Annotated in this window: 203 protein-coding genes, 3 tRNA genes and 8 pseudogenes (1 of these 214 only partly in view); 118 read left to right on the forward strand and 96 right to left on the reverse strand. The window is 65.6% G+C overall.

Annotated elements, in window-relative coordinates; translation table 11 throughout:
- Nucleotides 1–27: 27 nt before the first annotated feature.
- Genes AC6BOR_RS11420 through AC6BOR_RS11430 form a run of 3 tightly spaced genes read right to left on the reverse strand, consistent with a single transcriptional unit; the run spans nt 28 to nt 3,935 of the window.
- Complete coding sequence (locus AC6BOR_RS11420) at nt 28–819, reverse strand: LytR/AlgR family response regulator transcription factor (protein ID WP_498058542.1); 792 nt, start codon at nt 817–819, stop codon at nt 28–30.
- A gap of 3 nt (nt 820–822) precedes the next feature.
- Nucleotides 823–1,983 carry a sensor histidine kinase gene (locus AC6BOR_RS11425; protein ID WP_498058543.1) on the reverse strand — a complete coding sequence of 387 codons (1,161 nt, stop codon included), beginning with the start codon at nt 1,981–1,983 and terminating at the stop codon, nt 823–825.
- Nucleotides 1,984–2,024: 41 nt separating this feature from the next.
- Complete coding sequence (locus AC6BOR_RS11430; protein ID WP_498058544.1) at nt 2,025–3,935, reverse strand: potassium transporter Kup; 1,911 nt, start codon at nt 3,933–3,935, stop codon at nt 2,025–2,027.
- A 126-nt stretch (nt 3,936–4,061) separates the two neighbouring features.
- Here AC6BOR_RS11430 and AC6BOR_RS11435 point away from each other — a divergent pair, with 126 nt between their 5' ends.
- Together AC6BOR_RS11435 and AC6BOR_RS11440 are read left to right on the forward strand one after the other, a co-directional pair.
- Complete coding sequence (locus AC6BOR_RS11435; RefSeq protein ID WP_498058545.1) at nt 4,062–4,745, forward strand: DJ-1/PfpI family protein; 684 nt, start codon at nt 4,062–4,064, stop codon at nt 4,743–4,745.
- Nucleotides 4,742–5,419: a hypothetical protein gene (locus tag AC6BOR_RS11440; protein ID WP_498058546.1), complete on the forward strand. Its 678-nt coding sequence runs from the start codon at nt 4,742–4,744 to the stop codon at nt 5,417–5,419. Before AC6BOR_RS11435 ends, AC6BOR_RS11440 begins: the two co-directional genes overlap by 4 nt.
- Here the strand turns inward: AC6BOR_RS11440 and AC6BOR_RS11445 are convergent.
- On the reverse strand, nt 5,409–5,909 hold the full coding sequence (locus tag AC6BOR_RS11445) for a hypothetical protein (RefSeq protein WP_498058547.1): 501 nt from the start codon (nt 5,907–5,909) through the stop codon (nt 5,409–5,411). The two genes, AC6BOR_RS11440 and AC6BOR_RS11445, sit on opposite strands and share 11 nt — an antisense overlap.
- Between AC6BOR_RS11445 and AC6BOR_RS11450 the strand changes: the two genes are divergently transcribed.
- Together AC6BOR_RS11450 and AC6BOR_RS11455 are read left to right on the forward strand one after the other, a co-directional pair.
- Nucleotides 5,908–6,216: a hypothetical protein gene (locus tag AC6BOR_RS11450; RefSeq protein WP_498058548.1), complete on the forward strand. Its 309-nt coding sequence runs from the start codon at nt 5,908–5,910 to the stop codon at nt 6,214–6,216. The genes AC6BOR_RS11445 and AC6BOR_RS11450 overlap by 2 nt on opposite strands.
- Before the next feature lie 54 nt (nt 6,217–6,270).
- Complete coding sequence (locus tag AC6BOR_RS11455) at nt 6,271–7,764, forward strand: S10 family peptidase (protein WP_498058549.1); 1,494 nt, start codon at nt 6,271–6,273, stop codon at nt 7,762–7,764.
- 152 nt (nt 7,765–7,916) lie between these two features.
- Here the strand turns inward: AC6BOR_RS11455 and AC6BOR_RS11460 are convergent, their stop codons facing one another.
- Entirely contained in the window at nt 7,917–8,252 is a 336-nt protein-coding gene (locus tag AC6BOR_RS11460) for an acyl-CoA thioesterase (RefSeq protein WP_086115929.1), read from the reverse strand.
- 158 nt (nt 8,253–8,410) lie between these two features.
- Entirely contained in the window at nt 8,411–8,818 is a 408-nt protein-coding gene (locus AC6BOR_RS11465) for a DUF1801 domain-containing protein (protein ID WP_498058550.1), read from the reverse strand.
- A gap of 136 nt (nt 8,819–8,954) precedes the next feature.
- On the opposite strand from AC6BOR_RS11465, the gene AC6BOR_RS11470 reads away from it, so the two are divergent.
- Together AC6BOR_RS11470 and AC6BOR_RS11475 are read left to right on the forward strand one after the other, a co-directional pair.
- Nucleotides 8,955–9,875, forward strand: coding sequence for a PEPxxWA-CTERM sorting domain-containing protein (locus AC6BOR_RS11470; RefSeq protein WP_498058551.1), 921 nt, complete (start codon nt 8,955–8,957; stop codon nt 9,873–9,875).
- 94 nt (nt 9,876–9,969) lie between these two features.
- Entirely contained in the window at nt 9,970–11,187 is a 1,218-nt protein-coding gene (locus AC6BOR_RS11475; RefSeq protein ID WP_498058552.1) for an argininosuccinate synthase, read from the forward strand.
- 318 nt (nt 11,188–11,505) lie between these two features.
- Here AC6BOR_RS11475 and AC6BOR_RS11480 read toward each other — a convergent pair whose 3' ends face one another.
- Nucleotides 11,506–11,742: a hypothetical protein gene (locus AC6BOR_RS11480; RefSeq protein ID WP_498058553.1), complete on the reverse strand. Its 237-nt coding sequence runs from the start codon at nt 11,740–11,742 to the stop codon at nt 11,506–11,508.
- 53 nt (nt 11,743–11,795) lie between these two features.
- Between AC6BOR_RS11480 and AC6BOR_RS11485 the strand changes: the two genes are divergently transcribed.
- The 11 genes and pseudogenes from AC6BOR_RS11485 (at nt 11,796) to AC6BOR_RS11535 (ending at nt 25,660) form a co-directional block, all read left to right on the forward strand.
- Complete coding sequence (locus AC6BOR_RS11485) at nt 11,796–13,172, forward strand: site-specific DNA-methyltransferase (RefSeq protein WP_498058554.1); 1,377 nt, start codon at nt 11,796–11,798, stop codon at nt 13,170–13,172.
- On the forward strand, nt 13,169–14,281 hold the full coding sequence (locus AC6BOR_RS11490; RefSeq protein ID WP_498058555.1) for a DUF5681 domain-containing protein: 1,113 nt from the start codon (nt 13,169–13,171) through the stop codon (nt 14,279–14,281). The genes AC6BOR_RS11485 and AC6BOR_RS11490 overlap by 4 nt, the downstream gene beginning before the upstream one ends.
- A 293-nt stretch (nt 14,282–14,574) precedes the next feature.
- Nucleotides 14,575–14,724 (forward strand): annotated as a pseudogene (locus tag AC6BOR_RS11495) (DUF5681 domain-containing protein); the annotation flags it as partial.
- 20 nt (nt 14,725–14,744) lie between these two features.
- Nucleotides 14,745–15,349, forward strand: a pseudogene (locus AC6BOR_RS11500) (IS5 family transposase); the annotation flags it as partial.
- Between the two features lie 657 nt (nt 15,350–16,006).
- Nucleotides 16,007–17,590, forward strand: a complete 1,584-nt coding sequence (locus AC6BOR_RS11505) for a hypothetical protein (protein ID WP_498058556.1) — start codon at nt 16,007–16,009, stop codon at nt 17,588–17,590.
- Nucleotides 17,587–19,257, forward strand: a complete 1,671-nt coding sequence (locus tag AC6BOR_RS11510; protein ID WP_498058557.1) for an RHS repeat-associated core domain-containing protein — start codon at nt 17,587–17,589, stop codon at nt 19,255–19,257. Before AC6BOR_RS11505 ends, AC6BOR_RS11510 begins: the two co-directional genes overlap by 4 nt.
- Before the next feature lie 326 nt (nt 19,258–19,583).
- Nucleotides 19,584–20,259 (forward strand): annotated as a pseudogene (locus AC6BOR_RS11515) (transposase); the annotation flags it as partial.
- The gene (locus tag AC6BOR_RS11520) at nt 20,248–22,521 is read left to right on the forward strand and encodes an RHS repeat domain-containing protein (protein WP_498060654.1); all 2,274 of its coding nucleotides are present in this window, start codon (nt 20,248–20,250) and stop codon (nt 22,519–22,521) included. The pseudogene AC6BOR_RS11515 and the gene AC6BOR_RS11520, both read left to right, overlap by 12 nt.
- 11 nt (nt 22,522–22,532) lie before the next feature.
- The gene (locus AC6BOR_RS11525) at nt 22,533–23,132 is read left to right on the forward strand and encodes a tetratricopeptide repeat protein (protein ID WP_498058558.1); all 600 of its coding nucleotides are present in this window, start codon (nt 22,533–22,535) and stop codon (nt 23,130–23,132) included.
- Between the two features lie 161 nt (nt 23,133–23,293).
- Nucleotides 23,294–24,478 (forward strand): RHS repeat domain-containing protein, encoded by a 1,185-nt coding sequence (locus AC6BOR_RS11530; RefSeq protein WP_498058559.1) that lies wholly within the window; start codon nt 23,294–23,296, stop codon nt 24,476–24,478.
- Nucleotides 24,479–24,964: 486 nt separating this feature from the next.
- Nucleotides 24,965–25,660, forward strand: a complete 696-nt coding sequence (locus AC6BOR_RS11535) for a hypothetical protein (protein ID WP_498058560.1) — start codon at nt 24,965–24,967, stop codon at nt 25,658–25,660.
- A 219-nt stretch (nt 25,661–25,879) separates the two neighbouring features.
- Here AC6BOR_RS11535 and AC6BOR_RS11540 read toward each other — a convergent pair.
- Nucleotides 25,880–27,058, reverse strand: a pseudogene (locus tag AC6BOR_RS11540) (IS3 family transposase).
- A 53-nt stretch (nt 27,059–27,111) separates the two neighbouring features.
- On the opposite strand from AC6BOR_RS11540, the gene AC6BOR_RS11545 reads away from it, so the two are divergent.
- The 10 genes from AC6BOR_RS11545 (at nt 27,112) to AC6BOR_RS11590 (ending at nt 36,197) form a co-directional block, all read left to right on the forward strand.
- On the forward strand, nt 27,112–27,345 hold the full coding sequence (locus AC6BOR_RS11545) for a TrbC/VirB2 family protein (RefSeq protein WP_498058561.1): 234 nt from the start codon (nt 27,112–27,114) through the stop codon (nt 27,343–27,345).
- A 4-nt stretch (nt 27,346–27,349) separates the two neighbouring features.
- Nucleotides 27,350–27,634, forward strand: a complete 285-nt coding sequence (locus AC6BOR_RS11550; RefSeq protein ID WP_498058562.1) for a VirB3 family type IV secretion system protein — start codon at nt 27,350–27,352, stop codon at nt 27,632–27,634.
- Nucleotides 27,631–30,003, forward strand: coding sequence for a VirB4 family type IV secretion/conjugal transfer ATPase (locus tag AC6BOR_RS11555; protein WP_498058563.1), 2,373 nt, complete (start codon nt 27,631–27,633; stop codon nt 30,001–30,003). The genes AC6BOR_RS11550 and AC6BOR_RS11555 overlap by 4 nt, the downstream gene beginning before the upstream one ends.
- A complete protein-coding gene (locus tag AC6BOR_RS11560; RefSeq protein WP_498058564.1) occupies nt 29,970–31,199 on the forward strand; it encodes a type IV secretion system protein in 1,230 nt (409 codons plus the stop codon). The genes AC6BOR_RS11555 and AC6BOR_RS11560 overlap by 34 nt, the downstream gene beginning before the upstream one ends.
- The gene (locus AC6BOR_RS11565) at nt 31,196–31,963 is read left to right on the forward strand and encodes a VirB8 family type IV secretion system protein (RefSeq protein WP_498058565.1); all 768 of its coding nucleotides are present in this window, start codon (nt 31,196–31,198) and stop codon (nt 31,961–31,963) included. The genes AC6BOR_RS11560 and AC6BOR_RS11565 overlap by 4 nt, the downstream gene beginning before the upstream one ends.
- On the forward strand, nt 31,950–32,654 hold the full coding sequence (locus tag AC6BOR_RS11570) for a TrbG/VirB9 family P-type conjugative transfer protein (protein ID WP_498058566.1): 705 nt from the start codon (nt 31,950–31,952) through the stop codon (nt 32,652–32,654). The genes AC6BOR_RS11565 and AC6BOR_RS11570 overlap by 14 nt, the downstream gene beginning before the upstream one ends.
- 92 nt (nt 32,655–32,746) lie before the next feature.
- Complete coding sequence (locus AC6BOR_RS11575) at nt 32,747–33,745, forward strand: TraB/TrbI/VirB10 family type IV secretion system protein (protein ID WP_498058567.1); 999 nt, start codon at nt 32,747–32,749, stop codon at nt 33,743–33,745.
- Nucleotides 33,742–34,761 (forward strand): P-type DNA transfer ATPase VirB11, encoded by a 1,020-nt coding sequence (virB11, locus tag AC6BOR_RS11580; RefSeq protein WP_498058568.1) that lies wholly within the window; start codon nt 33,742–33,744, stop codon nt 34,759–34,761. Before AC6BOR_RS11575 ends, virB11 begins: the two co-directional genes overlap by 4 nt.
- Nucleotides 34,758–35,117, forward strand: coding sequence for a TrbC/VirB2 family protein (locus tag AC6BOR_RS11585; RefSeq protein WP_498058569.1), 360 nt, complete (start codon nt 34,758–34,760; stop codon nt 35,115–35,117). Before virB11 ends, AC6BOR_RS11585 begins: the two co-directional genes overlap by 4 nt.
- Nucleotides 35,118–35,387: 270 nt before the next feature.
- A complete protein-coding gene (locus tag AC6BOR_RS11590) occupies nt 35,388–36,197 on the forward strand; it encodes an ATP-binding protein (protein WP_498058570.1) in 810 nt (269 codons plus the stop codon).
- On the opposite strand, the gene AC6BOR_RS11595 is transcribed toward AC6BOR_RS11590, so the two are convergent.
- The 3 genes from AC6BOR_RS11595 to AC6BOR_RS11605 are packed head-to-tail and all read right to left on the reverse strand — an operon-like array spanning nt 36,144 to nt 38,268.
- A complete protein-coding gene (locus tag AC6BOR_RS11595; protein WP_498058571.1) occupies nt 36,144–37,337 on the reverse strand; it encodes a hypothetical protein in 1,194 nt (397 codons plus the stop codon). The two genes, AC6BOR_RS11590 and AC6BOR_RS11595, sit on opposite strands and share 54 nt — an antisense overlap.
- A complete protein-coding gene (locus AC6BOR_RS11600) occupies nt 37,334–37,684 on the reverse strand; it encodes a hypothetical protein (protein WP_498058572.1) in 351 nt (116 codons plus the stop codon). Before AC6BOR_RS11600 ends, AC6BOR_RS11595 begins: the two co-directional genes overlap by 4 nt.
- Nucleotides 37,684–38,268 carry a hypothetical protein gene (locus AC6BOR_RS11605; protein WP_498058573.1) on the reverse strand — a complete coding sequence of 195 codons (585 nt, stop codon included), beginning with the start codon at nt 38,266–38,268 and terminating at the stop codon, nt 37,684–37,686. The genes AC6BOR_RS11600 and AC6BOR_RS11605 overlap by 1 nt, the downstream gene beginning before the upstream one ends.
- A 722-nt stretch (nt 38,269–38,990) precedes the next feature.
- Between AC6BOR_RS11605 and AC6BOR_RS11610 the strand changes: the two genes are divergently transcribed.
- From AC6BOR_RS11610 to AC6BOR_RS11635, 6 genes are all read left to right on the forward strand, one after another.
- Nucleotides 38,991–40,634 (forward strand): SIR2 family protein, encoded by a 1,644-nt coding sequence (locus AC6BOR_RS11610; RefSeq protein WP_498058574.1) that lies wholly within the window; start codon nt 38,991–38,993, stop codon nt 40,632–40,634.
- Complete coding sequence (locus AC6BOR_RS11615; RefSeq protein ID WP_498058575.1) at nt 40,631–41,218, forward strand: hypothetical protein; 588 nt, start codon at nt 40,631–40,633, stop codon at nt 41,216–41,218. The genes AC6BOR_RS11610 and AC6BOR_RS11615 overlap by 4 nt, the downstream gene beginning before the upstream one ends.
- Nucleotides 41,215–43,653: an AAA family ATPase gene (locus tag AC6BOR_RS11620; protein WP_498058576.1), complete on the forward strand. Its 2,439-nt coding sequence runs from the start codon at nt 41,215–41,217 to the stop codon at nt 43,651–43,653. Before AC6BOR_RS11615 ends, AC6BOR_RS11620 begins: the two co-directional genes overlap by 4 nt.
- A gap of 432 nt (nt 43,654–44,085) precedes the next feature.
- On the forward strand, nt 44,086–44,412 hold the full coding sequence (locus tag AC6BOR_RS11625; RefSeq protein ID WP_498058577.1) for a DUF3489 domain-containing protein: 327 nt from the start codon (nt 44,086–44,088) through the stop codon (nt 44,410–44,412).
- On the forward strand, nt 44,409–44,840 hold the full coding sequence (locus AC6BOR_RS11630; protein ID WP_498058578.1) for a DUF2924 domain-containing protein: 432 nt from the start codon (nt 44,409–44,411) through the stop codon (nt 44,838–44,840). Before AC6BOR_RS11625 ends, AC6BOR_RS11630 begins: the two co-directional genes overlap by 4 nt.
- The gene (locus AC6BOR_RS11635) at nt 44,840–46,477 is read left to right on the forward strand and encodes a recombinase family protein (RefSeq protein WP_498060655.1); all 1,638 of its coding nucleotides are present in this window, start codon (nt 44,840–44,842) and stop codon (nt 46,475–46,477) included. Before AC6BOR_RS11630 ends, AC6BOR_RS11635 begins: the two co-directional genes overlap by 1 nt.
- Nucleotides 46,478–46,679: 202 nt before the next feature.
- Here the strand turns inward: AC6BOR_RS11635 and AC6BOR_RS11640 are convergent.
- From AC6BOR_RS11640 to AC6BOR_RS11665, 6 genes are all read right to left on the reverse strand, one after another.
- Nucleotides 46,680–46,766, reverse strand: a tRNA-Leu gene (locus AC6BOR_RS11640).
- Between the two features lie 99 nt (nt 46,767–46,865).
- Nucleotides 46,866–48,086, reverse strand: a complete 1,221-nt coding sequence (locus AC6BOR_RS11645; protein ID WP_498058579.1) for an acyl-CoA dehydrogenase family protein — start codon at nt 48,084–48,086, stop codon at nt 46,866–46,868.
- 114 nt (nt 48,087–48,200) lie between these two features.
- Complete coding sequence (locus tag AC6BOR_RS11650; protein ID WP_498058580.1) at nt 48,201–49,481, reverse strand: phospholipase effector Tle1 domain-containing protein; 1,281 nt, start codon at nt 49,479–49,481, stop codon at nt 48,201–48,203.
- Nucleotides 49,482–49,554: 73 nt separating this feature from the next.
- Nucleotides 49,555–49,629: transfer RNA gene (locus AC6BOR_RS11655), tRNA-Thr, on the reverse strand.
- A gap of 34 nt (nt 49,630–49,663) precedes the next feature.
- Nucleotides 49,664–50,749, reverse strand: coding sequence for a succinylglutamate desuccinylase/aspartoacylase family protein (locus AC6BOR_RS11660; protein ID WP_498058581.1), 1,086 nt, complete (start codon nt 50,747–50,749; stop codon nt 49,664–49,666).
- Entirely contained in the window at nt 50,749–51,027 is a 279-nt protein-coding gene (locus AC6BOR_RS11665) for a BolA family protein (protein ID WP_498058582.1), read from the reverse strand. The genes AC6BOR_RS11660 and AC6BOR_RS11665 overlap by 1 nt, the downstream gene beginning before the upstream one ends.
- Nucleotides 51,028–51,217: 190 nt before the next feature.
- On the opposite strand from AC6BOR_RS11665, the gene AC6BOR_RS11670 reads away from it, so the two are divergent.
- The 6 genes from AC6BOR_RS11670 to AC6BOR_RS11695 all read left to right on the forward strand — a co-directional run bounded on the left by AC6BOR_RS11670 (nt 51,218) and on the right by AC6BOR_RS11695 (nt 57,715).
- Entirely contained in the window at nt 51,218–51,661 is a 444-nt protein-coding gene (locus AC6BOR_RS11670; RefSeq protein ID WP_243375694.1) for a J domain-containing protein, read from the forward strand.
- A 5-nt stretch (nt 51,662–51,666) separates the two neighbouring features.
- Entirely contained in the window at nt 51,667–52,653 is a 987-nt protein-coding gene (cobS, locus tag AC6BOR_RS11675) for a cobaltochelatase subunit CobS (RefSeq protein ID WP_086117816.1), read from the forward strand.
- Between the two features lie 3 nt (nt 52,654–52,656).
- A complete protein-coding gene (locus AC6BOR_RS11680; protein WP_498058583.1) occupies nt 52,657–53,121 on the forward strand; it encodes a DUF3291 domain-containing protein in 465 nt (154 codons plus the stop codon).
- Nucleotides 53,114–54,979 carry a cobaltochelatase subunit CobT gene (cobT, locus tag AC6BOR_RS11685; protein ID WP_498058584.1) on the forward strand — a complete coding sequence of 622 codons (1,866 nt, stop codon included), beginning with the start codon at nt 53,114–53,116 and terminating at the stop codon, nt 54,977–54,979. Before AC6BOR_RS11680 ends, cobT begins: the two co-directional genes overlap by 8 nt.
- A 74-nt stretch (nt 54,980–55,053) precedes the next feature.
- Entirely contained in the window at nt 55,054–57,030 is a 1,977-nt protein-coding gene (locus AC6BOR_RS11690) for a CHASE2 domain-containing protein (RefSeq protein WP_498058585.1), read from the forward strand.
- Nucleotides 57,017–57,715, forward strand: coding sequence for a hypothetical protein (locus tag AC6BOR_RS11695; protein WP_498058586.1), 699 nt, complete (start codon nt 57,017–57,019; stop codon nt 57,713–57,715). The genes AC6BOR_RS11690 and AC6BOR_RS11695 overlap by 14 nt, the downstream gene beginning before the upstream one ends.
- A gap of 6 nt (nt 57,716–57,721) precedes the next feature.
- Here AC6BOR_RS11695 and AC6BOR_RS11700 read toward each other — a convergent pair whose 3' ends face one another.
- The gene (locus tag AC6BOR_RS11700) at nt 57,722–58,699 is read right to left on the reverse strand and encodes an aspartyl protease family protein (protein ID WP_498058587.1); all 978 of its coding nucleotides are present in this window, start codon (nt 58,697–58,699) and stop codon (nt 57,722–57,724) included.
- Between the two features lie 210 nt (nt 58,700–58,909).
- On the opposite strand from AC6BOR_RS11700, the gene AC6BOR_RS11705 reads away from it, so the two are divergent.
- Nucleotides 58,910–59,485, forward strand: coding sequence for a TMEM165/GDT1 family protein (locus tag AC6BOR_RS11705; RefSeq protein WP_498058588.1), 576 nt, complete (start codon nt 58,910–58,912; stop codon nt 59,483–59,485).
- Nucleotides 59,486–59,733: 248 nt separating this feature from the next.
- Here the strand turns inward: AC6BOR_RS11705 and AC6BOR_RS11710 are convergent, their stop codons facing one another.
- The 5 genes from AC6BOR_RS11710 to AC6BOR_RS11730 form a co-directional block, all read right to left on the reverse strand.
- Nucleotides 59,734–60,930 carry a CaiB/BaiF CoA transferase family protein gene (locus AC6BOR_RS11710; RefSeq protein ID WP_498058589.1) on the reverse strand — a complete coding sequence of 399 codons (1,197 nt, stop codon included), beginning with the start codon at nt 60,928–60,930 and terminating at the stop codon, nt 59,734–59,736.
- Complete coding sequence (locus AC6BOR_RS11715; protein WP_498058590.1) at nt 60,927–62,816, reverse strand: hydantoinase B/oxoprolinase family protein; 1,890 nt, start codon at nt 62,814–62,816, stop codon at nt 60,927–60,929. The genes AC6BOR_RS11710 and AC6BOR_RS11715 overlap by 4 nt, the downstream gene beginning before the upstream one ends.
- Before the next feature lie 21 nt (nt 62,817–62,837).
- Nucleotides 62,838–63,365, reverse strand: a complete 528-nt coding sequence (locus AC6BOR_RS11720; RefSeq protein WP_498058591.1) for an SRPBCC family protein — start codon at nt 63,363–63,365, stop codon at nt 62,838–62,840.
- 159 nt (nt 63,366–63,524) lie between these two features.
- Complete coding sequence (locus AC6BOR_RS11725) at nt 63,525–65,561, reverse strand: hydantoinase/oxoprolinase family protein (protein WP_498058592.1); 2,037 nt, start codon at nt 65,559–65,561, stop codon at nt 63,525–63,527.
- Nucleotides 65,558–66,502 carry a hydroxymethylglutaryl-CoA lyase gene (locus AC6BOR_RS11730; protein WP_498058593.1) on the reverse strand — a complete coding sequence of 315 codons (945 nt, stop codon included), beginning with the start codon at nt 66,500–66,502 and terminating at the stop codon, nt 65,558–65,560. Before AC6BOR_RS11730 ends, AC6BOR_RS11725 begins: the two co-directional genes overlap by 4 nt.
- Before the next feature lie 62 nt (nt 66,503–66,564).
- Here AC6BOR_RS11730 and AC6BOR_RS11735 point away from each other — a divergent pair, with 62 nt between their 5' ends.
- The gene (locus AC6BOR_RS11735) at nt 66,565–67,203 is read left to right on the forward strand and encodes an isochorismatase family protein (RefSeq protein ID WP_498058594.1); all 639 of its coding nucleotides are present in this window, start codon (nt 66,565–66,567) and stop codon (nt 67,201–67,203) included.
- Here the strand turns inward: AC6BOR_RS11735 and AC6BOR_RS11740 are convergent.
- Nucleotides 67,170–67,826, reverse strand: coding sequence for a GntR family transcriptional regulator (locus AC6BOR_RS11740; protein ID WP_498058595.1), 657 nt, complete (start codon nt 67,824–67,826; stop codon nt 67,170–67,172). The genes AC6BOR_RS11735 and AC6BOR_RS11740 overlap by 34 nt on opposite strands.
- 164 nt (nt 67,827–67,990) lie before the next feature.
- Between AC6BOR_RS11740 and AC6BOR_RS11745 the strand changes: the two genes are divergently transcribed.
- Together AC6BOR_RS11745 and AC6BOR_RS11750 are read left to right on the forward strand one after the other, a co-directional pair.
- On the forward strand, nt 67,991–70,552 hold the full coding sequence (locus tag AC6BOR_RS11745; protein ID WP_498058596.1) for a TonB-dependent receptor: 2,562 nt from the start codon (nt 67,991–67,993) through the stop codon (nt 70,550–70,552).
- A gap of 610 nt (nt 70,553–71,162) precedes the next feature.
- A protein-coding gene (locus AC6BOR_RS11750; RefSeq protein ID WP_498058281.1) for an IS3 family transposase occupies nt 71,163–72,313 on the forward strand; the annotation gives its coding sequence in 2 pieces (ribosomal slippage) (nt 71,163–71,415 and nt 71,415–72,313; 1,152 coding nt in all).
- Nucleotides 72,314–72,336: 23 nt separating this feature from the next.
- On the opposite strand, the gene AC6BOR_RS11755 is transcribed toward AC6BOR_RS11750, so the two are convergent.
- Nucleotides 72,337–72,891, reverse strand: a complete 555-nt coding sequence (locus AC6BOR_RS11755; protein ID WP_498058597.1) for a hypothetical protein — start codon at nt 72,889–72,891, stop codon at nt 72,337–72,339.
- Between the two features lie 274 nt (nt 72,892–73,165).
- On the opposite strand from AC6BOR_RS11755, the gene AC6BOR_RS11760 reads away from it, so the two are divergent.
- Nucleotides 73,166–73,450, forward strand: a complete 285-nt coding sequence (locus AC6BOR_RS11760) for a type II toxin-antitoxin system ParD family antitoxin (protein WP_498060656.1) — start codon at nt 73,166–73,168, stop codon at nt 73,448–73,450.
- Nucleotides 73,443–73,733: a type II toxin-antitoxin system RelE/ParE family toxin gene (locus tag AC6BOR_RS11765; RefSeq protein WP_498058598.1), complete on the forward strand. Its 291-nt coding sequence runs from the start codon at nt 73,443–73,445 to the stop codon at nt 73,731–73,733. Before AC6BOR_RS11760 ends, AC6BOR_RS11765 begins: the two co-directional genes overlap by 8 nt.
- A 6-nt stretch (nt 73,734–73,739) precedes the next feature.
- Here AC6BOR_RS11765 and AC6BOR_RS11770 read toward each other — a convergent pair whose 3' ends face one another.
- Nucleotides 73,740–74,165: a VOC family protein gene (locus AC6BOR_RS11770; RefSeq protein WP_498058599.1), complete on the reverse strand. Its 426-nt coding sequence runs from the start codon at nt 74,163–74,165 to the stop codon at nt 73,740–73,742.
- 49 nt (nt 74,166–74,214) lie between these two features.
- Here AC6BOR_RS11770 and AC6BOR_RS11775 point away from each other — a divergent pair, with 49 nt between their 5' ends.
- From AC6BOR_RS11775 to erpA, 8 genes are all read left to right on the forward strand, one after another.
- Nucleotides 74,215–75,210 carry an NADP-dependent oxidoreductase gene (locus tag AC6BOR_RS11775; protein ID WP_498058600.1) on the forward strand — a complete coding sequence of 332 codons (996 nt, stop codon included), beginning with the start codon at nt 74,215–74,217 and terminating at the stop codon, nt 75,208–75,210.
- 86 nt (nt 75,211–75,296) lie between these two features.
- Nucleotides 75,297–75,518 (forward strand): twin-arginine translocase TatA/TatE family subunit, encoded by a 222-nt coding sequence (locus AC6BOR_RS11780; RefSeq protein WP_086115260.1) that lies wholly within the window; start codon nt 75,297–75,299, stop codon nt 75,516–75,518.
- Nucleotides 75,519–75,557: 39 nt separating this feature from the next.
- A complete protein-coding gene (gene tatB, locus AC6BOR_RS11785) occupies nt 75,558–75,983 on the forward strand; it encodes a Sec-independent protein translocase protein TatB (RefSeq protein ID WP_498058601.1) in 426 nt (141 codons plus the stop codon).
- Nucleotides 75,980–76,780, forward strand: a complete 801-nt coding sequence (tatC, locus tag AC6BOR_RS11790) for a twin-arginine translocase subunit TatC (RefSeq protein WP_498058602.1) — start codon at nt 75,980–75,982, stop codon at nt 76,778–76,780. The genes tatB and tatC overlap by 4 nt, the downstream gene beginning before the upstream one ends.
- Before the next feature lie 6 nt (nt 76,781–76,786).
- On the forward strand, nt 76,787–79,537 hold the full coding sequence (locus AC6BOR_RS11795; RefSeq protein ID WP_498058603.1) for a bifunctional [glutamine synthetase] adenylyltransferase/[glutamine synthetase]-adenylyl-L-tyrosine phosphorylase: 2,751 nt from the start codon (nt 76,787–76,789) through the stop codon (nt 79,535–79,537).
- Between the two features lie 2 nt (nt 79,538–79,539).
- A complete protein-coding gene (locus tag AC6BOR_RS11800) occupies nt 79,540–79,998 on the forward strand; it encodes a peroxiredoxin (protein ID WP_498060657.1) in 459 nt (152 codons plus the stop codon).
- A gap of 485 nt (nt 79,999–80,483) precedes the next feature.
- Nucleotides 80,484–81,482, forward strand: coding sequence for a M23 family metallopeptidase (locus AC6BOR_RS11805; protein WP_498058604.1), 999 nt, complete (start codon nt 80,484–80,486; stop codon nt 81,480–81,482).
- Nucleotides 81,483–81,528: 46 nt separating this feature from the next.
- A complete protein-coding gene (gene erpA / locus AC6BOR_RS11810; RefSeq protein ID WP_498058605.1) occupies nt 81,529–81,861 on the forward strand; it encodes an iron-sulfur cluster insertion protein ErpA in 333 nt (110 codons plus the stop codon).
- 2 nt (nt 81,862–81,863) lie between these two features.
- On the opposite strand, the gene AC6BOR_RS11815 is transcribed toward erpA, so the two are convergent.
- The 3 genes from AC6BOR_RS11815 to AC6BOR_RS11825 form a co-directional block, all read right to left on the reverse strand.
- Nucleotides 81,864–82,262 carry a c-type cytochrome gene (locus tag AC6BOR_RS11815; RefSeq protein ID WP_498058606.1) on the reverse strand — a complete coding sequence of 133 codons (399 nt, stop codon included), beginning with the start codon at nt 82,260–82,262 and terminating at the stop codon, nt 81,864–81,866.
- Between the two features lie 2 nt (nt 82,263–82,264).
- A complete protein-coding gene (locus AC6BOR_RS11820; RefSeq protein WP_498058607.1) occupies nt 82,265–83,857 on the reverse strand; it encodes a flavin monoamine oxidase family protein in 1,593 nt (530 codons plus the stop codon).
- 123 nt (nt 83,858–83,980) lie between these two features.
- Entirely contained in the window at nt 83,981–85,477 is a 1,497-nt protein-coding gene (locus AC6BOR_RS11825) for a replicative DNA helicase (RefSeq protein ID WP_498058608.1), read from the reverse strand.
- Nucleotides 85,478–85,621: 144 nt separating this feature from the next.
- On the opposite strand from AC6BOR_RS11825, the gene nusB reads away from it, so the two are divergent.
- Entirely contained in the window at nt 85,622–86,074 is a 453-nt protein-coding gene (gene nusB / locus AC6BOR_RS11830; RefSeq protein WP_243375303.1) for a transcription antitermination factor NusB, read from the forward strand.
- 4 nt (nt 86,075–86,078) lie between these two features.
- Complete coding sequence (gene thiL, locus AC6BOR_RS11835) at nt 86,079–86,999, forward strand: thiamine-phosphate kinase (protein ID WP_498058609.1); 921 nt, start codon at nt 86,079–86,081, stop codon at nt 86,997–86,999.
- A 3-nt stretch (nt 87,000–87,002) separates the two neighbouring features.
- On the opposite strand, the gene AC6BOR_RS11840 is transcribed toward thiL, so the two are convergent.
- From AC6BOR_RS11840 to AC6BOR_RS11850, 3 genes and pseudogenes are all read right to left on the reverse strand, one after another.
- Nucleotides 87,003–87,392 carry a DUF423 domain-containing protein gene (locus AC6BOR_RS11840; RefSeq protein ID WP_086115249.1) on the reverse strand — a complete coding sequence of 130 codons (390 nt, stop codon included), beginning with the start codon at nt 87,390–87,392 and terminating at the stop codon, nt 87,003–87,005.
- 49 nt (nt 87,393–87,441) lie between these two features.
- Nucleotides 87,442–87,540: pseudogene (locus AC6BOR_RS11845) on the reverse strand (PEPxxWA-CTERM sorting domain-containing protein); the annotation flags it as partial.
- Nucleotides 87,541–88,059: 519 nt separating this feature from the next.
- Nucleotides 88,060–89,208 carry an acyl-CoA dehydrogenase family protein gene (locus AC6BOR_RS11850; RefSeq protein ID WP_498058610.1) on the reverse strand — a complete coding sequence of 383 codons (1,149 nt, stop codon included), beginning with the start codon at nt 89,206–89,208 and terminating at the stop codon, nt 88,060–88,062.
- A gap of 54 nt (nt 89,209–89,262) precedes the next feature.
- On the opposite strand from AC6BOR_RS11850, the gene AC6BOR_RS11855 reads away from it, so the two are divergent.
- Complete coding sequence (locus AC6BOR_RS11855) at nt 89,263–90,702, forward strand: AMP nucleosidase (protein WP_094473186.1); 1,440 nt, start codon at nt 89,263–89,265, stop codon at nt 90,700–90,702.
- A 119-nt stretch (nt 90,703–90,821) separates the two neighbouring features.
- Here the strand turns inward: AC6BOR_RS11855 and AC6BOR_RS11860 are convergent, their stop codons facing one another.
- From AC6BOR_RS11860 to AC6BOR_RS11875, 4 genes are read right to left on the reverse strand one after another with little or no spacing between them, the layout of a single operon-like run.
- A complete protein-coding gene (locus AC6BOR_RS11860; protein WP_498058611.1) occupies nt 90,822–92,084 on the reverse strand; it encodes an N-succinylarginine dihydrolase in 1,263 nt (420 codons plus the stop codon).
- Entirely contained in the window at nt 92,081–93,493 is a 1,413-nt protein-coding gene (gene astD, locus AC6BOR_RS11865) for a succinylglutamate-semialdehyde dehydrogenase (protein WP_498058612.1), read from the reverse strand. Before astD ends, AC6BOR_RS11860 begins: the two co-directional genes overlap by 4 nt.
- The gene (locus tag AC6BOR_RS11870) at nt 93,480–94,511 is read right to left on the reverse strand and encodes an arginine N-succinyltransferase (protein WP_498058613.1); all 1,032 of its coding nucleotides are present in this window, start codon (nt 94,509–94,511) and stop codon (nt 93,480–93,482) included. Before AC6BOR_RS11870 ends, astD begins: the two co-directional genes overlap by 14 nt.
- Entirely contained in the window at nt 94,508–95,725 is a 1,218-nt protein-coding gene (locus AC6BOR_RS11875) for a hydrolase (protein ID WP_498060658.1), read from the reverse strand. Before AC6BOR_RS11875 ends, AC6BOR_RS11870 begins: the two co-directional genes overlap by 4 nt.
- Nucleotides 95,726–95,949: 224 nt before the next feature.
- Between AC6BOR_RS11875 and AC6BOR_RS11880 the strand changes: the two genes are divergently transcribed.
- On the forward strand, nt 95,950–97,509 hold the full coding sequence (locus AC6BOR_RS11880) for an amino acid permease (RefSeq protein WP_498058614.1): 1,560 nt from the start codon (nt 95,950–95,952) through the stop codon (nt 97,507–97,509).
- Nucleotides 97,510–97,679: 170 nt separating this feature from the next.
- Here AC6BOR_RS11880 and AC6BOR_RS11885 read toward each other — a convergent pair whose 3' ends face one another.
- A complete protein-coding gene (locus tag AC6BOR_RS11885) occupies nt 97,680–98,675 on the reverse strand; it encodes an adenosine kinase (protein WP_498058615.1) in 996 nt (331 codons plus the stop codon).
- A gap of 73 nt (nt 98,676–98,748) precedes the next feature.
- On the opposite strand from AC6BOR_RS11885, the gene AC6BOR_RS11890 reads away from it, so the two are divergent.
- The 3 genes from AC6BOR_RS11890 to AC6BOR_RS11900 all read left to right on the forward strand — a co-directional run bounded on the left by AC6BOR_RS11890 (nt 98,749) and on the right by AC6BOR_RS11900 (nt 101,890).
- Nucleotides 98,749–99,459, forward strand: a complete 711-nt coding sequence (locus AC6BOR_RS11890; protein WP_498058616.1) for an EI24 domain-containing protein — start codon at nt 98,749–98,751, stop codon at nt 99,457–99,459.
- 95 nt (nt 99,460–99,554) lie between these two features.
- Nucleotides 99,555–101,021, forward strand: coding sequence for a DUF8689 domain-containing protein (locus tag AC6BOR_RS11895; protein WP_498058617.1), 1,467 nt, complete (start codon nt 99,555–99,557; stop codon nt 101,019–101,021).
- A gap of 134 nt (nt 101,022–101,155) precedes the next feature.
- Nucleotides 101,156–101,890, forward strand: a complete 735-nt coding sequence (locus tag AC6BOR_RS11900; RefSeq protein WP_498058618.1) for a PEPxxWA-CTERM sorting domain-containing protein — start codon at nt 101,156–101,158, stop codon at nt 101,888–101,890.
- A 9-nt stretch (nt 101,891–101,899) separates the two neighbouring features.
- Here the strand turns inward: AC6BOR_RS11900 and AC6BOR_RS11905 are convergent, their stop codons facing one another.
- Nucleotides 101,900–102,502: a TIGR02466 family protein gene (locus tag AC6BOR_RS11905; protein WP_498058619.1), complete on the reverse strand. Its 603-nt coding sequence runs from the start codon at nt 102,500–102,502 to the stop codon at nt 101,900–101,902.
- Between the two features lie 157 nt (nt 102,503–102,659).
- Here AC6BOR_RS11905 and AC6BOR_RS11910 point away from each other — a divergent pair, with 157 nt between their 5' ends.
- Nucleotides 102,660–103,829, forward strand: coding sequence for a right-handed parallel beta-helix repeat-containing protein (locus tag AC6BOR_RS11910; RefSeq protein WP_498058620.1), 1,170 nt, complete (start codon nt 102,660–102,662; stop codon nt 103,827–103,829).
- Nucleotides 103,830–103,970: 141 nt separating this feature from the next.
- Here the strand turns inward: AC6BOR_RS11910 and AC6BOR_RS11915 are convergent, their stop codons facing one another.
- The 3 genes from AC6BOR_RS11915 to AC6BOR_RS11925 all read right to left on the reverse strand — a co-directional run bounded on the left by AC6BOR_RS11915 (nt 103,971) and on the right by AC6BOR_RS11925 (nt 105,099).
- A complete protein-coding gene (locus tag AC6BOR_RS11915) occupies nt 103,971–104,465 on the reverse strand; it encodes a GNAT family N-acetyltransferase (protein WP_498058621.1) in 495 nt (164 codons plus the stop codon).
- Nucleotides 104,462–104,803 (reverse strand): arsenate reductase family protein, encoded by a 342-nt coding sequence (locus tag AC6BOR_RS11920; RefSeq protein WP_498058622.1) that lies wholly within the window; start codon nt 104,801–104,803, stop codon nt 104,462–104,464. Before AC6BOR_RS11920 ends, AC6BOR_RS11915 begins: the two co-directional genes overlap by 4 nt.
- 86 nt (nt 104,804–104,889) lie before the next feature.
- On the reverse strand, nt 104,890–105,099 hold the full coding sequence (locus AC6BOR_RS11925; RefSeq protein ID WP_498058623.1) for a hypothetical protein: 210 nt from the start codon (nt 105,097–105,099) through the stop codon (nt 104,890–104,892).
- A 124-nt stretch (nt 105,100–105,223) separates the two neighbouring features.
- On the opposite strand from AC6BOR_RS11925, the gene AC6BOR_RS11930 reads away from it, so the two are divergent.
- On the forward strand, nt 105,224–105,844 hold the full coding sequence (locus tag AC6BOR_RS11930; protein WP_498058624.1) for a DNA-3-methyladenine glycosylase family protein: 621 nt from the start codon (nt 105,224–105,226) through the stop codon (nt 105,842–105,844).
- A 12-nt stretch (nt 105,845–105,856) separates the two neighbouring features.
- Nucleotides 105,857–106,696: a TrmH family RNA methyltransferase gene (locus AC6BOR_RS11935; RefSeq protein WP_498058625.1), complete on the forward strand. Its 840-nt coding sequence runs from the start codon at nt 105,857–105,859 to the stop codon at nt 106,694–106,696.
- Between the two features lie 43 nt (nt 106,697–106,739).
- On the opposite strand, the gene AC6BOR_RS11940 is transcribed toward AC6BOR_RS11935, so the two are convergent.
- Together AC6BOR_RS11940 and AC6BOR_RS11945 are read right to left on the reverse strand one after the other, a co-directional pair.
- Nucleotides 106,740–107,003 carry a protein usg gene (locus AC6BOR_RS11940; RefSeq protein ID WP_094472359.1) on the reverse strand — a complete coding sequence of 88 codons (264 nt, stop codon included), beginning with the start codon at nt 107,001–107,003 and terminating at the stop codon, nt 106,740–106,742.
- Nucleotides 107,004–107,114: 111 nt separating this feature from the next.
- Entirely contained in the window at nt 107,115–108,608 is a 1,494-nt protein-coding gene (locus AC6BOR_RS11945) for an acetyl-CoA acetyltransferase (protein ID WP_498058626.1), read from the reverse strand.
- Between the two features lie 79 nt (nt 108,609–108,687).
- On the opposite strand from AC6BOR_RS11945, the gene phhA reads away from it, so the two are divergent.
- From phhA to AC6BOR_RS11960, 3 genes are all read left to right on the forward strand, one after another.
- Nucleotides 108,688–109,542 (forward strand): phenylalanine 4-monooxygenase, encoded by an 855-nt coding sequence (phhA, locus tag AC6BOR_RS11950; protein WP_498060659.1) that lies wholly within the window; start codon nt 108,688–108,690, stop codon nt 109,540–109,542.
- A 35-nt stretch (nt 109,543–109,577) separates the two neighbouring features.
- Nucleotides 109,578–110,459 (forward strand): alpha/beta fold hydrolase, encoded by an 882-nt coding sequence (locus AC6BOR_RS11955; protein WP_498058627.1) that lies wholly within the window; start codon nt 109,578–109,580, stop codon nt 110,457–110,459.
- 447 nt (nt 110,460–110,906) lie between these two features.
- On the forward strand, nt 110,907–113,426 hold the full coding sequence (locus AC6BOR_RS11960; RefSeq protein WP_498058628.1) for a DEAD/DEAH box helicase: 2,520 nt from the start codon (nt 110,907–110,909) through the stop codon (nt 113,424–113,426).
- Between the two features lie 248 nt (nt 113,427–113,674).
- Here AC6BOR_RS11960 and AC6BOR_RS11965 read toward each other — a convergent pair whose 3' ends face one another.
- Entirely contained in the window at nt 113,675–114,316 is a 642-nt protein-coding gene (locus AC6BOR_RS11965; RefSeq protein ID WP_498058629.1) for a TetR/AcrR family transcriptional regulator, read from the reverse strand.
- 68 nt (nt 114,317–114,384) lie between these two features.
- Here AC6BOR_RS11965 and AC6BOR_RS11970 point away from each other — a divergent pair, with 68 nt between their 5' ends.
- The 4 genes from AC6BOR_RS11970 (at nt 114,385) to AC6BOR_RS11985 (ending at nt 119,794) form a co-directional block, all read left to right on the forward strand.
- Entirely contained in the window at nt 114,385–115,806 is a 1,422-nt protein-coding gene (locus AC6BOR_RS11970) for an efflux transporter outer membrane subunit (protein WP_498058630.1), read from the forward strand.
- Nucleotides 115,806–116,924: an HlyD family secretion protein gene (locus tag AC6BOR_RS11975; protein ID WP_498058631.1), complete on the forward strand. Its 1,119-nt coding sequence runs from the start codon at nt 115,806–115,808 to the stop codon at nt 116,922–116,924. The genes AC6BOR_RS11970 and AC6BOR_RS11975 overlap by 1 nt, the downstream gene beginning before the upstream one ends.
- The gene (locus AC6BOR_RS11980) at nt 116,921–118,441 is read left to right on the forward strand and encodes a DHA2 family efflux MFS transporter permease subunit (protein WP_498058632.1); all 1,521 of its coding nucleotides are present in this window, start codon (nt 116,921–116,923) and stop codon (nt 118,439–118,441) included. The genes AC6BOR_RS11975 and AC6BOR_RS11980 overlap by 4 nt, the downstream gene beginning before the upstream one ends.
- A 93-nt stretch (nt 118,442–118,534) precedes the next feature.
- Entirely contained in the window at nt 118,535–119,794 is a 1,260-nt protein-coding gene (locus AC6BOR_RS11985) for a glycosyltransferase (protein WP_498058633.1), read from the forward strand.
- A 7-nt stretch (nt 119,795–119,801) separates the two neighbouring features.
- Here the strand turns inward: AC6BOR_RS11985 and AC6BOR_RS11990 are convergent, their stop codons facing one another.
- Both AC6BOR_RS11990 and AC6BOR_RS11995 read right to left on the reverse strand, forming a co-directional pair.
- A complete protein-coding gene (locus AC6BOR_RS11990) occupies nt 119,802–121,205 on the reverse strand; it encodes a sensor histidine kinase (protein ID WP_498058634.1) in 1,404 nt (467 codons plus the stop codon).
- A 3-nt stretch (nt 121,206–121,208) separates the two neighbouring features.
- Complete coding sequence (locus tag AC6BOR_RS11995; RefSeq protein ID WP_498058635.1) at nt 121,209–121,892, reverse strand: winged helix-turn-helix domain-containing protein; 684 nt, start codon at nt 121,890–121,892, stop codon at nt 121,209–121,211.
- A 217-nt stretch (nt 121,893–122,109) separates the two neighbouring features.
- On the opposite strand from AC6BOR_RS11995, the gene AC6BOR_RS12000 reads away from it, so the two are divergent.
- Genes AC6BOR_RS12000 through AC6BOR_RS12015 form a run of 4 tightly spaced genes read left to right on the forward strand, consistent with a single transcriptional unit; the run spans nt 122,110 to nt 128,429 of the window.
- Nucleotides 122,110–123,441 carry a TolC family protein gene (locus tag AC6BOR_RS12000; protein WP_498058636.1) on the forward strand — a complete coding sequence of 444 codons (1,332 nt, stop codon included), beginning with the start codon at nt 122,110–122,112 and terminating at the stop codon, nt 123,439–123,441.
- Nucleotides 123,438–124,559 carry an efflux RND transporter periplasmic adaptor subunit gene (locus AC6BOR_RS12005; protein ID WP_498058637.1) on the forward strand — a complete coding sequence of 374 codons (1,122 nt, stop codon included), beginning with the start codon at nt 123,438–123,440 and terminating at the stop codon, nt 124,557–124,559. Before AC6BOR_RS12000 ends, AC6BOR_RS12005 begins: the two co-directional genes overlap by 4 nt.
- Nucleotides 124,560–124,568: 9 nt before the next feature.
- Nucleotides 124,569–127,676, forward strand: a complete 3,108-nt coding sequence (locus tag AC6BOR_RS12010; RefSeq protein ID WP_498058638.1) for an efflux RND transporter permease subunit — start codon at nt 124,569–124,571, stop codon at nt 127,674–127,676.
- 60 nt (nt 127,677–127,736) lie between these two features.
- Nucleotides 127,737–128,429: a VIT1/CCC1 transporter family protein gene (locus AC6BOR_RS12015; RefSeq protein WP_498058639.1), complete on the forward strand. Its 693-nt coding sequence runs from the start codon at nt 127,737–127,739 to the stop codon at nt 128,427–128,429.
- A gap of 16 nt (nt 128,430–128,445) precedes the next feature.
- Here the strand turns inward: AC6BOR_RS12015 and AC6BOR_RS12020 are convergent, their stop codons facing one another.
- Genes AC6BOR_RS12020 through AC6BOR_RS12030 form a run of 3 tightly spaced genes read right to left on the reverse strand, consistent with a single transcriptional unit; the run spans nt 128,446 to nt 130,101 of the window.
- Nucleotides 128,446–128,910, reverse strand: a complete 465-nt coding sequence (locus tag AC6BOR_RS12020) for a nuclear transport factor 2 family protein (protein WP_498058640.1) — start codon at nt 128,908–128,910, stop codon at nt 128,446–128,448.
- Nucleotides 128,907–129,512 (reverse strand): pyridoxamine 5'-phosphate oxidase family protein, encoded by a 606-nt coding sequence (locus AC6BOR_RS12025; RefSeq protein WP_498058641.1) that lies wholly within the window; start codon nt 129,510–129,512, stop codon nt 128,907–128,909. The genes AC6BOR_RS12020 and AC6BOR_RS12025 overlap by 4 nt, the downstream gene beginning before the upstream one ends.
- 25 nt (nt 129,513–129,537) lie before the next feature.
- Nucleotides 129,538–130,101, reverse strand: a complete 564-nt coding sequence (locus AC6BOR_RS12030) for a carboxymuconolactone decarboxylase family protein (protein ID WP_498058642.1) — start codon at nt 130,099–130,101, stop codon at nt 129,538–129,540.
- Nucleotides 130,102–130,225: 124 nt separating this feature from the next.
- Between AC6BOR_RS12030 and AC6BOR_RS12035 the strand changes: the two genes are divergently transcribed.
- Nucleotides 130,226–131,143: a LysR family transcriptional regulator gene (locus tag AC6BOR_RS12035; protein WP_498058643.1), complete on the forward strand. Its 918-nt coding sequence runs from the start codon at nt 130,226–130,228 to the stop codon at nt 131,141–131,143.
- 49 nt (nt 131,144–131,192) lie between these two features.
- On the opposite strand, the gene AC6BOR_RS12040 is transcribed toward AC6BOR_RS12035, so the two are convergent.
- Nucleotides 131,193–131,269 (reverse strand) — tRNA-Arg (locus AC6BOR_RS12040).
- Between the two features lie 77 nt (nt 131,270–131,346).
- Between AC6BOR_RS12040 and AC6BOR_RS12045 the strand changes: the two genes are divergently transcribed.
- Nucleotides 131,347–131,880, forward strand: coding sequence for a hypothetical protein (locus AC6BOR_RS12045; protein ID WP_498058644.1), 534 nt, complete (start codon nt 131,347–131,349; stop codon nt 131,878–131,880).
- Here the strand turns inward: AC6BOR_RS12045 and AC6BOR_RS12050 are convergent.
- Nucleotides 131,874–132,770 (reverse strand): P1 family peptidase, encoded by an 897-nt coding sequence (locus tag AC6BOR_RS12050; protein ID WP_498058645.1) that lies wholly within the window; start codon nt 132,768–132,770, stop codon nt 131,874–131,876. The two genes, AC6BOR_RS12045 and AC6BOR_RS12050, sit on opposite strands and share 7 nt — an antisense overlap.
- Before the next feature lie 90 nt (nt 132,771–132,860).
- Here AC6BOR_RS12050 and AC6BOR_RS12055 point away from each other — a divergent pair, with 90 nt between their 5' ends.
- The 5 genes from AC6BOR_RS12055 to AC6BOR_RS12075 all read left to right on the forward strand — a co-directional run bounded on the left by AC6BOR_RS12055 (nt 132,861) and on the right by AC6BOR_RS12075 (nt 140,361).
- Entirely contained in the window at nt 132,861–133,958 is a 1,098-nt protein-coding gene (locus tag AC6BOR_RS12055; RefSeq protein ID WP_498058646.1) for a type III polyketide synthase, read from the forward strand.
- Nucleotides 133,958–134,680: a methyltransferase domain-containing protein gene (locus tag AC6BOR_RS12060; protein ID WP_498058647.1), complete on the forward strand. Its 723-nt coding sequence runs from the start codon at nt 133,958–133,960 to the stop codon at nt 134,678–134,680. The genes AC6BOR_RS12055 and AC6BOR_RS12060 overlap by 1 nt, the downstream gene beginning before the upstream one ends.
- Nucleotides 134,668–135,750, forward strand: coding sequence for an NAD(P)/FAD-dependent oxidoreductase (locus AC6BOR_RS12065; RefSeq protein ID WP_498058648.1), 1,083 nt, complete (start codon nt 134,668–134,670; stop codon nt 135,748–135,750). The genes AC6BOR_RS12060 and AC6BOR_RS12065 overlap by 13 nt, the downstream gene beginning before the upstream one ends.
- An 18-nt stretch (nt 135,751–135,768) precedes the next feature.
- Nucleotides 135,769–136,557 (forward strand): precorrin-2 dehydrogenase/sirohydrochlorin ferrochelatase family protein, encoded by a 789-nt coding sequence (locus AC6BOR_RS12070; RefSeq protein ID WP_498058649.1) that lies wholly within the window; start codon nt 135,769–135,771, stop codon nt 136,555–136,557.
- Between the two features lie 219 nt (nt 136,558–136,776).
- Nucleotides 136,777–140,361 (forward strand): YobI family P-loop NTPase, encoded by a 3,585-nt coding sequence (locus tag AC6BOR_RS12075; protein ID WP_498058650.1) that lies wholly within the window; start codon nt 136,777–136,779, stop codon nt 140,359–140,361.
- 132 nt (nt 140,362–140,493) lie between these two features.
- Here the strand turns inward: AC6BOR_RS12075 and AC6BOR_RS12080 are convergent, their stop codons facing one another.
- The gene (locus AC6BOR_RS12080) at nt 140,494–142,707 is read right to left on the reverse strand and encodes a ribonuclease R family protein (RefSeq protein ID WP_498058651.1); all 2,214 of its coding nucleotides are present in this window, start codon (nt 142,705–142,707) and stop codon (nt 140,494–140,496) included.
- Nucleotides 142,708–142,798: 91 nt separating this feature from the next.
- Here AC6BOR_RS12080 and AC6BOR_RS12085 point away from each other — a divergent pair, with 91 nt between their 5' ends.
- From AC6BOR_RS12085 to AC6BOR_RS12095, 3 genes and pseudogenes are all read left to right on the forward strand, one after another.
- Nucleotides 142,799–144,607: an ABCB family ABC transporter ATP-binding protein/permease gene (locus tag AC6BOR_RS12085; protein ID WP_498058652.1), complete on the forward strand. Its 1,809-nt coding sequence runs from the start codon at nt 142,799–142,801 to the stop codon at nt 144,605–144,607.
- A gap of 161 nt (nt 144,608–144,768) precedes the next feature.
- Nucleotides 144,769–145,479 (forward strand): annotated as a pseudogene (locus AC6BOR_RS12090) (trypsin-like serine protease); the annotation flags it as partial.
- Nucleotides 145,480–145,908: 429 nt separating this feature from the next.
- Nucleotides 145,909–146,004: pseudogene (locus AC6BOR_RS12095) on the forward strand (PEPxxWA-CTERM sorting domain-containing protein); the annotation flags it as partial.
- Nucleotides 146,005–146,091: 87 nt separating this feature from the next.
- Here AC6BOR_RS12095 and AC6BOR_RS12100 read toward each other — a convergent pair.
- The 6 genes from AC6BOR_RS12100 to AC6BOR_RS12125 all read right to left on the reverse strand — a co-directional run bounded on the left by AC6BOR_RS12100 (nt 146,092) and on the right by AC6BOR_RS12125 (nt 150,682).
- Complete coding sequence (locus tag AC6BOR_RS12100) at nt 146,092–146,640, reverse strand: fasciclin domain-containing protein (protein ID WP_498058653.1); 549 nt, start codon at nt 146,638–146,640, stop codon at nt 146,092–146,094.
- Between the two features lie 128 nt (nt 146,641–146,768).
- Nucleotides 146,769–147,527 (reverse strand): anti-sigma factor, encoded by a 759-nt coding sequence (locus tag AC6BOR_RS12105; protein ID WP_498058654.1) that lies wholly within the window; start codon nt 147,525–147,527, stop codon nt 146,769–146,771.
- The gene (locus AC6BOR_RS12110) at nt 147,524–148,096 is read right to left on the reverse strand and encodes a sigma-70 family RNA polymerase sigma factor (RefSeq protein ID WP_498058655.1); all 573 of its coding nucleotides are present in this window, start codon (nt 148,094–148,096) and stop codon (nt 147,524–147,526) included. The genes AC6BOR_RS12105 and AC6BOR_RS12110 overlap by 4 nt, the downstream gene beginning before the upstream one ends.
- Nucleotides 148,093–148,851 (reverse strand): ABC transporter ATP-binding protein, encoded by a 759-nt coding sequence (locus tag AC6BOR_RS12115; RefSeq protein ID WP_498058656.1) that lies wholly within the window; start codon nt 148,849–148,851, stop codon nt 148,093–148,095. Before AC6BOR_RS12115 ends, AC6BOR_RS12110 begins: the two co-directional genes overlap by 4 nt.
- Nucleotides 148,848–149,621, reverse strand: a complete 774-nt coding sequence (locus AC6BOR_RS12120) for an MlaE family ABC transporter permease (RefSeq protein WP_086115439.1) — start codon at nt 149,619–149,621, stop codon at nt 148,848–148,850. The genes AC6BOR_RS12115 and AC6BOR_RS12120 overlap by 4 nt, the downstream gene beginning before the upstream one ends.
- The gene (locus AC6BOR_RS12125; RefSeq protein ID WP_498058657.1) at nt 149,618–150,682 is read right to left on the reverse strand and encodes an alanine racemase; all 1,065 of its coding nucleotides are present in this window, start codon (nt 150,680–150,682) and stop codon (nt 149,618–149,620) included. Before AC6BOR_RS12125 ends, AC6BOR_RS12120 begins: the two co-directional genes overlap by 4 nt.
- A gap of 34 nt (nt 150,683–150,716) precedes the next feature.
- Between AC6BOR_RS12125 and AC6BOR_RS12130 the strand changes: the two genes are divergently transcribed.
- Nucleotides 150,717–150,935 (forward strand): ricin-type beta-trefoil lectin domain protein, encoded by a 219-nt coding sequence (locus AC6BOR_RS12130; protein ID WP_086115437.1) that lies wholly within the window; start codon nt 150,717–150,719, stop codon nt 150,933–150,935.
- Here AC6BOR_RS12130 and AC6BOR_RS12135 read toward each other — a convergent pair.
- From AC6BOR_RS12135 to trmB, 5 genes are all read right to left on the reverse strand, one after another.
- Complete coding sequence (locus AC6BOR_RS12135; protein WP_086116135.1) at nt 150,932–151,867, reverse strand: ribose-phosphate pyrophosphokinase; 936 nt, start codon at nt 151,865–151,867, stop codon at nt 150,932–150,934. The two genes, AC6BOR_RS12130 and AC6BOR_RS12135, sit on opposite strands and share 4 nt — an antisense overlap.
- 69 nt (nt 151,868–151,936) lie before the next feature.
- Nucleotides 151,937–152,332, reverse strand: coding sequence for an 8-oxo-dGTP diphosphatase MutT (gene mutT / locus AC6BOR_RS12140; RefSeq protein WP_498058658.1), 396 nt, complete (start codon nt 152,330–152,332; stop codon nt 151,937–151,939).
- Complete coding sequence (locus AC6BOR_RS12145) at nt 152,332–153,753, reverse strand: M48 family metalloprotease (RefSeq protein ID WP_498058659.1); 1,422 nt, start codon at nt 153,751–153,753, stop codon at nt 152,332–152,334. The genes mutT and AC6BOR_RS12145 overlap by 1 nt, the downstream gene beginning before the upstream one ends.
- Before the next feature lie 58 nt (nt 153,754–153,811).
- Nucleotides 153,812–154,762, reverse strand: coding sequence for an acetyl-CoA carboxylase carboxyltransferase subunit alpha (locus AC6BOR_RS12150; protein WP_086115434.1), 951 nt, complete (start codon nt 154,760–154,762; stop codon nt 153,812–153,814).
- Between the two features lie 61 nt (nt 154,763–154,823).
- Nucleotides 154,824–155,543, reverse strand: a complete 720-nt coding sequence (gene trmB / locus AC6BOR_RS12155; protein ID WP_498058660.1) for a tRNA (guanosine(46)-N7)-methyltransferase TrmB — start codon at nt 155,541–155,543, stop codon at nt 154,824–154,826.
- Nucleotides 155,544–155,677: 134 nt separating this feature from the next.
- Here trmB and AC6BOR_RS12160 point away from each other — a divergent pair, with 134 nt between their 5' ends.
- A complete protein-coding gene (locus AC6BOR_RS12160) occupies nt 155,678–157,198 on the forward strand; it encodes a flavin-containing monooxygenase (protein ID WP_498058661.1) in 1,521 nt (506 codons plus the stop codon).
- 88 nt (nt 157,199–157,286) lie between these two features.
- Entirely contained in the window at nt 157,287–158,705 is a 1,419-nt protein-coding gene (locus tag AC6BOR_RS12165) for an NAD(P)H-dependent flavin oxidoreductase (RefSeq protein ID WP_498058662.1), read from the forward strand.
- 6 nt (nt 158,706–158,711) lie between these two features.
- On the opposite strand, the gene hslU is transcribed toward AC6BOR_RS12165, so the two are convergent.
- The 3 genes from hslU to AC6BOR_RS12180 are packed head-to-tail and all read right to left on the reverse strand — an operon-like array spanning nt 158,712 to nt 161,373.
- Nucleotides 158,712–160,010: an ATP-dependent protease ATPase subunit HslU gene (hslU, locus tag AC6BOR_RS12170; RefSeq protein WP_498058663.1), complete on the reverse strand. Its 1,299-nt coding sequence runs from the start codon at nt 160,008–160,010 to the stop codon at nt 158,712–158,714.
- Entirely contained in the window at nt 160,007–160,567 is a 561-nt protein-coding gene (hslV, locus tag AC6BOR_RS12175) for an ATP-dependent protease subunit HslV (protein WP_498058664.1), read from the reverse strand. Before hslV ends, hslU begins: the two co-directional genes overlap by 4 nt.
- A gap of 53 nt (nt 160,568–160,620) precedes the next feature.
- Nucleotides 160,621–161,373, reverse strand: coding sequence for an NYN domain-containing protein (locus AC6BOR_RS12180; RefSeq protein WP_498058665.1), 753 nt, complete (start codon nt 161,371–161,373; stop codon nt 160,621–160,623).
- A gap of 86 nt (nt 161,374–161,459) precedes the next feature.
- Here AC6BOR_RS12180 and hisB point away from each other — a divergent pair, with 86 nt between their 5' ends.
- From hisB to AC6BOR_RS12210, 6 genes are all read left to right on the forward strand, one after another.
- On the forward strand, nt 161,460–162,056 hold the full coding sequence (gene hisB, locus AC6BOR_RS12185) for an imidazoleglycerol-phosphate dehydratase HisB (RefSeq protein WP_086115212.1): 597 nt from the start codon (nt 161,460–161,462) through the stop codon (nt 162,054–162,056).
- Entirely contained in the window at nt 162,049–162,657 is a 609-nt protein-coding gene (gene hisH / locus AC6BOR_RS12190; RefSeq protein ID WP_498058666.1) for an imidazole glycerol phosphate synthase subunit HisH, read from the forward strand. The genes hisB and hisH overlap by 8 nt, the downstream gene beginning before the upstream one ends.
- The gene (gene hisA / locus AC6BOR_RS12195) at nt 162,654–163,376 is read left to right on the forward strand and encodes a 1-(5-phosphoribosyl)-5-[(5-phosphoribosylamino)methylideneamino]imidazole-4-carboxamide isomerase (protein ID WP_498058667.1); all 723 of its coding nucleotides are present in this window, start codon (nt 162,654–162,656) and stop codon (nt 163,374–163,376) included. Before hisH ends, hisA begins: the two co-directional genes overlap by 4 nt.
- Nucleotides 163,373–164,152 carry an imidazole glycerol phosphate synthase subunit HisF gene (gene hisF, locus AC6BOR_RS12200; protein WP_498058668.1) on the forward strand — a complete coding sequence of 260 codons (780 nt, stop codon included), beginning with the start codon at nt 163,373–163,375 and terminating at the stop codon, nt 164,150–164,152. The genes hisA and hisF overlap by 4 nt, the downstream gene beginning before the upstream one ends.
- A complete protein-coding gene (locus AC6BOR_RS12205; RefSeq protein ID WP_498058669.1) occupies nt 164,139–164,456 on the forward strand; it encodes a phosphoribosyl-ATP diphosphatase in 318 nt (105 codons plus the stop codon). The genes hisF and AC6BOR_RS12205 overlap by 14 nt, the downstream gene beginning before the upstream one ends.
- 91 nt (nt 164,457–164,547) lie before the next feature.
- Nucleotides 164,548–167,289 (forward strand): phosphoenolpyruvate carboxylase, encoded by a 2,742-nt coding sequence (locus AC6BOR_RS12210; protein WP_498058670.1) that lies wholly within the window; start codon nt 164,548–164,550, stop codon nt 167,287–167,289.
- On the opposite strand, the gene AC6BOR_RS12215 is transcribed toward AC6BOR_RS12210, so the two are convergent.
- From AC6BOR_RS12215 to AC6BOR_RS12230, 4 genes are read right to left on the reverse strand one after another with little or no spacing between them, the layout of a single operon-like run.
- Nucleotides 167,286–167,855: an RNA polymerase sigma factor gene (locus AC6BOR_RS12215; protein WP_498058671.1), complete on the reverse strand. Its 570-nt coding sequence runs from the start codon at nt 167,853–167,855 to the stop codon at nt 167,286–167,288. The genes AC6BOR_RS12210 and AC6BOR_RS12215 overlap by 4 nt on opposite strands.
- Nucleotides 167,852–168,283, reverse strand: a complete 432-nt coding sequence (locus AC6BOR_RS12220) for a periplasmic heavy metal sensor (protein WP_498058672.1) — start codon at nt 168,281–168,283, stop codon at nt 167,852–167,854. Before AC6BOR_RS12220 ends, AC6BOR_RS12215 begins: the two co-directional genes overlap by 4 nt.
- Nucleotides 168,283–168,558, reverse strand: a complete 276-nt coding sequence (locus tag AC6BOR_RS12225) for a hypothetical protein (protein ID WP_498058673.1) — start codon at nt 168,556–168,558, stop codon at nt 168,283–168,285. Before AC6BOR_RS12225 ends, AC6BOR_RS12220 begins: the two co-directional genes overlap by 1 nt.
- A 41-nt stretch (nt 168,559–168,599) precedes the next feature.
- Nucleotides 168,600–169,046, reverse strand: coding sequence for a MerR family transcriptional regulator (locus AC6BOR_RS12230; protein ID WP_498058674.1), 447 nt, complete (start codon nt 169,044–169,046; stop codon nt 168,600–168,602).
- Nucleotides 169,047–169,120: 74 nt separating this feature from the next.
- Between AC6BOR_RS12230 and AC6BOR_RS12235 the strand changes: the two genes are divergently transcribed.
- The 3 genes from AC6BOR_RS12235 to AC6BOR_RS12245 are packed head-to-tail and all read left to right on the forward strand — an operon-like array spanning nt 169,121 to nt 172,619.
- Entirely contained in the window at nt 169,121–169,864 is a 744-nt protein-coding gene (locus tag AC6BOR_RS12235; RefSeq protein ID WP_498058675.1) for a MauE/DoxX family redox-associated membrane protein, read from the forward strand.
- A 59-nt stretch (nt 169,865–169,923) separates the two neighbouring features.
- Complete coding sequence (locus AC6BOR_RS12240; protein ID WP_498058676.1) at nt 169,924–171,924, forward strand: multicopper oxidase domain-containing protein; 2,001 nt, start codon at nt 169,924–169,926, stop codon at nt 171,922–171,924.
- The gene (locus AC6BOR_RS12245; protein WP_498058677.1) at nt 171,924–172,619 is read left to right on the forward strand and encodes a copper resistance protein B; all 696 of its coding nucleotides are present in this window, start codon (nt 171,924–171,926) and stop codon (nt 172,617–172,619) included. The genes AC6BOR_RS12240 and AC6BOR_RS12245 overlap by 1 nt, the downstream gene beginning before the upstream one ends.
- On the opposite strand, the gene AC6BOR_RS12250 is transcribed toward AC6BOR_RS12245, so the two are convergent.
- On the reverse strand, nt 172,620–173,432 hold the full coding sequence (locus tag AC6BOR_RS12250; protein WP_498058678.1) for a hypothetical protein: 813 nt from the start codon (nt 173,430–173,432) through the stop codon (nt 172,620–172,622).
- Between the two features lie 72 nt (nt 173,433–173,504).
- A complete protein-coding gene (locus AC6BOR_RS12255; RefSeq protein WP_498058679.1) occupies nt 173,505–175,547 on the reverse strand; it encodes a transglycosylase domain-containing protein in 2,043 nt (680 codons plus the stop codon).
- A gap of 119 nt (nt 175,548–175,666) precedes the next feature.
- On the opposite strand from AC6BOR_RS12255, the gene AC6BOR_RS12260 reads away from it, so the two are divergent.
- Nucleotides 175,667–176,032, forward strand: coding sequence for a BlaI/MecI/CopY family transcriptional regulator (locus tag AC6BOR_RS12260; protein ID WP_086117036.1), 366 nt, complete (start codon nt 175,667–175,669; stop codon nt 176,030–176,032).
- On the forward strand, nt 176,029–177,669 hold the full coding sequence (locus AC6BOR_RS12265) for a M56 family metallopeptidase (RefSeq protein ID WP_498058680.1): 1,641 nt from the start codon (nt 176,029–176,031) through the stop codon (nt 177,667–177,669). The genes AC6BOR_RS12260 and AC6BOR_RS12265 overlap by 4 nt, the downstream gene beginning before the upstream one ends.
- Nucleotides 177,670–177,720: 51 nt before the next feature.
- On the opposite strand, the gene AC6BOR_RS12270 is transcribed toward AC6BOR_RS12265, so the two are convergent.
- The 4 genes from AC6BOR_RS12270 to AC6BOR_RS12285 all read right to left on the reverse strand — a co-directional run bounded on the left by AC6BOR_RS12270 (nt 177,721) and on the right by AC6BOR_RS12285 (nt 179,818).
- Nucleotides 177,721–178,212, reverse strand: a complete 492-nt coding sequence (locus AC6BOR_RS12270) for a GAF domain-containing protein (protein WP_498058681.1) — start codon at nt 178,210–178,212, stop codon at nt 177,721–177,723.
- Between the two features lie 92 nt (nt 178,213–178,304).
- The gene (gene infC / locus AC6BOR_RS12275) at nt 178,305–178,826 is read right to left on the reverse strand and encodes a translation initiation factor IF-3 (RefSeq protein WP_086117039.1); all 522 of its coding nucleotides are present in this window, start codon (nt 178,824–178,826) and stop codon (nt 178,305–178,307) included.
- Between the two features lie 123 nt (nt 178,827–178,949).
- Entirely contained in the window at nt 178,950–179,462 is a 513-nt protein-coding gene (locus tag AC6BOR_RS12280) for a GlcG/HbpS family heme-binding protein (RefSeq protein WP_498058682.1), read from the reverse strand.
- Complete coding sequence (locus AC6BOR_RS12285) at nt 179,435–179,818, reverse strand: VOC family protein (protein ID WP_498058683.1); 384 nt, start codon at nt 179,816–179,818, stop codon at nt 179,435–179,437. Before AC6BOR_RS12285 ends, AC6BOR_RS12280 begins: the two co-directional genes overlap by 28 nt.
- 177 nt (nt 179,819–179,995) lie before the next feature.
- Between AC6BOR_RS12285 and AC6BOR_RS12290 the strand changes: the two genes are divergently transcribed.
- The 6 genes from AC6BOR_RS12290 to trxA all read left to right on the forward strand — a co-directional run bounded on the left by AC6BOR_RS12290 (nt 179,996) and on the right by trxA (nt 188,300).
- The gene (locus tag AC6BOR_RS12290) at nt 179,996–180,325 is read left to right on the forward strand and encodes a hypothetical protein (protein WP_498058684.1); all 330 of its coding nucleotides are present in this window, start codon (nt 179,996–179,998) and stop codon (nt 180,323–180,325) included.
- A 160-nt stretch (nt 180,326–180,485) separates the two neighbouring features.
- A complete protein-coding gene (locus tag AC6BOR_RS12295; protein ID WP_165768687.1) occupies nt 180,486–180,839 on the forward strand; it encodes a hypothetical protein in 354 nt (117 codons plus the stop codon).
- Nucleotides 180,793–181,497 (forward strand): hypothetical protein, encoded by a 705-nt coding sequence (locus AC6BOR_RS12300; RefSeq protein ID WP_498058685.1) that lies wholly within the window; start codon nt 180,793–180,795, stop codon nt 181,495–181,497. Before AC6BOR_RS12295 ends, AC6BOR_RS12300 begins: the two co-directional genes overlap by 47 nt.
- A gap of 41 nt (nt 181,498–181,538) precedes the next feature.
- Entirely contained in the window at nt 181,539–184,529 is a 2,991-nt protein-coding gene (addB, locus tag AC6BOR_RS12305; protein WP_498058686.1) for a double-strand break repair protein AddB, read from the forward strand.
- On the forward strand, nt 184,526–187,960 hold the full coding sequence (addA, locus tag AC6BOR_RS12310) for a double-strand break repair helicase AddA (RefSeq protein WP_498058687.1): 3,435 nt from the start codon (nt 184,526–184,528) through the stop codon (nt 187,958–187,960). Before addB ends, addA begins: the two co-directional genes overlap by 4 nt.
- Nucleotides 187,961–187,982: 22 nt before the next feature.
- On the forward strand, nt 187,983–188,300 hold the full coding sequence (gene trxA, locus AC6BOR_RS12315; RefSeq protein WP_498058688.1) for a thioredoxin: 318 nt from the start codon (nt 187,983–187,985) through the stop codon (nt 188,298–188,300).
- On the opposite strand, the gene AC6BOR_RS12320 is transcribed toward trxA, so the two are convergent.
- Both AC6BOR_RS12320 and argJ read right to left on the reverse strand, forming a co-directional pair.
- Complete coding sequence (locus AC6BOR_RS12320; protein ID WP_498058689.1) at nt 188,297–189,226, reverse strand: glutathione S-transferase family protein; 930 nt, start codon at nt 189,224–189,226, stop codon at nt 188,297–188,299. The two genes, trxA and AC6BOR_RS12320, sit on opposite strands and share 4 nt — an antisense overlap.
- Nucleotides 189,227–189,339: 113 nt before the next feature.
- Nucleotides 189,340–190,563: a bifunctional glutamate N-acetyltransferase/amino-acid acetyltransferase ArgJ gene (argJ, locus tag AC6BOR_RS12325; RefSeq protein ID WP_498058690.1), complete on the reverse strand. Its 1,224-nt coding sequence runs from the start codon at nt 190,561–190,563 to the stop codon at nt 189,340–189,342.
- 173 nt (nt 190,564–190,736) lie between these two features.
- On the opposite strand from argJ, the gene rpmH reads away from it, so the two are divergent.
- Genes rpmH through thiS form a run of 6 tightly spaced genes read left to right on the forward strand, consistent with a single transcriptional unit; the run spans nt 190,737 to nt 194,914 of the window.
- Nucleotides 190,737–190,871: a 50S ribosomal protein L34 gene (rpmH, locus tag AC6BOR_RS12330; protein ID WP_094473956.1), complete on the forward strand. Its 135-nt coding sequence runs from the start codon at nt 190,737–190,739 to the stop codon at nt 190,869–190,871.
- A 5-nt stretch (nt 190,872–190,876) separates the two neighbouring features.
- Nucleotides 190,877–191,242, forward strand: coding sequence for a ribonuclease P protein component (rnpA, locus tag AC6BOR_RS12335; protein WP_086117051.1), 366 nt, complete (start codon nt 190,877–190,879; stop codon nt 191,240–191,242).
- Nucleotides 191,239–191,460 carry a membrane protein insertion efficiency factor YidD gene (gene yidD / locus AC6BOR_RS12340; protein ID WP_086117052.1) on the forward strand — a complete coding sequence of 74 codons (222 nt, stop codon included), beginning with the start codon at nt 191,239–191,241 and terminating at the stop codon, nt 191,458–191,460. Before rnpA ends, yidD begins: the two co-directional genes overlap by 4 nt.
- Before the next feature lie 51 nt (nt 191,461–191,511).
- Entirely contained in the window at nt 191,512–193,293 is a 1,782-nt protein-coding gene (yidC, locus tag AC6BOR_RS12345; RefSeq protein WP_498058691.1) for a membrane protein insertase YidC, read from the forward strand.
- A complete protein-coding gene (yihA, locus tag AC6BOR_RS12350; protein ID WP_498058692.1) occupies nt 193,290–193,940 on the forward strand; it encodes a ribosome biogenesis GTP-binding protein YihA/YsxC in 651 nt (216 codons plus the stop codon). Before yidC ends, yihA begins: the two co-directional genes overlap by 4 nt.
- Complete coding sequence (gene thiS, locus AC6BOR_RS12355) at nt 193,937–194,914, forward strand: sulfur carrier protein ThiS (protein WP_498058693.1); 978 nt, start codon at nt 193,937–193,939, stop codon at nt 194,912–194,914. The genes yihA and thiS overlap by 4 nt, the downstream gene beginning before the upstream one ends.
- 18 nt (nt 194,915–194,932) lie before the next feature.
- On the opposite strand, the gene AC6BOR_RS12360 is transcribed toward thiS, so the two are convergent.
- Nucleotides 194,933–195,766 carry a PhzF family phenazine biosynthesis protein gene (locus AC6BOR_RS12360; protein ID WP_498058694.1) on the reverse strand — a complete coding sequence of 278 codons (834 nt, stop codon included), beginning with the start codon at nt 195,764–195,766 and terminating at the stop codon, nt 194,933–194,935.
- A 110-nt stretch (nt 195,767–195,876) separates the two neighbouring features.
- Here AC6BOR_RS12360 and AC6BOR_RS12365 point away from each other — a divergent pair, with 110 nt between their 5' ends.
- Nucleotides 195,877–196,341: an Lrp/AsnC family transcriptional regulator gene (locus tag AC6BOR_RS12365; RefSeq protein WP_498058695.1), complete on the forward strand. Its 465-nt coding sequence runs from the start codon at nt 195,877–195,879 to the stop codon at nt 196,339–196,341.
- A 105-nt stretch (nt 196,342–196,446) separates the two neighbouring features.
- Complete coding sequence (locus AC6BOR_RS12370; protein ID WP_498058696.1) at nt 196,447–197,673, forward strand: MFS transporter; 1,227 nt, start codon at nt 196,447–196,449, stop codon at nt 197,671–197,673.
- On the opposite strand, the gene AC6BOR_RS12375 is transcribed toward AC6BOR_RS12370, so the two are convergent.
- The 6 genes from AC6BOR_RS12375 to AC6BOR_RS12400 form a co-directional block, all read right to left on the reverse strand.
- Entirely contained in the window at nt 197,664–198,161 is a 498-nt protein-coding gene (locus AC6BOR_RS12375) for an RNA pyrophosphohydrolase (protein ID WP_498058697.1), read from the reverse strand. The genes AC6BOR_RS12370 and AC6BOR_RS12375 overlap by 10 nt on opposite strands.
- Nucleotides 198,158–199,108 carry an alpha/beta hydrolase gene (locus AC6BOR_RS12380; protein ID WP_498058698.1) on the reverse strand — a complete coding sequence of 317 codons (951 nt, stop codon included), beginning with the start codon at nt 199,106–199,108 and terminating at the stop codon, nt 198,158–198,160. The genes AC6BOR_RS12375 and AC6BOR_RS12380 overlap by 4 nt, the downstream gene beginning before the upstream one ends.
- Before the next feature lie 203 nt (nt 199,109–199,311).
- On the reverse strand, nt 199,312–199,911 hold the full coding sequence (locus tag AC6BOR_RS12385; RefSeq protein ID WP_498058699.1) for an ABC-type transport auxiliary lipoprotein family protein: 600 nt from the start codon (nt 199,909–199,911) through the stop codon (nt 199,312–199,314).
- Entirely contained in the window at nt 199,908–200,867 is a 960-nt protein-coding gene (locus tag AC6BOR_RS12390; protein WP_498058700.1) for an MlaD family protein, read from the reverse strand. Before AC6BOR_RS12390 ends, AC6BOR_RS12385 begins: the two co-directional genes overlap by 4 nt.
- Nucleotides 200,867–201,658 (reverse strand): ABC transporter ATP-binding protein, encoded by a 792-nt coding sequence (locus AC6BOR_RS12395; RefSeq protein WP_498058701.1) that lies wholly within the window; start codon nt 201,656–201,658, stop codon nt 200,867–200,869. The genes AC6BOR_RS12390 and AC6BOR_RS12395 overlap by 1 nt, the downstream gene beginning before the upstream one ends.
- Nucleotides 201,658–202,773, reverse strand: coding sequence for an ABC transporter permease (locus tag AC6BOR_RS12400; RefSeq protein WP_498058702.1), 1,116 nt, complete (start codon nt 202,771–202,773; stop codon nt 201,658–201,660). Before AC6BOR_RS12400 ends, AC6BOR_RS12395 begins: the two co-directional genes overlap by 1 nt.
- 53 nt (nt 202,774–202,826) lie before the next feature.
- Here AC6BOR_RS12400 and AC6BOR_RS12405 point away from each other — a divergent pair, with 53 nt between their 5' ends.
- The gene (locus tag AC6BOR_RS12405; RefSeq protein ID WP_498058703.1) at nt 202,827–203,543 is read left to right on the forward strand and encodes an HAD family hydrolase; all 717 of its coding nucleotides are present in this window, start codon (nt 202,827–202,829) and stop codon (nt 203,541–203,543) included.
- Here AC6BOR_RS12405 and AC6BOR_RS12410 read toward each other — a convergent pair.
- Together AC6BOR_RS12410 and acnA are read right to left on the reverse strand one after the other, a co-directional pair.
- Nucleotides 203,540–203,785 carry a CBU_0592 family membrane protein gene (locus tag AC6BOR_RS12410; protein ID WP_498058704.1) on the reverse strand — a complete coding sequence of 82 codons (246 nt, stop codon included), beginning with the start codon at nt 203,783–203,785 and terminating at the stop codon, nt 203,540–203,542. The genes AC6BOR_RS12405 and AC6BOR_RS12410 overlap by 4 nt on opposite strands.
- The gene (gene acnA / locus AC6BOR_RS12415; RefSeq protein WP_498058705.1) at nt 203,785–206,466 is read right to left on the reverse strand and encodes an aconitate hydratase AcnA; all 2,682 of its coding nucleotides are present in this window, start codon (nt 206,464–206,466) and stop codon (nt 203,785–203,787) included. Before acnA ends, AC6BOR_RS12410 begins: the two co-directional genes overlap by 1 nt.
- A 145-nt stretch (nt 206,467–206,611) precedes the next feature.
- On the opposite strand from acnA, the gene recR reads away from it, so the two are divergent.
- Nucleotides 206,612–207,208 (forward strand): recombination mediator RecR, encoded by a 597-nt coding sequence (gene recR, locus AC6BOR_RS12420; RefSeq protein ID WP_498058706.1) that lies wholly within the window; start codon nt 206,612–206,614, stop codon nt 207,206–207,208.
- Between the two features lie 113 nt (nt 207,209–207,321).
- Here recR and AC6BOR_RS12425 read toward each other — a convergent pair whose 3' ends face one another.
- From AC6BOR_RS12425 to AC6BOR_RS12440, 4 genes are read right to left on the reverse strand one after another with little or no spacing between them, the layout of a single operon-like run.
- The gene (locus AC6BOR_RS12425; RefSeq protein ID WP_498058707.1) at nt 207,322–208,323 is read right to left on the reverse strand and encodes an NADP-dependent oxidoreductase; all 1,002 of its coding nucleotides are present in this window, start codon (nt 208,321–208,323) and stop codon (nt 207,322–207,324) included.
- Nucleotides 208,324–208,344: 21 nt separating this feature from the next.
- Nucleotides 208,345–209,319 carry a HupE/UreJ family protein gene (locus AC6BOR_RS12430; protein WP_498058708.1) on the reverse strand — a complete coding sequence of 325 codons (975 nt, stop codon included), beginning with the start codon at nt 209,317–209,319 and terminating at the stop codon, nt 208,345–208,347.
- Entirely contained in the window at nt 209,316–210,149 is an 834-nt protein-coding gene (locus AC6BOR_RS12435) for a peptidyl-prolyl cis-trans isomerase (RefSeq protein ID WP_498058709.1), read from the reverse strand. Before AC6BOR_RS12435 ends, AC6BOR_RS12430 begins: the two co-directional genes overlap by 4 nt.
- A gap of 27 nt (nt 210,150–210,176) precedes the next feature.
- Nucleotides 210,177–212,171 carry a DUF3604 domain-containing protein gene (locus AC6BOR_RS12440; RefSeq protein ID WP_498058710.1) on the reverse strand — a complete coding sequence of 665 codons (1,995 nt, stop codon included), beginning with the start codon at nt 212,169–212,171 and terminating at the stop codon, nt 210,177–210,179.
- 74 nt (nt 212,172–212,245) lie between these two features.
- Here AC6BOR_RS12440 and AC6BOR_RS12445 point away from each other — a divergent pair, with 74 nt between their 5' ends.
- Genes AC6BOR_RS12445 through AC6BOR_RS12455 form a run of 3 tightly spaced genes read left to right on the forward strand, consistent with a single transcriptional unit; the run spans nt 212,246 to nt 218,462 of the window.
- Nucleotides 212,246–215,398: a caspase family protein gene (locus AC6BOR_RS12445; protein ID WP_498058711.1), complete on the forward strand. Its 3,153-nt coding sequence runs from the start codon at nt 212,246–212,248 to the stop codon at nt 215,396–215,398.
- Nucleotides 215,395–217,311 (forward strand): caspase family protein, encoded by a 1,917-nt coding sequence (locus tag AC6BOR_RS12450; RefSeq protein ID WP_498058712.1) that lies wholly within the window; start codon nt 215,395–215,397, stop codon nt 217,309–217,311. The genes AC6BOR_RS12445 and AC6BOR_RS12450 overlap by 4 nt, the downstream gene beginning before the upstream one ends.
- A complete protein-coding gene (locus AC6BOR_RS12455; protein ID WP_498058713.1) occupies nt 217,308–218,462 on the forward strand; it encodes a serine protease in 1,155 nt (384 codons plus the stop codon). The genes AC6BOR_RS12450 and AC6BOR_RS12455 overlap by 4 nt, the downstream gene beginning before the upstream one ends.
- On the opposite strand, the gene AC6BOR_RS12460 is transcribed toward AC6BOR_RS12455, so the two are convergent.
- The 5 genes and pseudogenes from AC6BOR_RS12460 to AC6BOR_RS12480 form a co-directional block, all read right to left on the reverse strand.
- Nucleotides 218,463–220,238 (reverse strand): hypothetical protein, encoded by a 1,776-nt coding sequence (locus tag AC6BOR_RS12460; RefSeq protein WP_498058714.1) that lies wholly within the window; start codon nt 220,236–220,238, stop codon nt 218,463–218,465.
- A gap of 114 nt (nt 220,239–220,352) precedes the next feature.
- Nucleotides 220,353–221,426 carry a PEPxxWA-CTERM sorting domain-containing protein gene (locus tag AC6BOR_RS12465; RefSeq protein WP_498058715.1) on the reverse strand — a complete coding sequence of 358 codons (1,074 nt, stop codon included), beginning with the start codon at nt 221,424–221,426 and terminating at the stop codon, nt 220,353–220,355.
- Nucleotides 221,427–221,521: 95 nt separating this feature from the next.
- Nucleotides 221,522–221,635 (reverse strand): annotated as a pseudogene (locus AC6BOR_RS12470) (PEPxxWA-CTERM sorting domain-containing protein); the annotation flags it as partial.
- A 1,261-nt stretch (nt 221,636–222,896) separates the two neighbouring features.
- A complete protein-coding gene (locus AC6BOR_RS12475; RefSeq protein ID WP_498058716.1) occupies nt 222,897–224,747 on the reverse strand; it encodes a toll/interleukin-1 receptor domain-containing protein in 1,851 nt (616 codons plus the stop codon).
- Nucleotides 224,744–225,049, reverse strand: coding sequence for a hypothetical protein (locus AC6BOR_RS12480; RefSeq protein ID WP_144037555.1), 306 nt, complete (start codon nt 225,047–225,049; stop codon nt 224,744–224,746). The genes AC6BOR_RS12475 and AC6BOR_RS12480 overlap by 4 nt, the downstream gene beginning before the upstream one ends.
- Before the next feature lie 77 nt (nt 225,050–225,126).
- Between AC6BOR_RS12480 and dgcA the strand changes: the two genes are divergently transcribed.
- Nucleotides 225,127–225,422, forward strand: the 5' end (the start) of a protein-coding gene (gene dgcA / locus AC6BOR_RS12485; protein WP_498058717.1) for an N-acetyl-D-Glu racemase DgcA. Its footprint extends 697 nt past the window's final position; only the first 296 of its 993 coding nucleotides appear in the window; the start codon lies at nt 225,127–225,129; its stop codon lies beyond the right edge, outside the window.

Below are 225,422 nucleotides of genomic sequence, written 5' to 3' on the forward strand. Positions count from 1 at the left end.
AGGCTAACAATGTTGTGTTTCAATAGGTTACAAAAATCTTGCGACAACATCCCGGTAACTTCTGGAAACTTTTACTTGCGTGCCGCTACCAAGAATCAAGAAACATTCACCATTGGTGTGTGGCTTCACACTTTTGATGTTATCAAGGTTGACGATTGTTGAACGGTGGATGCGCTGGAACTTCTTCGGATCGAGCCGGCGTTCCAGATCCTTCATCGTTTCGCGCAACACCAGCGTCTGATCGGCGGTGTAGATGCACATATAATCGCCGGCGGCATCGATGCGTTCGATATCGGCGACATCGACGCGGAAAATCTGGCCGCGGTCCTTGATGTTGATGATCTTCTCATAGCGGCTGGCCTGAGCCGCTTCGCCCAGATCGTCGGGCAGCGCGTCTGGCGCCACTTCGGACAGGATTTCCTTCAGCCGTTCCGCCCCGGCCATGCCCTGTTTTTCGGCGAGGCGCTGGCGGACGCGTTCGATGGTGGCGGCCAGACGTTCTTCGTCGACAGGCTTCAGCAGATAATCCACCGCCTCGGCCTCGAAGGCTTTCAGCGCGTGCTGGGTGAAGGCGGTGACGAACACGAACAGCGGCGGTTCGATATCGGCGAGGCCGGCGACGACCTGAAAGCCGTCAAAGCCCGGCATCTGGATATCGAGGAAGACCAGATCCGGCTTGTGGGCGCGTACGGCCTTGATGGCCTCGCGGCCGTTGGCGCAACGCTCGATGATCTCGATATCCTCGAACGGTTGCAGGCGCAGTTCCAGGCCCTGGATGGCCAGCGGTTCGTCATCAACCAGGATGGTACGGATCGGCATGGCTTACACCTGTGGTGCTGCGGCCGGCACGGCAACCGGATTTGCGACGAGTGGAGGCTTTGCGGCGAGCGGCGGCGGGCTGCCCTGCGGCGATTGCGCGTCGGTCTGATAGGGCACGTCGATCAACACGATCAGGCCGTGCGGTTCATTGTCGGCCAGTTCGAAGCGATGATCCGGACCATAGCTTTGCGCCAGCCGCTCGCGGATGTTGGCGAGGCCCACGCCGGTGCCGCCGGATTCGGGCGCCACACCGCCCAGCCCCGGCCCGGTATCGGCGATGGTGATCACCAGCCGGTCGGCCATGCGCCGGGCGTCCACCAATATGTCGGCACCGTCTTCCGATGGGGTGACGGCATATTTGATGGCGTTTTCGATCAGCGGCTGCAGCAGCAGGCTGGGCAGCCGTGCTTCCATCACATCCGGCGCGATGTCGAAGCGGGTGCGCAGGCGGCTTTCAAAGCGGGTGCGTTCGATATCGAGGTAGAGTTTGAGCGCTTCGGCCTCTTGCGCCACGGTAGCCAGGCCCTCCCGCTCCCCCACCAGGCTGTAGCGCAGGAAGCTGGCGAGGCGGGACAGCATGGCGTTGGCGCGATCCGTCTGTTTCAGTAGCACCAGGGTGGAGATGCTGTTCAGCGTGTTGAACAGGAAATGGGGGTTGAGCTGATAGCGCAGCATGGCGAGCTGGGCGTTGTTGGCCTGGGCCGCCATGGTGAGCATGCGTTCGGATTGTTCGGCCAGCAGCAGATAATAGTTGATGCCATAATAAAGCCCGGTCCAGGCGCCCAGCACGGAGAAGTCCAGCAGGATGGCGCCGAGAAACTCCACGCCCTTGGGCTGCCAGCCCGGCTGGTAGAAGGTGGCATGGGCCCACACTTCGAGCACCGAAAACAGCGCCGACGCGGTGACCAGCAGCAGCGCGGTTGCCGTCCACGTGAACAGCGGCTTCATGGTGATCAGCCGGCGATAGGCGGCGGCGAGCAAAAGGGTGATGGACGCGCCGGTGGCGGTGACGATGATGGTTGGCAGCACAAAGCCCAGCCCCATCGAATTGGCGAGGCCGGACAGCGAACGCAGCAGGAAATAGGCCAGCCAGCCACCGCCCTGCAGCAGCCAGAAGGCGCGGTTCTTGTCGTGAAAAAAGCCTCGGGCCACGCGCTCAACCATGACGGCACCATAGCCTGACAGGCGTCAAAGGCCAAATATCGTCAGATCTCGACCTGGCTGCCGAGCTCGACAACGCGGTTGGTGGGCAGCTTGAAGAAGTCCATCGCGCTTTCGGCGTTGCGCATCATCCAGCTGAACAGATGCTCGCGCCAGATCGCCATGCCGGGCTTGTCGCTGGCCAGCAGCGTCTGGCGCGACAGGAAGAAGCTGGTTTCCATCATCTTCAGCCGTGGCCCGCAGTTTTCAACCTTCTTCAGCACCGCCGGAATGTCGATTTCCTGCATGAAGCCATAGCGGATGAGGATGCGATAGAAGCCGCCGCCCAGATCGCGCACGCCGATGCGATCCTCGTCGGAGACATAGGGCACTTCGTCGATCACCACCGTCAGGATCATGATGCGTTCGTGCAGGATCTTGTTGTGCTTCAGATTATGCAGCAGGGCCTGCGGCACACCCACCGGACTTGTCGTCATGAACACGGCGGTGCCGGGCACCCGGGTGGCGGCGGCGGCGGCGGACTTGATGAACACGTCCATCGGCATCGAACTGTCGCGCAGGCGATCCTGCATCAGGGCGCGGCCGCGCGACCAGGTGGTAAGGCCGGTGAAGCCGATCAGCCCGATGACCAGCGGGAACCAGCCGCCATCCGGCACCTTGGTGAGGTTGGAGGCGAAATAGGCGAAATCAACCAGCGCGAAGATCGCCAGCAGCGGTGCCGCCCACCAGGCCGGCCAGCGCCAGATGGTGAGCACCAGCACGCCGACCAGCAGCGTATCGATCAGCATGGTGCCGGTGACGGCGATGCCATAGGCGGCGGCGAGGTTGGACGAGGTCTGGAAGCCCAGCACCAGGAACATCACCAGCACGAGCAGCGCCCAGTTGACCGCCGGGATATAGATTTGCCCGAAGGCCGATGCCGAGGTGTGGACGATCTTCATGCGCGGCAGGAAGCCAAGCTGGATGGCCTGCATGGTGACGGAAAAGGCGCCCGAGATCACCGCCTGGCTGGCGATGATGGTGGCCAGCGTGGCCAGCACGACGAGCGGCAGCCGGGCCCATTCCGGCGCCATCAGGAAGAAGGGATTGGCCAGCGCCTCTGGGTGGGCGGTGAGCAGCGCGCCCTGGCCGAGATAGTTGATCATCAGCGCCGGCAGCACCAATGCATACCAGGCCAGCCGGATCGGCTTGGGGCCGAAATGCCCCATGTCGGCATAAAGCGCCTCGGCCCCGGTCACAGACAGCACGACGCTGCCCAGCGCCAGAAAGGCCGCCAGCGGTTTGGCGGCGACGAATGCGACGGCGTGGATGGGGTTCAGTGCAGCGATGATGCCGGGATTGGCGAGGATGTTGACAACGCCCAGCACGGCCAGCGTGGCGAAATAAACCAGCACGATCGGGCCAAAGATGGCGCCCACCTTGGCGGTGCCGCGGCTTTGCAGCAGGAACAGCGCGAGCAGGATGGCAATGGCGATGGGCAGCACCAGCGGCGCCATGCGCGCTTCCACGACCGTGATGCCCTCAACCGCCGACAGCACCGACATCGCCGGCGTGATGATGGCATCGCCAAAGAACAGGGCGGTGGCCATCACGCCCAGCAGCACCAGCTGGGCCGAGCGCGTGTCGCCGGGGGACAGCCGGGAGATCAGCGCGATAAGGGCCAGCGAACCGCCTTCGCCGCGATTGTCGGCCCGCATGATGACGGAGACATATTTCACCGTCACCACCAGCATCATCGTCCAGAAGATCAGCGAGATGACGCCATAGATGGAGGTGGGATCAAGGGCGAGCGGGTGGTGACCCGCAAAGGTTTCCTTGAACGCATAGAGCGGGCTGGTGCCGATATCACCGAACACGACCCCAACGGCGCCCAGCGCCAGCTTCAACAGCGATTGGTCGTGCCCGTGGTGATCAGCATGAGCGGACGCATCCGGCGACGCACCCTGGTTTGACATGCGAATATGCCCACCCGTTGAACAGGCGGCGGCGATTAGCATGGCTCTGGCGATGCTGCAATGCGGCAGCGCTGGCCCCAGCCCTGCCGGCGCGCTATGGCTGCGAGCTGAAAGGGAGTGACGCTGATGCGCATCGGTTTCCTGCTCTATGACCAGCTGACCCAGCTTGACATGACCGGCCCGGCCCAGGTGCTGAGCCGCATGCCCGGCGCCAGCGTGGACTATGTCGCCAAGACGATGGACCCGGTGATGAGCGATTGTCGCCTCGCCCTGATGCCCACCGCCACGCTGGCCGATGTGGGCCAGCTCGATCTGCTGTGCGTGCCTGGCGGCTTTGGCTGTTCGGCGGCGATGAATGATGCCGAAATTCTAGGTTGGCTGCGCACCCAGGCGCCGGGGCTGCAATGGATCACCAGCGTGTGCACCGGATCGCTGATCCTGGCCGCCGCCGGGTTGCTGAAGGGCCGCAAGGCCGGCTGCCACTGGGCCTGGGGCCATTATCTGCCGCTGTTCGGGGCCGAGTTCGTGGCCGAACGCACCGTGTTCGATGGCAACATCATTTCGGCCGGCGGGGTGACGAGCGGCATCGATTTCGCCTTCCGCGTGCTGGCGCATCTGCATGGGCCCGATGTGGCAGCGATGCTGCGGCTGGGGCTGGAATATGATCCGGAGCAGCATGATGGTGGTACGCCCGCCACCGCCCGACCCGAAATCATTGCACAAGTGCAGGCCGCCACGGCCCCGCGCCTGGGCCACCGCGACGCCGAAATGCGGGCCGCTGCTGCCCGCCTGATGGGAGAGACCGCATGATCCGCCTGTTGCCGCTGCTCGCTCTGATCGCTGCTGCCCCGGCATTGGCGGTGCCCACCCCGGTGACGGTGCGGGTGATCAGCCAGGGCGCCAAGTTCATCGGCACTGGCATGGGCGGGGTGGAAGTGACGTTGGCCGATGCCGCCACCGGCGCGCCGCTGGCCAGCGGCCGCATCGAGGGCGGCACCGGCGACACCGCGAAGATCATGCCCGGCGCTCCGCGCGGCATGCCCCAGGCCGATGACAAGACGGCGAAATTTGATGCCATGATCGATATCGATGCGCCGCGCGCCGTGCTGGTGACGGTGAAGGGCCCGCTGAAGCCGGCCGGGGTCGCGGTGACCGCAAGCGCCACCCATTGGCTGTTGCCCGGCCAGCCGGTGGTGGGCGATGGCTGGGTGCTGGAACTGCGCGGCCTCGCGCTCACCGCAAGGCGGGAGGGTGGGCAGGTGGTGGCCGATGTTTCGATGCTGTGCGGCTGCCCGATCGCACCGGGCACCTTGTGGGATGAAAGCCGGTTCCGCCTGAACGCCTGGGTGGGCGGGCAGGCGGTGCCGCTGAAATGGGCGGGGCAGACCGGGCGCTTTGCCGCCGAGGTGCCGGCCGGGGCCAGCTGGGTGACGGCGGTGGACACGCTGTCGGGCGCGACGAGCGCTGCGAAGATCAGCCCCTGAGCCGAAGCGCCCGCGCCGCCACCGGGACGCCAGCCAGCGAAATGGCGGCATCGGCCCAGAACAGCGCCCGCATCATGCCGGCGGTATCGGCCTGCGCCCAGGCCGCGAACGACGCGGCCGAAGCCAGGCCATAGAATAGTGCCAGCCCGGCCAGTGGCCGATCCCGCGTTGCCCGCCAGCGCATCGCCACAACAATCGCGGCCGGCACGAACAGAAACAGGTACATGAACTCGGTGATCGCCACCGATTGCAGCTTCTGCGGGCCTGGCAGATCGGCGGGCCAATCCCGCATGGCATGGGCCAGCCAGGCATACAGGCCGGCCATGGCGATTTCGGCGGCCATCCACAGGCGCAGCAGGGCATCGGGCACGGACGGGCGCGGGTGCGGCATGCCGATGGCATAGCGCGGCAGCCCGCCGAGCGCGAGGCTTGAAGGCCCGCGCGCCACGCCCATCTGTGCTATGATTGCCACCCAAAGGAGCCGACTCATGGCCAATCCGCTTGCCCGCCTTGCCGTTCGCGCTGCTGCCGCCGCGGCCACACGCCAGATTGCCGCCCGGGTGAAGGGCGCCGATCTGGGCCCCATCGGCAATGTTGCTGCCGTCGCCCTGCCGTTTGCGCTGCGCCGCGTCTCGCCGCTGGGCCTCGCCGCCATGGCGGTGGGGGCCTGGGGGCTGGGGCAACTGGCGAAAACGGCCCCGGCTGCCGCCGCGCCGGTGGAACAGCCAAAGCCGGCTCGCGCACCCATCGTCACCCCGCCGCCGATTGCCTGGGCGACGGCGCCTGACGTCTATTGATTGCGCGCCTCCCTCTGGCCGGCTAATCGGTCGGCAGATCTGGGGAGGATGACGATGCTGCGTTTCGTTTCGCTTTTGGCCCTTTCGGCTGCCCTGGCGCTGCCGGCCGTGGCCCAGACCGCTGACAAGCCCGCCGAGAAGATGGACAGCGCCATGCCCACGCCCAACCGCGTGGTGGCCAAGCGCAGCGGCACCTTCGGCGGCGTCAAGATGAACTACACGGCGATCGCCGGCGAAACCTTCCTGAAGGACAAGGACGGCAAGCCGACCGCGGCCATCTTCTCCACGACGTATCTCAAGGACAATCCGGAGCCCAACCGCCCGGTGTTCTTCCTGTTCAACGGCGGCCCCGGTTCGGGCTCGCTGTGGCTGCACATGGGCGCCTTTGGCCCGAAGCGTGTGAACATCCCCGATGCCAAGGATGATGGCGCCCCGCCCTATGACATCACGGACAACCCCGAATCGCTGCTCGACGTGGCCGATCTGGTGTTCATCGATCCCGTTGGCACCGGCTGGAGCCATGCCCTGGGCAAGACCGATCCCAAGGAGTTCTGGGGCGTCAACAGCGATGCCCGTTCGGTTGCCGAGTTCATCCGGCTGTGGCTGAACGAGAATAATCGCTGGAACGCGCCCAAGTTCCTGGGCGGCGAATCCTATGGCACCACCCGCTCCGCCGCCGTCGCTTATGAGCTCAACAAGGGCTATAACGATGTGGCGCTGAACGGCGTCATCCTGATTTCCACCATCCTCGATTTCGGGCTGGAGGCCGAGGATGAAGGCAACGAAATGCAATATATGGGCCTGGTGCCCAGCTATGCCACCGCCGCCTGGTATCACGACAAGGTGCCGAACAAGCCGGCGAGTGTGGAAGCCTGGGCCGCCGAAGCCCGCGCCTTTGCCAGCGGCCCCTACATCACCGCCCTGATCAAGGGGAACAGCCTGCCCGCCGATGAGCGCGCCGCGATCCGCAAGCAACTCGCCCGCCTCACCGGCCTGTCGGAAACCTATCTGGAACAGGCCAATCTGCGCGTCACGCCGGGCCGTTTCTACAAGGAATTGCTGCGCGACCGCGGCCTCACCATCGGCCGGCTTGATGCCCGCTACACCGGCAAGGATTATGACAATGCCGGCGAAGGACCCGACAACGACCCCAGCTTCTATGGCATCGATGCCTCCTACCCGGCGGCGGTGAACGCCTATCTGCGCGGTGATCTCGGCTACAAGACCGACCGCAGCTATGTCTCCATCGGCGGCGTTGGTGCCTGGGATTGGCGGCTGGGCAATGGCCGCGATGCCTATGTCAACGTTGCCCCCGGCCTTGCCCGCACGCTGCGGGAAAACAGCCGCACCAAGGTCTGGGTGGGCCAGGGCTGGTATGATTTCGCCACCCCGTTCGCCTTCGCCGAATATTCGATGAACCGCCCCGGCTGGCCCACCGACCGGGTGGAATATCATTATTACGACGCCGGCCACATGATGTATGTCCACGGCCCCAGCCGGGTGAAATTGTCAAACGATATCCGGGATTTCATCCGCCGGCAGAAGTGAACGGCGCCGCCGGCCACGGCGGGGCGCGTTGCTCGACACCTCTCCCGGCTGGGGAGGATCGATTGACGGCGTGGGCGCATGAAAACGAACGGGTCAAGGGTCTGCGACCCTTGCCGCCGGAGGCTTTTCCTTGTGGGTGATGCGCTTGCGTCTCAGGCCGGCGGGACCACGCGGGGTTTGCCGTCGGCGTCGATGGCGACGAAGATGAAGCGGGCGTGGGTGACCTGGGTGCGTTCCTCGGCGGAGCGGGGGCGGCGCCAGGCTTCGACTTCGATGGTGATGGAGGTGCGGCCGACCTTGACCAGATCGGCGTAGACGGTGACTTCATCGCCGATGCGCACCGGTTGCAGGAAGGTCATCGCCTCCACGGCGACGGTGGCGCAGCGGCCCTTGCTGCGGCGGGCGGCGGCGATGCCGGCGGCCATGTCCATCTGGGCCATCAGCCAGCCGCCGAAGATGTCGCCGGCCGGGTTGGCATCGGCCGGCATGGCGGTGATGCGGATGGCGGGTTCGCGAAAGCCGTCTGGTGTTGCCAAGTGATGCCCCCCGATGTGATGCGCTGTGATCCGTCCCCGGTCGCATCCTATCGTGAGGGCTGATGTGGAAACCAATGTGGCAAAATGTGTCTGGCGCCGGTGGTGGCCGATCACAGCGGGTGGCGCTCCGCCATCATCGCCCAGGAGCGGCGGGCCATTTCGGCGAGCACGTCCATGTCCACATCGGCGAGTTTCTTGACATAGAGGCATGAGACCCCGGTGGTGGCCTTGCCCAGGGCGGCGAGCAGGTCGGCCTGGCCAGTGAAACCGTCCATCAGATAGAGGACGTGCTGCGCCTTGCGGGGCGAGAAGCCGAGGCGGGGCCAGGGGCCGGTCTTGCTGGTGTAGGTGCCAAAGCCGATGATGCTGGTGCCCCAGAGGATGGGTGGGTGGCCGCTGATGGCTTCAAGCAGGGCGCCGATGGCCTGTGCTTCCTCGCGGCGGCGTGGGGGATCGAGGGCGGCCAGATAGTCCGGCACGCTGGCTGTGGTGGCGACGGTCTTGGGTGTGGCGGCCATGGCAGTTCCTTTCGCCTGATCGAGTATCACCCTTCCGGTGGGCAGGCGGCAAGTGCGACGGTTAACGAAATAATTTGTCAATATTTGCATTTGGTGGTTCCCTGCCATCCGGGGCGATCGCCCCCGGGGGCAGGGCATGATCACATTGCTGGTTCGGGTGGCTTTTGCCGCCGGCTTGATGGCGTTGGGTGGCCCGGTGGTGGCAACCGTAAGCTTTGGCAAGCAGCAGGCCACGGTTTCGGCCGTCAATGAAATCGGCGGCTTCACGGTGAATGACCCGGCGCTGACGCAGCAGGGTTACGACGCGGCGTTGGCCGGGTCCGGTTCGACCATGTCGGTTCTCGTCCAGTCCAACAGGATCATTGGCCGCAACTTGGCGAGTGTGATCAATCCCACGATTGCGCCTGATGCGATATCGGCCACGGCATCGATCACGTCATCCATTCAGCCGCCGCAATATGCGGGCTATCCCAATGTGGCGTCGGCTTCGGGTGTGGGCAGTGTCATCGCGCTCAGCAGCCTGACATCGGTGACGTCGATCTTCCAGGCGCGCGCCATTCAGCAGCTGCAGCCAGCCGACGCTTCAGTCTATGCGACATCAAACAACGGTGCCGTCTTGATCCAGCATTTCAGTCTGGCGGCTGCGATGGAGTTGCGATTTCAGCAGCCGACCCTGACGCTGACCGCCATCCAGACCAGCTTCAGCATATTCGAATACCGCCCGGTCGATCCTGGCACTGTGCCGCCTGGCTCTGGCCCGGTCACCCTGAACCCCTATGTGAACATCTTCCAGCGCGACAGCTTGTCGGGACCGATCGGCAGCTTTGCCATGCAGTTGGGCGTGGGAGACTATTATATGCAGATCGAGCAGAGGCTGGTCCAGATGATCAACGGGCCAGACGCGGCCGCAGCGGACAACACGGGTGAAAGCTGGGTTGATGTCGGCTTTGTGCCTGGTGGGACCATCGTTCCGGAGCCGGCGACCTGGCTGATGATGCTTTTGGGATTTGGCCTGGTCGGGGCCTGCGCCCGCCGACACGGCGTTGCCGCCGCCTGACCCTGGTCGACGCTGAATCGGTTGCAGCGCCGGGGCCACGCGTTATAGCGCCTTGGCAAACGGGCCGTGCGCCCTGGCAGCTGAAAGGTCATCCATGTCCAAGGTCAACAAGGTCGTCCTCGCCTATTCCGGCGGGCTGGACACATCGGTCATCCTGAAGTGGCTGCAGACCGAGTACAGCTGCGAGGTGGTGACCTTCACTGCCGATCTGGGCCAGGGCGAGGAGCTGGAGCCGGCGCGGGCCAAGGCGCTGATGCTGGGGATCAAGCCGGAGAATATCTTCATCGACGATCTGCGCGAAGAATTCGTGAAGGACTTCGTGTTCCCGATGATGCGGGCCAATGCGCTGTATGAAGGCCTGTATCTGCTCGGCACCTCGATCGCGCGGCCGTTGATTGCCAAGCGCCAGATCGAGATTGCCAAGGCCGTGGGCGCCGATGCCGTGAGCCATGGGGCGACCGGCAAGGGCAATGACCAGGTGCGCTTCGAGCTGGGTTATTATGCGCTGTCGCCCGATATCCGCATTATCGCGCCTTGGCGGGAATGGAATCTGACCAGCCGCGAGGCGTTGATCGCCTTTGCCGAACAGCACCAGATCCCGGTGGCGAAGGACAAGCGCGGCGAAAGCCCGTTTTCGACCGATGCCAACCTGCTGCACACCTCGTCGGAAGGCAAGGTGCTGGAGGATCCGTGGGAAGAGGTGCCGGATTATGTCTACAGCCGCACCAATCACCCGGAAGAGGCGCCGGATGCACCCGAATATATCACCGTGGATTTTGAACGCGGCGATGCGGTGGCGATCAATGGCGAAGGGCTGAGCCCGGCGGCGTTGCTGGCGAAGCTGAACGAGTTGGGCAAGCGGCATGGCATTGGCCGGCTGGACCTGTTGGAGAACCGCTTTGTCGGCATGAAGAGCCGCGGCATGTATGAAACGCCGGGCGGCACCATCCTGCACATCGCCCACCGCGGCATCGAGCAGATCACGCTGGATCGCGGCGCGGCGCATCTGAAGGATGAGCTGATGCCGAAATATGCTGAGCTGATTTACAACGGCTTCTGGTTCGCGCCGGAGCGGGAGATGCTGCAGGCCGCCATCGATCACAGCCAGGAGAAGGTGACCGGCACGGTGCGGCTGAAGCTGTACAAGGGCAATGTGGGCGTGGTCGGGCGCAAATCGCCCTACAGCCTCTATTCCGCCGGCATCGTGACGTTCGAGGATGACCGCGGCGCCTATGACCAGCGTGATGCGGCCGGCTTCATCCGGCTGAACGCGCTGCGGCTGCGGCTGCTGGGGCGGCGCGACGGGCGCTGAACGCGGGTCCAAAAAAACCGGGGGGTGATCCCCCCGGTTGTTGCTTCTGGGTGGTGCGCGACGCAGTCCGAAGGTGAGAGCTCTCACCCTGATATTCCCTGTTATTGAAGTTTTTGGAGGCGCTTGATCGCCCCTGGCTCGGCTGATCTGCGCCGAGAAACGCAATACTCTGCGTGGATTAGCACTACAGGGGATCGCCAGAGGGCGCCAATTCCCTGTTGCGAAAACAGGGAATTCCTCCGCCTCGAACAGGGAATTCCCCCCTCCCGAGCAGGCAATTTCGCCCCTTTTGGCCCGATTGTGTGGAGTGCAAGCCCCTTATCCCGCTTGGAATCCGGCCATTTCGAGACAGAAACCGCCAATAGCGGGATGCAAAACCGGAATATCGGGATGCAATCGCGGTGTTTCGAGACGGCAGGCGGTGATATCGAAGCTGCAAGCGCCGGTTGCGGGACGGTCCCTGGGAATTTCGGGACGGCAGGGTGCTTTAGGGAGATCCAAAATGCGCAAATGGGATGGAACATCGCGCGGGCTTTCGGCGTCAAGCTTGTTCATGATACGTACTGGTTTGGCCTTATGTGGCCAGCTGCACGCCAGGGAGGCTGCCAATGCCTGAGATCGTCAATCAACCCTTGAGTGCCCTACGCCCGTTCCCAAGGAACGCGCGCACGCATAGCAAGAAGCAGGTGCAGCAGATTGCGCGGAGCATCGAGCGGTTCGGGTTCACCAACCCGGTGCTGGTCTCGGACAATGGCGAGATCATCGCCGGCCACGGCCGCGTACGGGCCGCGGCTCTGCTGGGGATGCAGACAGTGCCGACGATCGCGCTGTCGCATCTGCCGGAGGCGGAGCGACGTGCCTATGTGCTCGCTGACAACAAGCTCGCGCTCAATGCCGGCTGGGACAGCGAGATCCTGGCCATCGAACTGCAGGGGCTGATCGATCTTGATTTCGATGTGACCCTGACCGGGTTCAGCCTGGCCGAGATCGATTTTGCCATCGATGCTGCCAATGACGCCAAGCCGGTAGGCCGTTCCAGCGCCGATGACCGCATCCCGCAACTGCCAGAGCACCCCGTCACGCGTCGCGGCGAGCTTTGGCAACTGGGCCGGCACCTGCTGCTCTGCGGCGATGCCCGTGATGCGGATGCCTATGTCCGGCTGCTGGGCAATGCCCGGGCCGACCTGGTGTTTACTGACCCACCCTATAATGTGGCCATCGACGGCCATGTCTCCGGCTTGGGCAAGGTCAAGCATGCCGAGTTTGCCATGGCCTCAGGCGAGATGAGCGGGAGCGAGTTCACGGCATTCCTGCAGCAAAGCCTGGGCGCAATGGCCAACGTGTGCCGGGACGGTGCCATCGCGTTCGTCTGCATGGACTGGCGCCACATGGGCGAACTCCTCAGCGCTGGGCACGTCGCGTTCAGCGAGCTCAAGAACCTCGTCGTCTGGAACAAGACCAATGGCGGCATGGGGGCGTTCTATCGCTCCAAGCACGAGCTGATCTTTGTCTGGAAGGTTGGGACTGCTCCCCATACCAACACGTTCGGCCTGGGCGAGACCGGGCGCTATCGCACCAATGTCTGGGACTATGCCGGCATCAGCTCGATCTCTGCGACCCGAGCGGAAGAGCTGGCCATGCACCCCACGGTCAAGCCGGTGGCGCTGGTGGCTGATGCCATCAGGGACTGTTCCAAGCGCGGCGAGATCGTGCTGGACGGCTTTGGCGGCTCTGGCTCGACCCTGATCGCCGCCGAGAAGACAGGCCGGCTGGCCCGGCTCATCGAATATGAACCCGGCTATTGCGACGTGATCATCCAGCGCTGGCAGCAGATGACCGGCAAACAGGCAACGCTCGCCGGCGACGGGGCGACATTTGAAGACGTCGCGGAAGTGCGGGCAGCCGAGGCAAAGGCTGCCAAGACCCAAGCTTCACAATCCGTCCAATCGGCAGATGCGTATTTGGCAGAAGGAGCTTTGGCATGAGCAAGCGCGGTCCCAACGGGTTGCGCCCGGAGCCTCCAGATTATCCGGTCGGCTACGCCCGACCGCCAGCCGAACACAAGTTCAAGCCTGGGCGTTCCGGCAATCCGAAGGGACGGCCGCGCAAGAACAAGGATCAGCATGAAAGTGCGGTTCAATGGGGCACGTCATCGCGCGCGTCTGGCCGGGTGCTCTATGAAGAGGTGACCGTCACCCAAGGCGGCAAGGCTAGGAAGATGCCGCTGATCGAAGCTGTGCACCGTCGTCGGGCCGCCGACGCGTTGAAAGGCGGCAACCGGCTTTTGCAACGAGAGGTGATCGCAGCAGCCGACGCGGAGGAGAAGAAGGCCCTGCAGGCTGAGTTTGCCCTGTATGAAGAATATAAGCGCAAGAAGAGCGAAGGCCAGAGAGCGATTGAGCAGGCGCGGCGGCAGGGGAAGCCCGAGCCGTTTCTGCTGCCTCACCCTGACGACATCATTCTCGACGATGATATGATGACGTTTCGGGTGGATGGTCCGGTGTGTCCGACCACCTTGGCGATTGAGAGGTGGCAGGCCCAACTCCGGGACCATCTGGCCCTGCGGTACGTTTACCAAATGCGGTTTCCGTCGCTGATCCTTCCCGTCAAACCCGGCGGGCACATGACTTATGGAGAGGGCGCCCAGGTCATGAACGAGGGCTTGTGCGCAAGGCTGCGTTGGGATGAGAATGGGTTCAGGAAGGTGACCGAGGCGCACAAGGTCAAAGGGTTCCGGCTCATGGAGCGCGACATGACCGAAAGCCAGGCAGCGCTGGCGAAGACCTGGCAGACCGAGCCCGCGTTGGAACCACTACGCAAGCAGAAATCCTATGCCGGCATGGTGGAGGGCCTGTTGAAGTTCAGAACGCGGGGCCAAGAGCGACGCCTTTGGCAAAGCTACCACGATCGCCTGCGGTGGGCGTTCGAGACCATCTATGGTCTCAAATATGTGGCTTCGATGCCCAAGCGTGCGAGCTTGAAGCCCTATGCGGTGCGGGAAGCCGAAGACCAGAAGCTCTATGCAACGGCTCCGCCCGATTTGCTGGAAAAATGGACTGGAGAAATGCGGAAGATCGTCGACGCGATCAAGTAAGGCGACGCCAAGCCGTTGGCTTCAAGTTCGGCATGAGACCGAAAGCCTTTGCGTCCCTGGCCTAAATGGGGTAGTGACACAGTGCTGCCTGTCCGGACCGGCGGGCCGCCGCATAGGCCGCAGCAGGCCTTCATCAGTGTCGGCAACGGTCCAAAGCCCGGCTTCTCCGCCGGGCTTCTTATTTGATGGGCTGAAATCTTGACCGAGTTCAGACAGCAAGCGGGGTCAGATCAGCCAAATATGACCTTGTCCAGCTTGTCCGCCTTGCCTGGCTTTACGCCCGTCCGCCAGCCGAACACAAGTTCAAGCCCGGGCGTTCCGGCAATCCCAAGGGACGGCCGCGCAAAGATCGCGCCCCGTCTGTTGAGGATCCTGCGTGGGGCGGGTCCACCGTATGTCCGAACAGTTGCTGCCGTTGCTTAAAGGCCCATCGACCTGATTAAGCGCAAATTTCACTTCCCTACCCGTGCGCTACGGCCAATCGACGACCTGTTACAGCCGGTTGGTCCGCTGGCACCACGCCGGGGTGCGGGACCGGCTTCTAGAGGCGATTTCAGCCGCTTTCGAACGCGAGATCGTGATGATCGGCTCCACCTGCGTCCGCGTCCACCAACACGGTGCGACGGGTAGAAAAGGGGGCCCGGCGATCGCGGTATGGGACGTTCCCGAGGCGGCCTCACGAGCAAGATCCATGCCCTCGTTGACGCTGACGGTCGTCCCGTCGCGTTCCGCCTGGCTGGCGGTCAGGTCCACGACAGCCAGGAAGCCGAATCCCTGCTCGACGCCATGCCTGAGGGTAGCACGCTGTTGGCCGACAAGGGCTAAGGCAGCAACGCCATCCGAAGAACTGCTGCCAGCAAGAATGCCTGGGCCAACATCCCGGCGTGCTCCAACCGCAAGCAGCGCCTTGCCTGCTCAGCCTGGCTCTACCGACAGCGCAACCTCTTCGAGCGTTTCTTCAATCGTATCAAGCATTTCCGAGGCATCGCAACACGCTATGACCAGCGCCCGGAAAACCACCTCGCCGCCGTCAAACTCATCTGCGCGCGCATCTGGCGCAACCCGTAGTGAGTCTACGCCCTAGGCGCTGTGCGGCCCATCGCAATCTTCCGGCATGCCTCTGCGATCGGCGCGCCCACATCCGTCTGGCAAAGAGCAAATGCGATCTGCTCGCCCCTGAACTTCGACGCCTTAATCAGCAAAATCATTTGATCAAAGCCGCTTCGATTTCGCCAGACTACTTCAATCCAAACCGGGTGTGCTTCGCTGAACAAGGTCATTGCGTGAATAATGCGTGAAAATATTGATCCCCTATGGTCCATATATTTTCCACATTGCCATGTATGAAAATATGGGATGACTTGAGTTGCTGAAATGCAGACATGGGTGCGAACAATGTCAGCCGTGGAGGATTCGATGCATAGACTTTGCTCTGCGTTGCTTATGTTGGTGATGGTGTCAGGACCGGCGTGCGCGCAAGAGGTGCAGACATATGTCTACGACGCCAAGGGTCGCGTTACCAAAGTGATTCGTACGGGCGGTGCCAATAATGGCGTAACGTCGACCTATACGCTGGACAAGGCGAACAACAGGCGGAGGATCGTTACCACTGGCTCACCGAACTAATCTAGAATAATTCGCGTCGGCTTGTATTCCCTAAACCTTAATCTCTGCGGTGGCAATGTTATGTATGCTCGCCTTCTGTGTCTTCCTGACCGTAATCGGTTGACCCGTGACCTTGGGAAGCTTGGCCCGCTCCTCGCAGGAGTTGCCTTTCCGGCGCTGCTTCTGGCCGGGGCCGCTGCCGCTCAGACAGCTCAGCCGACGTTTCGCAACCTCGACAGCAATGGCGTAGACCTCACCCACGGTGATTTCGTCTTGAACTTCCCAGAAGGTTCGGTTGGCTCGGGCATGGATCAGCTTGCGCTTGTCAGGACCAATACCAGCGGGAGTGCGAGCCAGTGGGACAATATCAAATTTCAAAAATGGCAGGACGGTTCCACTGAAATTGTCGACATCGTGCTCGGCCCTGTGTTTGAACGATGGACCAGGCCGGTTTGGGGAGGAACCTTCACATCCAATATGGCCGATGGCGTTACGCTTGAGGTTGCAGGGGGTAGCGTTATTCGCCGCGGCGCCGATGGTGGCACGATCTTATTTGCCAATCCCGGTGCAATGTTGGTCAATGGCCAAAGCAATATCTGCAAATTCCAGGCTGCCGAGGCCTATTGTGAACTTGCGCCGATGGAGATCTCCAGTCCCAACGGCCAAAAAGCCTATCTAAACTATCAACTTCATGAACAGACGGCGTCGGAATTTAACCCTGATGGAACGCTTGACGGGTATATCTGGTGGCGTTTGCAGGGCGTAGCAAATCGGACAGGCCGAGAAATAGCGTTCACCTATTCTACAGATGCGGCGCCGTATCAAGTTGGCGTTCCGCCCAGCAATGACTGGTTCAAGCGGACTTCGGCGATCTTTGGTGGCGGGCTCGCCACCGTGACATATAGCTATCCTTCACAAGGAGTTGTGCTTGTTACCGATGCCGCAGGGAGGACGTGGCGTCTGGCCGGAGCAGGCAACAACATTGCAATCCGCCGGCCTGGCGCGACAGCAGATACATTCGTGGTCACGGCCGGTGCCGCTGGTGTAACCAATGTCGTTAACGAGGGTGTAGCAACCACCTATAATCGCGTTGTCAGTGGCGTCACGGCTATCATGACGGTTACCGATGCTGCTGGTCAGCAGTCAGTGGTGCAGTCGAACCTCACCATCGGGCGGCCCACATCCGTCACGGATCCCTTGGGCCGGACAACCAGTTACACATATGACGCCAATCGGCGTCTGACGCGGGTGACCAATCCCGAAGGCGACTATGTGGAGTTTGCACTGGATGGTCGCGGCAATGCCCTGCAAACAACGCGTGTGGCCAAGCCGGGGTCTGGTCTCGGCAACATTGTAACAACGGCTAATTATAGTTTGTCATGCGCCACCAGCGTTGCCTGCAACAAGCCAGTTTGGACGCGAGATGCAAAGGGCAATCAAACGGATTATACTTATGACGCAGCCCATGGTGGCGTGCTGACCGTCACCAGTCCGGCGGCTCCCAACGGCATACGTCCACAAACGCGCTACACCTACGCGTCTGTAAACAATGTACAGCTTGTTTCAATGGTTTCAATGTGCCGGTCGCTTGCGAGCTGCTCCAATGGTGCAGACGAAAGCCGAACCACATACACATATAACAGCAACCTGCTGCCAGTGACTGTCACGGAAGGGGCCGGCGACCTCAGACGTTTGGCGGCATGACGTATCAATATGACCTTGCCGGACGACGCACTCGCGCCACCTGGAGCGATGGCTTCTTCGTGACCTATGAGCGCATGGTCACTGGAGAGGTCAGCGCGATCCGTGAATATGGCTCGGGCTTGCTGGCCAGTTATTCCTATAACGATCGAGGCCAGCGAACCAGCTTGCTCCGGGGCAATGGCGGCTCCACCAGCTACGGCTATGATGCAGTGGGACGCTTGGCCAGTCTGACGCATGATCTTGCTGGATCGGCCAATGACGTGACCACGAATTTCAGCTACACTCCGGCCTCGCAGATCGCCAGCTTGACCCGGAGCAACACTGGATATGCCTGGACCCAGCATTATACTGTGGATCGCAGCTATGCGGTCAACGTCCTCAACCAGGTGACAAGCGCGGGCGGCCTTGGCTTTGGCTATGACGGGCGCGGCAATCTCACGTCGTCTGGCAGCACAACATATAGCTATGACGCGTTCAATTTGCTGCGCTCATCAAACAACGGAATGTCGGCTCACTATGACAGCACGGGACGTCTGCTTGAACTGAACCAGGCCGTCTCGACACGCTTTTTCCATGACGGCTCTCAGATTGCGGCCGAAGTGGCAAATCCGACCGGCGCCATTCAGCGTCGCTATGTCTGGGGTGATGGCGCTGATGATTTGATCGTCTGGTATGAAGGTGGCGGCACATCAGACCGACGTTGGGCCGTGCGTGATGAGCGTGGGTCAGTGGTGGCCTATGCCGACAACGGCAACGCGGCCATCGCCATCAATCGCTATGATGAATACGGCATCCCGCAAAGCAGCAACATCGGCCGGTTCCAGTACACCGGCCAAGCCTGGCTCCCCGAGATCGGGCTGTATTATTATAAGGCGCGCATCTACTCGCCGACGATGGGGAGGTTCCTGCAGACCGATCCGATTGGCTATGGCGATGGGATGAACATTTATGCGTATGTGGGGAATGATCCGGTCAATAAGAGCGATCCCACTGGGTTGTGCGGAGACTATGACAATTGGGTTGCTACTGGCGAAATCATTTGTTCCGAGCGCGTTTGGCCAAATGGAAATGAAGGCGCTCTGGTCCGAAGCGGTGGCGGTGGCAGTGGCAGTGGCAGCAGCAACAGCAGCGGTGGCGGAGGATTATCTCCTCCCGCGGTTCCTGCAGCCCCCCAAAGCCAACCAGCAATTACACCCGCTACTCCAGATTGTAATTGGGCGATTGACGCTGGTAACTTTCTTGGGGACATTTCAAATCAAGTTACAAAGGCTGCGCTGCCCATCACTGCTGCGGGCGGTGTCATGATGATGGGGGGCATCATATTCGCGCAGCCAGTGATTTTGGGTAATGGAATTGTTTTGGCGAGTGCGGGCTCCGCGGCGAGTTTTGGTGCGGCAGCATTGCAAATCACAGGAGGTATTCTGCAGGCGTTCGGCGGCGGCCCTGCAGACAATATGTTAAACGGAATTATGGGTTTAGCAACTAGCGTTGCACTGGGACGAGCCGTTACCGGGCCGGCTCCGCGCGGCTACCGCACCGTGAGTCAAAGACAATCAGATTCTACCTCGAAGCTATGGGGCTTGGCCACAGGGGTGGGCTGGGACGTGGCGACATCTCCCTTTATTGACTTGGGCGCAAAGCCAGTGTCGTGCAAGCGAAAGGATTAAGGAATGTCGTTCAATCAGAAGCGGATTTTACATGCATTGGTTGCTGTTGCTTGGGTTCTCGCTGGAGTTAGCTCAATCTTCGGACTGAAAATTTTTGGTGGCCATGAGTCAAATTTGCTAGTTTATTTGCCTCTTATAAATATTGTGTTATTTGTAGCAATCGGTCCTCAAATTTCAGAGATTATTAATCACAACAAGAGGAATTAAATGAAGATCTAGATTATTGATTGACAACAGGGCGCAACAATAATGTGAAAGGATCATGACCTGACCCCCTGATTTTCTTCCACGATGGATTAGAGTCCGGCCCTTGAAGAGGACGGACGATGAAGCGGACGAGGTTCACGGAAGAGCAGATCATCGGGATTTTGAAGGAGGCCGAGGCGGGTGGGAAGACGGCCGAACTGGCTCGGCGGCACGGCGTTTCGGAAGCGACGATCTACAACTGGAAGGCCAAGTATGGCGGCCTTGAGGTGTCGGAGGCGAAGCGGCTTCGGACGCTGGAGGAGGAGAACGCCAAGCTCAAGCGGCTGCTGGCGGACACGATGCTCGACAACGCGGCGTTGACCCGAAGGGCGGCGAAGCCAACGATCTGCTGTCAAAAAAATGGTAGCGCCTGCCGCGATGCGGGAAGCGGTGGCGCATCTTCAGGCCAGCCTAGGGATGAGCGAGCGGCGGGCGTGCCGGGTTGTTGGGGCTGATCGCAAGAGCGTGCGTTATCGCTCGACGCTGCCCGATGATGCCGATCTGCGGGAACGGCTACGGGCGCTGGCGGCCGAGCGCCGCCGGTTCGGCTATCGCCGGCTGCATATCCTGCTGCGCCGCGATGGCGTGCTGGTAAACCGCAAGAAGACCCAGCGCCTTTACACCGAGGAAGGGCTTACGGTGCGCAAGCGCCGCTCTCGACGGCGCGCTGTCGGCGGCAGGGCAGCGCCACCGGTGCTGGCGCTGCCCAACCAGCGCTGGAGCCTGGACTTCGTGCACGACCAGATGGCATCTGGCGTTCTGTCTCCAGATCCGGGATCCGGCGTTCGCGCTGCCGTGCGTAACAGCTATGATGCGGCCGGGCGGCTGGTCCGGATCGAAACCGGCTCTCTGCCGGCAAGCACTCCGGCAAATTCCTGGAGCGGATTCGCCCTGATTGAAGATACGCAGATCGAGTATGATGCGTTCGACCGGAAAACCCGGGAGCGGCGACTCTCGGCCGGTGTAGTCCGGTCCGTCACGCAATATAGTTTTGACGGCCTGGGGCGGCCGCTTTGCACCGCGGTTCGCATGAACGACGCTGTCTGGTTGTCGCAATCCGATGCATGTGTTCCGCACAATGATCCATCGCGCGAACCCGATCGCATCACGCGCCACGAATATGATGCCGCTGGGCAACTGCTCAAGGTGCAGAAGGCCGTCGGGACGCTAGATGCGATCGATTATGCCACCTACACCTACACGCCCAATGGCAAGCAGGCGAGCATGACGGACGCCAAGGGCTTCCGGGCAGAGATGTGGTATGACGGGCTCGATCGCCAGTCGCACTGGTATTTCCCGTCTCCAGGGGCGACAGGCCAGATCAATCCGAACGATTACGAAGCTTATGGATATGACGCCAATGGCAATCGCACGTCGCTGCGCAAGCGGGATGGGCGTGTCATCGGATATACTTATGATGCCTTGAATCGAGTCGTCGCGAAGGACATCCCGAACAGCACATCGCTTGACGTGTTCTACGCTTATGACTTGCGTGGTCTGCAAACGGCGGCGCGCTTTGGATCGATCAACGGCCAAGGTCTTACCAACGCCTATGACGGGTTCGGTCGGGTGATCTCTGCCACCACCAATCAGGGCGGCCCAACCCGAACCATCACGTATCAGTATGATCAGAACGGCAATCGCACGCGGATTACCCATCCCGACGGGCGATATTTTGACACGGCTTATGACAGTGCCGACCGCATGGCCAGTGCCACCTGGACGTCGCCAGGGGCCACGAACATACCGTTCCTTGGCTTCAGCTATGATGCCATTGGCCGGCGCACTGGGGTTGGCCGCGCCTCTTCACAAACGCAATATCAATATGATGGCCTGTCCCGACTGACCAGCCAGTCTCAAGTGTTCACCAATACGGCAGCCAACACGACAACCACGTTCGAATATAATCCGGCCAGCCAAATCCGCACGCTGAACCAAAGCAATGATGGATATGCCTTCACAGGCCATTATAATGTCAACCGAAGCTATAGCGTGAACGGGCTCAACCAGTATCAAGCCGCCGGGCCGGCCAGCTTCAGCTATGATGCGAACGGTAATCTGACATCTGATGGTACCACAAGCTATGGCTATGATGTCGAAAATCGGTTGGTGACAACGTCCGCCGGCGCCAATCTTGTTTATGATCCGAACGGCCGGTTGTTTCAGATCAGCCGTGCCGGCCAAACGACGCAGTTTGTCTATGATGGCGACCAACTGGCCTTGGAGTATGACGGCGCCGGCAATGTGGAGCGGCGCTTCATGTTTGCCGGGATGGATGAACCGATCCTGGAAGATACGGGCAATGCTCTGAATTGCTCCGGAACGCGGGTGTTGCACACCAACCACCAAGGATCAATCATCGCGCAGGCCGATTGCTGGGGCAATCGCACCAATGTGAACGCATATGACGAATATGGCATTCCGCAGGCAGGCAATGTTGGCCGGTTCCAGTACACCGGCCAGGCTTGGCTGCCGGAGCTGGGCATGTATTATTACAAGGCCCGAATCTACTCCCCCACGCTGGGGCGGTTCTTGCAGACGGACCCGATCGGGTATGATGACCAGGTCAATCTTTATACATATGTGGGTAATGATCCCGTAAACTACATCGATCCATCGGGAGAAAGCAGATTTAAGAGACTTGTATTTGATGTCGTCTTCCCCATCGTTGTATACCTTACCACGGGAAAACCGAAAAAAGCGCCTCCTGCGGTACAGCCTAGGCCGCCCGTAGAACGACAGGTGCCTAGAGCTAAACCTGATAAGCAAGGGCCTGATCAATCCGGACCTCCGCCTAAGAAACGGGACAATGTAGATGGAAACGAACCTAGCCCTGGTCTCCCGAAAGAGGCGCGCGGATCAGTGCCAGGTGCCACGGCTCCCAGCGAAACGATGTCCCCTTCCGGTGGCTTGCCGCCTCCTGCGGTTTCACAGTCTCAAGATTCCTTAGTACGAGTCGAGCCTCCAGCAATACCTGAACCAGTGCCGCCGATCCCAGAACCTAAGCGGCCATTTTAGAAAGAAGGGATTTGGGTCTGATCCAGCCACCAGATCAGTTGAAATTAGGTCGCGCTGCTGACGAATGGTCAGCTGATGCGCTGTTGCGTGACAAGAAATACCAAGACGCATTTCTTATTCTTTCAAGATTAGAAGAGCATAACTCTCCTTACGCAATGGTGGCTTTGGGCTGGATCTATGAAAATGGTTATCTGGGGGAGGTTGATTTGATTTCTGCTGAATATTATTACTCACGCGCTGTGAGTTTGAATTATAGTGAGGGTTTTGTTGAGCTTGGCCGCTTGAAGCACAGAATCGGCCTTGACAAAGAGGCAAGAGAAATATTTTCTGCTGGCGCTAAGATTGGCAATATATCTTGCATGGCGCGGTTGGGCGCCATGATGGCTGCTGGAGAAGGAGGCCAAAAGAGTAACGATGAAGCAATAAAAATTTTAATGTTACCGGCAAAAATTGGCGATCCTATTGCGAAGAGAACTCTTTATCAAATTGAATTCGAAAATTCAAGTTCAATATTTAGGGTAATCATTTTTTATTATAAGGTATTGATATTAATAATCTCAACAATATATTTTACCCTGAAGGATCCCTATTCGGAGAGATCTATGAGATGATATAAATTTTTTGCTGAAAATATGTTTAAGTTGCCAGTGCGATAATTGTCGACTTGCGGTAATTGTGCACATTATTGGTCACCTCGCAGAGTGCCACCGAGACCCGCAACGATGGGATTTATGTTTGAACCGGAGGTGTCAACGTTGCGCGCATCTACAGCGTGAACGGGCTCAACCAGTATCAAGCCGCCGGGCCGGCCAGCTTCAGCTATGATGCGAACGGTAATCTGACATCTGATGGTACCACAAGCTATGGCTATGATGTCGAAAATCGGTTGGTGACAACGTCCGCCGGCGCCAATCTTGTGTACGATCCGTACGGCAGGTTGTTCCAGATCAGCCGTTCCGGCCAAACGACGCAGTTTGTCTATGATGGCGACCAGCTTGCGGTGGAGTATGATGGCGCTGGCAACATGCAGCGGCGCTTTATGTTTGCCGGGATGGATGAACCGATCCTGGAAGATACGGGCAGTGCCCTGAATTGCTCCGGCACGCGGGTCTTGCACACCAACCACCAAGGATCAATCATCGCGCAGGCCGATTGCTGGGGCAATCGCACCAATGTGAACGCATATGATGAATATGGCATTCCGCAGGCAGGCAATGTTGGCCGTTTCCAGTACACGGGTCAGGCCTGGCTGCCTGAGATCGGAATGTACTACTACAAGGCCCGAATCTATTCACCGACGCTGGGACGGTTCCTGCAGACGGACCCTCTTGGTTATGAGGATCAGATTAATCTGTATGCCTACGTTGCGAACGATCCGGTCAACGGGCGAGATCCGAGTGGGATGAAGAATTGCCCGATCAATGACCCAAACTGCATCGAGACTCCCGCATCTGCTGCGAACCCAAGTCAGCCAGATAAAAACCCTCCAGAAACAGACAAAAAGGATGAAATCGTTGTTACTGCGCAAAAGAAGAAGCGTAATAGTAGTGGAATTAAAGAGCAATTCTTTGTTGTGACAATCGCATCCTTTACGCGCCAAAGGCTTCGCCAGCGCGATATTCCCTGCCCAGGTGGGCTTCCGACTACTGTCGGCGTGGCTGATCCTATCCCCAGCGGGGCAAGTGCGGCCCATTCTCATCCATCGTCTCATTCTACTGTGCCTGGCAGAGGGGACAACAACTTCGGGAAAACAAGCAACACAGCGTATGTAATTACACCTAGCAGGGCCTATGCGATCGATCGTTCCAGTAATGGAACGTATCGCACCAGAGTTCTTTCCGGGGGGGCGCTATCAGCTTCGGAGCGGGCTGAACTGGTCGACAATATGCAGAATTGGGAATCTGGTAATTCGTCGGATAGGAGCAAAACTCTGCAGCAAAGGTTTTGTAAACCATGAGGAGGATGGTCTTTATCTTCGCCATTGCACCACTAATGGCGTGTACAACCACTACGTCGAGCTTCAACCTTGCAGCGCCTTCAACCCAGCCTGCCATGACCTATAGCGAATGTAAGGCTGCTGAAATCTGTACCGTGGCGGGTGAGGTTAAGGTCGTAGAGAGCGACGGTGTTGAGATGGGTGAACTTGCCTTAGGGGCGGGCAAGTGTGTTACCTTGTCACTCTCTAGGAACGATATACACTATTTGCGAAAGGTCGGCAGTGTCGAAACGACGATATCGGGTCAAGTCTATCTCGGCTATCACGACCCAACTTATATTGTTCTAAGAATCGCGGGCAGGAAAGTGGGATACCCACGGTGTGGTGATTTCTACGTATTCGTTAAATAACCCCCCCTTGTCTTACCAGCTGAAGAGATGTTCCCTAAATCGAGACTATGAATTGCTGGGCCTTGCTCGTGAATTCCTGCTTTCCGCGGAATTCCTGATGCGCAGGTTCACCTTGATCCAGAAAGACCTGCGGAAGGCGTTGTCGTTTTCAATTTCCGAAACTATTCTATATATCACGTCGTCAACGTCATCTGTAGATTCTGGGTTTCTCATTCGAAATTGTCATTACCTTGTCGTTGAAAGGGCCTTGAGAATGGCATTTCAAAAATTCCGACGGGTCGGTGCCAGCCTCGTTTGCACCGTCGCAGCCACCTTTTGCTTGCCGACCTGCGTGAGATCCCAAGAAAATCAGCATTTTGCCTATAACGCCCGCGGCGAATTGCGCTCGGTTGCCAGGAGTGGTGGACCCAATGACGGGTTCAAGACGTCCTACACGCTGGACCAAGCGGCCAACCGAGCGCGCGTGGTTGCCCGCGATGTGCGGGTTTGGCTTGGGGCCGGGATGTCCATCTGGTCACCGGACGGCCGGTTCCAGTTGACTATGCAGACCGATGGCAATCTTGTGCTATATGGCCCAAGTGGAGCGCTGTGGTGGACAGCCAGCAACGGCCCCGGTCGCTCTATGCTATTTCAGGCCGATGGCAATCTGGTTGTTTATGGACCATCCGGAGCCGTTTGGGCGATCAACATGCAGAATTGGGGCGCTGAAATGAGTTTGCAGAATGACGGCAATCTCGTGATTCGAGCTGAGGATGGCCGTGTTGTCTGGCAGACCAACACCGGTGGACATTGATCGACAGCGACGAAGTGCGAGTGCGATTTACCTCGCGTTAGCGATTTTGAGGACAGGCATCGTCGATCGACCATGTTGTGGACATCTTGTGGTCGCAAAGAATGGAATATTGCGACTCATGCAATGCCGTGTAGAAACTGGCAGAGCGATGTTTTGGATGGATTGATTTCATGGATCCTCAAGGTTCTGGCCCTGACGTGCACCCCTGATTGGTACCGATCAGAAGTAGAGTCCTGTGCTTTGATGGCTGATGGTTGATGTGATGGCAACGGGGTTGGGGGCATGCCCCCAACCCCGTTGGCCGGCGATCTCGGCAGGGGTGCATCCGCCCAGTTTCGAGTGCGGCCTGACGGTGTTGTAGTCGTGCTTCCAGGCCGCGAGGATCGATCTGGCGTGCGCCAGCGATGTGAACAGGGTCTCGTTCAGGCATTCGTCGCGCAGCCGGCCATTGAAGCTCTCCACGAAGGCGTTCTGCGTCGGCTTGCCCGGCATGATGTAGTGCCATTCCACCTGCCGCTCCTGTGCCCAGCGCAGGATGGAGGTCGAGGTCAGTTCGGTGCCATTGTCGCTGACCACCGTCAGCGGCTTGCCGCGGACGGCCGCCAAGCTGTCCAACTCCCGCGCCACCCTTGCACCGGACAGCGACGTGTCGGCCACCAGCGCCAGGCACTCACGCGTGAGCCGAAGGCCAGCGACCGCAGGGAGCTAACTCGTCGACCACGCACAGGATGCGGAAGCGCCGGCCGCAGGCGAACGCATCACTGACGAAGTCGAGTGACCAGCGCTGGTTCGGCCCCTGCGGCATCGTCATAGGTGCCCTGGTGCCCAACGCCCGCTTGCGGCCGCCACGGCGGCGCACCTTCAACCCTTCTTCCCGGTAGATCCGCAGGAGCTTCTTGTGGTTCGGCGCATGCCCTTCGCGCGCCAGCAGATACCCCAGGCGCCGATAGCCGAACCGCCGCCGTTCGCCAGCCAGCTCACGGAACCTGGTGCGCAAGCCAGCATCATCGGGACGGGTCGGTTCATATCGAACCACCCGCCTCGCGACACCGATCAGACGACACGCCCGCCGCTCGCTCAGCCCGAACGTCTCCCGGGCATGGGCGACCGCATTCCGCTTCGCGTCGGGCGTCACCATTTTTTTGAGCTGATGTCTTTCAACACGGCGATATCCAGCATCGCCTCCGCCAGCAGCTTCTTCAGCTTGGCGTTCTCATCCTCCAGCGACCGAAGCCGCTTGGCCTCGGACACCTCCAGGCCACCGTACTTGGCCTTCCATTTGTAGAACGTCGCCGAACTGATCCCGTGCCGCCGGCAGACCTCGGCAGTCGCCATGCCCGCCTCCTGCTCCTTCACGATCGCGATGATCTGCTCGTCCGAAAACCTGCTCCGCTTCATGCGTCCGTCTCCTCAAGAAACGGACTCTACCCAAAAATGGGACCAATTCAGGGGTGCACGTCAGCCCGTTTATCGCCGCCGCACAGTGGATCCAGGGGACGTTGCTTGGCACTGTTGCCACAGTGGCTGCAGTGGTTGCCGTTGCCGTGGTTGGTCTGCTGATGCTCACCGGCCGGATCAACTGGCGTTATGGCATGGTGGTGATCATCGGGTGCTTCATCCTGTTCGGGGCTGGCAGCATCGTTGCCGGCATCCAGGCGGCGGCCACGGCTGGTCCGGGATATTGATGGCGTGCGTGCGATCGAACGTGACAGGCTGTTCGTGGCACTGACACGCCCCCAGATGTTCGCCGGGGTCACCTACAGCTATTTCGTGATCAACGTGATCGTGTCAGCTGAGGCGTTTCTGATTTTTCGTTCGCTTTGGGTATTGGTGCCGGCACTGATCATCCATGGTGTTGGCGTGCTGATCTGCCTGAAAGAGCCCCGGTTCGTTGATCTGTGGCTGGTGCGCCTTCGTCAGTGTCGCCGTGTGCCCAACCACAGCCTGTGGCGCTGCAACAGCTACCGTCCATGAGGCTCGCCTCGCTCACCAGCAATCCCAGGGCCGCTGGCCGCGAAGTGCCGGCTGGCACGCATTTGCCGTACGCAAGCCAAATTGACGACCATACGCTTATTGCCCGTGACGGCTTGCTGCTGCAGTGCATTGCCCTGCGCGGCTTGCTGTTTGAAACCGCCGACAGTGAGGAGATCAATTATCGCAAGGCGCTGCGCGATGCCGTGTTGCGCGCTGTCGCCTCGCCGCGCATCGCGCTTTACCATCACGTGCTGCGCCGCAAGGTTGATTTGTCGCTTGAACCTGATTGCGATGATGATTTCAGCCGGGCCCTTGATGCCCGCTGGCGCCAGCGGCTCTCGTCTCGGGAACTCTATGTCAACGAGCTTTACCTGACCCTGGTGCGCCGGCCTTTGCCCGGCCGGATCGGCGTCGCGGACCGGCTACGCGGCCTGCTTGCAGGCAACCCAGCCAGCGGTCAGGCCGCGCGGGCTGAAGAATTGCGCGCCCTCGATGCCGCGCGGGAGGCGTTGTTGGCGGCGCTTACCGATTATGATGCCCGCACGCTGCGCGTTTACGACAATGGCGCGGCGCTGTGCTCCGAACCGTTGGAATTTCTGTCGGCCTTGTTCAACGGTGAGATGCGGCCAGTGCAACTGCCGTTCGGCGACGTGGGGATGCATTTGCCCTACCGTCGGGTGAGTTTTGGCGCCAATGCCATGGAGCATGCGCCCCATGGTGACTCGCCACGGCGCCTGTCTGCCATCGTCTCCGTGAAGGATTATCCTGGCGCCACGGCCCCGGGCATGTTCGATGAACTGCTTCGGTTGCCCGTCGAATTGAGTGTCAGCCACAGCTTCGCCTTTGTGGAGCGCGGCAAGGCGCTTGCCGAGATGAACCTGGCGATCCGCCGAATGCGATCGGCCGAAGATGAAGCGGTCAGCCTTCGGGCCGAGTTGATGCAGGCCAAGGATGAGGTGGCCGCCGGCCGGGCCGGGTTTGGCGAACATCATATGACCATTGCCGTTCATGCTGAGGACTTCGCAAGCCTCAATCGCTCGGTTGCCGATGTGGTGAGTGGGCTCGCAGATCTTGGCATCATTGCCGTGCGTGAGGATATTGCGCTGGAGCCCGCGTTCTGGGCGCAGTTCCCTGGTAACTTTGCTTATATCCCGCGCAGAGGCCTGGTCTCTACCGCCAACTTCGCGTCGCTGGCCAGTGCCCATAATTTTGCGATGGGCAGGGCGCAAGGCAACCATTGGGGTGAGGCCGTCACCTTGCTGGAAACCACGGCGGCGGGGCCATATTTCTTCAACTTCCACCAAGGCGATCTGGGCAACTTCACCGTTATTGGGCCTTCAGGCTCAGGCAAGACGGTGGTGCTCAACTTCCTCCTCGCACAGGCCCGAAAATTTGATCCGCGTATCGTGTTCTTCGACAAGGATCGCGGCGCAGAGTTGTTCATCCGCGCGGTCGGCGGACGCTATGACCGGCTCGATCCGTCGCTGCCGTCAGGCCTCAATCCGCTTCAGCTCGACGATACGCCAGTCAATCGCCAGTTCCTGATCGATTGGGTGGGTGTGCTGGCAGGCGGCACCAGCACCGAGGAGCAGGCCCGCATCAAGCTCGCAATCGACGAAAATTTTGCGCAACCGCCCGAGCATCGGCGGCTGCGCCACCTGGTGGAACTGTTCCGTGGCGCCGCTCGGCCGACGTCTGATGATCTATGGGCGCGGCTGCAACCCTGGTGGGGCGAGGGCGAACGGGCCTGGCTGTTTGACAACGCCCGCGACGAGACCGATCTAGCAGCGCGCACGGTGGGTTTCGATATGACCGCCATCCTCGATGACCCGGTGGCGCGCACGCCGGCGATGATGGTGCTGTTCCATCGGGTCGAAGAACGGCTCGACGGCACACCCACCATCATCGTGGTCGATGAGGGCTGGAAGGCGCTGGACGACGCCGTGTTCGTGCAGCGCATCAAGGATTGGCAGAAGACCATCCGGAAGCGCAACGGCATTGTCGGATTTGCAACACAGAGTGCCCGCGATGCCCTCGACAGCCAGATTTCGCGGGCGATCATCGAGCAGGCCGCCACCCAGATCTTCATGGTCAACCCCAAAGCCGATGCTGCGGACTATTGCGACGGGTTCGGCCTGACAGCGCATGAACTGTCGCTGGTCCGCTCGATGCCAGACACAGCGCATTGCTTCCTGGTCAAGCATGGTAACGAGAGTGTCGTCTGCCGCCTCGACCTCACCGGTGAGCGCGAGCTGCTCACCATTTTGTCCGGCCGCGAGCGCACAGTGCGCTTGCTCGACCGGCTGCGCGCCGAGTCTGGCGACGATCCCGGTCAGTGGCTGCCGCGGTTGCTGGAGGAAGCGCTGTGATCAGCGCGTGCCCCGTCCCCGGCACTGGCAGCAACTTCCTGTCCGGCACGCTGCTGTTCATCGATTGCGCCACCCAGGAATTGGCGGGCGAGGGCTATCGCGCGCTGTCGGGGAACGGCGCCAGTGCCGGCATCGTGCTGGGCGTGCTGCTGACGCTGTTTGTGGCAGCGCAAGGCCTGCGGCTGCTCGGCGGTCAGGCGCCGACCGCGCGGGAGTTGCTGTTGCTGACGCTGAAACTGGGCGCCGTGTTGACGCTGGCCGGCAGCTGGGATGCCTATCGCGTGCTGGTGCATGATGTGGTGCTGCGCGCACCGGCCGAGATCATCAGCGACATCGCCCAAGGCGCAGGGCTTGGCGGTGGCAACATCATCAGCCGGCTCCAGCAGGTCGACCAGGGCATGTTGACCTTGACCAAGCTGGGCAGCGGCTATCTCGACGTCGGCAGCGGCCAGGGCACACCGCCTCCTGATGGCGACATTACCCGCACCCCGCTTGCCGACGGCTATGCGCTGGCCGGCGCGCGCATCCTCTATCTGGTGGCGGTGATCGCCGTGTTCGGCGCCTTGCGGCTGATCAGCGGGCTGCTGTTGGCGCTGGGACCACTATTTGCGGGTCTGTTGTTGTTTGATGCGACCCGCGGCCTGTTCCTGGGATGGGCGCGCCTGCTGTTTGGCAGCCTATTGGGCGCCGTTGTCGTCACGGCCATCCTGGAGGTTGAACTTGCCCTCCTGCTGCCATGGCTCAGTGAGGTGCTCACCCAGCGCATCGCCCGCATCGCGACGCCGTCGGCGCCGGTGGAGCTGCTGGTGCTGGTCGCCGCCTTTGGACTGGTCTCGTTCATCGGGCTGCGCCTGATCTGGTCGCTGTCTCTCGCGCCGGCTTTGGCCAGCTTCAAAGCCGAGCTCTCAGCAGCCGACCTGCGCCAGATGCTGCCGGCGGTGCCTGCAATAACCCCGATGCCGATCTTGGCAGGCGGAGGCGGCGTCGTCAGCAACGACGGAACGAACGCCAACCCGGTGGTACTGGTTGACCGAGCCGAGGGCTTGCCCGGGTCTGGCTCACGGGTACCCGATGTGACCCGAACGGCCGAAGCGCGCGGCGAGCCGGCGCCCAGCATCACGCCGCTTGGCCAGAGTTATAACCGCCGCATTCGTGCGATCTCCGCCGGCCGGCGTCGAGGACCGCGCGTACGATGAGTGAGCAAAGCCGCAAACAAGCGGAACGCTATTTTCAGGAGGCAGGGTCCTGGGCGGATACCGCCATGGCACAGTCGCGCCGTTCGCAGCGCATCGCTTGGATCGTGGCGCTGGCTGCCACGCTCGTCGCGGTCATCGAAGCACTGACCATCTGGGCGATGACCCCCTTGCGCACGGTCGTCCCTTACACGCTGCTGGTCGATCGACACACAGGGCATGTCGAGGTCCTGAAGCCGCTCGAGGCAGGCCAGTTGGCGCCTGACAAGGCGCTCACCCAAAGCTTCCTGGTGCAATATGTGCTGGCGCGCGAAGGCTTTGATCGCGCGACCATCCGCGATGATTATCGCAAGGTGGCGCTCTGGTCGGCAGAACCGGCGCGCAGTCAATATCTGGCTGAGATGGCCAGTACCAACCCCAACAACCCGGCTGCACGGCTGGGTGCGCGCGCGACCCTGGCGGTGCAGGTGCGGTCGGTCACCGGCACGCAGGACAACAGCGCCCTGGTGCGGTTCGAGACCCAGATCATCGACCAGGAACGAGCCGTTGCCACCAGGCAATATTGGGTGGCGGTGATCCGGTTCCGCTATTCAACGGCGCCGATGGCGACCGAAGATCGCTACATCAACCCGCTTGGGTTCCAGGTGCTGAGCTATCGCCGTTCGCCGGAGACCTTACCGCAGGCGATGGAGTCGCCGGCCGCTTCAACCCCACAGCGAGGTCAGTCGGCCCTATCCAACACGAGCGTTCCCAATGCGCAGCGCTAAGGCGATGATGAAGGGGTCGGCCGTTGCCGCAGCACTGGTGCTGTCAGCAGTGACTTCAGCGCAAACCCCGCCGCCGCCCGATCCGCGCATCCAGACCATCCCCTATGATGCCGGGCGCATTTATCCGGTCGAGGTTGCCGCAGGCTACACGCTGATGATCGCACTGGCCAATGGCGAGCATGTCGAGACCATGGCGGTTGGCGACACCAGCGCCTGGCAGGTCAATGCCAACAAGCGCGGCGATGCGATCTTCATCAAGCGCAACTACTCCGGGATCAACACCAATCTGACCGTTATCACCGATGCCCGCACCTATGTGTTCGAGCTGCTGGGCAACCTACCGGTCCGGACCACCCCGCTGATCATCCGATTCGATTATCCAGAGGCTGTCAAACTCGCTGCCACCGTCCCGCCTGACAACGTGCCCGTTACCTACCGGCTGACCGGTGCGCGGACCTTGCGGCCCAGCGCCATTGAGGCGCGCAATAACCAGACCACGCTCGCCTGGCCGCTCGGCGCGGCTGTGCCGGCGGTGTTCCAGCTCAACGCCGATGGCACAGAGTCGCTGGTCAATGGGACGTTCATTGATGATCGCATGGTCATCCAAGGCATGCCACAGCGCTTGCTATTCCGGTCGGGCCGCTTGCTGGCCACCGCCACGCAAGTGATCCCGCGCAAGGGGCGCAAGTGATGGACGAGCCAGGCCGTCCTGCCGAACTCCCCGACGATGGGCTCCCCATCGTGGGCTCGGATCGCGGCAATGGACCCTTATGGGCGGGCGCGTTGCTCATCGCGCTGCTGGCGGTCGTGCTGTTCGTGGCGATGGAAGGCCGGCGCCAGAAGCAGTTGGTGCCCGCGATTGCGCCAACCGCCGCTGATGATGCCAATATCCAGGCCTATCGGCCGCCGCCCCTGAAACTGCCGGAACTGCCCGCTGAGACGCCGCCGCCGAAAGCCACGCCGGAACCTGCGCCCACTCCCGCACCGTCGCCCGGCCCTGCCAGCAGCACCCCACAGCCTTACTATCCACCTCCAAGCTATCAGCCGCCTCCGTACCAACCGCCACCCCAGCCGCCAGCCAACCCGCCCAAAAACGCTGAGGCGTCTGTCATCGTCTATGATGTCAGTGCCGCCGAAGCGCCGCCCGCGTCGTCCGGGGCGGCGGCAGCACCGGCGGGCACAGCATCAAGCAAGACACCAGCGCCTGCCTATGCCAGCCGTGGCCGGGCGTCGCGGCTGACCACCATTGTGCCGCGCGGCATGCTGATCCCGGCCGTGCTCGAGACGGCGCTCGACTCCACGCAGCCCGGACAGGCCCGCGCCCTGATCAGCGAGGACGTCTATAATCTCAATCGCGACCGGGTGCTGATCCCGCGCGGCAGCCGGCTGTTCGGTGAATATCGTGCCGACATTGCTGCCGGCCAGAAGCGCGCGTTTGTGCAATGGAACGAGCTGATCCGTCCCGATGGCGCCGTCATCGCCATTGAATCGCCCGCCACAGACCCACTCGGGCGGGCTGGCGTGCGCGGCAAGGTGAACAGTCATTTTGCGTCGCGATTGGGCGGTGCGCTGCTGCAGTCAGCGATCGATTTTGGCACGCTGGCAGCTGCGCAGTCGCTGAGCAACGGAGCGGTGATCGTCGCCAGTCCCGCGCTGCAGGCCGGCACCTCGCAATTGGTGGGGCCGTTGCCCAAGCCCACGCTGTCGGTTCGCCAGGGGGCCAAGATCTCGGTGCTGGTCTCGCGCGATCTGGAATTTGCGCCGGTGGAGCCGCCGCAATGATCAGCATTGTCGCCCAGCTGGAGACCGGCGTTTATCTGCGCGGGGCACTAGCGCCCTTTGCAGCCTATCTCGCCCGCACCGACGTCACCGATCTTTACGTCAACCGCCCCGGCGAGCTTTGGCTCGAAACCCTGGGCGGCGGCATCGAGCGCTTTGAACGGCCGGAACTCAATGACCGGCTGCTACTGCGCTTGGCAGAGCAGGTGGCCGCTCTGACCTCGCAAGGCATCAACGCCGAGAATCCCATCCTCTCGGCGATCCTGCCAGACGGTGCCCGCGTGCAGTTCATCGCTCCGCCTGCCACCCGCGGCGGTATGGCAATGGCCATCCGCAAACATCAATCTGCCCATCTGCGGCTCGATGACTATGCCGCCAACGGCGCCATGCCAGGCGCCGGACAGGGCCATGCAGACGATACGTTGCAAGCCCAGCTGCGCAACCTGAAAGCCAGAGGTGACCATGTAGGTCTGCTGAGGCTGGCGGTGCAGCAACGGCTCAATATCTTGGTCGCTGGCGGCACATCGACCGGCAAGACCACGTTCCTCAACGCGCTCATCCAAGAGATCCCGCAGGAGGAACGGTTGATCCTGATCGAGGACACGCCCGAGCTCGAGCTGCATCATCCCAATGCGGTGGGCTTGGTCGCGGCGCGCAGTGCGCTGGGGCAGGCGGCGGTCACGGCGGAGGACCTCCTCAATGCTAGCTTACGCATGCGGCCTGACCGCATCATCCTGGGCGAACTGCGCGGGCCTGAAGCGTTCACGTTCCTGCGCGCGGTCAACACCGGGCACCCGGGCTCCATGACGACGATCCATGCCGACAGCCCGGCACGCGCAATTGAGCAGCTAGCGCTGCTGGTCCTACAGTCCGGTACCAGGCTCGATCGCGACAGCATCGGTCATTACGTGCGCAGCTCGATGGACGTGTACGTCCAGCTCGCGCGGCAGGCAGGTCGGCGCCACATCGCCGCCATCGCATTGCGCGGGGAGGTGGGCTCTGCTGGCGGGGGCGCATGATGGCAGCGGACCTAGGCACGCCGATGTCGCCGGGAGCGCTCGTTACGGCAGCCAATTGGCTGCAACAGGTGGTGGCCGGCAATGCTGCGATGATGCTGGGTGTGATCGCGGTCGCAGTGTTGGGGCTGGCGATGTTCAACGGGCAGCTGCCGGTTCGCCGCGGGTTGGTCGTGGTGGCCGGGTGCTTCTTGCTGTTTGGGGCGCCGTCGATTGGGAGGGCGCTGTTGGGGCCGCCTTACAGCGGGCCGACTGAGGGTGGCGCATCAGCCGGTGAGGCTTTTCCTAAGTCGGTGTCGATGCCCGAGGTGCCGCCTAATCGTGACCCATATGCCGGCGCTGGGCTTGTAAGACCCTGATAGCATGCAAGGGTTTGCGGATTTGCGGCGAACGTAGCCCGACTTCGGGTATTGAGTACAACGTCTTTGTCGTTGCCGGCTACTGGCGTCACCCCACTCTACTTCGGCACCGCAGAATTCTGCGGGCTTTCAGGCCCCACCAGCCTGAAGGCCTCTGTCACGACGTTGGCGAGTCACATCGCTGCTGAGCCAGCGCGCTCGTAGCCCATGTTCGTCTCAATATCTAAAAGACGGTAGAATTGAAGTAAGTTCCTGTGTTAGTGGACTACGATGAACTCGGTGCTAGCTCAGTTCTCGAATGTAGATGATCTCCTTAGAGAAGCGACGCATGGTAGGTTGTGTGGCTACGGTTCGCTCCTAATCGAAAATTCAGGCCGAATTGGCCCGATCGTCGAATTGCTAGCTGCTGCCCATCAATTTCCAGGCGAATATGGAGCCATTTCGTTTGCGGGTTCGCTTGCCCCCAAGCTTCGTGAGGCTTGGGCGACTGGTCAGCCGTTTGGCGGAGGCTACAACGACAAAGCAGGAGCATTTCCACTGCCTCTAGAGAACCCAGTGGAGGCCCGCGATCCAGTTTGGGAGCAATGGCTGCTGCATGCCGAAAATGTCGCAAGGTCAAAAGGCTTTAACAGAGGGCTAGTAGCGTCGCTAGTTGGGGCGTTGGGCGAGATGCAGGACAATGTTTACCAGCATAGCGGCGCAGCTCAAACGGGTCTGGTCGCCTATGCGGTAACTGACCGGTCGTTCGAATTTGTAGTGGCAGATCGCGGCATGGGCGTCCTGGATACGCTGCGGCAGAATCCAGACTATGCGCATCTGCCGGATGCAGGGGCGGCGCTTATAAAAGCGATTAGGCCAGGGGTTTCTCGTTTCCCGGCGGCGTGCGGTAGGGGCTTAGGTTTCATTCAGCTTTGCAAGTCGATCGTGACTGACCGGGTGGAGATTCGTTTCCGTTCCGGCGATCACGTCCTAACCTTAAGTCCGACGGATGCATCCCTCGATGGACAACAGAGACTGAGCCATACCTCAGCCCTCGCGGGCCTGACGATCAGCGTAATCTGGCGTGCGGAGGCCTCTTGAGGCAGCCTTGTGCCGTCGCTCGGCGTGGTTGCGCTCCATGATGATATGGTGGCTGTGAAGCGCCGCTACGTTCTGCTGCAGCAGAGCGTCGATCGGTGTGCCTCGCGGCGTTGGATGCTTGCGCCACACTAACTGACCATCGGGGCGGAACTGGGCTTCCTGGCGACAGCGGGTCTTGGTGAAGGCGTCGGTGTCGATCGTCGTCACCGCAGCAAAAGCTGCTCGCAGCGGTTCCAGCGCGCGAGTTCCGCCGCGAACCACCAGGCCCAAAGGCTGCGGCACCCGCGCGGCAAGCGCGTTCAGTTGCGCCACATGCCACTTCAGCCGTTCCCCTCTGCCAGCGCCCGTTGCAAATTCAAAGGCCAGATACTGGATTTCTGGGCGCTCGGCGATCAGTTCGGCCCAGCGCTGGTAATCCCGTTCAGTGCGGGCGTTGACATGCAGCGCTGTTGGCAAGCCTGCCTGCATCATTTCAGTCGCCGTAATCAGGATGCGCTTCATGGCATGCAAATTGTCGGTTCGGGGCACATCGGACAGGACGCTGTAGTTGGGCGGCGTGATCAAAGTGATGTCGAGCGCCGCCAACTGCTCCAGCAGCGCGGGCCTATTTTTTGCCGCCCAATAGCTCTCGATCTTACGATCGCGTGCCACACCTGAAATCACCAGTCGGGCATTCGGATCGATGCCAAATTTCTGGCTCAACGCCTCTCGGTCAGGATAGCGCAGCATGCCTGCGCCGACGTCCAAAAGTGCGTAGAGCGGCAACGCCACAATCGGTGAATTGAGCGATGCGACGCGCGCCGTAGTGTGCTCGATCAGCGGGACCATGGGCGGCAATGCATCGATGGGGACGCTTGGAGAGCGGGGCACGTTCATGAAGTCCAGTCCTCTGACCTCCCGCAAACGTTCAACAAACTGTTTGGGGTTTTCCCGGCAAACCAGGTCGCAGGTCGCCTTATCATCGCAACGGCAGTAGTCGCCGCAGTCGAAGAAGCTGGCATTGTTATGGGCGCCGCCACAGATTGGACGATCAACACAAGTCACGCATCCCAGCGAACAGGGCATGGTGGCAGCATCGTCCCAAAGGTTTTGTGCATTACGCACGAGGCGGGGCAGCGAATAGTTCTTTGCATTCTTCATTGCAAACGAAGCTCCAAGCTGTGGCCGAACAGACCGATCCGTTCGACGATGCCGAGCGCGACCCCGCCGCATTCGGCAATGAAAGTGCGCATGTCGGGCGGCAGCCCGTTAATGACACCAATTCGGCTTTGCCCTCGGCAAACCATGGCGTTGCCGGCCCCGCAATGCACGACCAGCTCTTCCCCCGCCTGCACGCTCGTGCCGGGTTCGATGTCTGCCGTGATTGTGCGCTGCTGTGCCCCGAACTGGACATCGAATAGACTCGGTTGCTTGAGCCGGTCCACGCCCTTATCCCAGCGCTTACGCCACGGTTGACCGGATTGCTCGCGGATAAAGTCGGCACCCATTAGATCGCCTCCATAACCGGGCTGAACATTTTTGTTTTTCCGTGCCGCACTTCCTTCAACATGCCCTTGGCGGACAGCGTCGCCAACCGGTTGTTCCATGCGGTCGTCCCGATCTTGTCATCGGGCCGGAGCTTGGCCAACTCAGGCGCGGAAATCGGATGGTGTTGGGCAATGAGCTGGATGGTGCTCATCTGTCCTGCGTCGAGCTCCCCTAAAATGTGCGGATCAGTGGCTTCGCCGTCAGCGGCTAGGTTGCATGCCCAAATCGCGTCGTTGCGACCCCGAAGGTAGGTCGCAAGCTCTTCCTCGATGGTCGCATTGGCATTGGCTACCAACGGATAGATCATGCCAGCAGCGTTGCGGCAGAAGTCACGGAAGCCCATGACCGCTTCCCGAAGAAACGACCCGGTCGCGATGTCCACATCCGCGAAATCCAGAAAGGCGAGGGTAGGCACTGTCACCGGCTTCGTTTTCGCGATCAGCTGTGCAAGCATCTGCCGACCCATGGCGCTTCCGGCGAGCGTTGTGCTGCCGGTAGGGTTGGTCCGCATCGGGTATCGAATCATATCACTGTCCTCACTCATGAAAGTGAGATGGGTGAGCGTTGCGTTTTCGTCAAGAGGCGTAACGTAGGCGCTGTTGCCTCCATTCGGGCCGAGTCCTGATGGTCCGGTTCCAAGCGCGGCAAGCTACAAAAAAGCAGCCAGTCGATTGAACCGATGCGTCGGTCCATCGCAGCATTGAGAAGGGTCATTGGAACCTCAGTGTTAGTGCCCTAACATCAGACGGCCATTCGTGCCGGGTGGTTTGATCGTGTTCGATAGAAATTTTTGGGGCGATGGTGTGGACTTACTATTCTGATCGCGAATATCTGACACGAACCGGCGACCGCTTTCGGGCTCTACGCAGTAAGTGGTGAATGCCAGTTATGGGCGCGCGAAGCTGTCTGGCAGCAAATGGGCCGGAAAAGAACTATCCGCATTTGGGGGACATCAAACGAGAGGCAGACATATCGTCGATGTGCGCCCGAGGTTGCCCAAGTCGGGTTTTCTCGAACGGCTTCAATGCACTATCGAACTCGCGACGCAGGTAGAGATGGGCGTCCAATTGTCAATTCCCACCGCGAGGTGTGCCAAGCATATTTGCTGGCGCTGTACTCCTTGCATTAACGAGCCGCTGAGCGTTGTTCGCAACCCGAATATTCTTCAAAATGTTGGTGGAAACAGTCTATCGGTCACGCTAGGTATGGTGTGGAGGGGACATATTGCCAACAGCGTCAACAATTACGATCTCGGAGACCCTCGACTTGCTCGACGGTCCGCAGAAGAGTTTTTCTGCGGGCTTCCAGGCCGGGCAGTATGCCCTTTGGCTGGGATCTGGCATTTCGCGGGACCGCGTGGTTGGGCTGGACGGCGTGCTGTCCAAGCTGCTCGAGAACCTCCGCTTGCGTGTCACCGGCACCGGCTGCGAGCACCATCGCGCGTTCGAAAGCATTCTTGGTCTTGCTGACCTGTCTCCAGACCAGAAAGCGCATATCGACCTCGCGCAGCCGGTTGGGTCATGGCTGATCCACAATGCACTCATTGACCGGCTCTGGAACAAGTATTCGAAGGTGTTAGGCACCGAGGTTCAGGGCCGACCCTTCGACTACCTGCTGTGGGAGGTCCTGGATTTCGCTGCGACATTTACTGCGCAGAAGGCCGACGCCGAACACCTGGCGATCGCCATGCTGGTTCTCGAAGGCGTGGTGTCAGATCTTGCCACGGCCAACTGGGACGGCCTGCTGGAAGCGGCTATGGTTGAACTTGGTCGGCCGAACGAGACATTCCGCGTCGCCGTCACTGGAGACGACCTGCACGGACCGTTGGGCATCGGGACATTGTACAAGTTCCATGGCTGCGCGAAGCGGGCAATAACGAACGAAGCCGAGTACCGGCCACTGCTCGTAGCGAGGGAGGCTGCCATCACGCATTGGGCGCAGAACATGCGCTTCACACAGATGCGTGAGCAACTCAGGGCATTGATTGCCCGTTCAAGAACGCTGATGATCGGTCTCTCCGGACAGGACACCAACATCCAGCAACTGTTCGGAGCGACTGGCTGGGTCTGGAATTCCGTCCCGGCGCCGGTCATTTTCGCGGCCCAGGAGCTCACCGATGGACAGAAATCTATCCTCGAGGGGGCGTACCAGGGCGACTATGAGGCCAACCGAGACCAAATCCGGACAGATGCCACCTTGCCTGCCTTCGGAAAACCACTTCTACTGGCGCTGCTGTTGCGAACGATGTTCGGTAAGCTTGCCGCCCTGGCTGACCTGCTAACATCGCCAGCCGTCGGTGCGGCGGGCAAGCACAGCCTTGTTGAGGGTCTTAATGCGCTCGAACGTGCCGCGGCTCGTGCCGGGAACGCCAACCGGTACGAGTGCGCCCGGACCGTTGCCGCGTTGATGGGTCGGGTCACCGAGCAGTTTTTCGGGGGGCCGGGTAGCGCCGGCCGCCGCCCCTACATGCCGCTGAGTCCGCAGCCGGCGCATCTGATGCAGCAAGACCCAACTGTAGGGTTCTCCGGCAGGCCGGAAGCCGCTGCCGCACTGGGGCTCATTGGTCAGGGTCTTGTGGCCAACCAATGGTCGGTAGCTGTCGATGATCCGGAGCAGCCGACTAGCGGTGCGCTGCGGCTTGTCGCTCGGGCGGCTGAGGCTCGCGTGTTTCTCTCAGCCAATGACGAAAACATCAACCAACTCATCGCGTCCGGAGCATTCGAGGAGGTAGACGACGACGTCGTAGTGATCTGCTCGCGCAAGGTCACGCCCCGGCAGCAGCGAAGCCCTGCCAAGTCTTGGCGGACAGGCAAGGCGCCGCCGCGCTATATTAGCGTAAGCGACCTGCTTCAGGGCTCGGCATCGTTTGACGAGGTTCGGAACAGGTTCAACTCTGAGGTCGGGTTATGACGACAGCGGAAACGGTTTTGGGAATTCTGACGAAGGAGGGCAGCTACCGGCCCCTCGGAAAACCGATCAAGGTCGGTTCGCAGGCTTTCGATTTCACCCATGTGCTGGTGGCCGGGGAAAAGGCCAACGACATTGTTATCGTGATTGAACTCACCGGCGCGTCCGACGACGCAAAGGTTGCGCGGTCGGTCCTCGCCTTTACCCGTGCGCTCGATGTACTGGGCTCGAAGCGTTCGGTAACCGCCGTTCTGACCTCGGGTCAGGCGGACAACGACCTAGTGAATTCGATCAGTCGCGTCTGCCGCGTGCTGCCGGTCGGAGCACCGACCGGGCCGATGGCGGAAGAAGTAGTGCGGGACTGGCTGGCCGTGCTGCTGCCGCTGAAGAGCCCGCCGCCCGTCGAGCACTTGGCCGACTGGAAGGCCAATCTTGAAAAGGAGCTTGAATACACTGAAGACGAGCCAGCCGTCGTCCGGTTCGTGCAACTGGCCGAAGGAGGCAAGGAGGCGGTGGAGGAGGCGCTCGCCCTCGAAATCTCGACGCTTGCCGACAAAGTGCTCGACGACGGAGCCGCGGACTCATGAACCCGCGTTTGAAGTCGCTCTCGATCAAGAACTTCCGGTCTATGCGCGGTTCGGTGGTCATTCCTCTCGATGCGCAGGTTGTATTGATCCACGGCACCAACGGGATGGGCAAGACCACGGTGATGTCGGCCATCCAACTTGGCCTTACCGGTTCCATTGCCCATCTCGAGGACCAGTCGAAGTACCACGACTTCCTTACCCATATCAACACGGCGGGTGGTTCGATCCAGCTCTCCGTCGAAGGGATGAATGGTCGCTCGACCGGGGCTGGCCACGTAACTTTCGCTCCGGGTTCGTACGACGCGACGCCAGCGCTTAATTGGGCCGATGCCAGTTTCTTTGCCGAGCGGTGCTACCTGCCGCAGGCAGTGCTGGGTCGCCTGCTGGACATCTACGACCAGAAGAAGACCACAAACTCCCGGCTGACGGAGTTCGTGAAGGAGTTGCTGCGCCTTGATGCGCTCGACGCCTTGGTGGACGGTCTGGACCATGCGTTCAACGTCACCCGGATACGGAAGCTTGCTCCGGTCTACAAGCAGCTCGAAGAGGCTCGTGATCTCCTCGTCCAGCAACTCGAGCGTGAACGGTCTAGCGTCGAAACCGCCCGGCAGGCGACAACCCTGCGCATTTCCCGTCTCAATGAACTACTGACCGTTTTAGACCCCAAATCAGTGCCGGTTCAGGCCGGTTTCGATGTCGCCGCACTGTGGGCACGGGTTGCAGATCGGGAAAGTGACCAGGTAGAACTTTCCAGCGTCACCCAGCAGGGTTCGGAGGTGACCTCGTTGTTGAGCCGTCTCGAGCAGACCACGGTAGGAAACCCCGATGCCAAAATGGCGGCGCTGGAGCGGGATGCCGCCGCCATCGGGTCCGAATACGAGACGTGGCTGAAGGGCCCTGGATCGCAGATCACACAAGCGATGGATGCCCTCAAAGAGTTTCATTCCGAGCTTTCGCCACTCGATGGCTCAAGCGTCGAAGATCAGGTTCGGGATGCTCTGAGATGGTGCATCGTCGAGGCGGATCGCTGTCAGCGGTTGCTGGACCAGCACGGCAGGGCGAGCCAGCAGCTAATTGCGGCGAGAACGACAATTCAGAGGGCGACAACACGTATTGGTGAGATCAACCAAGCGCTCGATGCGGGCGCCAAAGATGCCCGGACCCTTGCCGCTTCTCTTGCTGGCATCGCACCGCATGTGGAAGGGGACATTTGCCCAGTCTGCAACCGCGACTACGCGGAGCTAGGTAATGGCTCCCTGACCGCGCACATCGCGGCCGCAATAGCGAACCTCACGTCGGAGGCAGGGCGCCTGCAGGCGCTCTCGACGGAGCGCGCATCGGAGAGTGAGCGGTTGACGACGGCGCGGCGGGATGAAGCGACGGCCGAGCGGCTAGTGCTGCAGCCCGAGGCGCTCGTCGATCTGCGCCGACGCCAGTCCGCGATCACATCGATCAGTTCGAGGCTTGAACAGTTGCAGGGTTATGCCGCTGACGGCCAGAACTTGTTCGTGCGCCTAGACGGCGCTCGCCGGAGCATCGCCGCGGCGAGACGGGCAGGGCTGCAGTCGGCGTCCTTGCTTCCCGAAATCAATGATGCGGTGGAACGGGCAACTGGCCAGCCCACTACGAGCTTTTCAAGCCTGCGAGAGGCCCTCGAGGCCGCTACCGGAGCGCTTTCGGGTCGTCTCAGGGTCGTCCAGGCGACACTTTCGTCGCGACTCGCGGTCGAGACCGAACTCGACCAGTATGCCCGCGAGGCGCAGTTGCTGTCGGACCGCGAAGCGCGGGTCACCGAGCTGGAAAGGCGCGTTGCGACAATGAAGGGGGCCTTTGTGTCGATTGGCGAGGTGCGGGAGCGGGCGAAGACTATCGCGACCGCAGCAACCCATGTCCGTTCGGGGATCGTCCGCGACGTCTTCAGCGGGTCGCTCAATAAGGTCTGGCGCGACCTCTTCGTCCGGCTTGCTCCGAACGAGCAGTTCATTCCACAATTCCGGCTCCCCGGTCAGGGGGATGGCAAGGTAGAGGCTGTGCTGGAAACGTTTCACAGGTCAGGGCAGTCCTCCGGTCCTCCCGGCGCCATGCTCAGTCAGGGCAATTTGAACACCGCAGCTCTGACTTTATTCCTTGCTCTTAACCTGTCGGTACCGTTGCAGCTTCCATGGCTGGTGCTCGACGACCCTGTGCAGTCGATGGATGACGTTCACATCGCACAGTTTGCCGCTCTGTTGCGAACGTTTGCAAAAGGTCTCAGCAAGCAAGTGGTGATCGCGGTCCACGAGCGTGCTCTGTTCGAATATCTGACGCTTGAACTGAGCCCAGCCTTTGCTGGCGACAGTTTAATTACCGTTGAGATTAGTCGCAATTTCGCCGGCGACGCCGTTGCGGATCCTCACTTTTACGCGTTCGAGGACGATAAGGCTGTCGCTGCCTGAGATAATTCGGCCTTTCTTTTCGGCTCTCAGCGGTAGCGGATTTACGGCTCGGGTCGGGCCGTTGCCAAAAGTCGCCACCCGGGATGATCAGTGCAAGATTTGTCGAGTATCTCGAAGGGCAGAGCCACAACGATCAAACGGCAAGAGAGGCCGGGAGTTGCCGACTGGCAATAGATTGTCCCGCACCGCGACAACGTCTGCGATTTGTCCACCGACTGGTGGCCAAAAAGTCTGCGTTTAGGCACTCGCCCGAACTCGGTGAATGTCAAAAATGAGGGCGCAAACCTGTCATCCATTGGACTTCCAATTAAACCTGAGCATTGCTGCTTCGGCGAATGCGGCTGCGTCTGAGCCGCTGCCCTGACCGGTTGGATCGGCAGGGCTTTGGGTGGTGGGAGCAGCATGGTGCGGCTCCCGACCGGAGACCACCCAATGACCGCCAAAGCAAAGCGCAACCCTGGAGCCGAGCTGCTGACCGAGCCAACCAACATCATCGATGCGCAACCGGACCGGCCGCATAATGCACCGGCCCCACCGTCAAGCAAGCCCCCCAAGAAGTCCGCCCAGGTCATCGCGCTGCTCGAAGCCGACGACGGGGCCACCCTGCCAGACATGTGTACCGCGACCGGCTGGCAAGCGCACACCTGCCGCGCCTTTCTGACCGGGCTCCGCAAGAAGGGTCGGGTGCTGGAACGCAGCCACCGGGCTGACGGCGCGTCGGTCTACAAACTGGTGGCTGCGGAGGCTTCGTCACAATGACCCGTCGGCCCTATCTCACCATGATCCAGATCGCCCAGATGGGCCCGGCAGGATTGGCTGAGGAGTGGGCGCGCCGCTACGGCGCGCCTGCACCCAGCATCTCGCCCGACCTCCTGCGGCTTGGCTTGGCGTACAAGTTTCAGGAACAACGGCAGGGCGGGATCAGCCGGACCACAAAGACCATCATGAAGCAGGCTGCACTGAAGACCGATACGCCCGACCGACCCACGATGGCGCCCCGCAAGCTCACCCCCGGCACGCGCCTGGTCCGTGATTGGCGCGGTGTCGGACATACCGTGACCGTGCTGGAAGAAGGGTTTGCGTATGATGGCAGGCAGTGGCCGTCCCTGAGCGCCATCGCCAAGGCCATCACGGGCGCCCATTGGAACGGCCCGCGGTTCTTTGGCCTGACGGAGCGGCGCAAGTGATGATCAAGCGCTGTGCTGTTTACACCCGCAAATCCACCGAAGATGGGCTGGAACAGGAGTTCAACAGCCTGGATGCCCAGCGGGAAGCCTGCGAGGCGTTCATCCTCAGCCAGAAGCACGAAGGCTGGTCCCTGGTTCCCAACCGCTATGACGACGGCGGGTTCTCGGGCGGCAGCATGGAGCGGCCGGGCCTGAAGGCCCTGCTTGCCGATGTCGATGCAGGACTGGTCGATGTCATCGTGGTCTACAAGGTCGACCGCTTGACCCGAAGCCTCGCTGACTTCGCCAAGATCGTCGAACGGCTCGACGCCAGGGGCGCCAGCTTCGTGTCGGTCACCCAGGCGTTCAACACCACCACCAGCATGGGCCGGCTGACCCTCAACGTGCTGCTGTCGTTTGCCCAGTTCGAGCGCGAGGTCACTGGTGAGCGCATCCGCGACAAGATCGCCGCGTCCAAACGCAAGGGCCTTTGGATGGGTGGACCGGTGCCGTTGGGCTATGAGGTAATCGAGCGCAAGCTGGTGCCGGTGCCCGAGGAGGCCGAGCGTGTGCGCACCATCATGCGGCGCTACGTCAAGATTGGATCGGTGCCGGTGCTGCTCGAGCAATTGAAGGCCGAGGGCATCCTCACCAAGGTGCAGGTGCTCACCAGCACCGGGCACCGCGGTGGCATTCCGTTCGCCAGGGGCAGTCTGTTCCACCTGCTCAAGAACCCGATCTATCGCGGCAAGATCGTTCACAAGGGCCAGGTCTATGATGGCGAGCATGAGGCTATCGTCGACGAGGATCTGTGGGAACAGGTCCAGATGCATCTTCAAGAGCGAGCGCCGGCCCGGAAGCGCCCCACCAACGAACCGCAGCGCGCACTGCTGCAGGGGCTGATGTTTGATCCGGAAGGGCGGCCGATGGTGCCCACCTACGGGTCCAACGGCACCAAGCGGTATACTTACTATGTCACGCGCAATGACCTGGCCCGCAAAGGTGAGCCCCGGCCCACTCGGTTCCGGCGTGGCCAGATCGAGAGCCACATTGTCAACGAGCTCGTCGCCCTTCTCAACGACGAGCACCTTCTGCGCCGAATGTCCGGCGCCACCGAAGGAGAGACCCTGCATAGCCTGTTCGAGCGGGGACGGTGGCTGGCGCAAGATCTTTCGCGGCCAGAGCGCCGACAAGATGCATTGCGAAGCCTCGTCAAGGCCATCCACGTGGGTAAGCAGGACATGCAGATTGAACTGCAGCCAGCGGCACTGGGGAACGATGCGCCGGCAAGTTGGTCTCACGCCATCCCGCGTCCCGTTGCTGGTAGGCCCCACTGCGAGGCGAAGCTCAAGATTGAAGCCAAGCGCAATGACGACCGATATGATGCCGACCTTGTCGCGCTGATGGCCGAGGCGATGCACGTGCAGCGCTTGGTGCTGCAATCGCCCGAACTCAGCCTCAACCAACTGGGCAAGCGGGAAGGTCGGTGCCGAACCCACTTGGCCAGGCTGCTCCGCCTTTCGTGGATCAGCCCCAAGATCGTCGAGGCGATTGCATCAGGCACTCAGCCCAAGACGATGACTCGCCGAGTGTTGCTGTCGGCCTCGATTCCCCTTGCTTGGGACGAACAAGAGCGGGAATTTGGTCTCGCGGTCTAGCCGCCGCGAACCCGCCGAACCGAGGTGAAGCCGGGAACTTTCAAGGAGAGATTCCGGCTCTTTCTCGGCCTAAATCACGGGCCGAGAGAGTGATCTCTGACCACAAGCCAAGCGCCGCGGTGCCGCAAAGCCACGGAAATCCGGGAAACTTTTGAAGATAGCGCAGTTAGGGCACCCTCATCGGGTGGACCCTGAAACTGCGTGGTGCGGCCAAGAAGACTCGAACTTCCACGGCCTTTCGGCCACAACGACCTCAACGTTGCGCGTCTACCAATTCCGCCATGGCCGCACACCAGGGACATGAGGCGCGGTTGCGCCCCGTTGGCAGGATGCGGCGGGTAGCAGGGGCGGGCCTGTGGTGCAAGCCCTTCCCCGCTGCCCGGCCGACTTAGTTGTATTTGCGCAGTTCGTTCTTGGCGATGGCCTGGCGGTGCACTTCATCCGGGCCGTCGGCCAGGCGCAGGGTGCGCTGGCCGGCATAGCCCGACGCAAGGCCATAATCCTGGCAGACGCCGCCGCCGCCATGGGCCTGGATGGCCATGTCGTGGATCATGCAGCTCATGTTCGGGGCGACCACCTTGATCATCGCGATCTCGTTGGCGGCGGCCTTGTTGCCCACCGTGTCCATCATGTAGGCGGCCTTCAGCGTGAGCAGGCGGGCCTGTTCGATGGCGATGCGGCTGTCGGCGATGCGTTCGTGCCACAGGCTGTGTTCCGAAATCGGCTTGCCGAAGGCGACACGCGATTTCAGGCGCTTCACCATCTTTTCCAGCGCGCGTTCGGCCGCGCCGATGGAGCGCATGCAATGGTGGATGCGGCCGGGACCAAGGCGGCCCTGCGCGATTTCAAAGCCGCGGCCTTCGCCCAGGATCATGTTGGAGACGGGCACGCGGACATTGTCGAGAATCACCTCGAAATGGCCGTGCGGGGCGTCGTCGAAGCCGAAGACGTTCAGCGGGCGCAGCTTGGTGATGCCCGGCGCATCCAGTGGCACGAGGATCTGGCTCTGCTGCTGGTGGCGGGGGGCGGACGGATCGGTCTTGCCCATGACGATGGCGATCTTGCAGCGCGGATCACCCACGCCTGACGACCACCATTTGCGGCCGTTGATGACATATTCATCGCCGTCGCGGCGGATGGACGTTTCGATGTTGGTGGCGTCCGACGAGGCGACGGCCGGTTCGGTCATCAGGAAGGCGGAGCGGATTTCGCCATCCATCAGCGGGCGCAGCCACTGGCGCTTCTGCGCTTCGGTGCCATAGGTGCGCAGCACCTCCATGTTGCCGGTGTCGGGCGCGGAGCAATTGAACACCTCCGACGACCAGCCGGCGCGGCCCATTTCCTCGGCCAGCGGGGCATATTCGAGGTTGGTGAGGCCGGGGCCCTTCCATTCGCCGACATCATGGTCGCAGATGTTGAGGAACAGGTTCCACAGGCCGGCGGCGCGGGCCTTGGGCTTCAGCTCCTCGATCACCGGCAGCACCTTCCAGCGCTCGCCTTCCTGCAGTTCCTGCTGATACCGCTCTTCGTTCGGATAGATATGCTCGTCCATGAAGGCGCGCAGCCGTTCGATGAGGGCTTTCGTTTTGTCGCTATAGTCGAAATGCATGGCGCGTCTTTCCCCGTTGCGGATGTTGGCAGAGTACAGAATGCAGGCTGTCATGCCTCATCCTGTTTGGCCACTGGCAAAAAGAAAAGAGCGGGGGATTGCGTAGGCTGGTGATCAATTGGTCGGTGAGGGTGGTGCCGGGTCTGCCACCACCACCAGCTGGCAATGTGGCTGGTCTGGCCGAAACGTGGCTCTGCCGCTTGCAGTTGCAAAGCAGTCCGGAAACAGGTTTGCCCAATCCAGCTCGTGCTGGGCGCGTGGCCGTTCGGCAAGGTTCTGGACCACCGAACTGTGCACCTTGATGCGGCCAGCGTTGTAGAGACGATCGATGGTGCGCTGGCGAACGGCGAGCGTGCGGGGGATGGGTTTGCCGATTGGCTTGGTGGCATCATATCCGTTGCCCGACACATCGGCAGGATTGGCGGGAAACGGTCCAATCCCGGCCAGAAGATCGACTGTGCCAGGCTGTGCCAGCATCCAGTTCAGCGTGACACCGCCGAGCCGGCGCTTGGCATAGTCGCCGGCTTCGCTGCCACCCACGTCGCTGTGGGCGCCGGTGAACCACATTTCTTCCACCCGCGCATCGATGCCGCCTGTGCCCGGGCCTTGCGGACAATCGGCGAGCAGATGCGCCCCCGTCAGCAGCACTGGGCGATAAACGGTGGCACGGTTGTCATCAGCGGCGACAGCGTGGGCCGCGCGTTCCACGTTGCACAGTTGATCGCCATAACGGGTGTTGGGCAGATCCACGAGGGCCGGATCGTCGGTGGGGTCGCCCAGAGCCTCCACCGTGTCCCACAGGCCCATGAACGTGATGGGCACATGGGCCTGCAGTGGTGGATAGCGTCGGCGCGCTGCCGCCCTCCTGGCATTGTCCATGCGCGTGGCAGCCGTGGCCTTGCGCTGCTTCACCGCGTCAAACAGCACATCGGCCATGGCAAGCGCGCGCTGCTGGTCGGTCACCGGTTGCGCGGGCAAGCCGGCATGTTGCAACAGGCTCGCCAAGACGCGTGCGCTGTAGGCGCCGCGGCTGAATCCGAAGATGGCGATGCGGTCACCGGGGCGCCAGCGCTGCAACAGCCAGGCATAGGCCTGGCGGACCCGGTAGCTGATGCCCCAGCCGGTGGCAGCACCAATCAGGCGATAGCCGGTGCCAATCCCTTCGATGTAGAAAGCTGCGGTGTCGGTTGCTCCGGCGGCGGTGCGGGCTGTGACCACCGCATGATAGAGTTTGTGGACGTTGGTGTTGCTGGCCTGATCGTTTCGGGTGCCATCGAGAAACACGAGCAAGGTGCGCGGCTGGGCCGGATCGCCTGGTGGTGGATCAAACAGCTGCGGGCTGGGCCCAAAGGCAGACAAGAAAAACCAGACGCCCAGCAGCCAAAGATATCGCATCACCCATCCCCGAAGCTGTCACTGTGGCCCCAAGAGCGGGGCGGAGCAAGTGCACGAGCGGATGGAGAAAATCTGGTGCCGGCTGAGGGGATCGAACCCCCGACCTTCGGTTTACAAAACCGCTGCACTACCGCTGTGCTAAGCCGGCCCGGTTGCGGGATTAGCGACTTGCCGGCTTGCGTTCAACAGCCGTTTGCGCAGGCCGGATCGGGCGACCACCAGGTGATGCGGGCGATGCTGGTGCCCTGATCGGTGCGGGGATCGGTGGCGATCATGTTGATGCGGCCATCGACCGGGCTGGTGACGGTTTCGATCAGGCGCCCGAAGGCGTCGCGGATCTCGGCGATCGGCTGGTCTTTCTTCACTGCAGCGCCCAGCGGCAGCAGCAGCCGGGCCCAGCCGGCCTTCGTGGCGCGGGCGGGCATCAGATCATTGGCGACAAACAGGCTGGCCGGCGGTGGGGTCACCTTGCCGGGCAGCATCTTCAGCTCGCGCATCAGGTTGGTGAGGCCGGCTTCGGCGCGGGCGATCATCACGTCGTCGAACATCTCGGGCCGGCCCAATTCCAGGGTGATCGCCGGCACGCCATCATCGGTCAGGGTGTTTTCCACCGTGCCCTTGTCCCCCTTGTCCATCTTGATGATGTCGGGTCCGACCAGTTCGGCCATGCGCCGCGTGCGGGCGTTGGAGGCAAAGACATACATCATGTAGGCGGTGCCGCGCGACTGGGTGTGGAGATCAACGGCGGTATCGGCATTGGGCCGAATCAGGCGGTTCCACAGCCGGCCGGCGAAATCGGCGACCGTGTTGCCGCCTTCCTTGCCGGGCATTTCGCGGTTGAGATTGGGGGCGCTGCGGCCCCAATCGGGCGTGAACTGGCGGGCCGACTGCATCAGGCCAGGCGGGTTGAGGCCGGGGACCATGACCAGCGTGCCCGACAATCTGGCGGGGTCGACCGTGGCGGCCAGCCGGTGCAGCACGGCGATGCCATTGAGTTCATCGCCGTGGATGCCGGCGGTGAGCATCAGGCGCGGGCCGGGTGTGGCGCCCTTCACCACCACCACTGGCACCAGCCAGGGCTGGCCCACCGGGCTGGCGCCGGCGCGGAACCAGAAGCGCTGCAGCTGGCCGGCGGGCAGATCGGCGACATCGAGGCGATCGATGATGGGCACGGCATCGAGGCTGCCTATGCTTTCGGTGGCAGCCAGCGCCGGGGCAGCCAACAGCAGGGCAAGCATGGTGGCGATGGTGGCGGCCGCCGCGCGCATCAGCCTTCCCCCGGTGCCGCAGCGATGATGCGCAGCGCGTGGATGCGATCGGGGGCGACAAGATCGCCCAGTGCGGCATAAACGGCGCGTTGCCGGGCGATGCGCGACTGGCCGGCAAAGCTGGCGGCCGTCAGCCTGACGGTGAAATGCGATTCGGCGTCATCGCCGCGGTGGCCGGCGTGGCCGCGATGCTGGTGGCTGTCGTCGATCACCTCCAGGCTGTGTGGCGCCAGCGCGGCGGTGAGACGCGCGTGGATTTCTGCGGCAACCTTGCCCATATGCACTCCTTTGCCGGCCGTTATAGACCGGCTGAAACAAAGGGACACCGTCATTTCCGAGCCAAATGCCAGACGCCCCAATCGGTGGCACGGGCGGGTTGAACAGGCCCAGCCGCAGGCCTGTGCCTGGCCGGGCTGTGGCGAGGCGGGGGAATTTCGCGCGCCGCGATCGAACAAGGTGCCGGGCGATGTGGGCGGCTGGCAGTTTCTGTGCCTTGAACATGTGCGTGCCTTCAACGCCGGTTACAATTATTTCGACGGGATGAGCGTGGACGAGATCCACGCCGCGCAATCACCGATGGCCGGCTGGGTGCAGGACATGGTGCGGGGCAAGCCGGCCTTCACCATCGGCGATCCGCACGAGCTGTTCAGCGGCAAGGGCCCGGCGCGGCCGAAACCGCCACCCGGCAAATGGGCGGCGCCCGGTGATGCCAAGGCACTGGGCGCGCTGGGGCTGGACCGCAATGCCAGCCCCGCCGATATCCGCCGCGCCTATCGCGCGCTGGTGCGCCGATACCACCCTGACAGCAATGGGGGGGACCGGTCACACGAAGGAAAGTTGCAGGCGGTGGTCAACGCCTTTACGCACCTGAAATCCGCTGCCGGATACAAGATGGAGTCGAACAAGACGTGAGCGAGATGCACGAAACCCGCCCGGTGGCCCTTTCCGCGCCCGACACCACGGTGGACGCCCGCGAGGTGTTCGGGGTCGATATCGACATGGCGGTGCCGGCCTTTTCCATTGCCGATGAACGCGTGCCGGATCTGGACCCGTCGTACGTGTTCGATCCCGACACGACGCTTGCCATCCTGGCCGGCTTTGCCCACAACCGCCGGGTGATGGTGCAGGGCTATCACGGCACCGGCAAATCCACCCATATCGAGCAGGTGGCGGCGCGGCTGAACTGGCCGTGCATCCGCATCAACCTCGACAGCCATATCAGCCGCATTGACCTGATCGGCAAGGATGCCATCGTGCTGAGGAACGGCACGCAGGTGACCGAGTTCCGTGAAGGCCTGCTGCCATGGGCGCTGCAGACGCCAACGGCGCTGGTGTTCGACGAATATGATGCCGGCCGCCCCGACGTGATGTTCGTGATCCAGCGCGTGCTGGAAGTGGAAGGCAAGCTGACCCTGCTTGACCAGAACCGGGTGATCCGGCCCAACCCGTGGTTCCGGCTGTTTGCCACCGCCAACACCGTGGGCCTGGGGGACACCAGCGGGCTTTATCACGGCACGCAGCAGATCAACCAGGGCCAGATGGACCGGTGGAGCATCGTCACCACGCTGAATTATCTGCCGCACCACACCGAAACCGCCATCGTGGTGGCCAAGGTGAAGCAGTTTGACAGCGATGCTGGCCGCAAGACTGTGGCCAACATGGTGCGCGTGGCCGACATGACACGGTCGGGCTTCATCGGCGGCGATATTTCCACGGTGATGAGCCCGCGCACGGTGATCACCTGGGCCCAGAATGCGGTGATCTTTGGCTCCGTGGGCTTTGCCTTCCGCCTGTCGTTCCTGAACAAGTGCGACGAGGCGGAGCGCAGCATCGTGGCCGAATATTATCAGCGCGTGTTCGGCGAGGAATTGCCGGAAAGCGTGGCGGCGAAGGCGAAGCGGTAACGCATGTCGGGCTGGCAGCTGGCGCAGATCAACATCGGCACCATGGTGGCGCCCAAGGGCGATCCCATGGTGGCCGAATTTTATGCCGCGCTGGATGCCATCAACGCCATCGCCGATGCCAGCCCCGGCTTTGTCTGGCGGCTGCAGGACGAGGCGGGCAACGCCACCGATATCCAGGCGACGCCCGATCCCAAGCTGTTGGTCAACATTTCGGTGTGGACCGATCTCGATAGCCTGTCGGCCTTTGTTTATCGCAGCAGCCATGCCGGCATCATGCGCCAGCGCCGGCAATGGTTTGTGCCGTTCGATGGCGCGTTTCAGGCGCTGTGGTGGGTGCCCGCCGGCCACCGCCCGGACGTGATGGAAGGGCTGGCGCGGCTGTGGCTGCTGGACCGTTATGGCCCCAGCCAGCAGGCCTTTGGTTTCAAGACGGCGTTTGCGCCGCCAGAAGGGGCCAGCCATGGCTGATCCGAACCCGATCGAGGATTTCCGCCAGGCGGTGGCCGCGACCATGCGGGCCATGGGCCATGCGCCCGACATGGAATTGGCCTATACCGCCGACAAGCCGGGCTGTTTCGGCGATCAGGCGCGGGTGCCGCAGCCGGCGCGCGCGTTGCCGGCCGAGCAGGTGGCCGAAGTGCGCGGCTGGGCCGACAGCTTCGCGCTGAAGCGGCTGCACCATGATCCCAGGGTGCATGCCGCCGATCAGCCCGATGCGGGGCTGGCGCGCGATATCTGGAACGCGGTGGAGCAGGCGCGGTTCGAGGCGCTGGGCGCCAACGAAATGGCCGGCGTCGCCCGCAACCTTGACCGGATGACCGAGCAGCGGCTGCGCACCGATCCGATCGTGCGCGCCCGCACCGCCGATGAAGTGCCGTTGGCCACCGCCATCAGCCTGATGGTGCGTGAGCGGCTGACCGGTGCCGCGGTGCCGCGCGTGGCACAACAGGCCGTCGACATGGTGCGCGGCCATATCGAGGCGCAGGCCGGCAGCCATCTGGATGCGTTGGCGGCATCGATGGGCGATCAGGCGCAGTTCGGCCAGATGATGCGCCATGTGCTGGCCGATCTGGGCCTGGCCGCCGATCCCGAAGAGTCCAGCGACGAGACTGAGCAATCGGATGACGGTGCCGAGGAGGAACAGCCCGGCGAGGACAATGAGGAGAACCAGGAGGACGACGGCGGCGGCAGCGAGCAATCGACCGAGACCCGCGCCGAAGAGTCCAGCGATGCACCCGAGGATGCCGAGCAACGCGAGGTGGAGATGGACACCGACGAGGTGTCTGACGCCGAGATGGGCGACGAGGGCCATGAGGGCATGATGCCATGGCGGCCGAACATGCCATTGAGCGACCTGCCGCCGGATTTTGACTACAAGCCCTATCTCACCAAGTTTGACGAGGTGGTGGGTGCCGCCGACCTGTGTGACGATGAGGAATTGACCCGGCTGCGCGCCTATCTGGACCAGCAGCTGATCCCGCTGCAATCGGCGGTGACCAAGCTGGCCAACCGGTTGCAGCGCCGGCTGATGGCGCAGCAGAACCGCAGCTGGGATTTCGACCAGGAGGAGGGCCTGCTGGATGCCGCACGGCTGGTGCGCATCGTCACCAACCCGGCCCATGCCCTCAGCTACAAGATCGAACGCGACACCGATTTCCGCGACACGGTGGTGACGCTGTTGATCGACAATTCGGGTTCGATGCGCGGCCGGCCGATTTCCATCGCCGCAATCTGCGCCGATATCCTGGCCCGCACGCTGGAACGCTGCGCGGTGAAGACCGAGATTCTGGGCTTCACCACCCGCGCCTGGAAGGGTGGGCAGAGCCGCGAGGCGTGGCTCGCCGCCGGCCGGCCGGCCAAGCCGGGGCGGCTCAATGATCTGCGCCACATCGTGTACAAGCAGGCCGATGCGCCATGGCGGCGGGCGCGCAAGAATCTGGGCCTGATGATGCGCGAAGGCCTGCTGAAAGAGAATATCGACGGCGAGGCGCTGCTGTGGGCGCACGAGCGGCTGTTAGCGCGGCCCGAAGACCGGCGCATCCTGATGGTTATCTCCGATGGCGCGCCGGTGGATGATTCCACCCTGTCGGTGAACAGCGGCAATTATCTGGAGCGGCACCTGCGCGCCGTGATCAAGCAGATCGAGACGCGGAGCCCGGTTGAGCTGATCGCCATCGGCATCGGCCATGATGTGACGCGCTATTATGCCCGTGCTGTCACCATCATGGATGCCGAGCAGCTGGGCGGCACCATCATCGAAAGCCTGGCCGGGCTGTTTGACGTGGATGGTGCCGGAAAGGGCAAGGGACGCGGGCGCCGGCGCTGAGCCTTGGGTGAGGGCTGGCGCTGATGGCCGGCCGTCGCCTATGATGCCCGCGATTTGCCAGCCACAGGGGGTGCATGGCCAACCGGATTGCCACGATGCGCCGCGCGATCGCCACGGCCGGGCCGCTGCGCCTGTCGGCGACGCTGCTGGTGCTGGGGCTGGCGCTGGCAATCGCGCGCTTCAGCTGGAACCTGCCGCTGGCATTGTCGGCCGAACGGGGCCTCTATGATGTGCGGGTGGATCTGACTGCGCCGCGCGTGGACCAGGATCCGCGCGTGGTGCTGGTGGTGTTCACCGAGGAGACGCTGACCGCCACCGGCAAGCGGTCGCCGCTGGACCGCACCATGCTGGCGCGGGCGCTGACAAACATCGATGCGCTGGACCCGCGCGCCATCGGCGTTGACATCTTGATCGACCAGCCGCAGCCGGAAGACCCGGTGCTGAAGGCGGCGCTGCTGGGCATGAAGACGCCGACATTCTTTGGCTTTTCCAGCAATGCCGAGAATGGCGAGTTCGTCATGCCCTGGCAGGAAGCGCATATGCGCCGGTTTTTCGGCAGCGTGGCATCCGCGCCGGTGCGCACCGCCAACATCCGGCTGGATGTGGACAATGACAATGCCTGGCGGCAATGGCCCAACCCGGCGCAGCGGCCGCCGCCGCTGCTGGTCAATGCCATCACCGGGGTGAAGGGCTATGACCGGCATAAGGGATCGGCGATCTTTCGCAAAGCCCTGTTTGCCGACCGGCCTGTGTTTGCCTCCCTGCCGGTGGACCTGTTTGGCAATGCCGAAACGGCGGCCGCGCTGAAGGATGCGATTGCCGGCAAGATCGTGCTGATCGGCGCCGATCTGCCGGAGGCGGACCGGTTCATCACGCCCTTCACCCGCCTGTCGGGCAAGACGACGCCGGGGGTGGAGCTGCACGCCGTGCTGATCGCCCAGGCGCTGGATGGCAGCGATTTCAAGCGGCTGCCCGGCTGGGTGATCTGGGGGCTGGCGATCCTGGCGGTGGCACTGGGCGCGGTGACCGGCGGTTTTGACCTGGGCGCGCGCCTGCTGGGGCCGTTCGTGCTGGCCGAAATCGGTCTCTTGGGCTGGTTGCCCTATGGCCTGCAGGGGGCGGGTTTTGACACTTATGGCCTGCCCTGCGCCGGGTTGGGCGTGGGCTGGCTGCTGGCCTTGATGGCGGCCAGCACCACGGCGCGCATCGTGGGGGCGGAACAGCGCAAGTTCGCGCAAGGGGCGCTGGGCAAATATCTGCCGCGCGACGTGGCGCAGCAGATCCTGGCCGAGCCGGAACGGCTGCAGTTGAGCGGCGAGCGGCGGCCGATCTTTGCGCTGTTCACCGATATCGAAGGCTTCACATCGATGTGCCAGAGCCAGCCGCCGGAGGTGGTGGCGTCCACGCTGAACGCCTATCTTGATGCGATGAGCGACGTGGTGCTGAAGCATGGCGGCACCATCGACAAGTTCGTTGCCGATGCCGTGGTGGCCTTTTGGGGGGCGCCGATTGCCCGGCCCGACGACGCGCAGCGTGCGCTGGCCTGCGCCGTGGAAATGGCGCAGGTGGGCGAACGCTTCAAGGTGGCTGCCGAAGGCCGCGAAGCCATGGGCCGCACCCGTGTTGGCCTGCACTGGGGCGATGTGGTGGTGGGCAATTTCGGCGGCGAAGGCCGTATCCAGTACACCGCGCTGGGCGATTCGATGAACGTCGCGGCGCGGCTGGAAGGCGCCAACAAGTCGCTGAAAACCGCCGCGCTGGTGAGCGGGGAGGCGGCGACCCAGATGGGGCTGGAGCATTTCCGCCCCATGGGCCGGGTGCGGGTGCGCGGCCGGCAGAAGCCGATCGAGGTGTATGAACCGCTGGGCGCCGGCGATGCGGTGCAAGACAAGATTTTTGCCGGGCTTTATGCCGCCTTCGAGCGCGGCGATGCCAGCGCGCTTGACGCCCTCAGGCAGCGTTCAGCCGCTGCACCGCAAGACAAGGCGCTCGCGTATCTGATACAACGCATGGAACAGGTGGGACCGGGAGGCGTATATGATCTCGATTAAATCGGCTGTGGCGATGGCGGTGGCACTGGTGGCGAGCACAGCGCTGGCTGGCCCGCTGGTGGTGCGCGCTGCCGGCCCGTCGGCCGCCAGCTTCAAGCCCGGCCAGCGGCTGGGTGATGGCCCGATCAGCCTGAAGGCCGGCGATTCGATCGTGGTGCTGGATGCCAAGGGCACGCGCAGCTTTTCCGGCCCCGGCAGCTTCAGCCTGGCCGCGCCCAGCGCCGTGGCGCAGGAGGTGGCGTTCAGCGACCTGTTGGTGCAGAAGCCCGCCCGCCGCGCCCGCATCGGGGCGGTGCGCGCCGGCGGCCAGGACCAGGGCCCGCCCACCCCGCCCGGCGTGTGGGCGCTGGACACCCGCGCCAGCGACACGGTTTGCGCCATCGATCCGGCCAATATCGCGCTGTGGCGCGCCGATACGACGGCCGCGCAGACGGTGACGGTGACCCGCGACGATGGTGCAACGGCCAGCGTGATGTTCGGCATTGGCCAGGCGCTGGCAACGCTGCCGGCGCTGGTGGCCGGCAAGGCCGGGGCGCTGACCATCAGCGGCGGCAAGACCCCGGTGACGCTGACCGTGAAACAGATTGCGGCGGCGGCCGATGTCGAGGCACTGGGCGCCGCGCTGATCGAAGCTGGCTGCCAGAGTCAGTTTCAGCGGCTGGCGACCAACACGCTGCAGAACTGAAGCGCCCTAATAGCGCTGGCTGACAAAGCCGCCCGGGGTGGCATCCGCCCTGAGGGTGAAGCGCACTTTGCGGTTGCGGAAATCCAGGCTGACACGGCGGAAACTGGACAGAAGATCAGAGCCGAGGAAGATCGCCGGTGTGTCGGTGAGGCCGAACAGGGCAAAGGGCGGCGCATCGGCAAAGGCGATCACCACATTGTTGAGGGTGAGGCCGCCAATGCGGACATTGTCGAGCCGGATCGCCTCGGCCTTCAGCGTTTGGCCGGTGACTGACAGAAGTTCGATATCCTCCATCCCCTTGGGGCGACCGGCGCCGAACAGCCGTTGCCGCAGCGCACTGTTGCCAAGCGTCACCTCGCTGCCGGTATCGATCACGGCAGACACGTTGCGCCGGTCAATCGCCGCCTGGGTGATGATCAGCTGGCCCTTGCGGCGGCGGGCGGTGACCAGGATTTCATTGCCGTTGGCGACATAGGGCGTTCGCGAATCCTGCACGGTGATGGTGCGCTTGTCGAAATCCAGCATCAGCCGCTGATCGGCCAGCGCATCGATGCCGATCAGGCCATCCGCGCCCAGATGCCGGGCCGACAGTGCCGGCGCGATGATCGGGCCGATTTCGGACGTGCCAAGCGTGAGCGCCGCCACTTCCACTGTTTCGACATCGCGCACACCTGCCATGCCCTGCACGCGCACCGGTTCGCCCTGGGGCAGATTCAGCCGCAATGCGAGGCCATCGCTGACCACCGACCGGTCTGCGCCCGAATCAACGAGGAAGCGGTGTGGCCCGGTGTCGTTCACCTTCACATCGATGAACATGCGTTTTTTCAGCTGTTCGGCGGCCAGTGCCTCTCCAAGGATCTCGAGACTGTTGTCGATGACAGCGGGGGCAATGCGATTGGCCCCGGGTGCAGGCGGGGCGGTTGGGGTGGCGGGGGCAGCAACAGCCGCCACGGCGCCGGCCAGCAGCAGATGGATCAGGGGCATATACGCATTGTGCGCCGTGGACGGCCGGCGGGCAAGCTGCTATCGCTGCTTCCGTCAATCGGGGAGTAGCCCCCAATCGGCGTCACCAACACACTTGGCCGGCCTGGCCATGGTGACGCAAGCTTCCAGTGGAAGCGGGCAAGACCGTTGGCGCTGTGGCCGCATCCGGCGGGCCATGGCGTCAGCCGTGTCTGCCGGGGGAGTGATGACATGACCGACAGTCTGGGGATCATCGGCACGGCCACGGGCCTCGTCGCGCTGGCCGAAGTGGGCGACAAGACACAATTGCTGTCGATCATGCTGGCGGCGCGCTTCCGCCGGCCATGGCCGATCATTGCCGGGGTGCTGGCGGCAACGCTGGCCAATCACGCGCTGGCGGCGTGGGCCGGCGCGGCGCTGGCCGGCTGGTTCAGCGGCCCAGGGTTCCGCATCGCGGTTGGCCTGGGGTTTGTCGCCACGGCGCTGTGGGTGCTGGTGCCGGACAAGGCGGATGATGCTCCGCCGGTGAGCCGCGGCGGCGTGTTCCTCACCACCGCCATCGCCTTTTTCGTCGCCGAGATCGGGGACAAGACCCAGATCGCCACCATCGGGCTGGGCGCGCAGTTCCACGATGTGGCCGCCGTCACCATCGGCACCACGCTGGGCATGCTGCTGGCCAATGTGCCGGCGGTGTTCCTCGGCGACCGCGTGTTGCGCCTGGTGCCGATGGCGGCGGTGCGGGTGCTCGCCGCGCTGCTGATGGCCGGGCTGGGCGCTGTGATGCTGTGGCAGGCGATCAGGCCGTGAACGCATGAATATCGCCCCCCCGTGATGGCCCGGAGACGCCAAATCGACGTTGGAGGGGCAAAGCCCCCTCACAGCAAGCCGACTGGCGACGTCGATTTGGCGTCTCCGGGCCACCTCAGGCGGGATTTTCAGGCCCGATGCAGCGCTCGCTGCGCCTGGGCGGTAGCGCCGCTACCGCCGCTGCGCTTGCTCACTCGCCTCGGGCCTGAAAATCCCGTCCCAGAGGGCGATATTCACGCGTTCACGGCCTAGATAATCCCGCGCGCCTTGAGATCAGCCAGCGCGGCATCATCGAGGCCGAGCAGCTCGCCATAGACATCGTCATTGTCCTGCCCGATGGATTCCGGCGCGCGGCGGCGGACATTGCCGGGCGTTGCCGACAATTTGGGGAAGACATTCTGCATCTTCACCTCGCCCCAGCGCGGGTGCGGCACGCCGATGATGGCATCGCGGGCCTGGAAATGGGGATCGTCCAGCATGTCCTGCGGGCGATAGAGGCGGCCGGCCGGAACGCCGGCGGCGACCATCTTGTCTTCCAGTTCCTGAACGGTCAGCGTTTTCGTCCATTCGCCGATCAGCGCATCCAGCTCTTCCTGGTGCCGGCCGCGCGCGACATGGTTCACATAGCGCGGATCGCTGGCCAGCTCGGGGCGGCCCATGGCCTCGCACAGGCGGCCGAACACCGTGTCCTGATTGGCGCCGATCAGATATTCGCCGTCCTTGCAGGGATAAACATTGCTGGGCGCGATGCCGGGCAGCACCGAGCCGGAGCGTTCGCGGACATAGCCGGAGGCGACATATTCCGGCACCAGCGATTCCATCACCTGCAGCACCGCCTCATACAGGGCGGAATCGACGATCTGGCCCTTGCCGGTGGCATGGCGGTGGTTGAGGGCGGCGAGCGCGCCGAGCGCGCCATAGGTGGCAGCCAGACTGTCCCCGATGGAGACGCCCATGCGGCTGGGCGGCCGGTCGGGATCGCCAACGATGGCGCGCCAGCCGCCCATCGCCTCGCCAATGCCGCCAAAGCCGGCGCGCGACGAATAGGGGCCGGACTGGCCATAGCCGGAGACGCGCACGATGATCAGGCCGGGGTTCAGTGCGTGCAGGGTTTCCGGCGCGAGGCCCCATTTTTCCAGCGTGCCGGGGCGAAAATTCTCGATGAGGATATCGGCCTTGGCGATGAGGTCGCGCGCCAGTTGCTGGCCTTCGGGCAGGCGCAGGTTGCAGGACACGGCGCGCTTGTTGCGGGCCACAACCTCCCACCACAGCGGATAATCGCCGCGACCCCACACGCGCATCGGATCGCCCTGGCCGGGCGGTTCCAGCTTGATGACATCGGCGCCCATGTCGCCCAGCAATTGCCCGCAGAAGGGGCCGGCGATCAGCTGGCCCATTTCGACGACCTTGATGCCGGCCAGCGGCCCGGTGGCGGCGCTGCTCATTCCGCGGCCTCGGCAAAATGCCAGACCGGCGGCTTGGGCGCCGGCAAGCCGGTTTCGGCTTCGCAGGCAGCGCGCAGCTGCTCCACGGTGCCGCCACGGTTGAAGATGGCCGGTTCGGCCGGCTGGGCCGCCGCCAGTTCGGCGCGCAGGGCAGCGGTTGCCGCCTCGTCGATCGTGCCATCGGCATCGGCGACCACGCCATAGGCCCGGGCCCCGGCGACGCTGACCAGACCCTGGCGGATTTCGAGGCCGACCAGCGCCGGATCACGCTCCAGCGGGTTGCCCCAGCCGCCGCCGCCCCAGGTGATGAAGTGCAGCTGGTCGCCGGCCTCCACATCCAGGCTGTCGAGCTTGTTGGCAACGATGGTCTGGGTGCCATCGGCCTTTTCAAGGATCTTGCGGGCGCGGCTGCCCGGTTCGCCGCCATTGACGCCCCAGGGATAGGTGAACCAGCGATCATCATGGATCGAAACCGTGCCGGCCGACAGGAACCGGTAGGACATCAATATGCCATTGCCGCCGCGGAACTTGCCGGCCCCGCCGGTATCGGCCAGCGCTTCATAGCGTTCAATGCGCAGCGGGAAATAACGCTCCAGAAACTCGTTGGGCACGTTGGTGAAGCCGGGCCACAGCGAATGGCCATCGGGGCCATCGCCAAACGGCTTGCCGGGAATGCCGCCAAAGCCGATCTGGAACAGCTGGAACCATTCACCATTTTTGCCCGCGCGCTGGTCACGGCCGGAATACATGAGGTGGGGCGAGGAGGAGAAGCCGGCGGCGCAGAGGAATTCCGGCGTGCGCTGGCCAAGCAGCGCGCCCAACAGATCAAAGATGCGGCCGAGCGCATGGGTACGGCCCGACAGGGCGGCGGGATAGCGCGGTTTCAGCAGCGAGCCTTCGGGGATCTTCACCTCGATCAGGTCATAGAAGCCATCGTTGAACATGATCTGCGGATCGAAGACCATGATCATGTAAATGCCGAAGAACATCTTGAACATGTTCTCGTTGAGGTAGAAATTGATCGCAGCGTCCGACTGTGGATCGGTGCCGTCGAAATCCAGCACCACCTTGTCGCCCACGCGCTGCATGGTGCACTTGATCTTGTAGGGGCCATAGCCCACGCCATCATCGCAGACGAAATCCTCGAAGCTCACCTTGTCGGTGGAGACGGAGGAGGCGATCAGCGCCTTCATGGCACGATGGTTGCGGGCGAGGAGCGCGTCCATGGCGGCGACCACTTCATCCTCGCCAAAGCGGGCGCACATTTCATCGATGCGGCGGGCGGCCACCCGGCAGGAGGCGATGAGCGCGTTCAGATCGGCCGCGCACCAGTCCGGCTTGCGGGTCTGGTGCATGATCAGCTTGATCAGATCCTCGTTATACTCGCCCTTCTTCCAGATCTTCACCGGCGGGATGCGCACGCCTTCTTCAAAGATCGAGCGCGCGTCGATCGGCATGGAACCGGCGACCTTGCCGCCAATGTCGCTCTGGTGGCCGAACATCGCCGTCCACGCCACCAGCCGGCCGGAGCGATAGACCGGCAGCAGCACCAGCCAGTCGTTGCTGTGCGAAATCGCGCCTTCGCAGGAATAGGGATCGGAGAGGAAGATCATGTCCCCCTCCTCGATGGTGCCGTCCCAGCCCTTCAGGAAGCCATCGATGAAGCTGCCGAACTGGCCGACGATCATCTTGCCCGCCGGATTGGCGATCATCGGGAAGGCATCGCCCTGTTCGCGGATGCCGGGCGACATGGCGGTGCGCACCAGCGTCGCGTCCATCTCGATGCGGGCGTTGCGCAGCGCATTCTCGATGATGTCGAGCGTGACCGGGTCGATCGCCTTGGCCGCGAACGGCTGCGGATTGGTTTCGATGATGCGGGCGGGCATGGGACAGTCCTTCAACCAGGGCTATTTGGGTTTGCCGGTGGTGGCAAAGTTCACGAGCCGGCTGAAACCGGCGCTCATCACGAAATCCACCGGACCGGCCAGCGCATCCAGCTTCTGGGCCGGGCTGCCGCCGATGCGATAGGTCATCTTCAGGCGGGTGCCGCCGGCTTCGGGCTTCAGCGCGATATCAAGGATGGCGCCCACCGGCAGCGATTGCAGCGGGCCAAAGCCGCCCGACAGCCGCAACAGCCCCGGCGGCATCACCGTGAGCACGGTCGCGTGGGTGGTGCTGCCACCGGGCCAGCGCTCCATCAGAGCGCCACCGGCCTGGGGTTCAAGGATGATGGCGCCCGGCCTGCCGCTGTAGCTGTGGGCCGGATCCCACCAGCTGCTCCAGCTGGTCACGGCAGCCCATAGCTTGTCGGCCGGCAATGGTACCAGCGCTTCGTTCACCGAGACAAAGCCGTCCGCACCGCTGGATTCCAGCCGGGCAGCGGCCGGCGCGGCCGACAGGGCAGCGGCCATGGCGGCGATCATCATTGTCTTCATCAGCGTCCTCCCCAGATGGTGGAGAGGAAAGCATCCGCCAACAGCAACCAGCCCGCAAGCAGGACCATGCCGCGTTCCCACCGGCTGGCGGAGCGGTTCAGGGCCCTGGCGGCCGGGCGCCGCGCGCGGGGATGGCGGTCGGGCATCAGGCCAGCATCCTCACGCCGGGGTGATCAGCAGATTGCCGAAATCATCGACGCTGGCGATGTGGCCATTGTGGACCAGCGTCGTGGAGTCCATTTCGGTGATCACCGCCGGGCCGGGCACGATATCGCCAGCGCGCAGCTTGGACCGGTCATAGATGGCGGCGGCGCGGGCCTGGCCGTCCATCCACACCTCGTGGTCGCGCACGCGGGCGGCGGTTGGATTGCCATCCCCCTTGGCGATACGTTCGGCCGAGACATTTGCGGCCCTGCCCAGCGCCACGACGCGGATGTTGACCAGTTCCTGCGGCACCGAAAGATTGAAGGTGAACAATCGCTTGTGCTCGGCATCGAAGCGTTCGGCGAGGCTGGCGATGGTGGAGCCGGGCGGCGAATAGAGCGGTACCTCAAAGGCCTGGCCGGCATAGCGCAGGTCGATCTCGACCCGGATTTCCACTTCGCTGGCGGCAACGCCCTCGGCCGCCAGTTCACCGCTGGTCTGGGCGATCAGCTCCTCGATTACCGCGCCAACCTCGGCATCATTGGTCTGGGTGACGAGGCGGTTGAAGCTGCGCTGGGCGTCGACACGCAGGCGGGTTGTGGCATCGCCATAGGCGCAGAGCACGCCGGGCGAGGGCGGGATGATCACCGGCCAACTGCCCATCAGCATGCCCATGGCATTGCCGTGCAGCGGGCCGGCGCCGCCGAAGGCCATCAGCGCGAAATCGCGCGGATCATAGCCCTGCTGCACGGACACGAGCCGCAGCGCGCCGAACATCGTCTCGTTGACGATGGCGATGATGCCGGCCGCGGCTTCGAACAGGGACAGGCCAAGCGCGTCGGCCACAGTCTGCACCGCGCGCTTCGATGCGTCGCGATCCAGTTTGAAAGTGCCGCCGAGCAGATTCTCGGGCAGATAGCCGAGCACCACATTGGCATCGGTGACGGTGGGCAGTTCGCCGCCGCGGCCATAGGCGGCCGGGCCGGGCACCGCGCCCGCCGATTGAGGGCCGACGCGCAGCGCCTTGGTGAGTTCCGGCACGGTGGCGATGGAGCCGCCGCCGGCACCGACCGTCTTCACATCAAGGCTGGAGGCGCGGACGGTGAGGTGGCCCACGCTGGTTTCGCGGCGCAGGCGCGGCTGATAATCCTCGATCAGGGCGACATCGGTGGAGGTGCCGCCCATGTCGAGCGTCAGCACGTTGGGGAAACCGGCGTTCTTGGCGATCCACACCGCACCGGCCACACCGCCGGCCGGGCCAGACATCAGCAGGTTCACCGGGGCCGTCCGGCTCTTCTCTGCCGACATCAGGCCGCCATCCGACCGCAGCAGGTTCAGCTTGGCGGTGGTGCCCCAATCCTTGAGCGCGTTTTCGAGATTGCCGACATAGCGCGACACGGTGGGGCGCACCGCGCTGTTGGCCACGGTGGTGAGCGCGCGTTCATACTCCTGCATTTCGGGCAGGATATCGGCCGACAGCGAGATCGGCAGGCCGGGCATTTCCTCGGCGCAGATTTCGGCGATGCGGCGCTCGTGCGCATCGTTGAGATAGGAGTTCATCAGGCAGACGGTGATGGCCTCCACCTTTTCCTCGGCCAGGCGCTTCAGGCTCTGGCGCAATGCCGCTTCATCGAGCGGGCGGACGATGGCGCCATCGGCACCGATCCGCTCATCGGCTTCGATCGTGGCTTCCAGCGGCGCCATCGGTGTGGGCTTGGGCCAGACGATCCAGGCGGCGAGGCCACCGGGCACGAGGCTGCGGGCGATCTGCAGTATGTGGCGATAGCCTTCGGTGACGATCAGGCCGACGCGGGCGATCTTGTGTTCCAAAACAGCGTTGGTGGCGACCGTGGTGCCGTGCAGGAACAGCGACAGATCGGCCGCCGAAATGCCGGCCTTGGCGGCCAGCTGGCGGGCGCCGGCGATCACCGCTTCGGAGGGATCATGCGGGGTGGAGGGCACCTTGTCGCGTACGGCGCGGCCGGTTTCCTCGTCGATCACGATCAGGTCGGTGAAAGTGCCGCCGACGTCGACTCCAAGACGATAGCTCACGATGTTGCTCCGGTGGGAATGGGGCGCGCGACGAAATCGCCGGCCTTGCCCGCCCGGCTGGGCAGGGTCCGGCCCATGATGGTGGCAAACCAGGCGTTGGCGGCGAGGGTGGTTTCCAGATCAAGGCCATGGTCGATGCCCGACCGGCCAAAAAGATAGAGCAGCTCTTCGGTGCCGACATTTCCGGCGGCACCCGGCGCGAACGGACAGCCGCCCAGGCCGCCAAGCGCCGAATCAAAGGTGCGGCAGCCAGCCTGATAACCGGCCCAGGCATTGGCCGGTGCCAGGCCCCGGGTGTCGTGCAGGTGCAGGCGGATCGGGATGGGGGCGATGGCTTCGATCACCCGCTCGGTCAATTCGCCGACCTGGGATGGCACGCCGACGCCAATCGTATCGGCCAGCGCGATTTCCTGGGCGCCGGCATCGGCCATGCGGCGGGCCAGATCGATGACGCGGTCTGCGGGCACCGGGCCTTCATAGGGGCAACCGAAAGCGGCGCTGACGGTGACCTGGGCAAACAGGCCGGCGGCCTTGGCCTTGGCCAGCATGGCGGTGTTGGCGGTGATGCCATCGGCGATGCTCTGGCCCTGGTTGACGATGCCGAACGTGTCGCTCGCCACCAGCACGCAGCCGGCTTCGTCCAGCGGGCGGCGGCCATCCAATGTGGCGATGGCACGATCAACGCCGCGTTCGTTGAGGCACAGGCCGATATAGCGCACGCCCGGCGCATCAGGCAGGCCGGCGATCACCGCCTCCCCATCGGCCATCTGCGGCACGCGGCGCGGATTGACGAAGCTGGCCACCTCGATGCGGCGGGCGCCCATGGCCACCAGCCGCTCGATCAGGGCGATCTTGTTGGCGGTTTCCACCAGATTGGCCTCGTTTTGGAGGCCGTCGCGGGGGGAAACCTCGACAATGGTGATGGCGGGGGTGGCGGACATGGGTTTTGTATACAAAGCTGCTGTGCCTCTGTATAGACGGCTTGACAGCGGGAGAGGTTAAGATGGTTGACGCAGGCGCGGATTATCGCAGCGCGGGCTTTGGCCAGGGGCTGGCGCCGGAGGCGCGGCCGGCGCTGTTGATGATCGATTTTGCCCGCGCCTATTTTGCCGCCGGATCACCGCTCTATGCGGGGGTGGAGGCGGTGCGCGACGTGGCGGCGGGCGTGCTGGCGGCGGCGCGGGCGCTGGCCGTTCCGGTGCTGCACACGCGGGTGGAATATGAGCCGGGTGGCGCCAACGGTGGTGTCTTCTATCGCAAGATTGCCGCGCTGCGGGTGTTCGACCGCGGCAGCCCGCTCGGCGATTTCGAGCCGCCGCTGGAGCCCGCGCCCGGCGAGGCGGTGATCACCAAGCAATATCCATCGGCGTTTTTCGGCACCGATCTGGATGCGCGGTTGCGGGCGCTGGATATCGACACGCTGGTGATCTGCGGCCTGTCCACATCGGGCTGTGTGCGGGCCAGCGCGGTGGATGCCATCTGCTGCGGCTATGTGCCGCTGGTGGTGGAGGATGGCGTGGGCGACCGGTTGGACAGCGTGCACGCAGCCAATCTGTTCGATCTGAAGGCCAAGACCGCCGAAATCATGCCGGCCGCCGAAATCATCGCCTATTTCGAAGGGCTTGCAGCGCGGAAGGCGTGAAGCGCGCGGTGGATGTGGGCGGCCATCACGGCGCGCGCCCAATCGGCATCACGCGCCGCAAAGGCTTGAATCAGTTGATCATGTTCATCGGCTGAGCGCTTCAGATCGGCCTTGGCATAGCGGGTGGCGGTGCGCCGCACGATCGGCTGCTCCACCAGGCTGGCCAGCATGGTGGCCAGCCGGGCCGAGGCCGAGGCCCCGATGACGAGATCGTGGAAGCGGCGGTTTTCGGCAAGGAAGCGCGCCACATCGGGTTCATCGGCGGCCACCGCATCGTGCAGGGCCTGGTTGCAGGCCTTCAGCGCGGCGAGGCCATCGGGGCCGAGCCGGCGCGCGGCGCGGGCGGCGGCATGGCCTTCCAGCATGGCGCGCAGGGCAAAGATTTCAGCGACATCGTCCACATCCCAGGCCGCCACCACCAACCGGCCGCCGGGGGTGCGAATGGCATAATGTTCGGCCTCCAGCCGCTTCAACGCCTCACGCACCGGCGTGCGCGACACGCCAACGATATCGGCCAGCGCCTCTTCGCGCAGCGGGGTGCCGGGGCTGGCATCGCCGGCCAGGATCAGGCCGCGGATTTCGGCATAGGCCCGTTCGGATGCTTTGTCGGACGCGGTGGTCATGGCTGTTGGTCCGGACTGGATGGAAAACTGTTGCAAAGCGGTGACGCCCGTCGCCGTTTGCATGGATGTGGCGCATTGGCAGCTTGCCAGCGGACGCTTTTGTATACAAGAGCGGCTGAAGCGCGCGGCAGGGAGTGGTCGCGCACCAACCGGGAGTGGGCAAGATGCAGGATTTCGTGGCCGAAACGGGCAATCAGGTGACCGCGCGCCGCGCACTGGTGACCGCGCTGCTGCTATCGGTGGCCGCCGTTGCGTCGCCGGCCGCCGCCCAGCAGGCCGCCGCCGCCACCGAGGATGCCGGCGACGAGATCATCGTGACGGCTCGCCGCAACAGCGAGCGGCTGGTGGATGTGCCGGCCACCGTTTCGGTGATCACCGCCGAAACGCTGGCCGCCACCGGCACCTTCCGCACCCAGGAAATGGTGCAGCTCACCCCCGGCGTGACCATCGTTTCGGGTTCGGCCGAGGCCGGTGACACCCAGATCAACATCCGCGGCCTCAACGGCGCGCGTGACGCCGAATCGAGCGTGGCGCTGGTGGTCGACGGCATCCTGAAGACCAACACCGCCCAGCTGAACCAGGTGCAGGGCACGCTGCGCCAGGTGGAAGTGCTGAAGGGGCCGCAGGGCGCCATCTATGGCCGCAACGCTGCCGCCGGCGCCATTGTGATGACCACGGTGAAGCCCGGTGACGTGATCGAGGGCGCGCTGCGCGCCAATTATGGCGAACTCGCCACCGGCCAGGCCTTTGGCTATGTCGCCGGCCCGCTCAGCAGCACGGTCGGCTTTGTGGTTTCGGCCAATTACCAGACCACCGACGGCTTCTGGCGCAACCGCTTCCTGGGCAATGCCAAGGTGGTGGATGATCAGCAGAATTATGGCTTTGATGGCCGGCTGGTCGCCAAGCTGAGCGATGCCACCACGCTCGATGTGAAGGCCCGCCACGCCCGCCTGACCGGCGCGTCGATCAACTTCAACGCCAGCTTCCACCTGCCGAACTTTGCCGCGGTGAACCCGGCCTTCTACGAGAATGTGAACAACCGCCAGTTCCAATACTATGGCAATATCCGGCCGACCAATGAGCAGACCACCTGGGAAGCATCGGCCCGCATCGAACATGAGTTCGAAAAGGGCAAGCTGACGGCGTGGACGCTGTTTTCCGATGTGGACCAGTCGCTGACCGCGGACGGCACCTCGGCCGATTTCGCCCGCTATATCAGCAACATCAACAACCCCACCAGCCAGGCGGTGAACAACAAATGCTTCGCCACCACGGCGCAGCTGACCGGCTTTGCGCTGGCGGCGCCCACCTTCATCGGCCAGATCCCGGTGCCGTTCATCTTCGCGCCGGCCAACGGCTCCACCTTTGGCGCCTATAGCCCGACCACCTGCGACGGCACCCAGCTGCAGACCCGCAAGCAGAAAGATGTCTCGGCCGAAATCCGCTATGCCAGCACGCTGGATGGCCCGCTCAACTGGTCGGTCGGCCTTTATTATCTGAACATCCGCCGCGAAACCGGTGTCAGCCTGGGCGCCGATCTGGGCCAGGGCGTGTCGCCCACGCTCTACAACGCGCCGGGTTCGAGCAACCCGACCAGCCAGCTGTTCAACGACCGGTTCAACACCGATGTCTATGCCGCGTTCGGCACCGTGGACTGGAAGGCCACCGATGCCTTCACCGTGGGCCTGGCCATGCGCTATGACATTGAACGCCGCCGCGCCACCAATCTGGTGCCGCTGGTGAATGATCCGATCACCGGCGCCCGCATCAACCCGGGCCAGGCCAATGGCGCCATCCCGCCGGCCGCCAACACGTTCAAGCAGCTGCAGCCCAAGATCACCCTGGGGTACAAGCTGAATGACGACACCAACCTGTTCGCCAACTGGGGCGTGGGCTTCAAGTCGGGCGGCTTCAACAACCAGGGTTCGGCCGCCATCGTCGCGCAGAATTTCAACAACGGCGTGACCGTGGGCACCATCAACGCCGGCGTGCGCATCAACGATCAATATCGCCTGGAACGCTCGTCGGCGTTTGAAGCCGGCATCAAGGGCAGCCTGTTCGACAACCGCATCAGCTATGACCTCGCCGCCTATTACACCCAGGTGCGCGACATGCAGTTCTTCGAATTCTTCGTCGGCGGCTTCGGCCTGCTGCGCGTCGTCTCCAATATCGACCGGGTTGACGTGTGGGGCGCCGAAGCCAATGTTTCGGCCAAGGTGGTCGATGGCTGGACGCTGTTCGCCTCGGGCAACCTCAATGGCAGCGAGATCAAGAAGAACAGCAGCCGGCCCGACACGGTGGGCAACAAGAGCCCCTATACCGCCGATTACACGCTGAATGTCGGCACCCAGGTCAGCCTGCCGGTGACCGATGGGCTGAAGGCCAATTTCCGCGCCGATTATCGCCTGACCGGCCCGACCTGGTTCCACAGCGTGCAGAACCAGGAAAAGCCGACCCTGTTCAGCGGCCTGCTGCCGATCTCCGCACTGGCGCTGCCCGCCGTGGTGGGCAACGCCCGCTATGACGTGACGCGCCGCAACGCCTTCGGCATCGTCAACCTGCGCGCCGGCATCGAAGGCAAGAACTGGACCGCGTCGGTGTTCGCCAACAACCTGCTCGACAAGCAGTGGCTGAACGAAGTCATCCCCGCCATCGAATTTGGCGGCTCGTTCATCTCGCCCGGCCAGCGCCGCGTGATCGGGGCTGAAATCGGCTTCAGGTTCTGATATCGTCTCCAGTGTGCTGCCTCCCCCCGGGGCAGCCACTCTGGCGGGGAGGGCCCGCCCGGCCCCTCGCTCCACCCCCACCCAGGAGCGAGGGGCCGTTTGCGTTTGGGGGGTGGCGTTGCTGGGGAAGCCGTTTGGTATAGACCGATAAGAGCCTCCGGCGGGCAGGGGCGAGGCTCCTGCACCCGTTCGTTCTCGAGTGCGCTGTTGGCAGGTGAGTCCGGTTGTGGCCCAAATTCAGACATCAATGTGCTTGGCGAGTAATGCCGTTACCGGAAGACATATGTGCAGATGCCTTTAGAAAGCCTGTGGGCCAAGAGCGAACCGACAGCTTTGGAGCCCGAAGGGCGATGCGGACTTCGGCGGCATAGTTTGTCAGGACGACGAAAAGGAAGCGAGAAAGGCTAATCAAGCCACACCGAGCTGCGAGGTGATCACCTCCAGACTCAGACCATAGTTTCCGGTCCAGTGAAACATAAAGCCGCTGAGTTCTTTGTAACCGCGAGCCTCGCCCACTCGCGCGACGGCGAGGAGCGTCCAGAACAGTTGACGTGCACCCCTGAATTGGTCCCATTTTTGGGTAGAGTCCGTTTCTCGAGGAGACGGACGCATGAAGCGGAGCAGGTTTTCGGACGAGCAGATCATTGGGATCGTGAAGGAGCAGGAGGCGGGCATGGCGACTGCCGAGGTCTGCCGGCGGCACGGGATCAGTTCGGCGACGTTCTACAAATGGAAGGCCAAGTACGGTGGCCTGGAGGTGTCCGAGGCCAAGCGGCTTCGGTCGCTGGAGGATGAGAACGCCAAGCTGAAGAAGCTGCTGGCGGAGGCGATGCTGGATATCGCCGTGTTGAAAGACATCAGCTCAAAAAAATGGTGACGCCCGACGCGAAGCGGAATGCGGTCGCCCATGCCCGGGAGACGTTCGGGCTGAGCGAGCGGCGGGCGTGTCGTCTGATCGGTGTCGCGAGGCGGGTGGTTCGATATGAACCGACCCGTCCCGATGATGCTGGCTTGCGCACCAGGTTGCGTGAGCTGGCTGGCGAACGGCGGCGGTTCGGCTATCGGCGCCTGGGGTATCTGCTGGCGCGCGAAGGGCATGCGCCGAACCACAAGAAGCTCCTGCGGATCTACCGGGAAGAAGGGTTGAAGGTGCGCCGCCGTGGCGGCCGCAAGCGGGCGTTGGGCACCAGGGCACCTATGACGATGCCGCAGGGGCCGAACCAGCGCTGGTCACTCGACTTCGTCAGTGATGCGTTCGCCTGCGGCCGGCGCTTCCGCATCCTGTGCGTGGTCGACGACTTCACGCGTGAGTGCCTGGCGCTGGTGGCCGACACGTCGCTGTCCGGTGCAAGGGTGGCGCGGGAGTTGGACAGCTTGGCGGCCGTCCGCGGCAAGCCGCTGACGGTGGTCAGCGACAATGGCACCGAACTGACCTCGACCTCCATCCTGCGCTGGGCACAGGAGCGGCAGGTGGAATGGCACTACATCATGCCGGGCAAGCCGACGCAGAACGCCTTCGTGGAGAGCTTCAATGGCCGGCTGCGCGACGAATGCCTGAACGAGACCCTGTTCACATCGCTGGCGCACGCCAGATCGATCCTCGCGGCCTGGAAGCACGACTACAACACCGTCAGGCCGCACTCGAAACTGGGCGGATGCACCCCTGCCGAGATCGCCGGCCAACGGGGTTGGGGGCATGCCCCCAACCCCGTTGCCATCACATCAACCATCAGCCATCAAAGCACAGGACTCTACTTCTGATCGGTACCAATCAGGGGTGCACGTCACAGTGCTTCCCGGCACAACGTCTCATCCTCAAACATCGCCTGACGGTTCTCAACCAAACCGGAGATGTTGACCGGCACCTCACCGGCGATGGTCAACTCCGAGGGTGTCCAGCGGGGATGCACAATCTCGTTTCGTAATTGTGACAGCTCAAAGATCCTTTCGAGAAGCGCGTCCTGATCCACGAGTGGGCTGTCTAGGCCCATCGCAGCTAATTCAGATATCTTCTTGGATAACGAGCCATGAGACTGCTTTATCCGCGCTATCATTTCGTTGCTCTCGATCTCCTGCGCGCGTAGATGGAAAAACGTGTTTGTAAATGCCTCCAATCCTGTGAGGCTCATCAAGAACGACTGTAGACCGGCACATCGCCGGGCATTGCTGTCCCTCAATGATGCCATTCGCTCCAGATGCTCGGACGCAAGCCGGAAGTACACGGTAACTATCGAGAAAAGCTGCTCCAGGCGCACCGACTCTTCGTGCAGCTGGTCGTCCTTTAGAATTCGTACGATGTTGCCGTCGGCATCGGACTCGAAAACGAAATGCGGCATCATCTTAACCCCATCGGAACACTATGAATCAGGAATACATCACCGGGACCGGCAGATCACGCGCTGTGACGTAGTGGAATGCACCCCGACCATCCGGAGGCTGTCATTCCGCAAACCACCCCAAACCCGCCATCAAGTGCTGCCCAAAAACCAACGGGTGCAGGGGCCTCGCCCCTGCCCGCCGGAGGCTCTTTTTCTCTTCCCCTCAACCGCCCCCAAGGCGACGCGGAACAGGTGGCGGCGGTGTGACAGCCACGGTTGCGAGCCTGCCGTGAATATGCAAAACTGCACCAATAATATGAACAAGAGTGCAGCCATGGCCACGGTACGCAAGACCATCACGCTGACGGCGCAGCAGGATGCGTGGATCGCTGGCCAGATTGCCGCCGGCCATTATACCAACGACAGCGAAGCCATCCGTGACCTTATTCGGCGCGCGCAGGAACGGACTGCGGCGCTTGATGCGGTGCGTGACGCGCTGATCGCTGGCGAACAGAGTGGTGCACCCGAGCCTTTTGATTTTGCCGCGTTCAGGCAGCGCAAGCTTGACCAGCATGGCTGAGGTTCGGCTCAGCCCACGGGCGCAGCAGGACCTTGAGGCGATGTTTGACGCCACCGTGGCCCGCTGGGGTCTGGATCAGGCGATGCACTATACCGATCTGATCGAGGCGGCCTTTGTTGCCCTTGCCGCAGCGCCATTGCTGGCGCCGGCGTGCGACCATGTTCGGCCCGGCTATCGGCGCCGGCCGGTGGAGCAGCACATGATCTATTTCCGGGTAGAGGGCGACGACATTGCCGTCATCCGCATCCTGCACCAACGCATGGATGCGCAGCTGCATATATGACGCTCCTCAATCCCCCAGCGTTACCGTTCCATCCGGCCCCGGCACCATGAAGGGGTTGTAGGCCACTTCCCACGGATGCCCGTCGGGGTCGCAGAAATAGCCGGAGTAGCCGCCCCAGAAGGCGTCGTGGGCGGGTTTTTGCAAGGTTCCGCCGTTGGCGACGGCGCGGGCGAGGAGTTCGTCGACTTCGGCCTTGCTGCCGACATTGTGGGCGAGGGTGAAGCCGCCGAAGCCGGGCCCGCGGTCCTGCATGCCGCAGTCTTCGGCGAGTTTGTCGAACGGGTAGATGGCGAAGGCAAGGCCGCCGCACTGGAACATGGCGATGGCGTCGAACGTTCGGGCCTTGCGCGGCCAGCCCATGGCTTCCCAGAAGGCGACGGCGCGGGGGAGATCGTCGGTTCCGAGGGTGACGATGCTGATGCGTTGGTCCATGATGGGCTCCGGTTCTTGAAGGGATGAGAGTGGCATGGCGGCGGGAACAATGAAACGCATCGTGTTGGCGCGGCACATCGTGGGCGCGCCGACGCCTGATGATTTCCGGTTGGAAGAACTGCCGATTCCGGAGCTGGCCGAAGGGCAGCTCTTGATCGCCAACCGCTTCATCAGCTGTGATCCGGGCACGCGGTCGCGGCTGTCGCCCGGCGCCTCCTATGCGCCGCCGTTGCAGCCGGGGCAGTTGGTGGATGGCTTTGCGGTGGGGGAGGTGGTGGAGAGCCGCCACCCGCGTTTCGCTGCCGGTGAGCTGGTGATGGGTACGGGTTGGGCCACGCACATGGTGTCGAACGGGCGCGGATATCTGGCCAAGGTGCCGGACCTGGGCGTGCCGCTGAGCCTGTGGAACGGCATATTGGGGGTGCCGGGGATGACGGCCTGGTTTGGCCTGAAGCGGGTGGCCAATCTGCAGGCGGGGGAGCGCGTGCTGGTGACGAGTGCGGCCGGGCCGGTGGGGGCCACCGCAGGCCAGCTGGCGAAGCTGTGGGGCGCGTCCAACGTGGTGGGCATTGCCGGCGGCGCGGAAAAGTGCCGCTGGCTGGTGGAGGACTGCGGCTTTCACGCCGCGCTGGATTACAAGGCGCCGGATTTTGACGCGCAGTTTGCCGAGGCCAGCAAGGATGGCTGGGATGTGCTGTTCGACAATGTCGGCAACGCCAGTGTCGATCGCGCGTTGCCGGTGATGCGGATGCAGGGGCGGATCGTGATTTCGGGGCAGGTGGCGGATTACAACCTGACGCCGCAGGAGGCGCCGGGCATCCACAACACGCGCGAATTCATCGGCAAGCGGCTGCGCATGGAGGGGTTGGTGGTGTTTGATGATCTGCCGGCCTTCCCGGCGGCGCAGGCGGAACTGGCGGGGCTGATCAAGGCGGGCCAGGTGAAGTATCGCGAGGAGATTTTTGACGGGATCGAACAGTTGCCAGCCGCCTTTTCCGGCCTGTTCAGCGGGGCCAGTTTTGGCCGCCGGCTGATCCGGGTGTGAGGCGGGCCGTGATGCGGCCACTGGCCATCGCCCGCCCAAGGGCGTAAGAAGGCAGGGCATTTCAATCGACGCCAAGGATATTCGCTATGGGTTCGCTCAGCCTCATGCACTGGCTGCTGGTCATCCTGGTCATCATGCTGTTGTTTGGCCGGGGCCGGATTTCCGATCTGATGGGTGATTTTGCCAAGGGGATCAACAGCTTCAAGAAGGGGCTGAACGAAGGCGAAACCCCGCCGGCCCCGCCACCGCAGGTGACGGCCGCGCCGCAGAACCAGGCCAATCCGGTCACCGAAGACACCCGCCGCTGATCCGGCACCACGGGCCGCCCCCGGCCCCAGGGTCTCGACATGTTTGGCATTGATTCTTCCGAACTGGCGGTGATCGCGCTGGTGGCCCTGCTGGTCATCGGGCCGAAGGATCTGCCGCGCGCGCTGCGCTGGGTGGGCCAATATGTGGGCAAGGCCCGCGCCATGAGCCGGCATCTGCGCACCGGGTTCGACGCGATGATGCGCGAGGCCGAACTGGAAGAGATGCAGAAGATCTGGGCCGCCCAGAACGAGGCCATCATGAAGGCCAGCGCGCTGCCTGATGGCAGCCTGCCGGATTTTGCCGGCCCGGTGCCGGCGGCCGATCCCTGGGCCGAACCGGCGCCGGTGGCCGAACTGCCGGCGCCTGAGCCCGAGCCTGTACCGGCACCCAAGGCGCGCAAGCCGCGGGTGAAGAAGGCCGCCACCCCTGCCGCTACCGCCGAGAGCGAGGGAGAGGCGGCATGAACGCCGAGGCCGATCGCGCCGATATCGATGCCAGCAAGGCACCGCTGCTTGATCACCTGATCGAGCTGCGCACCCGGCTGCTGCGCTGCGTGGTCTATTTCGTCATCGCCTTTGGCATCGCCTTTTCCCAGGCCGGCCATATCTTCGATTTCCTGGTGCAGCCGCTGGTCGATGCCTCCGGCAATGGCGCGCGATTGATCTACACCAAGCTGTATGAGGCGTTTTTCACCGAAATCCGCGTCGCGGCCTTTGCCGGGTTCTGCATGGCCTTCCCGTTCATCGCCAACGAGCTGTGGCGCTTTGTGGCGCCCGGCCTCTACAAGCGCGAGCAGAAGGCGCTGCTGCCGTTCCTGCTGGCGACGCCGGTGCTGTTCACTGCCGGCGCGGCGCTGGCCTATTATGGCGTGATGCCGGCGGCCTTCCGCTTTTTCCTCACCTTCCAGTCGCTGGGCGGCAGCGACGGCGTGAGCCGCGAGGCGCTGCCGGCGATGGGCGAGTATCTTGATCTGGTCACCAGCCTCATCCTGGCCTTTGGCGTCGCCTTCCTGCTGCCGGTGCTGCTGATGCTGCTGGAACGGGCGGGCATCATCACCCGCGCCAATCTCATCGCCGGCCGCCGCTATGCCATTGTCGCGGCCTTCATCGTCGCTGCCGTGCTCACCCCGCCCGATCTGTGGAGCCAGGTCGCCTTGGCCGTGCCGCTGGTGCTGCTGTATGAACTGTCGATCATCGGCATCTGGCTGACCGAGAAGCGCCGGGCGAAGGCCGAGGCCCTGAATGATGGCGCAGCCGGCTGATCGGCCGTGCGGCTGACCCTGCCCGATCAAACCCCGCCTGCCGATCTGGCCGCGCTGCTGCCCGTCGGCCTTGATCCGGCGCTGGTCACGGCGGCGGCCACGGCCTGGGCCGAAGCGCCGTTCCTGAAGGGCCTGATGCGCGGCCGGCCGGCGACGCTGGCGCGGCTGGCCGCGGCCGGGCCGCAGGCGGCGCTGGCCGATGCGCTGGCGCTGGCCGGCGATGCGGCGCAGCCGATCATGCCCCGCCTGCGCGCCGCCCGCCGCGATGTTGCCCTGATCACCGCGCTGGCCGATCTGGCCGGCCTGTGGTCGCTGGAGCAGGTGACGGCCGCCCTGTCGGACTTCACCGATCTCGCCATCGATGCCGCCATCGCCACCGCGCTCGCCGAACGCGGCGCCGCCAACCGGGGTCTGGTGGCGCTGGCGCTGGGCAAGCTCGGCAGCCGGGAATTGAACTATTCATCGGATGCCGATCTGATCTTCATCCATGATCCCGCCGCCATCCCCTGCCGCGGCAGCGAGGATCCGGGCGAGGCGGCAGTGCGCATCGCGCGGCGGGCGGTCGCCATCCTCAATGATCTCACCCCCGATGGCTATGTGGCGCGCATCGATCTCAGGCTGCGCCCGGCCAGCGAAATCACGCCGATGTCGATCAGCGTGGCGGCGGCCGAACATTATTATCAATCCGAAGCGCTGACCTGGGAACGCGTCGCCTTCATCCGCGCCCGCGCTGTCGGTGGTGACATTGCATTGGGCCGCGCCTTTCTGGAGCAGATCCGCCCGTTCGTGTGGCGGCGCAGCCTGGATTACACGGCGGTGCGCGACATCCAGTCGGTCAGTTTGCGCATCCGTGACCATTTCGAAGGCGGGCAGGCCATCGGCCCCGGCTATGATCTCAAGCGCGGGCGCGGCGGCATCCGCGAGGTGGAGTTTTTTGCCCAGATCAACCAGCTGATCTGGGGTGGGCGCGACCCGGCCATGCGGGCGCCCGCCACGCTGGATGGCCTGGCCGCACTCGCCACTGCCGGCCATGTGAGCGCAGCGGAAGCCGCCAGCCTGGCCGATGCCTATCGCGCGCTGCGCACACTGGAACATCGGCTGCAGATGCGCCGGGATGAGCAGACCCATGCCATCCCCAGGCTGGCTGCCGACCGGCACGCCGTCGCCCGGCTGTGCGGGCTGAAGGATGGCGCGGCGCTGACCAGCCAGGTCGATCGCATCACCCGGCCGGTGGCCGCCGCCTATGACCGGCTGATCCGCGCCGCGACGCCGGAGGCGACACCGGTGCCAGCCGATCCCCGCGCCTGGCTGAAGGCCAATCACCCTGGCCTTGCCAAATTGCTGCCGCCGCTGATCGCCAGCTGGCGGCAGGGCAAATATCGCGCGCTGAAGAGCGAGGCGGCGCGCGGCGATTTCGAGATCATCCTGCCCGCGCTGATCGAACGGCTTGCCGCCGCCGCCGATCCGCGCGAGGCGGCGACCCGGCTGGATGGCCTGTTGGGCAGCCTGCCGGCCGGCGCGCAGTTCATGGCGCTGCTGCGCGCCAACCCGCGGCTCGTCACCCTGCTCGGCAATCTGATCGGCATCACTCCCGTGCTGGCCGGCGCGCTGGCGCGTGATCCCGCGCTGTTCGATGTGATGCTGGCGCCCGATGCCTTCGCGCCATTGCCCGATGCCGATGCGCTGGCCGCCGATCTCGCCAGCCTGTGCCGGCGCGCGGACGGGGTGGAGGAGCATCTGGACCGGGTGCGGCACTGGACGGCGGAGCGGCGCTTCCAGCTGGGCGCCCAGTTGATCGAAGGCCATGGCGATGCGCTGGTGGTCGGCCGCAGCCTCGCTGATCTGGCCGATGCCGCGATCCGCCTGCTGCTGCCGGTGGTGGCCGCTGATTTTGCCCGCGCGCACGGCCATGTGCCCGGCGGCGAATTGATCGTGCTGGCGCTGGGCCGGCATGGCGGCCGGGCGATGACCCATGCCAGCGATCTCGATCTGGTGTTCCTGTTCAGCGGCGATCATGAGGCGGTGTCAGACGGGGCGCGGCCGCTGCCGGCCAGCCAATATTTCAACCGGCTGGCGGCACGGCTGGTCACCGCCCTGTCGGTCCCCACCGCCGCCGGCGCGCTCTATGAGGTGGACACACGGCTGCGGCCCTGGGGCGCCAAGGGCAATCTGGCGCTCTCGCTGGCCAGTTTCGCCCGCTACCAGCGCGACGAGGCAGAAAGCTGGGAGCATATGGCCCTGACCCGCGCCCGCGTGGTGGCCGGGCCGGCGGCAGCGGCGCAGGCCGTGATTGCCAATGTGCTGGGCCGGCCGCGTGACGCGGCAGCCCTGCGCAGCGCCGTGCTGGCCATGCGGGCCGACATGGCGGCGGCGAAGAAGCCGCAGGGCCGCTTTGACGTGAAGCTGGCCAGCGGTGGGCTGGTTGATCTGGAATTCATCGTGCATTTCCGCCAGCTCGCCAGCGGGCGCGGTCTGCACCCCGAACTGCCGGCGGCGCTGGCCGCGCTGATTGCCGATGGCCAGTTGCCGGCCGATCTGCTGGCCGCCCATGATCTGCTTGCGCGCACCCTGATCTGGCTGCGGCTGCTGTTTGCCGGGGCCAAGGTGCCCGATGCCCTGCCCGAACCGGTGGCCGCCATCCTGGCGCGGGCGCTGGGTGCGGCAAATTTCGCCGCCCTCACGGCCCAGCTCGCCCTCGCCAGGGAACAGGTGCGCGTGGCATGGGCAGCGGTGTTCAACACAGGAGACGCGCCATGACCATGCCCCAAGCCGGCAGCCCCGCCCCCGCCTTCAGCCTGCCGGGCGACACCGGCCCGATCAGCAGCGGCGATTTTGCCGGCAAGAAACTGGTCGTCTATTTCTATCCCAAGGATGACACGCCGGGCTGCACCAACGAGGGCAAGGCGTTTTCGGCGCTGCAGGACCAGTTTGACGCCGCCGACACGGTGGTGATCGGCATTTCGCGCGACAGCGTGGCCAGCCACGCCAAGTTCCGCGCCAAGCATGGCCTGACCGTGCTGCTGGGCAGCGACGAGGGCGCCGTGACCGAAGCTTTTGGCGTGTGGGTGGAAAAATCCATGTACGGCAAGAAATATATGGGCATCGAACGCGCCACCTTCCTGATCGGCCGCGATGGCGTGGTGGCGCAGGCCTGGCCAAAGGTGAAGGTGCCCGGCCATGCCGAAGCGGTGCTGGCCGCGGCGCAGACGCTGGCCTGACCGGCCGAAAGAGGCTGGGCACCGCGCCTGGAGCGTGCCTCGACAAGCTCGGCATGAGCGGGTTGGGATGAGACGCTGGCGCTATGCAAGCGAAAGAGGCTGGGCTGACTCAAGGCGCCCGTGGCCCCGTGCCGGGGCGCCGAATCGGCACCAGCCTCTGGGCGTCCTCGCGTGACCCTGTCCGGCTGGTGTGCCCAGCCGGCCCAGGTTGCCCAATCTGCAGTTACGGCCGCTGCTTCGCCGGGGTTGCATGACCGGTGACACGATTTTTTCACAGTTCGTCGCCAGCGCCGAACGGTTGGCCGCTGGGGGGCATTTGGCCCGTTGTTCACCCCCCACCGGCCTGCTTGATAGCCGGTGTCGCCGGGACAGCCCGGGGACGAGGGGACAGCGAAGGCAAGGCCTGATCAACCGGAGCAATGGTTCCGGCGTGTGACGGGTTTGACCGCCGCGACCCTCCACACAAGAAGGGTCGCAACCGGATCATGGCGTGGCAACTGGCATCGATGGCAAAGGCGGGGCTGCTGGCCCTGGTTGCCGCTGCTGCCCCCGCCGCTGCCCAGATTGCCGCCCTTCCTGCTGCCCCGGTTTCCACTGCTGCCGCCTGCGATACGATGCTGGGCGATGACAGCGCCACCAACCCGGTGAACAGCATGGCGGCCGCACGCCGCGAATTTCTGGCCGCACTGGCCAATGACCGCACCGATTCGGCCGCCCTGGCCCGCATGCTGCCGCGCGCTGGCCAGTCGGTCGCGACGCTGATCGGTGCCGCGCCGGCCGGTGAAGCCCGTGCCGAAGCCGTGCTGCAGCGCCTGGGCCTGGATCCGTCGCGCTTCCTGGGCGCCAGCGGCGTTGGCGGCCCGTTCATCACCGCCAATGATCCGCAGGTGCGTGATCTGCAGGCCAATGCCCAGCGCATGGCCAAGGTTGCTGCCACCTTCGCCCGCATCCCGGCCTTCATGCCGGTGAACCAGTATCGCCCGTCGTCGGATTTCGGCTATCGCACCGATCCCTTCCATGGCGGCGGCGCCTTCCACGCCGGCATCGACATGCTGGGCAGCACCGGCGATGCCATCCACGCCGCGGCTGATGGCGTGGTCGTCCGCGCCGGCTGGTGGGCCGGTTATGGCAAGGTCGTCGTGGTCGATCATGGCAATGGCATGGAAACCCGCTATGGCCATATGAGCCGCTTCCACGTGAAGGAAGGCGATGTCGTGCGCCAGGGCCAGGTGATTGGCGGCATGGGCTCCACCGGCCGTTCGACCGGCACCCACCTGCATTTCGAAATCCGGCTGGACAGCCGCCCGCTGGATCCGCAGCCGTTCATCGATCTGGCCAGCTTCGGCATCAACAGCCCGGTGAAATCGCGGCCGACCGTGATCGCCCCGCTGAACTTTGCTGCCGATGAACCCTTTGCCCCGGTCGCCGATGGCGACGAGGTGATGGCCGGCGGCCGCCGCTGGACGGTGCGCAGCGGCCGCTGAGCCGCAGCCGGTTGCAAGCCGCAGCCGGCATCCTTACATTGCAGCCATGGATATGCCCCCGCGCCTGACCCCGGCTGCTGCCGCCCGTGTTGCCGCCATTGCTGCCCGCCAGGGCAAGCCCGGCCTGATGTTGCGGCTGGCCGTTGATGGCGGCGGCTGCGCCGGCTTCCAATATCGCTTTGGCCTGGAGGCCGCCCCGGCGGCCGAGGACGTGACGGTGGAAACCGATGGCGTCACCATGGTGATCGACCCCGACAGCCTGCCGTTCGTGGCCGGGGCCGAGGTCGATTATGTCGAAAAGATCGGCGCCGCCGCCTTCGAGGTGCGCAACCCCAATGCCGCGTCGGGCTGCGGTTGCGGCTCCAGCTTCTCGGTCTGACCCTAGCGTTCGCCCTGGCCGCCGCGCGGGGCCGGGATGCCTTGCTCCGCCACCATCGCCGGTGTCACCTTGTCCTTGTATTTGTTGCCGAAATTGCTGCGAACATAGTTGATCACGTCGGAAATCTGCTGATCGGTGAGCTGGCCGCGGAACCAGGGCATGGCACCCTTGCCGCCGGTGACGACCATGATCGGATAGGCGGCGGCTTCCAGCGCGCCGTTCCTGGCCAGCGCCGGGATGCGGCCGGCTCCAACAGCCCCACCGGCGTTGGCCATGTGACAGGCCTGGCACACATTCTGATAGACTTCCGCGCCGGGATGCGGCGGCGGCTCCTTCGCCGGCTTTTGCGCCAGCGTCGGGGCAGCGGCGAGGGTGGCAGCGACAAACAGGGTGAAACGCATGATCAGGCCTCCAGCGCGCGCTTGTGCAGGCGGGTGATGGCATCCAGCGACGACAGGATCGCCCCTTCCATCCAGCAGCCGACATAGGATGCATGTTCGCCGGCCAGCACCAGCCGGTTGTCGACCGCGCACAGCGTTTGATAATGTTCCTTGCGGGTGTCCTCGTTCCACTGGGCGCAGCAGCCCAGGGTGAAGGGGCTGCGGCTCCAGGCGACGGTGGCGCCGCCGATGAACTCTTCCTTGTAGCGGCCGGGGTGGAAGACACTGCCCTGCTCCAGCGCGCGAGCGATGCGCTCTTCGGGCGGCATGCCGGCGAATTTGTAGCTAGCCGGGCCGAAAGTATAGGCCCCCAGGATCACCGCCGGGCCATCGCTGTGCAGCCGGCCCGACGGGTAGGAGATCATCGAAATCTCGCGGTCGGTGAAGCTGATGCCGCCATAGATGGCCTCCTCCTCTTCCCAGAAACGGCGCTTGAATTCGAGGCCGACCTTGACCGAGTTGGAATAGGGCACCGCCTTGATCGCGGCATCAAGTGCCGGGTTGCAATCGACATCGATCTGGCTGAGCACCGAGAGCGGAATGGTGCAGACGCAATAATCGGCCTCGGTGGTGCCGGTGACGCCGGTGCCGGTATCGGTGTGGGTCACCGTCACCTTGCCGCCCTGCTGGCTGATCGCCGTCACCTTCTGGTTGTACTTGATCTTGCCTTCCACCTGTTTGGCAAAGCCGCGGCCGATCATGCCCATGCCGCCCACCGGCTGGAACATGGCGTGCTGGTGATCCAGGTTCATGTGCTGGGAAACAACGCGCCAGATGCCGGAATCCAGAATGTCCTTGAAGGCATAGGGTTCGGACGGGATGGGTTCGCCCAGCACGCCGCCGCCCTGCGGCCGATCAAAGCCGCGGCGGCGGGACGAGCGATAATTCTTGGTATATTTGAAATTCTGATCCAGCGCGCCCCATTCGCGCAGCGCCAGGCGCAGGCGGTCGGCGTCTTCCTTCGTCATCACCGAATCGAGCGCGCGGTTGTCGATCGCCTTCGACAACAGCTCGGCCACATTGCCATCCCAATCGGCATGCAGCTCGCGATAGCGCATCGGCTTGCCGCCAAAGGCCTTGGCGCTGTGCACCAGCGCCTGCTGGTTCATCTGGATGAAGGGCTCCAGCGCGACGCCGAAGGCCTTGCAATAATGCAGCAGGGCGCGGTGGTGATAGGGGATGCGCCACGGGCCGGGGTTGAGATAATTGCCGGGCGCAAAGCCGACCTTTTGGGTGGCGCCGCCCAGTTCGGTGTAGGTGTCCCCGCCATAAAGCGACCAGTTCCGGCCGCCGGGGCGGTTGTTATATTCCAGGATCTGCACCGCATAGCCGGCCTTGGCCAGTTCATAGGCGGCCAGCATGCCGGCAAGCCCGGCGCCCAGCACCACCACCCGGGTGCCCGGTCGGGCGCCTTGCAGATTGGGCGGACCGGCGAACTGGGTTTCCTTGGCGTGGCCCAGCACCTCCATGGCCTGATAAAGCACGGCGGTGCCCGCCATCATGCCGATCGCCCGCAACACCTCGCGCCGCGTCGGCCCTTCAAACGAACTGATCATCAGACCCCTGTTCCCCTTGGCTTGGCAAAGAGACTGCCACCGCCAAAACCGCAGCGCCAGTGCCAATGCGATGCGCTTGGCCTGCCTGCGCCGATAGTGGCGAAATGACGGGGTTTTGGGGCCTCAATAGCCCGGGTAATCGCCCTCGGCCCGGTCGGCGAACTTGGTGAACTGCTTGATGAAGGTCAGCGGCACCGTGCCGGTGGCGCCATGGCGCTGCTTGGCCACGATCACTTCGGCCAGGCCAAAGATTTTCTCGGCCTTTTCCCGCCACTTGGCGTGCTTTTCCGTCTCTTCGGGATCGGGCTGTTTCAGGCTGTGATAATATTCCTCGCGATAGACGAACAGCACGATGTCGGCATCCTGCTCGATGGTGCCGCTTTCGCGCAGGTCGGCCAGCTGCGGCCGCTTGTCCTCGCGGTTTTCGACGGCGCGGCTCAGCTGCGACAGCGCCAGCACCGGCACGTTCAATTCCTTGGCCAGCGTCTTCAGGCCGCGGGTGATTTCGGAAATTTCCTGCACGCGGTTGTCGCTGCCGCCGGTCTTTGATCCGGTGAGCAGCTGGAGATAATCGATGACGACAAGGCCGATGCCATGCTGGCGCTTCAGCCGGCGGGCACGGGTGCGCAGCGCCGCAATGGAAAGCCCGGGCGTGTCATCCACCCACAGCGGCAGGCTGGTCAATTCGGTGGAGGCGCGGGCCAGGCGGGCGAATTCATCGTCGCTGATCTTGCCCATGCGCAGCGCTTCGCCGTTCACTTCGGATTGTTCGGCCAGGATGCGGGTGGCGAGCTGATCGGCGGACATTTCCAGGCTGAAAAACGCCACCGGCGCGCCGCTGGATTTTTCCGGTTCGATGCCGCGCGCCAGATCGGCGGCATAACGCTGGGCACAGGAAAAGGCGATGTTGGTGGCAAGGCTGGTCTTGCCCATGGCCGGCCGCCCGGCGAGGATCAGCAGGTCAGACCGGTGGAGGCCGCCCATCTTTTCGTTCAGCCCAGTGAGGCCGGTCGTATAGCCCGACAGATGCCCGCCAGAACGCTTGGCGCGGTCGGCCATCTTCACCGCTTCCATCGCTGCCTCGCGGAAGCTTTTGACGGCGCCCTGCACCTCGCCGGCTTCGGCCACCTTGTAGAGCGCCATTTCGGCCGCTTCGATCTGGCGGATGGGTTCGATGTCGCGGCTGGTGTCGCTGGCTTCGGTCACCATGTCGCGGCCGACGCGGATCAGCTCGCGCAGCAGGGCCAGATCATAGATCTGGTTGGCAAAATCGCGCGCCGCCAGCAGCGCGGCGCCATTCTGGGTGAGGGTGGCGAGATAGCCGGGGCCGCCAAGCTCCTGCATGGCCGGATCGGCATCGAACAGCGGCTTCAGCGTGACCGGCGTTGCCGCCATGCCGCGCGCCGCGAGGGTCAGGATGGCGGAAAAGATGCGGCCGTGCAGCGCATCGGCGAAATGATCGGGCTTCAGCTTGGTGACGACATCCTCCACCAGCCGGTTGTCGATCATCAGCGCGCCGAGCAGGGCGGCTTCGGCCTCGAGATTCTGCGGCAGGCCGGCCAGCGGCTGGGCCGGATCAACAACGCGCAGCGTGGGAATTTGGGGGGGGAGGGTGGCCATGGCCGCTTGTCGCCCATGGCGGCCTGCCACTCAAGGCTGGGCGGAAAATTTCGGGGTGCGCAACCCTGTTGATGGCCTGTGGACAAGTTCGCCGGGCCGGCCAGCGCTTGCCCCCCACCCCTGAATCGGCGTAAGGCCGCGCCCGTGACCACGACCCCCGATTATCGCGCCCGCTCTGCGGCCCGCCTTGCCGCCGTGCAGGCCCTGTACCAGCTGGAAATGCGGGGGGAGACGGTGCCGCGCCTGTTGACCGAATTCCACCAGCACCGGCTGGGCCAGGAAATCGAGGGCGCCGAATATCTCGCCGCCGATGAGCCCTTCTTCGATGATGTCGTCTCGGGCGTGGCCCGGCGCCAGGCCGAGCTGGATGAGCTGATCGGCGCGGCGCTGGCCGAAGGCTGGACGCTGAACCGGCTTGACCGTCCCATGCGCGCCCTGCTGCGGGCGGCGGCCTATGAACTGGTCGCGCGCGCCGATGTGCCGGCGGCCAGCGTCATCAACGAATATGTCGATGTCGCGCACGCCTTCCACCCGGAAAAGGAAGCGCGCTTCGTCAACGGCCTGCTCGACACGCTGGCCCGCCGCGTGCGCGGCTGACCGCTTGGCGGAGCGGGAGTTCATCGCCCGCCGCCTGGCGCCCATCGCCACCAGCTTGGCCGCGCGCGGCCTCGCCGATGATGCCGCGGTGTGGACGCCGCCGCTGGGCCGCGACCTGGTGTTCACCCATGATGTGCTGGCCGCCGGCGTGCATTATCTGCCCGATGATCCGCCCGGCGATGTAGCGTGGAAGCTGCTGGCGGTGAATATGTCGGACCTCGCCGCCATGGCCGCCACCCCGGCCGGGGTGCTGCTGGGCCTCGCCGGGCCCGATGATGCCGCCTGGCGCGATGCCTTCACCGCCGGCCTGGCGCGCGCGCTCGATCATTTCGGCGTGGCGCTGTGGGGCGGGGACACGGTGGGCGGGCTGGCCGGCCATGTGCTGGGCCTGACGGCGATCGGCTGGGTGGAGCCCGGCAAGGCGCTCGGCCGGGCTGGGGCGCAGCCGGGCGACGGCCTGTGGGTTTCGGGCACGATTGGCGATGCCGGGTTGGGGCTGGCGGTGGCACAGGGGCGGGCACCGTTTGACAAGCAGCTGCTCAACCGCTTCCGCCGGCCGATGCCGCGCCTGGCACTGGGCCAGGCGCTGGGCGGCATCGCCACGGCCGGGATGGATGTGTCAGACGGGCTGTTGATCGATGCGCAGCGGCTGGCAGCGGCCAGCGGCGTTGGGCTCGCCATTGATCTTGATGCCGTGCCGCTGGGCGTGCCGGCCGCCGGGCTGGATGATCTTCTGGCGCGGGTGACGGCCGGTGATGATTATGAGCTGCTGTTCACCGCGCCCGCCGACGTGGATGTGGTGGCCTTGGCGGGCAAAACGCCGGTGACGCGCATCGGCAGCGTGGTGGCCGGCGCCGGCCTGTCCCTCAGCCAAGATAGCAATCCCCTGGCCCTGCCTGACCGGCTGGGCTGGGAGCATGGCTAGGCCTTAATCCTCGAACCGCTGCAGCGCATCGCCGGCATAGGCGATCACCGCCAGCCACAGCCAGCCGAACATCATCGCGGTGCCGCCGGCCGGGGCCAGCGCCGCCACCCAGCGCGGGGCGCCCAGCGCCAGCAGGTTCAAGTCCATGGCGAAGATGAAGCTGCCAACGCTCACGGCCCAGGCACCGCTGTAGACGAGGGTGGAGCGCCGCCAGGCCAGCAGGCCGAACACGGCCGCCACATGCGGCAGCTGGAACATGACGCCGGTCATGATCCAGTCGCGCGCCTGCGGATCCTTGATGCCATGGGCGGCAAAGGTGCCGAATGCCAGCGCGATGACGGCATTCAGGCAGGCGAAGGCCGGCAGGGCACGGGGGGCGGGTTTGGCAGACATGATCGGCAGAGTGCCGGCTTGCGCCGCGCTTGAAAAGCCCCCCAGCCTGTCAGGCCAGCGCCGCGCGGCGCCGGCGCAGCACCGCCCCGGTCAGGCCAAAGCCGGCAATCAGCAGCGCCCAGCTTTCCGGTTCCGGCACGGCGGCGATGCTGAGCGCACCGCGCCCGAAGTCGCCATCAGTGGTGTAGACATAGAAACCCCACTGGTCGCCGGGGTTGACGGCAATCTGGAACGCGCCGCCCTGCAGCGTGTTGCCGGGGACATTGTCGTCGGTCAGTTGATAGAAATCATTGTTGAGGAACCAGCCGCCCGGGTCCCAATTGGCACTGCTGTCGGCCGTGATGTGGCTCCAGCGGATATTGTAAACCTGTGCCGATGTCGCCTGGGTGCCATAGGTGGTCAGATTGTCTAGGCCGTTGAGATCGGCGACGTTGTTGGCACCAAACAGGGTGAAGATGCGATCATCGAACGGGTCGACAACCACATAGCCATCGCCGCCATTGTTGTTGGCAAGGGTGAAGGCGGCCAAAGCTGGCGATGCCAACACAAAATTAACCATTACGGCGACCGGCATAATCCACTTCATACGCACCCCCAACACCGATGAGAGCGGCAGACAATCAGGATTTGGCTGACGGCGCAACCAAGTTTTGGTTAAAATCAACTATCAATTGCAAAAACGCATCAGTTCCCGTGCCGTGATCACCCGCATGATTTCGTTGGTGCCTTCCAAAATCTGGTGCACGCGCAGATCGCGGAACAATTTCTCCATCGGGAAATCCTGCAGATAGCCATAGCCGCCGAACAGCTGCAGCCCGCGATCGACGATGGCCATGCCGGCATCGGTGGCAAAACGCTTGGCCATGGCGGCAAACATCGTCTTGTCAGGGCTGCCGGCCGTCACCTTGGCGGCGGCCTGATAGAGCAGCACGCGTGCCGCGGCGAGTTCGGTCGCCATGTCCGCCAGCTTGAACTGGGTGGCCTGGAAATCGGCAATCGCCTTGCCGAACTGCTGGCGCTGGCGGGTGTAGGCGATGGCCTCGTCGAGCGCGCGCTGGGCCCCGCCCAGTGAGCAGGCGCCGATGTTGAGCCGGCCGCCGTCCAGCCCCGACATGGCGATGGCAAAGCCCTGGCCTTCGGCGCCAACCAGATTTTCGGCCGGCACGCGCACGCCATCGAAATTCACCTGGGCGGTGGGCTGGGAGCGCCAGCCCATCTTGCGCTCCTGCGCGCCGAACGACACGCCCGGCATGTCCTTTTCGATCACCAGGCAGGAAATGCCCTTGGGCCCATCGCCGCCGGTGCGCACCATGGTGACATAGACATCATTCACGCCGCCGCCGGAAATGAACGCCTTGGAACCCGTCACCACATAATGATCGCCATCGCGGACGGCGCGGGTCTTCAGCGCGGCGGCGTCCGATCCCGAACCGGGCTCGGTCAGGCAGTAACTGGCGATCTGGTCCATGCTGACCAGGCCGGGCAGATATTTCGCCTTGACCGCATCGCTGCCGAAACAGTCGATCATCCAGGCCGCCATGTTGTGGATGGAGATGAAGGCCGATGTGGAGGGGCAGCCGTGCGCCATCGCCTCCATGATCAGCGCCGCTTCCAGCCGGCCCAGCCCGATGCCGCCGCTGGCCTCGCTCACATAGATGGCGCCGAAGCCCAGGGCGGCGGCGGCCTGCACCACGTCTTTGGGATAATGATGCTCCTCATCCCAGCGCGCGGCGTGGGGGGTGATGGCTTCGGCCGTGAAGCGCCGCGCCACCTCCTGGATGGCTTTCTGGTCGTCGGTCAGGTCAAACTGGCTCATGGCGCTGTCATAGGGGGCTGGAAAGCGGCGTGCAAATCGTGCAACAGGCTCAAGATGAATCTTGCACCATCGACCATCGTCGATCAGCTGATCGACATTCACAGCCAGTCCATCGCCGCGCTGCGCGCCGCCCTCAAGGACTATATCGACAACGGTATCGCGCCTGATGGCAGCCAACGCGTGCGTGGCGACTGGGCCTACCCCGAACTCAGGCTGGAATTTTCCGGTGAGCGCCGGGCGCTGCGGCCGATCCGCGCCTTTGCCCGGCTGAACCGCCCCGGCAGCTATGCCACCACCATCACCCGCCCGGCGATGTTCCGCGCCTATCTGGAGGAGCAGCTGGGCCTGCTGATGGCCGATTATGACGTGATCGTCAGCGTTGGCCGGTCAGAGGTGGAAATTCCCTACCCCTATGTGCTCGACGGCGCGGCCGATCTGAAGCTGGACGGTGTGGCGGCGGCCGAGCTGGCGCGCTATTTCCCGACGACCGAACTGCAGCAGATCGGCGACGAGCTGGTGGACGGCCTGTGGGACGAAACCCGCGTGGAGGCCCGGCCGCTGGCGCTGTTCGATGGCCCGCGCACCGATTTTTCGCTGGCCCGGCTCAAGCATTACACCGGCACCGCGCCGGAGGATTTCCAGCATTATATCCTGCTCACCAACTATCACCGCTATGTCGATGAATTCGTGCGCTGGGCCTGCCGGCAGCTGGGGCATGGTTATGACCGGCTGGCCTGCCCCGGCGGGCTGGACATCACCGCCGAAAATCCCGACGCCGAACAGGCCGCCGGCGATTTTGCCTGGCGCAAGAACCAGATGCCGGCCTGGCACCTGATCGGGCCAAACCGCACCGGCATCACGCTGGTGAACATCGGCGTGGGCCCGGCCAATGCCAAGACGATCTGTGATCACCTCGCCGTGCTGCGCCCGGAAGCCTGGCTGATGATCGGCCATTGCGGTGGCCTGCGCCCATCCCAGGCCATTGGCGATTATGTGCTGGCCCACGCCTATTTGCGCGATGATCATGTGCTGGATGATGTGCTGCCGGCAGAAATTCCGATCCCGGCGCTGTCGGAAGTGCAGAAGGCGCTGCAACTGGCCACCGAAAAGGTGACCGGCATGACCGGCGACGCGCTGAAGCCGCGCCTGCGCACCGGCACGGTGGTGACAACGGACGATCGCAACTGGGAACTGCGCTATTCGCAATCGTCGCTGCGCTTCAACCAGAGCCGCGCTGTCGCCATTGACATGGAATCGGCCACCATCGCCGCCCAGGGTTATCGCTTCCGCGTGCCCTATGGCACCTTCCTGTGCGTTTCGGACAAGCCGCTGCACGGCGAGATCAAGCTGCCCGGCCAGGCCAACCGTTTCTATGAAGGCGCGATTTCGGAGCATCTGCAGGTCGGCATCGAGGCGATGATGATCCTGCGCGATGAGGGCCCGGCGCTGCACAGCCGCAAGCTGCGGGCGTTTGACGAGCCGCCGTTCCGGTAACGACGAGCGTCGCCCCCTCCGTCGCCTTCGGCGCCACCTCCCCCAGAGGGGGAGGACCGGCGTCATCCTCCCCCTCTGGGGGAGGTCCCGAGCGCAGCGAGGCGGAGGGGGCTGCCCCCTCAGAGGCTCAGCCCCACCTCCGTCAACAGCGCCGCCCGCGCCGCCTGCACATCGCGCCACAAATCCGGGTTGGTCATGTCGCCCGGCCCGATGGCTTCCGGCCACCAGCGCTCCACCAGCCGCTCCAACCGGTCCGCCTTCGCGTCATCCAGCAGGAAGCGCGCATCGACCCGCGCCGGATCGGCCACCACGCGCAGCCGCAGGCAGGCCGGTCCGCCGCCATTCTGCATCGATTCGCGCACATCAACGAAATGCGCCGCCCTGATGGGGCCGTTCCCGGCAACCAGCGCGTCGAGCCAGGCCTTCACCGACACGGTCTCCTCCGCCTCCTTCGGCAGCACCAGCGCCATGCTGCCATCGGGCAGGGTGAGCAGCTGGCTGTTGAACAGATAGGAGCGGATGGCATCCTCAAGGCTCACGGCGCTGGCCGGCACCTCGACATAGAGGGCCTCAGGCATCAGCCGCGCCAGATCGGCCTTCAGCCCGGCGGCATCGGCAAAGGCCTGTTCATGGGCGAACAGCACGTTGCCGTTGGCGACGGCGACCACATCATTGTGGAAAGCGCCGGCATCGATGGCGGTCTGGCTTTGCGCCACGAACAGGGCGTTTGAAACGCCGTGGCGGCGCGCGATGGCTTCGGAGGCGCGGCGATTCTGTCGGGCGGGGAAGCGGCCGCCTTCCTCGCCATAGACGAAGATTTCGAGGCCGGGCGCATCGTGGCGGCTGCACAGGCGCATGAAATTGGCGGCGCCTTCATCACCAAAGGCCGCCGGCAGGGCGGCATGCACGGCGAAGGCCGGATCGGCAAAGGCGATGGCCAATTGCGCGTGGGTGTCGGGATGCTCGATGCTGCGGTGGGCCATGCGCGACAGGTTGGCGGCGCTGATGTGGCAGCGGCCATCCGCCGTGTCGGGGGCGGGCGAGACGGTGGCGGCATTGGCCGTCCACATGCTGCTGGCCGAGGCGGCAGTCGCAAACAGGCGCGGATCCTCGGCGGCGGCGCGGGCGATCACCTGGTCGTCGCTGCCAGCAAAGCCCATCTGGCGCAGGAAGCCGACATTGGGCCGGTCCAACGGCAGCAGAAAGCCCTGGGTCAGCCCGAGGCCCATGACAAAGCGCATCTTGGCGATGCCCTGCAGGGCCGCCGCGCGCGGGCGGCTGGTGGCGCCGCCATGCCTGGCGCTGGCCAGGTTGCCCAGCGACAGCGCCGCATAATTGTGGCTGGGCCCGATCAGGCCGTCGAAGTTGATTTCCTGGATCATGGGCGCAGCCCCGTCGTGATGCTGGCGGTCAGCGTGTCGGTGGCCAGCGTTGCCACCGGAAAGGCGCAATAATCGGCGGCATAATAGGCCGATGGCCGGTGGTTGCCGCTGGCGCCGATGCCGCCGAACGGCGCGGCCGAGGAGGCGCCGTTGGTCGGCCGGTTCCAGTTGACGATGCCGGCGCGGCTGTGCGCCCAGAAGCGGTCAAACAGGGCCTGGTCGCCGCCGATCAGCCCGGCGGCGAGGCCAAAGCGCGTGGCATTGGCGGCCGCGATCGCCGCATCCCAATCGGCCACCCGGATGATCTGCAGCACCGGCCCAAACAGCTCGTCGTCGCTGGCTGCACAGCCGGTCATGTCGATCACCGCCGGCGTCAGGAACGGCCGGTCGGGCCGGGCGCGCAGCAGCGGGCGCAGCACCCGGCCGCCGGCGGCCTGCAACTGCGCCCAGCCACGCTCGAGCCCGTCGGCCGCGGCATTGGAAATCACCGGGCCCATGAAGGGCTGCGGATCATCGAACGGGCCGCCCACGATCAGGCGATCAGTGAGCGCCAGAACGGCCTCGACCAGCCGGTCATCGCTGGCCTTCAGGATCAGCCGCCGCGCGTTGGTGCAGCGCTGCCCGGCCGACAAAAAGGCCGATTGCACCACGGTGGCGGCGGCCGCGTCGATGTCGGCCACGTCCCTCCCCAAATCCCACGCCACCAGCGGATTGTTGCCGCCCATCTCCAGCGCCAGGATGCGGTGCGGCGTGTCGGCAAACTGGCGGGCCAGCGCGGCGCCAACATGCGCCGAGCCGGTGAACAACAGGCCATCAACATCCGCCCCGGCCAGATCACGACCGACATCGCCGCCACCATGCACGACATTCAGCACGCCTGCCGGCAGTCCGGCCTGGGCCCACAGCCGGGCCATGAAATCCCCGACCGCCGGCGTCTGTTCGGATGGCTTGAACAATATGACATTGCCGGCCAGCAGCGCCGGCACGATATGGCCATTTGGCAGATGCGCCGGGAAATTATAGGGCCCCAGCACCGCCAGCACCCCGTGTGGCTTGTGGCGCAGCATCTGCTTGACGCCGCCGGCCGCCCCGGCCTTCTCGCCGGCCCGCTCCGCCTGGGCCGCGATCGAAATCTCCACCTTGGCCGCCACGCTGGCCACCTCGGTGCGGGTTTCCCACAAGGGCTTGCCGGTTTCTTCGGCAATCAGGCGCGCGAATTCCTCGGCCACCGTTTCCACCGCCGCCTTGAAGGCGCGGCAGATGGCGATGCGGTCCGCCAGCGGCGTCGCCGCCCAGCCCGGCGCTGCCGCCCGGGCCCCTGCCAAGGCCTCTGCAACACCGCCCACAGGCCCGCGCCAGATCGCCTCCCCAGTGCAGGGATTGGTCGAAATCAGTTCAACAGGGGGCATGGGTGATCCTCGTGCCAACCGAAAGGCCAAGCGGTGCGGCGATGCTGGCGGGCAGCCGGTCGCCTTCCAGGTTCAGCGGCGCCACAAAGGCCTGGAATTCGGCCAGCTGGCCGCTGGCGATCAGGCGGGGGGCGGCATCCTCGCCGGCGCTGTCGGCCAGGCCAGTCAGCACCGTCTCCTGCGCCTCGCGCACGCCCTTCAGGGCATCAATGTCGGCGCAAACCGTTGGGCCGCCATCGAAAATGTCCACATAATTGTCGAAACGAAAGCCTTCGGCCTCCAGCATGGCCAGCGCGGCGCGGCCCTTCACATGCGGCTGGCCGATGGCGGCGCGTGCCGCTTCGGGCAGCAGCGCGGTGTAGATCGGATGCTTGGGCATCAGATCGGCGATGAACTGGTTGCCGTTGACGGCGTTGAACTCGTCGGCCTCCGGAAAGCTCAGCCCAAAGAATTGCCGGCCCAGCGCATCCCAGAAGGGCGAATTGCCGGCCTCGTCCATCACGCCGCGCAGCTCGGCGATCACCCGCCGGCCAAAACGGGCGCGGTGCCGGGCGATGAACAGATAACGCGCCCGCGCCAGCAACCGGCCCAGGCCGCCGCTGCGGCAATCGGGATGCAGGAACAGCCCGCCCACTTCCGACGCACCGTCATAATCGCTGGTCAAGGACAGGAACTGGATGGAAAAATTCCGCCCCAGCTCGCGGCTGGTCTGTTTCAGCGTACCAATCTTGTAGCTGTAGAACGGCCATTCGCTGCCCACCCGGCTGAACAGCATGGCGGTGCCGGCGATGCGGCCGGTGGCCACTTGTTCCAGCACCAGCAGATACAGCTCGTTGTGCGGTACATCCTGCTCGCGGCCAAAACTGGCCAGCGACCAGTCAAGCCGCCGGCCCAGCGCGGCTTCGTCGGGCGGCAGATTGGTGAAGCCGCCGCCGGTCAACCGGGCCAGCGCCAGGATGGCGGGCAGATCATCGGCGCGGGCAGCGCGCACCCGCCACAGATCTTCGGAAACGCTCATCGCACCCATCCATGTTGGGCCACGCGCATCAGCACCAGCGCGGCGAGTTTGGCCCGCTCCTCCAGCGAATCGGCGCAGAGGAATTCGTCGGCGCTATGGATGGCGCCGCCGCGCGGGCCCAGCGTGTCGACCACGCTGAGGCCGGTGGCAGCGATGTTGTTGCCATCACACACGCCGCCCGTGTCGCGCCAGCTGATGGCGAGGCCCAGCGCCGCGCCGCAGCCCTGCACCAGATCGAACAGCCGCTGCTGGTGCGCGTCCATCGGCTTGGGCGGCCGGGCAAAGCGACCGTGAACATGGATATGCACATCGTGCGCGGTGGCCACGGCGGCCACGGCGGCATTGATGCCGGCTTCGGCGCGCGCCTGCGCCATCGCGTTGCGTGGCCGCATGTTCCAGCGCAGCACCGCCAGGTCGGGAACGATGTTGTTGGGCCCGCCGCCATCGATCTTCGCCGGATTGACCGACAGATCATCCCCGGCCAGCTCTGCCAGCCGCAGCGCCAGATCGGCTGCGGCCAGCAGCGCATTGCGGCCATCGCGCGGATTGCGCCCGGCATGGGCAGCGCGGCCATGGACGGCGGCGGAGAAATTCCCCGAACCGGTGCGCCCGCCGGCCAGCGTGCCATCGGGCAGCGCCGGCTCGAACGTCAGCCCCAGGTGGCAGCGGCGGGCGGCGGCATCGAGCAGCGGCGCCGAGCCGGGCGAGGACACCTCTTCATCGCTGTTCAGCACCACTTCCCAGCCGATCGCATCGGCAAAGGGGCTGGCCTCCAGGCAGGCCAGCGCCGCCTTCATCACCGCGATGCCGCCCTTCATGTCGGCAACACCGGGGCCATTGAGCGTATCGGCATCCAGCCAGCGGCAGGCCTGGAAGGGATGATCGGCCGCGAACACCGTGTCCATATGCCCGGTCAGCAACACCCGGATCGGCGCTTCCGGCCGCTTGATGATGTGCAGATTGTCGCCATGGGCCAGCGGCGCCTCACGGCCATCATGGCCCATCTGGCTGGCCGGCGCGGCCGGCACCCGCTCCACGCTGCCGCCCAGCGGGGCAAAGGCCATGGCCAGCACATCGGCCATGCGCGCCAGCCCGGCCAGATTGCGGCTGCCGCTGTTGATCGCCGCCCACCCCTCGATTTCCGCCAACAGCGCGCCGCGCTGGCCATCAAGACGGGCCAGGGCAGCGGATTCGGCAGGCGACAGGCTGTGCATCGCCGCAGGATAGCCTGTGCGATGTTGCACGGCCAGTTGTTTTTGTGATCCAAATCACAAAATTCGCGACCAGCGCGAAGAGGGGGGCAGAAAGGCACCTTGACCACGGCGAAGGAAAGCGGCCATGACGGTGACATGACCGTGGCGGCCCCATGGAGGGGACATCTTTGGCGGCCGCTGATGCAAGACTGGACGCAACAAGACCGTACCCAAGGGGACTTCATTTGAACAAATGGCGCGTCAAGTCGCTGGATTCGATTCTGGCGACCGCTGAGAAAAAATCGCTGGCCCGCTCGTTGGGCGCCTTCCAGCTGACCATGCTGGGCATTGGCGGCATCATCGGCACCGGCATCTTCGTGCTCACCGCCGAAGCCGCACAGCTGGCCGGCCCCGGCATGCTGATCAGCTTTGTGCTCTCGGCCCTTGTCTGCGGCCTGGCGGCGCTCTGCTACGCCGAACTGGCCGCCATGGTGCCGGTGTCGGGCAGTGCCTACACCTACAGCTATGCCACCTTTGGCGAGATCCTGGCCTGGATCGTCGGCTGGGCGCTGGTGCTGGAATATGCCGTCGCGGCCTCCGCCGTCGCGGTCGGCTGGTCCGGCTATATTGTTGGCGTGCTGCAGAATTTTGCCGGCATTGAGCTGCCGGTGGAGCTGGTCAACGGGCCCTATGCCGGTGGCATCATCAACCTGCCTGCCGTGGTGATCGCGCTCGCCGTCACCTGGCTCCTGGTGCTGGGCACCAAGGAAAGCGCCACGGTCAACGCCGTGCTGGTGGTGATCAAGGTGTCGGCGCTGGCCGCCTTCGTGGCGCTGGCGGTGCCGATGGCGCAGGCGGACAAGTTCGAACCCTTCCTGCCGCTTGGCCTCACCGGCTCGATCTCGGCTGCGTCGATCATCTTCTTTGCCTTCGTCGGCTTTGACGCGGTTTCGACCGCGGCCGAGGAAACCAAGGATCCGCAGCGCAACATCCCCATCGGCCTGATGGGCAGCCTGGTGATCTGCACCTGCTTCTACATGCTGGTGGGTGCCGGCGTGATCGGTGCCTATGGCGCCCAGCCGGTGTTTGGCCCGGCCGGTGAAGCGCTGGCGCCGGGCAGCATGGAGCTGGCCGAACAGTGCAAGAATTTCGCCGAAGCCACCATGCCGGTGGTCTGCTCCAAGGAAGCGCTGGCCCATGTGCTGCGCGCCATCGGCCACCCCGGCATCGGCAACGTGCTTGGCCTCGCCGCCGGCTTTGCGCTGCCGTCGGTCGTCCTGATGATGATGTTCGCGCAAACCCGCGTGTTCTTCGTGATGAGCCGCGATGGCCTGCTGCCGGCCGCCCTGTCGAAGGTGCACCCGAAATACAAGACCCCGCACGTGGTGACGATCATCACCGGCCTGGGCGTTGCCCTGTCGGCTGCCTTCTTCCCGGTTGGCCAGCTGGCATCGGTGTCGAACGGCGGCACGTTGTGCGCCTTCTTCTTCGTCTCGCTGGCGATCATGACGTTGCGCCGCACCGATCCGTCGCGCCGCCGCGTGTTCCGCACGCCGGCCGTGTGGGTGGTGGCGCCGATGGCCGCGCTGGGCTGCCTGCTGCTGTTCGCCTTCCTGTCGATCGAGGCGCAGATGGTGTTCTTCGGCTGGGCCGCCATCGGCCTCGTCTTCTACTTCGTCTATGGCCGCAGCCGCTCGAACGTGGCGCGCGGCGTGACCGAAGTGGGCGAGCTGAGCGCCGATGTGCCGCCCCAGGGCGTGCCGCCGCTGCCGGGCATCCACACGCCGGGTGGAAAGGACGCGTAACGCGTCCTGACCTGCGCAAACGAAAAGGGCGGCCCCGGCGGACCGCCCTTTTTCTTTGTGCCGAAAGCCCCAAACCCGCTCATGCCGAGCCTGTCGAGGCACGCGCCACAGTCTCCGGTCTATGCCTCGACAAGCTCGGCATGAGCGGCGTGAGACTGGCTGGATGACCCTCAGCCCAACTTGCTCGCCACCAGCGCCTGCAAATCCGCCTCCGGCCGCGCGCCAAAGTGCGAAATCACCTCCGCCGCCGCAATGCAGCCCATCCGCGCGCAATCAGGCAGCGGCCGGCCCTGCACCAACCCGGCCATGAAGCCGCCGGCAAACAGATCGCCCGCCCCGGTGGTGTCCACCACCTTTGCCACATGCTCGCCGGGCACTTCCCAATGCTGGCCGCCGCCGATCACCACCGCGCCTTTCTCGCTGCGCGTCACCACGGTGATGCAGGCATGCTTGGCCAGTTCGGCCATGGCGGCATCGATGTCGTCGGTCTGATATAGCGCCTTCACCTCATTCTCGTTGCCAAAGGCCAGATCGACATGGCTGCTGAGCAGATCGCGGAAATCGCCGCGATGCCCTTCCACGCAGAACACGTCGGAAAGCGTGAAGGCCACCTTGTTGCCGGCCTCCCGCGCCACCCTGATCGCCGCCTGCATCGCGGCGCGCGGGGCGGCTGGATCCCACAGATAGCCCTCAAGATAGAGGATACCCGATGCCGCCACCAATTCGGCATCGAGATCGGCCGCATCCAGCTCCTGGCAGGCGCCAAGATAGGTGTTCATCGTGCGTTCGCCATCCGGCGTCACCACGATCAGGCAGCGGCCGGTGGGGTTGCCAGTCGTCGCCGGCGCAGTGGCGAAATGCACCCCGGCGGCGCGGATATCATGGGTGAACACCTGCCCCAGCTGGTCCGCCGCCACCCGGCCCACAAAGCCGGTGCGCGCACCCAGCATGCGGGCCCCCACCACCGAATTGGCCGCCGAGCCGCCGCTGATCTCGCGCCCCGGGCCCATGGCGGCATAAAGCGCCTCCGCCTCGTCCGCCGCGATCAGGCGCATGCAGCCATGCTGGATGCCGCGGCTGGAGAGGAATTCCGGCTGCTCGCTGCTGATCACGTCCACAATGGCATTGCCCATGGCCAAGATGTCGAAACGGCGGTTGGCGGTCATGCAGGCTCCTGAAGCTGTCGGCTTGGCCCATAGCGCCTTGCCCCGGCCCTGCCCACCCCTTACCACATGCGCCATGGCCGCCGCCTTCATCCTCGCCTTCGCGCAATTGTGGGATGCCCCCATCCGCCGGGTGCTGCTGCGCGCGCTGCTGGTCACGCTGCTGCTGTTCGCCGGCCTGGCCTGGGGTGTGTTCACGGGCATTGGCATGATTGAAACTGCTGGCTGGCCGGCCTGGCTCCGGGATTTCTGGGCCGCCGGCGCCGGCGATGCGGCCGCATTCCTGCTTTCGATGCTGCTCACCTGGCTCGGCTTCACCAGCATTGCCACCGCCGTGATGGCGATGTGGCAGGATGAAATCATCGTCGCCGTCGAACAACGCTACTACCCGCACGCCAGGGGCCACGCGCTCGGCTTCGGCGTCGAAATGGCCATGGGTGGCCGCGCCGCCATCCGTGTCGCCCTCATCAATGCTCTGCTGCTGCCCGCCTATCTCGTGCTGCTGTTCACCGGCATCGGGCCGCTGATCCTGTTCATCATTGCCAACGGCTGGGCCCTGGGCCGCGAATATCTCGAAGCCGTCGCTGCCCGCCATGTGGCACTGGGCGAATCGCGCGCCTGGCCGGGCCAGCACAAGTGGGACAGTTGGGGCATCGGCATCCTCACCGCCGGCCTGTTCGCCGTGCCCGTGCTCAACCTGGTCGCCCCCATGCTGGGCGCGATGATGGCAACGCACATCTTCCACCGCGAACGGGAGGAAGAGGAAAAAGCCAAGCGCGTGGAATAGTCTCGCACAATCCGCGCTATTCTTCGGCGTCTTTTCCATTTCTTTACGTTTATGCGCCTAGGGCGGCACGCGCAGTGCTGTGGGGAGTGGGCGTCATGCGGATTGGCGAGTTGCTGGTGGCGGCCGGCCTGGTGAGCGAGGCGGACATTGCCCGCGCCATCGACCGGCAGCACGAGGAGGGCGGCCGCATCGGGCCCAACCTGGTCGCGGTGGGGGCGATCAGCGAGGTGGAGCTGGCGCGCTTCTGCGATGCGATCCCGATCGAGCCGGCAACGCTGGAGGAAACCGGCCTGCCGGAAACCTTCCTGATCGATCTGATGCTGAAATTCCTGTTCATCGGCCCGGCAGAGACCGCGGCCGATCTCGCCGGCGTCATGCAGCTGTCGCCCCGGCTGATCACCGATCTGATGGAGGCGGCGGTGCGCGGCCAACTGGTGGCGGCGCTGGGCAGCAGCGGCGGCGCGCTGATGATGCGTTATGAACTGACGGAAGGCGGCAGGGCCCGTGCGCGCGAGGCGATGGCGCGATCCGCCTACACCGGGCCGGCGCCGGTGCCGCTGGAGCTTTATTGCCACTGGCTGGAACGCCAGAAGGTGACCAACGAGATCATCGACGTGCCGGCGATGACCAAGGCCTTTGCCGGGCTGGAGGTCAGCGACGCGCTGGTCAACAAGCTCGGCCCGGCGGTGACGGCCGGGCGCGCCGTGTTGATGTATGGCCCGCCCGGCAACGGCAAGACATCGGTGGCCCAGCGGCTGAACAATCTGTTCCGCCAGATCATCTATATCCCGCATGCCGTGCTGGTCGAAGGCCAGGTGATGACGGTCTATGATCCCGATGTGCACCACAGTGTTGGCGATGGGGCGGCAGGGCGGCCGCGCCTGTTCGCCTCCCTGCACCGGGATGAGGCCGATGGCCGCTTCGTGCCGTGCCGGCGGCCGTTCATCGTGACCGGCGGCGAACTGACCATGGAGATGCTCGATTTGCGCCACGAGGCCGGCGGCAATTTCTATGTGGCACCGCTGCACATGAAGGCGGCGGGCGGCTGCCTCTTGATCGACGATTTCGGCCGCCAGATGGTGTCGCCCACCGCGCTCTTGAACCGCTGGATCGTGCCGCTCGAAAACCGGGTGGATTATCTGAAGCTGGCCACCGGCAAGAGCTTCCGCGTGCCGTTCCAGACGGTGGTGATCTTTTCAACCAACCTGGCGCCCGCCGATCTGATGGACCCGGCCTTCCTGCGCCGCATCCCCTACAAGCTGGAGATCGGTGCGCCATCGCCGGCGGTGTGGCGTCGCATCTTCATCGCGGTGGCACAGGCCAGCGGCATCGCGGCCGACGAGGCGATGGCCGCCGCCATCGAGCGCCAGCTGGTCGACGGGCACGGGCTGGAACTGGCCGCCTATCAGCCACGCTTCATCATCGATCAGATCGTCGCCGCCGCCCGCTTCCACGGTGCAATGCCGCCGGTGCTGGCCGATGATCTGGTGGCGATGGCGATCGACAATCTGGTGGTCGCCCGCCGCCGGCCGGAGGATGCGCCAACCCTGGCCAATATGTGATGCCCGCAATCAAGCGAAGTTGCAGCCGATCGAGATGCAGTCTGCCGCAAATGTAAAATGAATCAAATAATAAGATAATATTGACTGCAATCTCGCCCCATGCGTTCATGGCGACAATTGGGGAGGAGACTCTGATGACGATGAGACTCACGCACATTGCAGTGATGCTGGTGCTCGCCGGATGGCCGGCCATTGCGGCGGCTTATGTGCCACCGCCCGCGCAGACACGCCGCGCCACGTTCACTGGCCACCTCGATTTCGGAGTCGACGTGACTGGCGAATTCGGCGCGCCGATGACCGATTTGACCGGCATGAGCTGGACCGCCAGCTTCATCTTCAACCCACTGCGCGGCAACCGCACAACCGTGCCCGGGCTATCCGACACGGTGCAAGGCGGACCATCCATACCACCCACATTCCAGAACCCGGTCTTGCGCGCCAGCTTCACCCTGCAGGGCGTGACGCGCGATTTTTCCCCGCATGCTGGCAGCTTGGCCAATATCGGAGCGACCACATTTGCGCCAATATTGCTCCCCGGAGTTCTGGCCCTGAATTCCGATGGTTATCGCTACACGGCCACCCAGTCCTTCCAACACAGCCTGTACATGAGCGCCTTCACCACCCAGCCGCTTGCGGGCTCGTTCACCACCAGTTTCGCCCAACGGCAAGCCGAAGCCGGGGGTGGCGGCCTGTTCCAGCTTTGGACCTTTGACCAGAATAATGTGCTGACCAATCAGGCCCGTGGTGGCCTGGTGGTGGAAACATTTGCGCTGTCAGCGGTGCCCGAACCGGCCAGCTGGCTGATGCTGGTCAGCGGCTTTGCCATGGCGGGTGCGGCGCTGCGCCGCCGGCAGGCGGTTTCCGCCTGACCAACGCAATCAGGCAAAATTGAAGCTGATCGAGATGCGGTCGGCCTTGGCGCCGTTGGGCATCACCTCGTGGCGCAACCAGCTTTCCCACAGCAGCAGCAGGCCGGGGCGGGGGGTGATGTGCACGAAGTTGCGCATGGCCTCCGGCGCGTCGGGCGTGCGCGGCGGGCTGTGCATCAGCATCGGCAGGCGCGGATCCTCGAAACGGATCGCGCCGGCGCCGGGCGGCACCTCCACATAGAGCGTGCCCGAAATGCTGCTGTGCGGATGGATATGGCCGCTGTGGCCGCCGCCGGGCTTGAGGATATTCACCCACAGGCTGTCCAGCCGGGGCTTTTTGCCGGCAAAATCCAGGTGGGCGGCCTTGGCGAACTGGGCGGCCTGCCGGGTGAGCCAGCGGGCCAGGTCGCCCATGGCCGGATCGCGGCGCGGCAGATCATTCAGCGAGGCATAGCTGGTGTAGCCGCGATAGGCATGCGCCCGGCTCCAGGCCACACCGGCGCGGTCATCGGCGGCGAGCGCGCGGCAGCTTGCGGCCAGATCGGCGAGCAGCGCCGCATCGGCCAGTTCGGCCTGCCAGAGCATGGTGGGGAAAAGCGCGGTTGCCGTCATGATGCGGCCTTTTGAACCCCGGCCGGCCGCCGTGCAAGCCAGCAGGATGCCTCCATAATGGAGGTGAATGGCCCGGAACGGGCAAAGTCCGTTTCGGACCTGTCGTTACCCAACCCGGATGAAGCTGGCAGCGCCAGCCAGGGTTGGAGACGGGCTCATGGGTGTGAAATGGCTGCGGATGCTGGTGCCGGCGCTGGCGATGGCGGCCACCCCGCTGGCGGCGGCAACGGTGGTGATGACGCCCACCACCGTCAACAGCGCGCTGGCCCAGCTGCGCCCCGGTGACACGTTGCGGCTGGAAGGCAATTTCACCACCCGCCTTGCCATCCAGAACCGGGATTTCGGTGGCGTCACCATCGATGGCAGCCGCGCGGTGCTGGTGCAGGGGATGAACCTGCGCAACATCCACAATGTCACCTTCACCGGGCTGACGGTGGGGGCGGCCGGGCAGGGCACGATCAACCGCTTTGCCGTCAACCTGGATGGCGGCAGCCATGTGAGTTTTGCCGAATCGCGCTTTCTTGGCGTTGGCGGCAGTGCCGGCACCGGGCTCAGGATCATCAACAGCAGCTTTGCCACGGTGCGCGACACCCAATTTGATGGCTGGCTGGATGGCATGACCCTGATCAGTTCCCCCGACAGCCTGGTCACCCGCAACCAGTTCACCACCGGCGGGTCTGACGGGGTGAAGGTGGTGGACAGCCATCGCATCATCCTGTCGGGCAACAGCTGCAGCGGCTTCACCATCCAGCCCGGCGTGCACCCCGATTGCATCCAGTTCATCAGCCGGGTCGACAAGCCGGTGCAGTCCGACATTTTCGTGCTCAACAACAGCGTGATCGGCAACCAGCAGGGCTTTGCCTCCTTCGATCCGGCCGGGTTCAGCGGCACCCGCTTCACCTTTGCCGGCAATTATGTGGCGGTCAGCCGGCCGCAGGGCATCGCCTGTTTCGGCTGCACCGACAGTGTGTTTGTTGACAATGTCATCGTCACCCTGCCCGACGCGCAATGGCAGACCAGGCTGCAGGTGCCGAACGGCAGCAACAATGTCTTCAGCAACAATCTGAATGTCGATCTGCGCGGCATCGGCGCGCCGCTCGAATCCGTGCTGCCGTCGCGGCTCTATTCTGCCATCGTGCCCGATATCGCCGGCATGGTCGGCAGCCGGCACGACAGCCGGGAATGGCGGGTGCACGATACGGCGATCCAGTCGCGGAGCAGCGGCCTGGTGCCAGAACCCGGGGCGTGGATCATGCTGCTGCTGGGCTTTGGCCTGATCGGCCGCATGCTGCGCGCCCGGAAGCCCCTGCGCACGGTGTTCAATTAGACTCGATTGCGTTCTGGTGGAATCCCAAGCCCGCTCATGCCGAGCTTGTCGAGGCACGCTGGTAGTGCGGTCGGTGCCTCGACAAGCTCGGCATGAGCGGATCAATCCAACGGCAATCGAACCTGAGGCTGCGCTGCACCATCACGCAAGGCTTTTCTGCATCATCACGATGTCGAGCCGGCGGCCGAACTTCTCGCCAATGCCCTGCAGCACGCCGGCCGGGCGGAAGCCGCAGGCGCTGTGCAGGCCGATGGAGGATTCATTGGCCGAATCGCCGATCACCGCGATCAGCTCGCGGAAGCCGGCGGCGCGCGCCTCGCTGGCCAGCGCCATCAACAGGGCCTGGCCGATGCCGGTGCGCTGGGCATCGGGGGCGACATAGACGCTGGTTTCGCCGCAATAACGATAGGCGGCGCGGTCGCGGAACTGGGCGCAATAGGCATAGCCATCGATCTGGCCCATCGTCACGTGCACCAGCCAGGGCCAGCCGTGCGATTTCACCCGCATCAGGCGCTGCGCCATTTCGGCGGCCGACGGTGGGTCCAGCTCGAAACTGGCGGTGCCGCGCAGCACGGCCGGGGCATAGATGGCCGCCAGCGCGGCGGCGTCTTCCATGCGAGCGGGCCGGATGCTCATGCCACCTCCAACGCGCGTTCGGCCGGCCGGGCCAGCACGATGCCGCCGGGGCCGATCACCACCGGGCGGTTGATCAATATGGGATCGGCCAGCATGGCGGCCAGCACCGTGGCGTCATCGGCGGCCGGCAGGCCGCGTTCCTCCGCCGTGGTGCCGCGCGTGCGCAGCAGGGCCTGCACCCCGCCCACGGCCGCGGCAACCTTGGCCAATGTTTCCGCGTCGGGCGGGGTTTTCAGATATTCCACCACCGTCACGTCGTGCCCGCGCTCCCGCAACAGGCCGAGCGCGTTGCGGGACGTGCCGCAATTGGGATTGTGCCAGATGGTGATGCCCGCCATGCCTGTTGCCAACCTGTTGCAAACCTTCGTGAACCCCACCCAACATGCGCAGTCTGGCACGGCCGGCGGGCCCAAGTCCAGACGGGTCAGGCGGCGATTTTTGGGAGGGCGTCATCAGCGCCCGGCGGCCAGCGCAGCAGATGCGGCCGTTCCGAAAGGATGGCTAGCGCCCGGGCCAAGGGCAGCCGGTCAAGCCCCAGGGCGGTGGCCGGCGCGCGGTCCCAGCGCACCAGGGTGGCTAGACCATGTTCGGCGGCGGCACTGGCCATCTGGGCGGGGGTTGGCGGCTTGGTCATCGGCCGCGCGCCATGCCGCGCCCGCGCTGTCGCGGCAATTCCGGGCAATCACGGAGTGGCGGTTTTCGGTCCTCTTCGTCACCGCCGCTGGTCACGCCCGGCCGCCCCGGCTAGGCTCTTTGTCATGGGACTTTCCGCGGCACAGCTTCAATCCTGCCTTGACGTGCTGGCCGGCGCGCACCCGCCGATTGCCGCCGCACTTGCCGCCCATGGCTATCCCGAACCGCGGCTGCGCCCCCGCGGCGCCGGCACGATGATGCGGGCGATCGTCGCCCAGCAGGTCAGCACCAAGGCCGCCGCCAGCATCTGGAACCGGCTGGAGGCGGCCTGCGGCGGCAATATGGATGATCTCGCCGCCGTGGCTGCCACCCCGTTCGATGTGCTGCGCTCGGCCGGCCTGTCAGGGCAGAAGGCCAGCTATGTCCATGCGCTGGCTGAAGCGGTGGCATCGGGCCGGATCGATTTTTCCGCGCTGCCGGCCGATGATGAGGAGGCGATTGCGCTCCTCTCCTCCATCAAGGGCATCGGCCGCTGGTCGGCCGAGATTTATCTGCTGTTCGCCGAAGGCCGCGCCGATATCTTCCCGGCCGGCGATCTGGCCCTGCAGGTGCAGCTGGGCCGGCTGCTGGGTGAAGAGGCGCGGCCGACCGAGAAGCGCGCCCGCGCCCTTGCCGAACCGATGCGCCCGCACCGCGGCGCGCTGTCCATCTTCCTCTGGCACAATTACAATATCGTCGCGCTGTGATAGGCGGCGCGCATGATCCGCATCACTGATGTCACCTCGACGGCCAACCCGGTGCTGAAAAGCCTGAAGGCGCTGGCCGAGAAGAAGGGCCGGCGCGCGCAAGGCCTGTTCCTTGCCGAAGGGCTGCGCGTCTGCACCGAAGCGCTGGCCGCCGGCCATGTGCCCAACACATTGGTGTTCACGGCCGAAGCCGAACAGCATCCGCTCACCATCGCGCTGATCCGCGCCACGTCGGAAGCGCGGCGCACGTCGCTGCGCGTCACCCCCGATCTGATGCAGCGGCTGACGGGCAAGGACAATGCCGCCGGGGTGGCCGCCGCCTATGAAATCCCGTCGACCGATCTCGACCGGATCGATCGCAGCACGGCGAAGCTGTGGCTGGTGGCCGAAAATCTGAAGGATCCCGGCAATTTCGGCACCATGCTGCGCACCTGCGACGCGACCGGGGCGGGCGGGGTGATCCTGCTCGACAACAGCTGCGACCCGTTCAGCGTGGAGGCGGTGCGTGCCAGCATGGGCGCGCTGTTCAGCCGCCAGGTGGCGCGCGCCACGGCCCGCGAGTTCTTCCAGTGGCTGCGCCAAGGGCCAGCGCAACTGGTGGGCGCGGCGCTGGAAGGGCGGACGGTGGATTATCGCCAGCACCGCTATCAGGCGCCCTGTTTCCTGTTCATGGGCAACGAACAGTCCGGCCTGCCCGCCGACCATGCCGCCCAGTGCGACGCGCTGGTCAAGCTGCCGATGCGGGGCACGGCCGACAGCCTGAACGTCGCGGTCTGCGCCGGCGTGCTGCTCTATCACGCGCTCGACCAACTTGATCCTCCCCCCCTGGGGGAGGTGGCACGCGAAGCGTGACGGAGGGGGCGCGCCCGTCCCGCCGGCGCCGCGTGCTTGGTCCTCAATGCAGCGTCAAGATCTCGTCCACGCTGCGCCATTGGCTCGGCCCCACCAGGCCGCGGTGGGCCACCCGCACCGAATGGATGGTCGCCTCCACCTCGCGCTTCCAATGGTCGAGAAAGCGCTTCAGCTCCGGAAACTGCGGGGCCAGATCATACAACTGCCAGCTGAACTGCTGCAGCAATTTCGGGTGATCGGGCCGCCAATAGGCGATGTCCACCATCGCCAGGCTATATCCCTGCAGCTGCCGTTCCAGATCGGTCATGGCTCCTCCTCCTGATGGATGGCGCCATGATTTCGCGGTTGATTGTCGCCGTCAACGGGGTAAATAACGGAAATTGCTGGAGATTTTGTCAGCAGCCAGCGCGGTTGAGTGCTACGCCACCCGCCACTGCTGCAGGCCATCCTCCCCCACATGCACCCGGCCGGCATCGCCGATCGGGCTGCGCTCGGGGCTGAGGAACGGCGCCAGCTCAGCGAGGTCCAGCTTGCCGAACACCCGCGCGCCATCGGCCGTGCGGCCCACCACGCTGCCGTGGCTGGGCTGGCCCTCGCGGCCAAACACGATGGAGTAGCTTTCCACCACCGCCGGGCCTTCGAACGCCCCGTCAAAGCGCGGCACGTCGCCCCGCATCTCCTCAACCACATCCTGTACATCGCGGTTCAGCATCAGCCAGGCCGGCTCGGCCGGGCGGCAGCCGATCACCAGCGCGTGATGCTTGGTGACATAGCCGCCCTGGCCATAAAGCAGCGCCTGATCGGCCGGCCGCGCGCGCAGGCTGTGCACCATCGCGCAGGTGCTGTGCAGCATGTAACAGTTCAGGCCCGCGCCCGCGAACGACAGCCCACCCATCACGCTCAACGGCACATCGGCGCCCAGCCCCAGCGTGCGCCGCGCCATCTTGGGCACGGTCGGGAAACAGCTGTACAGCTCCACCCGGTCAAAGCCGTTCGGCGCAATCCGCATCGCCTGGCCCAGCACGGCATCCTGCGCGCAGCTGTGCACATATTGGTCGCGCTTCAGATAATCCATGTGCTCGCCCGCACTCGCCCCGCCGTGCACATGGATGATGCGATGTTCAGGCACGCCCGCCGCCCGTGCGGCCGCCAGCGTCGTCATCAGCACGGCTGCCCCGGCGTTGACATTGTTGTTGGCCACCATCCGCTTGGTATAGGGCCAGCAGATCATGCGGTTGTCGTCCGCCGCGTTGGTGATCTCGGCCGCCGAAAAGGCCTTGCGGCCCCAGGCATTGGGATTGGCCGCGGCAGCCGCCGAAATCCGTTCATAGGCCGCCCCGCTTTCGGCCAGCGCCGCCGCCGGGGTCAGGCCCCAGGCCGCCACCGTGGCATTTTCATACAGCGGATAGATGTGGATCGGCTGGAAGATGCCGTGGTGCATGCCCAGTTCGGTGACATGATCCGATGGGATGATCGGATTTTCCGGCACCTTGGCCGGCGGAGTCCACGGCAGCTGGATGCCGGCCGCCTTGGCCTTGGCCACGGCATTCTGCGCTTCCGCCCCCGTCACCACCGCCACCACGCTGTTGCCGTTCATGATGCGCAGCGCCGCCTCGTGGATCTTGGTGGTCGGCGTCTCCCCGCCCACGATGCCATAGACGGCGCGTGGCGGCACGATGCCCAGCCGCTCCGCCAGCCGCGCTGCCACCCGGTCGTAACGCCAGCTCACCAGGTTGATCAGATCCAGGCTGTCGATCCGCTCCAGCCAGCCGCCGCCGGCATCGGCGTCCGCCGCCCGCACCGCCGCCTCCATCAGGGCCAGCGGCTCCAGCGCCGCCGCCGGATCGGCCGGCCGGTCGAGCACCTCGCCCACCCCAATGATCACCGGCGTGCGTTCGGCTGGCAGCGACATCCACATTCTCCCCTTTGCTTGGGCGGTGATACTGAAGGTCGCAAAGCGCGGCCACCCCTGCTAATATGATTGGGTGACCATGCAGCCTTCGCCCGATTGGACCATCCCGCAGGATTGGGCCCATTACAGCCCCACCGATCACCGCGTCTGGGATCATCTGTTCGACCGGCAAACCCGCCTGCTGCCCGGCCGCGTCGCGCCCGAATTCCTCGATGGCCTGAAGCGCCTCGATCTCACCCGCCCCGGCGTGCCGGATTTCGCCCGCTTGAATGATCAGCTGATGGCGCTCACCGGCTGGCAGGTGGTGGCGGTGCCCGGCCTGGTGCCCGATGCGGTGTTCTTCGATCATCTGGCGGGCCGCCGCTTTCCGGCCGGCAACTTCATCCGCCGGCCCGATCAGCTTGATTATCTGCAAGAGCCGGATGTGTTCCACGACGTGTTCGGCCACGTCCCCCTGCTCGCCCACCCGGCCTTTGCCGATTATATGCAGGCCTATGGCCAAGGCGGCCTCCGCGCGCTGGAGTATAATGCCATCGCCCGCCTGTCCCGCCTCTATTGGTACACGGTGGAATTCGGCCTGATCCGCGGGCGCGATGGCCTCGCCATCTATGGCGCCGGCATCGTTTCCAGCCATGGCGAAACCCACTTCGCTCTCGACAGCGCCAGCCCCAACCGGCTGGGCTGGCGGCTCGACCGGGTGCTGCAAACCCCCTATCGCATCGATGATTTCCAGCAGAATTATTTCGTCATCGACAGTTTCGACCAACTGCTGAAGGTCACGCTCGAGACCGATTTCGGCCCACTCTACCAGCGGCTTGCCGATGCCCCCGATATCCCCATCGCCACCATCCTGCCCGAAGATCCCGTCTTCACCCGGGGGGACCAGAGCCACGTCGCCACCAGCCGCCAGCCCGCCTGCCACCACCCCAACTGATTGACGGCAGGCCGCCAAAACGCCAAGCGATCACCATGATCGAAAACAGCAGCGATTGGGGCCCCACCTCCCACAGCTTCATCTCGCAGCGCCTGCGCCTGCATTATTGCGATTGGGGCAACCCCACCGCCCCGCCGCTTTTGCTCCTCCACGGCGGCCGCGATAACGCCCGCAGCTGGGATTGGGTGGCCCGCGAACTGAAAGGCGATTGGCACATCATCGCGCCCGATTGGCGCGGCCATGGGGACAGCGCCTGGTCACCCGACGGGGATTACAACACCCACGCCTATGTCTATGATCTCGCCCAGCTCATCCACCAGCTGAAACTGGCGCCGGTCACCATCGTCGCCCACTCCATGGGCGGCAACATCGCCCTGCGCTACACCGGGCTCTATCCCGAAAACGTCAAGAAACTCGTCGCCATCGAAGGCCTCGGCCCATCACCCAAGATGCTTGCAGAGCGCCAGAAAACCGATTTCGCCACCCGCGAACGCCAATGGATCGACGCCAAACGCGCCGCCGCTGCCCGCCAACCCAAACGCTACGCCACGCTGGAAGACGCCTTCGCCCGCATGCACCAGGAAAACAGCTTCCTGTCCGAAGAGCAGGCCCGCCACCTCACCATCCACGGCACCCACCGCAACGAAGACGGCAGCTACAGCTGGAAATTCGACAACTACCTCCACCTGCCCTGGGCCCACGACATGGCCCCCGACCAGGTCGCAGAGCTCTGGCGCCGCATCACCTGCCCCACCCTCCTGATGTACGGCGAAAAAAGCTGGGCCTCCAACCCGGTGGACGACGGCCGCATCCAACACTTCAGCACCGCCCGCGTGGTGACATTCGAAAACGCCGGCCACTGGCTCCACCACGACCAGTTCGACCGGTTCATGGCGGAGCTGCGGGCGTTCTTGTGAGCATTGGGCTTTCGGGAAGGGGAAGAAGCGGCCTCCGGCGGGCAGGGGCGAGGCCCCTGCACCCGTTTGTCTTCGGGCGCGCTTGGTTGCGGGTTGCGCCCCCATTCCGGTCATTTGGACCATCTGACGCATAGCCTCAGAGCCGTCTTTCAGAGTTACCCACAACTCGCACTGTCGGGACGTGCGGCCTTCGAGGCCAATTCTGCGCTCAAGGCAGTTGACCGCGTCAGGAACAAGCCTCGCGCGTGCACCTGAGAATGCAACACTGGCCTCACCGATATAGCTAGCAACCAGCATCATCGTTGGGAACCCTCACGCAAATCTTCGTAAAAATTTCACATGTCACAGCCAGGATTGAAGAGGATAATCGAGTATTGACGTCTGTCACCAAAGCAATATGTTTTTGTCCCCAATGGCACATTGGTGCCCCTTTGAGGGTATTTACGCATGGTCAACTTCAAGGACCGCCTTGGCGGCAAAAAGGTGGTAAAGCCTATTGATCCGATCGAATTATACGAGACACTGGATCGTGCCCACGACAAAGGACCTCTGCGGCCCTCGCAGGCGGCGGTTTTGAAGCAGTGGAACACCCGATCTGCAGAAACTCGCGACGTCATAGTCAAGTTGCACACGGGGCAAGGCAAGACCCTCGTGGGGCTACTTATGCTCCAAGCGCGCTTAAATGAAAGAAAAGGCCCTGCTGTCTATCTGTGCCCTGACAATTTCCTGATCGCACAGACCTGCGAGCAGGCCCGTCAATTTGGTATCAATACATGCACTACTAATGATGAACTGCCAGAAGAATTTCTTAATTCGGAATGCATTCTCGTCACTTCGGTGCAGAAGCTCTTCAACGGTAAGACTAAGTTCGGGCTGAAGGGCGGATCGATCGAGGTAGACACTGTTCTGATGGATGATGCACATGCCTGCGCGGATCGCATCCGAGAGGCTTGCCGCATTCGAATTCCGAGCGAGGAGCCCGCATATTCGGCGCTTAAGTCGCTTTTCAGCATGGATCTCGAACAGCAGGGCGCCGGCACTTACGCCGATATTGAGAATAACAAGCGCGAAGCACTTCTCCCTGTCCCCTATTGGGCATGGGTCGGACAAGAGACCGAGGTTGCTAAAATTCTGTCAATGCACAGCGATCGCAAATCGATCAAATTTGCGTGGCCTTTGTTAAAGGACATCCTGCCACACTGCCAGTGCGTATTTTCGGGTGTTGCTGTCGAGATTGAGCCTTATCTTCCGCCGCTCGAGGCCTTCGGTTCGTATTCGAACGCGGCGCATCGCATCTTCATGTCCGCTACGGTTACGGACGATGCATTTCTGGTTAAGGGACTGCGGCTTACACCCAACACAATCACCAATCCACTCACTTATGAAAAAGAGACATGGTCGGGCGAGAAGATGGTCGTGATACCTTCGCTCATTCACGAAGATCTGGATCGCGACCGCATGATTGATGGTTTTGGCAAATCAATCCAGGACCGAAAATTCGGCGTCGTTGCACTGGTCCCTAGTGGCGTCATGAGTCAACCTTGGAAAGACAAGGGTGCGACCGTTGCTGACAAGCATACAATTGATACAGTGGTCGATAACTTACGGCGAGGACATTTCTCCAATACCGTTGTTCTCGTCAATCGCTATGATGGCGTTGACCTTCCCGACGAGACTTGCCGAGTCCTAGTTTTTGATTCCCGCCCCTATTCAGAAAACCTTATCGACTTGCACGCCGAAGCGGTCAGGCCGCGAAGCGAGGCAACTCTCATGCGGACCGTACGCACGGTCGAACAGGGCTTAGGTCGAAGTGTCCGCGGTGAGAAGGACTATTCAGTCATCGTGATGACGGGTCCAGATCTCGTTAGGCTGATACGCGAAAAATCCACTCGCCGATTTCTTTCACCACAGGTCGACAAGCAAATCCAGATCGGCCTCGTGGTAGCGGAAATGGCGCGCCAAGAAGTTACGGATGGAGAAGAGCCAACGAAGTCGTTCATTGCGCTTGTCAACCAGTCTTTAAGGCGCGACCCGGACTGGAAGGCATTCTACGCAGAGCAAATGGATGGCATAGTGCCAAGAGGCCCTAATGAGGACGTGCTTAACCTCTATTCTAGTGAACTGGCGGCTGAAGAGGCCTATATTGCTGGCGACTATGTTCGCGCTTCGCGCATTCTGCAAGAATTGCTCGACAGCGGCAAAGTCAGCGATAGCGATCGCGGCTGGTACCTGCAGGAGCGTGCGCGCTATGAGTGGGTAAGCAACCGGCCTGAGGCGCAAACTCTACAGGTCGCCGCGCACAAGAAGAACCGATTGCTGCTGAAGCCACCGACTGGCGTCACGGTCACCAAGCTTACGGTGGTGAGCCAGGGTCGCGCCGAACGAATGGCTAACTGGCTAAGAAAGTTTGAAAATTACGCGGAAATGGACGTGACGCTTTCCGATATCCTCGGTCGGTTGCGCTTTGGCGTCAAGGCAGACGATTTCGAGCAAGCTCTCGACGAACTCAGCTTTGCGTTGGGCTTCGCGGGCGAGCGGCCTGACAAGGAGTGGAAGGAAGGCCCTGACAATCTCTGGGCGCTCGACGATACCAGCTATCTGCTGATCGAGTGCAAGAGTGAGGTTGACGTCACGCGGACCGAAATAAACAAGCGCGAAGCGGAGCAGATGAATCGTTCGGCTGCTTGGTTCGACAAGCATTATAAGGGCATGCAGGCCAAGCGGTTGATCATTCATCCTAGCAAACGGATCGAAAGTGCCGCAGCGTTCACACATTCGGTCGAAGGCGTGGGCGAGCAAGATCTCAACCGGTTGGTCAGAGCCTGTAGAGCGTTCTTTAAGTCGCTCGAAGGGCAGAATTTCTCGGATCTTTCGGTCACCTATCTCGACGGGCTGATTAAGTTGCATAAGCTGAGCGTCAGCGATGTCATATCTGCGTATTCGCGCAAGCTGAAGGATATGAAATAGCCACAGCGACTTCTAGGACTGGACCGCCGACTATATCGCTCCATGGTGGCCAATCCGTCTGCAGCTTCAGCTTGGAGTTGGCAAGTCGTCCGGATCAATGATACGCGCATTGCGCGTTCGTTTTGCATTGGCTGCTGGCGAATAGCCGACAGTCCACTATCGGCCGAAATCCCACCACCTAGCCCGCCCGAAACCAACCGGGTGCCGGGGCCTCGCCCCTGCCCGCCGGAGGCCTCCTTCCTTCTCCCTCAACCCACCCCCCACGCCGCCAGAAACGTCGTCGCCGCCGCCCGCACTTCGCGGCGGCCTTCTGCCTTGTCGCCGGCGCTGGTCATGCCCATCAGGTGGCGGTCCACCACGCCGGCGCGGCAGAGGCCGCTGAATTGCTGGGCGGCGAGGGTGGGGTCGCCCTGTTTCAGGGTGCCGGCGGCCATCTGGCGGGCGAGCCAGGCGGCGAAGCGGGCCATGCCGGGGCCGGGGCCGCGTTCGAACATGGCGCGGCCCAGTTCGGGCACGCGGGCGGCTTCGCCCATCACCAGGCGGTGGATGCCGGTGATCGGGTCAGACATGATGGTGTCCATGATGGCGTCGCCCATACGGATCAGGGCGGATTCGATATCGGGCGCGCTGTCGAGATCGACGGTGAGGGCGGTGCCATATTGCTGCACCACCATGTCCACCACCGCTTCGAACAGCGCGAGTTTGGAGGGGAAGAGGCTCCACAGCGTCGTCTTGCTGCCGCCCACGGCCGCCGCGATGGCGTTCATCGAGGTGGCGCCATAGCCATGGGCGAAGAACAGCCGCTGCGCGGCGGCGATATAGGCCTGGCGGCGCGGATCAGCGGCCGGCGGCGCGGCGGCGCCGCAATCTTCTGTACTGGTCGGTATCATTTCACTTGACGGCGCGCTGAGCACGGCTCAAAACCCTCCTGTACTGACCAGTATCGCCCGAGTCGCCCGTGCATCGCAAGCCTTTCCTGCTTCTTCCCCTGCTGCTGACGGTCGCCGCCTGCGCCGTGCCGCCTCGGCTTGGCCCGGCGCCCGGCGTGCGCACCACCGCCAGCGTGGCCGCCGAACAGAGCCTGGCGGAAACGCCCGGCCGCGCCTGGCCAGCGGCGGACTGGTGGGCGGGCTGGGGCGATCCGCAGCTGGCTGGCCTGATTGAAGAGGCGCTGGCCGCCAATCCCGACCTCGCGCTGGCCAATGCGCGGCTGGCCGCGGCCGATGCCGCCGCGCGGCAAAGCCGGGCCGGGCTGCTGCCGACGCTGAATGCCACCGGCACGCTGGGCGGGCAGCAATTGTCCAAGAATCTCGGCATTCCGCCGCAGTTCGTGCCGCCCGGCGTGCGCGAATTCGGCCAGGTCAATCTGCAGGCTGGCTGGAACCTTGATCTGTGGGGGCAGGGGCGTGCCGCGCTGCGCGCCGCCCGGCGGGAGGCCGATGCGCTGGCGGTGGAGCGGGACCAGGCCCGGCTGATGCTGTCGGCCAGTGTCGCCCAGGCCTATGCCGATCTCGCCGCCGCGCTCGATCGGCAGGCGGTGGCGGCCGATGCGCTGGCCATCCGCCAGCAGACGCTGGATCTCACCGCCGGCCGGGTTGCCGCCGGGCTGGACAATGATGGCGCCCGCGCCCAGGCCGCCAGCCGGCTGGCGCTGGCCCGCGCCGATGCCAGTGCGGCCGGCCAGCAGGTGCTGGTCGCCCGCCACCGGCTCGGCCTGTTGCTGGGCGCCGGGCCGGATCGCGGGCTGAGCATTGCCGCGCCGAAGCTGGCGCCGCTGCCGCCCGGCCTGCCGGAGGGGGCGCGGATCAACCTGATCGCCCGCCGGCCGGATCTGGCCGCCGCCCGGCTGCGCGTGCTGGTGGCCGGGGAGCGGGAACGGGTGGCGCGGCGGGCGTTTCTGCCCAATCTCAGCCTGAACGCCACCATCGGCCAACAATCGTTGGGCTTTGACAAGATATTGAACGGCAACAGCTTCTATGCCCAGTTCGGCCCGGCGCTGAACCTGCCGATCCTGGATGGCGGCCGCCGTGCCGCCGAACTGCGCGGCAGCCGCGCCAACCGGCTGGCTGTGCTGGCCGCGCATGATGCGACGCTCCTGCGCGCCTTCAATGAAGTGGCCGATGCCGCCAGCGCGGTGGTGGCGCTGGGCGATCAGCAGGCGGCGGCACAGGCCGCGTTGCAGGAGGCTGAGGCCGCGCGCCGGGTGGCGGCGCTGCGCTATCAGGCCGGCCTGTCGAGCCAGCTTGCCGTGCTGATTGCCGATGATGCCGTGGTTGGCGCCCGCCGGGCGCTGGCCGATGTGACCGCATTCCGCCTTGCCGCCGATGTCGCGCTGGTGCGCGCGCTGGGCGGCGGCTTTCGTGAACAGGAGCGTGGCTGATGGCCGAAACCGAAACGATGGCGCCTGCCGCCAACCCGAAACGCGCCCGCGCCTTGCGCATTCTGGCCGGCGTGGTGGTGATCGCCGGCCTGGGCTCTGGCCTGTGGTGGGCCGCCTTTGAACGCGGCCGGGTGGAGACGGACAATGCCTATGTGGGCGGCGACACCGCGCAGGTGACGCCGCAATTGCCCGGCACGGTGGCCAGGGTGCTGGTGGGCGGCACCCAGGCCGTGAACGCCGGCGATGTGCTGGTGGTGCTGGATGATGCCGATGCCCGGATTGCCGTGGCCCAGGCCGAAGCCGCGCTGGCCCAGGCGCAGCAGCGCTTCACCCAGGCCGCGGCCACTGCCGATGCGGCCGGCGCCCGCGCCGCCGGGCGGCAGGCTGATGTGGCCGCGGCCCGCGCCCGCCTGGCCGAAGCCGATGCCATGCTGGCCCGCGCCCGCGGCGAGTTTGACCGGCGCCAGCAACTGGCCGGCAGCGGTGCGGTTTCGGCGGAGGAACTGGCGGCGGCCCGTGCCGCGCTGGCGGCGGCCACCGCCGCGCAGAGTGCGGCCACCAATGCCGTCAACGCGGCCACCGATGGCGCCCGTGCGGCCACCGGCGATGCTGCGGCGGCCACGGCTTTGGTCAGGAATGTCACCATCTCCACCGCGCCCGACGTGCGGGCCGCCCAGGCCATGCTGGATCGCGCCCGGCTCGATCTGGCCCGCACCGTGATCCGCGCGCCGATTGCCGGCATCGTCACCAACCGCAACGTGCAGGTTGGCCAGCGCGTTGCCGGCGGCGCCCCGCTGATGACATTGGTGCCCACCGCCGGCCTGTTCGTGGATGCCAATTTCAAGGAAAGCCAACTGAAAGCCATCAGGACCGGCCAACCCGTTGAATTGACCTCTGATCTTTATGGCGGCGATGTCGTCTATCACGGCCGGGTGACCGGCATGGCGGGCGGCACGGGGGCGGCCTTTGCCCTGATCCCGGCCCAGAATGCCACGGGCAACTGGGTGAAGGTGGTGCAGCGCCTGCCGGTGCGCATCACGCTGGATCCCGCCGAGCTGAAGGCGCACCCGCTGCGCATCGGCCTGTCGATGACGGCGGTGGTGGACACCCGCGAATGACCGCGCCTGCGCCCCTGACCGGCGCCCGCCTGTGGACCACGGCGATGGTGTTGGCGCTGGCGAATTTCACCGTGGTGTTGGACATCACCATCGCCAACGTGTCGATCCCGTCGATCGCTGGCAGCCTGGCAGTGGCGCCGTCGCAGGGCACCTGGGCGGTGACCAGCTATTCGGTGGCAGAGGCGATTTCGGTGCCGCTGTCGGGCTGGTTTGCCGCCCGGTTTGGCGTGGTGCGCTGGTATGGCGTGGCGCTGCTCGGCTTCGGGCTGTTTTCCTTGCTGTGCGGTCTGTCGCAAAGCCTTGAGGCGCTGGTGCTATTCCGCATCCTGCAGGGTTTTGCCGGCGGTCCGATCATGCCGCTGAGCCAGGCGCTGCTGCAGTCCATCTTTCCCAAGGAAAAACAGGGGGCGGCCATCGGCCTTTGGGCGGCCACCACCACGGCGGCGCCGATCTTCGGCCCCATCCTGGGCGGGCTGATTTCCGACAATCTGTCGTGGCACTGGATCTTCTTCATCAACCTGCCGGTGGTGGCCATCTGCCTGTTGATCAGCCAGCGGCGGCTGCGGGTGTTTGAAACGCCACTGTCACGCCAGCCCATTGATATTATCGGATTTATACTTCTGGTCATTGGTGTTGGCGCCTTTCAGATCATGCTGGATACAGGCCGCGAGAAGGACTGGTTCGGGTCCACCGACATCGTCATCCTCGCCATCGTGGCAGCGGTGGGGATCCTAGCCTTCATCATCTGGGAATTGACCGAGGAGCATCCGATTGTTGACCTGAAAATCTTCCGCCACCGCGGCTTTGCGGCCGCAACGGCGGTGATCAGCATCGGCTTTGGCAGTTTCTTTGCCGTGGTGGTGCTCACGCCGCTGTGGCTGCAATCGGTGTTCGGCTATTCGGCCACCCAAGCCGGCTTCACGGTGGCCTGGATCGGGGTGTTTTCGGTGCTGATCGCCCCGGTGGCCGGCCTGTCACTCAGCAAGATTGATCCGCGCATTTCGGTCACGTTCGGCGTGCTCTGGCTTGGTCTGGTGACCGCGCTGCGCACCACCTGGTCCACCGACAGCAGTTGGGCGCAACTGGTGCTGCCCCACCTGCTCACCGGCATCGGCATGCCGTTCTTCTTCATTGGCTTGACCAGCCTCGCTATGGCCAGCGTCAAGCCAGAGGAAAGCGTGTCGGCCGCCGGCATCCAGAACTTCTGCCGCACGCTGTGCGGGGCCATTGGCGCAGCCATCGCAACCAGCCGTTGGGACGGCGAATCGCGGGCGGTGCGCGCCGCACTGGCCGAAGGCATGAACGGCGTGGAGGCGACCATGGCCCGGATGCAGGCGGGCGGCCTCAGCCACGACCAGGCCCGCGCCGCGCTGGACCGCATCCTGGAAGTGCAGGCCGCAACACTGGCCAATCTGCACATCTATGCCAGCACGGCGCTGTTGTTCTTCGTGGCGGCGGCGCTGGTGTGGCTGATCCCCAAAGTGAACATCAGCGGGCCGATGGGTGGTGGCCACTAGGCCGCACGGATGAACAATAAATCATGAACTGACCAGATTGCCCTCAGAACAGCTCTGCCATGGCTGGTGCTCATCAGTCACGGCGGAATGTTCATGCTCGCCACTCTGTCGTCACCCAATGCCATGTCATCGCCGGCTTCCGGCCAGACCTTCCACATCGTTGATATTTCGGCGCTTTACAGCCCCAATGGCGGCGGCATCCGCACCTATACCCGGGCCAAGCTGGCGATGGCTGAACAGTTCGGCATCCGTATGACCGTGGTCGCGCCTGGGCCGGCCAATGGCGAGGAACGGGTGGGCAGTGCGCGGTTGGTCACGGTCAAAAGCCCGCGCTTCCCGCTCGACCGCAACTACAGCTATTTCGCCGATGAAGGCGTGATCCACGCCATGCTCGACCGGCTGGTGCCCGATTTCGTCGAATGTTCCTCCCCCTGGGGCAGTGCGGTGGCGGTGGGCAACTGGCCCGGCCCGGCACCGCGCGCGCTGATGATGCACGCCGAACCCATGTCGGCCTGGGTCTATCGCTACCTGGATCGCGTGCTGCCGCGGCCGATCATCGACCGCGGCTTTGCCGGCTTCTGGCGCTACATGCAGCGGCTCGACAATCGCTACCAGCTGGTGGTCGCCGCATCGGGCCAGGTGGCGGCGCGGTTGACGGGCCAGGGCCTGCGCCATGTCGCGTTGCATCCGCTGGGCATCGAAGCCGGCGTCTTTTCGCCCGACGCCCGCAATGAGCAACTGCGCGCTGCACTGCTGGCCGGGTGCGGGCTGCCGGCGTCGGCGGTGCTGGCTCTGGGTGTTGGCCGGCACAGCCCGGAAAAACAATGGCCGTTGGTGGTGGATGCCGCCACGGCTGCTGGCCAGATAGTTCCGCTGGGATTGGTGCTGCTCGGCGATGGGCCGGGCCGGGCCGCGGTGGAACGTGCGATCGACGGCAACCCGCACATCCGCATCCTGCCGCCGGTCACACGGCGGCCCGATTATGCCCGGTTGCTGGCCAGCGCCGATCTCCTGGTCCATGGCTGCGCCGCTGAAACCTTTGGCCTTGCCTGTGCTGAAGCGGCGGCGTCCGGCCTGCCGCTGATCGTGCCCGATGATGGCGGTGCGCTGGATCAGCTGCGCCCTGGCGCCGGCACCAGCTACCGTGCCAACAGCGGGGCTGATCTGCGCCGCGCGCTGTTGCTGGCGGCGGAGAATCTTCCGGCCTGGCGCCTGGCGGCGCGTGCCCCCGGCCCGGCGCCACCGACCATGGCGGATCATTTCGGCCGGCTGTTCCAATCCTATCGCGCCGTGCACGAAGATTGGGCGAAAGGCGACCGGCCGCCACCGGCGCGGACCGGCACGGTGGCGTGATGGCCGCTCAGGCCTCTGCCGGCAGGTGGATGATCAGGCGCAGCCCCGGGTGATTGCTGGCCAGGCTGACCTGGCCGCCATGGAGATGCGCCACCGCGCCCACCAGCGCCAGGCCCAGCCCCATGCCGCCGCCGCCACCGCCGCCGCCACTGCCATCGGGCCCGGCCTCCCCCCGGGCCGGATCCAGCCGGCCAAAACGGCTCAACGCCAGCGCATGTTGTTCGGGCGGAATGCCGGGGCCGTCATCGGCCACCACCAGATCAACGCCATCCGCCGCGCCCCGGGCAGACAGGCTGATAGTCGTGGCACCGCTGGCATGGCGCAGGGCATTTTCGATGGCATTGCCCAGCGCCTGCTGGATCAGCGGCCGGTGCAGCCGCTGCTTCAACCCAGCCGGTGCGGCCGCCACCAGATTGATTCCCTGCTCTTCGGCCAGCGGGCCATAAACGTCTGCCGCATCTTCCAGCAGATCGGCGATGTCGGTGATGGTGAAATGATCGCGGCCGATGCCGGCTTCAGCGCGGCTGATCTGCAGCGCGGTGGTCAGCATCGTCAGCAACCGGTCAAGATCGCCAGCCATGGCATCCAGCGTATCGGGATCGGCGCCATGGGCCTGGGCCTGTTCCACCCGCCCGCGCAGCCGGGTGAGCGGGGAGCGCAGATCGTGCGCCAGGCCATCGGTGACAGTGCGCAGCTCGTTCACCAGGCTCTCGATCCGGTCCAGCATGGCATTGATAGCGCCGGCCAACCGGTCATAGGGGTCTTCGCTGCCATCGCGCGGGGCGCGGCGCGCCAGATCGCCCTGTGCCACCGCCTGGGCCACCCCGGCGATGCCCGAAACCCGCGCCGCGCTCAACCGGCCGAGCAGCAGCGCCAGCACCAGCGCGGCCGGCATGGTGAGCGCCAGGCTGGCGGCCAGCGCCCGCCAGATCGCCGTGAGCAGCGCATCGCCGCGCGCCGCCGCCTGACCAACGATCAGCACATGGCCGCGATCCAGCCGCGTGGCCAGCACCAGATAGGGCCCCGCCGCCAGCCGTGGCCCGGCCAGCGTCAGCCGCTGCCAGCCGCCACCAATGCTCATGCCGGCCGGCCGGCCCGGCAGATTGCCAGCCAGCGCCGCGCCGTCATCATCGGCCAGCAACAGGGCATGGCTTGATCCCTGCATCGCCAGCCGGGCGGTGATCAGGGTGGCAACCTCCTCGCGGCCACCGGCACGCCAGGCGGCCACCAGATCGTCGCGCAGGTCAAGCACCAGTGCCTCGTCACGCGCGGCAATCTCGCGCTGGGCCGCGATATAGACCGAAGCCATGGCGAGGCTGACCAGCAACAGCTGCACGGCAAAGCTGGTCAGCACCAGCCGCGTGCTGCTGGCTGCCAACAGCCGGTTCAGCCGGGCCAGCGCGCCGGCCACGCCTCAGGCCGTGCCCAGGCGGTAACCGGCACCGCGCACCGTGTGGAGCAGTGGCGCTTCGCCCGCTTCCTCCAGCTTGCGCCGCAATTTGGAGACATGCACGTCGATCACGTTGGTACCGGGATCGAAATGATAATCCCACACGCCTTCCAGCAGCATGGTGCGGGTCACCACCTGATCGGGATGGCGCAGCAGATATTCCAGCAAGCGGAATTCGCGCGGCTGCAAGGGGATCACCCGCGATCCCCGCCGCACCCGGCGGGACAACAGGTCCATCTCCAGATCGGCCAGCTGCAGCAGTGTCACCGGCCCACCGGTGGGGTTGCCCCGGCGCAGCAGCAGCTTCAACCGCGCCAGCAGTTCGCCAAACAGGAAGGGTTTGGCCAGATAATCATCGGCACCGGCTTCCAGCCCTGTCAACCGATCATCGGGTGTGCCCAGCGCCGAGAGCAGCAGCACTGGTTTGCCGATCCCGGCCGCCCGCAGGGCTGCCAGCACGGCCAGCCCGTCCATCCCCGGCAGCATGCGATCGAGGATGATCGCGTCCACCGCCGGGTCGCTGGCCATGAACAGCCCATCACGGCCGTTGCCGGCGCGTTCCACGCCAAAACCGGCTTCGTCCAACCCGCGCGCGATGAAGGCCGCGGTGGTGGCATCATCTTCCACCAGCAGGATTTTCCGGCTCATTGGCCGATCCCGGGGAAGACACCGAAACAGGGCAGGGCGGGCAGCATGGCCGCAACATAGCACGCAATGGCCGGCACCTGTCACCACCCCGGCGCCCCATCATGAACTATGATTCATATGGTCATCATGCGGCGGCAAGGCGGCGGAGGCCAAGAAGGGCCTGTCACCCGCCCACCAGCCCCGGGCGGTGACAGAAGAAGGGTACCAGGTTGCGCGAATGATCACTCCGGACAAGCTGATCCGCGTTTCCTGCCTTCTTCTGGTCATGGCCGGCACGAGCCCCGTCGCTGCCATGGCCCCGCATGCGGCCGGCCCGGCCATTCCCCCGGCCGGACCGGCCGCACTTGCCACCGCTGAGCAGGCGCTGCCCATCACGCTGGGTCAGGCCTGCGACGCGGCAGCATCCGGCAATATCGATATCATCCACGCCCGCCAGGCCCGCGCCATCGCTGCGGCCGGGCAGACCATTGCCGCCGCCAGGCCCAATCCGGTGCTCAGCTTTGGCGGCACCCAGGTGCGGCCGCGCGGCTTTGGGGTGCAGGGGCCGGGCAACACCATCGACGAAGTGGTGCGCATCGATCAGCCGATCGAATTGGGCGGCAAGCGGCGGGAGCGCATGGCCTCGGCCGCCGCCGCCAGCCTGGCGGCCGAAAATGATCTGGCCGACGCCCGCCGCCAGGTGATAGCCGCAGTGGACACTGCTTATTCATCGCTGCGCGCCGCGCAGGACCGCGCCCAGACCACGGCGGCCATCGCGGCCGATTGGGCCCGCAGTGCCGCCATTGCGCAACGCCGGCTGGCCGCTGGCGATCTGTCGCAAGGTGAAGCCGCCCGCCAGCAGGTGGAGGCGGTGCGCGCCGATGCCGATGCACTGGCTGCCCGCGCCGCCGTGCGCGAGGCGCAGACGCAGCTGGCCATCCTGATCGGCCGCGATGGCGATGCCCAGCAACTGGTTGCCGCCGATCCCTGGCCGGCACCGCCGGTGCCGGCGCCGGAACCGCCCGATGATATCGCCGCCCGCCGCCCCGATGTGCGGGCGGCTGCGGCCCGGGTGGAACAGGCCCGCCATGATCTGGCCGGCGCCCGTGCCTTGCGCACCCCCGATATCAGCGTGGGGGTGCAATATGAATATCAGGCCCAACCGGTCGGCATCGGCGGATCGGTGGGCTTTGGCCTTTCGGTGCCGTTGCCGGTTGGCACTCGCTATTCAGGGCAGGTGGCCGCCGCCGGTGCTGGCCTGGGCGATGCCGAAGCCAGCGCCGAAAAGGCCCTGCGCAGCGCGACAGCCGATATTGCTGCAGCACGCAGCGCGCTCGCTAGCGCCAGCGAGCGCCGCCGCCGGCTGGAAACCGATCTGGTGCCCGCCGCTCGCACCGCTGCCAGCACGGCCGAATTTGCCTGGAGCCGGGGCGCTTTGCCACTCACCGATCTGCTCGATGCCCGGCGGGCGCTGGCGGCGGCCGAACTGGGGCTGGTGGACGCTCACTTGGAAGAAGCCGCTGCCGGCGCCCGATTGCTGGCGGCCGAAGCGGCAGGGGACGACAAATGACTGCGCGCAACCATCTCACCGGCCTGTTGCTGGCCGCCAGCCTCGCGGCCCTGCTGCCGGCCTGTTCTGATCCCGCCCCACCGCCACCGCCCAAGTTGGCGGCCGAACCCGGCGTGATCAGCTTTCCAGCTGGTTCCGCCGATCTTGACGCCCTGCAAGTCGTGACAACCACCGCCGATGCACTGCCGGTGTCGGCCGATCTCAACGCCCGGCTGGCCGTGGACGAAGCGGTGACCGGCCGTGTCGGCGCACCGGTGGCGGCGCGGGTGACGGCCCTGCTGGCCGACATGGGCGACCGGGTGCGCGCCGGCCAGCCACTGGTGCGTGTGGACGCACCCGATCTCGCACAGGCCAGCGCCGATCTCGCCGAAGCCGAAACCGCCGCCGGCTTGAAGGCGCGGGCGGCGGCGCGGGCGCGTGATCTGTTTGCCGGCGGCGCCCTGGCGCAGCGCGATCTGGAATCCGCCAATGCCGAAAGCCGGCTGGCCGGTGCGGAGCTTGACCGCGCCCGCCAGCGCCTCGCCTCGCTTGGCGGATCTGGCGGCGGCACCGCCCTGTCACTCACTGCGCCGGTCGGCGGCATCGTGCTCGACCGCCAGGTCGAACCCGGCCAGCAGCTCACCGCCGGGCAGGGGCCGTTGTTCACCATCACCGATCCCACCCGGCTGTGGCTGCTGATCGACGTGCCGGAAAGCGCCATCGGCCGGCTGCACATGGGCCAGAAGGTCAGCTTTGCGGTCGACGCCTATGATGACCGCAGCTTTGTCGCCACCGTCGACAAGATCGGCCTGGCAGTGGACCCCGCCACCCGCCGCGTGCAGGTGCGCGCCAAGGTGGACAATCATGATCTGGCGTTGAAGCCCGAAATGTTCGCCCGCGCCCGGCTGGTCGCCGATGATGGCCGCGTGGCGGTGAAATTGCCCAACGCCGCCCTGTTCGAACGCGGGCTGGCCAATCATGTCTTCCGCCAGGAAGGGCCCGGCCGCTTCCGCCGCGTCGCCGTGACGGTGGGGGTGCGCGGTGAGGATTACAGCTGGGTGACGACGGGCTTGAAGCCCGGTGACCGCGTGGTGGGCGAAGGCGCGCTGCTGCTCAATGCCCAGCTTGGCGATCAGTGACAGGCCGCGATGATGCTTGAACGCCTTGCCCGCTTTTCCACCACCAGCCGCCTGTTCATCTTCATCATGACGGCGGCGCTGATGGTCATTGGCGTGCGCGCCGCCTTCAACCTGCCGATCGAAGCCTTCCCCGATGTGCAGGACACGCAGGTGGTGGTGATCACCCAGCAGCCCGGCCAGGCCCCTGAAGAGGTTGAGCGTGCCGTGTCGCTGCCGATCGAGCGCGCCCTGGCCGGCACGCCCGGCGTCACCACCATGCGTTCGGTCTCGATCACCGGCCTGTCGGTGGTCACGCTGATCTTTGACGATGGGGTGGATGATTATTTCGCCCGCGCCCACACGCTGGAAAAGCTGCGCGATGCCGAGCTGCCCGATGGCGTGGTGCCGTCGCTGGCGCCGCTGTCCTCGGCGGTGGGTGAAGTCTATCGCTATGTGCTGGAAAAGCCGCCGGGCATGGCGCTGCGCGATGCCCGCGCCATCCAGGATTTCGTCGTGCGCCCGGCGCTGCGCATGGTGCCCGGTGTCGCCGATGTCACCACCCTTGGCGGCGCGCTGAAGCAGTATCAGGTGAATGTCCGGCCCGATGCGCTGAAACGCTATGGCACCAGCCTGGCGGATCTGGAAAGCGCGGTGGGCAGCGCCAACAGCAATGTTGGCGGCGGCACCATGGACCGCGGTGATGAGGCCATGGTGGTGCGCGGCCTTGGCCTGTATCAGACGGTCGATGATATCGCCAACACGCTGGTGAAGGCCGACAATGGCCGCACCGTGCGGGTGGGTGATGTGGCCGATGTCGCCATTGGCGATGCCTCCCCGCGCGCTGGCATGGTCGCGCTCGATCGCGAACCCGATGTCGTGGAAGGCGTGGTGCTGATGGTCCGCCACCAGAATGCCGCCGCGGTGGTGAAGGGCGTGCGCGACACGGTGGACCAGCTGAACGCCCGCTTTGCCCTCGATGCCAAGCGCGAAGGCCGGCCGCCGGTGCAGATCCGTCCGACCTATCAGCGCACCCGCCTGATCGACCGCACGGTGGACACGGTGGCCGAAAATCTCGCCACCGGCGCCGCGCTTGTGTCCGCCATCCTGCTGATCTTCCTGCGCAACTGGCGGGCGGCAGCGGCCGTCGCGCTGTTGATCCCGCTGGCGCTGCTGGCGGCCTTTGCCGGCCTGTTCCAGCTCGGCGTGCCGGCCAATCTCATCTCGATGGGCGCGGTGGATTTCGGCATCATCATCGACAGCGCGGTGGTGCTGGTGGAGGCCTTGATGGTCGCGCTGGCGGTGGAAACCGCCAGCCATGGCGGCCGCCTCACCTCTGTGCAGAAGCAGGCAACACTGCGCGCCACGGTTGGCGATCTGTCCAAGCCGATCCTGTTCTCCAAGGCCATCATCATCATGGCCTTCGTGCCGATCTTCACCTTCCAGCGGGTGGAGGGCAAGATGTTCTCGCCCGTGGCGCTCACCCTGTCGCTGGCGCTGCTGGCAGCGCTGCTGCTCACCCTCACCTATCTGCCGGCCATCCTGTCGGTGCTGATCGAACGCTATGATTTTGCCGAGAAGCATCTGGCCTGGATGGACGCGCTGCGTGACCGTTATCGCCGGTTGCTCGGCTGGGCGGCGGCGCGCCAACGCCAGGTGGTGGGCGGCGCGGTGGCGCTGCTGGTCGGCGCGGCCCTGCTGGTGCCGCAATTGGGCACCGAATTCCTGCCCAAGCTGGATGAAGGCAATATCTGGCTGACCGTGCAGCTCACGCCGTCCGCATCGATGACGACCACCCGCCGGGTGGAAGCCCGCATCCGCCAGATCATGTTGTCCTATCCCGAGGTGCGCCAGATCTCGAGCGAGACCGGCCGGCCCGACGACGGCACCGATCCAAAGGGACCATCATCCCTGCAGATGCTGGTGGATCTGAAACCGCGCGATGAATGGCGCAGCCGCTTCCCCACCAAGGAGGCGTTGGAGAATGACATGCGCGCCCGCATCGGCACCATGCCCGGCGTGCCGACCAATTTTAGCCAGGCCATCGAAGACAGCGTGCAGGAATCGTTGTCGGGTGTGAAGGGTGACATTTCGATCAAGATTTTCGGCGATGATCTCGCCATTCTGGAGCAGCTGGCCGACCGCACCGCCAAGGTGGTGGCCGCCGTCCCCGGTGCCGCCGACGTCGCGGCGATCAAGGTCGGCGGCCAGGCGGAGGTGCGCGCCGTGCTCGACCGCGCCGCGCTGGCCCGGCTTGGCCTCAACAGCGATGAAGCCAACAAGGTGATCGCCGCGGCCTTTGGCGGCACCATCGTTGGCCAGGTCTATGAAGGCGACCGGGTGTTCGATGTCATCACCCGCTTTGCCCCCGATGCGCGCGGCGCCGTTGCCGATCTTGCCGCCCTGCAGATCCCGCGCCCCGGTGGCGGCAGTGTCAGCCTGGGCGATGTGGCGCGCATCGATGTGCGCATGGGTGCCAGCCGCATCAGCCGCGAAGCCGGCGGCCGCAACGTGGCGGTGAAGGTGAATGTCGACGGGCGCGACCAGGGCGGCTTTGTCGCCGATGCCCAGGCGCGCGTGGCCAGCGCCATCAAGCTGCCCGCGGGTTACCGCATGGTGTGGGGCGGCCAGTTCGAAAACCAGCAGCGCGCCACCCGCCGGCTGGAAGTGATCGTGCCGCTGGCGCTGCTTGGGGTGTTTGCCCTGCTGTTCGGCGCCTTCCGTTCGGTGCGATCGGCCGGGCTGATCATGGCGATGATTCCCTTCACCCTGATCGGCGGTTCGGTGGCGCTGTGGCTGGCGGGCCTGCACATGTCGATCTCGGCGGCGGTGGGCTTCATCGCGGTGGCCGGCATCACCGTGCAGAATGGCGTTGTCATGCTCGAACATGTCGCCCAGCGCTTTTCCGATGGCGATCAGGCCGATACCGCCGTGCTGGAAGGCGCGGTGGACCGGCTGCGCCCGATCATGATGACCGCACTGATGGCTGGCCTGGGTCTGCTGCCGGCGGCGCTGTCGTCGGGCATTGGTTCGGAAACCCAACAGCCCTTCGCCTGCGTGATCGTTGGCGGGGTGATTTCGGCAACGCTTGCCATGCTGGTGTTGCTGCCACTGGGCCTGAAGCGCTTCATGCAGCGCTGAACCTGCTGTGCCGCCGGCCGATCCGGGCTACACTTGGCCCGGCAATGGGGGAGGGCGGTGATGCGCGGGCACGTCGAAACACATCTGGTGGCCCGCATCGGCTGGCTGCGCGCCGCCGTGCTGGGGGCCAATGATGGCATCGTCTCCACCGCCAGCCTGATCCTGGGCGTGGCCGCATCCGGCGCGGATCGGCAGGCGCTGCTGGTTGCCGGCGTGGCCGGGCTGGTCGCGGGCGCAATGTCGATGGCGGCCGGCGAATATGTCTCGGTCAGCAGCCAGGCCGATACCGAGGTCGCCGATCTGGCGCGGGAACGCGCCGAACTGGCCGCCGACCCCGATCACGAACAGGAAGAACTGGCCGGAATCTATGTTGGCCGCGGGGTTGATCCCGAGACGGCGGCAACAGTGGCGCGCCAGATGATGGCGCACGATGCCCTTGCCGCCCATGCCCGTGATGAGCTGCACATCACCGATACCACCGCCGCCCGCCCGGTGCTTGCCGCCTTCGCGTCGGCCGCCACCTTCACCGCCGGCGCCGCGCTGCCGCTGCTGCTGGCCGCCGTGTTGCCGATGGCCTGGATGGTGGCGGGGGAAGCGGCAGGCTCCATCCTGTTTCTCGCCCTCCTCGGCGCGGTGGGTGCCCGCGCCGGCGGCGCCAGCCCGCTGCGCCCGGTCGCACGCGTGGTATTCTGGGGCGCCCTCGCCATGGCCCTCACCGCCGGCATCGGCCGTTTGGTTGGCACGGCGGTTTAGGCCAGAAGCTGCCCCGTCATAACCCCAGCGCGCTCAACCCCGGATGATCGTCCGGGCGGCGGCCGAGTGGCCAGCGGAACACGCGGTCGGCTTCGGTGATCGGATGCTCGTTGATGCTGGCAATGCGGCGCTCCATCAGGCCCTCGGCGTCGAACTGCCAATTCTCGTTGCCATGGGCGCGGAACCAGGTGCCGCTGTCGTCACGATATTCATAGGCAAAGCGCACCGCGATGCGGTTGCCTGCGTGCGCCCAGACCTCCTTGATCAGCCGATAGTCAAGCTCGCGCGCCCATTTGCGTGCCAGGAAGGCCTCGATCGCGGCGCGGCCGGTGATGAACTCGGCGCGGTTCCGCCACTGGCTGTCCGGCGTGTAGGAGAGCGCGACGCGAGCCGGGTCGCGGCTGTTCCAGGCGTCTTCGGCCAGCCGGGCCTTTTCGGCGGCAGTTGCATCGGTGAAGGGCGGCAACGGGGGGCGGCTCATGCGGTGGTTCCTTGCAACAATGCGATCCGGGCTTTCAGACGTTCAATCTCGGCATCCCGTTCGCCAAGTGCGGCGGCAACCTGATCGGCGTCGAACTTCTGCGGAATATGCTGGGGGCAGTTGATGTCCCAGGCGTCGATGTCAAACAGGACGGCGGCTTCGGGGCGGGCGGCATAGGCGTCGGGCATCAGTTGCGCCACCAGCGCCGGATCATCGCTGAACCGCGCCGTGCCCCAGATCTTGATCCGCGCCTTGCGCGCATAGTCCATCAGGAACAGGAAGGCCTTGGGATTGTCAGCCAGGTTGCCGGTGGAGACATATTGGCGGTTGCCGGCATAATCGGCAAACCCCAGCTGGCGCTCCCCCAGCACGCGGATGAACCCGCGCGGGCCGCCGCGATGCTGGATATAAGGTTGGCCATCCGCCGTCGCGGTGCCGAGATAGGCCGAATTCGCCTCGGCCAGCATTGCCACCAGCCGCGCATCGATCGCGGTGCGAAAGCCGCCCTGGGCCTCCATCCGCGCATAGGCTGCGCGCGATCCGCGTTTGGACTGGATCGCCTTCACCGTGGGGGTGAAGGCGATGTCGCTGCTGGGGCTCATGCTGGTCACTCCGATAGCCGGGGGGTCAGGCGTCAGCCAGGGCCGCGCGACGCGCGGTGACGACCGGGAAATCAATCTCGGTCTGGAAAACCGTGTTGAAGAAATTGGTCCAGACATTGAGCGCGACATGCTGGACGATCTCGATGATCTGCGCGTCGGTGTAGCCAGCCGCCTTCACGGCGGCGAAATCGGCATCGCTCACCCGGCCGCGCAGCCGCGCCACGCTGGCGGCAAAGCGGACGGCAGCATCGGCCTTGGGATCGTTGGAGGCACCGCTGCGGTTGGCGCTGATCTCGGCATCATCGAGCTTGCTGACGTTGTGCGCCAGATAGCTGTGGGCCGACAGGCAATAATCGCAGCCGTTCACCTCGGCGACGGCGAGCGCGATGCGCTGGCGGGTGGCCGGCGGCAGCTTGCCCTTGGCGAGGGCGCCGGCAAGCGCGAGCTGGCCTTCCAGTGCCTGCGGGCTGACGGCAACCGCGCGGAACAGGTTGGGGACGGAGCCGAGCTGCTGGGCAACCGCATCAAGCAGCGGGCGGGATGCTTCCGGGGCGTCGGCGACGGTGGCGGGGATGGCAATGCGGGACATGGTTCGGGTTCCTTTGGCCGGCACAGGGGTGGGGGGTGTCCGGTGACACGTGATGTCGGCCATTTCGTTTTTCGGGAGTAGATGTTAGCTTCGGGAAGCAGGCTTCCACTGAACGGAAGGTTTGATGGACCGGTTTGAAGCAATCCGCACGCTGATCGCCGCTGTTGACGCGGGCAGCCTGTCGGGCGCTTCGCGAGCGCTGGGCATGCCACTGCCAACCGTCAGCCGCCGCGTTTCCGATCTGGAAGCGCATCTCGGCGCCCAACTGCTGGTGCGCACCGCCCGCAAGCTGGTCCTCACCGACGCTGGCGAGGCCTTTGTTGCCAGCGCCCGGCGCATCATCGACGAACTTGCCGAAGCCGAGCGGGCGGCGGCCGGCGAGTATCGTGAGCCGCGCGGCGCGTTGATCATTGCAGCGCCAATCCTGTTCGGCCGGCTGCACATCGCGCCGATCGTGCATGATTTTCTCCGCGTCTATCCGCAGGTCAGCGTGCGGCTGGTGCTGGCCGATACCGTGGTCGACCTGGCCGAGTCCCATGTCGATGTCGCGGTGCGGATCGGCCCCTTGCCTGACAGTGACCTGATCGCGCGAACCGCCGGCCACATCCGCTGGATCCTGTGTGCCAGCCCCGCCTATTTGGCGCACGCGGGTGAACCCGCCACACCGGAGGCGCTTGCCAATCACGACTGCATCGCCTTCGACGGGCGCAGCAGCTACCGCAGCTGGACCATCGGCGCAGGCGCCCTGGCCCGCACGGTCGAAATCCGGCCACGCTTTTCAGTCAACACGGCCGAAGCCGTGGTCGAAGCGGCTGCGGCTGGCCTGGGGATCGCCCGCGTGCTGTCCTATCAGGCGGCTGGCGCGATGGCGCGCGGGCAGGTGCAACCCGTCCTGCGCCAGCTGGGAGCCGATCCGATCCCGGTCAGTCTGGTCCACCAGCCCCAGCGCGTCGAGCCCCTGAAGCAGCGCGCCTTCCTCGACTTTGCCGCCCCGCGGCTGGCGCTCGCGCTCAGCGAAATCGAACGCATCATCGCTGCGTGACAGCCAGGAAAGCTTCACTCTCGCAATCTTTTTGGCAATGTCAGGAAATTGGCGCGCCCGGAACGATTCGAACGTCCGACCCTCAGATTCGTAGTCTGATGCTCTATCCAGCTGAGCTACGGGCGCGCGCCTTGGAGGCCGGCCTGATAGCGGCGTGTGCGGGGCATTGCAACCTCTTCCTTGCCGCTTTAGGCGATATTCTCATGTTGGCGCGCCAAATCCAGATCCTGTTGTTGTTGCCGCTGGCCGCCTGCAGCGCGCGCGGCGGGGATTGGCCAACGCTGGCCCCGCGCGCAGGCGAGATTTCGCCGATGGTGCCGCGCAACGTGGCGGGCCAGCAACGCTGCCCGGTGGCCATGGATTGCGCGCCGGCGGAACAGGCAGCCGCGCCGGAAGCGGTGGCGCCGCAACCGCCGGCACCGCCGGCAGCCGCCGTGCTGGCCGAGCTGGCGCAGATCGAAGCGAAAATGGACGCCATCGAACGGGATGCGGCCACCGCGCGCCGGGATGCGGTCACCGCACGCGCTGCCGCAGGCACCGCGGGCACGGAAACGGCCACGGCTGCACGCGCCGTGGCCGCCGAAACCCGGCTGGCGGCGGCGCTGCAGCCGCTGGCTGGCCTGGCCTTCCGGCTGGATGAACTGACGGCCGCTACGGCCGATGCCAGCGACCGCGCCGCCTATGCCGATTGGCTGGCGGCCCTGTCCCGCCGCATCGCTGGCCTCGATCCTCAATAAAGCCCGACCGCCTGCCGTGTGGCCGCTGCAACCAGGTCGGCCGCCACTGTCGCCACGATTGCCAGTTGCACATCATCGATCAGTGGCAGCCCCGGCGCGGCCGTGCCGATGGCGAACAGGCAGTCTCCATCGAACTGGGTGTGCACCGGCCGCACCGCCCGTGCCAGGCCGGATTGGGCGACCATGGCGATGCGCAGCGCCTGTGCACGGTTAATCGGTGCGTTGGTTGCCACAGCGCCAATCACCGTATTCTGCCGGCCGAAGCCTTTGTGGCGATTGAGTTTTGGCATCGCAACCACGCCATCGGGCGGCGCGTCGGCATAGACCTCGCCAAAGCTGTTTGCGGCGATCAGGGCCCCCACCACCAAGCCGTCGTCCAGCCGGCGTGCCAGGCTGCCAATACCGCCCGGCCGGCTGCCGGAGCGGGCGCCGTGGCCGGCACCGATTGGGCCATGACCATCACTCCCGACCGTGCCAAGCTGGGCAAAGGCCTCCCGCGACAGCCGCCGATAGGGTGGTTCCATGTCCCATCCCTTGTCCCCGCCGTTCGACAGATCGAACAATATGGCGGCTGGCACCACCGGCACCGGGGGCAAGCCTTCCCCCATCGGCAGCCCGCGCCCCTCGGCTGACAACAACAACGTCAATTCGTCCCCAGCGGCCAAGCCAAACACCGAACCGCCAGCCAGCGCCAGGCCATGGGCCCGTTCGACCAGGTTGATCGGGTTCAGCGCATCGGTCTCGCGGGTGCCGGGGCCGCCGCCGCGGACCTCTACCGCCATCACGGCGGGTGCGTCGGGAACAATGAGGGTGACGCCGGTGCGGGCACGGTCACAATGGGCGTGGCCAACGCTGAGGCCGGGAACGGTGGTGATGCCGGGCAGGTTCATGGCGCATCCATCGGCCGCATGCGAAGCTGTTGCAAGCCTGCCCGAACAGGCGCACCGTGCATAAAGCCAAGTCATTGAAGGACCAAGGCCATGCTTGCCCCCGCCGTCGCCCATATCAACCGGATCGGCACCGCGCTGCCACCCAACGACGTGCACGAGGCTTTTGTCGATTTCGTCGGCACGCTCATCAAGGATCGGCGTGACCAGTTGATTTTCAAGCGGCTGGTCGGCCGTTCCGCCATCGACCATCGCTGGAGTTTCTTCACGCCAGTGAAAGACCCGGACGGCTTCACCGCCGATGCGGAAGGCTTTTACCGGCCCGGTGCCTTTCCTTCGACTGCACGGCGGATGGCGCGTTTTGCCGCCACGGCGCCGGCGCTGGCCGAACAGGCGATTGGCGGACTGGCGCTTTCGGCCAAGGATTTGAAAGGCATCACCCATCTGGTGGTGGCCAGTTGCACCGGCATGGTGGCGCCAGGAATTGACCAGTTGCTGGTCAGCCGGCTGGGGCTGAACCCCGGTGTGGAGCGCACCCATGTCGGCTTTATGGGTTGTTACGCAGCGGTCAACTCCCTGAGATTGGCGCATCATTTCGTGCGATCCGATCCGGCGGCGCGGGTGCTGGTGGTCAATCTGGAGCTGTGCACTCTGCATTTTCAGGAAACCGGCGATCTGGAATCGCTGCTGGCCATGCTGCTGTTTGGCGATGGCTGTTCGGCCGCCTTGGTCACGGCCGACGCCACCGGCCTGGCGCTGACCGATTTCCGGGCGGCGACCATTGCCGATTCGGCCGATGCCATCACCTGGAACATCGGCGATCAGGGTTTTGACATGCACCTGTCAGGCCGGGTGCCGCCGATCCTGCAACAGGCGCTGGCCGGGCCGGCGGGCGCGGACCTGCTGCGTGGTCAACATCCTGATGATTATGGGGTTTTTGCCGTCCATGGCGGCGGCCGGGCCATATTGGATGCGGTGGAGGCCGGGCTGGGATTGGGGCAGGGCGCGCTGAACTGGTCGCGAGAGGTGCTGAAGGATTGCGGCAACATGAGCAGCGCCACCCTGATGTTTGTGTTGCAGCGGATCATGGCCGGCATCGGCAGCGCGGTGCCGCGCGGGGCACCGGGCTTTGGCGTGGCCTTTGGGCCCGGGCTGGCGGCGGAAAGTTTCCGTTTTCAAACAGTGGGTTGATGCAGGATCTGCTTGCCACCTGGCCGGCGGCGCCGCTGGATTTCAGCCGCCGGGCCGACCTGCCGGAGATCATGGACGATGGCCGGCTGGATGCCGCGACTTATGCCGCAGTGATTGCAGATCTGGCCCGGGTGAACAGCATCACGCTGGCGCGGCCGCCTACGATCAACTGGTTGAAAAATCGAACGAAATCGCTGGATGAATTCTCGGTTCTGGATGTCGGCTTTGGCCATGGCGACATGCTGCGGGCGATTGCCGCCTGGGCGCGGGGCGCTGGCAAGCGGGTGCGGTTGGTGGGGGTGGACCTGAACCCCCGGTCTGCCCCGGCGGCGCGGGCGGCCACAAACCCGGCCGACGGGATCGAATATGTGACGGGTCAAGCCGAAACGATTGATTTTGAACCGGATTTCATCATCTCCTCGCTGGTGGCGCACCATATGGATGATGCCGAACTGGCCGGCTTCATCGGCTGGATGCAGGCCACGGCAGGGCGCGGCTGGCTGATCAACGATCTGCATCGCCACTGGGTTGCATGGCTGGGATTTCAAGCACTTGCGCGGATTTTTGGCTGGCATCCGATCGTTGCCCATGATGGTGCCCTGTCGGTGCGGCGGGCGTTTGGGCGGCATGATTGGGCCAAGTTGTTGAAATCGGCAGATGTTCGCGCCGATGTGCGCTGGCACATCCCCTTCCGCTGGACGGTGGCGGCATGCACCCGCTGATCATCGGCGGCGGGCTCGCCGGTTGCGCGGCAAGCATCGATCTCGCCCGCGCCGGGCTAAGGCCTTGTTTGATCGAGCGAAATCCTGAACCGCACGACAAGATTTGCGGCGAGTTCCTGAGCGGGGAGGCGGTTGCGGCGCTGGCCGGGTTGGGGGTGGACCCCCGCGCGCTGGGGGCGGTGCCGATCACGAAGGTGGAGCTGTGGGCCGGCCGCCGCCAGGCCGCCGCCGCGCTGCCATTCCCGGCGCTCAGCCTGTCCCGCCGTGTCCTGGATGCCGAATTGGTGGCAAAATCCGCGTCATTGGTGACCGCATTTCACGGCGGCGTGGCAGCAAACCGGATCAGCGGTGACCGCGTTCACACATCCGGTGGCGAATTGCGGGCCAGCGCCATTTTGCTGGCCACCGGCAAGCATGATCTGCGCGGGCTTCCCCGCCCGCCAGGGCCGGACCAGATCGGTTTCAAGCAATATTTCACCGCCCCGGCCCTGCACCGGCAGCTGGCCGGCACGGTGCGGGTGGTGTTTTTCGACGGCGGCTATGCCGGGCTGCAACCGGTGGAGGGCGGGCGGCTGAACCTGTGCCTGCTCGCCGATGGCCCGCTCTATCGCGGGCTGGGCAGCTGGTCGGCGCTGCTGGCGCTGCTGCTGCGCGAACCCGGCCTGGCGGCGCTGGCCGATGCGCAGCCGCTGCTGGACAAGCCGCTGGCCATCAGCCGGGTGCCCTATGGCCACCTTGCCGGGCCGGCCGGCGACGGGCTGTGGCGGCTGGGCGATCAGGCGGCGGTGATCCCCAGTTTCTGCGGGGACGGCATGGGCATCGCGCTCGAATCCGGGCGGCTGGCGGCGCGCATGCTGGCGGCCGGGGCCAGCGCCGATGATTATCAGGCGGCCCTGCTGGCGCGCACCCGGCGGCCGGTGCGGCTGGCGATGGCGGCCCTGCGGCTGGCCGAAACCCGTCTGGGCCGGCTGCTGGCGCTCACCGGCCTCGCCGCCATTCCCGGCGCGCTGGGCCTGATGGCGCGGATGACCCGGGTGGCCGATCCCAACGCGCTTGCACCTGCGGCCTGAGGCTGGCACCCCCGCGCCATGGACCAACTGCCCATCTTCGTGAAACTGGCCGGCCGCCGCGTGATCCTGATCGGCGACGGCGAAGCGGCCGAGGCGAAGGCCCGGCTGATCCGCGCCGCCGGCGGCCGCATCGTGGCCGAGGCCGAAGACGCCGCCCTGGCCTTCATCGCGCTGGACGATGACGCCGAAGCGACTGCCCACGCCAGCCGGCTGCGGCAGCGCGGCCTGCTGGTGAACGTGGTGGACCGGCCCGCCCTGTCAGACTTTCTGATGGGCGCCATCATCGATCGCTCCCCCGTGGTGCTGGCCGTCTCCACCGGCGGCGCATCGGCCAGCCTGGCCCGCGCGCTGCGCACCCGGCTGGAAGCGCTGCTGCCCGCGAGCCTGGGGCCACTCGCCCGCGCCATCCTGGCCGCCCGCGACGCGGTGAGCCGCCACCACCCCACCCCATCCGACCGCCGCCGCCTGTGGGAACGCGCCCTGGCCGAAGGCGCCCCACTCGATCCCTTCGCCAGCCTGCCCGATCCCGCGGCCGCCGTCTCTGCCACCATCACCGGCACCAGCACCACCACGCCCCAAATCGTCCACATCCCCATCACCAGCCCCGACCCCGGCGAGCTCACCCTCAACCAACTCAACCTCCTCGCCCGCTGCGACACCCTCGTGGTGCAAGGCCCCATCCCCGCCGCCGTGGTGGACCGCGCCCGCCGCGACGCCACCCGGCTGGACCGCGTGCCCACACCGCTGCCGGCCGGGGTGACGGTGGTGCTGGGGTGGGATGGGGAAGTGTGGGGGGCGAAGGATTAAGGGTGCCTCCGGCGGCAAGGGTCGCGGACCCTTGACCCGTTTGTTTTGGTTTGGGCGGTGTGGCGGCTTATGGATCGACTAACGCACGCCTTGTCTCTCCAGCATGATCGGAAAGCTGCATGTCGCGGTTGACTCCACCGGTTGCATCTTCAATCAAAGTCGAAGACATGCTAATGTGTAACGGCGCGGAATTCTTCGCTTGTGAGACTTGAGTAAAGCTTGAATCGCATCATCACCCAGTTACTCGCTCGGCTCCGTCGTCCGGCTCAGCTTGTCGAGGCGCCTTCTAGCTTCGTAGATCTCGCGCCGACGGACGATGCGGACAAGGCGGGCATTTACTCGAAGGCCCTCCTGTTTGCGACGCGTAATCCTAAGGTCTTGAATATCGCGCTCACCGGTCCATATGGATCGGGCAAGAGTAGCATCATCAAGGCCTTCCTGAAGCGGCATGGCCCCGATGTGCTGCAAATCTCTCTGGCAGCCTTTCTTCCCGAGGCAACGGGCGAAGGGAGCAAAGTAACCAAGCAGGAGATAGAGCGCAGCATCTTGCAGCAGATGCTTTATGGGGCTAGTGCCGACCAACTGCCATTTTCGCGCTTTAAGCGGATTAAGTCGCCTGGGCGTTGGTCGTTCGCCTTCTCTCTTTACGCAATCTTAGGCGTCGTTGCCTGCTTCCATCTGTTTGACAAGCGCGAAGACGTCCTCAGTGGCAGGTTTCTCTTGCCCTTCTCACTGGAGAACTGGCCGAATATCCTGTGGTTCTCGCTAGGAGTTTCGTTCCTGCTTTTCGTGGTCCAGCGGGGCTACAAGGCCAGCTTCGGCGTGTCACTAAAGAGCATCTCCCTTAAAGACATAGAGATCACACCTGCCGCGATCAGTCAGGAGTCCATTCTCAACCGGCACCTCGACGAGATCATCTACTTCTTCCAGTCGACTAGCTATGACCTCGTCATCATCGAGGATCTCGATAGGTTCAACAACCCGGAGATTTTCGTCACCCTTCGCGAAATAAACGCCCTGGTGAACGCTAACGTGGGTGTGAGGAGGACGGTCCGATTTCTCTATGCACTACGAGACGACATGTTCGTCAACACCGACAGGACCAAGTTCTTCGAGTTTATCGTTCCAGTTATACCCATTATTAACAGTTCAAACGCAATCGACAAGGTGATCGAGCAGGGACGTCGGCTCTCGCTCGACAGCCGGCTTGACCGTCAATTCCTGAGGGAGGTGTCACGCTACCTCAACGACCTGCGGCTAATCCAGAATATCTTCAACGAGTACGCTATCTACGTCGCGAATCTGGAGACCGACGGCGATAACGTCCTCAACGCCAACAAGCTGCTGGCGATCCTCATCTACAAGAACGTCTTTCCGCGTGACTTTGAGGAGTCGCATCGAGGGAGGGGCAATCTTGCCGGGATTTTGGACCGCCATGAAGAGTTCATCGCCAAAGGAGAGAAAGAATGCAGGGAAGCCATTGAACGCATCGAGCAGGAGACCGAGGCGGCAGAACGGCAGGTCCCCGGAGACCTGCTGGAACTACGACGGATCTACGCAATGGCTATTCTCGAGAGGTTGCCAGGCCACATAACGCAGATCGTCATTCCAACAGGCGGATTGATCGAGTTCAGTTCGCTCGTGAAAGATAGCCACTTCGACCAGATAATTGAGCTCAGGACTCTGACTGTTAGAAACGTGAACGGCTACCAACACACCGTTGACATCTCCGGCCTGCAGGCAGAGGTCAACAGCATTAAGACATATCGACAGCGAAAGGAGGAGATCAAACGGAGAGCCGCCGATTTCAAGTCCGCCGCCTCAAAGAGGCTGCAGGAGCTGAGGATCAGGAGCGCCACCTTGCGCTTCTCGAAGTTCAACGAGGTCGCGCGGTTGAACGAGGAAGGCCTCGCCGACCTTTTCGACGCCTTCGGTGATAACGCCGATCTGGCCCGGTTCCTGGTGCTCGAGGGCTACCTCGATGACAGCTACTACCAGTTTACTTCACTGTTCCACTCGGGACGGCTGTCGCCGAATGATAACAAGTTCCTGATTAAGATCCGAGGTTTCACGAACCCCGCCCCCGACTTCCAGATAGATAACCCGAAGGAGGTCATCGCAGCGATGCGGGCCGATGACTTCCACCAGCGTTACGTACTCAACGTCAAGCTTGTAGACTGTCTGCTGCAGAACGAGCCCGCCTATCGCACGCAGATCGCCGGCTTCTTCGCACACATAGCGAGCGACTTCGAGAGCTGCGGCGCCTTCTTCACTAGTTACTATGCTGCGGGGGCGGAGGTGCCTAGTCTGGTCGCGGGTCTGGTCGCGAACTGGCCGGACTTCGTTCCGATGGTACTCGCGGACTCAAGGCACCTGCAGCATGTTGGCCAGATCGTCGCCAACCTGTCCGTGCCGGAGCTGCGGGCACTTGGTGCCCAGCATCCCCAGATACGCACATTCCTCTCGACGAACCTGGCTAGTATGCTCGCGCTCGAGGTCGACATCGAGTTGCCCAAGCTTGAAGCGCTCAATATCGAGACAAAGGATCTAGCAAGCTTGGAAGCCTTCCCGTCAATCGCCCGCTTTTTCTTCGATCAGGGCCGCTATGCTCTAACCGTCGAGAACGTAGAGTTCATCTACCGAGCCATTCTGGGAATGGCCGACCTGGAACCCCTGCGCACACAAAACTTTACAACGGTGAACCGGATTGCCAACGCCGCGCTGAGCTCTAGGATCGAGCGGGACTTCCCGGCGTATCTGAAAGACGTGCTTCTCCGGCTCGAGGACAATTCGCAGGAAAGTGCGGCGACTATCGTCTCGGTCCTCTCTCGTGAGGACGTAGATGCGGACGAACTTAGCTCGTTCTTTAGTAGGCAGATCGCGGTCGTACCCCTCCTCGACGACGTGCCTTTGCGCTTCCACTCGCTTGCGCTGCAGTTGGGCAGGATCGAACCTACCTGGGCGAACTGCCTCTCCTACATGCGCAGCGATCAATTCGACGCGGGAGTGCTCTGCTCCTTCCTCGAGACGCCGTCGGCGGTCACGGCCTTGCCGAGGGACGCGATCCCCGGAGACGAGGGATCAGCCATTCTACGCCAATTCATCATCGAGGAAGACACTCTCCGGGATGAGACCTACCGCACCTATGTCAAGGTCCTGCCGAGAGCGTGCAGGAAGTTTCCGGACGGCCTCACTACAGCCAAGCTGCGCATACTGATCGAAGAGTTGATGGTCTCGTTCACGGTGGAGAACGTCGAGGGGCTCGAGGGCAAAACTGACCTTCAACTACTGTTCGTGAAGATGAATATCGACACTTACCTTGAAGGACAGGGGTACTTTTCGCTCGGCGACGACTTCCGTGAACTGCTCCTAGATGAGGACATCGGCGACAGCCGAAAACTGGCGGTCGTAAGGGCGATGGATCTAGGCTCTCTTGCTCATCAGGCGCGGCGGGCGGGACTGGTAGGCGCGGTCCTAGACAGGACGGACGCCCATGTTGGTGCTCTCGAGGCCGGCGCCGCTCGCGCCCTCGTCTTGAACTCGCAGCCGACCTCGGTGCAGATTTCACTGTTCAACAAGTGCGAAGGTTTGTTCAGCGACTCTGATGTGCGTGAGATCCTCGTCGCGCTCCCTGCACCTTATTCCGAAATCACAACAGGCTATCATGCTCCAATAATCGATAAAACAAGAGTAAATTTGGATCTGGTAAAATGGCTAGATAAGAGAAACATTATCTCGTCGTGGAGTGAGACGATTTTCGGCAACTCGCTCCGCGTGAATTTATACCGTCGCACTTCAAGGTGATCGCCCGCTCTGCGCGACGGACTTCATAACCCCATTGTCTTATTCCCGCCACCCAGCGCTCCCGAAAACAAACGGGTGCAGGGTCTGCGACCCTGCCCGCCGGAGGCCCTCCCTTTTAACTCCGCCCCCCTTCTATCGCCGCCCCCGTCGCACACCCGGTGGCACGCGGGATTTGCCTGGTTTTGGGGTGAAGCCGCGGGGGCGGTTTTGGCGGGGGGTGGGGGTGGTGCCGCCTTCGGGGAGTTCGTAGCGCAGGGCGCCGGTGATGGGGTTGGCTTCGGCGAGGCGCAGTTCGAGGCGTTGGCCGATTTCGTAGCGGGTGCCGGTGGTGGTGCCTTCGAGGATGCGGGCGTCTTCATCGAAGATGAAGCGTTCGGCGCCGAGGGTGGAGACGGGGACGAGGCCATCGCCGCCGAGGCCATCGACGGTGGCGAAGAAGCCGAATTTGGCGACGCCGGTGATGCGGGTTTTGACGACTTCGCCTACCATGGTGGAGAGGTAGGCGGCGACGTAGCGATCGATGGTGTCGCGTTCGGCTTCCATGGCGCGGCGTTCGGTCATGCTGATGTGGTCGGCGGTTTTGGCGAGGCCTTTTTCCTCTTCCTTGTGGAGGCTGCCCTCGCCGAGGCGGTGGGCGGCGGCGAGGCTGCGGTGGACGACGAGATCGGCGTAGCGGCGGATGGGTGAGGTGAAGTGGGCGTAGCTGCCCAGGGCCAGGCCGAAGTGGCCGACATTTTCGGGGGTGTAGTAGGCCTGGGTCTGGGTGCGAAGGACCTGTTCGGAGACTTGTTCATAATTCTCGCCATCCTTGGCGCGGGCGAGGATGCGGTTGAAGATGGCGGGGCGGGCGACCTGGCCCATGGCGAAATTCTGGCCGAGGGTTTCGAGATATTCGCGCAGGGCAATGAGCTTTTCGCGGCTGGGGGCTTCGTGGCAGCGGAAGATGCAGGCGGCCTTCTTTTTTTCGAGTGCCTTGGCGGCCGCGACGTTGGCGGCGATCATGTAATCCTCGATCAGCTGGTGGGCGGGCAGGTGTTGCCGGATGGAAATGCCGGCGATGCGGCCGGCTTCATCGAGGACGACGCGTTTTTCGGGGAGTTCGAGGGCGAGGGGCTCGCGGGCGTCGCGGGCGGTCTTGAGGGCGGCCCAGCAGGCCCAGAGCGGCTGGAGGATGGGGAGATATTGGCCTTCGCCGGCATCCATCGTCGCCTGGGCCTGTTCATAGGCGATGTTGGCGACGCAGCGGATGACGGCGCGGGTGAAGCGCCAGCCGAGCAGCTTGCCATCGGGGCCGATGTGGAGGTGGCAGGCCATGACGGCGCGGTCTTGCCCTTCGACGAGGCTGCAGGCATCGGCCGAGAGGATTTCGGGCAGCATGGGGACGACGCGATCGGGGAAATAGACGCTGTTGCCGCGGCTGCGGGCGGAACGGTCGAGCGCGGAGCCGGGGCGGACATAGAAGGACACATCGGCGATGGCGACGATGGCGCGGAAATGGCCTTCGTTGTCAGGGTCTGGCGCGGCCCAGACGGCGTCGTCGTGGTCCCGCGCGTCGGCGGGATCGATGGTGAGGAAGGGCAGGCTGCGCAGATCCTCCCGGTCGCCCAGCGGTTGGCGGGCCATGCGTTCGGCCTCTTCGAGCACGTTGTCGTCAAAGCGGTGGGGGATGCCCTTGGCGTGGATGGCGATGAGGGAGAAGGCGCGGGGCTGGAAGGGATCGCCGAGCACTTCGACGACGCGGCCGGACACGCGTGGCGGCCGGCCGGAGGGTTCGGCCAGGACGAGATCGCCGGGCTGGCCGTCGCCAGGGTCGCTGATGGCGAGATCGGTCCGGGCCTTCTTGTCCACGGGCACCAGGCGCCAGCCGAGCGGTTCCTTGCGCAGGATGCCGAGGACGAATTCGGCGGATTTGGCCAGCGCCTTCATGGGGAAGGCGAGGTAGCCGCTGCCCTGTTCCTCGATGCGGGCGAGCACGCGGTCTCCCAGGGCGAAGGCGGCGCGCTTGCGGCTTTCGATGACTCGGATGCGGGGCGGCGGGGTGGCATGGTCCCACCGGTCGGGCACGGCGATGGCAACGCCGTCGGCCACATCGGCGATGCGCAGCACGGTCACCTTGGGCAGGCCGCCGCCCTTTTGGACGGTGCGGCCGGGGCCAAGCTCCAGCTCGCCGGCCTCCATCATTTCCTTCAAAAGGGATTTCAGGGCGATCTTGTCTTGTGCGTGGAGGCCAAAGGCCTTGGCGATCTCGCGCTTGCCGACGCTCGATTTCTGGGTGGCGATGAAATCGAGGATGGCCTGGCGATCGGGGAGGCCAGGCTGCGGGCGGTTGCGGGGGATGCGGGGCATGATTGCCACCATGGGCCTTTGGCCCGGTGCCGGCAAGTGTGAGGCGAAACTGCCCATTGTCGGGCGGGCGCGTGCGGCCCATATGGCTGGCATGCAATCGCTCGCCACCGCGCCGCCCAAGGGCGATGCCGATCTGAAGACGCTGAAGCGCTTTTTGCCCTATCTGTGGCCGGCGGGGCGCGGCGATCTGAAGCTGCGGGTGATCACGGCGCTGGTGCTGGTGCTGCTGGCCAAGGGGGTGGCGCTGGGCATGCCCTATGCCCTGAAGCTGGCGCTGGACCGGATGGCGGCCGGCCTGCCCGATGGGCTGGGTGTGGCGATCGCGCTGGTCAGTTCCTATGCGCTGGCGCGTTTTGCCGGGGTGCTGTTCGACAATCTGAGGAACGCTGCCTTTGAACGGGTGGGGCAGGAGGCGGCGCGGCGGCTGAGCCTGGATGTGTTCAGCCATATCCACCGGCTGTCGTTGCGCTATCACCTCGAACGGCGCACCGGCGCGCTGACCCGGCTGATCGAGCGCGGGACGAAGAGCATCGACACCATGCTCTATTTCCTGCTGTTCAACATCTTCCCGACCGTGATCGAGCTGACGGCGGTGTGCATATTGTTCGGGCGCGGCTTTGGCTGGGAACTGGTGGTGGCGACGCTGGGGACGGTGGGCGCCTATATCCTCTATACCCAGCGCATCACCGATTGGCGCGCGGGCTTGCGCCGGCAGATGGTGGAAAGCGACCAGAAGGCGACCGCGCGCGCGGTGGACAGTTTGCTGAATTACGAAACGGTCAAATATTTCAATGCGGAAGCCCATGAGAACGCCAATTATGGCCGGGCCATCAAGCGCTACACCGATGCCGCGACCAAATCCGAAGTCAGCCTGGCCTGGCTGAACATCGGGCAGAGTTTCATCACCAACCTGCTGATGGGTGGGGCGCTGGCCTATGTGGTGTGGGGCTGGAGCCGCGGGCAGTTCAGCATTGGCGATATCGCCTTTGTGAACGGGCTGTTGATGCAGTTGTTCCGGCCGCTCGATCTGCTGGGCATGGTCTATCGCGAGATCCGCCAGGGCCTGATCGACATGGAGGCGATGTTCCGCCTGATCGACACGCCACCGGAAATCGCCGATGCGCCGGGCGCGCCCGATCTGCAGGTGGCCGGTGCCGCCATCCGCTTTGACGCGGTGGATTTTGGCTATGACCCGCGCCGGCAGATTTTGCACGGCGTGTCGTTCCATGTGCCGCCGGGGGCAAAGCTGGCGGTGGTGGGCCATTCGGGCGCCGGCAAATCGACGCTGAGCCGCATCCTCTATCGCTTCTATGACATCCAGGGCGGGCGGGTGACCATCGATGGCCAGGATATTGCCGGCGTTACCCAAAGCTCCTTGCGCCGCGCCATCGGGATCGTGCCGCAGGATACGGTGCTGTTCAACGACACGATCCGATACAATATCGCCTATGGCCGGCCCGATGCCAGCGAGGCCGAAATCATCGCAGCGGCGCGCGGGGCGGCCATCCATGAGTTCATCCTGGGCCTGCCCGATGGCTATGACACGCAGGTGGGCGAACGCGGGCTGAAATTGTCGGGCGGGGAAAAGCAGCGGGTGGCGATCGCGCGCACTATCCTGAAGAACCCGGCCATCCTGATCCTCGACGAGGCCACCAGTGCGCTCGATTCCGCCACCGAAGCCAGCATCCAGGAGGCGCTGGGCGGGGTTTCGGCCGGGCGCACCACCATCGTGATTGCTCACCGGCTTTCCACCGTCACCGATGCCGACGAGATCATCGTGATGGACGCCGGGCGCATTATCGAACGCGGCCGGCACGAGGTGCTGCTGGCGCGCGGCGGTGCCTATGCCGACATGTGGGCGCTGCAGCAGGCCGAAGAGGCGGCGAGCGAAGCGGCCTGAGCGGCCGCGCATCTGCGCTGTCCAGTCGCAGTTAATCCGCGCTATGGTTTACTGTTAATTAATTGTCTCCGTGATAGCGCCGGACGGGTCGGCTGGGTGGGGCGAGGCTCCCGGCTTGGCAAATTGACCAGCCTTTTCTGGGGGATATCATGAATTACAAAATGCTTGTGGCAGCCGGTCTCGCTGCCACCGCCTCCCAATCTGCGTTTGCCGCTCCGGCCCTGAATGCAGAGTTTGCCAGCCCGAAGGCGAGTGCCAACGCCGCCACGGATGACGTGCCGAGCCTGGCACCGCTGCGCGCACCGACCAGCATTTCGGTCACTGCGAACGGCATCACTGCCACCGCCACCAAGTTGATCGTGGGCACCGGTTCCACCGGCACTGCCGCGGCGGTTCCGCCGGGCAACTCGATCTACAACGGCCGCCAGCCTGCCCACAGCGGGGTGGCGCAGATGACGATGACCTTTGCCGGTGTCGGCAGCTTCGTCTGCTCCGGCGCGCTGATGCAGGATCGCATCCATGTGCTGACGGCGGCGCACTGTGTCAGTGATGGCGCCGGAACGCCGAACCCCACCACCACAACGGTGCGGTTCAACCGCAGCTCCGACCCGGATGCAGTGGTGCAGGGCGCGTCCGCCAGCAGCGACATCGCCGTCATGTCGGCCGCGCAATATTTCGTGCATCCCGATTATACGGGTGAAGTCATCGATCAGAACGACATCGCTATCATCCGCCTGACCCAGGCGGCCCCGGATTGGGTGCAATCCTATCGCATCTCGCCAGTGTTCAACCTGCGGGCGCAGCAGTTCGAGGTGGCGGGTTATGGCCGGCGTGGCACCGGCGGCGCCACCGGGGCCACGCTTGGTACCGGCCGCTTGCGCTCGGGCGAGAATGAGTGGGATTTCCGCTTTGGCGCTGGCGTGTTCCAGGATTTCTTCACCGCACGCGACACCAATGGCGAAAATTTCTTCGGCACCGCCGAGATCGAGCATAGCTGGGTGTCTGATTTTGACGGACCTGCCGGCGCCAACAACGCCAGCTGCCTGCTGGCCAGCGCTTTCACCGCCAATCTTGCCCGCTATTGTGACGGCGCGATCGGTGCCCGCGAAGCCACCACCGCTGGCGGCGATTCGGGCGGCCCGAACTTCATCAACGGCCGCCTGGCTGGGATCACCTCCTATGGCCTCTCGTTTGGCGCCGGCTTTGGAGACATTGGTGGCGGCCTGAACAGCAGCTTTGGTGAGTTCGCCGGTGTCGTGCCGGTCAACATCCACCGCGGCTTCATCCAGGCCAGCACCGGCATTTCCGTGCCGGAGCCGACGAGCTGGGCAATGCTGATCGCCGGCTTCGGCCTGATCGGCGCCACCCTGCGCCGCCGCCGGGCCGCCATGGCCTGATCGGCGCCTTCGGGCCAGAAATCAGGGCCGGTGGGATGATCCCACCGGCCCTTTTTTCACGCCACGCAAATGTGCAAACGGGTTGGATCAGGGCAGCACGACCGTGTCCACGACATGGATGACGCCGTTGGACTGGAACACATCGCCCTGGCGCACATGGCTCATGCCGCCCTTGGCATCGCGCAGCATGATCATGTTGCCCATCATGCTGGCCGTGAGCTTGCCGCCCTGCACGGTGGTCAGTTCGGCCTTGCCGCCGCCGGCCTTGATCGCCGCCATGATATCGGCGGCTGAAAGACGGCCAGGCACGACATGATAGGTGAGCACGGCAGTGAGGGTGGCCTTGTTTTCAGGCTTCAGCAGATTTTCGACCGTGCCGGCGGGCAGCTTGGCAAAGGCAGCGTTGGTGGGCGCAAACACGGTGAACGGGCCCTTGCCCTTCAGCGTGTCCACCAGGCCGGCGGCCTTCACGGCGGCGACCAGCGTGGTGTGATCAGCGCTGTTCACGGCATTGTCGATGATGTCACGGCTGGGCAGCATGGGGGCGCCGCCCACGATCGGCTGGGCCACCACGGGGGCGAGGCCGGCTGCCGCAATGGCGAACAGCGCGGCGCGCAGGGCTGACGTCGAACGCATCACAAAACTCCATCTCAGATCAGGCCCGCCGGAATAGGCAGGCCATGGCGAGATACGCGGGCAGGCTGGCTGATGGATGAACGCGGCTTGCCGCTGCGACGAAAGGCGCGGATCGGGCGGTGGCCAGATCAGCCGGCGGCGAGTGCGCCGGTGGCGATCACTGGCCCGGTGGGCGCGCCGGTGGGCGAGCCGCCGACAGGCTCGATCGAAATCGCGAGGATGCTGCCTTCCTTCAGGCCGGCGAGCCGGCCCCTGGGAATGCTGTGCGCGGTGCCGGCGGAAATATCGATCACGCCCAGCGAACGCGGCGGGTTGCTGCCTTCGATCACCCACAGTTCCGGCACCTTGCCGGCACCGGCATCGTTTTGCGCGACGGGCGCAAAGCGCACCTGGCCGCTGGCCGGATCATAAGCGGCGGCGAGCAGCGGCTTGCCATCGTTGCCGGCCAGGGTGGCACGCAGCATCGGCCCGTCTGCCACGGCGGGGGCGATATCGGGCGCCGCGCTGGGCGCGCCGATCATGGCAACTGCAATGGCGGCTGCCACCGGCGCGCCGATGCCCAGCCCGCGCCACAGCGCCAGATTGTGCCACCAGCCACGCGCCGGTGCAGGGGCCGCGGTGGCATGCGGGGCCACGGCCACGGTTTCGGCGGCAATTGCCGCCCAAAGGCTGGCGGGCGGCGCAACCGGTGCGGTGCTTTCATCGAGCGGGGCCAGCTGTTGCTGCCAGCGCTCCACCCGGGCGCGGAATTCGGGATCGCCCACCAGGCGCAGTTCGGCAGCCTTGCGCTCGGCCCGGCCCAGCGCGCCCAGCGCATAATCCATGGCGAGGGCTTCATCCTCGTTCAGGCCAGTGAGGCCGTTTTCGGGGGTGGGCGCTCCGGTCATGCCTCCCCTCCTTCCAGATGGCCGCGCATGCGCATCAGGCCGCGCCGCACCCAGCTTTTCAACGTGCCCACAGGCACCTGTTCCCGCGCTGCGAGTTCATCATAGGTGACGCCTTCGAAATAACAGGCCCGGATGGCGGCGGCATGGCGCGGTTCCAGCTGGGCCAGCGCCTGGGCCAGGCGGCGGGCATCCTGGCTGGCGACCAGCCCGGCATCGGGCGCGGGGCCATCATCGGCGAGGCCATGGGCATCTTCCACCGGGGCCATCGGCCGCGCCGGGCGGGCGCGCAGCCGGTCGATGGCGCGGTTGCGCGCGATCGTTGCCGCCCAGGTGATGGGGCTGGCGCGGGCCGGATCGAACGTGGCCGCCTTGCGCCAAACCGTCACATACACCTCCTGCAACACATCTTCGGCTTCCTGCCGTTCGGGCAAGATACGCAGGATGACGCCAAATAGTTTTGCACTGGTGCGATCGTAAAATGTCTGGAACGCAGCGGCGTCGCCATCGGCCACGCGCAGCAGCAGGCGGGCCAGATCGGCGGCGCCGGCGGAAGGGGCTGCCCCGCTCATTTCAGGCCGGGCATCCGGATCGGGCCGGTGGCGCTGCCGGTGATGAACTGGCGCACATAGGGATTGTCACAGCCGTCAAGGCTGGCCAGCGGCCCTTGCCAGATGATCACGCCCCCGTGCAGCATCGCCACCCTGTCTGCCACAGTCCGCACGCTGTGCATATCGTGCGTGATGGTCAGCGCGGTGATTTTCAATTCGGTGGCAAGTTCGCGGATCAGATCGTTGATCACCGCCGCGGTGATCGGATCCAGCCCGGCGGTGGGTTCATCGAAAAAGATGATCGGCGGGCGCGGCGCGATGGCGCGGGCCAGTGCGACGCGCTTCTGCATGCCGCCCGACAGTTCGGATGGTTTCAGATCGGCCACCTCGGGCCCCAGGCCAACCCTGGCCAGATTGTCGATGGCGGCGGCGCGGCGGCTGGCGGCGCTGCCCTCCAGCGCGAAGCTGACATTGCGCCAGACGGGCAGCGAATCGAACAGCGCGCCGCCCTGGAACAACATGCCGAAGCGGGCGCGGTGGGCATCAAGCGCCGCACCCTTCAGCCCGACAACCTCTTGCCCATCCACCTTGATCGATCCGGCATCGGGCGCGATCAGGCCCAGGATGATCTTCAGCGTGACGGATTTGCCGGTGCCCGATCCGCCGATGATCACCAGGCTTTCACCCGGCATCACCGCCAGATCCACGCCGGCCAGCACCTGGCGGCTGCCAAAGCGCTTGGCCAGACCAGCGAGCTCAATGCGCGGGATCGTCATGATCCGAACACGATCACGGTGATGACCAGGTTGGCCAGCAGGATCAGGATGAAGCTGGAGACGACGGCATTGGTGGTCGCTTTGCCAACGCCGGCCGCGCCGCCGCCGCTGCGATAGCCGTGATAGCAGCCCATCAGCGCGATGAAGAAGCCGAACACCGCCGCCTTGACCAGCGAGGAAATCACGTCATCCGCCTCGAGATAGCGGGCGGTGGTGGCGAGATATTGCGCCGAATTGAAGCCCAGCCGTTGGGTGGCGAGCAGCCAGCCGCCCATCACGCCCAGCGCGTTGGAGACGAGCACCAGCATCGGCATCACCAGCACGGCGGCCAGGATGCGCGGGGCCACCAGCCAGCGGAAGGGATCGGTGCGCAGGGTGACCAGCGCATCAATCTGCTCGGTCACCCGCATGGTGCCCAGTTCGGCGGCCATGGCGCTGGCGACGCGGCCGGCGACCATCAGGCCGCCCAGCACCGGGCCAAGCTCGCGCACCACGCCGATCACAGTCACGGCCGGCACGGTGGAGGCGGCGTTGAACCGGCTGCCGCCGATGAAGATCTGCTGCGCCAGCGCCGATCCGGTGAAGATGGCGGTGAGGCCAACCACCGGCAGCGACAGCCAGCCGATCACCAGCATCTGGTTGAACCATTGCGCCGGATACCAGGGCGGCTGCAGCAGGCGCAGTAGCGCCGTGCCGGCAAAGCGGGCCACCCGGCCAATGGCGGCAAAGCCGGCCAGCACCGAGGCGCCTATCGCCACCAATGGGTTCATCGCCACACCCGTTCAAAGCGGTGGCCCAGCGCCACCAGCAGTTCATAGCTGGTGCGGCCAGACAATGCAGCCATGGCTTCGGGATCAAAGGGAACTTCCAGCCAGTCGCCTTCTGCGAGTGGCGGGGCATCCGTGACATCGAAAGCCGCCAGATCCATGGAAATGCGCCCGGCCGCCGGGCAGCGCACGCCGCCGGCCAGCGCCCAGCCGGCATTCGAAAGCCCGCGGGCATAGCCATCGGCATAACCCAGCGCGACGGTGGCGATGCGGCTGGGCCGGGCGGCGACGAAGGCCGCGCCATAGCCGACGGCAGCGCCCGCCGGCACATCGCGCAGCTGGATGATGCGGGCCGCCATGCGCGCGACCGGCCGGGATGGCCGGCCACCGGGCAGCAGGCCGCCGCCATAAAGGCCAACGCCAGGCCGGATCAGGTCGAAATGATACGCCGGGCCCAGCGCGGCACCGGCCGAATTGGCCAGCGCATAAAGCCCTGCCGGCACGCGCGCTGCGACGTCGGCGAAGCAGGCGCGCTGGGCTTCGTTGAGCGGGTGGGCGGGGTTTTCGGTGCAGGCAAGATGGCTGTGCAGCACGGCGATGGAGAGCCCGGCGGCGATGCCGGCCACCGCATCCGGCGCCAGGCCGAGCCGGTTCATGCCGGTATCGACCATCAGTTCCACCGGCCGCCCGGTCTGCCGCCACAACGCCAGCTGGGCCGCAGTGGCGAGCACCGGTTCGGCCGGCAGGTTGAGTGCGGCCGGCATCGCCTCGGCGCTGATGCCGTGCAGGACGGAGAGGGTGACGCCGGCCGGCAGCGGCAGCAGCGGCGGCACTTCGTGCCAGTGGGCAACATAGAAGCGCCGGCAGCCGGCTGCCGCCAGCCGTTCCAGCACGGCGCGGGCGCCCAGGCCATAGCCATCGGCCTTGATGGCCGCCCCGGCTTCGGCCTGGCCACAGGCGGCAAAATCGCGCCAGTTCGCCACCAGCGCATCGCCATCCAGCAGCAGCCGGGCTTCGAAAGGCGGGATCACATCCACACCACAGGGATTAGCGGCCTTGTTCATGGCGGCGCAAGCCATTCAGGTGTAACAGGGGTTCATGACCAAGACCCTGATCGCCCCCGTTCTTGCCGCTGTTCTGGCCCTTGCCGCCGCGCCCGTGCTGGCGCAGGCCCAGCCCAAGCCTGACACCGAATTCTGTGCCGCCAAGCGAAAGCAGGATCCGGGCGGCATCTGCACGGCCAAGGGCGAATATGTGACGCCGGAAAAGGTCTACAAACCCGATGGCACGGTGATCAACCGCAGCACCGGGGATTAATCGAACAGGCTGCTGACCGAGCTTTCCTCGGCAGTGCGGCGCATGGCTTCGGCCAGCAGCGGCGCGATGGTGATGCGGCGGATCTTCTGGGCGGCTTTCACGGCGGCGGTGGCGGCAATCGAATCGGTAACCACCAGTTCCGACAGCGCCGATCCGTCGACACGGGCGACGGCGCCGCCCGACAACACACCGTGGCTGACATAAGCGGTGGCGCTGGCCGCGCCGGCTTCGAGCAGGGCGGCCGCCGCGTTGCACAGCGTGCCGGCCGAATCGACGATATCATCGACCAGGATGCAGCGGCGGCCGCGCACGTCGCCGATGATGTTCATCACTTCGGATTCGCCCGGCCGTTCGCGGCGCTTGTCGACGATGGCCAGCGGCGCGTTGCCGAGCCGCTTGGCCAGCGCGCGGGCGCGCACCACGCCGCCGACATCGGGGGAGACGACCATCAGTTCCTCCACGCCCATGCGCGCGGTGATGTCGGCCGCCATCACCGGGGCGGCGAACAGATTGTCGGTCGGAATATCGAAAAAGCCCTGGATCTGGCCGGCGTGGAGATCCAGGCTGAGCACGCGGTTGGCGCCGGCCGTGGTGATCAGATTGGCCACCAGCTTGGCCGAAATCGGCGTGCGCGGCCCCGGCTTGCGATCCTGCCGGGCATAGCCGAAATAGGGCACCACCGCCGTGATGCGCCGGGCCGAGGCGCGCTTCAGCGCATCGATGCAGATCAGCAGCTCCATCAGATTGTCGTTGGCCGGCGCGGCGGTGGGCTGCACCACGAACACATCCTCACCGCGGACATTTTCATCAATCTCGACGAAAATCTCCTCGTCGGCAAAGCGGCGGACGGCGGCCTTGGTCAGCGGGATTTCGAGATAGGCGGCGATCGCCTGGGCCAGATCCGGATTGCCGTTGCCCGCCAGGATTTTCATCATCGTCGCCCTTGTTGTTGCCCCGCCAATTGGCGCGGCCATAGCCGGCCTGTCACACGGGTGCAACCTTCACCGGCCTGCGGCAATCAGGGCCTCCACCAGGGGCACATCAGCTGGTGGCATCGGCAGGGCCGGCATCGCCGCCGGAAATTCCCAGCGCAGCGCCTGACCATCGCGGCCGTGGGGCACCCCCGTCCAGGCCCGGCACCAATAAAGCAACATCACCAGATGAAATTCAGGATAGGCGAAGGACACGAAGGTGAAGGGCGCCAGAGCGGGCGCGGTGATGCCCAGCTCCTCCTCGAGCTCGCGCGCCAGGGCGGCTTCGGGCGATTCGCCCGGCTCCAGCTTGCCGCCGGGAAATTCCCACAGGCCGGCCAGCGATTTGCCTTCGGGCCGCTGCGCCAGCAGCACGCGGCCATCGCCATCCACCAGCGCGGCCGCCACCACATGGATGATCCGCATCAGCGCCAGACCACCAGCTTCACCCGGTCCCCAGCCTTCAGCGCCGAGTTTGCCGGCAGCTGGTTCAGGGTCAGGAAGCGTTCCATCTTGCTGTCGTCATAGGCCATGCGCGCGGCCAGGCTGGCCAGCGTGTCGCCAGCGGCGACGCGGGCCACCTGGATGCGGCGGGTGCGGATGCTGCCGGCTTCCTGCGGAGACAGGCGGCGCACGCTGGCCGCGACCGGGGCCACCATCGCGGCCTGGCCCTGCGGCGCCACGCTGATCAGGGTGAAGACCAGTTGGCTGGTCCAGCGATAGACGGTGAGGGTTGCATCCACCGGGCCGCCATTGGTCTGGGCGGAGACGCTGCCGCTGATCGCCTCCAGCCCGTTGATGCGGGTGGGCTGCATGGGGCGCGGCTGCAGGCCCAGCTGCTGCCAACGCGCGGCGGCAATACTGCCCAGATCGGCGCGGCCATCGGCCATGCGCAGATCAAAGCTGGTGCCGTTGGGGCCGCTGCCGGTGATGGCATCGGCACCGTTGTTGAGCGTGAAGCCCTGCGGCGCATCCAGCGCCAGCTGCAGGGTCGCGTGGCGGAAGCTGCGGCCCTGCACGACGCCCTGCGCGGCGTCATCATCATAGGGCAGGCCATCGATGGCGTTCAGAAAGGCATCGCGGTTGTGGGCACGGGCGCCGGCCTTGGCCACGAAGGTCTGGGCTTCGGCGCGGATGCGGGCGACGCGTTCGCCGGTGGCCGGGTGAGTGGAGAGCCATTTCGATGGTTCCGCCCCGCTCTGGCCTTTCAGTCTTGCCTCCAGGCTGGTTTGGGCGCCGAGGGCCGCCAATATGTCGCCGCTGGCCAGCGGGTCATAGCCGGCGCTGGTGAGGTAACGCACCCCCAGACTGTCGGCCTGACGCTCCTGCTCGCGGCTGAAGCCGAGTGTGGTCAATTGTGCCACCACCCCGGCGCCCTGGCCAACGATTTGCGATCCGGTCACCGCGCCGGCCAGCCCAGCCAGAATGTTCGAAAGGGCAGCGCGCGTCTGCCGCTTCTGGCCGTGGCGGGCGGCGACATGGCCGACTTCGTGACCCATGACGAAGGCCAGTTCCGCCTCGTCATTCATCAGCGCCAGCAGCTGGCGGGTGATGTAGACATAGCCGCCGGGGATGGCGAAGGCGTTGTTGACGTTGGAGTTCAAGAGCGTGACCGTATAATCCTGCGGCCGCGCGCCGCCGCCCGATTGCACCGCGATCTTCTGGCCGACACCGCGCACATAATCGGCCACCGGCCCGCTCATGGCGCCGCCAAATTGCTGGACGATCTGCGGATGGGCCTGGGCGCCTTCCTGGCGTTCGGCCGGTGACAGGCCGGGCGGTGCCTGCGCCAGCGCGGGCGCGGCCACCAGCATCAGGGCAATGAACGGCAAGCGGGCGTTGATCATGCCGCCATCCTAACCGTGCGCGTGCATGCCGGCCAGAGGCGGCAGCGCGGCCCGCCGATCAGAGCGTGCGGCCCATCGCCAGATATTTGGCGCGGCGGTCGCGGATCAGCTGCTGCGGGCTTTTTGCCAGCAGCGGCTGCAGTTCGGCGGCGATGGCCATGGCCAGCGAGGCAATGGCAGCCTGCGGATCGCGGTGGGCACCGCCCAGCGGTTCCGGCACGATGGTGTCGATGACGCCCAGCGCCTTGCAGTCCGCCGCCGTCACCTTCATCGCCTCGGCCGCATCGGCGGCGCGATTCTGGCCCTTTTCGGCGGTGCGCCACAGGATGGAGGCGCAACCTTCCGGCGAAATCACCGCATAGACGGCATGTTCGAACATGATAACCCGATCGGCTGCGGCGATACCGATGGCCCCGCCCGACATGCCTTCGCCGGTGATGGCAGCGATGATCGGCACCGGGGCAGCCAGAAAGGCGGCGGTGGCGCGCGCGATGGCTTCGGCCTGGCCGCGGGCTTCACCGTCAACGCCGGGATAGGCGCCGGCGCTGTCGGCCAGGGTGATCACCGGCACATTGAAACGGCCGGCCAGTTCCACCAGCCGGGCGGCCTTGCGATAGCCTTCGGGCCGGCCCATGCCGAAATTATGCTTCACGCGGGATGCGGTGTCGCTGCCCTTTTCATGACCGATCACCACCACCGGGATATTCTGGCCGCGCAGCGTGCCGATGCCGCCGATGATGGCTTCATCCTCGCCATAGGCGCGGTCACCGGCCAGCGGCATGAAATCGGCGACCAGCGCCTTCACCGTGTCGGTGAAGTGCGGGCGCTGCGGATGGCGGGCCACCATCGTCTTCTGCCAGGGCGTCAACCGGGCATAGGTTTCGGCCAGCAGCCGGCGTGCGGCGCCTTCGGCATGGCGGGCGCCCGCTTCATCGCCAGCCGCACGATAATCGGCGGCGCGCTGGGCGATCTGGGCGATCGGCTTTTCAAAATCGAGATATTGGCTCACGGGGCAATGGCCTAGGCGAAATGCCGCAGCGCGGTCAATGGCGGCAATGTCACACGCGCCGTCATTGGCGCTGCCAGCGGAAATACCACACCTCGTGGCCCAGCCGCCGCGCCTTGGCCTCGTAACGCGTCTGCGGCCAGTCGGCCGGCCGGGTCAGGAAATCCGCCGCCGTCTCGCCGATCCAGCGGAAGTCGCTGCGGCGCTGCATCTGCATCAGCGCCCAGCGGCAATAGATGGGGTGATCGGTGCCAAAGCGGAACTCGCCACCCGGTTTGAGCACACGGGCGATGCGATCAATGGGGCCGGGGTTCATGAAGCGGCGCTTGGCGTGACGGGCCTTGGGCCAGGGATCGGGGTGGAGCAGGAACACCCGCTCCACGCTGGCTTCTGGCAGCCGTTCCAGCACATCCAGCGCATCGCCGTGGTGGATGCGCACGTTCGAAAGGCCGCCATCGCGCACGGCCATCAGCGCACCAACCACGCCATCCACAAAAGGTTCGGCGCCGATCAGGCCGACGCCGGGGTTGGCCGCGGCCTGGCCGGCCATATGCTCGCCCTTGCCAAAGCCGATTTCCAGCCACAGCGGCCGGTCATCCCCGAACAGGCCCTGCGTGGTCACCGGGCCGTCGGCGGGCACCGCAATCTGCGGCAGCAGCTCGGTAAACAGCGCCGCCTGGCCCTGGCGCAGCGCATGGCCCTGCCGGCGGCCATAAAGGCGGCGCAACGTGGTGGGATCGGAAACGGCCGAATCAGGCCGCACATCGGGGGCAATATCCGTCATGGCGCGCGCCCATGCCCGAAAGCCGGCCTGCGGAAAAGGGCAGGGGTGCGGCTTGATCCAGATCAAGGCGGGCCAGGCCCCGCACGGCCGACACTGGCCAAGCTTTGCTGGGAGGATTGATCATGGACATGCCGGTGTCTCGCAGGCCCGAAGATGATGGCTGCTGCTGCGATGTGGATGTGCTGGTGGTGGGCGCCGGCATTTCCGGCCTGTCGGCGGCCTGGCATCTGCAGAGCCGCTTGCCGGGCAAGCGCTTTGTCGTGCTGGAGCGCGAGGCGAGCTATGGCGGCACCTGGCTCACCCACAAATTCCCCGGCATCCGGTCGGATTCCGATCTTTACACCTTCGGTTTCCGCTTCAAGCCGTGGGTGGGGCCGCCGATTGCCACCGCCGCCGAAATCCAGGCCTATCTGGGCGAGATGATCGCGGAAAACGGCCTTGATCGCCACATCCGCTACCACCACAGCATCGAAACCGCCGCGTGGGACAGTGGATCGGCGCGCTGGACGTTGACCGCCCGCCGGCCCGATGGCAGCCGCGCCCAGTTTCGCGCCAAATTCCTGTGGATGGCGCAAGGTTATTACCGGCATCACCAGGGCCATTGGCCGGATTGGCCCGGCATGGCCGATTTCAAGGGGCCGATCCTCCACACCGAGGAGTGGGACGAGGCGACCGATTATGCCGGCAAGCGCGTCGTGCTGATCGGATCGGGCGCGACGGCGGCCACAGTGGTGCCGGCCATGGCGCAAACCGCCGCCCACATCACCATGATCCAGCGCAGCCCAACCTGGTTCATGCCCGGCCGCAACGAGAATGAGCTGGCCGAGCTGCTGCGCCCGATCGGGGTGGACGAATCCACCATCCACGACATCGTGCGCAAGAAGATCATCCATGATCAGGATCAGATCGTGCGCCAATGCCGCGCCGCGCCCGATGCGGTGGCCGCCGAACTGCTGGCCGGGGTGCAGGCGCTGCTGCCCGACGGCTATGACATGCGGCACTTCACGCCAAGCTATCGCCCGTGGCGGCAGCGGCTGGCGTTCGTGCCGGATGGCGATCTGTTTGCCGGCATCCGCGCCGGCAAGGCCGATGTGGTGACCGGCACCATCGCCCGCTTCACCCCCGATGGCGTGGAAATGGCCGACGGTGCCCACGTGCCGGCCGACATGATCGTGCTCGCCACCGGGTTCAACCTGTGCGTGTTTGGCGACATTGGCTTCTCGATCGACGGCCGGCCGCTGGATCTGGCCGAAACCGTGACCTGGCGCGGCATGATGTTCACCGGGGTGCCCAATCTTGTCTGGGTGTTTGGCTATTTCCGGGCGAGCTGGACCTTGCGGTCCGACCTGATTGCCGAATTCACCTGCCGGCTGCTCGCCCATATGGATGCAAAAGGCGCCGACAGGGTCGAGGTGGTGCTGCCACCCGATCTTGCCGGCAGCCCCGACGGCCTGCAACTGGGCCCCTGGGCCGATCCGGATGATTTCAACCCCAATTATCTCACCCGCGATCAGCATCTGCTGCCGCGCACGGCGCCGGGCGATGAATGGCGCCACACCCAGGACTACTGGACCGAAAAGGATGTGATCCCGCGGGTGGATCTCGATGGCCCGGCCTTCCGCTACTGCCGGGTAACGGTGCCGCTGCCAGCCTGAGACAAAGCCAAGCCTTGCGCTTTGCCATGAACTTGCCGCAATAATGTCATGGCCGGTGCAACCGCCGGCCGTGACAGAACGGACTATAATGCTTTCGGGTGTGAAATCGCTGGTGATGGGTGGCCGCGAGGTGTGGCCGCTGGTGGAAGGGGGCAAGGGCGTTTCCGCCACCAACCATGCCTCGGCCGGTGCGTGGGCGCTGGCTGGCGGCGTGGGCACGGTTTCGGCGGTGAATGCCGACAGTTATGACAGCGATGGCCGCATCATCCCGCAAATCTATCGGGCTGCCACCCGCCGCGACCGGCATGAAGAATTGATTGCCTATGCCATCGAAGGCGGGGTGCAGCAGGTGCAGCGCGCCTATGAGATCGCCGCTTCCGAACTGAAGCGCGGCATTGGTGCCATCAACATCAATGTGTTGTGGGAAATGGGCGGCGCCCAGCGGGTGCTGCACGGGGTGCTGGAACGCACCAAGGGGCTGGTCAACGGCGTCACCTGCGGCGCCGGCATGCCCTACAAATTGTCCGACATCGCCGCCCAATATGGCGTGCATTATTATCCGATCATCTCGTCTGCCCGCGCCTTCCGGGCGCTTTGGAAGCGTGCCTATTCCAAGGCCGCCGAATGGCTGGGCGCGGTGGTCTATGAAGACCCGTGGTTGGCCGGTGGCCACAACGGCTTGTCCAACGCCGAAGATCCGCGCCAGCCGCAGGACCCCTATCCGCGCGTGGCCGAACTGCGCGCCACCATGCGTGAACTGGGCGTGCCCGAATCAGTGCCGATCGTGATGGCCGGCGGCGTGTGGCGGCTGGACGAATGGTCCAACTGGCTCGACAATCCGGAACTGGGCCAGGTGGTGTTCCAGTTTGGCACCCGCCCGCTGCTCACCCAGGAAAGCCCGATCCCCGATTCCTGGAAACAGCGGCTGTTCGATCTGAACAAGGGCGATATCCTGCTGCACAAATTCTCGCCGACCGGCTTTTATTCCTCGGCGATCCGCAATCCCTTCCTGCGCGCGCTGGAAGCCCGCAGCGAGCGCCAGATTGCCTTTTCCACCGCCGCCACCGGCGATCACCAGTTCGCGCTGGATGTGGGCGTTGGTTCCAAACGCTATTTCGTCACCCGCGATGATCTGAACCGCGCGCGGGCATGGCATGGCGAAGGCTTCACCGAAGCCCTGAAGACGCCAGACAACACGCTGGTGTTCGTCACCCCGGCCGAACGCACCACGATCCGCAAGGATCAGGCCGATTGCATGGGCTGCCTGTCGCACTGCGGCTTTTCGGCCTGGGCCGACAATGAGGGCAACAGCACCGGCCGGCTGGCCGATCCGCGCAGCTTCTGCATCCAGAAGACCCTGCAGGAAATCGCCCATGGCGGCGATCCCGATCAGAATCTCGCCTTTGCCGGCCATGCCGCCTATCGCTTTGCCAGCGACCCCTTCTATTCCAACCGCTTCGTGCCGACGGTGAAGCAGCTGGTGGACCGGATCCTCACCGGCGCCTGAGGCGCTTCACAGGATATATTTCGACAGGTCGCGGTTGCCGGCGATCTCGCCAAGTTCGCTGGCCACCATGGCGGCATCCACCGTCACGGTTTCGCCGGTGCGGTCGCTGGCGTCAAAGCTGATGGCCTCCAGCAGCTTTTCCATGACCGTGTGCAGGCGGCGGGCGCCGATGTTTTCGACCGTCTCGTTCACCTGCGCCGCGGTGCGGGCGATGGCGTCGATCCCGTCGGGCGTGATCGCCAGTGTGACACCTTCAGTGCCGAGCAAAGCCGCATATTGGCGGATCAAGCTGGCATCGGTGTCCGACAGGATGCGACGGAAATCATCCTCGGTCAGGCCCTTCAGCTCGACCCTGATCGGCAGGCGGCCCTGCAGTTCGGGCAAGAGATCGGATGGCTTGGCGACATGGAAGGCGCCCGATGCGATGAACAGGATATGGTCGGTCTTCACCGGGCCATATTTGGTCGCCACCGTGGTGCCTTCGATCAACGGCAGCAGATCGCGCTGCACGCCTTCGCGGCTCACGCTGCCGCCGCGCACGTCCGACACGGCGATCTTGTCGATTTCGTCGAGGAACACGATGCCATTGTCCTGCGCTTGCCGGATGGCTTCGCGCTGGATTTCCTCGTCATCCAGCCGCTTGTCCGATTCCTCGGCCAGCAGGGCGTCCCACGCCGCTTCCACCTTCATCTTGCGGCGCTTGGTCCGCCCGCCCATGGCCTTGGCCATCATGTCCGAAAGGTTGATCATGCCAACCTGACCGGGCTGCATGCCGGGCATTTCAAAGCTGGGCGGGGCTTCGGCCACCTCGATCTCCACCTCGCGGCCCTTCAGATCACCGGCGTCAAAGCGCTGGCGGAAGGCCAGCCGCGTCGCTTCGCTGGCATCCTTGCCCACCAGCGCGTCGAGCAGCCGGGCCATGGCGGCATCCTCCGCCTTGTCCTTCACCGCGGCGCGGCGGGTTTCGCGCACCAGCCGGATCGATTCCTCCACCAGGTCGCGGATGATCGAATCAACATCGCGGCCAACATAGCCAACCTCGGTGAACTTGGTGGCCTCCACCTTGATGAACGGGGCATTGGCCAGCTTGGCCAAGCGGCGGCTGATCTCGGTCTTGCCGCAGCCGGTCGGGCCGATCATCAGGATATTCTTGGGCACCACCTCGTCACGCAGATCGTCGGGCAATTGCTGCCGGCGCCAGCGGTTGCGCAGGGCAACGGCGACAGCGCGCTTGGCATCGGCCTGGCCGATGATGTGGCGATCCAGCGCTGCCACAATGGCCTTCGGGGTCAGGCTCGCGCTCATGCGGCATCTCCGGCCGGCATCACTTCCACGGTCAATTCCTCGTTGGTGTAAACGCACAGATCGGCGGCAATTTTCATGGCGCGCCGGGCGATGGTTTCGGCGTCATGGGCGCTGTCGGCCAGCGCGCGGGCAGCGGCTAGGGCGAAATTGCCGCCCGAACCGATCGCGGCGATGCCGCCCACCGGCTCCAGCACATCGCCATTGCCGGTGATGACCAGCGTCACCTGCCTGTCGGCCACGATCATCATGGCCTCTAGCCGCCGCAGATAGCGGTCGGTGCGCCAATCCTTGGCCAGTTCGACGGCGGCGCGCAGCAATTGGCCCGGATGGCGCTCCAGCTTGGCCTCGAGCCGTTCGAACAGGGTGAAGGCATCCGCCGTCGCCCCGGCAAAGCCGCCAATCACCTCGCCCTTGGGGCCAAGCCGGCGGACCTTCTTGGCATTGGGCTTCATCACCGTCTGCCCCATCGTCACCTGGCCATCGCCGGCAACGACAACCTGGCCATCCTTGCGGACGGAAACGATGGTGGTGCCGTGGAATTGCGGGAGTTCGCTCATGATTATGCCTTTCGCTGGCCCATGTAGGGCGCGGTGGCCAGAGTAAAAGGGGGTCAGGCCTTGCGGCGGCGGACCTGCGCTGTCTTGCCGTCGGTGCCCATGCCCTGCTCGAACCGGTCATTCAAAGCTGACAATAGTTTCTTCAAGGAGGCAAAGCCGGTCTGCTTGAGATAGGTTGGGTGCACCTGACGCAGGGCGATGCCAAGTGCGCTCAATGTCATCCATTCCGGATTGGCGGGCAGGGCATCGTGGATCCATGCAACGGCCAGCCTGGGTTGTTTGGCCGGTGCAGGTTGCGCGGCCTTTGCCTTTTCCGCGGGAGTGACGGGCGCTGCTGCAACCGTTGCCGCGACAGCCTTGGTCAACGGGAAAAATCCGTCGCAGGCTGCCTTCAAGGCCTTGGCTGCGGTGCTGTGGGCGAAACAATAGACCTTGAAGCCCTCCTCGCGGGCACGCTTGGCGAAGCTGGTGAAATCACCGTCAGCGGTAACGATGCAAAAGCCATCGACCGAACGCTTGTGCAGGAAATCCATGGCATCCACCACGAGTGCAATGTCGCTGGCATTCTTGCCGGAAGATGTGTGGCCATTCTGCTCAGCCTTGCCGCCAAATTGGCTGATGGCCTTGGGCCAGTCCTTGACGCTCGGCTTGGTAAAATCGCCATAAACGCGCTTGATGATCGGGACGCCCAGCTTGTTGACTTGTGTGAACAGGGCGCCGGCGTCTTTTGCCGGCACATTCTCGCCGTCAATCAACACTGCGAGCCTGAAATCAACGCCTTTACTGCCCATGATCTCAACCTGCACCGCCAGCTCCGATGCCGCAAGGGGGCGCCCAAACTTGCCCCTGTTGCAGCAATGCTCTAGGCGCTTGCGCCCAAGGAGCATGAGCGATGCGTACGGCGAGCATTTCCCGCGTCACCAAGGAAACCCAGGTCGAGGTGCATGTGAACCTTGATGGCAGCGGCACCTATGAGGTGTCGACCGGGATCGGCTTCCTTGATCACATGCTGGAACAGCTGTCGCGCCACAGCCTGATCGATCTGACGGTGAAGACCGTGGGCGATCTGCACATCGATGGCCACCACACCACCGAAGACACCGGCATCGCCTTGGGTGAGGCCGTGGCCAAGGCCTTGGGTGATCGGCGCGGCATCACCCGTTATGGCGATGCGCTGATCCCGATGGACGAGACGCTGACCCGCGTGGCGCTCGACATTTCGGGCCGGCCCTATCTCGTCTGGCGCACCAGCTTCACCCAGCCCAAGCTGGGCACACTGGACACCGAGATGTTCAAGGAATTCTTTGCCGCCTTTGCCGGTTCGGCGGGGATCACCCTGCACATCGAGACGCTGTACGGCGTCAACAACCACCATATCGCCGAAAGCTGCTTCAAGGGCGTGGCCCGGGCGCTGCGGGCGGCGGTGGCCATTGATCCGCGCAAAAGTGATGCGATTCCAAGCACAAAGGGCACGCTTGGTGGTGCCTGACCAGGTTGCGCTGATCGATTATGGTGCCGGCAACCTGCGCTCTGCGGCGCGGGCGCTGGAGAAGGCCGGCGCGCGCGTGGTGGTGACGGATGATCCGGGCACCATTGCCGCCGCGGGGCGCGTGGTGCTGCCCGGCGTTGGCGCCTTTGCCCATTGCATCAACCAGTTGCGCGAGAAGACTGGGATCGAGGCGGCGCTGAACGAGGCGGTGATGGCGCGTGGCGTGCCGTTCCTGGGCATTTGTGTCGGCATGCAATTGCTGGCCAGCGAGGGCCATGAGCATGGCATCCATGCCGGGCTGGGCTGGCTGCCGGGCATCGTCAAGCGGCTGGAACCCACTGATAATGCGCTGAAAATCCCGCACATGGGCTGGAACCGGGTGGAGGCCGTGAACGGCGCGCCGGTGCCGTCGGGTGATGCCTATTTCGTCCACTCCTATGCCTTTGCGCCCGATGACCCAGCCGATGTGCAGGCGGTGGCCGATCATGGCGGGCGGTTTGCGGCCATCGTCAAGCGCGGTCATATCACCGGCGTGCAGTTCCACCCCGAAAAGAGCCAGACCTATGGCCTGGCCTTCCTTCATAACTGGTTGAATTCATGATTATCTTTCCCGCCATCGATCTGAAGGGCGGCCAATGCGTCCGCCTGGCCGAAGGCGACATGAACCGCGCCACCGTTTATGCCGATGATCCCGCCGCCCAGGCCGCGCTGTTCCGTGCCGCCGGGGCGACGCATCTGCATGTGGTCGATCTGGATGGCGCCTTTGCCGGCGAAGCGCGTAACGAAGCTGCCGTGCGTGCCGCCATTTCGGGTTTTGGTGGCGGGATCGTGCAGGTTGGTGGCGGCATCCGCACCGCCGGTGACGCGGAACGCTGGTTTGGTGCGGGCGTGACGCGTGTGGTGATGGGCACCGCCGCGCTCGACAATCCCGATCTGGTCAAGGGCCTCGCTGCCGATCATCCGGGCCGCATCGTGGTGGCCGTCGATGCCCGCGATGGCCTGGTGGCAACGCGCGGCTGGGCCGATGTCTCCACCCTGCACGTGGCCGATCTGGCCAAGCGGTTCGAGGATGCCGGGGTGGCCGCCGTGCTGTTCACCGATGTTGGCCGCGACGGCCTGTTGAAGGGCGTGAATGTCGAGGCGACAGTGGCGCTCGCCGCCCAGACCAGCCTGCCGGTGATCGCATCGGGTGGTGTCGCCTCCATCGCCGATATCCATGCGCTGGTCGGCAAACCGGGGATCGAGGGCGTCATCACTGGCCGGGCGCTTTATGATGGCCGGCTCGACCTGGCCGAGGCCATCGCGGTCGCGGCGGCATGACCCTCGCCGTCCGCATCATCCCCTGTCTCGACGTGGCCGGCGGCCGCGTGGTGAAGGGCGTGAACTTCGTCGAATTGAAGGACGCCGGCGATCCGGTGCAGGCCGCGGCCGCCTATGATGCCGCCGGCGCCGATGAGCTGTGCTTCCTCGACATCACCGCCAGCCACGAAGGCCGCGGCACGCTGATCGACATTGTCGAACGCACCGCCGATCAATGCTTCATGCCGTTGACCGTGGGCGGCGGCGTGCGCAGCGTCGAGGATGCCCGCGCGCTGCTGCTGGCAGGGGCGGACAAGGTGGCGGTGAACAGCGCCGCCGTCGCCCGCCCCGCCCTGATCGGCGAGCTCGCCATGCGCTTTGGCGAGCAATGCGTGGTGGTCGCGGTCGATGCCAAGCAGACCGCGCCCGGCACATGGGAAATCTTCACCCACGGCGGCCGCAAGCCCACCGGCATCGATGCGGTGGCCTATGCCATCGAAGCGGCGCGCCTGGGTGCGGGCGAAATCCTGCTCACCTCCATGGACCGCGACGGCACCCGCGCCGGCTATGACCTGGCGCTGACCCGCACCATCGCTGACGCGGTGCCGGTGCCGGTCATCGCCTCGGGCGGGGTTGGCGGTGTTGCCGATCTTGTCAGCGGCGTGGCTGAGGGCCATGCTTCGGCCGTGCTCGCCGCCTCCATCTTCCACTTCGGCCAGGTGACGATCGCCGAAGCCCGCGCCGCGCTGGCCGGCGCCGGCCTGCCCGTGCGGGAGGTCTATCATGGATCGCTTTGACCAGCTGCTCGCCACGGTGATGGAGCGCCGCAGCGCCGATCCGGCCAGCTCCTATGTCGCCAAGCTCACCGCCAAGGGCCGTGCCAAGCAGGCGCAAAAGCTGGGCGAGGAGGCGGTGGAGCTGGTGATCGCCGCCGTTGCCGACGACAAGGCCGGGATGGTGAGCGAAGCCGCCGATCTGATCTTCCACCTTGCCGTGCTGCTCGCCGATGCCGGGCTGACGTTTGATGATATCCGCACCGAACTCGCCCGCCGCGACGGCGTGTCGGGCCTTGACGAGAAGGCAGGCCGCAAGGGGGCGTAACCGCCCGTCGCCACATGGCGAATTGGCAATCATGCTGCACTGCGACATTCTCTGCTTGCCCGCCGGCTGATCCGGGGCAAACATGGCGGCCATGATCGAGACTTATCGCCAGCGCCTGGGTGAACTGCACGCCCGCACCGCCGAAACGCCGCTGTTCAACCCGGTGTTCCAGCTGGGGCTGGAGATTTCCCGCGCGCTGGAGGCGGGCGAGGTGACGCTGGCCGGGCTGGCCGGGGTGATTGCCGAGCTGGGGCGCGAAGGGCTGCAGGCCCGCAGCGACCGGCTGGCCGGGTTGCTGGCGCCGATCGATGATGATGCCAATCTGGCCGGATTCCGCGCGCAGGTGGAGGCGAGTGCCGAAGCGGGGGATTTTGCGGCGTTTCAGGCGCGGTGGGAGGCGCCGCTGCTGCACATCGTGTTTACTGCCCACCCGACCTTCCTGTTGACGCCGGCCGAGTATGACGCGGTGGCCGAAAGCGCAGTGACCGGGGTGCCGGTGGCGCTGGCCCCGACGGTGGAGCGGCCGTTGCCTGCCCTGGAGGATGAGCATGGCGCCGTGCTGGCGGCGATCACCCGGGCGATGGCGGCGCGGGACCGGCTGCACGCCGTGGTGCTGGATGTGGCGGCCACCGCCTTTCCTGATCAGTGGCGCGATCTGACGCCCTGCCTGTTCCGGCTGGCGACCTGGGTTGGCTATGACATGGATGGCCGCACCGATATCGGCTGGGCGACCAGTTTGCGGTTCCGGGCCGAGGAAAAGGCGGTGCGGCTGGGCCATTATGCCGAGGCGGCGGCGGCCTTGGGCGAGGCGGCGCTGGCCGGGCGGCTGGCGCGGGCGGCGACCCAGGCGGCCGGCGTGGCAGCGCTGCTGGCTGGCGACACCGATGATCCGGCGGCGCTGTCGGCCATCGCCAACCGGGTGACGGCCGGCGATGCTGATGCGCTGACCAGCCTGACGCCAATCATCGCCGATTTGCGGACGCGCGGCCATCTGGGCCTGGCGGCGGCGATGGCCGCCGATGGGCTGGGCATGGGCCATATCCATTTCCGGGTGAACGCGGCGCAGCTGCACAATGCCATCCGCCGCCGCATCGATGCCGATGGCGGGCTTGATCTGGCCAGCGGCCAGGCGCTGATCCGGCTGCGCCGCCTGCTGGCCGAGGTGAAGCCGCTGAGGAGCAATTTTGCCGCGCTGGCGGTGGAGAGCACCACGGCGGTGCGCCAGTTCCTCGCCATGGCGGCGATGCTGAAGCATATCGACGAAGATGCGCCGATCCGGTTGCTGATCGCCGAGTGCGAGCAGCCGCAGACGGTGCTGGCCGCGCTTTATTTCGCGCGGCTGTTCGGCATTGATCACAAGGTGGACGTGTCGCCGCTGTTCGAGACGGAGACGGCGCTGGAGCATGGCGGCCGGTTCCTGGACGCGCTGCTGGCCGAGCCGGCCTATCGCGCGCATGCGCGGGCACGCGGGCGGGTGGCGATCCAGACCGGCTTTTCCGATGCCGGGCGCTTTGTCGGCCAGATCCCGGCGGCATTGGCCATCGAGCGGCTGCAAGGGCGGCTGGCGCGCGCGATGAAGGCCAATGGCCTCGCCGACGTGGCGGCGCTGATTTTCAACACCCATGGCGAATCGATGGGCCGCGGCGCGCATCCGGCGAGCTTCACCGATCGGCTGGCCTGGCCCTTGAGCCGCTGGGCGCGGGCGCAATTTGCCGCCGCCGGCATCAGGGTGGAGGCCGAGGCCAGTTTCCAGGGCGGCGATGGATTTCTGTTTTTCGGGGCCGATGCGTTGGCGCTGGCGACATTGGCCCGCATTGCCGAAATTGCGCCGGGGCTGGCGGAGGGCGGCGCGGCGGACGAATTTTATACCCGCACCGATCTTTCCCTCGACTATTACCGCATGATCCGCCGCCACCAGCGCGGCCTGTTCGAAGCGCGGCCCTATGCCCGCGCCATCACCGCCTTTGGCCTGGGCCTGATCCCCACCACGGGTTCGCGCCGGTTGAAGCGGCAATCCGATCTGGGCCGCGACCGGGATGCCAGCCTGCGATCGATCCGGGCGATCCCGCACAACGCCATTCTGCAGCAGCTGGGCTATCCGGTGAATGTGCTGGCCGGAGTGGGCACGGCGGCGGCCAGCGCGCAGGAAGGGCTGGGCGCGTTGATGAGCGGATCGGCGCGCGGGCGACAGATCTTGGGCCTGGTCGGCGCGGCCAACGCCATCGCCAGCATCAAGACGCTGGCGGCCTATGGCGAGCTGTTCAACAGTGCCTATTGGGCGACCCGCCCCTATCGCGGCACCGAAATGGCGCTGGCGCGCCCGTGCCTGGCGCTGGCCGAACGGCTGGTGGAGGATGACCGCTCGGGTCAGTTCCGCCGCCTCGCCTCCATGTTGCGGGTGGACAATATCAAGCTGCGCCAGCTGCTGGCCCATGTGCCGGAAGAGGCGGTGGCAGCGCCGGCCGCCGAGGCGACGCGGCGCACGCTGGGCGTGTTGCATGCGGTGCGGCTGGGCCTGATGCAGCACATGTTCCTGCGCGTGGTGGAGGTGCCGGCCTTTTCGGCGCGCAACGACATCAGCCGGGATGACGTGATCGAGATGATCCTGAGCCTTCGCGTGGACGAGGCACTGGCGCAGTTGCGCCGGGCCTTTCCGGTGTCAGCGCCCGATCTGGCCGATTATGCCATGACCGAGCCGAGCGACTGGCCCGATGGCGATCCGGCGGCCTATGCCGGGATCGAGCGCCGCTTCATCGCACCGATTGCCGAGGCGGCGCGGCTGATCCCGTTGACCAGCATCGCGATCGCCAATCATTTTGGCGCGCACGGTTAGTCGTCGCCCACCTCGGCGATGATCTGCTTGCGGGCGCGGGCGATGCGCAGTTCGACGGCCTTGCGGGTGAGGCCGAGCAGGGCGGCGGCTTCCGCGTGGCTGAGCCCGTCGATGCTGGTGAGCAGCAGCGGGGCGGACAGGCCGGTGGGCAGGCGGGCGATGGCGGCGGCCACCGCGTTCAGGCGCTGGCGATCGGCGGCGCTGGCATCGGGCAGTGGGGCAGGATCGGGCGGATCGGGGGCATCGACCAGCGGCAGCCAGCCGGCCACCAGCTGACGCACGCGCCGCCGCCGCCGCCAGTCGCGCACCCGGTTGATGGCGGTGCGGGTGGCCCAGGCGCCAAAGCTGTAGGCCGCATCATATTGGCTGCGCGCCCGCCACAGATTGGCAAACACATCCTGCAGCAGATCCAGCGCTGCATCATCATCGCCGGTCATGCGGCGGATGATCTGGAACAACCGATCCTTGTGCAGGCTGACCAGGATGGAAAAGGCCGCCCATTGTTCGTCGCGGCTGGTCCCGCCGGCGGCCGCCTGGGCCAGCGCCTGCTGATCCAGCGGGATCATTGTGCTTGTCTGTCGATCAGGCTGGTGGCGATGATCCGGTCAAAGATGCGTTGCTGCCCGGCATCGAGCTGGCTGCGCATGGCAAACATGTGGGTGATGCTGGCCTTTTGCAGATCGCCCATGGCGCGGTGCACATCATCGACGGCGGCAGCGACGCCGGGGCCATAGCGGCCTTCGCGCAGCATGGCGGCGGCCAGCCGGGCATCGGCGGCGCGCATGGCGGCTTCGTGGGTGATGCGTTCGCGGGCGAATTGCTCTTCCAGGCGGTGGATGCGGGCCTGTTGCGCGTCCGAGAGGTTGAGCGCGTCGTGCATGCGTTCGTGCAGGCTGGCGGTGGGCGCAGGCGCCGCGAGGCGCTGGCCGGCGACAGCGCCGCCCAGGCCGGCGAGCAGCGACAGCAGCACCGGCGCAATCCAGCTGCGCGCCATCACAGCCGGGTGGCCAGCAGGCTGGAGGGCAGCAACTGGTGATCGCCCTGCAGCAGCGCCAGATGCAGCGGATCAGCCGCTGGCGCCGCCGGTTGCAGGCCGATGGCGATTCCCATGGCGAGCGCAGTGGCGGCAAGCGCCGTGCGCAGCGGCCAGGCGCTGGCCGGATCATGGGCGAGCACGCGGAACATCAGCGCCCGTTCCAGCCGGGCGAGGCCGGCTGGCGCCGGGCTGGCGCCCAGGGCGGCGAGATCGCTGTCGAGCCTGTTCATCATCCTCTCCTGTGCGCATGATACGCAAGGGTGCGCGCCCGCCCTCAGCCCCGTGCAGGCGCGGCCGGCAGCTTACCATGGTTTGGCGCCGGGTGGCAGCCATGGCCGGTGAAGGTGGCGATGATCGGGCAGGGGCCATCATCACCTTCGGCGCATTCGTGCAGCAGGCTGGCCAGCGCCGTGCGGGCAGCGGCGAGTTCGGCCAGCCGGGCATCGATGGCGGCGATGCGTTCCCCGGTCAGGGTGCGCACCCGTCCCCGGTCGCGCCCGGCATCCAGCGCCAGCAGCTCGGCAATTTCCTTCAGGCTGAAACCGGCGGCCTGAGCCGTGCGGATGAAGGCGAGGCGGCTGACATCGGCATCATCATAATGGCGCACCGCGCCGCTGGCGGCGGGCACCGGCAACAGGCCCTTGCGCTGATAGAAGCGGATGGTTTCGACCCCGACCCCGGCGGTGGCGGCAAGACGGGCGATGGTGAGCGGACGGGCCATGGCTTGACTCTGTATCATGGTACGGAGGCTATGAACAGGCGACTCGATGGAATCGCAACAAGGACAAGACGACGATGGATGCCCAATTGCCCCGCACCGCCCTGCTGGTTCGCATGGCCCTGCCGGATCATGTCTGCCCCTGGGGGCTGAAGGCGCGGCACCTGCTGCGCATGGCCGGCTTCCGGTTCGAGGAACGGCTGCTGACCAGCAGGGCCGAGGTGGAGGCGTTCAAGGCCGCGCACGGCGTGAAGACCACCCCGCAGGTGTGGATCGCCGGCCAGCGCATCGGCGGCCATGATGATCTGCGCCAGTATCTGGGGCTGAAGCTGCACGATCCCAAGGCGTTGACCTATCGCCCGGTGATCGCGCTGTTTGCCATGGCTGGCGCCATGGCGATGGCCTTCAGCCAGGCCAGCATGGGCAGCCCGTTCACCCTGCATGCCGTGGAATGGGCGGCGGCGCTGGCGATGTGCTTGCTGGCCTTTCTCAAGCTGAAGGATATCGAGGGCTTTGTGACCGGATTCCTGGGCTATGATCTGTTGGCCCGGGCCTGGCTGCCCTATGCCCATGTCTATGCCTGGGCCGAGGCGGCGGCGGGGCTGCTGATGCTGTCGGGCCAGCTGGTGTGGCTGGGCAGCGCCATCGCGCTGGTCATCGGCAGCATCGGCGCGGTTTCGGTGATCAAGGCCGTCTATATCGAGCGGCGCAGCCTGACCTGCGCCTGTGTGGGCGGCGGCAGCAATGTGCCGCTGGGCTTCGTGTCGTTGCTGGAAAATCTGATGATGCTGGCCATGGCCGGCTGGATGCTGGCGGCATGAGGGCGACGATGTTGCACGTGCGTAATGCGGGGCGTGGCCGTAAGGGCTGGTGGATGGTGATGATGAACCCCGTGCGTTTCTGGTTGCTGATGCTGGGCCTGCTGCTGCCGGTGGCGGTGCAGGCGGCGACGCATGACCTGGTGGTGGAACGCCGCCAAATGCAGATCGTGCCCGGCCGCACCGATCAGGTGATTGCCATCAACGGCAGCGTGCCCGGCCCCGTGTTGCGCTTTCGCGAGGGCGAGGAGGCGGTGGTGCGGGTGACGAACCGCCTCGATCGGCCGACCTCCATCCACTGGCATGGTCTGCTGGTGGACGGGCCCTTTGACGGCGCGCCGGGCTTCAACGGCTTCAAGGGCATCGCGCCGGGCGAGACCTACACCTATCGGATCCGCATCCGGCAGAGCGGCACCTATTGGTATCACGCCCATTCGGAAGGCCAGGAACAGGCCGGGCAATATGGCGCGCTGATCATCGATCCGGCCGGTGACGACCCCATCAAAGCCGATGCCGAGCAGGTGATATTGTTTTCCGACCACACGCGCGAAGACCCTGGCCAGGTGATGAGGAATTTGAAGGCCGACAGCGGTTATTACAACTGGAACAAGCGCACGCTGCCCGATCTGCTGCGCGACGCGAAGAAGTTCGGGATGAAGGCGACGCTGGCCGAGCGCCGGGCCTGGGGCCAGATGCGCATGGATGCGACCGACATCGCCGATGTAACGGGATACGCGCTGCTGGCCAATGGCCAGCCGACGGCGGCGCGGCCGGTGGTGCGGTTCGTGCCGGGCCAGCGGCTGCGGCTGCGCCTGATCAACGGCAGCGCGATGAGCTTCATCGACGTGCGGATCCCCGGCGTGACCATGACGGTGGTGGCCGCCGATGGCCGGCCGGTTCAGCCTGTGCTGGTGGACGAGCTGCGCATCGGGGTGGCTGAAACCTGGGATATGATCGTGGAGCCGCAAGCCGGCGCCCATGCGCTTTGGGTGGAAACGCTGGACCGGCGGGCGAGCGTGCTGGCCGCCCTGACCAGCGATCCCGCCCTGCCGGTGACGGCACCGGCGCCGCGGCCGAAGCAGGTGCTGTTGCTGGCCGAGATGGGCCACAGCATGCCGGCCCCGGGCGAGGCCTGCTCGGCCGAACATGCCGCCATGGGCCATTGCCAGCCGGCCGGGGCGAAGCCGGCTGCTGCCGCAGACCCTGACTGCCCGCCCGAGCATGCCGCGATGGGGCATTGCACGCCCAAGGCGCCGGCGGTGGCGGCGGCGGCCGATCCCGATTGCCCGCCCGAGCATGCGGCGATGGGGCATTGCACGCCCAAGGCGCCGGCGGTGGCGGCGGCGGCCGATCCCGATTGCCCGCCCGAACATGCGGCGATGGGGCATTGCACGCCCAAAATGGCGCTGCGCGTGGGCACGGCGGTGGCCGCGGCCAGCCGGCCCGAGGGCGCCACCCCCTATCCGGTGGTGGATTATGGCTTTGGCCGCGATCCGATGGCCGGCATGGACCACAGCCAGATGAAGGGCATGCACATGCCGGTGCTGGGCCGCGAAGGCGACACCGATGGCAGCGGCCGGGTGTTTGGCTGGGCCACCGGCGCGCCTTATGGCGCGCGGGTGCTCTCCATCCGCGATCTTGTGGCCTTGAACCCGAAGGACCAGCCGCCGCCGACTCGTGAGATCGTGCTGCGACTGCAGGGCAATATGGAACGCTATATCTGGACGCTGAACGGCCAGAAGTTCGGCGAAGGGCCGCCGATCATGGTGAAATTCGGCGAGCGGGTGCGGCTGACCTTCATCAACGAGACGATGATGGCCCACCCGATGCACCTGCACGGCATGTTCTTTGACGTGGAGAATGGCCAGGCGCCGGGCCTGATGCCGGAAAAAAATGTGATCGCGGTGGCGCCGGGGCGCACGCAATCGATCGTCTTCACCGCCAACGAGGCCGGCGAATGGCCGCTGCACTGCCACCTGCTCTATCACATGAACAGCGGCATGATGGCCAAGCTGGTGGTGGCGCGGGCCGATGGCAGCCTGCCGGCAGGGCACGTGCACTGATGCGCGCATTGCTGATCGCGGCCGTGCTGGCAGCGCCGGCTGTGGCGAAGGAAGGCCATGGCCATGGCGATGCCATCAACAATTTCACCCTGGTGGAGGAGGCCGATCTCACCCGCTTTGACGGCAAGCTGGTCGCAAATTGGGAGGCGCAGGGCTGGATCGGCGGGGACATCAACAAATTCTGGTGGCGCACCGAAGGCGAGACCAAGGGGCCCAGATTGGAGCAGAGCGAGTTCCAGGCGCTCTACAGCCGCAACATCGCCATGTTCTTCGATCTGCAGGCCGGCGTGCGCCACGATATCCAGCCCGATGCCCGCACCTATGCGGTGCTTGGGGTGCAGGGGCTGGCGCCGCTGTTCTTTGAAACCGAAGCCCATATGTTCGTTGGCCTGAAGGGCGATGTGCTGTTTCGCCTGCGCCAGAGTTTCGACCTCAGGCTGACCAACCGGCTGGTGGTGCAGCCGCTGTTCGAGACCGACATTTACGCCACGCGGGTGCCGGAACGGCTGATCGCGCCGGGCCCGGCCATTGTCGAGACCGGGGTGCTGACGCGATATGAGGTGACGCGGCGGGTGGCGCCTTATGTTGCGGTGATGTTTGAGCGGCGGCTGGGCGAATCGAGCCGGCTGGCGCGCGCGGCCGGCGAAAATCCCGGCGGCTGGTCGGTGCGGACGGGCGTGCGCTTCTGGCTGTGATCAGGCGGGTTGGGCCACGCGGCGCGGCCGTTTGCCGGCCCGCCAGCCCAGCCAGCCGGCGCCGGCCCCTGCGGCAATGCCGATCGCGGCGGTGAGGCCCAGCGGCAAGGTGGCATAGGCGCCAAAGGCCGGGCCCAGCTGCGGCACGAACGGCGCATACCACATCGCGATGGCCTGGGCCGCCATGAAGCCGGCGGCGACCAGCCACGGCGTGCCGTGCCGGCGGTTGGCGGCATAAAGGCCAAGCGCGAAGATCACGGCAATGCCGTCAGACAAGGCGATGGTGTCCAGCACCTCTTGCGGGCCGCTGCTGCCGATGATGTTCATCCACGGCGCGAACATGCCCATCACCCGCGAAAACGGGGATTCGAACAGGATCAACGGCGTGGCGAGCATGTAGCCGGCGTGGAGATGGACGTTGCGGCGGTGGCGCAGCGCCTGGAAGAACAGGGTGAGATAGGCGGCGATGGCGAGCGCCATGCCGATGCCGAACGAGGGCCCGAGATAGACGCTGAAGGGGCTGCTGCCCTTGGCAAAGGCCTGCGCCGAGACGTTGATGATCATCGTGAAGCCGAGGATCAGCAGCGGAAACAGCGCGAAGCTGGCCCAGCCCAATTGCCGGTGCAGGCCGTTCTGGCGGCGGTGGATAGCGAGGTGCTGGACGATCAGCAGCAGCAGCCAGGCCGAAGCGCTGAGCGCGTGGACATGGAAGGCCAGCGGCACTGCCGCGGCGGTGAAATAGCTGAACCAGAAACCGGCGAGGATGACGAGCAGCACGCCGCCCACGAACCAGTGCGCCTGACGATATGGCATGGTGCAATCCCCCCGAAATGCACGAACAGGGGAGCACCCTATCACGCCGGGCGGGGCAACGGCAAATTGCGCTTACTGCGGTGGATCGGGCGGCGGTAATTGCTGTTCCAGCCGGCGGGCGAAGGCTTCGGCGCGATCAAGATCAAGGCGGACATCGATATCCTGATCGCCGATGCGGGTGGTGAGCACGGCCTCGCCATCTTCCAGCCGCAGCTCGGCATCGGGGCCGAGATCGAAGGCGGCATCGGGCGGATCGGCCGCATCCGGTTCGTCGGCCTCGTCATCATCGGCTGCCGGCGGCGGCATGGCACGCCGCATGAAATCACGCCAGATCCGTGCCGGCAGGCCGCCACCGGTGATGTTGCCCAGCGGCTGGTTGTCATCCCGGCCCACCCACACGCCGACCACCAGATCGCCGGCATGGCCGACGAACAGGGCATCGCGATTGTCCTGCGTGGTGCCGGTCTTGCCAAAGGCCGGGCGGCCGGGATTGGCGGCGCGGCCGGTGCCGCGGGTGATGACGGCGCGCAGCATGGAGGCCATGTCGTCGTGCACGGCATCGGGCAGGGCGGCGGGCGCGTTGAACAACCGGTCCCACAGGCTCGGCGGGGTCACCGGCAGGGCGGTGGGGCGCACCGGGAAGGCGTTGCCGGCAAAGCCGGCATAGGCGCTGGTCAGCTCGATGAGGGTGAGGCCGGTGGTGCCGAGCGCCAGGCTGGGATCGCCGGCCGGCAGCGGGGTGCGCACGCCCATCCGCCGCGCCAGCGCAATCACCTTGCGATCCCCCACCGCCTGCATCAGGCGCACGCTGGCGACATTGCTGGATTGGGCAAAGGCTTGGGCGAGGGCGAGGCCGTCGCTGTAGCGGTCGCCGGAATTGCGCGGGCGGTAACTGCCTTCGGTGATCGGCGTGTTGGCGATGCGGTCATCGGGTGACCAGCCGTTCTGCAGGGCAGCGAGATAGACAAACAGCTTGAAGGTGGAGCCGGGCTGGCGCCGGGCCTGGGTGGCGCGGTTGAAGGGGGAGGCGGCATAATCGCGCCCGCCCAGCATGGCCACCACCTCGCCATTGGGGCGCATGGCGACCAGCGCGACCTGGGCGCCCCTGGGCGCGACACCGGCCACGGCGCGGCGGGCGGCGCGCTGCAACCGGGCATCCAGCGTGGTGGTGACGGTGCGGCTGGCATAGGCGTTGTCGTCATCATCCTCCACTTCGGCCATGGCCCAATCGGCAAACCAGGTTCCGCTGGGCAGATCGGCCTCGCGCTGCACATCCAGGCGCGGCGCGCGGGTGCGGCGGGCGGTGGCGGCGCTGATCACGCCGGTATCGGCCATGGCGGCCAGCACCAGCTTCATGCGCGCCCGGGCGCCGGCATAGTTGCGGGTGGGGGCAAGGCGCGAGGGTGCCTGCAGCAGCCCGGCCAGCATGGCGGCCTGGGCGCGGGTGAGGCGTTCGGGCTGGCGGTTGAAATAATGCAGCGCGGCCGCCCGCAGGCCATAGCAATTGTCACCGAAATAGGCGTTGGACAGATAGCGTTCGAGGATCTGGTCCTTGGTCAGCCAGGCTTCCAGCCACAGCGCGATCAGCGCTTCGCGGGCCTTGCGGGTGAGGCTGCGTTCGGGTGTGAGGAAGGTGAATTTCGCCAGCTGCTGGGTGATGGTGCTGCCGCCCTGGGTGCGGCCGGTGGTGATGTTGCTCCACACCGCACGGGCGATGGCCACCGGATCAAGGCCAAGATGCTGGCGGAAGCGGCGATCCTCGATGGCGATCACGGCGCCCGGCACATGGGCTGGCAGCGCGGCGATGCGCACCGGGGCTTCGATGCGGGCACCCTTGCGGGCAATGGGGCTGCCATCGGCGGCGAGCAGGGTGATCTGTGGCCGGGCGATGGGCGCCAGGGATTTGGACAGTGGCGCTGTGATGGCCAGCCAGGCGAGCAGCGCCGCGATGAGTGTGAGCAGGCCCAAGGCGATGCGCCGGCCCCAGCGGCGAGGCGGCGGCGCAACCGGGGCCGCCACGGCCGGCGACAGCCCAAGGCCGGTGGCATAGGCATCGGCAAACGGACGGTCCAGCCGGTCCATGCGGTGCGCGTCTCCCCCCGGACGCGGCGTCATGCCCGATCCGGCTGCCGGCCGATGTGGGCGCGCTGTATCAATCTTGCAATACGGCAGTTGACGATTACATGCGTAATCAGTATGACGATTACAGACGTAGCCGAATCGGATAGGCGGGAATGAGCGAGCGGATCAGCGAAGCCGAATGGCAGGTGATGGAGGTGCTGTGGCACACCAGCCCGCTGACGGCGCAGGATGTGGCGGCCCGGCTGGTGGAAACCGGCTGGAGCCTGCCGACGGTGAAGACCCTGTTGTCGCGGCTGGCGGCCAAGGGCGCGCTGGCGACGACCGAGGATGGCCGGCGTTATCTGTATGAACCTGCGGTGGAGCGGGCGGCGGTGGCCGCCGGGGAATCGCGGCGGCTGGTGGACCGGCTGTTCGGCGGCCGGGCGACGCCGCTGGTGGCGCATCTCGCTGAACGTGGCGAGCTTTCGCCTGCCGATATTGCCGAACTGGAAGCCTTGATCCGGGAGCTGAAGCAATGATGCATTGGCTGAACAGCGAATGGCTGGTGGAGGCGCTGATTGGCGCCAGCCTGTTGATGCTGCTGGTGCTGGCGGTGCGCCGCACCGTGGCGCGGCTGTGGGGCGCACATCTGGCCTATGCGCTGTGGGCGCTGCCGGCGCTGCGCATGGCAATGCCGGCGATCCCCGGCTGGCAGTCCTTGTATGTGCCGGTGGCGCAGACGAAACCCGATGGCGACATGGCATTGGCGCTGATGCGCCCGGCCGATGCCGCGCTCTACACCCAGCCGTTGCCGGCGCCGGTGGTGCGGGCCGGGCCCGAACTTGGCCTGGTGCCGGATTGGCCGACGCTGCTGCTGGGCCTTTGGGCGGCGGGGGCGGTGGCCTTTCTGGCGGTGCAGTGGAGCCGCCATGCCCGCTTCATCGGCAAGGCGGTGCGCGAGGGCGAACTGCTGACCCGGCTGGGCGGGGTGGACGTGATCGTATCCGCCCATGTGCCTGGTCCGATGGCGGCCGGCATCATCAAGCGGCGCGTGCTGCTGCCAGCGGATTTCCTGAAGCGCTATTCGCCGGCCGAGCGCCGCATGGCCCTGTTGCACGAAGGCGCGCACCACGACCGTTTTGATCTTCTGGCCAACCTGGCCGGGCTGGTGGTGCTGGCCGCCCACTGGTGGAACCCCATCGCCCATGCCGCCTGGCGCGCCTTCCGGTCGGATCAGGAGCTTGCCTGTGATGCCACGGTGCTGGCCGGCAGCGATGGCGAAACCCGTGCCGCCTATGGCCAGGCGGTGCTGAAATCGGCCTGCGTCGCGACCCCCATCGCGGCGTGCGCCATGAACCACAAGAGCCAGTTGAAGGACCGTATTGCCATGATGAAAGACCGCAAATTCGGGCTGTCGCGCCGCGTGCTGGGGGCCCTGACTGTTTCCGGCCTGGCCGTTGGCGGCCTGATTGCCACCGCTTCGGGTGCACAGCCGGCCCCGCCCGCCCCGCCCGCGCCGCCGGCCCCGGTCTCCCCCGTCGCGCCCCCGGCCCCGCCGGCCCCACCCGCTGCCGTGTCGCCGCCCGCCGCCCCCGATGCGCCGGAAGCGCCGCGCGTGATGGTCTTCACCCACAGGATCGACCAGAAGGGCGACAAGGGTGCGAAGGGCGAAAAGGGTGAGAAGACCGTGGTCCGCACCGTGATCATGAAGGATGGCAAGGTGATCACCGACAATGTCGCCGGTGGAGAGCATATGCCGCACGTGATGGCGTTTGGTGCTGACGGCAAGGCTGGTGGGCCCGGCAACGCGCCCGGCAATGCGGATGTTCAGGTGACGACCACCGCCGATGGCCGCAAGATGGTGATGGTGCGGCGGATGGAGATGGCCGGCGGCGCCCACAAGATGGCGCAGGAGCAGATGGCGGCGATCAAGGCTGACATGCGCGCGCGCTGCGAGAAGGAAGGGGTGAAGGTGCCTGCTGACGCCGATTTCCCGCAGCTCGCCACCTGCGGCATGGAAATCCAGAAGATCCAGCGCGAAGCCATGGCATCGGCCCGGGCCGCGATCGAAGCCTCGCGCGATCTGACCCCGGAACAGCGCGCCCAGGCGCTGAAGGGCATTGATGCCGCGATGGCCAACACCCGCCAGGATTTCGTGCTGAAGTTCAACAAATGATCTGATGCCGGTGCCGCCGGTTCTGGCCCCCTTGGGCCGGCGGCACCGGGTTCAGACCAGTTGGCTGGCGGCCAGCATGAGCCCCGCTGCCGCTTCCAGCCCGGCCCGGTCGTCTTCATCGAAGCGGCCGGGTTTCGGGCTGTCGAGATCAAGCACGCCGATCAGCCGGCCATCGGCGATCAGCGGCACGACGATTTCGGAGCGGCTGTCGGCATCGCAGGCGATGTGGCCGGGAAAGGCGTGGACATCGGGCACGACCTGGGCGACCCGCGTTGCCGCCGCCGTGCCGCAGACGCCCTTGCCGAGCGGAATGCGGATGCAGGCCGGCTTGCCCTGGAACGGGCCCAGCACCAGTTCGCCATCCTTCATCAGATAGAATCCGGCCCAGTTGAGATCAGCCAGCTGGTGAAAGAGCAGCGCGGCCATGTTGGCCATGTTGGCGGTGAAGTCGCGTTCATCGCCGATCAGCAGGCTGAGCTGCTGGTTCAGCTGGGCATATTGATCGGCTTTGATGCCGGTGAGGGGCGGGGCAAAGAAGGACATGGCCGCCGGTTAGCCGGGCCCGCCGGGAAAGGCAATCAGCCGGGACCACCCACCCCCGGCCCCTCACGCAAGCGGGAGGGGAGCGGTTCGGGTTACTTCGGCGCGATCACCATCAGCATCTGGCGGCCTTCCAGGCGGGGCAGCTGCTCCACCTTGGCGACATCGGCGGTTTCGTCGCGGACGCGCTCCAGCAGCTTCAGGCCAAGCTCGCCATGGGACAGCTCGCGGCCGCGGAAGCGCAGGGTGAGCTTCACCTTGTCGCCTTCCTCGAGGAAGCGCGCGATGGCCTTCATCTTGGTCTGATAATCATGCTCATCAATGTTGGGACGCATCTTGATCTCCTTGATCTCCTGCGTCTTCTGGTTCTTGCGTGCGGCAGCGGCCTTTTTCTGGGCCTCGTACTTGAACTTGCCGACATCGAGGATCTTGCACACCGGCGGGTCTGCGCCGGGAGAGACTTCCACCAGGTTGAGACCCGCTTCCTGGGCCATCGCAATGGCTTCGCGGGTGTAGAGGACGCCCAGATTCTCCCCGTCCTGATCGATCACACGGACCTTGGGAGACTTGATGAACTCATCATAAAGCGGGCCGGAAATCGGGGCCGGCGTGCTCATGAAGCGGCGAGGGGGCGGTGGTATGGCGGTCTCTCCTGACGTTGTTGTGCGCGCCTCATAGCGCGGTGGTGGGGGCAGCGGCAAGAGGCGGAGCGTTGCCGCCGCCGGCCGCTGCGCCCAAGGCTATTTTTTCGTGGCCGCCGCTTCCAGCGCCGCCACGCCGGCCGCCGCAATCAGCCCGTCTTCCTGGCTGGTCGCGCCCGACACACCGACCGCGCCCACGGTGCTGCCATTCAGCTTCACCGGCAGCCCCCCTTCGGAGGCCACCATGACGCCAGGGAAGGTGAGATAGCGCAGCTGGCCTTCCTTCTGCAGCCGTTGTTCGAACAGCGCGGTGGGGTTGTTGTAGCGCGCCGCCGTCTGCGCCTTGCCGGTGGCGATGTCGGGCCCGCCCAGCGGCGCGCCGTCCATCCGCCGCAGCGCGATCGGCACGCCGGCCGGGTCCACCACCACGATCGTCACCTTCAGGCCGCGCTTTTCGGCTTCGGCCTGGGCGGCTTCGGTGATGATGCGGGCGCCAGCCAATGTGAGCGCCGGCTTGTCCTGGACCAGCTGGGCGGCGGCCGGGGCCGCCAGCGCCAGCAGGGCCGCAAATGCAAGGCCGCGCATCAGGCCGGCATCCGGTGCAGCGCGCACAGCTTGTTGCCGGCCGGATCACGCAGATAGGCAAGATAGAGCGCGCCCATGCCACCGGCGCGCACGCCGGGCGGATCCTCGATGGCGGTGCCGCCATTGGCGATGCCGGCGGCGTGCCAGGCATCGGCCATCGCCGGGCTTTCCATGGCAAAGCCGATGGTGCTGCCGTTGCCACAGGTGGCGGGCTGGCCATCGATGGGCGGGGTGATGGCGAATATGCCGGTGGGCGTCATCCAGAACACCCGGCCCTTGTCGTCGGCAAAGCCGGGCGCGATGCCCATGGCGGCGAAGGTTGCATCATAAAAGGCCTTGGATGCGGCGGTGTCGTTGGCGCCAACCATGATGTGGCTGAACATGGATCGTCTCCCCTGAATGGACCGGGGGCAATGGAAGCATGGCAGCGCGTGCGTGTCGAGCCGGTGGCGGGCCAGTCTGGTGCAAATGCGAGTATGTCCGTTCTGGCGCTATCTTGACTTCTCCAGACTGTTAGGAGGGTGTTAACCATTGCACCGGGTCAACTAAGGGAAACAGCCGTGTATATTGCCAATGACGTGCCCGGCCGGCACGCCGGCTGCCACGAGGTGCGCAGTGTCTGGATTGATCTGCCGGCTGGGGATGAGCGCGACAAGCTGTGGTTGATGTTCGAGATCCTGGGATGGCAGGTGAGCGGACCGGCAGCAGCCGGGGGGCATGACAAGCCGGCGCAGGAGGGCCGGCTGCAGCTGTGCAGCCGTGGCCGGGTGGTGGCGGTGGCGACGACGGACCATGAACTGGCCGCCGTGCTGGCCCGACAGGGGCTGGACCGGTTGATCATGCCGGTGGCGCTTCCGGCGCTGGAACAGCTGATGGTTGTTGCCGGCTAACCATCAATATCGGCAAGGCCTTGGCCGGGCGGCCGTTTCGGGAGGCACGATGATGGTGCAGCCTCCCCCGATGCGGTGCAACGCCCGGCCGCCTGATCCGGGACCGCCGTTGCAATTGGCGTTGATTGGCGTGCCCGCCCCGTTGGCGGAGCCGGTCACCATGCTGGCGGAGATCATGGGCTGGCAGATAATGCGGCTGCCCGGTGGCCCGGTGATGCGGCCGGCGGCGCAGCTGTGCCTGGCCATGATGCCGGCCGGGCCCGCAGACTATGCGCCGTTGGCGGCCTGGTCACCGGATAGAAAGCTGAATGAACATATTTCCCAGGCTGGACTGTCCATATTGGACCATCCTCCCTGCCTCTCCCGCCTGGAGTTGCTGTTAGGGCTCGCCGCCTCTCAACCAGGCAGCGGGGGCGTTCAGCATGATGCATTCCAGGGTGACGGGCAGGATGGGATCGCGGCCGGGCATGGCCCAGCCGGCGGTGAACCGGCCAGCTGGAACCGGGGTGCCTGATGCCGGCCCGGCCGAACCCGCACCCGCATCCCTGCCGGCCGCACCCGGTGCGCTGGCCAGCCGTCAGGATCATGTGCTCATCGAACAGGCGTTGTCGGCCATTGTGGCGGACATCGGCGCGCTCGACCTGCCGGTCGGTCGCCCGGGCGGTGACGCGGCGCTGGCAGGCGATCCGGCCGTGACCATCGCGCGGCAGGTGGCCGACATGGCGCAGGGGCTGGCCGCCCTGGCCGATCGCCTGGTGGGGCAGGCAGCGGTGCCGCCCGACCATGGCATTTCGGAGGGTGATTGCATCGCCTTTCTGGAAACCCAGTTCCGCATCCGCCGCCTGCGCGGCCGGCATCTGCCCGGCCTGGCGCTGGGCGAGCCGGCGTGGGACATGCTGCTGGATCTGTCGGTGGCGCACTATTGGCGGCGTGAAACCTCGGTCACCAGCCTGTGCATTGCAGCCGATGTGCCCAGCACGACGGCGCTGCGCTGGATCAACAGCATGACCAAGGCCGGCCTGATCGTGCGCCGCCCGTGCCAGCGAGATGGCCGCCGCAGCTTCCTGGCCATCGCGCCCGACACCTATCGCGCCATGTTGGCCCTGGCGGTGGATGCCATCCGCGCCGAACAGCGGGTGCGCAGCCGTTACCAGCGCCGCAACGCCGCCTGACAGGCTTGTGCGGCGGGCCGGCCCGCGGTTAAGCTGAAGCCGTGATTGCCCCCCAGCCGGGCCTTGCCCGCGCGCCCGCCCTGTTCAACATTCCCCTGCACGTCGGCTTTGCCGATGCGCTGGCGGCCGGCCTGCTCGCGCGCTGTGGCAGCGATCCGCTGCGGCTGGCCCAGGCGCTGGTGCTGCTGCCCAACCGCCGCGCTGTCACCGCGCTCACCGAAGCCTTTGTGCGGCAATTGCCGGGCGGGGCGGGCGGGCTGCTGCTGCCGCGCATGGTGCCGGTGGGCGATCTGGATGATGGCGGTTTTGCCCGCCTGGTCGAAGGGCAGGCGCCGGTGGCCGCGGCCGTGCCGCCGCTGGTGCGCCGTTTCACCATGGCGCGGCTGGCCGAACGCCTGCCGGGCGGCGCCCGCACCGCGGTGGAGCGGCTGCGGCTGGGCGATGCGCTGGCCGGTGTGCTGGATGCGCTGCTGGCCGCCGAAATCCCGCCCGAAGCGTTGGCGGCTGCTGCCGATGGCCAGGATCTGGCCGATCATTGGCAGAAAACCCTCGCCTATCTGGAACTGATCATCGCGCTGTGGCCGGAAGCGCGGCAGCAGCAGGGCGGTGCCGAGGGCGTGACCCGGCTCGCGACGCTGATCGATGGCACCATCGCCCGCTGGCAGGCGGCGCCGCCGGCCGGTCTGGTGGTGGCCGCCGGGATTGCCAACCCCACGCCGGCGCTGGTGCGACTGCTGACGGCGATCCTGCGCTTGCCCGATGGCCTGGTGGTGTTACCCGGCCTGGATGATGATGTTTCGGCCGCTGGTGAGGCGCGCTGGCAGGCGATCCGGCTGGCGGATGCCGATGACCCGGCCAGCCGTGATGATGCCGGCCACCCGCAATGGGGGTTGAAGGCGCTGCTGGCCGGCCTGGGGCTGGACCGGGCCGATGTGCAGCGCTGGCCGCATGGGGCCGGGCCGCTTGATGGCGCGCCCGAGCGCGCGGCGGCCCTGTTGGCGGCGCTCGCCCCCGCAGCGGCCCCGCCCGGCGATGCGCCCGAAGCGGCGGCGCGCGCCGGGTTGATGCTGGCCGAATGCGCCACGGCGGCGGAAGAGGCGCAGCTGGTGGCGCTGGCCCTGCGCGAGGCGCTTGAGGTGCCGGGCCAGCGCGCCGCGCTGGTGACGCCCGATCCGGTGCTGGCGCGGCGGGTGGCGGCGCATTGCCGGCGCTGGGGCATCATGGTGGACAGCAGCGCCGGGGAACCGCTGGCGCTGCGCCCGCCCGGCGCGCTGGCGCTGGCGCTGGTGGCCGCGCTGGCCGAAGGCTTTGCCCCGGCCCGCCTGCTTGCCGTGTTGAAGAACCGGCTGGTGCGGGCCGGCGATGCCGGCTTTGCCCGGGCGCTGCTGCTGGCCGATCTGGGCCTGCGCGGGGTGCGGCCGCCGCCGGGGCTGGACGCCGTGGGCGAGCATGTCACCCGCTGGGTGGGGGAAAAGCGGCCGGCCGATACTGCCGCCATGGACGAATGGTGGGAGGATGTGGCCGCCGCGCTGGCACCGCTGGAGGCGCTGCGCGACCGGGCGGATTTCACCCTGCCCGATCTGGCCGCTGCCCTGCGCCAGGCGATTGGCGCGCTGGCGGGCGATGACGGCTGGGCCGGGCCGGATGGCCGGCAATTGGCCGGGCTGATCGCCGATCTGGAGCGCGATGGCGCGCATTTCTGCGCCCTGTCGGCCGACGAGGCACCGGCGCTGCTGGCCGTGCTGATTGATGGGGTGGCAGTGCGCGTGCCCGGCCAGGGCCATCCGCGCCTCGCCATCCTGGGCCCGGTGGAAGCGCAGCTGGCCCGCGCCGATCTGATGATCCTGGCCGGCCTGAACGAGACGAGCTGGCCGGGCCGGCCCAGCCCCGATCCCTGGCTGGCGCCGGCCATCCGCGCCCGGCTGGGCCTGCCCGGCACGGCGCGGGCGCAGGGGCTGGCGGCGCAGGATTTCCTGCGCGCCGCCTGTGGCCCCAAGGTGCTGATCACCCGGGCGCGCCGCGATGCCGGCGGCCCGCAGCTGCCATCGCGGCTGTGGCTGCGCCTGATCGCCCAGTTTGAACGGGCCGGGGCGGAAGCCCTGCCGCGCCGCGATGATCTGGTGGCGCTGGCCCGCCGGCTGGATGGCGCGCCGGCCGGGCCGCAGCCGGTGGCGCTGCCCGAACCCAACCCTGCGCTCGATCTGCGGCCCAAGGGCCTGAGCATCACCGAGATCGACACGCTGATCGCCGATCCCTTCGCCTTTCATGCCCGCCGCATCCTGAAGCTGGAGCCGCTCGACCCGCTGGACCAGGACCCGACGCCGGCGATGCGCGGCACGCTGGTGCACAAGGTGCTGGAACGCTGGGTGCGCCGCCAGCACGGCACATTGCATGATCTGGATCGCATCATCGCCGAGGAGTTGGAGAGTGAGGCCCGGCATTTCCCGCTGCTGGAGGCGACCTGGCTGCCGCGCATGCGCGTGGCGCTGCACTGGGCCGGCGCCCTGATCCTCGCCGAAGAACAGACCGGTTGGCGCCAGATGCTGGCCGAGGTGAAGCTGCGGCTGCCGCTGGCCGGCGGCCTGATCCTGAGTGGCAAGATCGACCGCATCGACCGGCATGACGATGGCCGGGTGCGCGTGGTGGATTACAAGACCGGCGGCGTGCCTTCGGGCAAGCGGGTGCAGGCGCTGGAGGCCAATCAGCTGGCGCTGGGCCTGGCGTTGGCGCTCCAGGGCCAGGCTGCCGATGGCACGGCAGCGCTGCGGCCCGGCAGGCCGGGCGGGATCGAATATTGGCAGCTGCGCGGCAGCCACAAGGAAGCCGGCAAGGTGGCCGCACCGCTGGGCAAGGATGGCGATGCGGCGGCGCACATGGCCGGCGTGCTGGAGTTTGCGACCGAACTGGCTGGCCGCTATCTGCTGGCCGAAACGCCGTTTGTGCCCAAGCTGCGCCCGCAATGGGCATGGACGGATTATGACCATCTGGCGCGGGTGGCCGAATGGATCAACCGGCCGAGGCGCATGTCATGAGGCGGCTTGACGCCCTGTTGCCGGAACAGGCCGATGCCGCCGATCCGGATGTGCATGCCTGGGTGGCGGCATCGGCCGGCACCGGCAAGACCCAGGTGCTCACCGCCCGGGTGCTGCGCCTGCTGCTGGCCGGCGCGGCGCCACCATCGATCCTGTGCCTGACCTTCACCAAATTGGCCGCCGCTGAAATGCAGGCGCGCGTGATGGCGCGGCTGGCGCATTGGGCCGGCTGCCCCGACGATGATCTGGCCCATGATCTCGCTGCCATCCGCGCGCCGGTGGATGCCGAAACCTGCCGCCGCGCGCGCGGCCTGTTTGCCGCCGTGCTGGAAACGCCGGCCGGGCTTGCCATCCAGACCATCCACAGTTTCGCGCAGGGGCTGATCGCCAGTTTTCCGGTTGAGGCGGGGATCACGCCGGGCTTCCAGACGCTGGATGATCGGGCCGCCGCCCTGCTGCGCCGCCGGGTGTTGACCGATGCCCTGTCGGACCGCAGCGACCGGGGCTTCCGCCGCGATGTCGAGGCGATTGCGCTGGATGGCGGCGAAGCCCGGCTGCACGCCATCATGGCCGGGCTGGGCAAATATGGCGAGGCGCTGGCGGCGCTGCGGGTGGAGGGGGTGGACCCGCTGCTGCGCCGCATGTTGGGGATGGCCGATGGCGGCAGTGCGGCCGCGACGCTGGCCGCCGGGCTGGCCGGCCTGCCCTGGGATGCACTGGCCGAGATGGCGCGGGCGCTGGGCCGGCAGAGCGGGGTGAATGCGCTGAAACTGGGCGAAGGCCTGGGCGCGGTGGTGGGCGCGGCGGACCGCAATGGCTTGTGGCCCAAGTTGTGGGGGCTGTTTTTCACCGGCAAGAACGAGGCGCGCAAACCAACGGGCCTGATTCCCAAGGCGCTGGACGATGAGGAGCCGGAGCTGCGGGCGTTCTGCGAGCATGTGCAGGTGCAATTGCTGGCCATCCGGGCGGAGCAGGAGCGTTGGCAGATCCTGGAGCATGCCGGCCGGCACCTGCGCGTGGCGGTGCGGCTGGCGCGCGATCTGGCTGCTGCCAAGCACCGGGCCGGGGTGATCGATTATGACGACATGATCGCCGCCGCCGCCCGCCTGCTGGCCGGTGCCGGCGCTGCCGATTGGGTGCGCTTCAAGCTCGACAGCCGGATCGACCATGTGCTGGTGGACGAGGCACAGGACACCAACCTGCTGCAATGGGATGTGGTGCAGGCGCTGGTGGAGGAATTTTTCGCCGGCAAGGGCCAGCGCGACCGGTTCCGCAGCCTGTTCGTGGTCGGGGATTTCAAACAGTCCATCTTTGGGTTCCAGGGCGCCGATCCGCTGATCTATCGCGCCAAGAAGGAGCAGTTCCACCTTCTGTGCGAGGCGGAGCCGGACAGGTGGAAGGAATTGCCGCTCAGCACCAATTTCCGTTCGGTGCCGCTGATCCTTGATGTGGTGGACCGGGTGATCGACCATGTCGGCCCCGAGCAGTTTGACCGGGATGCGATCCCGGCGCACGTGCCGCACAAGCAGGGCGCGGGCACCGTGCTGCTGTGGCCGCCGCTGCTGGCCAAGGCTGACACTGGCGCGGCTGATGCTGCTGCCGACGAGGATGATGGCAGCAGCGACGAGCCGCCGCTGGCGCAGGATATTGATCTGGCCCGGCGCATTGCGGCCAGCATCGCCGGCTGGCTGGGCGATGCCGATCCGTTGATCCTGCCGGCCAGCGGCCGCCGCGCCCGCGCGCAGGACATATTGGTGCTGCTGCGCCGGCGCGGCAGGCTGATGAACGCGCTGGTGGGGGCGCTGCACGATGCCGGTGTGCCGGTGGCCGGCGTTGACCGGCTGAACCTGGCCGAGCCGCTGGCCGTGGCCGATCTGGTGGCGCTGGTGCGCTGGGTGCTGCAGCCGGGCGATGATCTGACGCTGGCGGCGCTGCTGCTGTCGCCCTTCTGCAATCTGGATCACCAGCATCTGACCGCGCTGGCCGCCAAGCGGGAGGGCAGCCTGTGGGCCGAGGTGCAGGCCAGCCTTGACCCCGATGTGGCGGCGGCGCGCGACTGGCTGGCGGAATTGCTGCGGCTTGGCCGCGATGTGTCGCCCTATCGCTTCCTCGAAGCCGTGCTGTCGGGCCCGCTGGCTGGCCGCCGCCGCCTGCTGGCCCGGCTGGGGGAAGAGGCGCGCGATGCCATCGACACGGTGCTGGACCAGGCGCTGGCCTGCGAGGCGGCGGGTGCGGCGAGCCTTCAGGCCTTCCTAACCTGGATGGCGGCCGAAAATCTGGAGGTGAAGCGCGATCCCGAAGCGGCGCTGGATGCGGTGCGGTTGATGACGGTGCATGGCGCCAAAGGGCTGCAGGCGCCGATCGTCATCATGGCCGATGCCTGCGGCACGCTGCGCACCGAAAGCGGGGCGCTGATCATGCCGGTGCCCGATGGGCCGGAACTGCCGCTGTGGCTGCCAGCGGGGCTGGTGCAGCCGCCGCCGGCGCTGGCCGATGCGCTGGCGGCCCGGCAGGATAATGCGCGGCGCGAATATCACCGCCTGCTCTATGTTGCCTTGACCCGGGCGGAGGAGATGCTGTGCCTGGCCGGTGCGGCCAAGCCGAAATCGGATGGCGGCCTGCCTGATGGCACCTGGTTTGGCATGGTGGCCGGCGCACTGGCCGATGCCGGATTGGTGGCGGTGGATGATCCCAACTGGCCCGAAGCGGTGCAGCGCTTGCATGCCGGGCCACCGGTGGCGGTGCAGCCGGCCAGCCTCGCGCCTGCCAGCATCAGCCTGCCCACCGATCCCTGGTGGCAGCGGGCTGCCCCGGCCGAAGCCCGGCCACCACGGCCGTTGAGCCCGTCCGCACTCGGCCCCGATCCAGTGGCCGCGCCGCCGCCTGATGCCGGGCGCCAGGCCGCTGCCCGGCGCGGCACCGCGCTGCACCGCTTGTTTGAAACGCTGCCGGGGCTGGATGCGGCGGCGCGGGATGCGGTGGCGCGGCAATGGTGCGCGCTCAACGTGCCTGATCTCGATGCCGATGAATTGCTGGCGACCGTGGCCGCCGTTCTGGATGATCCGGCCTTTGCGGCGGTGTTCGCGCCCGGTGCCTTGACCGAAGCGCCGGTGGCGGCCGTGGTGGGGCCGGCGGTGATTGCCGGCAGCATCGACCGGCTGCTGGTGACCGAGACCGATGTGCTGGCGGTGGATTTCAAGACCGGCGCGCGCGTGCCGGCCGATCTGGCGGCCGTGCCGCCGGCGCATGTGGCGCAAATGGCCGCCTATGCCGCGGCGCTGGCGGCGGTGTTTCCGGGACGCAGCGTGCGGGCGGCGCTGCTCTACACCGCCGGGCCGCGCCTCATCGAACTGGATGCCCATACGCTCAGCACATGGCAGCCATCGGCCGCATTGCCGCCGGCCGATCCAATCACTATCTTGCCGCAGTGAACCCGAATTTGGAGTGCAAGCGATGACCAAGGCCGTGACCGATGCCAGCTTTGAAGCCGATGTGATCAACGCCGACAAGCCGGTGCTGGTCGATTTCTGGGCGCAGTGGTGCGGCCCCTGCCGCATGATAGCCCCGGCGCTGGAAGAACTGGATGCCGAAATGGCCAATGTCGATATCGTGAAGGTGGATATCGACGAGAATCCGGAGGCGCCCGGCCGTTATGGCGTGATGTCGATCCCCACCATGATCCTGTTCAAGGGCGGCAAGCCGGTGGCGATGCAGGTCGGCGCCAAGCCGAAGGGCGAGTTGAAGACCTGGCTGGAAGGCGCGCTGGCTTAAGCCGGCGTCACCACCTGCCCAAGCCGCGGGAAGTGGACGTGGACGGTGAGGCCGTCCACCACCTCCCGTGCGATGCTGATCCCGTCCGGGCAGCAGCGCAACAGCCGGCCGATGCTGGGCGCGTCCTTCGTGCCTTCCTGGGTGACGCCCACCAGCATGCCGGGCTGATAGGGCGCGTCCACCGTGCCGTTGATGGGCGCCGGCGGGGCGGCGCGGGCGGCGGCGAGCGCGTCGTCACCGCTCACCTCCTGCCGGTCGCCAAGGCCGAGCGCAGCCATGCGGGCAAACCAGTCGGCAACGCCGGGCATCGCCAGCATGGCCTGGGCGTTGGCGGCGGCCGTCGGCACGGCGTTGACGAACCATATGTTTGAATAGAGCGCCAGATCGCCGGCCCCCGGCGCGTCGCCGCCGATGAAGGCGCGGCCATCAGCCAGGCAGAGCGATAGCCAATGGGCGGCGACCATGGCCTGGCCGGCCAGGTGCGGCGCGGCCTTGCCGAGCGCAGCCAGATCCATGCCAAAGCGCGCCTGCCGATCCTTGATGAAGCCTTCTCCCATCATCTCCGGCGTCATCCCGCCCATTGCGGCGCCGACATGGGCGAAGAATTGCGGCCCGTTGGCCCAGCTGGCGACCAGCCGGTGCAGCGGGCCCAGGGGCGCCGGGTAGAGGCTGGGGCCGGGCAGGGCATCAAGCGCCGGCAGGATGGCGCCGGTGTCGCAATATATGTCGGCCCCCAGCTGCACCACCGGGGTGCGGCCATAGCCGCCGGTCAGCCTTGTCTGGTCCGGCTTGGGCAGGATGTTGGAGACGATCAGGCTGCCCCAGGCCAGGCGCTTCAGCCCGAAGGCGGCGCGCACCAGCTCGGCAAAGGGCGAGGCGGGGTAGTGATAGAGGATCGGCGTCATGGCTGCGATGATGCCGGTCAAAGCTGATCCTCCCCATTCTCTGAATGGGGAGGTGGCGGCCAAGCGTTCCTCCGTCGCGGCCCCTCCTCAGCCTTTGGCTGCCACCTCCCCAAACAAGTTTGGGGAGGATCGGATCAGCTGCGATAATCGGCGTTGATGCTGATATAGCCGTGGGTGAGATCGCAGGTCCACACGCGGGCGCGGCCGGGGCCGAGGCCGAGATCGACGGTGAGCCGCACCTCCTGCCCGGCGAGATGGGCGGCGACCGGCGCTTCGTCATAGCCGGGCACGACGCCGCCGGCCTGCGCCACCAGCGTGTCGCCAAAGCGGATGGAGAGAAGATCGCGCTCGGCTGGTTCGCCGGCCTTGCCCACCGCCATCACCACCCGGCCCCAATTGGCGTCGCCGCCGGCAATCGCGGTTTTCAGCAGCGGCGAGTTGGCGATGCTCATGGCGACCCGGTGGGCGCTGCAATCGTCGACCGCGCCAGACACCGTCACCTCGATCAGCTTTTGCGCGCCTTCGCCGTCGCGCACCACCAATATGGCCAATTGCCGGCACAGATCGGCCAGCGCGGCGGCCAGCGCATCGGCGCCGGGATCATCCATGCCGGTGAGCACGGCGTGGCCGGCGGCACCGGTGGCAAAGGCCAGCACCGTGTCAGACGTGCTGGTGTCACTGTCGACGGTGATGCAGTTGAATGTGGTGGCGACAGCAGCGCGCAGCATCTGCTGCAACAGCGCCGGGCTGACGGCGGCATCGGTGAAGATGAAGCCCAGCATGGTCGCCATGTCAGGCGCGATCATGCCGCTGCCCTTGACGATGCCATTCAGCGTCACGCGGGTGCCGCCGATGATGGCGCTGCTGGTGGCGGCCTTGGGGAAGGTGTCGGTGGTGCCGATTGCGGTCGTCGCGGCCAGAAAATCGGCCTGGCCCAGGTGGGCGTGCGCCTGGTCAACCCCGGCCAGCGCCAGATCAACCGGCAGCGGCACGCCGATCACGCCGGTGGACGCGCTGAACACCTGATCGGCGCTGCAGCCCAGCCGCTCAGCGACGCGGGCGGCCTGCGCCTCGGCAGCCTGGCGGCCAGCCATGCCGGTGAAGGCGTTGCTGTTGCCGGCGTTGACGATCAGGCCGCGTGCCCGGCCGCCCGGCAATTTGGCACGACACAATTCCACTTCCGGTGATGGGCATTTCGATTGGGTGGTCACCCCGGCCACCACCGTGCCTTCGGCCAGTTCCACCAGCGTGACGCAATCGCGCGTCCAGCGCTTGTAGGGCACGCTGGCGGTGCCGATGCGCACGCCGGCGATGGGGGCAAGGGCGGGGAAGGGCAGGGCGAGCGGCGAGATGTCCATGGCCCTCGCCTTTGCCAGCAGATTCCGGCTTGTCCAGTCACAACTGGCCACAACGGCCCCACAAGTCCCCCCATAAGCTGGTTGACTCTGGGGCGCGGCCACATTATCCGCACCCATCTTTCGGCGCGCAGGCAACTGGCGCCAGCCAGACTCTATTGTTCAGGACGTTTGCCATGAAGCGCACCTATCAACCCTCCAAGCTCGTCCGCGCCCGCCGCCACGGCTTCCGCGCCCGCATGGCGACCGTTGGTGGCCGCAAGGTGATCGCGGCCCGCCGCGCCCGTGGCCGCAAGAAGCTGACGGCCTGATTCGGGTGCGCGCGCCGGAGACCATCCGGCAGCGGCGGGATTTCCTGGCTGCAAATCAGGGCCGGCGGGTTCCATCCGCCGGCTTTGTGCTGCTTGTGCGCCAGCGCGATGATGGCAATCCGGCGATGCGCGCCGGCTATACCGTCACCAAGAAGATCGGCAACAGCGTCACCCGCAACCGGCTGAAGCGGCGGTTGCGCGCCATCGTCCAGTTGGTGCTGCCGGCCCATGGCCATGTTGGCGCCGATCATGTTCTGATCGGCCGGGACAGCGGCCTGACCCGCGATTTCGCCCAATTGCGCGCCGATCTGGAAAAAGCGCTGGCCAAAGCCCATCTCCCGCCCAAGCCCAAGGGAGACAGCGGCCCATGAAGCGCCTTATCAAGCAGTTGGTTATTGGGCCGATCCGGCTGTGGCAGCTGACCTTTTCGGCCGTGCTGCCGCCGAGCTGCCGCTTCACCCCCAGCTGTTCGCACTATGCCATCACCGCCATCGAGCGTCACGGCCCGGCCCGTGGTAGCTGGCTGGCCGCACGGCGCATCGCCCGCTGCCACCCATGGGGGGGTTCGGGCTATGACCCGGTGCCTTGAACGGCTATAGCAGCGCCCGACAACACGAATCCCAACGGACGGACCTTCCCTTTGCCTCAGGACAATCAATCCCCCGACACGAAGAATATCGTGCTTGCGGTGGTGCTTTCATCGCTGGTGCTGATCGGCTGGACCTTCCTGTCGGACCGGTTCCTGCCTGCGCCGGCCAAGCCGGCGGCCACCGCCACGGCTGTGCCGGCAGCGGCCGCGCCGGCGGGCAGCGCCCCGGCCGTCACCGGACAGGGCGCGATTGTCAGCCAGGCCGTCGCCTTGGCGTCATCTCCGCGCGTTGCCATCGACACGCCGCGCCTGAAGGGTTCGATCAACCTCGTCGGTGGGCGTTTTGATGATCTGGTGCTGCCCGATTATCGCCAGACCATCGACAAGGCCTCCCCGCCGGTGCGGCTGTTTTCGCCGAGCCGCACCGCCGATGCGCAATTTGCCCAGTTCGGCTGGACCGGCGCGGTGGCGCCGCCGGCCGGCGCGCTGTGGACGGCGGACCGCCCGACGCTGACCCCGGCCACCCCGGTGACCCTGACCTACACCAGCCCGCAGGGCCTGACCTTCCGCCAGAAGATCAGCGTGGACAGCGACTATCTGTTCACCGTCGAACAGAGCATCGAGAACCGCAGCGCGGCCCCGGTAAGCCTGGCGCCTTATGGCCTGGTGTCGCGCCGGGGTGAGGCGCACAAGGCCGAAACCAATGTGCATGTCGGTCCGGTCGCCGTGCTGGATGACAAGCTGAATGACACCGACATCGAATATGCCAAGCTGAAGGATGAAGGGCCCAAGCGCTTCACCTCCACCGGCGGCTGGCTGGGCCTGACCGAGAAATATTGGCTGGCCGCCAGCGTGCCCGATCCCAAGGCGAAGATCACCGCCACCTTCCAGCAGGCCGCGGGCCAGTATCAGGCCGATTGGCTGGCCGGTGCCATCACCGTGCCGGCCGGCGCCCGCATTGCCACCACCAACCGGCTGTTTGCCGGCGCCAAGGAGGTGAACCTGCTCGACCGCTATACCGAGGCTGGCATTCCGCGGCTGGACAAGGCGGTGAGCTGGGGTTGGTTCGAGATCATTGCCAAGCCGATTTTCTATCTGCTCGATTTCCTGTTCAAGCTGACCCAGAATTTCGGGGTAGCCATCATCGGGCTGACGCTGATCGTGCGGGCGTTGATGTTCCCGATTGCCAACAAGCAATATGAATCGATGGCCAAGATGCGGCTGATCGGGCCGCGCATGAAGGCGATCCAGGACAAATATGGCGATGACAAGCTGCGCGCCCAGCAGGAGATCATGGCCATTTACAAGACCGAGAAGGTCAATCCGCTCGCCGGCTGCCTGCCGATCCTGCTGCAGATCCCGATCTTCTATGCCCTCTACAAGACCCTGCTGGTGTCGATCGAGATGCGCCACCAGCCGTTCGTGCTGTGGCTGCACGATCTGTCGGCGCCCGATCCGTTGACGCCGCTCAATCTGTTCGGCCTGATCGCCTGGCAGCCGCCGGCCTTCATCGCGCTCGGCGTGCTGCCGATCTTCCTGGGCTTCACCATGTGGCTGCAGCAGAAATTGAGCCCGGCGACGATGGACCCGGTGCAGCAGCAGGTGTTTGCACTGATGCCGTGGCTGTTCATGTTCTTCATGGCACCGTTCGCCGCCGGCCTGCAGCTTTACTGGTGCGTCAACAACCTCGTGTCGATCGCCCAGCAGCTCTACATGAACCGCAAATATCCCACCCCGGCGACACCGCCGGCCGCCGCCGTGATCGACGTGAAGCCAAACCCGGCCCCGCGCCCGGCGCCCAATCCCCCGGCCAACCGGCGGCGCAAGAAGTGAGCGACGCCGCCGAACAGGATGAGCTGATCGAGCTGGCCCGGCGGCGTTTTGCCGGGCCGGTGGCCTTTCAATTGTCTGCGCCCGAGCTCAAGTTCCTGCCCGCCCCCGACGTGCCGGAAATCGCCTTTGCCGGCCGGTCAAACGTCGGCAAATCCTCGCTGCTGAATGCCATCACCGGCCGCAACGGGCTGGCCCGCACATCGGTCACGCCGGGGCGCACGCAGGAATTGAACGTGTTCAATGTGGGCGAACCCACCGCCTTCCGGCTGATCGACATGCCGGGCTATGGCTTTGCCGAGGCGCCCAAGGATGTGATCCGGCAGTGGAAGCATCTGGTGTTCGATTATCTGCGCGGCCGCGCCGTGTTGAAGCGGGTGCTGGTGCTGATCGACAGCCGCCACGGCATCAAGCCGGTGGACCGCGAGATCATGAGCCTGCTCGACAAGGCCGCCGTCAGCTTCCAGGTGGTGCTGACCAAGGCCGACAAGATCAAGCCGAGCGCGCTTGCAGCGCTGACCGAAGCGACGCTGGGCGCCAGCCGCATCCACCCCGCCGCCTATCCGCAGGTGATTGCCACCAGTTCGGAAAAAGGCCTGGGCATTCCCGAATTGCGCGCCGCCGTGCTGGCCGCCGCCACCGATTTATGACGATGACCATCACCCTCAATGGCGAACCCCACCGCATCGCCGCCGGCAGCCGCATCAGCGATCTGCTGGCCAGCCTTGACCTGCCGGCCGAGAAGGTCGCCGTGGAGCGCAACCGCGAAATCGTGCCGCGCTCGACCTATGGAGATGTCGTCTTGGCCGAGGGTGACAGCCTTGAAATCGTGCATTTCGTTGGCGGTGGACAGGATGATGACAGCTGGGAAGTTGCCGGCCGGCGCTTCACCAGCCGCCTGATTGTCGGCACCGGCAAATACAGGGATTATGCCCAGAATGCCGCTGCCGCCGAAGCGAGTGGGGCGGAGATTGTCACCGTGGCGGTGCGGCGGGTGAATGTGATGGACCGCACCCAGCCGATGCTGACGGATTTCCTCGATCCCAAGCGCTTCACCTATCTGCCCAACACCGCCGGCTGCTTCACCGCCGATGATGCCATCCGCACGCTGCGGCTGGCGCGGGAGGCAGGCGGCTGGAATCTCGTCAAGCTCGAGGTGCTGGGTGAGGCGCGCACGCTTTACCCCGACATGGCCGAAACGCTGAAGGCGACAGAGATATTGGTGAAGGATGGCTTCGACGTGATGGTCTATTGCGCCGATGATCCCATTGCCGCCAAGCGGCTGGAAGAGGCGGGCGCGGCGGCCATCATGCCGCTGGGCAGCCTGATCGGCAGTGGGCTTGGCATCCAGAACCCGGTGACGCTGCGGCTGATCATCGAGAATGCCAGGGTGCCGGTGCTGGTCGATGCCGGCGTCGGCACCGCATCAGACGCGGCGGTGGCGATGGAACTGGGCTGTGCCGGCGTGCTGATGAACACGGCGATTGCCGAGGCGAAGGACCCGATCATGATGGCCCGCGCCATGAAGCTGGCCGTCGAATCCGGCCGCCTCGCCTATCGCGCCGGCCGCATGGGCAAGCGCCGCTATGCCGACCCGTCGAGCCCGCTGGCCGGGTTGATCTGACCGGCCGGTCCAGCGGCATCAATGCAGCGGTCGCGTCTCGCCGCGCACCGCGACCGGGGCGCCAGGCTCGTCGGTCAGCATCACCTCGAGGGTGGACGGGCTGCCCATATCGTCCCCCTGCGCGATGGTGATGTGGCCATTGTGCGGCCAATGCGTGTCGCGCAGCATGCCAGCCAGCGCAGCGGCGGCCGCACCGGTGGCAGGGTCTTCCAGCACGCCGCCAGCGGCAAAGGCGTTGCGGGCATCGAAATGCTGATCAGCGGCGTGATGGATGAACATCACCGTGACCAGGCCATGCGCCAGCATGAAGCGCCGTCCGGCATCGAGATCATAAGCGAGCCGTGACAGGGCCGCGCGGCTGGCCAAGGCGATGATGAGGTGCTGGGAACCGGCATTTGCGAGGCGTGACGCGATGTGCGGGTCCAGATCATCCGCACCATAGCCGAACAGCGTCAGCGCATCGGCCAGCATGGCATCGTCAACGGTTGCGCTGCTGGTCGGGCGCGATTGCAGGGTGCAGCGCCAGCCTGCCGCCGACGGCTCGGCCGTGACCGCGATGGCGCCATCATTGATCGTCAGGGCATAATGGCCGGCGCCATGCGCGGCACCCAATGCCGCGCCCAGGGCGATGGTGGCATGGCCACAGAAGGGCACTTCCAGACCAGGCGCGAAATAGCGCACGCGCCAGCCGCCGCCTGCGATGGGTGCGGCAAAGGCCGTTTCAGAATAGCCGACCTCCGCCGCAATGCGCTGCATGTCGTCTGGCGCGGGCAGTTCGTTGGCCAGCACCACGCCAGCGGGATTGCCGCCGATGCCATTGCGGCTGAAGGCGGCGATGCGTTGCACATCCATGATCAGGTCTCCATTCATGCAATTATCATAGCGGGCGAACTTGCATTTGTACCGGCGTGATGAAAACTATATCTGGCTATTTGCATCGATAAGGAAGGTGGGTCGCCGCTATGAGCATTGTTCGGAAAGTTGCGCTTGACGCCCCGAATCGCGCCATCCTTGGCGCGCTTCTCGCCGATGCTCGCACCAGCCTGCGCACGCTGGCAGACGGGGTGGGACTTTCAGCCCCCGCCGTGCGCGAACGTATCAGGCAAATGGAAGAGGCCGGTGTGATCCGGGGCTATGCCGCCGACGTGTCCTGGGCAGCGCTGGGCTATGCCCTGCAGGCGATAGTCCGCATCGAGCCCTTGCCGGGAAGGCTGCGCGATGTGGAGCGCGCGCTGCAGGACATGCCGCAGATCGTGCAATGCGATGGGGTAACGGGCGACGATTGCTTCATCGCCCGGGTCGTGCTGCGCGACGTTGCCGATCTCGACCAGGTTCTGGAGCCGCTGCACATGCTCGCCCGCACCAGCACGGCGGTGGTCAAGAAGGCCACGATACCGCTGCGGGCACCGCCTTATCCCGATCTTTAGGCGCCGACACGCGCGGTGCCGAATGGCCTTCTGCCCAGAGGCTGGTGATCCGCCTGCTTGACGGATGGCGATCGGCACCGCAGCCTTTCCGAGGGGGGATGCGGCATGGCAGCAAACACGCGGGCGGTGACGGCGCTGGTCTGGTTGATCGGGCTGGCGGTGTTCATCAACTATGTTGATCGCGGCACGCTGGGCATCGCCGCGCCGCGGCTGAAGGCCGATCTGGGGCTGACGGCCACCGAATATGGCATGGCAGCCTCGGCCTTCTTCTGGGTCTATGCGCCGGGCCAGCTGGTGGCCGGCTGGCTGGTTGGGCGCAGCAACGCCGGCTGGGTGCTGGCGGCCGGTCTTGGCCTGTGGGGGCTGGCGACGGCGCTGACCGGCCTGGCCAATGGCCTGATGGCGCTGGTGCTGCTGCGGCTGCTGCTGGCGGTGGGCGAGGCGGTGACCTTTCCGGCGCTGTTCAAGCTGATTGTCGATCATGTCGATGCCGCCCGGCAGGGGGCGGCCAATGCGGCGCTGTCGGTGGGGCTGGCGCTGGGGCCGGCCTTTGGCACGCTGGCGGGCGGTCTGCTGCTCGCGGTGCTCGATTGGCGCTGGCTGTTCGCCATTGTCGGCGGTTTCACCTTGTTGTGGCTGCTGCCGTGGGTGGCCACCATCCGCCGCCTGCCGCCGCCGGCCGATCATGGCGCGGCCGGTGGCGAGGGGCCGACCTATCTGCAGATATTGTTCACCCGGGCGGCGCTGTCGCTGTCGCTGGCGCAGGTGTGCTGGGGCTTTGGCCTCTATTTCCTCGTCACCTGGCTGCCGTTGTGGCTGGTGGAGGTGCGCCACTACAGCCTGGCTGACATGGCGTGGATCGGCGCCTTGGCCTTTGCCGCGCAGGCGGCGGCCGCACTGATCGGCGGGCAGGTGAACGACCTGTTGTTGCGGCGCGGTCTGGCACCCGGCCCGGTGCGGCGCGGCGGCGCCATGCTGGGCACGGTGATGACGGCGGCGGGCCTCGCCGGCATCCCGCTGTCTGACAATCAGGGCGCGCTGATCGCGGCGCTGCTGCTGGCCGGGTTCGGCATCGGCATCATGCACGTCTGCGTGAACATGATGGCCCAGATGTTTGCCGGCCCCAGCGCGGTGGGCAAATGGACCGGCGTGCAGAACGGCTTTGGCAATATCGCCGGCATCGTGAACCCGCTGATCACCGGGGCGATCATCGATGCGACCGGCAGTTACAATGCCGCCTTCGCACTGGCCGCCAGTATGCCGCTGGTGGCGCTGTTCAGCCTTGCCGTGCTGGTGCCGCGGGTGGTGCCGATTGCCTGGCCTCAGAGATAGGGGCCGAGCACCGAGATGATGTCGGCATAAAGCTCCCGTTTGAAGGGGGCCGCCATCTCGACCAGCGTGTCCACCGGGCTCCAGCGCCAGTGCCGGAATTCGGGATGTTCGGTGGCGATGTTCACATCGGCATCGGTGCCGTGGAACCGCAACGCGAACCATTTCTGGCGCTGGCCGGCATATTTTCCCTTCCAGATGCGGCCGATCAGTTCATCGGGCAGATCGTAATAATGCCAGTCCGGCGTGTCGCCGAGCAGGGACGTCAGCTTCGGGTCAACGCCGGTTTCTTCCCACAGTTCGCGCAGCGCGGTTTCATACGGGTCTTCGCCGGGATCGATCCCGCCTTGCGGCATCTGCCAGGCCTCCACCATCTGGTCGAGGCGCTGGCCGGTGAACACCAGCCCATCGGCATTGACCAGCATCACCCCCACACAGGGGCGATAGGGCAGGCCGGAGGGATGTTCGCGCGGGATGGAGGAGGGCGTCATGCCCCCGCCAGAAGCAGCTTCAGATCGGTGATGCAAGCGGTGAGATCATCCTGGGCGCTGGGGATGCCGGCGCGCAGGGTGATGCAGCCGTGGATCTGGCCAGCGGCCTCGCGATAGATGGTGCGCACGCCATGTTCGATCAGGCGGGCGGCATAGGCACGGCCCTGATCGCGCAGCGGATCCAGCCCGCAGGTGAACACCAGCGCCGGCGGCAGGCCGGCCAGGGTTTCGGCGTGCAGCGGGCTGGCCCAGGGGTGCAGCAACTTGCCTTCCGAACCCTTCATGAAATGGGCGTGGAACCAGTCCATCGAATCCTTGGTGAGCAGATAGCCTTCGGCAAATTCCACCATCGAACCTTCGGCGGCGGTCATGTCGGTGGCCGGGTAGATCAGCCATTGCGCCAGGATCGGCACCGGCAGCGTGCCGGCCAGTTCGCGGGTGACGGCGGCGGCGAGGTTGCCGCCCGCGCTGTCCCCGGCCGGGATGATGCCGGACACGTCTGCGCCCAGTTCCGCCGGGGAGCCGGCGACCCAGCGGGTGGCGGCGATGCAGTCTTCGGTGGCGGCCGGGAACACGGCTTCGGGTGCCAGGCGATAATCGACCGACACGACCCGGAGGCCCAACTGGCGCGCGATTTCGGCACACACGCTGTCATAGACGCCGAGATCGCCAATCACCCAGCCGCCGCCATGATAGAAGACGACGACGGCGCTGCCGGCGTTTTCCGGCGTGTAGAGCCGGGCCGGGATGCTGCCGGCCGGGCCGGGGATGGCCAGATCGGCCATGGCCATCTCGCCGATCGGGCGCTCCATCAACTGGCCCATGCCCTGCATCATGGCACGCCCTTCGGCGGGCGATATTTCGGACAATTTGGGGCCCGGCTGGGCGGCGAGCATGGCCAGGATATTGGCGACATCGGGCCTGACAAAGGGTTTGGCGAACGGCATGGCGAGGCTCTCCCAGGAATGATTTTGGGAGATGTTTTAGGGCGGCGGGCCGAGCGGGCAACCGGTTATTTGGGTGGGTTTGAACATCCTCCCCCATTGGGGGAGGTGCCGGCCGCAGGGCGGCGGAGGGGGCTGGCGCGCGCGGTCCTCTCTGCCCCCTCCGCCCTCCGGGCACCTCCCCCAAAGGGGGAGGAACCGTTCTTTCAGCCCTTCACCCAGGCGGCGACGTCGGTGGCGAGGCGGTTGGCGGCGCGATTGAGGGCAGTTGCGACGGCTTCGGGTTGCTGGCTCGCCACCGCTTCTTCGGCGACAAAGCTGCGCAGTGCCACGGTGCCGCCGCCGCGCGGGCCGGCGAGCTGGGCATCATAGCGCACGCGCACCACTGGGCCCCCACGCACATCCAGGCCGAATTCGCGCAAATGGCCGGTCAGCGCCCGGGCCGGGGAGACGGTGCCGGAGCGCGTATCGAGCACTGGCACGCCGGCGCCGGCCAGCGTATCGGCCAGCAGGCGCTGGAACTGGCGGTTGGGCTGTTCGGTCCAGCTGGCGCCCGCCAGATATTGCACGCCGGCCGCCCCCACCTGCACAGGCAGGCGCAGCGTCTGCAGTTCGGCCGGCACATCGGGCACGGCAACAGCCAGGGTTTCGGCCAGTGGTGTGGGGCCGGCCCAGCTGGGCGGCGGCGCGGCGGCGCGCAGCACCAGCAGCGTGGCCGGGGCCGGGCTGTTGCCGCCCAGCTGCACCAGCGGGCCACAGCCGGCCAGCAGCAGCGCGGCCATTGCCGGCACAAACAGCTTCGTCATGGGCGCGGTTCCTTCGGGGGCTGATATTCGGGCAGGCGGCGGCCGCCGAGCAGAGCGCCGGCCGGATCTTCATCCAGCTTGGCGGCGATGGCGCCCAGCCGGCTGGTGGCCTCGCGCAGCTCGCGGATCAGCTGGGTGGTTTCGGGCACCGTCTGGTTCGACAGCATCTCCACCCCAGGCTGGGCGCTGGCGGCCAGTGCCTCCACACGGGCCAGCGTGGTTTCGGTGCGGGCCACAGTGCGCCTGAGATCGCTGGTCAACGGACGGATCTCACTGTCGACCAGGCTCTGCCCAGATTGGGTAAGCGCCTCGATCCGCTGCAGCGTGGCGGTGGCCTGGGTCATGGTGGTGCGCGCTTCGGAAAGGGCGGCGGCCAAATCGGGTGCACCCTTGGCCAGCGCGGCGGTGGCGATATCGGTGTTTTTCAGGATGCCCGCCAGCGCGGCGCGGTTTTCATCCTTCAGCACATCATTCAACCGCTCGGTGAGGCGGGCGACGTTCTTCAGCACCACCGGCGCGGTGGTCAGCAGATCGCTGAACCCGCCCCCGCGCGGCGGGATCAGTGGGACGCCCCACGGCCCTGTTTTCGTGATTGCCCGGCTGCCCGACATGGCACCCTGCAGCTGCACCTGCGACACGCCAGTGAAGCCCACGCCTTCGATGCCCGCCGTCGTGCCCTCCAGCACCGGCACGGAGGCATCGATGGCCACGCGCACCCGCACCACATCGGGTTGATCGGGCAGCAGCCTGATCTCGCTGATCTTGCCAACGCTGACACCGTTGAACTGCACCGGCGATCCCAGCGCCAGGCCGGAAATCGATTCATGGAACAGGATGTCATATTGCTTGCGTTCGACGCCCGAATAGCGGGACAGCCACAGGATCATGACCAATATGCCAACCACCATGGCCAGCGCCACGCTGCCGACGATCACCTGATTGCTGCGATTTTCCATCAGGCCTGCTTTCCGATTGCCGCCCGCCCGCGCGGACCGCCAAAATATTGCTGCACCCAAGGATGGTCGAACCGGCGCAGTTCGTCCACCGTGCCACAGGCCAGCACCCGTCCTTCGCCCAGCACGGCCACCCGGTCACAAATGCTGACCAGCGTGTCGAGATCATGGGTGATGAGGAACAGGGTGAGCCCCAGCGTGTCGGCCAGCAAGCGCACCAGCGTGTCGAAGGCGGCGGCCGAGATCGGATCGAGCCCGGCGGTGGGCTCATCAAGGAACAACAGCGGCGGATCCAGCGCCAGGGCGCGGGCCAGGCCGGCGCGTTTGCGCATCCCGCCCGACAGTTCGGATGGATATTTCGGGCAGGCATCGGGCGGCAGGCCGACCTGGCGCAACCGTGCGGTGGACAATGCCGCCATGATCGGTTCCGACAGCTGCAGATATTCGCGCATCGGCACCTGGATGTTTTCCGACACGGTGAGGCCGGAAAACAGCGCGCCATCCTGGAACAGCACGCCCCATTGCCGGCGCAGGGCGCGGCGCAGGGCCGGATCGGGATCAAGCGCATCCTGGCCAAAGATTTCGACATGGCCGGCGCGCACCGGCTGCAGCCCGATGATGGCGCGCAGCAGCACCGATTTGCCGCTGCCCGAACCGCCGACCAGCCCGAGGACCTCGCCGCGGCGGACATCGAGATCAAGCCCCTTGTGCAGCAGCTGCTCGCCAAAGCCAGTGACCAGCCCGCGGATGCGCAGCGCCACATCCTCTCCATCGGGCAGGGTCGGGCTGAGCATCAATTATACCCCAGCGCGCTGAAGAAGACGGCGAAGAAGGCATCGAACACGATCACCACGAAGATGGCCTCCACCACCGCCTGCGTGGTGCGCTGGCCCACCGATTCGGCGTTGCCGGTGACCTGCATGCCCTGGAAACAGCCCATCAGCGCGATGATGAAGCCAAACACCGGCGCCTTGATCATGCCGACCACGAAATCGGACATCATGATCACCTCCTGCAGCCGGGTGACATAGGCCGAAGGCGGCATCTTGAGATCGACCCAGGCAAACAGCCCGCCGCCCACCAGCGCCCACAACCCGCCATAGAAGGCGAGGCCGAGCAGCATCAGCGAGCAGGCAATGACACGAGGCACCACCAGCACCTCAATCGGATCAAGGCCGATGGTTTTCAAGGCATCCACCTCCTGGTTGAGCTTCATCGAGCCGATCTGGGCGGCAAAGGCCGATCCGGACCGGCCGGCAACCATGATGGCGGTGAGCAATATGCCCAGTTCCCGCGTGGTGGCACGGCCGATGAGGTTTACGGTGAACACCTCCGCCCCGAACTGGCGCAGCTGCACCGCACCCTGCTGCGCGACGACCAGGCCGACCAGGAACAGCAGCAGCGCGATGATGCCCAGCGCGTTGACGCCAACCGCTTCGGCCTGGTGCACCACGGCATGCCAGCGCAGCCGTCGGCGCCCGATCAGCGTGCCGCCGAGCACCTGCAAGGTTTGCCCAAGAAAGGCCAGGAAGGCGCCGATGTTGCGGGCCTGGTGGATCAGGGCCGCGCCGACGCGGGCCACGCGCGCCAGCACCGGATTGCCGGGATCGGGCCGCACCGGCATCGCCGGCGGCGGGGCCTTGAGGCTTTGCACCAGCCGGTCAACGGCAGGCAGCGCGCCGGTGATGCGGGCGCTATGGCCGGCCGCCTGCCAGTGCATGGCGGTGTTGTTCACCGCCCAGGCCCCGGCGGTATCAATGGCGGTGACACCGGCCAGATCGATGACCAGGCCGGGCGCGGCCGGCGGCGTTGCGGCCAGATCGGCGGCAAGCGTTGCCACATCATCGATGGTCAGCCGGCCAGACAGCCGCGCCAGTGCGCTGCCATCCTCTGCCTTTGCCCAGCTCATGCTGCCCATGGCGGCCAAACTGGGCTATGGCACGGCAAAAGCCAAGGGGAACAATGACCTCCAATCGCACCGAAATTGCGGTTTATGATCTGGACCGCACGCTGACCGATACCGGCAGCTGGGCGCATTTCATCCGCTTCTGGCTGCGCACGCAGGCACCGTGGCGGGTGCTGCTGCTGCCGCTGGTGGCGCTGGGCGGGCTGGCCTATGCCGCCGGGTTGATGTCGCGCGGGGGCATCAAGAGCTGGTCCCACCGCTGGTTGATCGGCGACCGGGTGCGGGCGGCACATATGGAGGCGGTGGCGGCGCGCTTTGCCGATGCATTCGTGGCGGTCCATGCGCTGGCGCCGGCACGCGCCGCACTGGCCGCCGATGCCGGCGCCGGCCGCCGGCTGCTGATCGCATCGGCCAGCCATGGATTCTATGTCCGCGCCATCGCCGCCCGGCTGGGCGTGGCGGATGTGGTGGCGACCGAGGCGGTGCGGGATGGCGACTGGCTGCTGAGCCGGCTGGATGGCGACAATTGCTATGGCGCGGCCAAGCGGGTGGCGGTGGAGCAGTGGCTGGGCCGCCAGGCGCAGGGCGACGCCGTGGTGCATTTCACCAGCGATCACCACAGCGATCAGCCCTGTTTCGACCTGGCGCTGGAACGCGGTGGGCGGGTGTTGTGCGTGAACCCGTCGAACGAACTGGCCGCCATGGCAGCGGCGCGCGGCTGGCCGGTGGTGCAATGGGGCCGGATCAAGGGCAGTCTGTTCGAACGCGCCTAGACCTTGCGGCGGGCCAGAGTGACGATGGCGATGCCGCACCAGATGATGTTGAGCACCATCGACGGGATGGCGCCATGATATGCGGTGTTGATCACGAACCCGGCGGCACCGACGAGGTTCAACCACTGGAACAGCGGCGAGCGGCCGTCGAGGCGGCCGGCACTGGCCAGGCCATAGCCCGCCAGCACCAGCACCGCCCCGATCCAGCCCGCCGACTCGATGCCCAGCGTTTGCCAGTCCATCAGGCCGCCAGGTTGCGCAGCACGTAGGGCAGGATGCCGCCAGCGTAATAATATTCCAGCTCCTGTTCGGTATCGATCCGGCACAGCGCCGCGAAGCTGCCCGACGACCCATCGGCACGGGTGAAGCGCACCTCGATGGTCTGACGCGGCTTCAGGGCCGACAGGCCGGTGATCTCGAACAGCTCATCGCCGGTGAGGCCCACGGTCTTGCGATCGGTGCCGGCGGCGAATTCCAGCGGCAACACACCCATGCCGACCAGGTTGGAGCGGTGGATGCGCTCGAAGCTTTCGGCCACCACGGCGCGCACGCCCAGAAGCGTCGTGCCCTTGGCCGCCCAGTCGCGGCTGGAGCCGGTGCCATATTCCTTGCCGGCGATGACGACGAGCGGCGTGCCATCCGCCTTGTAGGCCATGGCGGCATCATAGATCGCCATTTGTGCGCCGGTTGGCACATGGCGCGTCACGCCGCCTTCCACGCCCGGCACCATCTCGTTCTTGATGCGGATGTTGGCGAAGGTGCCGCGCATCATCACCTCGTGGTTGCCGCGGCGGGCGCCATAGGAATTGAACTCGGCCTTGGTCACCTGGCGTTCGGTCAGATATTTGCCGGCCGGGCTGGCTTCCTTGATGCTGCCGGCCGGGCTGATGTGATCGGTGGTGATCGAATCGGCAAACATGGCCAGCGCGCGGGCGCCCACGATGTCGGCCACCGGGCTGGGCGTCATCGTCATGCCTTCGAAATAAGGCGGGTTCTGCACATAGGTGCTGCTCATGTTCCACTTGTAGGTGGCGCCGCCTTCCACCTGCACCGCCTGCCAGCGCGCATCGCCATCGAACACATTGGCATAACGGCTGGCGAACATTTCTGGCGTGACATTGGCCATCACCATGCCGGCAACCTCGGCATTGGTCGGCCAGATATCCTTCAGATAGACGGGGCCATTGCTGCCCTCGCCGATCGGCTCCTTGGTCAGGTCCTTGCGCATCGTGCCGGCCAGCGCATAGGCGACGACCAGCGGCGGGCTGGCCAGATAATTGGCCTTCACGTCCGGGCTCACGCGGCCTTCGAAGTTGCGGTTGCCCGACAGCACGGAGGCGGCGACGATGTCATTGCCGTTGATCGCATCGGAAATCGGTTCCGGCAGCGGGCCCGAATTGCCGATGCAGGTGGTGCAGCCATAGCCAACCAGGTTGAAGCCCAGCGCGTCCATGTCGGCGGCAAGGCCCGATTTCTCGAAATAATCGGTCACCACCTTGGAACCGGGGGCAAAGCTGGTCTTCACCCAGGGCTGGTTCTTGAGGCCCAGGGCGCGCGCCTTGCGGGCAACGAGGCCGGCGGCGACCAGCACGCTGGGGTTGGAGGTGTTGGTGCAGCTGGTGATGGCGGCGATCACGACATCGCCATGGCCGATGTCATAATTGGCGCCGGCAACGGCCGCACGCTGTTCCATCTTGTCCGCCTTGCCATAGCCGCCGGCCAGTTCCTTTTCGAACGCCGGCTTGGCATCCGACAGCAGCACCTTGTCCTGCGGGCGGCGCGGGCCGGCGAGGCTGGGCAGCACGGTCGACAAATCCAGTTCCAGCACATCGGTGAAGACGGGATCGGGCGTGTCCGCCTCCCGCCACAGGCCCTGCGCGCGTGCATAGGCTTCGACCAGCGCCACGGTGTCGGCATCGCGGCCCGACAGCACCAGATAATCGATCGTCTTGGCATCGACCGGGAAGAAGCCGCAGGTGGCGCCATATTCGGGTGCCATGTTGGCCAGGGTGGCGCGATCGGCCAGCGTGAGGGCATCGAGGCCCGGGCCGAAATATTCGACAAAGCGGCCGACCACGCCCTTCTTGCGCAGCATCTGGGTGGCGGTGAGCACCAGATCGGTGGCGGTCACGCCTTCCGGCAACGTGCCGGTGAGCTTGAAACCGACAACTTCGGGGATCAGCATGGAGACCGGCTGGCCCAGCATGGCGGCCTCCGCCTCAATGCCGCCCACGCCCCAGCCCAGCACGCCGAGGCCGTTGATCATCGTGGTGTGGCTGTCCGTCCCCACGCAGGTGTCGGGATAGGCGACCATCGCGCCAGAGGCGTCTTCGCTGCTCCACACGGTCTTGGCAAGATATTCCAGGTTCACCTGGTGGCAGATGCCGGTGCCCGGCGGCACCACGCGGAAGTTGCGCAGCGATTTCGAACCCCAGCGCAGGAACTCATAGCGTTCGAGGTTGCGGGCATATTCCAGCGCCATATTGTCTTCGAACGCGGTGGGGTTGCCGAATTCGTCCACCATCACGCTGTGATCGATCACCAGATCCACCGGCACCAGCGGGTTGATCTTCATCGGATCGCCGCCCAGTTTGGTGATGGCATCGCGCATGGCGGCAAGATCAACCACGCAGGGCACGCCGGTGAAATCCTGCATCAGCACGCGCGCCGGGCGATAATTGATCTCGTGGGTGGAGGTGCGGGTGGCCTGCCAATCCACCACGGCCTGCACATCGGCGGTGGTGACCGTGCTGCCATCTTCAAAGCGCAGCAGATTTTCCAGCAGCACCTTCATTGAATAGGGCAGGCGCGACACATCGCCCAGCGTGGCGGCGGCCGCCTCCAGGCTGTAATAGGCATAATCCTTGCCGCCGGCCTTCAGGGTGCGGCGGGTGTTGAGGCTGTCCTGCCCGATGGCGGTCATGTGCGGTCTCCACGTTGTGCGGGTTTTTTGACAAGTTGTCGCAGGTCTAGCCCAGATGGTGCAGCGCGAAAAGCCCGTCCCCTGCGCAATTCGTGTCAAAATCCAGACCGGTTGCGCCGGTAAAAATCTGTCACCATAAGGGGCCATGGCCTCGCCCGAGATTGATGCCCTCACCGCCGCCCTGGCCCGCCTGCCAGGGCTGGGCCCGCGTTCGGCGCGGCGGGCAGTGTTGCACCTGATCAAGCGGCGCGAAGTGGCGCTGTTTCCGCTGCTGGAGGCGTTGCAGGCGGTCACCGCCAATCTGGTGGTGTGCTCCACCTGCGGCAATGTCGAAACCAGCGACCCCTGCGCCATCTGCCGCGATCCGCGCCGCGATGCCGGGCTGTTGTGCGTGGTCGCCGATGTCGCCGATCTGTGGGCGCTGGATGGCAAGCATCTGTTTTCCGGCCGCTATCATGTGCTGGGCGGGCGGCTTTCGGCGCTGGATGGCATCGGGCCCGAGGATCTGGCCATCGCCTCGCTGGTGATGCGCGCCAGCGACGGGCTGGTGCGGGAGGTGGTGCTGGCGCTGTCGGCCACGATGGAAGGGCAGGCGACCATGCACTATGTCGCCGACGCGCTGCGGCCGACAGGGGTGAAGGTCAGCCAGCTGGCCCAGGGCCTGCCAATGGGCGGCGAGCTTGATTATCTCGATGAAGGCACGCTGGCGCTGGCGCTGAACGCCCGGCGGCCTGTGGGATAACCCGCCAAACCATCACGATCCGCTCATGCCGAGCTTGTCGAGGCACCGACCGGCTTTGGTGCGTGCCTCGACAAGCTCGGCATGAGCGGCTTTGGTCCTGGTCTGAACTGCCCTTACAGCTTCACCACCATCTTGCCGGTGTTCTTGCCCTCGAACAGGCCGATGAAGGCCGCCGGGGCATTCTCGATCCCTTCCATCACCGTGTCCTGCCACTTCAGCTGGCCGGACGCGATCCAGCCGCCCACTTCGGCGGCAAATTCGGCCTGCAGGCCCTGGAATTCGATCACGATGAAGCCGCGCATGGTGAGCGACTTGCCGACGACCTGGATGATGTTGCGCGGGCCGGGCGTGGGTTCTGTGTCGTTGTAGCTGGCGATCATGCCGCATTCGACCAGCCGGGCGAACGGCCGGGCGACTTCGATGGCCACCTCCAGATGCTCGCCGCCGACATTGTCGAAATAGACATCGATGCCCTTGGGCGCTGCGGCCTGCACGGCGGCCAGAAGATTGCCGCAGGTGCGATAATTGATGACATGATCGATGCCCAGGCTCCGCAGCCAGTCGCACTTGTCATCGCTGCCGGCGCTGGCCACCACGGTGCAGCCCTTCAGCTTGGCGACCTGCGCCACGATGCTGCCCACCGCGCCTGCCGCGCCCGAAACAAACACCGTGTCTCCGGGCTTGGGTTTGCCGATCTGGGTAAGGCCGGCCCAGGCGGTGAGGCCGGGCATGCCGAGCACGCCCAGGAACGCCTGCAGCGGCACGCCGGGCGGCACGTCCAGTTTCTGCAGCGCGGCGGCCGGGGCCACAAACGCCTCCCGCCAGCCGAACATGGAGGAGACGACGTCGCCAACCTTGAGCGCATCGGAATTGCTGGCCGTCACCACGCCGATGGCGCCGCCCTGCAGCGCCTCGCCAATGGCGAACGGCGGCACATAGCTGGGCCGGTCATACATGCGGCCGCGCATATAGGGATCGACAGACATCCACTTGTTTTCCACCAGCACCTCACCGGGGCCGGGGGCGGGCAGTTCGCGGGCAGCCAGTTCAAAATTGGCGGCGGCGGGCACGCCAACCGGGCGGCTGGCCAGGCGGATTTCGCGGGACATGGTCATGTGGGCAGGCTCCTTTGCCGGTCACAGTAACAGGCGTTCGATGAACCAATAGCTGGCAATGCTGCCAATGCCATAGGCGCTGGCCAGCAGCGCCGGGCGCAGCGCCGCCGGGGCCAGCCGGCGCAGCAGCGCCAGCGCGCTTGCGGCGGCGGCAATGATCAGCAATTGCCCCGCCTCGACCCCCAGGTTGAAGGCCAGCAGCGCCATCGGCACCTCCCCCTGCGGCAGCCCAACCTCACGCAGCGCGCCGGCAAAGCCGAAGCCGTGCAAAAGCCCGAACAAGAAGGACACCACCCACGGCCAGCGTTCCGACAGGCGCGGCCGGCCGGGCTCGGCCTTCACGATCTCCACGGCAAGGAAGATGATCGACAGTGCAATCACCGCCTCCACCGGCGCCTGCGGCAGGCCGAACAGGCCAAGCGTGGTGCCGGCCAGCGTGATCGAATGGGCGATGGTGAAGGCGGTGGCGGCGGCCACCACCGGCCAGCCGCGGCGCAACAGCAGCACCAGCGCCACCACGAACAGCAGATGATCGATGCCGCCCAGAATATGCTCAACGCCGATCACGCCATAGGTTTGCGCCACCTGCCAGCGGCTGGGCTGGCCGGCGATGATCAGGCTGGGCGCATCGGCGCGCAGCTGCGCCGCCAGCACCGGCTGGCCCAACGGCGCGATGCGCAGCAGGCCATCAGGGCTGCCGGGGGCGAGACCGGCCACGCCGACACGGGTGCCGGCCAGCGGCGCGCTGCAACGGGCCTTGCCACTGGCCACCAGCGCGCCGCCCACCAGCTGTGGCGGGTTCAGCGCCAGCTTGCACGTGGGCGGCAACAGCGGCCGGCCGCGCCCGGCCACCCCGCCCAGCACCGGCGCCTTCCACAGCACATCCCATTGGCCGGCGCTGCTTTCCTTCAGCTCCAGGTAAAAGGGGCGCAGCTCGTCGGCGCGGGCCGGGCCGGCCAGCCACAGCAACAACAGGGCCAGCGCCAGGCGGATCATGTCACCGGCTCGATCACCACATCATATTTGGCCATCAGCGCCTTCAGATCCGCCTCCTCAGCGGCGGCGATGGCGGCGCGGCGCCAGTCATTCTCCACGCGCTGGCGCACATCGGCCAGGGTGGGGCGGGGCGGATCAACCCGGCGCTCCACCCGCACCAGGTGCAGACCAAAGCCCGATGCCACCGGCCCCACCCAGCGCCCGGCCGGCTGGCGCGCCAGGCTGGCGGCAAAATCATCGCCAAACTCCGCCGCCAGCGCATCTGCGCCCGCATCGGCGAACCGGCCGGGCAGGGGCAGCGGCTGGCTGGCCAGCGCCGGGGTCTGGCCGGCGTTGAGGGCTGCCACAGCTGCCGTCGCGGCGGCGCGGTTGGCCGGCGTGTCATCACCGACAAAGCGCTGCTGCAGCCAGTAACGCGCCGGACGGGCATAGCGGGCCGGGTCCTTGTCCAGCACGGCCTGAAGCTCCGCCTCGCTGGGCACGGCGGCTTCTGCGCGGGCAGCGGCGATGGCCAGCATCTTGTTGCGCAGCCGCTTTTTCACCGCATCGTCATCCCGGTCCAGCCCCAGCGCGAGGGCCTCGCGATAATAGACCTCGGTGCGGACATGGTCGCGGATCAGATCATCCAGCTCGGCCGCGGTGGGCGGGCGGCGGAAGGCGCGCAGATGATGCTCCACCAGGCCGGCGACCACGGCTTCATCCACCACGATGCGCCGCTCGCCCACATCGGGCGCGCGGCCGGCCATCACGACGAACACCAGCGCGCCAGCGGCCAGAAAATGCACCAGCGGTTCGCGCAGGATTGCGCCGGCGCGGGATCGCCAACTCATGCAATTGCCCTTCCTGCGACCTGTTCGTCAGGCCGGCGTATACCAGATCGGCGAGGTATAGGCGCGTTCCTGCGCCTTCACCCGCACCTCGGGCGGCAGCTTCAGCTTGTAACGCACCGCGTCATAGGCCGGCCAGCTGGGCGTCGGGATTTCGAGCACCCGCAGATAATAAAAGGCCCGCGCCGCCGGATCGAAGTCGGGATCGGTCCACACCGTGTTCAGCGTGGCCGCCCCAATGCTGTTCTTGTAACTGGCGGTTGCCACATCCACCGTGTCGCCCACCGGCGGCAGCTTGCCGGCCACCGGCTTGCGGCTGTCCGGGCTGCTCCACGCCACGTCATACACGCGCTCCTGGCTCTTGCCGGCCTTGTCGACCCAGCCCTTCACCACCTGCACACGGTCAAGATTGGCGCCCTGCGGATCCTTCAGCGCCGAAATGATGAAGCGCGGGCTGCCCTTGGCCGCTTTCAACTCTCCGCCAGCTTTCTGGTTGGGGCGGAGCGCAAGCTCTCCGCCCATGGGCACCCCGCGCGCATAGCCGGCGCGCACCCAATCGCCCTTCAGATCATCGGCCTTGAAATCCCAGCCGCCGAAGAAGCGCACGGTGATGCGCGGCCCAGTGCTGGCATAAACCTCGCGCCGTTCCATCGCATCGAAGATGGCGGCGCGGGTGTTGGCGCGCGCCCACACCGCAGCATAGCCGCTGGCCAGATAATGCCAGCCAAAGCGGCCCTTGCGGGTGCCCAGGTTCTGCGGCGCCATTGCCCGTTCCGGCCGGGGTTCGTTGCCGCTGTGCTTGCCGAAGAAATTGTCCTCATCCGCCGTCGACAGGGCGGTGTGGCTGTCGGTCGATCCGATCACGCCGAACTTATAGGGGTTCACCCCCATCTGGGCTTCCAGCAGCAGCCCGCGCTTCAGCGCCTCGCGCACATATTCGCCGGCATACATGCTGGGCTTCTTGTCTTCGTTGCCCAGCAGGTTGTTCAGTTCCCAGCCGGCATCGCCATAGCCGGCAAATTCATCGTTGGGCGACAGATAGGGGTGGGATTCGCTGTCGCCCTTGATCTGGGTGATTTCCACCACCGGTTCCAGCCTGGCCCGCCGCTTGGCATACGCCGCCGTCATCGGGCCGCCGCCCGGCATGGTCATTTCAAACATCAGCCCGTTTGAAAGATTGCTGTTGTGCGGGATCGACAGCACGCGGCCGCCGGTCGCCTTTTCATAGGCTTCCATGTAATTCCAGATCTCGTCCGGCGTCGCCTTGTAGGTGGGGTCGATCGGCACCACGGTGCGCACCTTGTCGCCACCGTCGCGGAAGATGATGTTGCGGTGCAGATTGTTGCCGCCCTGCATCAACGTATATTCAAAACCGTGGAAGGCGGTGAACTTGCCCGGTTCGTTATAGCGCTCCACCGCATCGGCATTGCCGTTCCACACCGTCTTGGTGCGCTCGGCGGTGCCCGATTGGTTCAGCATGGCTTCGGGCAGATCGTTACGGCCGCGCGCATCCAGGATTTCGGCCATCGCACGCTGCGACTGGGCCGGGCCATCGTTCATCATGTCGTGCCAGCGCCGCATGCGTTCGTCGCGGATCAGCAGGCGCGGCGCGTCGGCCAGCGCCTTGGTGGCGCCCAGCCCTTCGGCGTGATCGGTCACAACCAGGAAATCCAGCGGCCGCGCCAGCTTGGCCTTCATGCCGGTGGTGGCGGTCACCTCCTCACCGCGGGCAAAGCGCAGCGCGTCTTCGGGGCCCAGGCGCACGCCAAAGCCGAAGGCATCCACCGAATTGCTGGTGTGAAGATGGGTGTCGCCCCAATATACTCGCTCCGGAAATTCGGCGAGCGGCACAGTGTCGGGCTTGGCCGGCACCGGCTGCTGCTGCCCGCAGCCAGCCAGCACGCCTGCTGTGCCCAGGGCCAGCACCGTCAACATCCGTCTGCGCATCATCATCCCCCCAATCGCCGCCGGCCTTGCCCGGTCTGTTGCCGTCATCATGCCATCCGCCGGCGCGTCGTCAATCATCGCACCAGGCGTTGACTTGCCCGAATCGGCCCCGCACTATCCTTAAGGATGGGGAAATCAGGATGCTGCCCGGCATGAGATGGCGTTGGCTGGCATGGTTGCTGGGGATGATGGCGGGGCCGGCACTGGCCCAGCCGCTGCCGGCCGTGCAACCCAAAATCGTCGTGCAGGCGGTGAGCGAGGCCGGCATCGATGTCGCCGCCTGGTCCCGCGATGGCCGCCACATCTGGACGGCATCGGGCATTCCGCACGAACTGCTGCTCTGGGATGTGGCGCAGGGCATCATCCTCGACCGGTTGCGCCTGCCCGCCGCCACCACCGCGGTGGTGGACGCGATGACGCTCAGCGACATGCGCCTGTCGCCCGACGGCCGCCAGCTGATCATCACCGGCGAAGTGCTCGACACCAATGTCGAAACGCTGGTCGGTGGCCGGCGCTACATCGTCGATGTGGCAACCCGCAGCGTGCGCGTCGCCCCCGATGCGCCGCGCCCGGCACTGGCTGCTGGAGAGAATTTCCAGACCCGCATCCAGAAGTGGCTTGATGCGCTGCAGGCCGTATATGGCTCCGACGCGGACATGTCGCGGGAGGATGGCCTGCGCTATCTGCCGGCGCTGCCGCAGTCACCCGATGGCCGCACCCAGATGGTGCGCGACGGCCGCGCCTTTGCCCTGAAGGGTGCCGATGGCCAGTTGCGCGCCATGAAGGTGGGCGAGGTGCTGGGCAGCATCGCCGATGCCGAACTGTCGCGCGATGACCGGCGGCTCGCCGTGCTGACCATGAATGACGAGCCGAACGGACCCGACGGCGACAGCAGCATTTCCCTGCAACTGCTGGATCTGGCCACCGGGCGGATGCTGCCGCGCAAGCCGGTGAGCAGCGATTATGACCGGCTGGCCTGGCTCGACAATGATCGCGTCGCATTGTTCGCGCAGGACGATGACGATGATCCGCAGGACCAAGCCGCCGACGGGCCGGCGGAGAAGCTGCAGATCGTGCGCGCCGCCACCGGCGAAACGTTGGCCCGCTTTGATGGCCGCTGTTTCGTCACGCCGATGCCCGATGGCCGCATGCTGGGGGCCGGCGAAGCCAATTGCCGCAAGAATGTGCCGGCCGACACGGCGATCCAGCTGCTGGATGCCGGGGGCTGGCACAAGCTGCCCGGCCTCACCCTGCCGCCCGGTTCGCTGGTGCGGCTGCTCGCCATGTCGCCGGTGGGAGACCGCTTTGCGTATGCCCTGCGCCTGGCCGACGGCAGCCACCGGCTGCTGGTTGCCGATCTGGCTACGGGCGAAACGCTGCAGGGCCTCGAACTGGAAGCCAATATTGTCTTCGGGCTGATGAACTTCTCTCCCGATGGCCGCCAGCTGTGGGTCGCCGGCGATGGCACCATGGTGGAATGGACCATCGATGCGCCCGGCGACAAGCCGGTGCTGCGCGAGCTGCCCGGCCTGGTGTTCTCGCCGCAGCGCATGGCGGTGGCCGGCCGCCGCCTGCTGGTGGGCGGCCCGATGGAGGAACGCGTCCAGGCGGTTGACCTGCCCAGCGGCAAGGCCCTGCCGCCGGTGGAATTCGCCGGGGCGGCCGCCGTGGGCATGATGCGCACCCGGCCGGTGATCTGGTCTGCCTCCACCACCGAAGGCATCCGTTTCTGGGATGCCAACAGCAACGCCATCCTGTTGACGGTGCGGCTGCTGCCGGGTGCCCGCTTTGTCGCGGTGGCGCCCGATGCCCGTTATGACACCAATGCCGGCCCCGACAGTGAGCTGTTCCGCTGGGTGTTTTCCGATCAGCCCGGCCGCTCTCTGCCGCCGCAGACGTTGATGCGCAACTATTACGAGCCGCGGCTGATCGCCCGGCTGATGGATTGCACGCGGGCCCGCAACTGCGCCACCGCCCTGCATCCGGTGCCGCCGGTCGCAGCACTGAACCGCCAGCTGCCCGATGTGGCGGTAACGGCGGTGCGCGCCACCGAACCGGGCCGGGTGGCGGTGGAGGTCGAGGCCGCCGAAACCCGCGACCCGGTGCGCGGCACGCCATCGGGCGTCTATGGCGTCAAGCTGCTGATGAACAACCGGCAGATCGTGCAGAGCCCGGACGATCCGCTGTCGGCCCCGCCGGCCGATCTGCCGGCCTGGCGGGAAGCGAATTTCACCCCGCCCGACACACCCGACGGGCGCCGGCGCTGGACGTTCGACATCCCCATCCCGACCGACGGCAAACCGATCATCTTCTCGGCCTACAGCTTCAACGCCGACCGCGTGAAAAGCGACACCGCCACCCGCGATTGGCAGCCCCCGCCGCAGCCCCGTCGCCCGCGCCGCGCCTATGTGCTGACCATCGGCATCAACGATTATGCCGAACCCCGGTTGAAGCTGAATTTCGCCGTGCCGGATGCCGAGTTGATCAGCCAGCGGCTGGCCGCCATCCCGGGTTACGAGGTGCGCCGCATCACCCTCGCCAGCGCCCCCGGCCGCCCGGTCACCGCCGGGCATATCGCATCGGCGCTGCTGATCCTGGGCGGGACGGACCCGGATGAGGACAAGGCGATTTTGCGCGGCGGCGGCCATGATGGCAGCCTGCTGGCCGAAGCCACGCCGGATGATATCGTCATCATCAGCTTTTCCGGCCATGGCCATGCCCGGCCCGATGGCACATTCTCGCTGCTCGCCTCCGATGTGCGCTGGGGGGCGCTGGATGCAGCGCCCGATCCGGCCACGGTGCTGCCCGCCGATGTGCTGACCCTGCTGCTCGGCCGCATCCAGGCCGGCGAGATCGCCTTCATCATCGATGCCTGCCATTCCGGCGCGGCGGTCAACACGCCCGATTTCAAGCCCGGCCCGATGGGCGATCCGGGGCTTGGGCAACTGGCGTTTGACAAGGGGATGCGCATCCTGGCCGCCACCCAGGCCGATGATGTGGCGATCGAAAATCCCAATCTCGCCCACGGCCTGCTCACCGCGGCATTGGGGGAGGGGCTGACGGCCACCGGCGGCCCGGCCGATCTGGACGGCAACCGCAAGATCAGCCTTGATGAATGGCTGCGCTATGCCGTGGCCCGCCTGCCCAGCCTGGAGGCGGAGGTGCGGCGCGGCGGCGGCCCGATCCTGACGCGCGGTGTGCGCCTGGTGCTGCGCGGCAGCGCCGAAGCCCCGCGCAGCCAGGAGGCGACCTTGTTCGATTTCACCAACGCGGCCTCGCCTGTGCTGCTGCGCGGGCGGCCATGATGCGGCGGCTGGCCCTGGTGCTGCTCTGGCTGTTGGCGGCGCTGCCGGCGGCGGCGGCGCCAACGGTGCGGGCGGTGTTCGTTGGCATCGATGTTTATCGCTATTCCAATGCCCGGGTCCCCAATGCCGGCTTTGATGATCTGGCCGGTGCGGTGGCCGATGCCGGCCGCATGCGCGAGGCGCTGGGCACCGCGCTGGGCACCCGCTTTGCCGCTGTCCAGTCCGGCTGCCAGGTGTCGGATGCGCGGTCGATCACCCTGCTCAACCAATGTGCCACGCGCGATGCGATCCTGCAGACCTGGCGTGCCGCGGTGGCGGCGAGCCGGGCGGAGGACATCTTGATCCTCTATTTCGCCGGCCACGGCTCGCGCTTCATCGATGGCAAGACGCTGGATCAGGCCAGCCGTTACAACAGCACATTGATGCCCCATGATGCCCGCAACCCCGCCGCACTGAGCGCCGGCGACATTCTCGACAATGAGGTGCGCGACATCATCAACAGCGCCACGTCGCGCGGGGTGAGGGTGGTGACCATCTTTGACAGCTGCAACAGCGGCACCGCCAACCGCGACGGCGTCAGCGCCAGCCGCAGCGCCCCCAGCCTGGATGCCACCGGGCTCGCGCGCACCACCAGCCCGGCCCAATATGGCAATTTGGGCGCCTGGCGTGTGCATCTGGCGGCGGCCGGCGATGGCCAGGATGCCCGCGAGGTGGGTGACGGCAGCGGCCAGGTCGGCGTGCGCGCCGGCGTGTTCACCTCTGCGCTGGCCCGCGCGCTGGTCAGCACGCCGAAGGCCAGTTTCGCCGATCTGGCCGCCCGAGTGGTGAACGAGGTGACGGTCGCCACCGGTGGCCGGCAGATCCCGCATGCCGAAGGCGCGCTGCGCGCCAGCCTGTCGGGCGATGAAATCCGGGTGGCGCTGTTCCAGGTGGTGCCCGATCGCAAGCGCTGGCTGCTGCTCGGCGGGCGGCTGCTGGGGGTCACGCCGGGGTCGCGCTTTGCGCTGTTCGGCGCCACCAGCGCGGCGCTGGGCGGATCAGAGGCGCCGCTGGCCACGGCGGTGGTGGCCAGCGTGGGCAACAGCGTGGCCGAATTGCGCCTTGATGCCCCGGCGCCGGCCAGCCTGCCGCCACGGCTGGTGGCGCGGGAATTGTCCCACGAATTCGGCGGGCCGGTGCTGCCGCTGGCGGTGGATGATCCGGCAGCGGTCGCCGTGGCCGGCGCCATCCCCTTTGTGCGCCTGGATGCCAATGCCGGCTGGCGGCTGGCCCGCGCCGGCAATGGCCTGCAGCTGACCGGCCGGGGCGGCGTGCTGCTGGCCCGGCTGCCGCCGCCCGATGATCCGGCACTGCAACCGCTGCTGGGCACCGCGCTGGCCAAGATCGCCCGGGTTGAACAATGGCTCACCGGCCTCAACAGCCGGCCCGATGTTTGCCTCGCCGTCAGCAACGCGCCGTCGGCCGGATATAATCCCGCCAGCTGCCCGGCCGGGCCGCCGCCAGCCCAGGTGGCGCTGCGCCAGGCCCAGTCGATCCGATTGGGCCTGATCAACCGCGCTGCCGAACCGCGCCAGCTCTATGTGTTCCACATCGGGCCCAAATATGATGTCACCGTGGTGCTGCCGGCCTTTGGCGGGCGCGACATGGCGGTCGCCCCCGGCGATGCCCTGCGCGATGCTGTGGACATTTTCCCAACCGATCCCGGCGATATCCGCATCGTTGCCCTGTCGGCCAGTGTCTCCCTTGACGTGTCGGCGCTGGAACAGAGCGCAACCGATGTGGTCGATGTTGACGCCTGCCTGTCACCCCTGGCGCGCAACTTCTGCCAGCGCGCCGATACCGCCCGCGCCGGAACGGCGGGCGAAACCCGGGCCTGGTCGGCCGTGGTCATTCCCGCCCGGGTGCAACCATGATGCCTGCCAGCCTGATGTTGCTTGCCGCCGCCGGCCTCGCCGTGGCGCAGCCGGTGCCCCCGCCCGCCGAACCGCCCCCGACCGAGCCGGCAGCCTTGCCACTGCCACCGCCACCCGATGCAGCCTTGCCGCTGCCGGCTGCTCCCGCTGCTGCCTCCGCTGATGATGCACCTGCGCCCGCCCCCGTCGCCCAGGAAACCGATGCCGATGGCCGCCGCGTTGGCCGGCGCGTGGTGCGCGGCACGCCGGCAAGGGATTATGTGCGCTGGCAGCTGGAATTCTACACCGTGCTGCCGATCCCGGATGCCACGTTGAAGGAAGACCGTGACAAGAAGCCGACCGACAAGACCAAGCGCTTTTACGAGCGCATGTCGCGCTTTGAGCAGGATCATCTGTGCGGCGCTGTGCTGATCGGGCCGATGGCGGCCAATGGTGATCCGCAATGGGCGCTCACCGCCGCGCATTGCCTCGTCGAAAAGGACGAGACCTTCACCTTCGGGCTGGATGATGTGCGGGTGCGGCTGGGCCACAACCGGCTGAACCTTGCCACGGTGATGCGGGTGGAACGCGCCATCGTGCACGGCGATTACCGCCGGTCGGGCAGCCGCCAGAATGACATCGCGATGATCCGCCTGGTGCCCGATCCGGTGCAGACCAATCTTGCCGTGGCCCGCCGCGCCGCGCCCATTCCCATCGCCACGGGCGATGTGCCGCCAACCTCCACCCTGATGATCACCGGCTGGGGCCAGACCGGGGAGAATGTCCCCGGCCAGGTGCAGGATGTGCGCGGCCAGCCGATGCGCGGCACGCTGGACCTGCTGGAAGGGCGGCTGAAGCCGGTGGCCCAGGCCAAGTGCCAGCAGATCAGGCCATATCGCCCTTCGCTGGGCCCCGGCGCCATCTGTGCAGTGGGGGCCGACGACAAGCAGCAGGACACGTGCCAGGGCGACAGCGGCGGGCCGTTGACGCTGCAGGATCAGCTGGTCGGACTGGTCAGCTGGGGCATTGGCTGCGGCCGCAAGAATGTGCCCGGCATCTACACACGGGTTGCCGCCTATGTGGACTGGATTGCCGAAGCCCAGAAACGCGCGCCGGCCGGGCGGATCAGCCGCTGCCGGTTCGACAGCCCGGGCCAGATGCGCTGCAGCTGATCAGGATGGCACCGCCAGCTTGCGATCGGCATAGCTGGACCGCCATTCTGCCAGATCGGCCAGCATGATGGCAGCGGCCTCTTCGGCGGCGCGCGCCGCCAGCATCGGCGACAGGCCGTCGCGCCGAAGCATCGCCGCCACCCGTGACAGGCGTTCGGCGGTGATTTGCGACCGGCGGGCCGCACCGGAAAAATCACCGGCGGCGCGCAATCCGAACAGCGCGCCGCCCAGCGTGGGCAGCGCGGCCGACAACATGCCCAGCAGCGGCGTGAATGGCTTCACCGCGTGATAGGCCAGCAACAGCCCGCCCAGCGTGCCCAGGCCAATCAGCGCGGTGCCGATCAGCAGGATCTGGCCCATGTTGTGCAGCCGATGGTCAAGATGATGCATGCGGTGGTGCAGCTGGTGGTGATAGGCGATCTGGCCATCCAGTTCATGGGCAACGATGTGGCGGTTCAGCGCCGCCAGCACCGCCTGATCGGCCAGCGCCGGCGGGCGGCTGAGGCCCTGCCAGATGGCCAGCGCATACCAATCGGTCCAGCGGCGCGGGCCGATCAGGTCGCGCCCCGGCGGGCTGGCGGCGCCCAGCAGGCGCAGGCTGCGCTGCAGCCGCAAGGTTTCCGCCAGATAGCGATAATCCAGCCAGCGCCGGTGCCATTCCTGCCTTGTGCCCACACTGGTGTTGATCACCACGCAGCCAACCAGCAGCAGTTCGATCACCAGCAGCAATATCTTGCGATCGGGCAACAGCCCGGCCAGCAGTGCCATCACCACGGCGCTGGCCGCGCCGAGGAAATTGAACACCATGCCGCTGCGGAACACTTGGGCATAATGGGTGGCCAGGCCATCGGCCCAGGCAAAGGCCGCCTCCAGCCGGTCATCGCAGCGGCCATCCACCCCGGCGGCGGTGCAGCCATCGGCATGGCCGATCCAGTCATCCCGGTTGGCCTCGCGATAGGGCATGGCCCGCAGCATGCCGCGACGCAGCCCCTGCACGCCGGTGACGGCCAGCAGCAGCGGCCATTCCAGGCGCCAGCGTCGCAATTGTTCGGTTTCCGCCAGATAGACATCCACCTCGCTCGCTGGCAGCGGCGGTGTGAGCAGCACGGCCAGCATCTGCGCCAGCCCGGTATCGTCCAGCAATTGCGCTGGCACCGTGTCCAGCCGCAGCCGGTCGGGTGGCACCGCATCCAGCCCGGCCCACAGCAGTTCGGGCGGGCTGCCATCGCTGGGCACATGCACCACCGGCACACCGCGCCGCACCGCTTCGGCCACCACCGCCGCGGTGCCGCCAGGGCCGCGCTCAGGCTCGCCATCCCACACCGCGATCAACAGGTCGCAGCCAGCGACGGTGACATCGCCGGCCAGCACATAGGCATTGTCACCCGCCGCCGCACCGGCCGGCGATTGCCAGACATGGCTGGCCCGCGCCAACAGGCTCGCCAACCGGCCCTGCGCCGCTGCGTCCATGGTGCCGGCATAGGTATCGGGCGCAAACGGCAGCACGGCGGCCAGTTGATAACCTTGGGCCAGTGCTGCTTCGGCCGCAATCTGATCGGATCCCGCCGCCAGGCCCGAAATCAGCGTGAGCTGCGCCGGCTCATCGGCAAAGCGGTTGCGGTGCTGTTCGGCGATGCGGGCGACATCGGCGCGCAGCCGGGCCAACACCCCGCCAATCGCTGCGGCCAGCGCCGGCTCCACCGCCGGGTCCAGCGTGCGGTGGCCGGTGATGCCAACCGAAAGCGCCAGCAGCGGCCGGGGCGGTTGTTGGCCCATCAAGGGGTCCGGTGCTGGCATGTTCGCCTGCTCGCGCCCGTTTTCCGCCCGTGCCCCATGTCGTCCCCTCACGATCCGCGGCCATTTGACCGCTTATCGCCGGGCCCGCAAGGGTCAAACCATTGCGCGGCGTCGGCGGCGCGCTGCGGCGCCTGTGCACCCGAAGCCGGTAATCAGCATCAACCAGCTGGCCGGTTCCGGAATGGCACCCGTGCTGCCGTTCACCGGCGGCAACCAGGCGTAATTGACCACAATCGGCGGTGTATCGATCACCGGCAAGGGTGCGCCTTGCTCCACAACCTGCGCAAGGGCGCCTTCCAGGGCCGTAAAACGTCGGCCAATCAGCGGTTGGTCGCCGGCTGCCGACATTGCGAAGGCAGATGCGCTGAAAGTTCCGGAACTGCCGTCATTGCGTGGGTCACCAAAGGCGACCTGAACACCTTCGCAACCCAGTTCCGTCAAACACACGCCGCCGTTGGCGGTGACAGAGGTGCTGTTGGTATAGCGAATTGTGTGGGTCGCCCCGGCGGCAATCGGCAGCAATTCAAGATTTAGTGGCGTGCTGGTCCAGTCAAATGCCACACGCCCCGGACTGCGATATTCGGTGAAATTGTTGAAGGGCTGGTTGTCGGATGTACGGATGCTCGAAGCTCTGGCACTTGAAGACGTCAGGCTGCCGCGTGCGCTGTACAGTTGCGCCAGGACCGGCGTGTTGAAATCCACTGCACCGGTGGCAAATTGTTCAACGCGAAAGCCGAACTCCACGGCATGGAAGATGCTGGCACCCTGAAAGGCGATATGGCCTGGCGTGATCAGGGAGTCAAAGCGGAGGAAGGCCGTTTCGGCGCCGGTGTTGGTTAGCTTGATGTCAAGGGTCGTCTCCATCGAGGCTTGGCCGCCGCCAAGCGCATAGAGATTGTGCAGGAAGAGAAAGCTGCCGTTCGGCCCCAGGGTTGTGGTTAGATCGAGGTTGAGGACCACCGGCGTCCCCGGCGTTGTGAACTGTTGGGCATATGGCGGCTCGGCGGCGGTTCGGCTGAACTGTGTGAAGCTGAAGTCTGGCCGCAGAAACGACACCAGCGACGACATGCTGTATTCCTCGACGATATCATTGGCTGGCGCTGCCCAGGTCGGTGCCGCCAGCAACAGTGCCAATCCGGCCGCGCCGGCTCGCAAGCGATGTGTCAAGGATCAAGCTCCTGTATCTGGTCGTTGTCGCCATGCTGCAATGCCGCACCACCAATCGCTTCGAAATGATTGACGGGTGCTCGTGACGGAGTTGATCAGGCCGTCGCAGCCTTTTGATGGCGCAAGCGCATGCCAACCAGTCCAAAACCGGCGATCAGCATGAGCCAGCTGGCCGGTTCCGGAACGCCGCCAGGTGGGGGGACAAAGACGCCGCTATAGACAATCGGCGGAACGACAGGGTCTGGCCTCAGGTCGGGGGTGCTTTGCGGTGCCAGCTCAGTATCGAACTTGAATGCATCGAACTTCGCGCCAACGACGGGACTGTACGAACTCGGCAAGCCGGCAAGCGACGCCGCACCCGTGCGTGATGCGCTGGATTGGGAGGAGCTGCCGTCGTTGCGTGGATCGCCAAAGGCGACCTGCAAGCCTGCACAGGTGGAAAAATCTGTGCACGGACTTTCCATGCGGATGAATGTGCTCAGTACATAGTAGAAATCGCGCGACTCGTACCCATAGAGCGGCTTCAGGTTGAGGGCGATGTTTGTGGCACCCCAATCGAGCGTGTTCCAGTTCGGCGCAGTGCCCCCATTGAAAACTTCCGGTCCTCCGCTGTTCTGGGCTCTGGCCGAGTTGAGTGCAAAATTGGGGTCCCCATAGGTCACCAGATAGGTCGGGTCAGTCGTGGGGTAGATGAAGTTGTTGATCGCTGCTTCGCCGGTCATCTGAAACGCGAACGGACGGGTGAACGTGCCGTCGACAAGCGTAAAATTGAAATTTGCTTCCACTGGGCCACTGCCGAAATTCTGACGAGCCAGGTGCCCCGGTGTGATCTGCGAGTCATAGCGCAGATCAACAATATCTGGACTGTCGTTGTACAGGGAGAATTTTACCACTGTGTCTATGCTGAGATAACAGCTGCCAATGCACACAGCATTATGCAAAAAATAGAAATTCCCGTTACTGTCGAGTTTCGTCGTGACTTCAAAACTCAGCCCGGCAACCTGTGTTGGCGACTGCCCGAAGAATGAATAGGCGTAATCACCTGCCCCTCCAAACATGCTGCCATATTTTCGGTCAAATCCACCATATCGACCGCTGAGATCCCACTCGATGTAATTCTGCATAGTGGACGTTTCGATAACCGCTGCATGTGCGGGCATCGTGAATCCAAGAGCGGCCAGGATAAGGCCTTTGAGCACCACGGGACGACCCGCGATCGGCAGCTTCAAAAATCCAATCACGTTCCCGTCTCCCCCAAGCAATTCGAGGAGCATGACGCCCCCGTGGCAAACTGGCAACGTGAATTTACGAATGTTGGATCGTATTAATAAAACTTACCAATAATGGTTCACGTATCTGATATTCCGAACAATTTTTTGGCAGAGCGCACGCTATCGCGGGCGCGGGGCGAACGAAAAGCACGCGTTGATCGGCGCGCTGTTGCCGTCAGTGCGCTGCCTGCCGGCACCTTCAGGCGGGCGGCAGCGCCTCACATTGCCTCCGAGCATCGGCCAGCACCGCCGGCGTCGCCCTGATCCGCCGATGAAGCGCCAGCGCCGCCTGACAGCTGGCCGCAGCATCGCTGCTGTGCCCACCGCGCGCCAGCACGCGTGCCTTCAACAGCAGCAGTTCGGCTTGATCGGGATCGTCCGGGCCATATTCGGCATCGTAAATGCGCTTGGCCATGGCGACATGGGTCAGCGCCTCGTCGAGTTGGCCACCCTGGCTGGTTGCGTCGGCCAGATAGAATTCCGCATCGCCAACCGCGGCATTGCTTGAACCGAAGAGCGCGGCATAGATTGCACGGGCCTGCAAAAGCGTGGCGACTGCGGTATCTGCTTTGCCCGATGCCATCTGGATGCGGCCCTGCAGGATCAAGTTGTCCGCCAGAAGAGGATGATTGCCTTCCAATACACGTGAATAGATTCGATTGGCGGCCATAACACGGGGTAAGGCGGCTGCGGTGTTGCCGGCTTCGAATGCGGCATAGGCGCTGTTGCGCATTGCCGTGGCGGTCTTCTGGTGGTTGTGCCCGTATAGTTCGATGGTCAGTGCTTCAGCAGCAGCAAAATCCCGAGCCGCGCCCGGCAGGTCGCGCAACTTCATGCGGGCACGCGCGATGTTGCCGAAGATGACTGCCCGACGCTCACGATGATCGCCGGGCAGCCGGTGCCACGCAGCTTCGGCCGCCTCCAGCAGGCGCGCGGCATCGGCATAGTTCCCGGCAACATGGGCGAGCAATCCACGCTTTTCCAGGATGTCGGCTGCCAGTTCGGCATTCTCGCTGCCGGAAACCCCGGTGCTGGCTGCGGCAATGAGACGGGCGGCGCGCGCCGTGTCGTTGGCACGGATGGCCGCCGCCGCCAGCTTGAGCTGCACCTGCGCCCGGTCCGGGCTGTCGGCGGGCAGGCGCGAGAGCGCCCGTTCGAGATCGGCCACCCCTTCCCGGGGCAGGCCCAGATTCAGATAGATGGCGCCGGTGGTGGCCAGCAGGCGGGCGCTGACCAGCGGTTCCTGCGGCAGTTCGCTGGCGGCGCGTTTGCTGGCGCGTTCCAGGATGGTGAGCGCCGTGATCGAGCGCGGATTTTCCGTGGCCGGGTTGGCGATTTCGAAGGTGTTGACCAGGAAATCCAGGCTGCGCGTGGCCACCAGTTGCTGGCGCACGGCCTCGGCGCGCTGGATGTTGGCATAGATGGCAAGGCCGATGGTGACGAGCGCGATGCTGAGCGAGCCGGCGGTGATGGCCAGCAACTGGCGCTGGCGGCGGGCGGCGTCGCGCTGGGCCAACTGGTCCAGTTTCAGCCCGGTGATGCCGGCAATCAGCTTCAACAGGGCGAGGCGTTTGCCATCCTTGCCGTCGCGCAGATCGGCCGCGATGGGTTCGGCCGGCACGTCTGACAGGCTGCCATCTTCGGCCAGCTTGAAGCGCAGCGCCGGCGGGAAGCATTCGCGCTCATCGCCGGCATAAGGTTCGCCCTCGATGATCAGCTGCAGCACGCGGGCCTCGCCATGGGCGCGCTTGAAGGCGAGGATTTCCTCGTTCACCCACATGGATCTGGCCGAACGCGGGCTGCACAGCACAATCTGGAAGCGGGCGGCAGCGAGGGCGCCGCGCAATTCACCGCCCAGATCGGCACTGGCCGGCAGTTCGTCCCGGTCGCGGAACACTGGCGGCAGCCGCGCCGGTACCGGCCCAAAGGGCGAATCGGTGCCCACCAGCGCACGGGGCAGGCGATAGGATTCCAGCGCCTTGTGCAGCCAGCGCGCCACCGGGGTGTCGGCGTGGCTATAGCTGATGAAGGCGCTGTAGCGCTCGCTCACACCGGGTTGTCTTTCACGTGCCGCTCCAGATCGTCAAAGAAGCGCTCCAGATTGTGAAGCACGTTCAGCTTGAATTCGTAATTCACATCCGGGCTGGTGCTTTCGATGATCGGGCTTTCATCCACCTTTTCGGCATAGGCGCGTGCCACCGTCTGCACATAATCCGGCGTCAGCTTGATCTCGCCCATCTTGTCGAGGATGCGCAGCTGCACGATCATGATCTGCCGCACCAGCATTTCCAGGGCGGTGATGCGCGACACGGTGGCCACGGCATCCAGTTCAACATCCGGATCCTCGCTCATGCGGGCGAGCATGCCCCAGCCGCCGGCCAAGCGCAAAGCCTGTTGCGGGCCGGGCCGGTCTGCGCCAAGGGCAGGCCATGGCCCGCCAGCTTGACGCCCGCATCGAACGCTTTCCCGTGGAAGGCAGCTTCACCATTTCGCGCGGGGCCAAGACCCATGTGGATGTGGTGGTTGCCGAAATCCGCGACGGCGCCGCCGTGGGCCGGGGGGAGGGCACAGCCATCTATTACAAGGGCGACAGTGCCGAGGCCGTGCTGGCTGCACTGCACGGCGTTGCCGATGCCATCGCCGCCGGGGCCAGCCGTGCTGATCTTCTGGCGCTGTTGCCGGCCGGCGCGGCCCGCAACGCCGCCGACTGCGCGCTGTGGGATCT

Source organism: Sandarakinorhabdus sp. FBCC-B8862 (assembly GCF_059745315.1).

Coding starts and splice junctions, on each gene's coding strand:
- AC6BOR_RS11420 (WP_498058542.1), bottom strand. CDS start 819: ATGCCGATCCGTACCATCCTGGTTGATGACGAACCGCTGGCCATCCAG.
- AC6BOR_RS11425 (WP_498058543.1), bottom strand. CDS start 1,983: ATGGTTGAGCGCGTGGCCCGAGGCTTTTTTCACGACAAGAACCGCGCC.
- AC6BOR_RS11430 (WP_498058544.1), bottom strand. CDS start 3,935: ATGTCAAACCAGGGTGCGTCGCCGGATGCGTCCGCTCATGCTGATCAC.
- AC6BOR_RS11435 (WP_498058545.1), top strand. CDS start 4,062: ATGCGCATCGGTTTCCTGCTCTATGACCAGCTGACCCAGCTTGACATG.
- AC6BOR_RS11440 (WP_498058546.1), top strand. CDS start 4,742: ATGATCCGCCTGTTGCCGCTGCTCGCTCTGATCGCTGCTGCCCCGGCA.
- AC6BOR_RS11450 (WP_498058548.1), top strand. CDS start 5,908: ATGGCCAATCCGCTTGCCCGCCTTGCCGTTCGCGCTGCTGCCGCCGCG.
- AC6BOR_RS11445 (WP_498058547.1), bottom strand. CDS start 5,909: ATGAGTCGGCTCCTTTGGGTGGCAATCATAGCACAGATGGGCGTGGCG.
- AC6BOR_RS11455 (WP_498058549.1), top strand. CDS start 6,271: ATGCTGCGTTTCGTTTCGCTTTTGGCCCTTTCGGCTGCCCTGGCGCTG.
- AC6BOR_RS11460 (WP_086115929.1), bottom strand. CDS start 8,252: ATGCCGGCCGATGCCAACCCGGCCGGCGACATCTTCGGCGGCTGGCTG.
- AC6BOR_RS11465 (WP_498058550.1), bottom strand. CDS start 8,818: ATGGCCGCCACACCCAAGACCGTCGCCACCACAGCCAGCGTGCCGGAC.
- AC6BOR_RS11470 (WP_498058551.1), top strand. CDS start 8,955: ATGATCACATTGCTGGTTCGGGTGGCTTTTGCCGCCGGCTTGATGGCG.
- AC6BOR_RS11475 (WP_498058552.1), top strand. CDS start 9,970: ATGTCCAAGGTCAACAAGGTCGTCCTCGCCTATTCCGGCGGGCTGGAC.
- AC6BOR_RS11480 (WP_498058553.1), bottom strand. CDS start 11,742: ATGAACAAGCTTGACGCCGAAAGCCCGCGCGATGTTCCATCCCATTTG.
- AC6BOR_RS11485 (WP_498058554.1), top strand. CDS start 11,796: ATGCCTGAGATCGTCAATCAACCCTTGAGTGCCCTACGCCCGTTCCCA.
- AC6BOR_RS11490 (WP_498058555.1), top strand. CDS start 13,169: ATGAGCAAGCGCGGTCCCAACGGGTTGCGCCCGGAGCCTCCAGATTAT.
- AC6BOR_RS11510 (WP_498058557.1), top strand. CDS start 17,587: ATGACGTATCAATATGACCTTGCCGGACGACGCACTCGCGCCACCTGG.
- AC6BOR_RS11520 (WP_498060654.1), top strand. CDS start 20,248: ATGGCATCTGGCGTTCTGTCTCCAGATCCGGGATCCGGCGTTCGCGCT.
- AC6BOR_RS11535 (WP_498058560.1), top strand. CDS start 24,965: ATGCGCAGGTTCACCTTGATCCAGAAAGACCTGCGGAAGGCGTTGTCG.
- AC6BOR_RS11555 (WP_498058563.1), top strand. CDS start 27,631: ATGAGGCTCGCCTCGCTCACCAGCAATCCCAGGGCCGCTGGCCGCGAA.
- AC6BOR_RS11565 (WP_498058565.1), top strand. CDS start 31,196: ATGAGTGAGCAAAGCCGCAAACAAGCGGAACGCTATTTTCAGGAGGCA.
- AC6BOR_RS11570 (WP_498058566.1), top strand. CDS start 31,950: ATGCGCAGCGCTAAGGCGATGATGAAGGGGTCGGCCGTTGCCGCAGCA.
- virB11 (WP_498058568.1), top strand. CDS start 33,742: ATGATCAGCATTGTCGCCCAGCTGGAGACCGGCGTTTATCTGCGCGGG.
- AC6BOR_RS11585 (WP_498058569.1), top strand. CDS start 34,758: ATGATGGCAGCGGACCTAGGCACGCCGATGTCGCCGGGAGCGCTCGTT.
- AC6BOR_RS11590 (WP_498058570.1), top strand. CDS start 35,388: ATGAACTCGGTGCTAGCTCAGTTCTCGAATGTAGATGATCTCCTTAGA.
- AC6BOR_RS11595 (WP_498058571.1), bottom strand. CDS start 37,337: ATGAAGAATGCAAAGAACTATTCGCTGCCCCGCCTCGTGCGTAATGCA.
- AC6BOR_RS11600 (WP_498058572.1), bottom strand. CDS start 37,684: ATGGGTGCCGACTTTATCCGCGAGCAATCCGGTCAACCGTGGCGTAAG.
- AC6BOR_RS11605 (WP_498058573.1), bottom strand. CDS start 38,268: ATGAGTGAGGACAGTGATATGATTCGATACCCGATGCGGACCAACCCT.
- AC6BOR_RS11615 (WP_498058575.1), top strand. CDS start 40,631: ATGACGACAGCGGAAACGGTTTTGGGAATTCTGACGAAGGAGGGCAGC.
- AC6BOR_RS11620 (WP_498058576.1), top strand. CDS start 41,215: ATGAACCCGCGTTTGAAGTCGCTCTCGATCAAGAACTTCCGGTCTATG.
- AC6BOR_RS11625 (WP_498058577.1), top strand. CDS start 44,086: ATGACCGCCAAAGCAAAGCGCAACCCTGGAGCCGAGCTGCTGACCGAG.
- AC6BOR_RS11630 (WP_498058578.1), top strand. CDS start 44,409: ATGACCCGTCGGCCCTATCTCACCATGATCCAGATCGCCCAGATGGGC.
- AC6BOR_RS11635 (WP_498060655.1), top strand. CDS start 44,840: ATGATCAAGCGCTGTGCTGTTTACACCCGCAAATCCACCGAAGATGGG.
- AC6BOR_RS11645 (WP_498058579.1), bottom strand. CDS start 48,086: ATGCATTTCGACTATAGCGACAAAACGAAAGCCCTCATCGAACGGCTG.
- AC6BOR_RS11650 (WP_498058580.1), bottom strand. CDS start 49,481: ATGCGATATCTTTGGCTGCTGGGCGTCTGGTTTTTCTTGTCTGCCTTT.
- AC6BOR_RS11660 (WP_498058581.1), bottom strand. CDS start 50,749: ATGCGCGCGGCGGCCGCCACCATCGCCACCATGCTTGCCCTGCTGTTG.
- AC6BOR_RS11665 (WP_498058582.1), bottom strand. CDS start 51,027: ATGGGCAAGGTTGCCGCAGAAATCCACGCGCGTCTCACCGCCGCGCTG.
- cobS (WP_086117816.1), top strand. CDS start 51,667: ATGCACGAAACCCGCCCGGTGGCCCTTTCCGCGCCCGACACCACGGTG.
- AC6BOR_RS11680 (WP_498058583.1), top strand. CDS start 52,657: ATGTCGGGCTGGCAGCTGGCGCAGATCAACATCGGCACCATGGTGGCG.
- cobT (WP_498058584.1), top strand. CDS start 53,114: ATGGCTGATCCGAACCCGATCGAGGATTTCCGCCAGGCGGTGGCCGCG.
- AC6BOR_RS11690 (WP_498058585.1), top strand. CDS start 55,054: ATGGCCAACCGGATTGCCACGATGCGCCGCGCGATCGCCACGGCCGGG.
- AC6BOR_RS11695 (WP_498058586.1), top strand. CDS start 57,017: ATGATCTCGATTAAATCGGCTGTGGCGATGGCGGTGGCACTGGTGGCG.
- AC6BOR_RS11700 (WP_498058587.1), bottom strand. CDS start 58,699: ATGCCCCTGATCCATCTGCTGCTGGCCGGCGCCGTGGCGGCTGTTGCT.
- AC6BOR_RS11705 (WP_498058588.1), top strand. CDS start 58,910: ATGACCGACAGTCTGGGGATCATCGGCACGGCCACGGGCCTCGTCGCG.
- AC6BOR_RS11710 (WP_498058589.1), bottom strand. CDS start 60,930: ATGAGCAGCGCCGCCACCGGGCCGCTGGCCGGCATCAAGGTCGTCGAA.
- AC6BOR_RS11715 (WP_498058590.1), bottom strand. CDS start 62,816: ATGCCCGCCCGCATCATCGAAACCAATCCGCAGCCGTTCGCGGCCAAG.
- AC6BOR_RS11720 (WP_498058591.1), bottom strand. CDS start 63,365: ATGAAGACAATGATGATCGCCGCCATGGCCGCTGCCCTGTCGGCCGCG.
- AC6BOR_RS11730 (WP_498058593.1), bottom strand. CDS start 66,502: ATGTCCGCCACCCCCGCCATCACCATTGTCGAGGTTTCCCCCCGCGAC.
- AC6BOR_RS11735 (WP_498058594.1), top strand. CDS start 66,565: ATGGTTGACGCAGGCGCGGATTATCGCAGCGCGGGCTTTGGCCAGGGG.
- AC6BOR_RS11740 (WP_498058595.1), bottom strand. CDS start 67,826: ATGACCACCGCGTCCGACAAAGCATCCGAACGGGCCTATGCCGAAATC.
- AC6BOR_RS11745 (WP_498058596.1), top strand. CDS start 67,991: ATGCAGGATTTCGTGGCCGAAACGGGCAATCAGGTGACCGCGCGCCGC.
- AC6BOR_RS11755 (WP_498058597.1), bottom strand. CDS start 72,891: ATGATGCCGCATTTCGTTTTCGAGTCCGATGCCGACGGCAACATCGTA.
- AC6BOR_RS11760 (WP_498060656.1), top strand. CDS start 73,166: ATGCAAAACTGCACCAATAATATGAACAAGAGTGCAGCCATGGCCACG.
- AC6BOR_RS11765 (WP_498058598.1), top strand. CDS start 73,443: ATGGCTGAGGTTCGGCTCAGCCCACGGGCGCAGCAGGACCTTGAGGCG.
- AC6BOR_RS11770 (WP_498058599.1), bottom strand. CDS start 74,165: ATGGACCAACGCATCAGCATCGTCACCCTCGGAACCGACGATCTCCCC.
- AC6BOR_RS11775 (WP_498058600.1), top strand. CDS start 74,215: ATGAAACGCATCGTGTTGGCGCGGCACATCGTGGGCGCGCCGACGCCT.
- AC6BOR_RS11780 (WP_086115260.1), top strand. CDS start 75,297: ATGGGTTCGCTCAGCCTCATGCACTGGCTGCTGGTCATCCTGGTCATC.
- tatB (WP_498058601.1), top strand. CDS start 75,558: ATGTTTGGCATTGATTCTTCCGAACTGGCGGTGATCGCGCTGGTGGCC.
- tatC (WP_498058602.1), top strand. CDS start 75,980: ATGAACGCCGAGGCCGATCGCGCCGATATCGATGCCAGCAAGGCACCG.
- AC6BOR_RS11800 (WP_498060657.1), top strand. CDS start 79,540: ATGCCCCAAGCCGGCAGCCCCGCCCCCGCCTTCAGCCTGCCGGGCGAC.
- AC6BOR_RS11805 (WP_498058604.1), top strand. CDS start 80,484: ATGGCGTGGCAACTGGCATCGATGGCAAAGGCGGGGCTGCTGGCCCTG.
- erpA (WP_498058605.1), top strand. CDS start 81,529: ATGGATATGCCCCCGCGCCTGACCCCGGCTGCTGCCGCCCGTGTTGCC.
- AC6BOR_RS11815 (WP_498058606.1), bottom strand. CDS start 82,262: ATGCGTTTCACCCTGTTTGTCGCTGCCACCCTCGCCGCTGCCCCGACG.
- AC6BOR_RS11820 (WP_498058607.1), bottom strand. CDS start 83,857: ATGATCAGTTCGTTTGAAGGGCCGACGCGGCGCGAGGTGTTGCGGGCG.
- AC6BOR_RS11825 (WP_498058608.1), bottom strand. CDS start 85,477: ATGGCCACCCTCCCCCCCCAAATTCCCACGCTGCGCGTTGTTGATCCG.
- AC6BOR_RS11840 (WP_086115249.1), bottom strand. CDS start 87,392: ATGTCTGCCAAACCCGCCCCCCGTGCCCTGCCGGCCTTCGCCTGCCTG.
- AC6BOR_RS11850 (WP_498058610.1), bottom strand. CDS start 89,208: ATGAGCCAGTTTGACCTGACCGACGACCAGAAAGCCATCCAGGAGGTG.
- AC6BOR_RS11855 (WP_094473186.1), top strand. CDS start 89,263: ATGAATCTTGCACCATCGACCATCGTCGATCAGCTGATCGACATTCAC.
- AC6BOR_RS11860 (WP_498058611.1), bottom strand. CDS start 92,084: ATGATCCAGGAAATCAACTTCGACGGCCTGATCGGGCCCAGCCACAAT.
- astD (WP_498058612.1), bottom strand. CDS start 93,493: ATGCCCCCTGTTGAACTGATTTCGACCAATCCCTGCACTGGGGAGGCG.
- AC6BOR_RS11870 (WP_498058613.1), bottom strand. CDS start 94,511: ATGAGCGTTTCCGAAGATCTGTGGCGGGTGCGCGCTGCCCGCGCCGAT.
- AC6BOR_RS11875 (WP_498060658.1), bottom strand. CDS start 95,725: ATGCACAGCCTGTCGCCTGCCGAATCCGCTGCCCTGGCCCGTCTTGAT.
- AC6BOR_RS11885 (WP_498058615.1), bottom strand. CDS start 98,675: ATGACCGCCAACCGCCGTTTCGACATCTTGGCCATGGGCAATGCCATT.
- AC6BOR_RS11890 (WP_498058616.1), top strand. CDS start 98,749: ATGGCCGCCGCCTTCATCCTCGCCTTCGCGCAATTGTGGGATGCCCCC.
- AC6BOR_RS11895 (WP_498058617.1), top strand. CDS start 99,555: ATGCGGATTGGCGAGTTGCTGGTGGCGGCCGGCCTGGTGAGCGAGGCG.
- AC6BOR_RS11900 (WP_498058618.1), top strand. CDS start 101,156: ATGACGATGAGACTCACGCACATTGCAGTGATGCTGGTGCTCGCCGGA.
- AC6BOR_RS11905 (WP_498058619.1), bottom strand. CDS start 102,502: ATGACGGCAACCGCGCTTTTCCCCACCATGCTCTGGCAGGCCGAACTG.
- AC6BOR_RS11910 (WP_498058620.1), top strand. CDS start 102,660: ATGGGTGTGAAATGGCTGCGGATGCTGGTGCCGGCGCTGGCGATGGCG.
- AC6BOR_RS11915 (WP_498058621.1), bottom strand. CDS start 104,465: ATGAGCATCCGGCCCGCTCGCATGGAAGACGCCGCCGCGCTGGCGGCC.
- AC6BOR_RS11920 (WP_498058622.1), bottom strand. CDS start 104,803: ATGGCGGGCATCACCATCTGGCACAATCCCAATTGCGGCACGTCCCGC.
- AC6BOR_RS11925 (WP_498058623.1), bottom strand. CDS start 105,099: ATGACCAAGCCGCCAACCCCCGCCCAGATGGCCAGTGCCGCCGCCGAA.
- AC6BOR_RS11930 (WP_498058624.1), top strand. CDS start 105,224: ATGGGACTTTCCGCGGCACAGCTTCAATCCTGCCTTGACGTGCTGGCC.
- AC6BOR_RS11935 (WP_498058625.1), top strand. CDS start 105,857: ATGATCCGCATCACTGATGTCACCTCGACGGCCAACCCGGTGCTGAAA.
- AC6BOR_RS11940 (WP_094472359.1), bottom strand. CDS start 107,003: ATGACCGATCTGGAACGGCAGCTGCAGGGATATAGCCTGGCGATGGTG.
- AC6BOR_RS11945 (WP_498058626.1), bottom strand. CDS start 108,608: ATGTCGCTGCCAGCCGAACGCACGCCGGTGATCATTGGGGTGGGCGAG.
- phhA (WP_498060659.1), top strand. CDS start 108,688: ATGCAGCCTTCGCCCGATTGGACCATCCCGCAGGATTGGGCCCATTAC.
- AC6BOR_RS11955 (WP_498058627.1), top strand. CDS start 109,578: ATGATCGAAAACAGCAGCGATTGGGGCCCCACCTCCCACAGCTTCATC.
- AC6BOR_RS11960 (WP_498058628.1), top strand. CDS start 110,907: ATGGTCAACTTCAAGGACCGCCTTGGCGGCAAAAAGGTGGTAAAGCCT.
- AC6BOR_RS11965 (WP_498058629.1), bottom strand. CDS start 114,316: ATGATACCGACCAGTACAGAAGATTGCGGCGCCGCCGCGCCGCCGGCC.
- AC6BOR_RS11975 (WP_498058631.1), top strand. CDS start 115,806: ATGGCCGAAACCGAAACGATGGCGCCTGCCGCCAACCCGAAACGCGCC.
- AC6BOR_RS11980 (WP_498058632.1), top strand. CDS start 116,921: ATGACCGCGCCTGCGCCCCTGACCGGCGCCCGCCTGTGGACCACGGCG.
- AC6BOR_RS11985 (WP_498058633.1), top strand. CDS start 118,535: ATGCTCGCCACTCTGTCGTCACCCAATGCCATGTCATCGCCGGCTTCC.
- AC6BOR_RS11995 (WP_498058635.1), bottom strand. CDS start 121,892: ATGAGCCGGAAAATCCTGCTGGTGGAAGATGATGCCACCACCGCGGCC.
- AC6BOR_RS12000 (WP_498058636.1), top strand. CDS start 122,110: ATGATCACTCCGGACAAGCTGATCCGCGTTTCCTGCCTTCTTCTGGTC.
- AC6BOR_RS12005 (WP_498058637.1), top strand. CDS start 123,438: ATGACTGCGCGCAACCATCTCACCGGCCTGTTGCTGGCCGCCAGCCTC.
- AC6BOR_RS12010 (WP_498058638.1), top strand. CDS start 124,569: ATGATGCTTGAACGCCTTGCCCGCTTTTCCACCACCAGCCGCCTGTTC.
- AC6BOR_RS12015 (WP_498058639.1), top strand. CDS start 127,737: ATGCGCGGGCACGTCGAAACACATCTGGTGGCCCGCATCGGCTGGCTG.
- AC6BOR_RS12020 (WP_498058640.1), bottom strand. CDS start 128,910: ATGAGCCGCCCCCCGTTGCCGCCCTTCACCGATGCAACTGCCGCCGAA.
- AC6BOR_RS12025 (WP_498058641.1), bottom strand. CDS start 129,512: ATGAGCCCCAGCAGCGACATCGCCTTCACCCCCACGGTGAAGGCGATC.
- AC6BOR_RS12030 (WP_498058642.1), bottom strand. CDS start 130,101: ATGTCCCGCATTGCCATCCCCGCCACCGTCGCCGACGCCCCGGAAGCA.
- AC6BOR_RS12035 (WP_498058643.1), top strand. CDS start 130,226: ATGGACCGGTTTGAAGCAATCCGCACGCTGATCGCCGCTGTTGACGCG.
- AC6BOR_RS12045 (WP_498058644.1), top strand. CDS start 131,347: ATGTTGGCGCGCCAAATCCAGATCCTGTTGTTGTTGCCGCTGGCCGCC.
- AC6BOR_RS12050 (WP_498058645.1), bottom strand. CDS start 132,770: ATGAACCTGCCCGGCATCACCACCGTTCCCGGCCTCAGCGTTGGCCAC.
- AC6BOR_RS12055 (WP_498058646.1), top strand. CDS start 132,861: ATGCTTGCCCCCGCCGTCGCCCATATCAACCGGATCGGCACCGCGCTG.
- AC6BOR_RS12060 (WP_498058647.1), top strand. CDS start 133,958: ATGCAGGATCTGCTTGCCACCTGGCCGGCGGCGCCGCTGGATTTCAGC.
- AC6BOR_RS12065 (WP_498058648.1), top strand. CDS start 134,668: ATGCACCCGCTGATCATCGGCGGCGGGCTCGCCGGTTGCGCGGCAAGC.
- AC6BOR_RS12070 (WP_498058649.1), top strand. CDS start 135,769: ATGGACCAACTGCCCATCTTCGTGAAACTGGCCGGCCGCCGCGTGATC.
- AC6BOR_RS12080 (WP_498058651.1), bottom strand. CDS start 142,707: ATGCCCCGCATCCCCCGCAACCGCCCGCAGCCTGGCCTCCCCGATCGC.
- AC6BOR_RS12085 (WP_498058652.1), top strand. CDS start 142,799: ATGCAATCGCTCGCCACCGCGCCGCCCAAGGGCGATGCCGATCTGAAG.
- AC6BOR_RS12100 (WP_498058653.1), bottom strand. CDS start 146,640: ATGCGTTCGACGTCAGCCCTGCGCGCCGCGCTGTTCGCCATTGCGGCA.
- AC6BOR_RS12105 (WP_498058654.1), bottom strand. CDS start 147,527: ATGACCGGAGCGCCCACCCCCGAAAACGGCCTCACTGGCCTGAACGAG.
- AC6BOR_RS12110 (WP_498058655.1), bottom strand. CDS start 148,096: ATGAGCGGGGCAGCCCCTTCCGCCGGCGCCGCCGATCTGGCCCGCCTG.
- AC6BOR_RS12115 (WP_498058656.1), bottom strand. CDS start 148,851: ATGACGATCCCGCGCATTGAGCTCGCTGGTCTGGCCAAGCGCTTTGGC.
- AC6BOR_RS12120 (WP_086115439.1), bottom strand. CDS start 149,621: ATGAACCCATTGGTGGCGATAGGCGCCTCGGTGCTGGCCGGCTTTGCC.
- AC6BOR_RS12125 (WP_498058657.1), bottom strand. CDS start 150,682: ATGAACAAGGCCGCTAATCCCTGTGGTGTGGATGTGATCCCGCCTTTC.
- AC6BOR_RS12130 (WP_086115437.1), top strand. CDS start 150,717: ATGACCAAGACCCTGATCGCCCCCGTTCTTGCCGCTGTTCTGGCCCTT.
- AC6BOR_RS12135 (WP_086116135.1), bottom strand. CDS start 151,867: ATGAAAATCCTGGCGGGCAACGGCAATCCGGATCTGGCCCAGGCGATC.
- mutT (WP_498058658.1), bottom strand. CDS start 152,332: ATGCGGATCATCCATGTGGTGGCGGCCGCGCTGGTGGATGGCGATGGC.
- AC6BOR_RS12145 (WP_498058659.1), bottom strand. CDS start 153,753: ATGATCAACGCCCGCTTGCCGTTCATTGCCCTGATGCTGGTGGCCGCG.
- trmB (WP_498058660.1), bottom strand. CDS start 155,543: ATGACGGATATTGCCCCCGATGTGCGGCCTGATTCGGCCGTTTCCGAT.
- AC6BOR_RS12165 (WP_498058662.1), top strand. CDS start 157,287: ATGCTTTCGGGTGTGAAATCGCTGGTGATGGGTGGCCGCGAGGTGTGG.
- hslU (WP_498058663.1), bottom strand. CDS start 160,010: ATGAGCGCGAGCCTGACCCCGAAGGCCATTGTGGCAGCGCTGGATCGC.
- hslV (WP_498058664.1), bottom strand. CDS start 160,567: ATGAGCGAACTCCCGCAATTCCACGGCACCACCATCGTTTCCGTCCGC.
- hisB (WP_086115212.1), top strand. CDS start 161,460: ATGCGTACGGCGAGCATTTCCCGCGTCACCAAGGAAACCCAGGTCGAG.
- hisA (WP_498058667.1), top strand. CDS start 162,654: ATGATTATCTTTCCCGCCATCGATCTGAAGGGCGGCCAATGCGTCCGC.
- hisF (WP_498058668.1), top strand. CDS start 163,373: ATGACCCTCGCCGTCCGCATCATCCCCTGTCTCGACGTGGCCGGCGGC.
- AC6BOR_RS12205 (WP_498058669.1), top strand. CDS start 164,139: ATGGATCGCTTTGACCAGCTGCTCGCCACGGTGATGGAGCGCCGCAGC.
- AC6BOR_RS12210 (WP_498058670.1), top strand. CDS start 164,548: ATGATCGAGACTTATCGCCAGCGCCTGGGTGAACTGCACGCCCGCACC.
- AC6BOR_RS12215 (WP_498058671.1), bottom strand. CDS start 167,855: ATGATCCCGCTGGATCAGCAGGCGCTGGCCCAGGCGGCCGCCGGCGGG.
- AC6BOR_RS12220 (WP_498058672.1), bottom strand. CDS start 168,283: ATGGCGCGCAGCTGGATTGCGCCGGTGCTGCTGTCGCTGCTCGCCGGC.
- AC6BOR_RS12225 (WP_498058673.1), bottom strand. CDS start 168,558: ATGATGAACAGGCTCGACAGCGATCTCGCCGCCCTGGGCGCCAGCCCG.
- AC6BOR_RS12230 (WP_498058674.1), bottom strand. CDS start 169,046: ATGGCCCGTCCGCTCACCATCGCCCGTCTTGCCGCCACCGCCGGGGTC.
- AC6BOR_RS12235 (WP_498058675.1), top strand. CDS start 169,121: ATGGATGCCCAATTGCCCCGCACCGCCCTGCTGGTTCGCATGGCCCTG.
- AC6BOR_RS12240 (WP_498058676.1), top strand. CDS start 169,924: ATGATGAACCCCGTGCGTTTCTGGTTGCTGATGCTGGGCCTGCTGCTG.
- AC6BOR_RS12245 (WP_498058677.1), top strand. CDS start 171,924: ATGCGCGCATTGCTGATCGCGGCCGTGCTGGCAGCGCCGGCTGTGGCG.
- AC6BOR_RS12250 (WP_498058678.1), bottom strand. CDS start 173,432: ATGCCATATCGTCAGGCGCACTGGTTCGTGGGCGGCGTGCTGCTCGTC.
- AC6BOR_RS12255 (WP_498058679.1), bottom strand. CDS start 175,547: ATGACGCCGCGTCCGGGGGGAGACGCGCACCGCATGGACCGGCTGGAC.
- AC6BOR_RS12260 (WP_086117036.1), top strand. CDS start 175,667: ATGAGCGAGCGGATCAGCGAAGCCGAATGGCAGGTGATGGAGGTGCTG.
- AC6BOR_RS12265 (WP_498058680.1), top strand. CDS start 176,029: ATGATGCATTGGCTGAACAGCGAATGGCTGGTGGAGGCGCTGATTGGC.
- AC6BOR_RS12270 (WP_498058681.1), bottom strand. CDS start 178,212: ATGTCCTTCTTTGCCCCGCCCCTCACCGGCATCAAAGCCGATCAATAT.
- infC (WP_086117039.1), bottom strand. CDS start 178,826: ATGAGCACGCCGGCCCCGATTTCCGGCCCGCTTTATGATGAGTTCATC.
- AC6BOR_RS12285 (WP_498058683.1), bottom strand. CDS start 179,818: ATGTTCAGCCACATCATGGTTGGCGCCAACGACACCGCCGCATCCAAG.
- AC6BOR_RS12295 (WP_165768687.1), top strand. CDS start 180,486: ATGCTGGCGGAGATCATGGGCTGGCAGATAATGCGGCTGCCCGGTGGC.
- AC6BOR_RS12300 (WP_498058685.1), top strand. CDS start 180,793: ATGGCCCAGCCGGCGGTGAACCGGCCAGCTGGAACCGGGGTGCCTGAT.
- addA (WP_498058687.1), top strand. CDS start 184,526: ATGAGGCGGCTTGACGCCCTGTTGCCGGAACAGGCCGATGCCGCCGAT.
- trxA (WP_498058688.1), top strand. CDS start 187,983: ATGACCAAGGCCGTGACCGATGCCAGCTTTGAAGCCGATGTGATCAAC.
- argJ (WP_498058690.1), bottom strand. CDS start 190,563: ATGGACATCTCGCCGCTCGCCCTGCCCTTCCCCGCCCTTGCCCCCATC.
- rpmH (WP_094473956.1), top strand. CDS start 190,737: ATGAAGCGCACCTATCAACCCTCCAAGCTCGTCCGCGCCCGCCGCCAC.
- yidD (WP_086117052.1), top strand. CDS start 191,239: ATGAAGCGCCTTATCAAGCAGTTGGTTATTGGGCCGATCCGGCTGTGG.
- thiS (WP_498058693.1), top strand. CDS start 193,937: ATGACGATGACCATCACCCTCAATGGCGAACCCCACCGCATCGCCGCC.
- AC6BOR_RS12360 (WP_498058694.1), bottom strand. CDS start 195,766: ATGGATGTGCAACGCATCGCCGCCTTCAGCCGCAATGGCATCGGCGGC.
- AC6BOR_RS12365 (WP_498058695.1), top strand. CDS start 195,877: ATGAGCATTGTTCGGAAAGTTGCGCTTGACGCCCCGAATCGCGCCATC.
- AC6BOR_RS12370 (WP_498058696.1), top strand. CDS start 196,447: ATGGCAGCAAACACGCGGGCGGTGACGGCGCTGGTCTGGTTGATCGGG.
- AC6BOR_RS12375 (WP_498058697.1), bottom strand. CDS start 198,161: ATGACGCCCTCCTCCATCCCGCGCGAACATCCCTCCGGCCTGCCCTAT.
- AC6BOR_RS12380 (WP_498058698.1), bottom strand. CDS start 199,108: ATGCCGTTCGCCAAACCCTTTGTCAGGCCCGATGTCGCCAATATCCTG.
- AC6BOR_RS12385 (WP_498058699.1), bottom strand. CDS start 199,911: ATGACGAAGCTGTTTGTGCCGGCAATGGCCGCGCTGCTGCTGGCCGGC.
- AC6BOR_RS12390 (WP_498058700.1), bottom strand. CDS start 200,867: ATGGAAAATCGCAGCAATCAGGTGATCGTCGGCAGCGTGGCGCTGGCC.
- AC6BOR_RS12395 (WP_498058701.1), bottom strand. CDS start 201,658: ATGCTCAGCCCGACCCTGCCCGATGGAGAGGATGTGGCGCTGCGCATC.
- AC6BOR_RS12400 (WP_498058702.1), bottom strand. CDS start 202,773: ATGAGCTGGGCAAAGGCAGAGGATGGCAGCGCACTGGCGCGGCTGTCT.
- AC6BOR_RS12405 (WP_498058703.1), top strand. CDS start 202,827: ATGACCTCCAATCGCACCGAAATTGCGGTTTATGATCTGGACCGCACG.
- AC6BOR_RS12410 (WP_498058704.1), bottom strand. CDS start 203,785: ATGGACTGGCAAACGCTGGGCATCGAGTCGGCGGGCTGGATCGGGGCG.
- acnA (WP_498058705.1), bottom strand. CDS start 206,466: ATGACCGCCATCGGGCAGGACAGCCTCAACACCCGCCGCACCCTGAAG.
- recR (WP_498058706.1), top strand. CDS start 206,612: ATGGCCTCGCCCGAGATTGATGCCCTCACCGCCGCCCTGGCCCGCCTG.
- AC6BOR_RS12425 (WP_498058707.1), bottom strand. CDS start 208,323: ATGACCATGTCCCGCGAAATCCGCCTGGCCAGCCGCCCGGTTGGCGTG.
- AC6BOR_RS12430 (WP_498058708.1), bottom strand. CDS start 209,319: ATGATCCGCCTGGCGCTGGCCCTGTTGTTGCTGTGGCTGGCCGGCCCG.
- AC6BOR_RS12435 (WP_498058709.1), bottom strand. CDS start 210,149: ATGAGTTGGCGATCCCGCGCCGGCGCAATCCTGCGCGAACCGCTGGTG.
- AC6BOR_RS12440 (WP_498058710.1), bottom strand. CDS start 212,171: ATGATTGACGACGCGCCGGCGGATGGCATGATGACGGCAACAGACCGG.
- AC6BOR_RS12445 (WP_498058711.1), top strand. CDS start 212,246: ATGAGATGGCGTTGGCTGGCATGGTTGCTGGGGATGATGGCGGGGCCG.
- AC6BOR_RS12450 (WP_498058712.1), top strand. CDS start 215,395: ATGATGCGGCGGCTGGCCCTGGTGCTGCTCTGGCTGTTGGCGGCGCTG.
- AC6BOR_RS12455 (WP_498058713.1), top strand. CDS start 217,308: ATGATGCCTGCCAGCCTGATGTTGCTTGCCGCCGCCGGCCTCGCCGTG.
- AC6BOR_RS12460 (WP_498058714.1), bottom strand. CDS start 220,238: ATGGGCCAACAACCGCCCCGGCCGCTGCTGGCGCTTTCGGTTGGCATC.
- AC6BOR_RS12480 (WP_144037555.1), bottom strand. CDS start 225,049: ATGAGCGAGGATCCGGATGTTGAACTGGATGCCGTGGCCACCGTGTCG.